This is a genomic window from Mesorhizobium sp. RSR380A, from assembly GCF_054719385.1.
On the sequence record NZ_JBTTIB010000001.1, the window covers coordinates 2,434,966 to 2,660,594 of the forward strand.

Here is a 225,629-nt window from a genome sequence, read left to right on the forward strand (position 1 = left end):
TGAAGGTCGCGTCGAACGCCAGGAACAGCACTGCGCGCGCCACCTCCTCCATCGTGCCGTGGCGCTTCATCGGCGTGACCGCGTCGCCGATCGCCATGAAGGCGGCCCGCTCCTCGGTCGAGGCGTCGGCCACACCCATCGTCGGCGTATCGATGAAACCAGGGCTGACCACATTCACGCGGATGCGGCGCGGCAGAAGCTCGGCGGCCAGGACCTTGGCGAAGGCGCGCAGTGCCGCCTTCGATCCGGAATAGACGCTCATGCCGCCGGTGCCGGATTCGTCGGCGATCGACGAGGTGAAGACTATGGCGCCACCATCCCTGATGAGGGGCAGCAGGCGCTGCGCGGTGAAGAAAGCGCCTTTGGTGTTGATGTCGAAGGTGCGATCGTAACTGTCCTCGGTGACCCGCTCCACGGGTTCGAGATTGGCCACCCCGGCATTGACGTGAAGGAAGTCGATCTGGCCAAGCTTCTGCCCCACTTCGGCACCGAGCGTGACGATATCGGCCATGTCTGAGATATCGGACCGCACGACATGAGCTCGCGAAAGCAGCTTGGCTCGCGCGGCCTTGATGTTGCGCTGGTCGCGGCCGGTGACCAGGACCTCGGCGCCGCTTTCGATCAGGGCTTCGGCAACGGCGAGCCCCATGCCGTGCGTCCCGCCGATGACAACGGCCTTCTTGTTTGCGTATCGTGTCATGATCCATCCCTTTTGACAAAATCCGGCCGCCGACGGCCTTTGCAGGTCGAAGCGAGGTACCGATATGATGTTGTGGTGTTCGCCGATGCCGGCGAGCTGGTTTGAAGCTATGGACCGGCTTGGTTTTTCTCAAGTACCGACAAAAATGTAAGCTACCCACCGATTGCTCAGAATTGGATGAAACATGGGAAAGAAACAGCCAGATAGTTGCGGATTGGGGCCGGCGCTGGAGGTCATCAGCGGCAAATGGAAGGCGCTACTGCTCTGGCAGATTCACAAGGCGCCGGCACGATTCGGTGAGCTGAAGCGGCTGGTGCCTGACATCAGCGAAAAGATGCTGATCCAACAGCTGCGCGAAATGGAGGCCGACGGCATCGTCCATCGCGAAATCTTTCCCGAGGTGCCGCCGAGGGTCGAATACTCGATTACCGAATTCGGCATCGAGCTGGACAATGCCCTGATCCCGCTGGCCAGATGGGGCAAGCAACATGCTGGCCGGACTGACGGTGTGCGCCCCGGCAAAGCAAATGCATCCGTCCCGCATGCTATTTGAGAGACCCTGAATAGCAAAACGCCGCGGATTGAGCCGCGGCGTTTTCTTGCATCACATGATGTCAGCTCAGCTCGACGGCTGAGGCTCCATGCCGCCTTCGGGCTCGGGACCCTTCTTGCGGCGGCCGGACTTCGGCACAGCCGAGCCGCGGCTTGTGGGGGTGTCATCCCCCAAATCTCGCGCGGGCTTCTGCCCGGCGATCAGCTGCTTGATCTCTTCGCCCGAAAGCGTCTCGTATTCGAGCAGGCCCTGCGCCAGAGCGATCCATTCCTTCTTCTTCTTGGTCAGAATGGACTTGGCCGTGACATAGGCCTCGTCGATCAGGCGGCGTACTTCGGCGTCGATGATCTGCGCAGTCTCTTCCGAGACGTTCTGCGTGCGCGCCACCGAATGGCCGAGGAAAACCTCTTCCTGGTTGTCGCCATAGGCGACGTGGCCGAGCTTGTCGGAGAAGCCCCAGCGCGTGACCATGGCGCGCGCCAGCTTTGTCGCCTGCTCGATGTCCGAGGACGCGCCGGAGGTGATGTTCTCCTTGCCGAACTTGAACTCCTCTGCGACGCGGCCGCCCATCATGATGGCAAGCCGCGAGATCATGTATTTGTAGCTCATCGAATAGCGGTCGCCTTCCGGCAGTTGCATGACCATGCCGAGCGCGCGACCGCGCGGGATGATGGTCGCCTTGTGCAGCGGATCGGCCGACGGCACGTTGAGCGCCAGGATGGCGTGGCCGGCCTCGTGATAGGCCGTGAGTTCCTTTTCGGCCTGGGTCATGGCCGACGAGCGGCGCTCGGCGCCCATCATGATCTTGTCCTTGGCGTCCTCGAACTCGGCCATGGTGACAAGGCGCTTGTTGCGGCGCGCCGCCATCAGAGCGGATTCATTGACAAGGTTCATCAGGTCGGCGCCCGAGAAGCCCGGCGTGCCGCGTGCGATTACCTTGAGGTCGACATTCGGTGCCAGCGGCACGTTGCGCACATGCACCTTGAGGATCTTCTCGCGGCCGACGATGTCGGGGTTCGGCACCACCACCTGGCGGTCGAAGCGACCCGGACGCAGCAGCGCCGGATCGAGCACGTCGGGCCGGTTGGTGGCGGCGATAAGGATGATGCTCTCGTTGGACTCGAAGCCGTCCATCTCGACCAGCAGCTGGTTCAGCGTCTGCTCGCGCTCGTCATTGCCACCGCCGAGGCCGGCGCCGCGATGGCGGCCCACAGCGTCGATTTCGTCGATGAAGATGATGCAGGGAGCATTCTTCTTGGCCTGGTCGAACATGTCGCGGACACGGCTTGCGCCGACGCCGACGAACATCTCGACGAAGTCGGAACCCGAAATGGTAAAGAACGGCACATTGGCCTCGCCGGCGACCGAGCGCGCAAGCAGCGTCTTGCCGGTGCCAGGAGGGCCGACCAGAAGCACGCCGCGCGGGATCTTGCCGCCGAGGCGCTGGAACTTCTGCGGATCGCGCAGGAACTCGACGATCTCTTCCAGATCTTCCTTGGCCTCGTCGACGCCGGCGACATCCTGGAAGGTGACGCGGCCATGCGCCTCAGTGAGAAGCTTGGCCTTCGACTTGCCGAAACCCATGGCGCGGCCGGAGCCGGACTGCATCTGGCGCATGAAGAATATCCACACGCCAAGGATCAGGATCATCGGCAGGTAGGAGATCAGATAGCTGAACAGCGAGTTGGAACCGTCCGACTCAGGCCGCGCATTGATGGTGACGTTCTTGTCCTGCAGCCGCGAGACCAGCTGCGGATCCCCAGGCGAATAGGTCTGGAAGCCATTGGCGTTGTCGGCGTAGGTGCCCGTGATGCGGGCGCCGGCGATGACCACCGTCTTGACCCGGCCGGCCGCGACCTCTTGCAGGAACTGCGAATAGGGAACGTCGGTCGAGGCCCCGCGAGTCTGCGGCGTCTGGAACAGATTGAAGAGAGCAATGAGCAGGACCGCTATGATCGCCCAGAGCGCGAGATTGCGATAATTCGGATTCATCAATTGTCCCGTTGGTGCCCGCTGGGACACGCGTCATGAGAGGAAACTTGCGCCTAACATAGGGAGAGCGCCCCCCCTTGCCAAGCATAACAGCACGTCTGGGTTAAGCTTTCGCGCCATGATCAACCGGCACTGTGGCGGCCAAAGGGCAAGCCGGGACAGGCGGTGCGCCGATCAACTCGGCCACGGCCTGCGCCAACACCAGATCGAAGCACGGCAGGAAACGGGCAAAGGGCGCAACGACCGGGCTGACGGCGATTGCCGGCGCCGCCGCTACATCCCCTGCAAAACCACGGCATTCGCCGCCGCGCCACAGCGCCGGTTCCGCAGCCAGGGCGGCGCGCACAAGGCTTGGCGGCGCGCCATCCCCGGCAATCGGCGTTTTGGCGGCGGCAGCGGCGCCAAGCGGCGCGATCAACCATGCACCCGGACTGTCGTCCAATGTGATCGCCCCGGCTTCGATGTGTGGCGTGATCCGCCGGCGACCGTCCCAAAGCAGAGCGCCAGCTACCGGCGCGGAACGCGGCAGGTCGCGCGATTCACGGCGCAGGAAGATGCCGTTTCGCCTGATATCGACGACCGCCCGCGACAATGTGGCGCAAAGCCGACCGGCCCGCATTTGCTCGAACAGCGCTTCGCTGCGCGCCTGGTCCGGCAACAAGGCGGTGCCGCCCGTCGCCGCCAGCAGGACACGCAGCGCATAGACCGCGGCTCGCGTGTCGTCAGCTTCGGCAAGACCGGGATCGAGACGGATGAGACCCCTCGCCGGCCGGCTGGCAAATTCACCGATCAGGGCGGCGGCGCGGCGACCGAGTTGTTCGCGCTCGCCGGCGGCCCGCCTGGCCAGGCCGATCGCTTCGGCAAAACGCTGCCCGCTCCGGTCTTCGCCGAGCACGGCCCGGATGCGCGGGCGTTCGAAATTCGTGTCGATGTTGGTCGGATCCTCCGCCCAGCCGACATGTTCGCGCTGCAGGAAGGCGCGCAACGCCGCGCGCCGAGCGCCGAGCAGCGGCCGCGCGATCCAGGTCCGCCAGTCATAGAGGGTGGCAGGCGCCATGCCGGCGAGACCTCGGCCTGCAAGCTCTCGCCCGTCAATCCGCGCGGCTCGCATCAGGACGGTCTCGGCCTGGTCGTCGGCGGTGTGGCCGGTCACGATCACACCAATGCCTTGCGCCTGCGCTGCCTCGGCCAGCAACCGGTAGCGCGCCTCGCGCGCCGCCGCGGGCAGGCCGGCCGACGGCTTGGCGCCGGACCAGTTGAGCGTCCGGTGCGCGATGCCGCGCTCGGCACAAAGCTTTGCCACGCTGCGCGCTTCGACTGCTGCTTCCGGACGCAGGCCGTGGTCGATCGTCACCGCCAGCAGCAGGGCGGTCGGGGCGCTGCGGTCGAGGTGAGCCTTGAGGAGAAGAAGGAGGGCGGTCGAGTCGCTGCCGCCGGACACGGCCGCAAGCGCGCCGTTGGTAAAGTCGATCTGCGAAAAATTCGAAAGGTCAGGCTCGGTATCGAGCATCAGTGCATGTCGCGCAAAAGTGGTCCCGGTTCTGGGACAACACGGCAAAGACTAGCACGCCGCCAGCGCCCTCTCCTGCTTGACGCGTTCCTTGAGCGCGGCCGAAATATCGGGATAGCGCTTGCCGATCTCGCCGAAGGTGGCGCAGGCGACATCCTTCTGCTTGAGGCCGACCAGCGACACGCCAAGCTTCAGGAGCATGTCAGGCGCCTTCTTGGCCTTCGGATAGTCCTTGCTGGCGGAGAGGAAAACCTCGGCAGCGTCATGATACTTCTGCTGGCCAAGCAGCGATTCGCCAAGCCAGTAATGCGCGTCCGCCGCCTTGGCGTCCTTCGGGAAGCGGGCGATGTGGTCGCGAAAACCCTGCTCGGCGGTGCTGTAGTCGCCCGACAGGATGAACTGGTAGGAGTTGCGGTAGATCTCTTCCGGGTTGTTGGTGGCAGGCAGCGCCGCCACCACCGTGCCGTCCGACTTGCCGGTCTTAGCCCCGGCAGCCGGCGCCTCGGCGGCGGGAGCCGCACCTTCCGCCGGCGCCGCTGCCTGCGTGTTGCCGCCGGCGTCGATTACATTGCCGTTCTTGTCGACGGTAATGGTGCCGAAGGTCTTGGGCGGCGTGCCGTTGATCACCTTGCCGGGATCGCCGGTCTGCGATTCGACGATGACCTCGCCGACGCTCTGGCCGCCATCCGACTGCGCGCCGGCACCGGCCGGCGCCTGGTCTGCCGGGGCCTCGGCGACGCCGGTGCCCGCGCCACCGTCCTGCGGCGCGGCCTCCGATTTCTTCTGGGCCGGCGGCTGCCCGCTGGAGCCGCCTTCCAACTGCTGGAAGCGGAACTCGTTGTCTTCCTGCTGCTTGCGCATCTGCTCCTGCATCTGCAGGATCTGGAAGTTGAGTTCCTCGAGCTTGCCGTTCATCTGCCGGAGCTGATCTTCCAGCCCCGCGGCGGCGGTGCCGTCCTGCTGCTGCGCGATCTGTTGCTGCTCCGGCTTCTCCTTCTTGCCAAAAATGCCGAGCGTCGGCAGATGGAAGGAAAAGCCGCTATCCGCGGGTTGTCCGGTGCCGCTCGCAGAAGCCGCGAAGCCTGATACGAGCAGCAGCGCAAGCGTGCCGCTCAAGACCGATCTGAAATGCATGTGCCTCTCGCCGTGAATATCGTGAGCCTGTTCGCGCCTTCCGATCACAGTGGGACCGGCACGACGCCCTCGGCTCTTAGCAGGAGGCGAGACTTCGGCCAAATTTTGTTTCCGGGTTTGTTTCCGGGACCGAAACTGAAAAAGGCGGCCACAAGGCCGCCTTTCGCATGGAAGTGTTGCAATTATGCGACTAAGGCGCCGCCGTCTTGCCTATCAGGAGCCGGCGCCGGAGAGCGTGGTGACCGCGCGGCGATTCTGCGACCAGCAGGAGATGTCGTCGCAGACCGCGACCGGACGTTCCTTGCCGTAGGAAATCGTCTTCAATCGGCTCGCCGAGACGCCCCTGGCGACCAGGAAGTCGCGAGTGGCGGCGGCGCGGCGGGCGCCGAGAGCCAGATTGTATTCACGTGTGCCGCGTTCGTCAGCATGGCCTTCGACGACGATGGCGTACTGCTTGTACTGGTTGAGCCACTGTGCCTGCCGCGACAGCGTCGTCTGCGCATCGGCGCGGATCGCGGTCGAGTCCGTGTCGAAGAAGATGCGGTCGCCAATGTTGACTGTGAAGTCCTTCGCCGAGCCGGGCGTTGCCGCACCCGCGCCGTTGAGGCCGAGCTCTTCAGCGCTGTTCGGGGTTTTCTTCGAGGCGCAACCGGTGATGGCGAGCATTGCGATCAGGGCGATCATCGCCGGGTTTCTGGTAAGTGCTGCGATACGGCCCATGCCGCCTCTCCTTCGTATTCGAGTGATCGTATTTCGAGTGATTTCGTTGATCACCCAGTAACCACGTTTGGGTTAACCGGCATTCAAGAAATACGGTTAATGTTTGGTTTCGATCGTCCGTCCACGACCTTCAAATCCACGGTCACAGTTGGCGCGGACCCTAGGCGGAAATGCGGCCGAAACGCGACTAATGAATGGAAAAGGGGCCAAACGGGCCCCTTTTTAGCAGGTGTGGCAATTCGGCCGAACCTACTCCAGCAGCGGCGACCAGGCGGGATCCGACGCGAAATTCGCGGTCGGGATCGACTGTTCGTTGCGGCCGGTGAGATCGACGGAAACCAGTTTTGGGCCGCCGGCGGAGTCGCGGAAGAACATCAGCACGCGGCCGTTGGGCGCCCAGGTCGGTCCCTCCTGCTGGAAGCCCGAGGAGAGGATGCGCTCGCCCGAACCGTCGGTCTTCATGACGCCGATCTGGAATTCGCCGCCGGTCTGCTTGGTGAAGGCGACGAGGTCGCCGCGCGGCGACCACACCGGCGTCGAATAGACGCCGTCGCCGAACGAAATGCGGGTCTGGCCCGAGCCGTCGGCGCCCATCACATAAATCTGCGCACGGCCGCCACGATCGGAAGTGAATACCACCTTGCTGCCGTCGGGCGAATAAGAGGGCGAGGTGTCGATGGCGGTCGAGTTGGTCAGCCGGGTGGTCGAGCGGCTTCGCAGGTCCATGGCGAAGATGTTGGAATTGCCGTCATCGCGCAGCAGGCTCATGATCACCTTCTGGCCGTCGGGCGAGAAGCGCGGCGCAAAGGTCATGCCGGGAAAGTTGCCGACCAGTTCGCGCTGTCCGGTCTCGATCTGCAGCAGATAGACCCGCGGCTGGCCGCTTTCATACGACATGTAAGTGATTTCCTGCCGATTCGGCGAGAAACGCGGCGTCAGCACGATCGAGCGGCCATCGGAGAGATAGCGCACATTGGCGCCGTCCTGGTCCATGATGGCGAGCCGCTTCTTGCGCGCATTCTTGGCGCCGGATTCGTCGATGAAGACGACGCGTGTGTCGAAATAGCCCTTCTCGCCGGTGAGCTTCTCATAGATCGCATCGGCGATGATGTGGGCGACACGGCGTTGATTTGCGTCGTTGGCGAAAAACTGCTCCCCGGCTATCTGCTGGTTGCCAAAAATATCCCATAGTCGGTACTGGGCGCGGATTCGGCCGTCCGCCTCCTTGCTCACGCTGCCGGTGACCAGCGCCTGCGCATTGATCACCTTCCAGTCGTCGAAACGGGGCTGCGCATCCGGATTGGCGATCTTCTCGATGAAGGCGTTCTTGTCTATCGGTGCGAAGAGACCGGAGCGCTTCAGGTCGGCGGTGACGATCTCGGAAATCTGCGCGCCGAGCCCTCCCTGGAAATCTGGGATGGCGATCGGCATCGGTTCGACATTGCCTTTGTTGACGTTGAGCTCGAGGGTTGCTCGAGCAGGCAAGGTGACGACGGCGTTCATGCCCATCGCCATCGCGGCGACCATCAGGAGCGGCTTGAGGATGGATTTCATGTCTTCTCGCTTCTCTTGCTGATTTCTGGGTGCTCAGGCTACAGGCCAAGCATCGCTCTGGGATCGAAGTTGACGCGAACGTCGGACCAAATGTCATGCTTTCCGGCGGGCACCTGCAGGCCGGCGACATCGCATTTCTGCACAGCGCGAACCGCGCTGCTGTCGAATTGGGGGTTGCCGCTGGACTTCTCGACGGTCGGACGGCCCTCCAGCTTGCCGGAGGCATCCAGGCTGAAACGGATCACCACGGTGAAATCCTCAGAACCCTCAAGCCCAACCGGGAGGGTCCAGCAGCCACCGAGCTGTTCTTCCAATGCCCCTTGCTCGGACTTCGACAGCTTCTGGCCTTGATCCTTGTCGCCGCCTAGCGATGCCTGCTGGGTCGAGCGCTTGGCGCCGCCGCCGGATGGCTTCTGCTTGTCGAGCAAAGCCTTGATGTCAGCCTCATTGAACTGCTTGTCATCCGACTTCGGCTTCGACGAGGCTTCCTTGACCGGCTTGTCGGTGTCCTTGCGGTCCGGAGCCTTCGCGCTTTCGGCCTGCGCCGGCTGCGGCTTCGGCCGTGCTTCGGGAGCAGGAGCGGAAGTCGGAAGCTGCGCTTCTTCCAGAGGCTGCTGATCCGATATGGCTTCGGCGACCGCATCGGGCTTCACGCGTGGCTTCGGCTCTATGGCGGCGGTCGTGTCCGGCTGCGGTGTTGGTGCAGGCTCCTTCACCGGGGTCGGCTTCGGTTCAACCTGCTTCACCGGCTCGGGCTTGACCTCTTCCTTCGGCTGCGGCTCCGGCGCCACCTCCGTCGCAGGTGTCGGCTTCGGCGCTTCCTTTGGCTTCGGCGTGTCCTCGGTCTTCGGCTTTTCGGTCGGCGTCGGCGCCGGAGCAGCCGTCGCTGTTTTCTCCACCGGCTTCGGCTTGGGATCGTCCGTCACCGGCTTGTCGGTATCAACGCTGTTCTCGCCGATTTTCTGTGCATCTGGCACGATGTCGGGACGCTTGGTCGGCATCGGCGCCGGCTTTTCGTGCATTACCGCCTTCTTGTCGCCCTGCAGCGTCTGCGCAATGGCTTCCATGGGAACGATGTCGACCGCTATCGACTCGACATCCGTGGACGGCAGCGCGGCCGGCGCCGACAGGGTGAACAGGCCGAAAGCCAGTGCCACCGTATGCAGTATCACCGATGTGGTGAGGCCGGTCTTCATCGTGCGTCTACTGATCCTGTTGCTGCAGTGAAATCAGGCCGATATTCTTGTAGCCGGCGGCCTGGATGAGGGCCATGACCTCCATCGCGGCGCCATAGTTAGTCGCCTTGTCGCCGCGGATGAAGATGCGCTCTTCGTAGCCGGTCTTGGAAATCGCCTGCAGTTTGGCGACCAGCTCTTCCCTTGGGATTTCGGTCTCCTGCAGGAAAATCTTGCCGGCCGCGTCGATCGAAACGGTGATCGGCTGGGTGTCGGCGTTCATAGCCTTGGCCTTCGTCTCCGGCAGGTCGACCGGCACTCCGACCGTCAACATAGGTGCGGCGACCATGAAGATAATCAAGAGCACCAGCATCACGTCGACCATCGGCGTGACGTTGATTTCCGACATCAATGCATGGTGGCGGCCGCGCCGCCTGTGTCCGCGCCCGCCGCGTCCTGCCATGCCAACCGACATACCCATCTTCTTACCTCAGCCCTTAGGCGCTACTTTTTCATCGATTTGGCGCGAGAGTATGGCGGAGAACTCATCCGAGAACCCTTCCATCCGCACCGCGATCTTGTTCGCGTCGGATGACAGCTTGTTGTAGGCGATAACCGCCGGTATGGCGGCGAGAAGACCGATGGCCGTCGCCAGCAGCGCTTCGGCAATGCCGGGTGCAACAACCGCGAGACTGGTGTTCTTCGAACCGGCAATCGCCTGGAACGAGGTCATGATGCCGATGACGGTGCCGAACAGGCCGATGAAGGGTGCAGCCGAACCGGTGGTGGCGAGAAAGCCGAGACGGCCCTCCAGCTTCTCCATCTCGCGCGTCAACGCCAGGTCCATCGCCTTGTCGATGCGGGTCTGCAGGCCGAGCGGCGATTTGGCCCCCTTCTCGAAACTCTTCTTCCATTCGCGCATGGCGGCGACGAAGATCGCACCCATGCCCGTGGTCTTGCGGTCGGCAAGCGTGCGATAGAGCTCTTCCAGCGACTGCCCCGACCAGAACACCTGTTCGAAGCGATTGAGCGACAGACGCATGCGGGCATAACTGACCAGCTTGTCGACGATGATCGCCCAGGTCCAGACCGAGGCGCAGAGCAGACCGATCATGACCAGCTTGACCACCCAGCTGGCCTGTGTGAACAGCGCCCAAATCGACAATTGCGCTGCCGGATCGGCGAGTGCGGTAGTTTCCATGCTTCAGTCCTTAAGATTTTCCGGGCATCGCTGGCGGCTGGCCCATGGGCATCCCTTGTGGTCCGTTCGCGCTTGGCTTCCGGATTAACCCCAAAATGCACCGTTGGCGGCCTTTTCAGGGCAAATATTGGTGAAAGGAAGGCGCGCGGATTCTTCCAATCTTCACCGATCTCTTCATGAACCGTTATGGTTAAGGATGGGTTAGGAAATATGGCGCGGCGCATTGCCGCGCCAAGGGACGACGCGGACCATCCATCCACAATCGAATGCGCTGCCGATTGGCCGCCCGTTGCCGGCCGGCAGGCCTGGATATCAGCTTGCTCCTGGTAGAAAGGCCGCGATCCATTCTTTCGGAAAGCGCTTCGGCCGGCCGTTCTCGCCAATGATCGCCGCCTCGACCTTTGCTTCGACCAGAACCTCTGTCCCGCGTTTCAATTGCTGCGCCATGACGATGCGGGCGCCGGAAATATCCTGCGTTGATGTGTCGATGGTCAGGATGTCGTCCATGCGGGCAGGCGAGCGGAAGTCGATCTCCATGCGCCGCACCACCCAGACGATCCGTTCGCCGTGCTTGCCTTCGTGAAGTTCTGTGTGGTGGACGCCCGCCAGCCTGAGATAGTCCGAGCGCCCGCGCTCGAAGAATTCGAGATAGCGCGCATGGTAGACGACGCCGGAAAAATCGGTGTCGGCATAATAGACTCGCGCCATCAGCCGATGGCCGAATTCCGTCAAGGCTCCGGAAAGCCCGGCAGCAAGCGCCGCCGATTCACCATGATCGTCCATCGCGCTTTCCTTTTTGCCCCCGGCGGGGCACCTGTCTTGCCAAAATCACCAGCGCAGCAAACCGGATGGCACTGTTGACGGCGATGATCAAGACCTTGATGGCAGCGCTGCTGGTGCTGGCGGCGTCTGCGCTTCCCGGTCAGGCCGCGACCTTTTCGATGAAGCGCGGCCTCAACCTCGACCAGTGGACGACCTGGGTCGGGGAAGACAAATGGAACGACCGACAAGCCATCCTGCCCTATCCGGAATGGCGCAAGTTCCTCGACGAGGGTGACCTCAAGGCGCTGAAGGCCGCCGGTTTCGACTTTCTGCGCATGCCGGTCGACCCCTCGCCGTTTATGTCGGACCAGACGCTGGCGCTGCGCGACGACCTCTATGCCAGCGTGCGAGACTCGGCGCGCATGATCAACCGGGCCGGTCTGAAAGTGATCGTCGACATGCACCTGATCCCGGCCGGCGGCGGCCGCGAGATCGGCATGGGCCAGGTGATGGACGATCCCGCAACCTTCGAGGCCTATGTCGAGGTCGTCCGCAAAATGGCGCGCACGCTTGCCACTGAGGACCCGGCGCAGGTCGCTTTCGAGCCGATGAACGAGCCTATCGTCGACTGCGACAGCGAGGGCACCAGCCTGTGGCCGGAGCGTCAGCAAAAGCTGTTCGCGGCCGCGCGCGCCTCGGCCACCAGGCTGACGCTGATCCTGACCGGCGCCTGTTATTCCAGTGCGGCTTCGCTGGTCAGGATCGACCCAAAGTCGATCCCCGACGACAACATCATCTGGACCTTCCACTCCTACGACCCGTTCCTGCTGACGCATCAGGGCGCGACCTGGGCCGGCGATTTCATTCTCTATGTTACCGGCCTGCCCTATCCGCTGACCGCGGTGCCGCGCGCCGAGCTCGATGCGACGCTGGATGCGATCCGCGCCAAGATAAAAGCCGAGGCGCCACGGACCAGACGGAACGGCCTGCTCGCCTATCTCGATGAACAAGTCGCCAGCATGGACACGGACGAAAAGCTGCTCGGCGTCATGGATGCGCCGTTCGAAAAGGTCGAGGCCTGGGCGAAGGCCAACGCCATCAAGCCGGAAAACATCACGCTGGGCGAGTTCGGCATGATCCGCCAGGAATATGGCAATCCCTATGTGATGCCGCCCAAATACCGCGCGGCCTATGTCAAGGACATGATCGCGCGCGCCGAGGCGCATGGCTTCTCATGGTCGGTGTGGAGTTTTGGCGGCGCCTTCGGCATCGTCGACGCTTTCAACGGCGAAAAGGCCGAACCCGCCGTGATGGATGCGATCCGCTCGCTCCATTAGCCCTAGGGCATGTCGAGATTCAGGTCAGGCCGAGTCGAAAATGAGGGGTCCGAAAACCGGAACGGAGCGGACTTTGGTCCGTGACTACCGGAAGCGCAGGAACACCTCATTTGCAGGCCGGCATCACCTGAATACCGGCATGCCCTAACCGAGGTCGATCTGCAGGATCTCCGGCCGCATGCCAAAGCGCACCGGCGCGATGCTGAAGCCGAGTCCGCCTGACACGATCAAATTGCGGTCATTCTCGACGACATGGCCATAGGCAAAGCGGTTGCCGAAGCGGGACGGCACCACCGGTGAATAGCCGAACAGCCTGACCTGCCCGCCATGTGTGTGGCCCGACAGCGTCAGCGAAACCCGCCACGGCACTTTCGGGAAAATGTCAGGCTCATGCGCAAGCAGGATGATCGGTGCCTGGTCGGTGATCTTGGCCAGCGTGCCGTCGAGATCGTCCAGGCCTTCAAATCTGTCGCGGCCTGCGGCCTTGTTCGGTAACAGTGCCAGCTGGTCGGCGAGCCCGGCGATCCAGAAGCCGTATCCATCCTTTTGCAGGCGCACGGCGTCGTTCTCCAGAACCGAGATGCCGGATTCCTCCAATGCCTTGCGCGCCACAGTCCCCGCTCCGGCCTGCTGCGCGAAAGGATCGTGCCACCAGTCGTGATTGCCGAGGATCGACAGCACACCAAGCGGCGCCTTCAGTCCTGACAAGGCCGGCGCCCATTCATGGGCCTCCACCCGGTTCGTCACCAGGGACATGCCTGAGAAATAGTCGCCGAGCAGTACGATCAGATCGGGCTTCAGCACGTTCGCATCTTCGACGAGCGAAGCGATCCGCTCAGGCGTCATCCAGGGACGGCAGGCGTGAATATCGGCAAGTGCTACTACGCGCAGCTTGAGATCTGCAGGCCAATGCGGCGGCGTCAGCTGGTAGCGCTTCACATGCGTCAACAGCATCGGCTCGATGCCGACCGCATAGGCACTGAGCGAAGCCAGCGAGAGGAACGAACCTCCGGCGAATTTCAGGAACCCGCGTCTGGTGATCACTTTTCTGGCTCCGACCTTGATCGGAGCAGTTCGCGCCGACATTGCGACGCCCGATACAATCGAGGAATGCGCCTTCACGCTGGCAGGTTTGAGGAGATTCTGCACAGAAATCCGTTCCGAAGAACAAATGTCCGTTACTCTTCCTGGAACAGGTTGATCTGCTGCTGTGCCAGATCCTTTGGCGCGTCGAGGCCGAGATGGCGCCAGGCGTTGGCGGTCAGCACGCGGCCGCGTGGCGTGCGTTGGATGAAACCCTGCTGGATCAGATAGGGCTCGATAATGTCCTCGATGGCGTCGCGCGGCTCGGAGAGGCCGGCGGCGATGGTTTCGATGCCGACCGGCCCACCACCGAAATTGCGCGCGATCATCGAGAGATAGCGGCGGTCGAGTGCGTCGAGGCCGAGCGCGTCGACCTCGAGCCGGGTGAGAGCTTCGTCGGCAATCTGCTTGTCGACGTGGCCGTCGCCGGCGACGGAGGCGAAATCGCGCACGCGGCGCAGCAGCCGGCCGGCGATGCGCGGCGTGCCGCGGGCGCGACGTGCGATCTCCAGCGCGCCATCGTCGCCAAGCGGCATTTGCAGGATGCGGGCGCCGCGCCGCACGATCTGCTCCAGTTCCTCGACAGAATAGAAATTGAGCCGCACCGGAATGCCGAAACGGTCGCGCAGCGGGTTGGTCAAAAGGCCGAGCCTGGTGGTGGCGGCGACGAGCGTGAAGCGGGCAAGATCGATCTTGACCGAGCGTGCCGCCGGACCTTCGCCGATGATCAGGTCGAGCTGGAAATCCTCCATCGCCGGGTAAAGGATCTCCTCGACTGCCGGATTGAGCCGGTGGATCTCATCGATGAACAGCACATCGCGGTCTTCGAGATTGGTGAGAAGTGCGGCGAGATCGCCGGCCTTGGCGATCACCGGACCGGAGGTCGAGCGGAAATTGACGCCGAGCTCGCGCGCCATGATCTGCGCCAGCGTTGTCTTGCCAAGCCCCGGCGGCCCGACGAACAGCACATGGTCAAGCGCCTCGCTGCGGCCCTTGGCGGCCTCGATGAAGACTTTGAGATTGGCCCGCACTGCGGCCTGGCCGACGAAATCGGCGAGCGTCTGCGGCCGCAAGGTCTGCTCAGCATCCTCGCCGCGCTTTTCCGGGGCAATGAGGCGGGGTGAAAGGCTCATGCGGCCTTCCTCGCACAGGGCAAAGGACCGGACAAGCAATCACTCACCGCGCCAGTTCCTTCAGCCCGAAACGAATGAGCTTCGAGGCATCGGCGTCCTCGCCGGCCGTCTTCAGCGCCGCCGCGACAGCATTGGCTGCTGTGTCGCGCGAATAGCCGAGATTGACCAGCGCCGAGACGGCGTCGGTAATCGGCGCCGGCGCCACGCCTTCGCCGAGCTCCTGCTTAAGGCCGATGGTGCCGGAGGCGGTTCCGGCATAGGCCGGCGCCTTGTTCTTCAACTCGGTGACGATGCGCTCGGCCACCTTCTTGCCGACGCCGGGCGCGCGGCTGACCATGGCGATGTCGCGCAGCGCGATCGCATTGGCGAGGTCTGCCGGCGCCAGCGTCGACAGGATGGCCAGCGCCACCTTGGCGCCGACGCCTTGCACATTGCTCATCAACAGCCGAAACCATTCGCGCTCAAGCACCGACTGGAAACCGTAGAGCCGGATCATGTCCTCGCGCACATAGGTCTCGATGAACAGCACCACCGCCTCGCCGGGCGAAGGCAGCGCGGCCAGCGTGCGCGCCGAGCAATAGGCGACATAGCCGACGCCGTGCACATCGACGAGGCAGAAATCCTCCTCGATCTCGTCCAGCGTGCCTTTCAATTTGCCGATCATGCGTGATCCCTCATGCCAGCGCCATCCTGTAGGCGACGCTTTGCCGGTGATGCGCGTGGCAGATGGCGATAGCCAACGCGTCTGCGGCATGTTCGGTGTCGAAAACGGCTTTCGGCAACAGCACCTTTACCATCATGTGGATCTGCTTCTTGTCGCCATGGCCAACGCCGATCACCGCCTTTTTGACGGCATTGGGGGCATATTCGGCCACAACAAGGCCGGCGCGCGCCGGCACCAGCATGGCTATGCCGCGCGCCTGGCCGAGCTTCAGTGTCGCCACCGCATCCTTGTTGACGAAGGTTTGCTCGACGGCCGCTTCCTGGGGCATGGCCGCATGCAGGATCTCGGCCAGCCCGTCATGCAATTGGCAGAGCCGTGTCGCCAGCGCCGCCTTGTCGTCGGAGCGTACAGTGCCGGAGCTGATAAAGCGCAGCGAGTTGCCGAGGCTCTCGACGATGCCCCAGCCGGTGCGCCTCAGCCCCGGATCGATACCGATAATGCGAATCGCTTCCCTCATGCGCGAAGTCTACCTCCGGCGCACAGCGATGTCAGCGAAATGTGAACAAACCGGAAACGGAGGCGTTTAACCTCGAGCGAAAGCCGTGTTCAGCAGCGTGATCTGGTCGGAAACCGGATTGGCGCGGCGGGCGGCGGCAGGCGTCTCGGCAAACGCGCCGCCATAGATCTCTTCGTCCATGCGGCGCACCAGCGCCTGCAGGCGCAGCGAGCGGGTGACGAGGTCGAGGAAATCCTTCGGCAGTTCGCCCCAGCCGACCGCTTCGTCATGCGCCGAGGCGGTGTCGAGACGCACCTTGGATTTTTCCGAAGCGACCTGGTCGCGGGTCATCTCGCCGGAATTTGCCGCCCGCTGCAAAAGCAGCCAGGAGGCGACTTGCATCAACCTTGTGGTCAGCCGCATCGATTCGGCCGCATAGAGCGTCGCCGCCAGCCTGGACAGCTTCTTGGCCTCGGCCCGGCCCTTGCCGTCAAGATACTCGGCTGCCTGTTCGACCAGGCCCATGCCTTCCTGGTAGAGCGGTTTGAAGGATTGGGAGAAAACCCGGCGTTCCGCCAGCTTGATGGTTTTCGCGATGCCCTTCGAAGGCTCGTTCATCGATACGCCCCTGCACTGCCCCGTCGGCTGATTCGGCTTCTCGCCGTCACGCCGGCACCCTAGATGACTGAAGCTTGAAAATGCGCTTCGCCGCCGGCGAAGGCAAGCACATGTTTAACAAACGGTTAACGCCTGCGCAGGGGCGCCAAGCGGACCAAAAGCAGACAAAAAAAGAGCCGCGGATAAGGCGGCTCTCAGGAGTTTAACAGGGAGGCGTCAAACGAAGTGGCTCCAACCACTCGGTAAGAATCCAGATCACTGGATGGACATAGTAAACACCTGTAAAGCTTAATGAACCCTTAACGGCGCGGATATTTCTTGATCGACCGCTGCCCTTCTGTGCCGTATCAGCACAACGGTGCCCTAAGCCTGATCGTCGGCTTGTTCATGCCTTCTTCCACACAGCCGGCAAGGAAATGAAGGCGAACAGCAGCATTGCCGCATAAAACCCCATCGAGGAGGAAGCCAGCACCGGCTCGATCTCCGGATGGCCGGCAAGTTCAAAGTAAAGCCCAATCATCAGTGCGATGCCGCAGATTGCCGTCAGCCAGAAATGCACGACGGCAATCGTCTTTTGCCCGACCGCTGGAAACAGGTGGTAGAAGAAGGCAAACACCGCCGACATCAGCCAGCCCGCCACCATGGTGTGCGCGTGGGTCGGCATCTGCCCATGGTCATTGGAGATCGCCATATGCAGGCCGAGCGCCATGCCGCACAGGGAATAGATGACGGCCAGGGTGAAGAAATTTCGTGCTACGCCTTGCATGGGATACCCTCGTTGGTTGTTGCAGACTTGGTCCGACCGCGCGCGGCCAAAATGGAGCGTCGGTCGCGAGCGGCTTAGTCCCCGCAGGTTTCAGGATCATGCCGCGAAACCAGCCAATGCCGACACGGCGTCTATCCGGCAAATGCCGGGTATTGTGCGGGCTGGCGGTAAAATCCGGCGACGGCGCCACCGCAACAAGCCGGCACCCACGCGGCATCTTCTGGATACATGTACGGAGATAATCCGCCCTCCTTCGGAAGCAGACGCGCGAAAGCAGCGTTTACCCCCGGAACGATGCACAAGGAGCGGCAATGGACTGGTATTCTCTCTTCAAATTCCTGCATGTCATGGCAGCGATCCTCTGGCTCGGCGGCGGTTTCGCCATGCTGCTGGTTTCGATACTCGCCGATCGCGACGGCGACGACGAGACGCTGATGGTCATGCTGAGAACGACGGACAAACTCGGCTTGCGTCTGTTCGTGCCGGCGTCTATCGCGACCCTGGCTTCTGGTCTGGTGCTGACTTCGCTATGGACCGGCTTCTCCGACCTTTGGGTCGTCATCGGCCTTTGCGGCTACGCCGCCGCGTTTCTGACCGGTATCCTCGTGCTGAAGCCTTCGTTCGAAAAGCTTGCCACAATGCTTGCCGCGGACGGCATGACCCCGGCTGCCATAGCGTTTGGGCGCCGCATGATACGGATCGTCAAGTTCGATTTCGTCATCATGATCGTCGTCGTCGCCGACATGGTGCTGAAGCCGACCGCGCACGACATCGCCACTCTCGGCGCCATGGCGGTCGTGGTCGTTGGTGGTGCATCGCTGACCTTTGCGAGCGCCCCGCGAACCAAACCGGCAGCCGCCTGAGCGGGATTTAGAGCAGGCCGGCGATCCCGTCCCAAAGCAGCTTGACCGCGACCACGGCCACGGTCGCGTAGGTGAAGGGATAAAAAATCTCCGGCCGCATGCGCCGCACCAGCCAGGCGCCGGCGATGGTGGCCAGCGGCGCCAGCGGCATCAGCACGGCCGACGCCGTCAGGTTGGCGGTGTCGAACTGGCCAAGCGCGAAGTAGGGGATCAGCTTCAGCGCGTTGGTGGCGGCAAAGAAGATCGCCGATGTCCCTGACAGCACCTTCGGATCGAGCCGGATCGGCAGCGCATAGACCTGGAAGGGGGGCCCGCCGACATGGGCGACGAAGCTGGTGAAGCCGGCGACGGTGCCCCAGAAGGCGGCGGCGATGCGGTTGGGCGCCGCCGCATGGTCGGAACCGTGGCGGAACTGGAGATAGAGCCAGCGCAGCACGAAGATCAGCGCGACAGCGCCGACGATCAGCCGCACCATCTCTTCGGTGACGAGCGCTGCCGTCAGCCAGCCGAGCCCAATGCCGATCACCGCGCCCGGCATCATGTCGACCAGCATCTTTCTGTCATACACACCCCACCACGTCCACACCGAAACGATGTCCATCAGGCACAGGATCGGCAGCAGGATGGCCGCCGCCTGCACCGGCGGCATGGCCAGCGCCATCAAAGGCACGCCAACGAAGCCGACAGCGCCGCCGAAGCCGCCTTTCGACAGCCCGACAAGTATCACCGCCGGAATGGCGGCGGCATAAAACCACGGATCGGCGAGCAGACCTGACATGAACTGGAAATGCTGGAGGGAAGACGGTTGCCCTGCAATAGCCCAGAAACCCTTGCGCCGCGACCGGGAAAATGCCGGCCGTGTCGATCAACTGTGCGTAAAGCGACGGTTCCGGATTTACGGCAAGATCGCCGCCGATGCATAAGGGCGCCGTCCGATGCATCAGGTTTTGGCCCCAGGTTTTGGCCCCAGGTTTTGACCCCAGGTTTTGACCCCAGGTTTTTGACCCCAGGTTTTTGACAATGAGCGAACCCCACATCCGCCGCGCCGAAGCGGCCGACCTGCCTGCCATCGTAGCCATGCTCGCCGACGATCCGCTTGGCCGCAGCCGCGAGGATGCGACCGAGCCACTCGCCAAGGCCTATCGCGACGCCTTTGCCGCCATCGACGCCGACCCCAACCAGTTTCTTGCCGTGATGACGGATAGCGGCCGCGTCATCGGCACGTTGCAGATCAGCTATCTCGCCGGGCTGTCGCTGCAGGGCGCCTTGCGCGGCCAGATCGAGGCTGTGCGCGTCGTCGCAGACCGCCGCGGCGAACGGCTGGGACAGCGTCTGCTGGAATGGGCGATCGAACAGTGCCGTGAACGCGGCTGCAAGATTATCCAGCTGACCACCAACAAGAGCCGCCAGGACGCGCATCGCTTCTATGACCGGCTCGGCTTCAAGGCCAGCCACATCGGTTACAAATTGGAGCTTTAGTTCAGCGGTGGAGGACGGCGCCGGATCGGCTGCGCCTTGATGATGGCGGTGCTGGTTTCCGCCTTGTCGGCGATGCGGTCGAGAAGCTTGTCGAGCTCGCCGATGGAGCGCACGTAGAGCCGGGCCACGAAACAGTCGTCGCCGGTGACCTTGTCGCATTCGCCGAATTCCGGGATCTCCTCGATCAGCTTCTGCACGATGTGCAGCTTGCCCGGCAGTGGCCGCACCCGCACGATCGCCTGCAACGGAAACCCCAGCGCCTCCGGGTCGATCTCGATGGTGAAGGCGCGGATGACGCCGCGTTCCTCGAGCCGCCGCAGTCGTTCCGAGACGCTCGGCGATGACAGCCCGACCTGCTGCGCCAGATCCTTCAACGAAGTCCGCGAATCCAGGATCAGGATGTCGAGAAGCTTTCTATCCAACTCGTCCAGCATTTTCATCTCCTCGCAAAAGGGCAGCGCGCGCCTTATTAAATAAGGTCCTGCCCCCATATCACCTTTCATAGGGTATATAAACCCTCAAGACGGCATGAGATTATGGCCTCAACAGATAGAGGTATTGTCATGGACAACACGGTACGCGGCACGATCGAGATGACGGCGGCGATGACGATTGTCGGCACGATCGGCTGGTTTGTCGTCATGTCGGGCCAGCCCGTTATGGACGTGGTGTTCTGGCGCTGCGCCTTCGGCGCGGTGGCGCTGCTGATCACCTGCGCGGCACTCGGGCTGCTGCGCGGCAGGCTGACGCTGCGCATTGTTGCCATCGCCGCTCTTGGCGGCGCGGCTATCGTCATCAACTGGCTGTTGCTGTTCAGCGCCTTCTCCCGCGCCTCGATCTCGATTGCCACGGCGGTCTACAACACGCAGCCCTTCATGCTGGTCGGCTTCGGCGCGCTGTTCTTCGGCGAGCGGCTGACACTGGCCAAGCTGACCTGGCTCGGCATCGCCTTCGCCGGCATGCTGCTAATCGTGCAGACAGGGCCCGATGCGGGTGTCGGTTCCGGCATAACCGGCACAGATTATGTCATCGGCATCGTCATGGCGCTCGGAGCGGCCTTCTTCTGGGCTGTCGCGGCAATCGTCGCCAAGAAGCTCAAGGGCACCCCGCCGCATCTGATCGCGCTGATCCAGGTCTGCGTCGGCGTCGTCATGCTGGCGCCCTTTGCCAACCTCTCGCATTTGCCCGCCGATGCCTGGAGCTGGGCCATGCTGGCCACGCTTGGCGTCGTTCACACCGGCCTGGTGTACATATTGATGTACGCCGCCATCCAGAAACTGCCGACGCATCTGCAGGGGTCGCTGTCCTTCATCTATCCTGTCGTTGCGATCCTGGTCGATGTGATGGCCTCCGGCCACCGGCTGCATCCGGCCCAGTTCGTCGGCGCAGCCGCCATCCTGATCGCCGCCGCCGGCATGAATCTCGGCTGGACTTTGTGGAGGGCCAAATCGCCGGCCGAAAGCCCGCAAGCCGTCAAATGAGCCGCAGAGCGTCGGCTCGCCGGCGATCGTAAACCAAAGCCATCGCATCGATCCCCGCCCGCCTGTTCAAGGCGGGCGCTTTGTTCTATGCCGCAATGCAACCATCTTCGCCCGGCATAGGCGAAACCCGGGATCGAAAGCCATGAACGACGCAACACCCCCCAACCGCTGCCGCATCGTGCTGATCGCACCCAAGGACGCTCCGGCCGAGCGCATTGCGGCTGCCTTCGACGGCGGTGATATCGCTTCCCTGATCGTGCCTGAGAACGGCATGGACGAGGCTGCCTTCCAGGCCTTCGCAGAACAGATCGTACCGGCCGCGCAAGCGGCCGGCATCGCCGTCATCATCGCCGGCGATACCCGCATTGCCGGCCGTGTCCAGGCCGACGGCATTCATGTCGAGGTTTCCAAGGACGCGCTCGCCGAGACCATCGAACACTTCCAGGGCAAGATGATGGTCGGCGCCGGTGGCGCCAAGACGCGCGACGACGCGCTGGAACTCGGCGAAACCAGGCCCGACTACATCTTCTTCGGCCGCTTCGGCTACGACAACAAGCCGGAACCGCATCCGCGCAACCTGTCGCTCGGGCAATGGTGGGCGGACGTGATTGAGATCCCTTGCATCGTCATGGCCGGTTCCGCCATCGCTTCGGTAGAAGCGGTGGCCGCCACTGGCGCCGAGTTCGTGGCGCTGTCCAGCGCCGTCTTGGCCGAAGGCGCCGATCCGAAGGCGGCGATTGCCGCCGCCAATGCGCTGCTCGACCAAACCGCGCCGCGCTTCGAGGGCTGACGTGCGCCGACATGGACTTCCTCTCGCGGTTCTCGTTGCGGCCTTGATGAGCGGGGCAGCGATCGCGGCGGAGACCGTTCCGCTGCCGCAGCCGAGGCCGGACACCAGCGCGCCCGCCCTCAGCGTGCCGGATGCGATCGCTCCCGATGCGGGTGCTCCAAAAGCCGGTGCCACGGATTCCGGCGTCCATATCGACAAGCCGATCGACACCCCGCTGCCGCAGCCGGCGACAACCGCGCCGCTGCCGTCGGCCGACGCGATCAACCCGGAGCGTTTCGGCGCCAAGCCGGCGGACCCCGCCTATGGCGCTTTCCAGCGCGGTCTTTACAAGACCGCCTACAATCTGGCGCTGGTGCGGGCCAAGAATGGCGACCCGGCGGCGCAAACGCTGGTGGCCGAGATTCTGTCGCGCGGGCTGGGCGTACCGCTTAATCCCGCAGAGGCGGCCAAATGGTACGCGCAGGCCGCCGAGCAGGGAATTCCTGAATCGCAGTTCCAGTATGCGCTGATGCTGCTCGACGGCCGCTACGTCAAGAAGGACGAAAAGGGAGCCTATGCGCTGATGCAGGCCGCCGCCGAGGCCGGCAACCGGCTGGCGCAGTTCAACTTCGCGCAATTGCTCGTGCAGCAGGATCCTGGCGATGCCGGCATCGCCAGGGCTGTGCCCTATTATGAGCGTGCCGCGGCGACAGGGCTTGCCGACGCCCAGTATGCGATGGCGCAGGTCTATGCCAATGGCGTCGGCGGCAAGACGCGAGACGATGCAAAGGCGCGCAGCTTGCTGGCACAGGCTGCCAGGCAGAACTACGACACCGCGCAGATCGATCTTGCCGCCTGGATGATCGAGGGCCGCGGCGGTGTTCGCGACCTGAAATCCGGCTTCAACTGGATGAAGCAGGCAGCTGAAGGCGGCAATGTCGCTGCCCAGAACCGGTTGGCAAAGCTCTATATGGGCGGCATCGGCACCGACCCCGACCTGATCCTGGCTGGGGCCTGGTATGTGGTCGCCCGCCGCGCCGGCCTTATCGATCCGGAGATGGACGATTTCCTGCAAGGGCTGACCGACGACCAGACAAAGCAAGCCTTGCAGAAGGCCAACCGCCTGCCCTGACACGCAACGTCACTGTGTATGATCGAGCACGACCTTGCCGAAGGGAGAGCCGTGTTCGAGATGGCGAAAGGCCTGCGCTGCCTCTGCCCATGGGAAGACCCGGTCGATCACCGGCCGCAGCCGATTGACGGCGAGCGCCTGGTTCATCGCTTCGAAGGACTCGCGCGAGCCGACCGGTATGCCGCGTGCTTTCACCTGGCGTCGGAAGATGTCGAGCGGATTGATCACCCCTTCGCTGCCGCCGAGATAGCCGATGACATTGATCTGGGCGCCACGCGCCGACGCCTTGAGCGAATGCGCGAAACTCTGGGGACCACCGACTTCGATGATGTGGTCCGCGCCACGGCCATCGGTCAGCGCCAGCACGGCCGACGACCAGTCCGGATTGTCGCGGTAGTTGATGCCGTGATGCGCGCCAAGCCCCTTCGCCCGGGCAAGCTTCGCATCGCTGCTCGACGTAACAATGACGCGCGCGCCGGCCGCCCTTGCGAACTGCACGGCAAACAGCGACACGCCGCCGGTGCCGAGGCTGAGCACGGTTTCGCCTGGCTTGAGCTTGCCCTCGGTGAACAACGCATGCCAGGCAGTGACCGCGGCGCAAGGCAACGTCGCCGCCTCGACATCGCTGAGCTGCGCCGGGGCGATGACCGCCGCCTGTTCGTCCAGCCGGGCGAATTCGCTTAGCAGCCCATCGATGGGGCCACCGCGCTGGTATGAGGGTTCGGCCATGGCGAAGCTGCCGCCGACCCATCGCTGCCAGAACGTGCCGCAGACCCGGTCGCAAACCTTGAAGCGGCTGACCTCGGGGCCAACCGCAACGACCTCGCCGACGCCGTCGGAAAGCGGCACCAGCGGCAAGGGGAATGTCGTGTGATAGCTGCCGCGCGCGATCTCGACATCGCGGTAGTTGAGCGCCGTCGCCTTGACGCGGACGATCATCTCCTGACGGCCGGGTTCCGGCGTTGACCGTTCGACCATCATGAGATTGTCGATGCCGCCTGGGCTCTGCAGTTCGATTGCCTTCATTGTCATTGTCCTTCCGTTTGAAAGGAAAATCGCTTGCCAGGCGGTGGATTTCAAATTCATAATGTTCAGAATGATTATGCTTGCAAAACATCGTTCTGACTATGCTTGAGGAATTGCGCACGCTCGCCCTGTTTGCCGAGGAGGGCTCGATCCAGAAGGTCGCCCGGCGCCTGCCGCTGACGCAGCCGGCTGTGACCCGGCAAATCCACCGGCTGGAGGACATGCTTGGCACGACGCTGCTCGACCGCCGGCAAAAGCCGCCGCGACTGACGCCGACGGGGCTGGAAGTGCTGGCGCGCGGCCGCGATATCATCGCTTCCGTAGAAGCGCTGAAATCCTTCGCCGGAAAGACCGAGCCGGAAGGACTGTTCCGCCTGGGTCTCGCCCATGGCCTCTCGGACCGCGACATAGCGGGGGCCATCGCCAACGCCGCGGCGGCGTTCCCGAAAGTGTCGCTACGGCTCAAGACCGGCTGGAGCGCCGAACTGATCGATCAATTCGAACGCGGCGAGCTCGATGTGACGATTGTTCTGCGATCGTCGGATAAGCCAGGTCCGGAAGCGCTTGGCACTGAACGTCTTGGCGTCATAGCTGCGTCCACCGTCGCCGATCCGGAAGACGGTGGCCGGACACCCATGCCGTGGGTGCTTAGTCCGGCCCCTTGCGACGCGCGCCAGAAACTCATGTCCGTTCTGGTCGGCGGAAGGCGTTGTTTCGAGATCGCGGCGGAGATACAGGATCCGGCCTTGCAGATGGAATGGGTCCGTCGGGGGCACGGCCTTGGGCTAGTGCCGTTGCGTCTTGCAAGGCGCGGACTTCCCGACGGCCTCATGCTGGTCAACACGGAAGATGTCGACCTTTCCTTGCAGGTCGCCGCACTTCGTTCGCCTCATCTCAACCGGCTGACTGAGGCTGCGGATGCCATAGTCGAGGCCGTCGGCAAAGTCATTGCAGCCCAGGTTTGAGGCTACCAGCCCTTGTCGGGCGATCTGGCATCCCTTGCCTCTCCTGCCGATTTGTGGTCTTGGGGGCCCGAAATCGCTTGTCCAGCGACCATCCCCATACCAACGGCCAAGCCGTTGGTAGCATCCCGGATCAATCTCATCATGGCCAAGATCAATGGCAACGAAATCCGTCCCGGCTATGTCATCGAGCACGATGGCGGCCTTTGGGTGGCGGTCAGGACCAACACCGTCAAGCCCGGCAAGGGCGGTGCCTACAACCAGGTCGAACTGAAGAACCTGATCAACGGCACCAAGCTCAACGAGCGCTTCCGCTCGGCCGAGACCGTCGAGCAGATCCGGCTCGACCTGAAGGATTTTTCCTTCCTCTACGCCCAGGACGACGCGCTGGTGTTCATGGACACGCAGAGCTACGAGCAGCTCGAGCTGGCGAAGGATTTCGTCGGCGACCGCGCCGCCTTCCTGCAGGACGGCATGATGGTGACGGTCCAGCTCTATGAGGACAGGCCGATCGGCATTTCGCTGCCCGACCAGGTGACGCTGACCATCACCGAGGCCGACCCGGTGGTGAAGGGCCAGACGGCCGCGTCCTCGTACAAGCCGGCGGTCCTGGAAAACGGCATCCGCGTGCTGGTGCCGCCATTCATCGGCGCCGGCGAACGCATCGTCGTCGACACCAACGAACTCACCTACATGCGCCGCGCAGACTGACACGTAGGCAGGAACAGATACGATGGCACGCTCCGCACTTCTCAATGTCATGGTCCAGGCCGCCATGAAGGCCGGCCGCTCGCTGTCGCGCGACTTCGGCGAGGTGCAGAACCTGCAGGTGTCGATGAAGGGACCGGGCGACTATGTCAGCCAAGCCGACCGCAAGGCCGAGGACATCCTGTTTGCCGAACTGTCGAAGGCACGGCCGGGCTATGCCTTCCTGATGGAAGAGCGCGGCATGATCGCAGGGGACGACGACCAGCACCGTTGGATCGTCGACCCGCTCGACGGCACCACCAATTTCCTGCACGGCATTCCGATCTTTTCCATCTCGATCGCGCTGGAGCGACAGGGCCAGTTGGTCGCCGCCGTCATCTACAATCCGGCAATGGATGAGCTCTACACCGCCGAGCGCGGCGGCGGCGCCTTCATGAACGATCGCCGGCTGCGCGTTGCCGGCCGCAGCAAGCTCACCGACTGCGTCATCGGCTGCGGCGTGCCGCATCTCGGCCGCGGCCAGCACGGCAATTTCCTCGTCGAGTTGCGCAATGTGATGGCCGAGGTCTCGGGCGTGCGCCGCCTGGGTTCCGCCGCGCTCGATCTCGCTTATGTCGCCGCAGGCCGCATGGACGGCTTTTGGGAAACCGGCCTGTCGGCCTGGGACATTGCCGCCGGCCTGCTGCTGATCCGCGAGGCCGGTGGCTTCGTCTCCGACATGGATGGCGGCCAGGATATGCTCGAGGGGGGTTCGCTCGTCGCTGGCAACGAGGTCATCCAGCGCGCGCTGCTCAAGGCCGTGAAGAAGCCGCTTTCGGCGCGCTGATCACTTGGCATGCCGGCGCGGCGCGCTGAAGCGCCGCAGTCGCAAAACCGCAATCAAAGCTTGAAATACTGCCCGGCGGCCGCCCAGATAAGGGTGACGCAGGATCTTTTATGACGAGCATACCTTCACTATCCTCGCGAGAAGCGCAGCCAGACCAGCCAATTGAAATCCCTTTTGTCGGGCGTTGGCACTATTCGCGTGCGGAGATGATCGCCGATGGCATCGTCCACGCGGTCGGCATCGTGCTGGCGATAGCCGCCGGCTCGGCGTTGCTGGCGCTGGCCGCCTTCCATGCCGGTCCCGGCGAATACATCGCCGCCGCCTTCTTCGTGGTGTCGCTGCTGACTGTGCTGTCGATTTCGCTGACCTACAATCTGTGGCCGGTGACGTCGCCGGCGAAGTGGATCTTGCGGCGCTTCGATCATGCGGCGATCTATCTCCTGATCGCCGCGACCTACACGCCCTTTCTGGCCCAGCTCGACGGCTCGCCGCTGGCGCTGCCGATGATTGTCCTTGTCTGGACCGCTGCTTTGACCGGCATTGCCATGAAAGTGTTCCTGCCCGGCCGCTTCGATCGTCTGGCCATTGTCTTCTATCTCGCCACCGGTGGAGCGGCGTCGTCCTGGTCAAGCCGCTGGTGGCGACGTTGCCGACGACCTCGATCGCGCTGATTGTCGCCGGCGGCATCGTGTACTCCTGCGGCGTTATCTTCTTCGCCTGGAAACGCCTGCGCTTTCACAATGCCCTCTGGCACGGCTTTGTCGTCACCGGCGCCGGGCTGCATCTTGCCGCCATCGTCGACTGCCTGGTCGTCAACCGCCTCTGAACGGCGTGGTGCGGCCCGACAGTCGGGCAATATTGCCAAGCGCCATTCAATTTGGTCACAATTCCGTTTAGAGTCGCGAATTACGTGATCGGCGGCACTGGAGCGGTTCCAGGGAAGTGTGAGCGGCTTCCCGTTCGGAGTTGCGTCAAGGCAAATAGAGCATCGGAAACGGGGCACGGATGGCTTTTCTCAGATCCTTCGGCGTGGGCAGGCGTTCTGATGTCCTGATGTACGATCCGCACAAACTGTCGAGCCCGCAGGTCTTCCTCCTGACCATGGTCATCTTCCTGGTCATCGTCGCCTTCATCGCCGCCATCCTCACCCGCCAGATCTCGACCGCTTTCGGGAGCAATCCCGGCCTCAATGGCCTCATCGTCGGCGTCCTTGTGGTCGGCATCCTGCTCGCCTTCGCCCAGGTCGGACGACTGTTTCGCGAAGTGCGCTGGGTCAATTCCTTCCGCGCCGGTTCCGAAACCACCGAGCCGGTGCTGCTGGCGCCGATGAAGGCGATGATCGGCCGCTCCTCGACGGTCGCCTTCTCGACGTCTTCGATGCGCACCATGCTGGATTCGATCGCCACCCGCCTCGACGAAAGCCGCGACACCTCGCGCTATCTCGTCGGGTTGCTGGTGTTCCTCGGTCTGCTCGGCACCTTCTGGGGCCTGCTCAACACCATCGGCTCGATCCGCGAAACCATCGAATCGCTCGATCCCGGCACCGGCGACGCCGCCGCGGTGCTCGATTCGCTGAAGCAGGGGCTGTCGGCACCGCTGGCCGGCATGGGCACGGCCTTTTCGTCCTCGCTGTTCGGTCTTTCCGGGTCGCTGGTGCTAGGCTTCCTCGACCTGCAGGCCGGCCGCGCCCAGACCCGTTTCTATACCGAGCTGGAAAACTGGCTCTCCTCGGTCACCGATCTCTCCTCCGACATCGCCGTCGCCGACCCGGCCAAGACTGAATCCTCCGACGAGATCCGGGTCCTGTCGGAACGGCTGCGCAGCATGCAGGAAAGCGGCGGCGGCTCCAATCCGCGCGTCGCCACCGCCATGGCCAATCTCGCCGACGGCATTTCCGGCCTGGTCAAGAACATGCGCTCCGAGCAGCAGATCATGCGCGACTGGGTCGAGGCCCAGTCGGACGAGCAGAAGGCGATGCGCAACACGCTGGAAAAGATCGCCGACGCGCTGAAGAAACCCGGGGTCCACTAGCATGGCTCTCGCCAGGGGCCGGCGCACCGATCGCCGGATCGACTATTGGCCGGGCTTCGTCGACGCGCTGTCGACGCTGCTGCTCGCCATCATGTTCCTGCTCACCGTTTTCGTGCTGGCGCAGTTCCTGCTCGGACGCGAACTCTCCGGCAAGGATACGGCGCTCACGCGCCTCAACTCGCAGATCAACGAACTGACGCAGTTGCTGGCGCTGGAGCGCTCGAGCGCGCAGGACAAGGACGATTCGCTGGCCAATCTGCAGGCGTCGCTGTCGGCCGCCGAAGCTGAGAAGAGCCGGCTCGAGCAGCTGCTGGCGCAAGGTGCCGGCGCCGGCGACGCCGCCACCCAGCGCGCCGCGGAACTCGGCGGCGAACTCGACAGCCAGCGCCAGATCAGCCAGCAGGCGCTGAGCCAGGTCGAGATCCTCAACCAGCAGATCGCGGCGCTGCGCAAGCAGATCGGCGCGCTCGAGGATGCCCTCAACGTCTCTGAAACGCGCGACCGCGATTCCAACACCAAGATCGCCGATCTCGGCCGTCGGCTCAACGTCGCGCTGGCGCAGCGCGTGCAGGAACTGAACCGGTACCGCTCCGACTTCTTCGGCCGCCTGCGCGAAATCCTCGCCGATCGCGAGAACATCCGCATCGTCGGCGACCGCTTCGTCTTCCAGTCGGAAGTTCTGTTCCCGACCGGCTCCGAAGTGATCAACGATGCCGGCAAGGTCGAGATGAAGAAGCTCGCCGACGCCATCATCGAGTTGCAAAAGGAAATCCCGCCCGAGATCAACTGGGTGCTGCGCGTCGACGGCCACACCGACAACAAGCCGCTGTCCGGCGCCGGCCGCTATCGCGACAATTGGGAATTGTCGACGGCGCGTTCGACCTCGGTGGTCAAGTTCCTGATCGAGAACGGCGTGCCCGCCAACCGGCTGGTTGCGGCCGGCTTCGGCGAATTCCAGCCGCTCGACCCCGCCGACACCGAAGACGCCCGCAACAAGAACCGACGCATTGAACTGAAACTCACCGAACGGTGATTTTCAGTCACGCGAAATTGTTTGCCAGCTCAACTCTAGGGCGAAACGCCAGGCCGGCAAGGCCTGAAAACATTATCTTTCTTTAATTACACTTCGCGTTTCCGGGCTCCTACTTTGACGCGCAGGGCCGAGAACCGCCGGCGATGCCTCCCATCGCGACGCGACGGAACCGGACGGCCCGCTTCCGGAAGGCGGAGCGAAAGCGCTTGCCCCTTCCATAGCAGGAGGAGACGCACATCATGCGCTCTTTGAAGACTCTCAGGACCGCAACCCTCACGACACTTCTGATCACTGTTCCACTCGCCGGCGCCTATGCCGCCGGACATCACAAGGGCGCCCTCGACGCCAGCGACCCGACCGACATGACCGGTCCGCGTGTGACCGGCCTGATCGAGCAGGTGCGGGGCGTCGAACAGGGCATCGCGGATGCGCGCGAAACCAAGGGCATCTCGACCTCGGAAGCGCAGTGGCTGCATCTGCGTGCGGCGCATATCGGCCAGGCCGCCGAACGGGTCGCCGCTTCGGACCATGGCCGGATCCCGGCCGCGCAATATCACGATCTGCTGCGCCGCCTCGACAATGTCGATCAGAGGCTGATGTCCGACACCGGCAGCGGCTTCATGATCGGTGATGGCTCCGACGGCGGGAATTATCCGAACGGCTGAGATCCGCTCTGATATCTCCAGGAATGAGGAAGGGACTGTCTGACGCCCCCGGATCTGGCTCCGAGGGCGTCTTTTTTGTCACCAGCCCAGCCACAGCGCAGCGAGGGCCAGCACCGCCGGCACGGTCTGAATATAGAGGATCTTCCGGCTGGCAGTCGCCGCGCCATAGAGGCCGGCGACGGCGATGCAAAGCAGGAAGAACACCTTGATCTGGAATCCGCCGCGCCGAGATAGAGGCCCCAGATCAGCCCGGCGGCAAGGAAGCCGTTGTAGAGCCCCTGATTGGCGGCGAGCACCTTCGATGCGCTGGCGAAGTCCGGCTTGAGGTTGAACGCCCTGTGCCCGCGCGGTGTGTCCCACGCCACCATCTCCAGATAGACGATAAAGAGGTGGATCAGGGCCACCAGCCCGACCAGGATATTGCCGATCATCTTAGTCTCCCCTCCATGGCGGTGTTCCACCGTCAGCCAGCATTCCACGCACCAGCTCACCGGCGCAAGCTGCATAGCCACCTTTGAGGGTTGCCAATCCTGGCGCGTTGGTATCTTTTCCCGCGGTCCAAAACGCGGAACCTGTCATGTCTTTTCAGAAGCTCGATGATCTCGGCCACAAGCTCGAAGCGCTGGAACATGCGCTCGCTATCCTCGGCGCCGACGAGGCGACCCACATGGCCGTCGGCGGCGGCGAGAAGCGCGCCGAAGCCATGTCGTCCCTGGCCGGGATGCTGCATATCAGGGCAACGGCGCCGGAGATCGCCGACTGGCTCGCCGCCGCCGAACAGGAGGCGCTGAACGAGGAGCAGCAGGCGGCGGTCCGCGAACTGCGTCGCCAATACACCAACCTGACCTGCCTGCCGGTCGAATTCGTCGAGCGCCAGACGGTGGCGCGTATGCGCTCCGAGCAGCTCTGGCGCGACCTGCGCGGCAAGAATGACTGGGCCGGATTCCTGCCGGCGCTCGAAGGTGTCATCGCGCTGGTGCGCGAGGAAGCCGCCCTGCGCGCCGACGCGCTCGGCCTCGATCCCTACGACGCACTGATGGAGCAATACGATCCTGGCAACCGCGCCGCCGACATCACGCCGGTCTTCACCGAGCTGAAGACATTCCTGAAGGGCTTCGTGCCGGAAGCGCTGGCCGTACAGGAAGCGCGACTGGCCAAGCGCCCGCTGAAGCCGCTCTCCGGCAGCTATGCGATCGACAAACAGCGCGAGCTTGGTCTCGCCATGATGGCTTCGGTCGGCTTCGACCTCACCCATGGTTCTCTGTCGGTATCGCACCATCCCTTCTGCGGCGGGGTGCCGAGCGACGTTCGCATCACCACCCGCTACAAAACGTCCGATTTCCTGTCGGCTTTGATGGGCGTGCTGCACGAGACCGGCCACGCGCTCTACGAGCAGAACCTGCCGAAGGCCTGGGCGCACTGGCCGCTCGGCAGGGCGCGCGGCATGGCGGTGCATGAAAGCCAGAGTCTGTTCGTCGAGAAACAGGTCGGCCGCAACCCCGAATTCTGGCGCTGGGCGCTGCCGGTGGTGGAAAAGCATCTCGGCGAGGCCTGGTCGCTGGACGACATCCTGCCGCATGTGCACCGGGTCGAGCGCGGCCTGATCCGCGTCGACGCCGACGAGGTCACCTACCCGCTGCATGTCATCCTGCGCTACGAGTTGGAGCAGGAGCTGGTCTCGGGGCGGCTGCAGGCGGCCGACCTGCCCGAAGCCTGGGACGCCAAGATGCGGGAGTATCTTGGCCTTTCGACCATCGACAACCCAGCCGACGGACCGATGCAGGACGTGCATTGGCCGGGCGCCGCCTTCGGCTATTTCCCGTCCTATACGCTGGGCGCCATGATGGCGGCGCAGCAATGGGCTGCGCTGACGCGCGACCATCCTTCAGCCGACAGCGATCTCGCCAGGGGCAATTTCGCCGCCATCAATGACTGGCGCCGCGACAAGATCTGGTCGCAGGGATCGCGCTGGTCGACGCCCGAACTGCTTGAGCGCGCCACCGGCGAGAAACTGAATGCCGCGCATTTCACCGAGCATCTCCGCAAGCGGTATGGTCCCGCCTGATTGCGGGTTGCTACTCCGCGGCACCCCTGAAGGCGCTTGCTCCGGTTTCGAACTGCAGCTTGGCCAGCCTTGCATAGATTCCGCCCTTGGCGACCAGGCTCTGGTGCGTGCCTTCCTCGACGATGCGGCCGCCATCCATGACCAGGATGCGGTCGGCCTTCAGCACGGTCGCCAGCCGGTGGGCGATGACGATGGTGGTGCGGCCCTGCATCAGCCGTTCCAGCGCCGTCTGCACCAGCGTTTCGCTTTCGGCGTCGAGCGCCGACGTGGCCTCGTCGAGCAGCAGGATCGGCGCGTCGCGCAGGATGGCGCGGGCGATCGCCACGCGCTGGCGCTGGCCGCCGGACAAGGTGACGCCGCGCTCGCCGACCTGGCTGTCGTAGCCCTTGTCGAGCCTGAGGATGAACTCGTCGGCCAGCGCGTCCCTGGCGGCGGCCTCGATCTCGGCATTCGTCGCGCCCGGCCGGCCAAAGCCGATATTGTCGCGCGCGCTTGCCGCAAAGATGGTGACGTCCTGCGGCACGATCGCAATGCGCTCCCGCACTTCGGCCGGATCGGCTTCGCGCACGTCGACGCCGTCAATGGCGATGCGGCCGGTTTCTGGATCGTAGAAGCGCAGGATCAGCGAAAAGACGGTGCTCTTTCCGGCGCCCGACGGGCCGACGATCGCCACCGTCTCGCCGGGCTTGACCTGAAAACTCAAGCCGTGGACGGCGGCACGGTCCGGCCTTGCCGGGTAGGAGAAGGAGACGTCGTCGAAACTGATCGCGCCTGTCGCCTTGGCGGGCAGCGGCAGCGGATTGGCCGGCGGTTGAATCGCCGGCGTCTCGTCGAGTATCTCGGTCAGCCTTTCGGCCGCACCCGCCGCCTGGGCAAGCTCGCCCCAGACTTCCGACAGTGCGCCCAGCGCGCCTGCGGCAAACACGGAGTAAAGCAGGAACTGGCCGAGCGTGCCGGGCGACATCGTGCCGGCAAGCACGTCACGCGAGCCGAACCACAACACCGCCACGACCGAGGAAAAGATCATGAAGATGGCAAAGAAGGTGAGCAGCGAGCGGGAGAAGATCGACGAGCGCGCCGCCTGGAAGGCGGCTTCCACCGCGGCCGAGAACCGCCCGGTGACCAGCGTCTCGTTGGTGAACGCCTGCAGCGTGCGCACCGCGCCGATCTGCTCGCTGGCATAGGCGGTCGCTTGCGCCAGCGTGTCCTGCGCCTGCCGTGACCGGCGCCTCACCGAACGGCCGAACGCGACCAGCGGCAGCACGATGAGCGGAATGGCCGCGATCACCAGGCCCGACAGTTTCGGGCTGGTGACGACCATCATCGCCACCGCGCCAAGGCCGAGGATGACGTTGCGCAACGCCACGGAGGCGGTGGCGCCGACCGCGGATTTCACCTGCGTGGTGTCGGCGGCAAGCCGCGAGACGATCTCGCCCGATTGCGCGGTGTCGAAGAAGGACGGCGAAAGCGTCGTGACATGCGAAAACACGTCGCTGCGGATGTCGGCGACGACCCGCTCGCCGAGCGTGATGACGAAGTAGTAGCGTCCGGCCGACGCCGCCGCCAGAATGGCTGCCATCGCAACCAAAGCGGCGAAATATTCGGCGATGAAGACGGTGCCGGAAGCACTGAAACCGTGGTCGATCATGCGCCGCACGGCCAGCGGCAGCGCCAGCGTCGTCGCCGCGGCGATGGCGAGCGAAATGAGGGCGCCTATGACCAGTTTGCGGTAGCGGAATATATAGGGATACAGGCGCCTGAGCGGCCCGAGCGAGCGCCTGCGCCCGTCTTGCTCGCCGCTGATGTCCGCCATGACCGTTCCCTCTGGCCGCTTCCAGGTGGGCGCGTTCAATATGCGCCTGCCGTGGCCTTGTGATTCAATTCCGGCTGATGTATAGGCTCGCCGACCGTTTTAGAAGCCGTGGCTTTTCAATAGCTGCGGCTTCGAGTTTTAAAAAGGGGCGCATCGACGCAGGCCACGGGCCCGTCTGTAGCGCCACAAGCCAGGAAGCACGACAATGAAGGCCGATATCCATCCCGACTACCACACCATCAAGGTCGTCATGACCGATGGCACAGAATACTCGACCCGTTCGACCTGGGGCAAGGAAGGCGATACGATGAACCTCGATATCGACCCGACCACGCACCCGGCCTGGACCGGCGGCCAGCAAACCCTGCTCGACCGCGGCGGCCGCCTGTCGAAGTTCAAGAAGCGCTTCGAAGGGTTCGGCCTTTAAGCCTATCGGCTTTCGCAGATCAGGAACCCGCCCTTGTGGCGGGTTTTTTGTTCAGCGGATCGTGGCGCGGACGAAATCGCCTTTGATGACGATCGAGGGTTTGGCGCCGGCAGTGTTGGCAAGCGAACTGTCGACGAAGGACGCCGACGCGGTCACCGAGTAGCTGATTTGAACCTGCCGGCCGAAGGTCAGCGTGGCATCCAGCGCCTTGCCGGCAATGGCGACAGTCTCGTCCTTCCGGACGCTGCCATAGGCGAGATTGGCCCTCAGCGCCTCGCCCTTGAGATCGATGCGTGAAGCATGCCCTTCGAGCGAAACATCGGCCGCCTTGCCGGTAATGGCGATGCTGGAGAAATTCCCCGTCATACTGGCCAGCAAGGCCGCCTGCTCGATCGACACAGAACTCTCGGGCGCAATGTTGGCGTTGATCTCGACCCTGCAATCCGAAGGATCCAGCCAGGACGACGGAGCGACATTGATGCGCAACGTCGAGGCCTCCCGCTTCATGTCGCTGGCGGTGCGGCAGTCATTGGCGAACCAGGACGAATACCAGCTGGCAAACCAGCCCTCGCGGCGGCTGCCGATCGTCGCCTGGTAGGGTTCTGCACCTGAAGTGGTCAGCTTGACCGAGCTTGCCTCGCCGGTGATGATGATGGCGGTCACACCGGCGAGATCGAGCGTCTTTGCGGCATCACCGGCCACCGGCGGTGCCAGGGCAACTGCGGCAAAGGGCAGCAAGACGAGAATTGCGGATTTCATCATTATCTCCGATCATGGGTGGGCGGTCGCGAAAGGACCGCAGCGTTGCCCAGATGATCCGAGACGTCGATTTTCGCGACCTCGATCACGATCCGGGACGACCGTGAACGCAATCCAGGTCATTGTCGGCCGCCCGGTCCATCGTCGGCCGCCTTGGAACCACGCTTGCGATCATGATCTTCATTCCCTTGCCATTCGTCGTTGCCCTGCTGCTCGTCATCCTGCTTGCGCAGATGATCCGCGAAACGAGGCCGATCTGCGCGAAAACATGTTTTTCATGCTGCTGATGGCTGCCTACGCCTTGCAGTCGGTGCTGATCGGCATCCGCTGGGGCTACGAAGTCAGGGCAATCATGCCTTTCCAGGCGGTGTTGGCGACATTGATCGCGCCGCTTGCCTGGATAGCTTTTAGCGGTCTGGCGAGGGAACGCTCGCGGCATCGCCTGGCTTCGCTGTGGCCGCATCTGTTGCCGGCCTGTCTTGTGGCCCTGCTGCTGATCTTCTGGCGCGAGCCGGTAGGCCCCGTGATCATGCTGGTCTTCCTGTGTTATGGCGTCACCCTTCTTTGGCTTGCGCGGGTCGGGCCGGACGGCCTTGCCGAGTCGCGTCTGGACGGTGTCTTGCGCTCCTACCGGGCGCTGCTGGTGACGACGCTGGCGATCCTGGCGTCGCCGGTCACCGACATCATCATCAGCCTCGACCTCGAATGGACCGGCGGTGCCCATTCCGGCGCGGTGATTGCCGCCGGCAATGTGCTGGCGCTGCTGCTGCTTGGCGGTGCAGCCGCGGTGGCCAGCGAAACCGCGCCTCTGGATGACGATGAAGACGATGGGCCGCAAGCCGCGCCACGGGCGACGAGCGAGGATTCCGCGGCCGCGGCGGCCGTCGACGCGCTGATGCGGTCAAAAGAACTCTACAGGGACGTTGACCTCAACCTCGGCCGTATCGCCAGGCGCCTCGGCCTGTCGGCGCGGCAAGTGTCGTCGGCGGTCAACCGCATCCACGGATCGAGCGTGTCGCAATATGTCAACAACCAGCGCATCGGCGAAGCCTGCCGCCTGCTGGCGGCCAGCGACGAGCCCATCACCCGCATCATGTTCGACGCCGGGTTTCTCAGCAAATCGAACTTCAACCGCGAGTTCCTGCGCGTGACAGGCTTCACCCCGAAGGCCTGGCGGCTGGAGCATCGGCTGTCAAACCGAAAGCTCGCGGCCCTGCCGTTGCCAGGCGAGACAAAATGAAGGCGGGCGACACCGGTCAGGCGCCGACTAGTTCCCGCAGCGCCATGCGCTTGTAGGCGGCGACCAGCCTGTCGCCCTCCTGCCGGTCGACCGAGATCGCCAGCCGCACGGCAGCCTCGCCCATCTGCCAGACCAGAAACGCTGTGGTCTCCAGCGCCACCGGATCGGCGCCGGGATGCAGCCGCTTCAGCACCATCGTCAGGAATTCGGCATTCGCCCGGCTGTCGGCGAGTTCGAGCTGGCGCAGCGCCTTGTCGGCCTGGGTGCCCGACCAGATGTCGCGCATCACCGGCTCGGCCAGGAACAGCTGATAGTAGATATCCACCAGCTCCGAAAACGCCTGCCGCAGGCCCTCGGCGTCGACGACATCCTTGAGCGCCGAGGAGATGCAGGCCTGGCTTTCGGCGGTGTATCGCTCGGCCAGCGCCCAGACGATCGCCCGCTTGTCGGGAAAGAACTGGTAGAGCGAACCGATCGACACCGCGGCCCGTTCCGCTACCTCGCCCATGCGCATGGCGTCGCTGCCTTGCTCGGCAATCAGCGCCGAGGCTGCGGCCAGCATGCGCTCGACCCGCTCGCGGCTGCGCTGCTGGGTGGGCGCCCGTCGCGGCGATGCGACCTGCTCCTCAAATGCGGGCGTTGCTGTGTCTTCCATGACGGCCTCCGGTCTCGACAAAATCTGCCAACAAACGGCTTGACTCCCAAAATACGAGGGTTTATCACATTTTGCAAATGTGAGGATTATTCATATTTGTAACAAAGGAAAACCACCATGACCGACACCAAACCAGTCCTGATTCTCGGTGGCACTGGCAAGACCGGCCGTCGCCTCGCCGGGCGGCTGACCTCACAGGGCATTCCCGTGCGCATCGGCTCGCGTTCCGGCAGCCCCCGCTTCGACTGGGAGGTTCCGGCGACCTGGGAGCCTGCCATGCAGGGCGTGGGCGCCGTCTACATCAGTTACTATCCCGACATCGCCGTGCCGGGCGCCGCCGAGACCGTCGGCGCCTTCGCCAGGCTTGCGGTGGCAAATGGCGTCACCCGCATGGTGCTGCTCTCCGGCCGCGGCGAGACCGAAGCCCAGCGCGCCGAAGAGATGGTCAAAGCCTCGGGCGCTGACTGGACGATCCTGCGTTGCGCTTGGTTTTCGCAGAATTTCAGTGAAGGTTTTCTCGTCGAGTCCTTGCGGCAAGGCGAAGTGGCTTTGCCTGTCGGCCCTGTTGGCGAGCCCTTCGTCGATGTCGACGACATCGCCGATGCTGCCTTCGTTGCGCTGACCGAACCGGGTCATGTCGGCCAGCTCTATGAGTTGACCGGGCCGCGGCTGCTAAGCTTCGCCGACGCGGTTGCCGAGATCGCCAAGGCGACCGGCCGCGACATCCGCTATATCAAGATCTCGCATGACGAATTCACCGCCGCGACGGCGGCATACGAACTGCCGCCCGAAATCGCCTGGCTGCTCAACGAGCTGTTCACCGAAGTGCTTGACGGCCGCAACGAGACGCTGACCGACGGCGTCCAGCGTGTGCTCGGCCGCGCGCCGAAAGACTTTTCCGCCTACGCAAATGAAACCGCTGCAACCGGCATCTGGAGCAACTGAGATGATCAAGCTTCTTCCCACCCTCACCATCATCGCCGCCATCGGCTCGGGCGTCGTCGGCGGCGTGTTCTTCGCCTTTTCCAACTTTATCATGGCGGCGCTTGCCCGGCTGCCGGTCCCCCAAGGCATCGCAGCGATGAATTCGATCAACATCACGGTGATCACGCCCACCTTCATGACGGCGCTGTTCGGCACCGGCCTGCTCTGTCTGGTGCTTATCGCCGCCGTTCTCATGGGGTGGAGCCAGTCCGGCTCATACTGGCTGCTTGCCGGCGCCGTGATCTATTTGATCGGTAACCCGATCGTGACCATGGTCTTCAATTTGCCGCTCAACGATGCGCTCGCCGCCGTCGACCCGGCCAGCGCCAATGGCGCAGCCGTGTGGGCGAACCATCTGAATCAATGGGTGATGTGGAACCACGTCCGCACCATCACCGCCATCGTGTCGATGGCCTGCTTCATCTTCGCATTGCTCTGAAAAATGACACTTCGCAAACGCAAGGACCTCGCCTCAAGCGGGGTCCTTTTGCGTGTGACCCTTGCGGTCGGAATGACCGAGATCGCGGCCCGGATCGATGACGTCGCGCACCAGCTGCTTGAGCTTGGCGGCATCGGGAAAGCCGCCGTCGCGCTTGCGGTCCCAGACCAGCACATCGTTGCAGGAAACGGTGAAGATGCCGCCTGTGCCCGGCACCAGCGTCACTTCACCAAGATCCGTGCCGAAGGTGGAGAGCAGTTCCTGCGCCATCCAGCCGGCCCGCAACAGCCACTGGCACTGCGTGCAATAGGTGATGACCACGCGGGGCCTCTCCGGCACACTCATGTCTGGGCCTCCTGTATGCGCACCGTGGTATTTGCGAATCGATCGTGTATCGGGTCGTCGCCCAGAGCTATGGATATCGCAATCCAGACCGGCCATATCAGCACCAAAACGAGGGCAGCGGATGCAACCACTATTTCCAGGCTGGAGTAATCCTGCACGCCACCGGGAGCGGTGCCCCAAGCCTGAAAAGCATACCAGCTTCCCGTCAGGACGATCGGTAATGCGCCGAGAAACTTGATAAGTTGCCGCCGAACAGCCTTTCTCGCCGGCAGGCCGACCCTATGTCTGTCGTCCTCATCATGTACAGTGAGCTCCGTGAGCCGCTTGCCGATTGATTGGCCGGACTTCAACTCCATAATGAGGAGATAAGACGCCAGAGCGATCAGCTCGAGGAAACCCAGGTCCAATGCTGCAGGCCTGAAATTCCCTTGCCAATCCAAATCGATCGAGATGGAGGAGGTTTCTCCAGGCTTTGAGCCCGGCGCCGTACCCACGCTCCATATGGCGACCGGCAAACCGAGTACTGATGTTCTACACACCTGCCAATCATAACGGGCAAGTGTCGGGGCACCGTGAACCGTACCCTCCTGGCATAGTTTCCAGTTCAGCCAAAAGCTGCCTTTTACGCCACCGTTGGTCAGCAGAAATAGAGCCCCTACGAGCAAATAGAGGGCGATCAGGATTACAAGGTAGTCGATGAGTGCAGCGAGAAACCGTCGCCATATGCCGGGCCGGCGAGGCCAGGCCACCGCATCGGCAAAACTTGCCTCTTTATAGTCGGTCATCGGCCCCCCCTGATAACTGACTAATCTATAGGCAGGCCGCCGTCATACAGCAATATTCGCATCCGACTGTATTGCACGGACCTACGCCGCGCTGAGCTTGGCCATGGTCTCGTCGTCGACCTCGAAATTGGCGTAGACGCTCTGCACGTCGTCATCGTCCTCGAGCGTTGCCACCAGTTTCATCAGCGATTGCGCCCGCTCTTCGTCGACCGGGACATTGTTCTGCGGCTGCCAGATCGGCTTCACCGATTCGGCCTCGCCAAGCGAGGCTTCCAGCGCCTTAGACACTTCGCCCATACTCTCGAACGCACAGTAGATGGTGTGGCCTTCCTCGTCGGACTCGACGTCATCGGCGCCGGCCTCGATCGCCGCGTCCATCACCTTGTCGGCGCTGCCGGCGGAGGCCGGATAGTAAATCTCGCCGGCGCGGTTCCACATGAACGACACCGAGCCGGTTTCACCAAGCGCACCGCCGGCTTTGGTGAAGGCGGCGCGCACGTTCGAGGCCGAGCGGTTGCGGTTGTCGGTCAGCGCCTCGACGATCAGCGCCACGCCGCCTGGCCCATAGCCTTCATAGCGCACCGCTTCGTAATTCTCGGCATCGCCCATCGACGCCTTGTTGATGGCGCGCTGGATGTTGTCCTTCGGCATCGACACCGCCTTGGCGTTCTGAATGGCCAGGCGCAAACGCGGGTTCATCGACGGATCCGGTGTTCCGCTCTTGGCGGCGACGGTGATTTCGCGCGCCAGCTTGGAAAACATTTTCGACCGCACCGCGTCCTGCCGGCCCTTGCGGTGCATGATGTTCTTGAACTGTGAATGGCCAGCCATGGCACCCCTGTCGTCTTAGGCTAAGAGCATCCCGAAGCGAGGTGGTCTCACCTCGTCTTCCGCGATACTCGAACTCAAATTTTCAGAGCCGTCCAAGGTGCAACGCGATGGATGCACGGCGTTCTCTGTCGGAATGGCCGGCTTATAGATAAATCGGCTCAATTCGTCCAGCCGCGCCGGTTCACCCCTCCAGATCGGACTTCAGCCGGTCGATAATGCTGAGCGCATGGCCGGCATACTGGCTGATCCAGCGGTCGTGGATGTGCTTGATCGGCAGCGCGTTGAGATGGTTCCAGCGCTCGCGCCCTTCGCGCTTTGCCACCACCAGTTCAGCTTCTTCCAGCACCTTGAGATGCAGCATGACGGTGCAGCGATCGATTTCGGGAAACGCCTCGCACAACATGCTGGTCGTCTGCGGCGCATCCTTCAGCCGATCCAGCAATTCGCGACGGCGCGGATGCGCCAACGCCTTGAAAACGTGATCGTCTGCGGTTTGGCTTGACATGTTATGTTTCTATAACATATCGTCGAGCCAATCAAGGAAGGAGCTGTGGATATGTCTCTTGGATTCAGAGTTTCCGGGCGCATCGGCAAACCGGTCGCAGAAGTCTTCGACGCAGTCGTCAATCCGGAGAAGCTCAGCGGCTATTTCACCACCATCGGCGGCGCCAGCGCCCCGCTGGAAGCCGGCATCGGTGTCGTCTGGTGGGGAAAAGTGCCGGTCGAGGTCGATGAAGTGGTCAAGGACAGCCGCATCGTGTTGCGCTGGGATGCCACAGATGCCGACGACAGGCCGGCCTACAAGACACGCATCGAGATGAACTTCGAGCCGCTGGACGATGGCGGCACCCTTGTGACCATTGCTGAATCCGGCTGGCCGGAAGGCGTGGTCGGCCTGCAGAAATCCTACCTCAATTGCGAGGGCTGGTCGCAGATGCTGGCCTGCATGAAGGCCTATGTCGAATACGGCATCAATCTGCGCGACGGCTACTACCGCGGCGAGATGAGGGGCGAGCCGGCCAACGAGACAAACAGATGAACAGCGCAACGGAGCCCGCAATGACCGCGAAGATGACCGGCGGCATCAACATCGCCATGAAAGTGCCGCCGCACCAGTACGAGGCGACGATCGCCTTCTATCGTGATGTCGTCGGCTTGAAGCCATTCACCGCCAAAACGCCAGCCATCGGCTTCGAGCTTGGCCCAAACCGTCTGTGGATCGACGAGGCGCCGATGCTGAGCCAGGCCGAAGTCTGGCTTGAGCTTTTCACCGACGATTCTGCAGCCATTGCGGATCATCTCGCCAAGGCCGGCGTCGTCCGTTGCGACGCGGTCGAGCCCCTGGGCGAAGGCTTTCGCGGCTTCTGGATCGCCAACCCGGCCAGCATCGTTCACATGGTGCGCGAGCCTGACGCCTGGTGAGCGCAAACCGGACAAGGAAGGAGCATCGATGGAAATTCACAAAACGCCGACTGCCGAAGCCGGCATGCTGATCAGGCGGCCGGTCGCCGAGGTCTTCGAGGCGATCGTCGACCCGGCCATCACCACGAAATTCTGGTTTACCCACAGCAGCGGCCGGCTGGATAGCCGCAAAGAGGTTCGCTGGGAGTGGCGCATGTACGGGGCCTCGGCGATGGTCAATGTCAGCGAGATCGTCGAGAACAAGAAGATCGTCATGCAATGGAGCGATCCGCCGACCACTGTGGTCTGGACATTCACGGAGATGCCCGGCGCCGAAACGCCTGACGGTGCGACCTTTCTTGAGGTCAGCAATTTCGGCTTCGCCGGCACCGCCGACGAGCAGGTCAAGCAGGCGGTCGGCTCGACCGACGGCTTCGCACTGGTTCTTGCCGGCGCAAAGGCATGGCTGGAACAGGGCCTGTCGCTTGGCCTGATCGGCGACCGTTATCCGAAGGGCGTGCCGGGGCGCTAGGATCGCCCCGATCGCCCAGCCTCAATGCCCACCGCTGGATTTCTTCCTTCGCCGCGCCAGCATGTTGAGGCCCTCGACCAGGGCGGAAAAGCCCATCGCGGCGTAGATGTAGCCCTTCGGCACATGATAGCCCATGCCGTCGGCGATCAGCGTCATGCCGATCATCAGCAGGAAGCCCAGCGCCAGCATGACGATGCTCGGGTTCTTGGCGATGAAATTGGCCAGCGGCCCGGCCGCCAGCATCATCACGCTCACCGCCACGATCACGGCGATGTACATGATGGCAATCTCGTCGGTCATGCCGACGGCGGTGATGATCGAATCGATCGAAAAGACGAGATCGAGCAGCAGGATCTGGAAGATGGCGCCGGCAAGCGAGATCTGCAGCGTCTCGCCCATCATCGTATCCTTGTGGTCGTCGGGATCGACGGTGTGGTGGATTTCCTTGGTCGCCTTCCAGACCAGGAACAGGCCGCCGGCAATCAGGATCAGGTCGCGCCAGGAAAAGCCATGGCCGAACGCTGTGAACACCGGCGTCGTCAGCTGCACGATGATGGAGATGGTTGCGAGCAGCACCAGCCGCATGATCAGCGCCGCCGAGATGCCGAGACGGCGGGCGCGGGCGCGCTGCGCCTCAGGCAATTTGTTGGTCAGGATCGAGATGAAGATCAGATTGTCGATGCCGAGCACGACCTCGAGGACGATCAGCGTCAGCAACGCGACCCACGCGGTTGGATCGGAAACAAATTGAAAATGCGGCGCAAAGAACTCGATCAGCTGCATGGAGGTCGTCCCCTCTTTAACGATCTAGAGCAGTTTCGTCGCCAGTTAGGTACTTTACTCGACTATATCAATGTCATGACCAGAAGGATGGCGCGGTTTCTTCGAGCCGCGGCCCGCGACGAAAAGGCGCGATCTTCTCGGTCAGGCCGGTGCGGTCGGAAATAGTGACGCCGACGCCGCACAATGTCGCCGGTCCGGTCGCCGCCTCGAAGCGGCCTTTCGGCACTTTCGACAGGAAGCGGTTGAGCGGCTCTTCCTTGTCCATGCCGAGCGAGGAATCATAGTCGCCGCACATGCCGGCATCGGACATGTAGCCGGTGCCGCCGTTGAGGATCTGGTGGTCGGCCGTCGGCTGGTGCGTATGGGTGCCGATGACGAGGCTGGCGCGGCCGTCGACGAAATGCGCGAAGCACATTTTCTCCGAGGTCGCTTCGGCATGGAAGTCGATGACCACGGCATCGGCCTGCTCGCCCAGCGGACAGGCGGCCAGCTCGCGCTCGCCGGCCTGGAACGGATCGTCGAGCTCGGGATGCATGAACACCCGGCCCATGATGTTGGCGACCAGCACGCGCGCGCCGTTTTTGGCGATATAGACGCCGGAACCGCGCCCCGGCGTGCCCTTGGGGAAGTTGGACGGGCGCAAGAAGCGCTCCTCGCGCGGCGCGAAGACCAGTGCGTCGCGCTGGTCCCAGACATGGTTGCCGGTGGTGACGACATCCGCACCGGCGGCGATGGTGTCGCGAAAAATGTCTTCGGTGATGCCGAAGCCGCCGGCGGCGTTCTCGCCATTGACGATGACGAAGTCGAGTTTGAAATCCGAGATCAGGCCGGGCAGTTGTTCCCACACCGCCGTACGTCCCGATTTGCCCACCATGTCGCCGAGGAAGAGAAGTCTCATGCCCACTTCTATCCAGAGGCACGGACGCTAGGCAAGCGCTACCCGGGCGATTGGCGCCAACGCCGGCCGAAATTACCACGCTGCTGTTGAGACGGCTTTGCGCTCGCGCCCGCGACGCGAACTGCCGAAGGCATCATCGGTGACGCCGGCGGTGCGGTGCGTCCGCGCAGCCAGAAGAACCACACGTAAAAAACAGTGAACCCACCAGTAGCGGCCAGGAGCAACAGCCCGCCGCGCCAGCCCTTCATCGCCGCGGTATCGAGGATCGATGGATTGGCAGGGTTGTAATACAACTTCACCGCGTCGCCTTTGGACGCCGTGTAGAGGCCGATGTCCTTTCCCTTGCCGGACCACGTCATCGGTGCATCGTTCGCGACATAGGTGACAGCGACGTTGATGCCTTTCGCGGTGAGGCCATTACCCTGGGCTTCGCTGTAGGAACTGACATCCGTCACTGTGGCAACCGTCTGATGCCAGGCGAACTGGTGGTGCAGGGCCGTTCCGGAAATGTGCAATGCCATCGCGAACAGCGTTACCGCGATGAGGACGAACGGCATCAGCAGGAAGCGTGCGAAGACAAACATGATGGCCGCCATCGGCTCGGACTGTGTTGCCGGAATACTATCCGGCACGTCTTGGAAACGCGTTAAGCGGGATCGCGGTCTTTTAAGCGATGTCGAAGCGGCGCAAACCGCTCTCGGTGAGTATTTCCGGGATGATGACGTCGTGCGCCTCATCCGGCACCAGACCCACCTCCTGGCAATCGAAAGCGATGCCGATCAGTCGTGGCGGCTGGCCCTTGTCGATCAGCCTGGCGATGGCGCGGTCGTAATAGCCGGCGCCATACCCGATGCGATGACCGCGGCTGTCGAAGGCCGCGAGCGGCACCAGCATCACCGCGGGATCGAGAACCTCGGCCTCCGCATGCGGACCGACCGTGCCAAAACCCATCTCGACCATCGGCGCGCCGCGCACCAGTTCGCGAAAGACGATGGTGGTCTTGTCGAGGATGGCCGGCAGGCAAAGCCTGGCCCCGTTCTCGCGCAAGGCGAACATCAGCGGCCTGACGTCGACTTCCGATCGCATCGGCCAGAAAGCTGAAACGATCTGACCCGGCTCGATGGCGAGGTGGTCGCGCGCCGTCTCGGCCATTTCAAGCGCGATCTCCACCCGCCACAGCGGATCGAGCGCATCGCGACGGCCGAGTGCCTCGAGGCGCAACTGCTTTTTCAGGTCTTTGGGAGATGTCATGCGCGGCCGAAAGAAAAGGTCGGATCTGGGTGACGTTTCATGAGCGACGTTTTCTACCACATCATCCGCCAAACTGGGCGGATAGAGGTAAGTGACGATCCACACAACCGGTGGAGAGAGCGATCCCGGGAACCTACAAAGTAGGTGGGCGCCGTATGAGAAAACCCACGGGTCTTCCCAGGGACAGCTCCCTAAGGATCGTTAAGGCCCCGGGGAAAATGTTCTCCTGCCGGGAAGCGCAGACCGCCAAGCCCAATATAGGCGGCTGGTCGGTCAAGCGCTAGTGACATGAGCCGATGTTTCCATTTCGATCTCACACGCTTTGGTCGCAGCCGGCTCGCCCTTGCACAGGTCAAGCAGCGTCCTTACGCTCGCGCTGACCAACCGAGGAGCAAGTATGCGTTTCGAAGGCACGGCGGCCTATGTCGCCGACAAGGATCTGATGGTGGCGGTGAACGCCGCGATCGCGCTGGAGCGGCCGTTGCTGGTCAAGGGCGAGCCGGGCACCGGCAAGACCGAGCTTGCCCGCCAGGTGGCATCGGCGCTCGGCCTCGACTTGATCGAATGGCACGTCAAGTCGACCACCCGTGCGCAGCAGGGACTGTATGAATATGATGCTGTCTCGCGGCTGCGCGACAGCCAGCTCGGCGATGCCAGGTTCAACGACATCAAAAACTACATCAAGCGCGGCAAGCTCTGGCACGCCTTCGCGGCCGGTAAGAAGGTCGTGCTGTTGATCGACGAGATCGACAAGGCCGATATCGAATTCCCCAACGACCTGCTGCAGGAACTCGACCGGATGGAGTTCTTCGTCTACGAAACCGGCGAAACGATCCGCGCCGCTGTGCGCCCCATCGTCATCATCACTTCCAACAATGAGAAGGAACTGCCCGACGCCTTCCTGCGCCGGTGCTTCTTCCACTACATCCGCTTTCCCGATGTCGACACGCTGCACAAAATCGTCGACGTGCACTATCCCGGCATAAAGCAGAATTTGGTGCGTGCTGCCCTGACCCAGTTCTACGAGATCCGCGATGTGCAGGGGTTGAAGAAGAAGCCGTCGACCTCCGAGGCGCTCGACTGGATCCGCCTGCTGGTCGCCGACGACATCGCACCCGAGGATCTGCGCGCCGACCCCAGGAACGCGCTGCCGAAGCTGCACGGCGCACTGCTCAAGAACGAACAGGACGTGCATCTGTTTGAACGCCTGGCCTTCATGGCCAGACGGCAGGGGTGAGGATCGAGGGTTGGCTGACAGCTACGGGCGGCTTTGGCCGCTTACTCCGCGGGAGCAAACCCTCTCTCCTGCGGCGCGACGCGCTTCGGCCCGAAGATGACGAAGCCGATGACCGACAGGGCGAGAACGCCGATCCCGCAATAGAGCATGACCCAGCCGAAACCATTGACCAGCGCGGCATGCACGATGGCGCCGGATGGGTCGAGGGCTGCGAGCTTCGGCGTCCCCTGCGCAAGGCCCTCCAGATTGCCGGTGGCGACCCTTTCCGCCAGTGCCCGCAACTCATCCGGCTCCAAAGCCGCGCCGAGTGTGGCCCGCAGGTGGGAAACGATACCTTGCGTCAGCAGCAGGCCGAGCACCGCGATGTTGATAGCGAGCGTGATCAGGCGTGCGCTGATGTCGATGCCGGACGCCATGCCGGCACGATCCGGCGATACCGCGCCGGTCGTGGTATTGGTGGTCGGCGAATTGGTGAGACCGATGCCGATGCCGGCAATCAGCGTGCCGGGCAGCATGGTCAGCCAGGTGGCGCCCTCGAGCCTGGAGCCGATCCACATGGCGATGAAACCGATCCCTAGCGTCAGCAGACCGAGCGGGATGGCAATTCGTGCCTGATAGCGCGCGCGAATGCGCTCGGCGATCGGCGGCATCACCATGAAGGGCAGCGTGTAGACGAGCAACAGCAGGCCGGTCGTCGTGCTGTCATAGCCGAGAACGCCCGAATAATAGATCGGCAGATAGATGATGAACGGCCAGTAACTGAAATTCATGCCGATGGCGCCCATGATCGCGCCGGAAAACTGGCGGATGCGGAACGCGGAGAAATCGAACATCGGATAGGGATTGACCCTCTCGGCCACAAGGAAAGCGATGAACGCAGCCACGGAGGCTGATATCACGCCGATGCGGGCGCTGGTCCCGAGATCCGCACCCTGCGTAATCAGATAGGAGAAGCCGAACACAGAAGCCGACAGCGTCAGCATGCCGGCCCAGTCGAGCTTCTGGGCATTGTGATCGCGCGATTGCGTGACACCGGCGCCGATAAAGGCGAGCGCCAGGAGCGCCAGCGGCACGTGGATGAGGAACACCCACTGCCAGTTCGACAGCGCCACGATCAGGCCGCCAATGGCGGGACCGAAACCAAGCCCGATGCCTGAGACGACGCTCCAGGCAACAAAAGCCTTGCCGCGTTCACGGCCGTCCTGGAACTGATGCGACAGCACGGCGACGCTGCAGGTCAGCATCGCGCCGCCGGCGAGACCTTGCAGGAAGCGGGCGGCGATCAGCAGCGCCGCACTCGGCGCTAGGCCGCACAGCAGCGAGGCGAGGCCGAAGGCGACGGTGGTGATCACCATCACGCTCTTGCGGCCGAAACGGTCGGCCAATGTCCCCGTCGCCATAAGCACTGTCGTGCAGGCGATGGTGTAGGCATTCATGATCCACTGCAAATCCCTGAAATTGGCGGCGAGCACGCTTTCCAGTTTCGGCAGGATCACCGGCACGCTGGAGATTTCGAGCCCGAACAGCAGCGACGCCAGGCACACGCCGGTGAGCGCTATGGTGTTTCGTTGAATTGGCATATCGATCTCTTTCCATCCGAGCATGAGGCGCTCTTCAAACCGCGACCAGTTTGAGATAGAGGAGACTCGACCATGAAAAAAGGCTATGCTCGGCTATATCAGAAATGACAAAACGGAATGATTGGCCCAATGGAGTGCTGCGATGACCAGTCTTGATGTGGACGCCGTACGAACCTTTGTGATGGTGGCCGATCTGCAGAGCTTCACCCAGGCGGCCACGGCGCTGGGCAGCACGCAGGCGACGATCAGCGTCAAGCTGCGCCGCCTTGAGGAGAAGCTCGGCGCGCGATTGATCGAAAGAACGCCGCGCCGCGTCAGCCTGTCGGCACGAGGCGCCGTCTTCCTCCCCGCCGCGCGTGACTTCCTTGCCGCGCACGAGCGCGCCATGGCGGAGTTTGCGTCAGCACCGTGCCGGCTTGCGCTCGGCTTTGTCGATCATGCCGCCGGTCCGGCGCTGTCCATTCTGATTGCCCAGCTCCATGCGCACGATCCATCGCTGACGCTCAGTTTGAGGATCGACACCAGCACGGTGCTCAAGGAAGCTTTCGATCACGGCGAGCTCGACGCAGTCATCGTGCACCGCGAAGGCGACAGCCGTCCTGGCCGGACCTTGTCGCGCAACCACTATGGCTGGTTCGCCGCACCTTCCTTCGAGTGGCAGCGCGGAACGCCGTTGCGCCTCGCGCTCTTAAGCACCGTGTGCAACTGTCCGGATCGTGTGCGGGCGGTCGAGGCGCTGGACAAAGCAGGCATCGCCTGGGAGGAGGCGTTCGTCGGCGGCGGCGGCGCGGCCGTCAACATTGCGATATCGGCGGGCTTTGCCGTTTCGGCGCTGGCTCACTGCGTCGCTCCGCCCGGCCTGATCGAGGTTGGCCGCAAGCTCGGCCTGCCGTCGCTTGACCCCTCCGAAGTGGTCCTGCATTCGCACAATCTGGCGCCGCGGGCGCGTGACGCGCTGCAAATGCTGGCGACCGCATTTCGCGAGTACAATTCGCCGGTGGATTAGGCGATGGTGTTTCCGATCTGATTCCGCCGGAATCCGATAAGGCTTTGGAGGAACCGAAATGACCGAGATCACCGTCCGCCCGCTGGCGCTGGCCGACCATGCCGACTGGCGGCGGCTGTGGACTGCCTACCTCACCTTCTACGAGACCAAGCTGCCGGACGAGGTCTACGACATCACCTGGAAACGACTGTTCACGGAAGGTGAATTCGAACCGAAGGGATTTATCGCCACGCTCGACGGCAAGGCGGTCGGCCTGACCCATTATCTCTATCACCGCTCCGGCTGGTCGGAGAAAAACAACTGCTACCTGCAGGACCTGTTCGCCGACCCTGATGTGCGCGGCAAGGGCATCGGTGCGGCCCTCATTGAAGCGGTCAAGCAGGAAGCCGGCAAGATCAGCGTCAAGAACGTCTATTGGATGACCCACGAAACCAACGCCACAGCGCGCAAGCTCTACGACCATGTCGCGCGGCGGACAGGTTTTATCGAGTATGATCTGCTATGATGCGAGCGCGATCGAAATAACGCGGAAGGAGCCGAATGATCCGCTATGTCGGAATCGTGGATGGCAGTGACTGCGTTTGGGGAGTGCGGATGCCCTATCTCGCCGGCTGCCACGGGGCCGGCGCAAACCCGGCTGAAGCGATAGCCGATGCCGCGTCGGCTATGCGCGAATGGGGCGGAAGCCCGCATCGCAAAGCACTTGCCCATGCCCAACCCACGTACTGTGGCAAATCTTCTGCAATCCGGCGAAATCGACAGTGCCCGTGGCGACTCCGCCGTGACCGTTCGGCATAGATAACGGCCAACCATGTTCCTCCCCTTCTTTCTCGAACTAAAGGCCGCGCGGGTTCCCGTTTCGCTCAGGGAATATCTGTCGCTGCTGGAAGGGCTGGAGGCCGGGCTGGTCGACTATGACGTCCAGGGTTTTTACTACCTCGCCCGCGCCGCGCTTGTGAAGGACGAACGCCATATCGACCGCTTCGACCAGGTGTTTGCGCATCTCTTCAAGGGGATCGAGGCGCTCACCGGCCCCGATGCCGTCGGTGTCGCCAACATCCCTGAGGAATGGCTGCGCCGGCTCGCCGAAAAGCACCTGACCGAGGAAGAGAAGAAACTGATCGAGGCGCTCGGCGGTTTCGACAAGCTGATGGAGACACTGAAGCAGCGGCTGGAGGAGCAGAAAGGCCGCCACCAGGGCGGCTCGAAATGGATCGGCACCGGCGGCACTTCGCCTTTCGGCGCCTATGGCTACAATCCCGAAGGCGTGCGCATCGGCCAGCATGAAAGCCACAATCGCCGTGCGGTGAAAGTCTGGGACAAGCGCGAGTTCAAAAATTTCGACGACGCCGTCGAGCTCGGCACCCGCAACATCAAGGTGGCGCTGAAGCGCCTGCGCCGCTGGGTGCGCGAGGGTGCGGAGGAAGAGTTCGACCTGCCCGGCACCATCCATGCCACCGCCGAGCACGGCTATCTCGATGTGCAGACGCGCCCCGAACGGCGCAACGCCGTGAAGCTCTTGATGTTCTTCGATGTCGGCGGCTCGATGGACGACCACATCAAAAGCGTCGAGGAGCTGTTTTCGGCCGCCCGCGCCGAATTCCGCCAGCTCGAATATTTTTACTTCCACAACTGCCTTTACGAGGGCGTCTGGAAGGACAACCGGCGCAGGCATGCCGAGACCATCCCGACCTTCGATCTGCTTCACAAATACGGCCCCGACTACAAGGTGATCGTCGTCGGCGATGCCTCGATGAGCCCTTACGAGATCGCGCATCCCGGCGGTTCGGTCGAGCATTGGAACCCGGAAGCCGGCAGTGTCTGGCTTGGCCGCCTCATCCAGCAATGGCCGAATGCGGTCTGGCTGAACCCCGAAAACCAGAAAAACTGGGGCTTCACCCATTCGATCGCGATGATCCGCGATCTCTTCGGCGGCCGCATGTTCCCACTGACGCTGGCCGGGTTGGAAGCCGCGACGAAGCAGCTCTCACGCAAGCATTGATATGAGAGGAAAACCGATGACCTGCTTTCTTTGCCCGCAATGCGGCGTCCAGTTCGCGGCAACGCAGACCCCGCCGGAAAATTGCCCGATCTGCGAGGACGAGCGGCAATATGTGCGCTGGGAGGGGCAAGCCTGGATCACCCCGGAAGAACTTTCTGCCCGACATAGGCTTGTTGTGAGGGACGATGCCGGCGTTCTCGCTTTCGGCATCGAGCCGCGCTTTGCTATCGGCCAGCGGGCGCTGCTGGCGCAGACGCCGCACGGCAATGTGCTGTGGGATTGCATCTCGATGGTGAGCGACGTGGCGGTAGCCGAAATCAACCGTCGCGGCGGCCTGGCCGCGATCGCCATTTCGCACTGCCACTATTATTCGGTGATGGTCGAGTGGAGCGAGGCGTTTGGCGGCGTGCCGATCTATCTCCATGCCGACGACCGCCAGTGGATCATGCGGCCGCACAACGCCATCGTCAGCTGGGCGGGCGAGACGCTGGCCATAAACCCGTCGCTGACACTCGTGCGTTGCGGTGGCCATTTTGCCGGCGGCCAGGTGCTGCATTGGAAACGCGATGGCGGTAACGCCCTGCTGTCCGGCGACATATTGCAGGTGACGCCGACGCGTCGCCATGTCAGCTTCATGTACAGCTATCCGAACTACATTCCGCTCAATGCGCCGGCCGTGCGACGCATCGCGGCGGCACTTGAGCCTTTCGAATTCGACGACATCTACGGCGCGTGGTGGCAGCAGAACATCATCGGCGGCGCAAGAACGGCATTTCATGCGTCGATCGCCCGCTATCTTCAGGCGATTGCGTAGGAGCTCGGCTGAAAATGCGAGCGCAACACGTAACAAACGCCTATCTCTGTGCGAATATGAGGTTGCAATCAAAAAAAGCCGCCAAGGCTGAGGAGATCAAATGGACACCCACACCTACCCTGTCACCCGCACCGACGCCGAATGGCGCGCCCGCCTGACGCCCGAGCAATATGCGGTCATGCGCGGCCATGGCACCGAACGGCCCGGAAGCTGCGCGCTGCTCTACGAAAAGCGCGCCGGCACCTTTTCCTGCGTCGGTTGCGACCAGCCGCTGTTCGAATCCAAGCTCAAGTTCGAGAGCGGCACCGGCTGGCCGAGCTTCAATGATCCGATGCCCGGTTCGGTCGAAAACACCGTCGACCGCAGCTACGGCATGGTCCGCACCGAATGCCACTGCGCCCGCTGCGGCAGCCATCTCGGCCATGTCTTCGACGACGGCCCGCCGCCGACCGGCCTGCGCTATTGCATCAACGGCGTGGCGCTGAAATTCGAGCCGGCGGCTTAAGCCGCCGCTTGACCATCATCTTCGAAGGGCGGCTTCGGCCGCCCTTTTTCGTGTCAATCTTCTCAGACAACCACCACCAGGATCAGCCAAAGCGTAGCCCCGAGCGTCATCAACGAAGCCTTGGCGCCACTGGATTTTTCCGTGGTTCGCCAGACGGCAAAGGTCAGAAAGATGTTGTAGGGCACGGGCGCGAAATGCACCGCCAGGACGACGGCGAGCGGCAGCTTCAAGCCGAGCAGAATGAGCGCGGCCACCGACGAGGCGATGTTGATCGCCGTGCCGACAAGGACTAGATCGCGCCAGAACAACCGCTCGACCGGCACCGCGCCTTGCCAGCGCGAGCCGAAGAAGGATCCGATGCTTTGCACCAACACCTGATAGCTATCCCTCTCTCAGCACGTCGGTGACGGCGCGCTCGAAGCGCGAGCATTCCGTCACCAGCCAGTCGGCCATGGCCGGCCAGTTGTCCTCGGCATAGCAGTTCACCCGCCACATCGAATTGATGCCGAGGCCCTCGCAGCTCTGCTCCGGCCTGAGCTTCAGCCTGTCTTCGATTGCCGGTTGGAACGGCTTCAGCCGCGACCAGACCCCGGTCGCGCCGAACTTCCCGTTACGGCCGAAAAAGACGCCAACTTGGCTTTGCGCCGGCGCGACATACATGGACAGGACCAGAGCGAAGTCAGGCAGCCCGCGCTGCCAGAACCAGGGTCCGCGCCGCGCCATGGAAGCGCGTTCCTCCGGATGCCGTTCGGCGAACAGCGCCCAGAAGCTGCGTTGGCGAAATTCAGAGGCGCGGCGGGCGCCGAAGTCGAATTCGCTCATGGTTCGATGCCCGTTCCAGCATCATTCCTTGGCCCGAGACTGTTTCGAAATTCGCTCCGGCGATATCAACCGGAGTAGAATTTCCACACAGCCTTACACCATGCCGAGCGCGGCCTTGTAGAGATCGAGGATGGTTTCCTCTTCCTGGCGCTCGGCCTGGTCCTTCTTGCGCAGCCGGATGATCGACCGCATCGCCTTGGTGTCGAAGCCGGTGCCCTTGGCCTCGGCGAACACTTCCTTGATGTCGTCGGCGATGGTCTTCTTTTCTTCCTCGAGCCGCTCGATGCGCTCGATGAAGGCGCGCAACTGGCCGGCGGCAACAGTCTGGCTGGTATCTGTGATGTCGTCGGCCATGTTTTTTCTCCGCTACTTTTTAAGCACCGCGATTCTGGCGCGGTAAATTGGGAGCGGGTTCGATGCCCGAGCGGGCGCGGCGGGTCAAGCCATTATCGGCGCTTCGTGAACGGCTGCTGCCAGCCGTCCCCAGTGTGATGGATCCGCGCGTCAGCCAAACGCGATCAACAGATCCTTCGCATCGATCTGATCGCCGGCCTTGACCAGCACTTCGGCCACTGTGCCGTCGCGCTCGGCATGCAGGGCCGTCTCCATCTTCATGGCTTCGATCGACAACAGCACGTCGCCGGCCTTGACCGCTTGGCCGGCGGCAACCGAAAGGGCGGAGACCACGCCCGGCATCGGCGCGCCGACATGCGCCTCGTTGCCGGGCTCGGCCTTGCGCCGTGCCTTGGCTGCCGAGGCGCCATGCGCCCTGTCCGGCACCCTGACGCGGCGCGGCTGGCCGTTGAGCTCGAAGAACACGGTGACCATGCCCTTCTCATCGACATCGCCGATCGCAAGGCAGCGCACCACAAGCGTCTTGCCTTTCTCGATGTCCAGGAAGATCTCGTCTTCGGACTTCATGCCGTAGAAATAGGTCGGCGTCGGCAGCACACTGACCGGCCCGTAGGTTTCCTGCGCGGCGGCGAAGTCGGTGAACACCTTCGGATACATCAGCCAGGACGCGAATTCGTACTCCGAAAGCTTGCGCTCCAGCTTCGCCTCGATCTCCTTGCGGCTGGCCTTGAGGTCGGCCGGTTTGAGCAGCGAGCCCGGCCGCACGGTGATCGGCTTGTTTTCCTTCAGCGCCTTCTTCTGCAGCTTCTCAGGCCAGCCGCCGGGCGACTGGCCGAGATCGCCGCGCAGCATCGAGACGACCGAGTCCGGGAAGGCGATGTCCTTGGCTGGGTTTTCGACGTCGGCAACGGTCAGATCCTGGCTCACCATCATCAGCGCCATGTCGCCGACCACCTTGGACGACGGCGTCACCTTGACGATGTCACCGAACATCAAATTGACGTCGTGATAGGCTTGTGCCACCTCGTGCCAACGCGTTTCCAGCCCCAGCGAACGCGCCTGTTCCTTGAGGTTGGTGAACTGGCCGCCCGGCATTTCGTGCAGATAGACTTCCGAGGCTGGCCCCTTGAGGTCGCTTTCGAAGGCGGCATACTGGTTGCGCACCGCTTCCCAGTAGAAGGAGATTTTGCGGATCCATTGCGGATCGAGGCCGGGATCGCGCTCGGTTCCCTTCAGCGCCTCGACGATCGAGCCCAGGCAAGGCTGCGAGGTGTTGCCGGAGAAGGAATCCATCGCCGCGTCGATGGCGTCGACGCCGCTTTCCACGCCGGCCAGCACCGTCGCCGCCGACAGGCCTGACGTGTCGTGGGTGTGGAAATGGATCGGCAGGTCGGTCGCCTCGCGCAGCGCCTTGAACAGCACGCGGGCGGCAGCCGGCTTCAAAAGCCCGGCCATGTCCTTGACGGCGATGATATGGGCGCCGGCGGCCTGCAATTCCTTCGCCAGCCCGACATAGTATTTAAGGTCGTATTTGGCGCGCGCCGGATCGAGGATGTCGCCGGTGTAGCAGATCGCCGCTTCGACCAGCTTGCCCTCGGCGCCCACCGCGTCCATGGCGACGCGCATATTCTCGACCCAGTTCAGGCAGTCGAAGACGCGGAACAGGTCGACCCCACCGGCCGCTGCCTGGCTGACGAAATGTTGCACGACATTGTCGGGATAGTTGGTGTAGCCGACGCCATTGGCGCCGCGCAGAAGCATCTGCAGCAAAAGGTTGGGGGCCGCTTCGCGCACTTTGCTCAACCGCTCCCACGGATCCTCGGTGAGGAAGCGCATGGCGACGTCGAAAGTGGCGCCGCCCCAGCATTCCAGCGACAGCAGCCGCGGCAGCGCCCGCGCATATGTGCCGGCGATGCCGGCAATGTCATGCGTGCGCATACGGGTGGCGAGCAGCGACTGGTGGCCGTCGCGCATCGTCGTGTCGGTGACAAGCACCTCTTTTTGCTCACGCATCCAGGCAGCGAATTTCTCCGGCCCCAACGCGTCGAGCTTCTGCTTGCTGCCATCAGGCACATTGCCGTTGAGATAGGGCACGACAGGCGCTGCCGCATCGGCCTTGGGCATCGGACGGCCGCGGGTTTCGGGATGGCCGTTGACGCTGACGTCGGCCAGATAGTTGAGCAGCTTGGTGGCGCGGTCCTGCCGCTTCACCTGCGCGAACAGCTCCGGCGTCGTGTCGATGAACCTGGTCGTATAGGAATTGTCGGCGAAGCGCGGGTGGTTGATGATTGCCTCGAGGAAGGTGAGGTTGGTCGCCACGCCGCGGATGCGGAACTCGCGCAAGGCCCGGTTCATGCGGGCGATCGCCTCGGCCGGTGTCGGCGCCCAGGCAGTCACCTTCTCCAGCAGCGGATCGTAGAAGCGGGTGATGACCGCGCCCGAATAGGCGGTGCCGCCGTCGAGGCGGATGCCGAAACCGGCGGCTTCGCGATAAGCGGTGATGCGGCCGTAGTCCGGAATGAAACTATGCTCCGGATCCTCGGTCGTGATGCGGCACTGCAGCGCATGACCGTTCAGCCTGATGTCGGCCTGCGCCGGCACGCCCGACTCTTTCGTGCCGATGGCAAAGCCGTCCAGTATGTGGATCTGCGCCTTGACGATGTCGATGCCGGTCACCTGCTCGGTCACGGTGTGCTCGACCTGGATGCGCGGATTGACCTCGATGAAGTAGAATTTGCCGGTGTCGGCGTCCTGCAGGAATTCCACCGTACCGGCGCCGATATAGCTGGTCTCGCGCGCGATCTTGAGCGCATAGCCGCAAAGCTCCTGGCGCAATGCCTCGCTGAGATAGGGCGCCGGCGCCCGTTCGACGACCTTCTGGTTGCGGCGCTGGATCGAGCAGTCGCGCTCGAACAGATGCACCGCGTTGCCATGCGTGTCGCCGAGCACCTGGACCTCGACATGGCGGGCGCGCTCTATCAGCTTTTCGAGATAGACCTCGTCCTTGCCGAAGGCGGCCTTGGCCTCGCGCTTGCCCTCCATCACCTCGCGGGCGAGGTCGGCTTCCGCGCGGATGGCGCGCATGCCGCGCCCGCCCCCGCCCCATGATGCCTTGAGCATCACCGGATAGCCGACTGTCTTGGCGAGCTGCTTGACTGCTTCCATGTCGTCCGGCAGCGGTTCGGTTGCCGGCACCACCGGCACGCCGACCTCGATGGCCAGATTGCGTGCGGCGACCTTGTTGCCGAGCCGGCGCATCGTGTCGGGCTTCGGTCCTATGAAGGTGATGCCGGCCTCGGCGCAGGCATCTGCGAATTCAGGGCTTTCCGACAGAAGGCCATAGCCCGGATGGATGGCGTCGGCGCCGGACAGCTTGGCGACGCGGATCACTTCCTCGATCGACAGATAGCTTTCGATCGGCCCCATGTCCCTGGCCAGATGCGGCCCGCGCCCGACTTGGTAGCTTTCATCGGCCTTGAACCGATGAAGTGAATATTTGTCCTCCTCGGCCCAGATCGCCACGGTTTTGAGGCCGAGCTCGTTTGCCGCGCGAAAGACGCGGATGGCAATTTCGGACCTGTTGGCGACGAGGATCTTCGTGATGGCCAAGGAAGGAGGCTCCGGACAGGGAGGGATGGGGCAGAGGCATGATTAACGCGAAAATGCTGCAGTGCAACCAAAATCGGGGAGAGCTTAAACCGATTTAAATGGGATTCTAGCACCACCGCTCGAAAAGATGCGTGCGATTGGCGTCGCGAGGTGACGCTAATTGTCGTGCCCGCAAAAATTCGACCCGGCTAGCGGCTTATCCAGCCACCCTCGCTGCCGCCCTGTCCACCAAAGAAAAAATGCCCGGCGCGAGCGCCGGGCATTCCATAGAGCTGTGTTCCGAATTACGACTTCGGGAACCAGGAGATCTTGCCGTCCGGACCCTTCTTCCATTCGTACATGATGTAGCCCGGGAGCTTCGGATCGCCCTTCGCGTCATAGGCGAGATCGCCCAGAACGGTCTTGAACGGACCCTTCTCGTGCAGCGCCTTGGCCACTTCCACGGGGTCGTTCGACTTGGCCACGGCAGCGGCCTCGGCGATCACCTGCATGGCGGCGTAGGAGTAGAGAGTGTAGGCTTCCGGCTCGAAGCCCTGGGCGCGGAACTTCTCGACCAGTGCCTTGTTCTCGGGGATCAGGCGCGGATCGGGACCGAAGGTGTTGAGCGTGCCGATAACCGCATCGCCGGCGATCGCAGCCAGCTCGTCGGTGACGATGCCGTCGCCCGACATCAGGGTAGCCTTGAGGCCCTGGTCCGCCGACTGGCGGATGATCAGGCCGGCTTCGGTATGCAGGCCGCCCCAATAGATCAGGGTAACACCGGCGTCCTTCATCTTGGCAATCAGCGCCGAGAAGTCCTTGTCGCCGACATTGACGCCTTCGTACATGACTTCGGTCAGGCCGGCTGCGTTCATCGCCTTCTTGGTCTCGTCGGCAAGGCCCTGACCATAGGGGGTCTTGTCGTGGATGACGGCAACCTTGGCGTCCTTGAAGTTGGTCGCGATATAGCCGCCGGCGATGCCGCCCTGCTGGTCATCGCGTCCGCAGGTGCGGAACACGTTCCACAGGCCGCGCTCGGTGAATTTCGGGTTGGTCGCCGCAGGCGTCACTTCGACGATGTTGTTGTCGACGTAGACTTCCTGCGAAACCGGGATCGAGACGCCCGAGTTGAAGTGGCCGATCACGAATTTCACGCCGTCGCCGACGAACTTGTTGCCGACCGAAATGCCCTGCTTCGGATCGGAGACGTCGTCGCCGACTTCGAGCTTGATCTGCTCGCCGTTCATGCCGCCTGCGGCGTTGATGTCGGCAACGGCCGCTTCCGCACCCTTCTGCAGCTGCGCACCGAAGGCCGCATTCGGACCGGTGATCGGACCTGCGACGCCGACGATAACGTCAGCCCATGCATTGCCACCGAACGCGACAAGCGCGGTCAGGGCAACGGCGGACAAAAGTGATTTCTTCATTTAAACGCTCCCATTTACGAGGTGGGCGTGGATGAAACTTTCATGCGATGCCCACCCTTATCGCAGAAAGCGTACTTTGCCGATTTTCAGGCCCTTGTCACGCCGATTCATCCCCGGAACGGCGTTAATGATGAACGTCAACCTTTCGGTTTCCAGCTTAAGATCGAAGCCCGTTCGTAAAGCCAATTATACTGCGTCACCATCTGGTTCGTACGCGTGTATTGATAGCCGACAAATCCCAATATCATGAGCACGATTGTGTCCACGACATAGTATTGCAGCGAAAACATCGTGCCGCCGAACAGGGCATGATGGATGAACCTGATGCCGATGCCGAGGCCCAGCAGATAGGCGAACAGCGCCGGCAGGCTGCGCCATGTCTGGGCGCTGGCCTTGCCGGTCATCCATGCCGCCCAGCCGCCGAGCAGACAGGTGACGAAGAAGAACTGCCAGATGGAAGGTTCCTCGTGAAGAATGCCTTGCATGATGAAGACTCCCTAGCATGATCCCGAAAAGTTGCAGACTTTTCGGACAAAGGTCCTGCGACAAACAAACAAGTTGGAGCGGAATACCGTATGCATACATTCCGCTCCAAAATCAGTGATGGCCGCCTTCGAGATAGGCCGCCCGCACTTCCGGATTGGCGAGCAATTCCTTGCCTGTGCCGCTCATGGTTACGTTGCCGTTGACCATGACATAGCCGCGCGTAGCGAGTTTGAGCGCGCCGAAGGCGTTCTGCTCGACCAGGAACACGGTCAGCCCTTGCGTGCGGTTCAGCTCGCGGATGGCATCGAAGATCTGCTTGACGATCAGCGGCGCCAGACCCAGCGACGGCTCGTCGAGCAGCAGCAGCTTCGGCCGCGCCATCAGCGCACGTCCGATCGACAGCATCTGCTGCTCGCCGCCCGACAGCGTGCCGCCGCGCTGGGCAATGCGCTCCTTGAGGCGCGGGAACAACGCGAACACCTTCTCAGCATCTTCGTCATAGTGCTTGAGATTGTCGAGACCGGCGCCCATCTGCAGGTTTTCCATCACCGTCATGCGCGGGAAAATGCGCCTGCCTTCCGGCGACTGCGCAATGCGCATGCGGGCGATCTCGTGCGTCGGCATCTGGGTGATGTCGGTGCCGGCGAAAGTGATTGAGCCGGCACGAGCGCGCGGCGCACCGAAGATGGTCATCATCAGCGTCGACTTGCCGGCGCCGTTGGCGCCGATCAGCGCGACGATCTCGCCCTGGTTGACGTGGACATCGACGCCGTTCAGCGCCTTGATGTTGCCGTAGTAGGTCTCGACGCCCTTGATGTCGAGCAGCGTTGTCTCGGCCATCACTTACGCCCTCCGCGCGGCTTGCCTGTCGGGGATTTGGTGGCCGCCGGCTTGGACTTGGCCGTTAGACGCTCGGACGGTGCTCTTGGCGCGGAGTTGGCTCTTGTATCGTATTGGGTGGCCTTTGAAGCTCCCTTCGACACCGTGACCCGCTCGCCCTGGCTGTGGCCGATCGTGTCGCTTACCGGGCCGGCGAGATAGGAAGACGATGTGCCTGGTCCGTGAGCCGAATCCGGCCCGATGTCCAGCTGCTCGATGACGTCTTCATCGCCAACCTCGGTCAGCACCGTCTCGACCTCCTCGTCGTCGACGCCGAGATAGGCGGCGATGACGCGCGGGTCGGTACGCACCGATTGCGGGCTGCCGTCGGAAATCTTGCGGCCATATTCAAGCACCACGACATGGTCGGAAATCTGCATGACCACCGACATGTCATGTTCGATCAGCAGGATCGAGGTACTGCTCTTGATGTCCATCAGCAGCGAATTCAGCGCAGCCGACTCCTTCGGATTGAGACCGGCCGCAGGCTCGTCGAGGCACAGAAGTTCGGGCCCTGTGCACATGGCGCGCGCAATCTCGAGGCGCCGCTGCGCGCCATAGGGCAGGTCGCCGGCCGGATCGTCGGCGCGATCGACAAGATCGGCCTTCTCCAGCCAGTGCTTGGCAAGCTCCACCGATTCAGCCGAGGCCCTGCGGTAGCCGCCGATCCCGAACAGGCCCAGGATCGTATAGCCGGATGCCTTCATCAGCTTGTTGTGCTGGGCAACCAGCAGATTCTCCAGCAGCGTCATGCCCGAGAACAGGCGGATGTTCTGGAAGGTGCGCGCCACCTTGGCGCGCGCCGGGATCTCATGATTGGGCAGCCGTTCGAGCAGGAAGCTCGAGCCGTCGGCCCGGTTGAGCGTAATCATGCCTTCCGACGGCTTGTAGAAGCCGGTGATGCAATTGAAGACGGTGGTCTTGCCGGCGCCATTGGGTCCGATCAGAGCGGTGATCTCGCCGCGCTTGGCCTGGAACGACAGGTCGCCGATGGCGATCAGGCCGCCGAACTTCATCGAAAGATGCTCGACCTGGAGGATGGCGTCTTTCATACCCGGATTGGTCTTCTGAATGGAGGTCGCGCTCATCAGCCGTGCCCTTCCTTGGTGAAGGAGGAGGAGACCGCTTTTCGTTCACTGAGGAAGGCCGTCGGTTCACGGCTGCCGACAAAGCCGCGCGGCTTCCACAGCATGACGATGACCATCGCCATGCCGAACAAAAGCATGCGGTAAAGCTCCGGGGTGAAATCTTTTCCGAAGACACTTTTCAGGAAATCGAGTTCGCGCAGCGCCTCGGTGCCGCCGATCATCACCAGCGCGGCGACCGCGATGCCGACCAGCGAGCCCATGCCGCCGAGCACCACGATGGCCAGGATGATCGCCGATTCGAGGAAGACGAAGGATTCAGGGCTGACGAAGCCTTGCCGTGCGGCGAAGAAGGCGCCGGCAAAACCGCCGAACATGGCGCCGGTGGCAAAGGCGGTGAGCTTGGTGGTGGTGGTGTTGATGCCAAGCGAGCGGCAGGCAATCTCGTCCTCGCGCAGCGCCTCCCAGGCGCGGCCGACAGGCATGCGCCTGAGCCTGATGGTGACGAAGGCGGTCAGCAGCGCCAGGCCGAGAATGAGATAGTAGAGGAAGATCTTGTAGTAGGCGCTTGACTGGGCGATGTGCAGCACCTTGCCGATGTAGTTCGGGTCCGTCGAATTGAACGTCATCAGGCCGAAGAAGGTGACCTTCGGGATGCCGGAAATGCCGGCCGACCCGTTGGTGACTTCACGCCAGTTGATCAGCACCAGGCGGATGATCTCGCCGAAGGCCAGCGTCACGATCGCCAGGTAATCGCCACGAAGCCTGAGCACCGGAAAGCCGAGCATAACGCCCCAGAAGGCGGCCATGGCGCCGGCGGCGGGCAGCAGGATCCAGAACGACAGGCCGTATTGCGAACCGAGCAACGCATAGGCATAGGCGCCGACCGCGTAAAAGGCGACGTAGCCGAGATCGAGCAGGCCGGCGAGGCCGACGACGATGTTCAGCCCCCAGGCCAGCATCACATAGATCAGGATCTGGATGCCGAAATTGTCGACCCACTTCAACGAGCCCTGCAGGCCGCCGGTTATCGACCACGCGTAGATCGACAGCACCACGACGACGAGGATCGGGTATAGCACCAGCGCCGCAATGCCGAGCTTGGTGAAATTGGCGTGGATGAAGGAGCGGAAATAGAAGATCACGCAAGCGAGCGCGTAAATGACGGCCAATGCGCGCAGGAACTGAAGGTAGCCGGCCAGATCGGGCCCCACCAACGCCGGCAGGGCGCTGCCGAACGCAACCAGGACAACCGCCAACACGACGGCGACGATGAAGGCCGGAAGCAGGAAGAAGCGCGACGCGACGCTCGCCGGCAACAGGCCGGTGGCGACATTGGTGATCTTCTGATTGGCCATGAACGGCTGGCCATAGGCAATGTAGAAGAAGCGGCCAAGCATGGTCAGCACGACCACGGTGATGAGCAGCAACCAGCGCTGCACCAGGATCAGCTGGTTGCTGATGTTCTGGTCGGTCTTCAGGCCGATGAAGAGAATGAACAACCCCAGCGAGATGGCGCCGGCATAGAACGCTTCGCGCAATGCACGCTGCACGGGGGAGGCGACGGTGTCGCGCTCCGAGGATACGGAAACCGCCATTGTCTCAGACCTTTTCGACTTCTGGCCGGCCCAAAATGCCGGAAGGCAGGAAGATCAGCACGATCGCCAGGATCGAGAACGCCGCGACGTCCTTGTAGTCGATCGAGAAATACGCCGACCACATGCTCTCGATGAAGCCGATCAAAAGCCCGCCAAGCACCGCGCCCGGCAGAGACCCGATGCCGCCGAGAACGGCCGCAGTGAAGGCCTTGACCCCCGGCACAAAGCCGTCGGAAAAGGCGATGACGCCGTAATACATCAGGAATAACGTGCCCGCGACGGCCGCAAGCGCTGCACCCATGATGAAGGTGATCGAGATCGTACGGTCGACATCGACGCCGAGCAGCGCCGCCATCTTGCGGTCCTGCTCGCACGCCCTTTGCGCCCGGCCGAGGGAAGTCCTGTTGACCAGGTACCAGAACAGCGCCAGCAGCAGGGCGGTGACGACGACGATGATGATCTGCTTCAGCGACACGCTGATGCCGTTGATGTTGTAGACTTGGCTGACCATCGGCGGGATCGGCTTGTTGCGCGGGCCTTGCGTCACCTGGATGAAGTTCGACAGCGCGATCGACATGCCGATGGCCGTGATCAGCGGCGCCAGCCGGAACGAACCGCGCAGCGGCCGGTAGGCCACCTTCTCGATCGTCCAGTTGTAGAGGCTGGTGAGCAGCATCGCCACGATCATCATGATCAGCAGCGCCAGGACGACCGGCACTGAATAGAACAAGGAGCCGAGGATGAGGAAGACGACGAGGGCGGCGAATGCCCCGACCATGAAAATGTCGCCGTGGGCGAAGTTGATCATGCCGATGATGCCGTAGACCATCGTGTAGCCGATTGCGATCAGCCCATAGATCGATCCCAGCGTCAGCCCATTGATAAGCTGCTGGACAAAGTACTGCATGTGTACATGGCTCCCCTGGAATGTCGCCCATGCAGACGCATTCCTTTTCGTATTTCCCCTAGTCGTAAAGTTTCGAGCCCGGATTGCAACGTGATTTTTCAAACGTTGAGCGTGTTTTGCCGGCACGCCTTCCGATTGCCCGTTTTTTTGCTCCCGACCCCTGGACTATCGCGGACCCTATCATTGGCATAACGCAATGTCTTTGACGATTCAGCCGGACCAGCGACCTCATTTCGAAGAAATCCCGGTCAAAATTAGGTGATGAGACGAATCTTTGCGTTGTTGGCGGGCTTCGTTTTTTAGCCACATTCCGTACTGACCAGCTGCAACATGGGTTACTTCCGACTATGGCGGTGGATGCCTCGCCCACGCGCTAACCTTTCGCTGACTGGTTTCGCCAAGAGGTCCCGCCCTGGGCCCAAGTCCTGGTCTCGGTGGATGATCGGCAGCCTACCGTATCACTTAACCACAAAACCGTGCGCGAACGGATCGCGGTCGTCGATGAAGATGGTGTTCAGGCCGGTCATCCGCGCCCAGCCGCCGATCGAGGGAATGATGGCCGGCTTGCCGGCAACAGTGACGTCCTTCTCGACCTTGCCCTTGAACAGCGAGCCGATGATCGATTCGTGGACAAAACTGTCGCCGGCCTTGAGCTTGCCCTTGGCATGGAGCTGCGCCATGCGCGCCGAGGTGCCGGTGCCGCAAGGTGAGCGGTCGATCGCCTTGTCGCCATAGAAGACGGCGTTGCGTGCGTCGGCCCCCTCCACTGTCGGCTCGCCCGTCCACAGCATGTGGGACAGCCGGTTGATGCCGGGGTTTTCCGGATGCACGAACGAGTACTTCTCGTTGAGCCGCTGCCGCACCACGGGGCTCCAGGCGATGAAATCGCTGGCGGAATAATCAGCCATGTCGCGAAAATTCGCCTGCGGCTCGACGATTGCGTAGAAATTGCCGCCATAGGCGACATCGACAGTGATCTCGCCAAGCTGCGGGCAGTCGACCGTCAGTCCCTCGGCATAAAGGAAGGACGGCACATTCGTGATGCGCACCTCCTCGACATAGTCGCCGACTTGTTTGTATTCGGCGATAACCAGCCCGGCCGGTGTGTCGAGCCGGAGCACGCCGGGTGTCTTCGGCTTGATCAGCCCATGTTCGATGGCCATCGTCACCGTGCCGATCGTGCCGTGGCCGCACATCGGCAGGCAGCCCGACGTCTCGATGAACAGGATGGCTATGTCGCAATCCTCGCGCGTCGGCGGATAGAGGATCGAGCCCGACATGACATCGTGGCCGCGCGGCTCGAACATCAGCCCGGTGCGGATCCAGTCATACTCCGCCAGGAAATGCGCCCGCCGCTCCATCATCGTCGACCCCTGAAGCAAAGGGCCGCCGCCGGCGACCAGCCGCACCGGATTGCCGCAGGTATGGCCGTCGATGCAAAAGAAGGATTTTTTGGCCATGATTTCCTCGAACTCAAAACCGTTGCGGGCTGAAGGGAGCAAGATCGATCGGCGAAGTTTGCCCGAGAACAAGATCGCGGATCAAGCGGCCGGTGGCCGCCGCCTGGGTCAGGCCGAGATGGCCATGGCCGAAGGCGTAGACAACGTTGGGCGCGGTTCGCGCCGTGCCGATCACCGGCAGCGAATCCGGCAGCGACGGGCGATAGCCCATCCACTCGCGGCCGCCTGACGCGTCCAGCCCCGGAAGGAACTGTCTGGCTTTTTCCAGCATGGCCTTCGAGCGCGCAAAATTCGGCGGCCGGTCGAGACCGCCCAACTCGACGGCGCCGCCGACGCGCAAGCCCGTGTCGAGTGGCGTGATCACGAAGCCATGGCCGGAAAAGATCAGCATTCGCTGCACGTCGAAAGCGGTCTTCGGCAGTGTGGTGTTGTAGCCGCGCTCGGTTTCGAGCGGGATGGTGTCGCCGAGCGCCTTCGCCAGCAGGTGCGACCATGCCCCGGCGGCCACGACAAGATGTCTTGCCTGCCTGGTCGTGCCGTCGGTCAGCGTCAGCGTCGCGCCATCAGGATTGGCGGCGACGCGCTCTATGCGCGCCTTTTCGAAACGGGCGCCCAGCCTTTCGGCATAGGCCCACACCGCCTTGCCGAGCAGTTTCGGATCGGCGACGGTCTTCCAGCCCGGCACGAAGGTGCCCTTGATGAAGCGCGGCGACAGTCCCGGCTGCAGCCGCGCCAGTTCGTCGCCTTCGACATGGCGAAAGTCGATGCCGAAGCGCTGGCGCGCCGCCCAGCCCGGCAGGCCGGCCTGAAACTCGCCTTCGCTTTCATAGAGCTCCAGCGAGCCGTCTTCGCGCAGCATCGGTCGCGTGCCTGAACGGTCGAGAAGTCCCATCCATTCAGCCTCGGCGAGCTTCATCATGCCTGCCTGAGCAGCAAGGCTCGCCTCATATTTTTCTGGTGCGCCAGCGCGCCAGAAGCGCAACAGCCAAGGCAACAGCTTCGGCAAGTAGGCCGGCGGGATGCTGAGTGGCCCGAGCGGATCGGCAAGCCATTTCGGCAAGTGCCGCATCATGCCCTTATGCGCCAGCGGCAGCACGTCGGAGAAGGCGAAGGCGGCGGCATTGCCGGAGCTCGTCTCCTTGCAGATGCCGGTGCGGTCGAAGACCGTGACGCTGCGCCCGGCCTCGGCCAGCATGGCCGCCGCGCAGATGCCGACAATGCCGCCACCGACAATGGCGATATCTACCCTCTCTCCCCGTTCACGGGGAGAAGGGGCCCTAAGGGCGGATGAGGGGCGGCGGCCCTCCTCTGTGTCCCTGGAATTTCCTTGCACGTCGGCGCTGCCCCTCATCTGGCTGCCGCCATCTTCTCCCCGTGCACGTGCACGGGGAGAAGAAAGCCTTCAGAACTGCGGCAGCTTCGGCCGTACCGCCAGCGCGTCCTTGACGATCTTCTCGACCGCTTTGCGGCGCTCGCCCGACAGCGGCTGGCGCGGCATGCGCACGCGGTCATTTGTGTCGATCGCGAGCACTTCGGCAAGCTTGATGTTTTGGACCAGATAGGTCGAGACATCGAGATCGAGCAGCGGCCGGAACCAGCGATAGATCGAAAGCGCCTCCTCGCGGCGGCCCTGCTTCATCAACTGGTAGATGGCGACTGTCTCGCGCGGGAAGGCGACGACCAGACCCGCCACCCAGCCGATGGCGCCCACCGACAGCGCCTCGAAGGCGAGATTGTCGACGCCGGTGAACAGATCGTAGCGGTCGCCGAAGCGGTTGATGATCTCTGTCGAGCGGCGGATGTCGTCGGAGGACTCCTTGATGGCGACGAAGCGCTTGTCGGCGGCCAGTTCTTCCATCTGGCCGACGGTAACGTCGACGCGGTAGGCGAGGCGGTTGGAGTAGATCATCACCGGCAGGTCGCCGGCCTGAGCGACGGCGCGCAAGGCGGCGACCGTCTCTTCCGGGTTGGTGTGATAGATCGGGCTCGGCACCACCATCAGCCCGTTGGCGCCTTCCCGGCTCGCGCGCTTTGCGATGCTCGCCGCCTCCCGGGTGCCTGCCTCGTTGACCGTCAGCAGAACCGGCTTGCTGCCGGCAACTTTCTGGGCAGTCTTCAGCACCTCGATCTTCTCGTCATGCGACAGCATCGGCCCTTCGCCGAGCGAACCGCAGACGATGATACCGTCGCAGCCTGCCTCCATCTGCAACGCAAAGCAGCGCTCCATTTCGGCATGGTCGAGGCGGTCGTCTTCGGTGAATTTGGTCGTGACGGCGGGGAAAACTCCGGTCCACATGATCGTCTCTCCATCTGATATATCAGGCGTATATCTGTTTGAAAACCGGCTGTCAATGCGGAATCCGTTGTGATATATGGAAGATATATCAGGAGCCCACCTTTGATATTCAGTGAGACAGCATACCCCGAGCCGGCCGCCGCCAAGGCCTACCATGTACTCGAGCATATGATCGTGACGCTGGAACTGGCGCCGGCGAGCTTCGTGACGGAAGGCGCGCTGATCGAAAAGCTGGCGCTAGGACGCACGCCGGTGCGCGAAGCGATCCAGCGCCTCGCCTGGGAAGGACTGCTGGATGTCAGGCCACGCGCCGGCATCGCCATTGCCCCGCTGCATCCCGGCGACTGGCTGCGCGTGCTGGATGCCAGGCGCGGTGTCGAGGTGGTGCTGGCGCGCTCGGCCGCCCGCTTCGTCACCCGTGAGGCCGCCGACCTGTTTCATGAGGCAGCCCTTGCCATGCAGAAGGCCGTCATCTCGGGCAATGTGCTGGCCTTCATCCAGGCCGACAAGGCGCTCGACGAGGCCTTGGCGATGGCCGCCGACAACCCGTTTGCGGCCCGTCTGGCCGCGCCCCTGCAGACCCACAGCCGCCGCTTCTGGTTCCGCTACAAGGCCGACACAGGACTGGCCGAATCGGCCGAACACCACGTCGCGCTAATCCGCTCGATCCTGGCCGGTGACGAAGAGGCTGCCGCCAAGGACGCCAAACGCCTTATGGCACTGCTGCGCGGCCATGCCGAAGTGGCCGCCACACGCTGAACTCCGTCTCTGCTCCAGACTTCCGACCGGTCTTTATCAGGTGCCCGGCAAGACTGCTGCCATAGCCGCCCCGTCCCAGCCTTCGCCAGCCGTGATGATGCAGCTTTGGCCGCGTGTGTCGGTGGCCAGGATGGTCCAGGTGCCCTGGTCGGAGACGAAGATCTCAAGCACCACATTCGGGTTCACCAGGCCACGTGCGGCTTGGCTTTCGTGGAACTTCTCGCCGAGCGCCTTGACCAGGTCGGTCCGCGCCGCGCATTGATCGGCTTTGGCCTGGGCGATGCCGGACATCGCGAACACCGCAAAGAACATCGCCGCCACAAGACGTCGTGTCATCTGACACCTCCTTGCGCCAGACGAGAACCCCGGCTGCAACCGGCGCTATTTTGATGGCCTGCACCACGGCAGGAATGCAATTTAAGGCAGATGACAGGCTCTTGGTTCCATCGCTTTAACGTGATGGCCAATGTCGGTTTCGTACAAAGAAAGGCCCAGGACGTTGAACCCAGGCCTTCTTGCCGATCTTCGAAATCGTCCGGTCAGTTCATCGTCGGGATGACGAACTCGGCACCGTCCTTGACGCCGGAGGGCCAGCGCGAGGTCACCGTCTTGGTCTTGGTGTAGAAGCGGAACGCGTCCGGGCCGTGCTGGTTGAGGTCGCCGAATGACGACGCCTTCCAGCCGCCGAACGTGTAGTAAGCGATCGGAACCGGGATCGGCACGTTGATGCCGACCATGCCGACCTGGACGCGCGAAGCAAAATCACGAGCAGCATCACCGTCACGGGTGAAGATGGCGACGCCATTGCCCATCTCATGATCGTTGGCTAGCTTGATGGCGCTCTCATAGGTCGGCGCACGCACCACCGACAGCACCGGGCCAAAAATCTCTTCCTTGTAGATGCGCATGTCGGCGGTCACATTGTCGAACAGGCAGCCGCCCATATAGTAGCCATCCTCGTAGCCCTGCATGGAGAAGCCGCGGCCATCGACGACCAGCTTGGCGCCTTCCTTGACGCCGGTGTCGACATAACCCTTGACGCGTTCCAATGCCTGCGCCGTGATCAGCGGGCCGAAATCGGCGGACGAATCCGTCGACGGGCCGACTTTGAGGCTTTCGACACGCGGGATCAGCTTTTCCATCAGCCGGTTAGCGGTGTCGTTGCCGACGGGAACGGCAACCGAGATCGCCATGCAGCGCTCGCCGGCCGAGCCGTAGCCCGCGCCGATCAGCGCATCGACGGTCTGGTCCATGTCGGCGTCGGGCATGATGACCATGTGGTTCTTGGCGCCGCCAAAGCACTGCACGCGTTTTCCCGCCGCCGTGCCGCGCGAATAGATGTAATGCGCGATCGGCGTCGAGCCGACAAAGCCGATAGCCTTGATATCAGGATCGTCGAGGATGGCGTCGACGACGTCCTTGTCGCCATTGACGACGTTGAGGACGCCAGCCGGCAGGCCACCCTCGAGGAACAGTTCGGCGATGCGCATCGGCACGCCAGGGTCACGCTCGGAAGGCTTCAGGATAAAGGCGTTGCCGCAGGCCAGCGCCGGGGCAATCTTCCACAGCGGGATCATGGCCGGGAAATTGAACGGGGTGATGCCGGCAACGACGCCAAGCGGCTGGCGCATCGAATAGACATCGATGCCGGGGCCGGCGCCGTCGGTGAACTCGCCCTTCATCATGTGCGGCGCACCGATGCAGACTTCGACGACTTCGAGGCCGCGCTGGATGTCGCCCTTGGCGTCGGCAATGGTCTTGCCGTGCTCGCGCGCCAGGAGATCGGCCAGTTCGTCATAGTCGCGGGCAACCAGTTCCAGAAACTTCATCAGCACGCGCACACGCCGCTGCGGGTTGGTCGCAGCCCATTTGATCTGTGCTTCCTTGGCATTCAGGACAGCCGCACGCAGTTCCGCCGGCGAAGCCAGCGCCACCGTGCCGCGCACCGAGCCGTCCATGGGCTGCATGACGTCCTGCTTGCGCCCGCTGGTCCCGGCGACATGCTTGCCGCCGATGAAATGACCGTATTCGATCATGGTTTCTCTCCCTGAGTTTGTGATGAAGCATTCAACGCCTTTGCAGGCGCGAAGGCAACGCGAGGGGAAACGCAACCGTTGTGCAAGAAATAGACAACGGAGGACGAGTGTGCATTAATTGCCGCAAATTACAGATTGCTGAAAGGCCCGAAGGTTGCGCTCCGTCACACCCCCCTCTGTCCTGCCGGACATCTCCCCCGCAAGGGGGGAGATCAGATGTGGCCGCCGCCTTCGCAAATCTTCAACGCAGCAAAAGAGACGCAGGTGGCGGAGCTGCCAATCTCCCTCCTTGCGGGGGAGATGGCCGGCAGGCCAGAGGGGGGTGGGCGGGAACGCCGCGTTCGCCGCTAGCCCGGACCACCCCCATGAACTGGGATGACGTCCGCATCTTCCTCGCCGTGGCCCGCGCCGGGCAGATCCTTGGCGCCGCCAAGCGGCTGGAACTCAATCACGCCACCGTCTCGCGCCGCATCGCAGCGCTTGAGGATGCGTTACGCACAAAACTGTTTCGCCGGCTTACCACCGGCAGCGAGCTGACGCCGGCCGGCCAGCGCTTTCTCGACATTGCCGAGCGTATGGAAGCCGACATGATCGCCGCGCGCTCCGCCGTGTCGGGCGAAGGCGACGATATCTCAGGCACCGTGCGCATCGGCGCGCCCGACGGGTTTGGCGTTGCATTCCTCGCCACGCGTCTTGGCGCGCTGACCGCGCTGCACCGCGAACTCACCATCCAGCTGGTGCCGGTGCCGCGTTCCTTCTCGCTGTCGCGGCGCGAGGCCGACATCGCCATCACCGTCGAGCGGCCGACCGAAGGCAGGCTGGTGGCGGGAAAGCTGGTCGACTACACCCTCGGCCTGTTTGCCTCGCGCGACTATGCGCAGGCGCACGGCTTACCGGAGACCGCTGCCGAACTCGGCCAGCATACGCTGATCGGCTATGTCCCAGACCTGATCGTCAGCCCGTCGCTCGACTATGCGGCGGAGTTCAGCCCGGACTGGCGCACCAGCTTCGCCATCTCCTCAGCGCTGGGCCAGGCCGAAGCGGTGCGCTCGGGCGCTGGCATCGGCATCTTGCACACCTTTGTCGCCCGCTCGATGCCGGAGCTGATCCCCGTCGACATCGTGACGCCGATCCGCCGCGCCTACTGGCTGGTCTATCATGAATCGGTCCGACCGCTGCGCCGCGTGCAGATCGTCGCCAACTTCATCACCAAGGCGGTCGAGAGAGAGCGCGGGCTGTTTGTCTGATGGCCGCGCCGCCTTGCCCTCGCCACAAAATCGGCCAGTGTGGCAACAAGCGCGATGTCGCCTATCATTAAGGATTGGCTGCGCCGGGTGGGACACTTTTTTGCAAAGCTGGTGCGGATCAAAATGCGAGCGGTGCTCGCCATCTTGCCGCTTGTCGCGCTTTCCGCCTGCGCCAATCCATGGACCGTAGTTCCGGAAGCCGAACTGCCCAAGCCGGTCCGTATCGCAATGGCCCGCCCGTCGCCTTTCGTCTTCGGCAATTACTGCGGTCCCGGCACCCGCACCGGCGACCTCTCGGCTCGCCCTGTCAATCGCCTCGACAGCGCCTGCCAAATCCATGACGCCTGCTACATTGCGCGCCATAATCATTGCGACTGCGACGGCGCGCTCGTCGCCTCGGCAAAGGCGATCCGTGATGACAAGACAGCGCCGAAAAAGATGCGCGGCGAGGCCGACCTTTTGATCGCCACTTTCGCGCTTCCCGTCTGCAAGGTGTTTCCGCATGGCTTCCTGCCGCCGCGCGATCCGGCTGAACTGAAGACGATGAACGGTGCGACCGGATGAACCGCGCCATCTGCCTGGCCTTGGCCGGGCTGGGGCTGGCGGCCCTTGCCGGTTGCGCCGCCCCGATCCGGCACAGCTGCGATTTCTTCCCCGATGCGAAGGATTGCGGCCGGCCGTCGGTATCGGCCGGCACGCCCGGACCGCAGACTGCAGCAGCAGCGTTTTTCGGCGATGCCGGTGCCAGCGACTTTTTCGGCGATGCCGGTGCCAGCGACTATGAAAGGCAGTTTCTGGCGCTGCTCGCCCACAACCAGATCGGGGCCATCGACAGGGCGAACGGCACCGGTCCGTTCGGACATGACCGCCACGCCATCGCCAACCGCGATTTCCAGGCCACCTACCGGACGCTGGAACGGCTGGCGAAGCCGGTTACCGCCGAACAGATGCCGGCAGTGAGCGGCACAGCCGGCGAAGGCCATTTCAACGGCCGTTGGCGCGTGTCGCGGCAGACGCTCTATGTCAACGCCGCCGCGCGGCCCTCCGCGCCAAAGACGTTCAGCTTTTCCGGCCTGCAGGCGCGCTCGGTCGAGATCGTGATGCGCCAGGCGGGAAAGCAGCCGGTTGAGATATCGGGCGCCTGCGACGGGGCGCTGGCGATTCGCGCCGGCGGTGGCTCGCGCATCGTGGCGAGCGGTGCCGCCTTCCGCCTCCGCCTGTCGGCCGGGCAAACCGCCAGCCTGTTCCCCAGCGATGGTTTGAACCGCTGCAGTCTCAAGCTCAGCTCCAGTCTGGCGCCGGCAGGCGCCCCGCTCACCATCCTGCGCGAAGAGGTTGCCTATCCGGCGATAGCCGCGCTCGACAGCCGCTACGAGCGTTGTCCAGTGCCCGGTCCATCCGGCCTGGATGAACTCGCCCGCGTCTTCTCCGCCGGCCGCTGGCTGTCGCAGAGCTGTTCGCTGCCGCTCGGGTCACCGCGCCTGTTACGCAAGTCGCGCGACGGCTTCAACGCCAAGGTCGAAGCGCTGCTCGGCGCGCCTTTACCCGACAGCGCCTTTGACAAGGCCGACCCCGAACTGCCGCTCGATTTCTCGCGCGCGCCGAAACTCAAGCTGGTCTATCTGTCGTCGCTGGAGTTCAAGGCCGATTTTTCCGGCCGCGTCATCGAGCGGCTGATCCGCCATCACGCAGCCCTCGGCACCAAAGTGCGCATCATGGTCACAGACGTGCTGGAGCGCGACAAGGACGATGCCCTGCTGCACCGGCTGGCGGCCGATTATCCCAATGTCGAGTTGCAGGAATATCGTTGGCGGGCCGACCACGGCGCGCCGGTCGACGAGCAACTGTCACAGCTTCACAAGACCCATCACGTCAAGATGCTGGCGACACTTGCCGAGGATCCAGCCCGCTCGCGCGTCATCATCGGCGGCCGCAACATTCATGACGGCTTCCTGTTCCACAAGCCGATCGACCTGTCGCGCTATCCGAACCTCGAGCAATACGGCAAGACCGACGGCCTCTCGCTCAACTACTATTCGAACTGGAGCGATTTCGACATCGAGTTTGCCGACCCGGCCACGGTCGAGACGCTGGCCGCGCATCTCTCGACATTGTGGCTGCGCGACGCCGACACCAACATCGCAAGACCCTTCTCCATTCCGGTGCGCTCCGACAGCCGGCGCCTGCCGGGCACGGTGCGCCATTTCATTTCCGTGCCCTACGAGGACAACCATGCGCTCGAGACCTATTTCGTCGAGCTGATCGACACTGCCCGGCACCATATCGAGATCGTCAATCCCTACCTTAATCTGACGCCGAAGCTCAGCCTGGCCATCGAGCGGGCGCTGGCGCGCGGCGTCAGGATCGACATTGTCGGCCGCATCGACCTCAAGGGCGATATTGGCGGCAAGCTGCTGACCGCGCTCAACAAGCTGTTCGTCGAGAAATATGGCGACCGCATCAACATCCGCGAATTCAAGGCGCCCGATGTCGTGCTGCACTCCAAGATCATGATGATCGACGAAAGGCTGGTGACGATCTCGTCGGTCAATCTCAACAACCGCAGTTTCTTCCACGATCTGGAGAACGGCATGACGGTGCTCGACCCTGCCTTCTACGCCAGGATGCAGCCGGTCTATGACGACTATGTCGCCCATTCGAACCCGGTATCGACCAAGGTGACGATACCGTGGGCCTACCGATGGCTGTTCTCGAAGGGTTGGGTGAAGGAGGCGTTTTGAGGGGCTGGCGACGCTGAAGGAATGCCGTTCTGTAGCGATCCTTTACACCCCTCTGTCCGGTAGGACAGAGGGGGTGCTGGCCCGCCAGCTTTAAAAAGCACCCCTACCTCAAATACCGCTCCGGCCCCAGCTCCCGCACATCGATATCAGGCACCTTGCTGGAGATGATGTCGGACAGCACCTTGGCCGAGCCGCAGGCCATGGTCCAGCCAAGCGTGCCGTGCCCGGTGTTGAGATAGAGGTTGGAGAACTCGGTGCGGCCGACCAGCGGCGGCCCGTCCGGCGTCATCGGCCGCAGCCCGCACCAGAAGGACGCCGCCTTGAGGTCGCCGCCATCCGGGAACAGATCGCCGACCGAATGTTCGAGGGTGCGCCGGCGCGATTCATGTAGCCTGAGATCGAAGCCGGAAATCTCCGCCGTGCCGCCGACGCGGATGCGGTCGCCGAGCCTGGTGATCGCCACCTTGTAGGTTTCGTCCATTACCGTCGACACCGGGGCGGCGACCGCGTCCTTGATCGGAACGGTGATCGAATAGCCCTTGACCGGATAGACCGGGATCGGGCGCCTGAGCAGGCGCATGAAGCGCGCCGAATAGCTGCCCAGCGCCAGCACATAAGCGTCGGCCGCGCGCGAGCGCTGGTCGGTGCCGACGCTGACGATGCGATTGCGGTTCTTGGAGAAGCGCCGGATCTGCGTACCGTACTCGAACGTGACGCCGCGCGCCACGCAGAGCTCGGCCAGCCGATCGGTGAACATCTTGCAGTCGCCAGTTTCGTCGCCGGGCAATCTCAGCCCGCCGACAAACTTTTCCCGCACGCCGGCCAGCGCAGGTTCGGCGCCAATGCAGCCTTCGGGATCGAGCAACTCGTAGGGAACGCCATATTTCTTCAGCACCTCTACATCGCCGCCGGTGCCGTCGAGCTGCTTTTGCGTGCGAAACAGCTGCAGCGTGCCCTTGGTCCGCTCATCATAAGCGATGCCGGTCGCCTCGCGCAGCGCCTTCAGCGTGTCGCGGCTGTATTCGGCGAGCGGCACCATGCGCGCCTTGTTGATGGCATAGCGATCCGCGGTGCAATTGCGCAGCATCTTGATGAGCCATGTCCACATATACGGATCGAAGGCCGGCCGCACCACCAGCGGGCCGTGCTTCATCAACAGCCACTTGATTGCCTTCAGCGGAATGCCGGGGCCGGCCCAGGGCGAAGCATAGCCCGGCGAGATCTCGCCGGCATTGGCGAAGCTGGTTTCCAGCGCCGGCCCTTTCTGGCGGTCGAACACCGTCACCTCGTGGCCGGCCTCAGCGAGATAATAGGCAGTGGTGACCCCGATAACGCCGCCGCCCAACACGAAGATCTTCATCGCATCACTCTCCACGACGACTTCCGTCAGAGGGCCGCCGCCTCCTGTCTGCCGGATTCTGCGGCGTCCGCCAAGGGGCGGCGTGTCGCGGCTCTATTCGTTGATATAGCGGCGGTGGAAGCGGGGGCCGAGACTGGTCAGGATTTCATAACCGATCGTGCCGGCATGACCGGCGGCGTCATCGACGCTCTGCGAGGGGCCTAGCAGTTCGACAAGGTCACCCTCGCGCAGCCGGCCGGCCGGCAGGGCCGAGATGTCAAGTATGATCGAATCCATCGACACCCGCCCGACAAAGGGCAGTCGCACGCCGTCGAGCCAGGCAGCCGAAGCCGCGCGCCGGTGCCAGCCATCGGCATAGCCGAGCGAGATCGTGGCCGCGCGCAAGGGACCGCTGGCCAGAAACGCATGTCCGTAGCCGACGCCCGCGCCCTTATCGATGCCGCGTGTCTGGATGATCTTTGCCTCGAGCCGCACCACCGGCAGCATCGGGTTCGCCTCATCAGGCGTCGGATTGATGCCGTAGAGCGCAGCGCCCGGACGCGCGAGGTCGTACTGATAGCGCGGCCCAAGAAAGATGCCGGAGGAATTGTCCAGCGACGCCGGCGCCTTGGGCAGCACTTTGCGCAGCCGTTCGAACTCCCTGAGTTGCGCGTCATTGGCCGCATTGGTCGGTTCGTCGGCACGGGCCAGATGGCTCATGACGAGGACGACATCGACGCCGGCGAAAGCATCGGCCGTAAGCGCCTCGACCTCTGCCGGCGCCATGCCCAGCCGCGACATGCCGCTGTCGACCTGGATGGCGGCCTTGAGCTTGCGGCCGGCCTTTTGGCCTGCCTCGCTCCACGCCTTCAGTTGCCCGGTGCTGTTGATGACGGGAACAAGGTCGGCGGCCACCGCTTCAGGTTCCGAGCCCGGCGGCAGGCCATTCAGCACATGGATTTCCAGCTTCGGTCCGAGTGCGTCGCGCAGCGCGACACCCTCGGTGAGATGCGCGACAAAGAAGCTGTCGCAGCCTTCGGCAACCAGTGCCGCCGCCACTTGCCGCGCGCCGAGCCCGTAGCCGTCGGCCTTGACGACGCCGGCGCAGCGCACGCCGCCGAGCTTCGCGTTCAGCCGCCGGTAATTCTCTCGGATAGCGCCGAGATCGATGGTGAGAATGGCGCCGGCCGCCGCTTCGCTGATCGTATCTTTGGCTTTATGCATTGCAGACCCGCTGAAGTCGGCGCTGCCCCTCATTGTCCTGCCGGATATTTCTCCCCGGCCCTATACGGGGAGTTGAGGAGCGGTCCGCGTAAAGCGGACGAAAAGCCAACTGCTTGGCTTTTCGAGTGACGAAAGCCGGCAGGCAGGTGAGGGGCAGCCCAGACGCTGCGCTAAGAGGCCATTGCCCGGCGTCGTTCATATGGGTCTCGTGGCTGCGGGTGTCCCGATCAATAAAGCACGAATCAGGTGCCGTGCGAACCGTCACATCCAGCTAGGCAAGATGACGGAACGCCGCCACCACATCCTCATAGACCTTCCGTTTGAACGGCACGATCAGATCGGGCAGGTCCTGCATCGGCCGCCATGCCCATTCATCGAATTCGGCGGTGTGGCCGCCCGGCGGCGGATTGATCTGGATCTCGCTGGTCCCGCCGTGAAAGCGGTAGGCGAACCATTTCTGCGTCTGGCCGCGATAACGCCCCTTGAGGGCTATGCCGACCAGATCGGGCGGCAGGTCGTAGTTGATCCAGTGCGGCGCCTCGTCGAGCAGCGTGACCGAGCGCATGCCGGTCTCTTCATAGAGCTCGCGCCCGGCCGCCTGCAGCGGCTCCTCGCCCTCGTCGATGCCGCCTTGCGGCATCTGCCAGAGCTGCGTGGTCCCGGCAAATTCGCTGTCCGGTTCGGCGATGCGGTGCCCGACCCAGACCAGCCCGTCGCCATTGAGGATCATCAGTCCTACGCAAGGGCGGTAAGGCAGCGTCTCGGGGTCGACAGGTTTCTTCGTCATGATCAGCCTTTTTCCGGGTCGATGGCCACCGCCGAGATCGGCACGATCTCGATGCCGCGCTTTTTTGCTTCGACCACCCAGGACGCCACGGTATCGACGGTGAGGTCGAAGGCCGAGCCGATGCCGACGGCGGAGCCTTTGGCACGCGCGGTCGCTTCCAGCGCGTCGAGCTTTTTCAGGATGGCGCCGCGGTCCTGCACGGCGTCGATTGCCGTATCGCCGGCGACGAACGGCACACCGTCCTTCAAGGCGAGATCGGACGCCAGGCTCCGCGCGGACGAGCCGTCATCGACATAGGCAAGGCCGCGCTTGCCAAGCTCGGCCATGAACGGCCCCATCGCTGTCGCGTCGGCCGAAAAGCGCGCCCCCATATAGTTCATGACGCCGGTATAGTTGGTGGTCCGCGACAGCGCCCAGCGCAGATTCTTCAGATTCTCGTCCGGGCTTGCCGCCACTGTCAGCGTGTTGCGGCCGGGATTGACGTTGGGATAGTCGAACGGTTCGAGCGGCACCTGCATGACCACCTCATGCCCGCTCTGCCGTGCCGCCTGCATCCACCGGCCGATGCTGTTGCCTTGCGGCGCAAAGGCCAAAGTCACTTCAGCCGGCAGCTTGGCGATCGCCGCCTGCGTGCCGGTCTGCGACACCGCAAGCCCGCCGATGACGATTGCCACGCGAGCGCCGCGCGAACCCGACCACGGCCGCGCATAGACATCGAACGGCCGCCGGCCGTCAGCGGCGCGAACCGGGAGTGGGCCGGTGTCGCTGGCCTCGATCAGCGCCCTGTCGGGGATATGCGCGATCTTCAGGTTCTGGCCGATCGTCGACGGGTCGTGGATGACAATGGCTGCATTGGGCGGGCCGTCACCCTCCTGGGTTTGCACATGGATGATCTGCGGACCGCTGGCCTTGGGCGTTTCCGCCTTCGGCGCTGCCGCCGTCGCTTGAGCAGTGGGTGCTGCGGGCGCGGGCTCGGCCGCCGCCGTCACCTTCGGCGTCGAGACCGCGATTGCTTCCGTTTTGCGGAACGGCTTCTCGCGCAGCGCGATCGCGCCGGAGATGCCGACCGCGGCCAGCACGACCAGCGTCGCCGCGACGGCGCCAGCGCTGATCCCGCGCGACGCAGCACGCGGTCGGACGGTCTGTCCGAGCGGGCGTTCGATGTCCTTGCCGACGTCAGCCAAGCCGCATCCCCGGGCGCGTGATCAGCGAAATCTTTTCGCCATGCGCAGATCCAAAACTGACGGCGCGTCCCCTGCGCCTTTTGAGGCGCAGCGCCCAGCTGCCCCCGAATCAAACTGCCGGAACCTCACGGTCCCGGCAGCATTGCATCGCTTCGATTGGGCAGCCAGAGCTACCAGTCGATTTTATTGGTTAAGCACTGCCTTCTCCGGATTCGGCGGGAATGCCGGGTCGGTCTTCTGGCCGCGCAGCAGCTGTTCGGCATAGATCAGCTGCAGATCGTCCTTTGGATCCGGCGGCACATAGGCAGCCGAGCCCGAACCGGTATCGCTCTCGTCGGCGCCCTTGATGTGGCCCTTGAGGTCAGATTCACCGCGCGTCAGGTCCCTGCCCTGCAGTTCGGGCGGCAGCGGCTGGTCGACCTTGATGTCGGGCGTGATGCCCTTGCCCTGGATCGACTTGCCGGACGGCGTGTAATAGAGCGCCGTCGTCAGGCGCAGCGCGCCGTTCTCGCCAAGCGGGATGATGGTCTGCACCGAGCCCTTGCCGAAGGACTGCGTGCCGACCACTGTGGCGCGGCGCAGGTCCTGCAGCGCGCCGGCGACGATCTCGGAGGCGCTGGCCGAACCGCCATTGACGAGCACGATCAGCGGCTTGGCGCCGATGTCGTCGCCTGCCTTGGCGTCGAAGCGTGTGACGTCCTTCGGGTCGCGGCCGCGGGTCGAGACGATCTCGCCACGGTCGAGGAAGGCGTCGGACACGCTCACCGCCTGGTCGAGCAGGCCGCCCGGGTTGAGCCTGAGATCGAGCACATAGCCCTTGAGCTTGTCGTTCGGCACCTGCTTCTTGATGGTGTCGATGGCGCTCTCGAGGTCGTCATAGGTCTTTTCGGTGAAGGAGGTGATCTTCATGTAGCCGATGTCGTTCTCGACCCGGAACTTGACCGCCTTGACCTTGATGATGTCGCGCACCACCGTCAACTCGATCGGCTTGTCGGCGCCCTGGCGCAGGATGGTCAGCTTGATCGGCGTGTTGACCAGGCCGCGCATCTTTTCGACCGCATCGTTAAGCGTCAGGCCGCGAACCTCTTGGCCGTCGATCTTGGCGATATAGTCGCCGGCCAGCACGCCTGCCTTGGCAGCCGGGGTGTCGTCGATCGGCGTGATCACCTTGACCAAGTCGTTCTCCATGGTGACCTCGATGCCGAGGCCGCCGAACTCACCCTTGGTCTGCACGCGCATGTCCTGCGCCTGCTCGGCATTCATGTAGGAGGAGTGCGGGTCGAGCGAGGTGAGCATGCCGTTGATGGCGTTTTCGACCAGCGACTTGTCGTCCGGCGGCGTCACATACTGCGCCCGCACGCGCTCGAAGATGTCGCCGAAGATCGCCAGTTGCTTGTAGGTCTCGGAGCCTGCAGCGTTCGCCGTCGAGCCGGGCGCGCCATAGACCAGGCTCATCGCTGACGCGCCCATCAGCGCACCGGCAATAAGAAGCGACAGTTTCCGCATCATTTCACGTCCTTCCAGAGAAGCGGTCCGCCCACCATGGGGTCGGATCGACGGGTTTTCCATCCTTGCGGAACTCGACATAGAGTTCCGGCGTGGCATTTCCATTCTTCGAGGCCGAGGTGCTTGCCACCCGGGCCTCTCCCATCGCGCCGACCGGCTCTCCTGCGAGCACCGACTGGCCAGACGCGACGCTGATTCTGCTCATCCCCGCCAGGACGACATGATAGCCGTCTCCCGCATTGAGGATCAAGAGTTGACCATAGGAGCGAAAAGGCCCCGCATAAAGCACATTTCCGTCCGCCGGTGCCGTGACGATGGCTCCCGATTGTGTCGCAACCATGTCGCCAAGCATCACCGCGCCGTTACCGTCATCGGCCCCGAAACGCAGCTTGATCTTGCCGGTGACCGGCAGCGAGACTTGTCCCTGAAGTGCCGAAAACGGCGCGGCGGCGGTGAGGCGGTTGCCTTCCGGCACGGGCAGCGAAGCCAGCTCCGTCGACGCGGTTGTGCCTGCATCGGCGTTATCGGCGTCCGGCTTATCGCTGTCGGCCGCTTTCTGTTCGCCTGCCTTGACGGCATCCGCCGCCTTGCGGCTCTCGTCGGCTTCAAGCGAAGCGATCAGCTCTTTCAGGCTGCCGGCCTTGGCCGCAAGCGCCTGGGACCGCTGCTTTTCAGCGGCCATCGCCGTCCACGTGTCCGCCTCGAGCTTCTGCTTGGCTTCGAGCAGCATGGAGAGGCGTTTCTTTTCCGCCGTCTGCTCGCCGACCGCCGCCGTCAGCCGCGTCCGCTCGGCCTCGATCGAGGCCGTCACCCGGGTCTGTTCCCTGAGGTCGGCCAGCAATTTGTCGGTCTGCTGGCGCAGTTCCGGAACCACTGCGCCGAGCAGGATGGCGCTGCGCACCGACGACAGCGCGTCTTCCGGCTTGACCAGGATCGCCGGCGGCGGATTGAGCCCCATGCGCTGCAGCGCGCCCAGCACCTCGGCCAGCACGTCGCGCCGCGCCGCCAGCGAGACACGGATCTTCTGTTCCTCGCCCTTCAGTCCTTCGAGCCTGGCGCCGATATCCTCGATGTCCTGGCCGAGCTTCTGCTCGGTCATAGCCGACTGGATAAGCGCCGCGGTGATCGAGGCATGGTCCTTCTTGACCGAAGCAATGTCGGCGGCGAGCTTGGCCAGCCGTTCGGACGACAGCGTGATCTCGGCCGACACCTTCTCATATTCGGCACGGCTCAGATCGGGGTCGGGCGCCACGTCCAGCGTATTTTCGGCCCGTGCAAGCCCGAGCGACAGCAAAACCACCGCCGCAGCGATGCCGCAGCGCGCGTGCCGGAAGCCCGTTCGTGATTTCCCGTTGTCAGCCATTGAAGCCCGACTCTATGCGTGGCTTCGTTAACGAACCATCAACCATGATCGAACCGAAGCCTAGCACAAAACAGCCGCGCATTGGGGCGGAAATCCGGACGATTGACCCTCGACCCACTGATTTACGAACGGTGGTAGGGATGTCCCGAAAGAATCGTTGCCGCCCGATAGAGCTGCTCGCCCAGCATGACACGCACCAGTTGGTGCGGCCAGGTCGCCGCGCCGAACGAGACCATCAGCTCAGCCTGATCGCGAATCGACTGGTCGTGCCCGTCGGCGCCGCCAATGGCGATGACCAACGCCTTGCGTCCGCCATCGCGCAGCTGGCCGATACGGCTGGCGAAATCGTCTGAGGACAGGTTTTTGCCGCGTTCGTCGAGCAGGAACAGCGCCGTGCCCGGCTGCAGCTGTGCCTGCAGCTTCTGGCCTTCCTCGCGGCGGCGCTCATTGGCGTTCTGGGCTCGTCCCTCGGCGATCTCGGCGACACCAGAGAATTCGAACCCGATCGCCGGGCCGCTCTTGGCGAAACGCTCGAAATAGCGGTCGGCGAGCTCTCTCTCGGGGCCGGCCTTCATCCGGCCCACGGCATGAACTGCTATCTTCATCCCTGCCTCGGCGAGCTTTCAATCCATGTCGCACCCAGGATGGTTACGACATGAGACGAAGCTCAGTGCAAGGTCTCTTCCTCGAGGTCCGGCGCCTGCCACATCTTTTCAAGATTGTAGAATTCGCGGACTTCTGGGCGGAAGACATGGACGATGATGTCGCCTGAATCGATCAGGACCCAGTCGGCGCCGGACAGCCCCTCGACGCGCGCCGTGCCGAGACCGGCATCCTTGAGCGCCTTGAGCAGGTGGTCGGCGACAGCCGAGACATGACGGTGCGACCGGCCCGACGCGATGACCATATAGTCGCCGAGGCTCGATTTCCGCTGAATGTCGATTGAGACAATATTTTCGGCCTTGGAGTCTTCCAGACTGGCAAGGACTGTCTTGATGGCACGGGACACGGCGTCATCTACGCTGATCCTGGCCGGCGAAGGCATGATGTCAACCTTCTTCCGCAATGCTGTTCTCAGTGTATTTCCTTTCGCAGCAAGAACAACCAAATCACCCACGAAATCAGGTGACACCCTATAGATAGGCAGAGTTCCCTTGCAGTTTCAAGACGGGAGGCCCTGCCACCGCGAACGCAGTGCACGACTTCCGGTTCCGGAGCCTTGAGAAAAATCGGAACCCATGGCCGCGGCAGGGGTTATCGACACACCCCCCAAACGGATTTTCCTGATGCCAATCGACCCCCAGAACACGCTGCTCACCGTGCAGGCTGGCCTTGCGCAACTCAGCACACTGATCGTTTCCTATTCCTTCTCCGCCATAGGCGCCATCATCCTGCTGGTCGTCGGCTATCTCGTCGCCGGGCTCGCAGAACGATCGATCTCAGCCGGCCTCGGCCATATCCATGGTTTCGACGCGACGCTGCGCCATTTCTTCTCGAAGATCGTGCGCTACGCCATCCTGATCCTGGTGGTCATCATGGTGCTCGGCCAGTTCGGCGTTCAGACGGCCTCGATCATCGCCGCCATCGGCGCCATCGGGCTGGCAATCGGCCTGGCGCTGCAAGGCACGCTGCAGAACATCGCCGCAGGCATCATGCTTCTGGCGCTCAGGCCATTCCGCATCGGCGAATATGTCGAGGTCGGCGCCATTTCCGGCACCGTCGAGGAAATCGGCCTGTTCGCCACCAAGCTCCGCACGACAGACGGCGTCTATGTGCTGGCGCCCAATTCGACGCTGTGGAACCAGCCGGTGCGCAATTTTACCCGCAACGGTGTGCGCCGCGGAGACATCACGCTGAGCATCGGCTCCTGGAACGACATCGACCTGGCGCAGAAAACCATGCTGGGCGTTGCCGGCGGCGAGCGCCGCGTCAAGCGAGAGCCGGCGCCGATCGCCTTCGTCGCCACGGTGGGCGATGCCAGCGTCGCCATCACCTTGCGCTACTGGACCACGGCGGCGGATTTCTTCGCCACCCAGATCGATCTCACCAAACGCGTCAAGCAGGCGTTCGACGCCGAAGCCATTTCGGTTCCCGCACCTCCGCCGGAGGCTCGACAGGAAACTGCCGCCACCAGGCAGTAGGAGCTGTGAAACCGTTCAGCGCTTATCTTCCGGGGCGTAGGCGAGCTCCACCGGCAGCGGCGCCTGCGCCGACATCGGCGCGAAACTGCTGGTCTCCGTAGCGGGGACGGCGCGCGTGGTGGCCACTCGCCACAGCACGAACAGGCAGAAGACAGTGGCGATGACGATGGCCACATAAATGAAGGCCTGCGTGCCATAGACAGCCGACAGGGCCGTCACGATACCCGGCACGATGAACCCCGACAGCGACCAGGCAAACAGCAACGAACTCGACAGCGCCACCATGTCGTCCTTGCCGGCGCGGTCGGCGGCATGCGCGCTGGCCAGCGAATAGATCGATTCCGAGGCGCCGTCCCAGACGATGTAGATCACCACGAGCACCATCAGCGCGCCGCCGTCGAAGCCGATGGCCAGAATACCGGCGACGATGGCCAGTGCCGCAGCGCCGGCCAGCACGTAACGGCGATCGGTACGGTCGGAAATCCAGCCGAGCGGTATCTGCAGGATCAGCGTGCCGACGGGCATCGCCGACAAAAGCAGCGCCACATCGGCCTGGCTATAGCCTTTGGCCGTGGCATGGATCGGTGCGAACCCGGCGATCGCCATCGACAGACCGCCGACGGCCAGCATGCCGGCCACCCCGACCGGCGAGATCCGCCAGGCGCGGCCAAGCGCCACGGAGGCTGCGCGAGGTGGCGGCGGTTGAGCCAACCGCGTCATGCCGACCGGCAGGATCGACACTGCGGTGAAGGCAATGTCGATCAGCGGCGCCTGCGCCGTCGCGATGTCGACCGCCGCCAGCAGGGCATAGCCGACGCCAAGTCCGGCGACATAGGCGACGTAAAACACCGCCATCACCCGGCCGCGAATGGCGTTTGCGACGGCATCGTTGAGCCAGCTCTGGGCGACGATGAACAGGCCGCATATTGCAAAACCGTAAAGCGCGCGCGCCGCGATCCACAGCAGCGGGTAGGTGCCGGCGCCAATGGCAGCATTCGACAGCGCTATCAGCGCCGACAGCACCATGAAGGCGCGGGCGTGCCCGACGCGGCGCACCAGCGGCCCGGTCAGGATACAGCCGGCAAGTCCGCCGGCAGACAGGCCGGTGATGATCAGCCCGGCCCAGGTCGGATCGAAGCGCTCGACGCCAAGCCGGACCGGGATATAGGCGAACATCAACCCGTTGCCGACCGCGATCAGCGCCATCGACACGATTACGCTGGCAATGGCGATCACGGGCCCCGGCGGGGCGCCATGATTGGGGCCGATGTCGGTCTGGTTCACTGAAGTGGCCATATCCGGCGCAGCATCGCCCAGCCAATCGCGAAAGGCCGCCGTAAAAGCGACATCGGCGATCTGGTCTTACGGAGTTACCCCTTGGCTTGCTGGCGAATAGCACTCGATGACAGCGACGAACGCGGGCCGTGAATAAAAGTCCAGGCCGGCGCCTTCATGCGGGCGAGCCGGGGCGCGTCACCCTCGTCGACGCGGGCATAGTCGAAGGTCTTGGCCACGACCGAGGACAGGAAGGACAGCGTCGCGCCCGGGCGGTCGATGACCGCGATGGGGAAGGTCATGACGATCTGGCGCCAGCGCTGCCAACGGTGGAAATCGCGGAGTGAGTCGGCGCCCATGATCCAGACGAAGTCGACGCCGGGATTGCGTGCCTTGACCAGCGCCAGCGTGTCGGCGGTGAAGCGAATATGATACGCCGCCTCGAAGGCGGTGACCTTGATCTTCGGGTTCTTGGCGATCTGCTCCGACTGGAGCAGCCGGTCGCTCAGCGGCGCCAGTTCCCTGGTGCTCTTCAGCGGATTGCCAGGCGTCACTATCCACCACAATTGGTCGAGCGCGAGGCGCCGCAAGGCAATTTCCGCCACCAGCGCATGGCCGGCATGCGGCGGGTTGAACGATCCGCCGAACAGACCGACGGCGAGGCCTTTCTCGGCATGCGGCATACGGAGGTAGTGCGAGGGGATGGCGGGCTGAAGGGACGACAGCATGGTGCTAGGCACCCCCCTCTGCCCCACCGGGCATCTCCCCCGCAAGGGGGGAGATCAGCAGCTTCGGCAAAGGCACTTTTCTTGTAACGTTAGTGATTGGCGAAAGCGGAAGAAAAACCTGATCTCCCCCCTTGCGGGGGAGATGTCCGGCAGGACAGAGGGGGGTGTCTGGGCTCAATGCCTCAAGCCCTGACGCGAATGATTCAAGGCCTCACCTGTCCCGACCCGCGCACGCGGTATTTGAACGAGGTCAGCTGCTCGACACCAACCGGTCCGCGCGCGTGCATCTTGCCGGTGGCGATGCCGATCTCGGCTCCCATGCCGAATTCGCCGCCATCGGCGAACTGCGTCGAGGCATTGTGCAAAAGGATCGCCGAGTCGATCTCGTTGAAGAACCGCTCGACCGCTTTGGTATCCTCGGCGATGATCGCCTCGGTGTGGTGTGAGGAGAACGTCTCGATATGGTCGATGGCACCGGCAATTCCGTCTACCAGCTTTACCGCGATGATGGCCTCGAGATATTCGGTCATCCAGTCGGCATCGGTCGCCGGCTTGGCGTCGAAGAACAGCTTCATCACTTCCTGATCGGCATGGATCTCGCAGCCGGCGGCGCGTAGCGCGTCGAGGATCGGCACCAGATGTGTGGAGGCCACCGCGCGGTCGACCAGCAAAGTCTCTGCAGCGCCACAGACACCGGTGCGCCGCATCTTGGCGTTGACGGCGATCCTGACCGCCATGTCGAGATCGGCCGAGCGGTCGATGTAGAGATGGCAGATGCCTTCAAGATGGGCAAAGACCGGCACCCGCGCCTCGCTCTGGACGCGCCCGACCAGGCTCTTGCCGCCCCGCGGAATGATGACGTCGAGATTGCCGGAAAGCCCCTTCAGCATCTCGCCGACGGCGGCGCGGTCGGTGGTCGGCACCAGCTGAATGGCGTCTTCCGGCAGGCCGGCGGCCTTCAGCCCCTCGACCAGGCAGGCATGAATGGCGGCGGACGAATTGAGCGAGTCCGAGCCGCCGCGCAGGATCACCGGATTGCCGGCCTTGAGGCAGAGCGCGCCGGCATCCGCCGTCACATTCGGCCGGCTTTCATAAATGACGCCGACAACGCCGAGCGGCGTGCGCACGCGCTCGATCTGCAGGCCGTTGGGGCGATCCCAGGCCGCGATCACATCGCCGACCGGGTCCCTGAGCTCGGCGATTTCACGGATGCCATCCGCCATGGCACGGGTGCGCGCCGGATCGAGCTTCAACCGGTCCATGAAGGAGCCGGACAAGCCCGATTCGTGTCCGTTAGAGACATCGATGGCGTTGGCATCGAGAATCTGCTGCTGGCGCGCGATGATCGCGTCGGCCATGGCGAGAAGTGCGGCATCCTTGGCGGCGGCGGTCGCAATCGCCAACGGTCGGGCGGCCGCGCGGGCGCGGCGGCCGATATCAGCCATCAGCGCGACGGTGTCATCCCCGGATTGTTCATGCAACTTCAGCATGTCTCATCCTCCGCTTACCTCGCCCCCGGCCCATACCTGGCCGGCAGCCCGTATCTGGTCACCCGGATCGCTCACCACCAGATCGTCGCGGTGGATCATCGCCGAGCGCGCCTCGTAGCCGAGCACGGTTTCGATCTCGGCGGTCTTCAGGCCTGCGATCCTTACGGCATCGGCGGCATCGTAGGCAACAAGCCCGCGCGCGATCTCGCGCCCTTCCGGCGACAGGATCGCCACCGTGTCGCCGCGCGAGAAATTGCCGCTGACCAGCCTGACGCCGGCCGGCAGCAAAGATTTGCCGGACAGCAGCGCACCGATGGCGCCGGCATCGACGGTGAGCCGCCCCGCCGGTTCGAGCTGGCCGGCGATCCAGCTCTTGTAGCCCTTCACCGGATTGGCGCTCGGCCTGAAGAAGGTGGCGCGCTCGCCACGCTCGATCGCCATCAGTGGCGACAGCCTTGTGCCCGAGGTGATGATCATGGCGGTGCCGGCGGCGGTGGCGATCTTGCCGGCATCGAGCTTGGTGCGCATGCCGCCGCGCGACAGTTCGGAAGCGGCCGCCCCCGCCATCGCCTCGATATCGGGCGTGATGCGGTCGACCACCGGAATGAATTTCGCATCGGGATCGCGCGCCGGCGGCGCCGTATAGAGCCCGTCAATGTCGGAGAGCAGCACAAGCAGGTCGGCGCCCATCATCGTCGCCACCCGGGCCGCCAGCCGGTCATTGTCGCCATAGCGGATTTCGGAGGTCGCCACCGTGTCGTTCTCATTGATGACCGGCACCGCCTTCATCTTGAGCAGCGTCGAGATCGTCGCGCGGGCATTCAGATAGCGGCGGCGCTCTTCGGTGTCGCCCAGCGTCAGCAGGATCTGGCCCGATTTCAGCGAACCCTTGCCCAGCGCATCCGACCACGCGCCGGCCAGCGCGATCTGGCCGACGGCCGCAGCCGCCTGGCTTTCTTCCAGCTTCAGCGCCCGTTTGCCGAGACCGAGAATGGTGCGGCCGAGCGCAATGGCGCCGGACGATACGACCAGGATCTCGGCGCCGCCATTGGCGAGCACCGCAATATCCTCGGCAAGCGAGGCAAGCCAGTCGCGCTTCAGGCCGCTGGTGCGGTCGACCAGCAAGGCCGAACCGATCTTGACCGTGATGCGCCGGTATTTTGTCAGCGACTGCGCCGTCATCGCTATCGGTCCCAGCGGGTCTCGACGGGAGCGGCAGCCCTGTCGCGCGCTTCGCCGACAACCGCCATCAGCGCCCGCAGCACCGCTTCGACGCCCTCGCCGGTGGCCGCCGACAGCAGCATCGGCGCGCGGCCGGCAGCGCGTTTGAGCGACGCAACCTTCTTCTTGCGCTCATCGGCGTCGAGGATATCGACCTGGCTCAGCGCCACGATCTCGACCTTCTCGATCAGCCCATTGCCATAGGCATCCAGCTCGGCGCGCACGGTCTTGTAGGCCTTTCCAGGATTTTCCTCCTGCGCCGAGACCAGGTGCAAAAGCACACGCGTGCGCTCGACATGGCCGAGGAACCGGTCGCCGATGCCGACACCCTCATGCGCGCCCTCGATGAGGCCCGGAATGTCGGCGATGACGAATTCGCGCGCATCGATGCGGGCAACGCCGAGACCTGGATGCAGCGTGGTGAAGGGGTAGTCGGCGATCTTTGGCTTGGCTGCGGTGACGGTTGCCAGAAAAGTCGACTTGCCGGCATTTGGCAGCCCGACCAGGCCGGCGTCGGCAATCAGCTTCAGCCGCAGCCAGACATTCATCTCTTCGCCGGGCTGGCCCGGATTGGCGCGGCGAGGCGCCTGGTTGGTCGAGGTCTTGAAATGCTGGTTGCCGAAACCGCCATTGCCGCCCTTGGCCAGCAGGAAGCGCTGGCCGACCACGGTCAGGTCGCAGATCAGCGTCTCATTGTCCTCGGCAAACACCTGGGTTCCGGCCGGCACCTTGAGCGTCACATCGGCGCCCTTGGCGCCGGTCATGTTGCGGCCCATGCCGTGGACACCGGTCTTGGCCTTGAAGTGCTGCTGGTAGCGATAGTCGATCAGCGTGTTCAGCCCATTGACCGCTTCCAGCCAGACATCGCCGCCGCGGCCACCGTCGCCGCCATCCGGGCCGCCGAACTCGATGAATTTTTCGCGCCGGAACGACACAGAGCCGGCGCCACCGTCGCCGGAGCGGATATAAACCTTGGCTTGATCGAGAAATTTCATTGGACTACGCAGTTTCTGTTGGCCTTGCGGCTTTGCTTTAGATCTTGCGCCTTGCTCTAAACCAAGGCGCGGCCAAGGGCGAGGCCGTTTTGCGACTAAAGCGCCGGATGCCCTTTTGCCGGGGACGCGGTAGCAGTGTTCGCGGACGGAGCTTGAGGGGCGCGGGAATGAAGGTTGTAAGCTACAACATCCAGTACGGTATCGGTCTGGATGGCCGCTACGATCTCGGCCGCATCACCGCGGCGGTTCGCGGCGCCGACGTGATCGCGCTGCAGGAAGTGACCCGCAACAATCCGAGGAACGGCAACCGCGACATGGTCGCCGAGATCGGCGAGGCGCTGCCCGAATATTTTGCCGCCTACGGCAGCAATTTCGAGGTCAATGTAGGCTCGCGCCTGGAGGCCGGCCGCGCCATCACCACCACTTTCCAGCTCGGCAACATGGTGCTGTCGAAGACGCCGATCCATCTGTCGCGCAATCTGCTTTTGCCGCGCAGCCGCAGCCTTGAGGCGATGAACTTCCAGCGCGGCGCGCTCGAGGCGCTGGTCGAGACCCCGCTCGGCTTCATCCGCTTCTATTCCACGCATCTCGACCATCGCAGTCCGGTTGAACGCGCCAGCCAGATCCGGTTCCTGCGCCAGCGCCTGTTGAACTATGCCTTCGAGGGCGGCGGCCTCTCCGGCATTCCCGAGATCGGCCTGCCGGACCTGCCCTATCCCGAAGCCTTCATCGTCATGGGCGACTTCAACATGCTGCCCGGCTCGCCCGAATATGTCGAACTCGTCGGCCGCCCGGACCATGAATTCGGTATGCCGCTGACCGCCGATCTCGCCGTCGACGTCGCCCAGCGCCTGAACACACCAGACGTCGTCACCTGGGTCGATCCCACGCGACCCGAAGACACAAGCCGCCACAAGCGCATAGACTACATCTTCACCTCGGCCTCGCTCGCCGGATCGCTGAAGCGCCTGTGGGTCGACCGTCAAGCGGTCGGTTCGGACCATCTCCCGATTTGGGTCGAGATGGGCTGAGTTGAGTCCGATCCACAACCAACGTTGCCAAACCTGTCGTTTGGAGGCACGCGCTAGGTGTGTTGAGATTCAGGTCAGGCCGAGCCGAAAACACTGGTTTTCGAGAACCGGAGCGGAGCGTACTTAAGTACGTGCACCGGAAGCGCATAAACCCGCGTTTGCAGGCCGGCCTCACCTGAATATCAAAACACCTAGAAATGCACCCAGTTTCGAAGACTGATCCAGGTCTTTCTGTCCAGCCGGTACCGCTCGACCGGCACCTGGCCGGCGACGATCGAGTTCAGCATGCCCTGGCCGGCATACTGGAAGCCGCATTTGTGGATGACGCGGCGCGAGGCCGGATTGATCACCCGCGTCGAAGCCTGCAGCACCTGGATCGACGTCCGTTGGAAGGCGAGGTCGACCAACGCATGCGCGGCCTCCGTCGCATAGCCGCGCTTCCAATAGAGCTCGCCGATCCAGTAGCCGAGTTCCAGCCCGCGATCGGTCATGTTGAGGCCGGCGCAGCCGACGAAAATGTCGGTGCCGGCGAGCGTCAGGGCGTAGGCGATGCCGGCCCGGCGCGACCTGGTCATGGCCAGGAAGGCGCGTGCCTCGGCCTCGCCATAGGGGTGCGGCATGCGGGCCAGCATCTCGGCGACGTGACGGTTGCCGGCAAGCTCGACCAGTTGCGCGATGTCGGCTTCACACGGGGCGCGCATCACCAGCCGCTCCGTGGCCAGCACCGGGCAATCTATCGCGTAACTTTCGTCTTCGGTGTCTTCCGCTTCGGCAACCATTCGACGTCCTCCAGGCAAGAAAAAAGGGGAGATGGAAAACCCATCTCCCCTGATCCTTTTCCTGGCTCCATTCACTGGTTTGGCCAGACACCGGTTCCCGAGATGGGCGCCGGTTTTATAGTGCGGAACCGGCTACTCCGCGGCTTTGGTAATCGGGTTGACCGATACGTAGGTTCGGCCGTTGGCTTTTTTGTTGAAGGTGACTGCGCCGGTCTCGAGCGCAAAAAGGGTGTGGTCCGTGCCCATGCCGACATTGACGCCGGGATGCCAGGTGGTGCCGCGTTGACGGATGATGATGTTGCCCGGGATGACGGCTTCGCCGCCGAACTTCTTCACGCCCAGACGCTTGGAATGCGAGTCGCGACCGTTGCGCGACGAGCCGCCAGCTTTCTTGTGTGCCATCTAACTAACTCCGATGCGCCCTGGGGCGCTTGAATGGTCTTATGAACGCGTTCGCGTTCCGTTTCAAGTCCGATCCGGCGACCTTGTCGCCGGTTCGTTTTACTTCTTCGCCAGTTCCTTGGCCTGCTCGCGCCAGTCGTTGATCTGGTCGGTGCTGAAGGGCATGTGCGCGTCGATCTTGGCCACGTCCTTGTCCGACAGCTTGGCAAGCTGGGCGAAGGTGGTGATGCCCTGCTCGTGCAGCTGGCCGGCGGCAACCGGGCCGATGCCCTTGATCACGGCCAAATCGTCCGGCTCGCCCTTCGGCGCCTTGAACAGCGGCGCGGCGACGGCGGTCTCCGTCTTGGCTTCATCCTTCGGAGCAGCCTCGGCTTTGGCTTCCTTCTTCGCCTTGGCTTCCTTCGGCGCGGCCTCAGCCTTCGCCTCGGGCGCTACGTCAGCCTTGACTTCCTTGGCTTCCACCTTGGCTGCGGCCTTCTTGGAAGGCTTGGCGCCACCCAGCAGGATCTCGGCGATCCGCACGGTGGTCAGAAGCTGGCGGTGGCCGATCTTGCGGCGCGAATTCTGCCGGCGACGCTTCTTGAAAGCGATGACGGTGCGGTTCTTGCCCTGCTCGACGACTTCCGCCGTGACCAGAGCGCCATCGACGAACGGGGCGCCGAAGGTGACATTTTCGCCTTCGCCATGGGCGAGGACGCTGCCGATTTCGACGATATCGCCGACATTGGCTTCGAGCTTCTCGATCTTCAGGAGATCGTTGGCGGCAACGCGATACTGCTTACCGCCCGTTTTAATGACTGCGAACATTTTTTGCCTTTCGCTGTTCGGTCGGCCTCGATGAGCCGCGTCACGCGGTTCGGCCGTCTTTTTGTCAGTCTGCGGGTTCGAAAAACAAGCGGCGTGGAAGAACCCTCCACGCCGATTGCGCGCTTCCCCTAACCGAAGGTTCGGTACGAGTCAAGGCAAACGGGCGGAATCCTTGGACACGCCGCCTCCTTGCCGCCCCCGATCTCTCCGGTCGAGGACCGGTTGGCCCCATCTGCCGACGTGGCCGCAACGCAGCCCTCCAGACAGAGCCCGCACAGGAAGCTGAATTCCCCCGCGGATTTGGCCTTGTAACCTGCCCGCCCAGCCGTTATCTAGTGCGCCGCGCCGGCAACGGCCGACCATGACCGCGGAGAGGTGGCAGAGTGGTCGAATGCACCGCACTCGAAATGCGGCATGGGTGCAAGCCCATCGGGGGTTCGAATCCCTCCCTCTCCGCCACCCTACGCCCTGCGGGCTTCGGGTGGCAGGCCACCCGGAACCGAATCTGGGCGTAGGAATGTCGCCCGAAGCTACGAAGTAGCGTAGGGGGACCGGAACGAAGCAGGATGCCCTCCGAAGCTTCAGCGTAGAGGCTGCCGCTAGGCAACAAGGCCTTGCCTCATTTGGTTTACCTCTTCGATCGGGACTGGATGCCCGGTGAGGAAGCCCTGCATCAAATTTACCCCCAGGCGCTGCAGCAATATGTACTGCTCCTCCGTTTCGACGCCCTCGGCGAGCACGACATGGCCGAGATTGCGAAGCAGCCCGACCATGTCCCGCAACAGGCTCAAGCCACGAGACGTCTGGCAATCGTGGAGGAAGCTGCGATCAATCTTGACCACGTCGAATTTGAAGCGGCGGAGCCATGTCAAGCCGGCAAATCCCGTTCCGAAGTCGTCCAGCCAGATCTGAACGCCGAGTTTTCGCAACCGCTCCACGTTTCTTACCGCTTGCGCCTCCAGAAAGATGTCACTGCCTTCGGTGATTTCGATGGCCAGTTTCTGGGGCGCAAGGCCGTGCCTGCCAAGAATCTCGGTGATCCGGAGTGAAAAGTTAGGAGCCTTGAGCTGAAGAACGGAGACGTTCACCGTCACGACCGAGCCCAATCCGTATTCCGCCATGTCACCGCAGGCTCGATCGATCAGCCACGTACCCAGTTCCACGATCGCTCCGGTCTGCTCGGCAACGGGTATGAATACGGACGGACTGATCATGGTGCCGTCGAAGTCGCATACCCGCATCAGACTCTCGTGCCCCAGCACGCGTCCCGACGCCAGCTCGCGAATTGGCTGGTAAGCGACAGAAACGAGCTGGTTGGAAACTGCCACCTTCAGCAGTTCTGAAAGATTTTCGCCGGAGCGATCCTGGCTGGTGGCGTGCGGGTCGTAAATCGTGAACGTAGCCCGACCGGCAAACTTGGACGCGTAGAGTGCGCGGTCAGCTTCCTGCAGCAGGATTCTAAGCTCTATGCTCTGATCGGCGCGCGTCAACGACGCCCCGGCACTGATCGTTACGATGTTGAGCTTGTCGCCCCGATCAGGGTGGTAGATATCCAAATCCTCTACAGCGCGACAGAATTTCTTCGTTATCTCATGAAGGTGAGCCCGCCCGGTGACCTTGCAGAGAATGACGAATTCTTCTCCGCCATAGCGGGCCGCGATGGCGTTGTTGGCAGCCGCCATCTCGGAAAGGACATGGGCGAGTTTGATCAGGCAATCGTCGCCGGCCTGATGACCAAGTCCGTCATTGAACCTTTTGAAGTAGTCGACGTCGATCAGAATGAGGCCTATCTCGTCGTCGTCCGCGGCCCAGTCTTCGCGCAGCTCCGAGAATTCTCGAATGATCGCCCTGCGGTTCTTCATTCCCGTGAGCGGATCGGTGTCGGCGATTTCAGTTAGCTTTTGCCCCTTCTTGATAGCAGCCTGCTCCTGGAATTGTGCCCGAAGCGCGTGCAGGAAAGTCTGGTACCGCTCCAGACTCAGCCGCCACGAAAGATAAAGCGACAAGACGAGGCAGTTCACGAAATAGGCCGACAACACGACCCGACCGGCGATGTCGGCCTGAAGGGAGAACATCGCGGCGTACACAAAGCTTGCGGCGACCGTCGCGGAGGCAAGGGCTGAAAGCCAAAAACGGAAGTTGAAGAACAGATTCGCACCCAGGATGAACACGGTGCCAAAAACCATGAAATGGGAGAGGGCATCCTGATGCTCTGTTCCAACAGCGGAGACGAGCCACCCAAGGGCACCGGAGACAATCGCCAGCGCTGCTACAAGGTGCAAGGTGGCAAGGGCAAAGCCCCGTCGGGCGACAAATTCGACAAGCGCCAGGGAAGTGATCCCTAGCGTAACGCGCGTCAAAACAAGCCGGCCGGCGACATCCGGAAAGAGAAACCAATCGAAAAGGCCATAGGCCACATAGCTGAATACAGCAGCCGCAATACCCCATCGCACAAGGCTGCGATTCTCATCGGCATCCTTCTGCAGGAACAGTGTTAGGAGTTCCGGATCGGCGGAATGCCACCGCGGACGTCCAATCGCTGCCGCCACCTTCTGGGCAACGTCCTCGCTCAGTTGCATCGCAACGCTCCTCCGCGATCTGCAGTAGCGAATGCAACAGCCGACGTCGCCTGCGGTTGGGGAATGAAGACGTCCCTGTCCGCAAGAAAAGTCAGATGTCGCTAACCGAGGGTAAACGGGCGGTTCGGATTTAGCCAGTTTGCAGGATTGATGGCCATTCCGTTGATTCAAATTTTACTAAAATTTTATTAAAATTGTTAGCATTGGTTGGCGGCGCACCTATGCTGCTGGCCGGGGACCGGGGCGGTAAACCGGAGAGTAAACGGCATGCCTATCAAGCCAAAACTGCAGCTCGACCAATACAGCCTGGTCACCACCAGGCTGATGAAGAAACATGTTGCGACCTCCGAAGAGGCGGCTGACTCCGACGAGTTGAGGGACAGCACGGCCCAGCTCGCCCTGATACTGGACCTTGCTCATCAAGCCTTTGCGCGAAACAAACCGGCCGCCCCCGTCGTCCATCGTTTGGCGGGGCGACTCCACAAGCTCCGCCGGCAGGTTGCTACCGCGGTTTGGCAGAAACTCGTTCCTTTGGCTCAGCAGCATCGGGTCGCGGAATATTTGCTCCAGGACCCGTTCACGCGGTGGTCGGTCGAAAAACCGCGCGGGTATTCGGGCGATGCAGGCCTGCTGGATATTTACTACAAGCATCCGATCGCCGACGAGATCGTGGCCTCGTCTACCTTACTTGGTCGGCAAATCTATGCGTACACCAGTGAAGCTGCCAGTTCGGTGGCGGGGCGCGAGCGGCGGGATATTCTGGCCAGGACCGTGGACGAGACGGCCAGCAGTGTGGAAAAGGCTGAGGTGCTGGCGATTGCCTGCGGCCACCTCAGGGAAGCCGAACGCTCCGACGCGTTGACCAGGCATAAACTGCAGCGTTGGATCGGCCTGGATCAGGACCCCGTCAGCGTAGCCACGGTGAACCACGACTTTGCCGGCACGGCAGTCGAGGCAGTCCAGGGTTCCGTACGCGGCATCCTGCGCCGCGCCTACGCCCTTGGCACATTCGATCTAGTCTACGCATCGGGGCTTTACGATTACCTGCCGCGTGCCATCGGCGTCCGCCTGCTTCAAAGAGCCATGGAACTCGTCAAGCCCGGTGGCGAATTCCTGTTTGCCAATTTCAGCGACGAGATAACGACGGATGGTTACATGGAGACTTTCATGGATTGGCCGCTCATCCTACGTTCGGCCGACGATATGTGGGACATCATCAATGCCGCCCTCGGCGGGAGTCCTTTCGACGCGAAAGTCTACTATGGCTCGAACCGGAATATCGTTTACGGCAAGGTGAGGAAGGGCGATCTCTAACTAGGCGCGGGAATCGCGCGCGCATCCCCGTAACAAGGTAGGTCTGCCATGACGAGGCCATGCCTTCGCCGGCTTTCCGGCGACGGGCGAGCAGGTCGTCCGGGCTGCGGGCGGCCTACGCCGTGTTCGTTCTGCTTGCCGCCATACAGATGTGGCGGCGGTTCCAGCAGCACGACGGTGCTGCCCGCTCGGCGGGCTGCGTCTGGCCGTGTTGCTGGCACTGCCGCTGATCGCCAGGCTGTCGGTCGTGCAATGCAACGCGACTGGCCGGCCTGATCAGGCCTCGAAATAGCCGGGACGGTCGAGATCGGCGATGAGCCCAAGCCCGGTCGGCTGCCATCCCAGCGCAGTGCGGGTCTGCTCACTTGACGCCGACAAGTCCCTGCCGATGAAATGCCCGAGAAAGCCGAAATGCGCAGCCGCCTCCTCGGGGCCTATGGAAACGACCGGCAGGCCGAGCCGGCGGCCGATGATCTCGGCGATCTCTTTGCTCGCCACGCCCTGTTCGGCAACCGCATGATAGCTGACGCCGCCCGCCCCCTTCTCCAGCGCCAGCCTGTACAGGGTGGCGGCGTCGAACCGGTGCACCGCCGCCCAGCGATTTGCGCCGTCGCCGACATAGGCCGAGACGCCCTTTTCACGCGCAATGGCAATCAGCATCGGCACGAAACCGTGATCGCCCTCGCCATGGACGGTCGGCGCCAGCCGCACCGTCGATGCGCGCACCCCGCGCGCTGCGAGCGCCACGGCCGTTGCTTCCGAAGCGCGCGGCATGGAGACCGATGGAGGCGCAGGTTTGTCGTCTTCGGTTGCCGGCCTTCCCTGAGCAAAACCGGCGAGTCCGGAGGTGACAAGCAGCGGCCGCTCGGAACCCTCGAGCGCCGCGCCGAGCGTTTCGATGGCGCGCTGGTCAACTGCGCAACTGGCGGCGAATCTCGAAAAGTCGTGGTTGAAGGCCGTGTGGATGACGCCATCCGATTGGGCAGCGCCGCTGCGCAGGCTCTCGAAATCCTCGATATCGCCGCGATGCGCCTCGGCGCCCGCGGCCACGATCGACTCCGCACCTGCTTCCGACCGCGCGAGGCCAAGCACCTGATGGCCCGCCCCGAGCAATTCCCGCACAACAGCCGAACCGACAAAACCGGTAGCCCCGGTAACGAACACACGCATGATCATTTCTCCTTGGTTTTCGGCGAAGGCCGTACAGGCAGCCCGTTGCCGAAGGAGATAGAAGGTTGCGATCATACGATCTATACTGTAAAATCCGAGATATCTTCGCAATCGTCCGAGAACGCTCATGGATCCGCTGTCAGACGTGCTGTCGCTACTGAAGCCGCGCAATTACCTGTCGGCTGGGCTGGAAACCGGTGGCGACTGGGCGATCCAGTTCCCTGACCAGCAGGCCGCCATCAAATGCGGCGCCGTGGTGTCCGGCCGATGCTGGCTGTCGGTCGAGGGCGTCCCTGACGCGGTGCGGCTGGACGTGGGCGACTGCTTCCTGTTGCCGCGCGGCCGGCCTTTCCGCCTTGCCAGCGATCTCGGCCTGCCGACGGTCGATGCGCGAACGATCTTTTCACCGGCGCGGACCGGCGGCATCACCGTCCATAATGGCGGCGGCGATTTCCTCCTGGTCAGCAGTCGCTTCACGCTGTCCGGCGACCATGCCGGCATCCTGTTGCGGATGCTGCCGCCCATCGTCCATATCCGCGGCGAGAGCGACCATTCGGCGCTTCGCTGGCCGGTCGAGCGGATGATGCAGGAATTGCGCCAGCGGCGTCCCGGCGGCTTTCTCATCGTCGAGCACCTCGCCCACATGATCCTGATCGAGGCCTTGCGCCTGCATATGACGGCGCAAGGCAATGTCGGCTGGCTGTTCGCACTGACCGACAGGCAGATCGGCGCGGCGATCGGCGCCATGCACGAAGACCCGGCCCATGGCTGGACATTGCAGAAGCTGGCCGAGCGCGCCGGCATGTCGCGATCGACTTTTGCGCTCAGATTCAAGCAGACGGTCGGGGCCTCACCCCTGGATTATCTGACGCGCTGGCGCATGATGCTGGCCGGCGACCGGCTGATGCATTCCGGCGATCCGGTTTCCGTCATCGCCCTGGCGCTCGGCTACGAATCCGAAAGCGCCTTCAGCACGGCATTCAAGCGCGTCATGGGCTGTTCGCCGCGGCAGTACAGCCGCCGGGAGCCGGACCTGACTGCGCAGGCCGAACGCGAAGCCGCCTGAGGCGGCGATCCGATCGCCTTGATCACCTTGCCCTTAAAGGCTGTAGCGCGAACGAAACTCGGTGAACGACATCGCCAGATGGTTCTCGTCCACATGGCCGGTGATTCCGTCCACACTGCGCGAGTCGAGTTGTAGCGGGCGAGCCAGAGCGGACAATTGCCGAAGCCGCTCGGATTTCCCAGCGCGCTTCGACCGCTGCGGCCCTTCTGCTCAGATCGATCCCTTGCTTGCTCCATGGCATGCGCTTGACAATCGACTGATTCGCAACCCTTCGGGAATATAAGTATTTCTGTTAACTTAGGGATAATCGGCAGCAGGAACTAGATTTCAGACGCTCAATTGGCACGAGCAAAATCGCGTTTTTCATGCTTTCAGAATGACTTGCTCGCGTGCTGGCGGTTAACCGGCACCAACTTCTCCGATTTCCTTGCCTCTACGGCTGGGTAGCGCAATAGGGTTAATTGCGCGATTGCTAATATGCCTATATCTTAGGCGGCGCGGGGGCCTCATATCTCCCCGCAGTGGCCGGTGCGGTGAAGCCCCACAAGCATGCCCAACCTGCACCGGCCATTCCCTATGGCTGGGTATGGTCTTCGCGCTCGGCAACTTTTCCAAGAGCTTCCGTGAAGCCTCTAGGACGCGTCGCGTTTCGGCGATGGTCGATTGCAGGGAGTCCAGTTGGCTCTCCGCTCGGAGCTGGCTACGGCGGGCGCTTTCAATGAACTGGTGGTCAGGTTCCCACCGGTCTTTCATCAGGCTTAGCCTCTCTGCAGACGAACGAACTTGTCGAGATGCAGGCGTATCCGCTGGCCCTCAGCATAGGACAGCGCAAACGGTTCAATCACGAATGATCGGGTAATTTCCTGGTCTTCCTTGGCCACAGGAACGGACCATTCGCCGCCGGTTCGACCACTTCCACGCAAGGCAATGCTTTGCGGATTGGACCCACGTTTCCACCACAGCCTCTATACGAAAAGCAATGGTAACCTCGAGTTTTATACTCCCGTCGAAAGCGGGTTTTCAACAACAAAGATGGTCTGAATCATACCATTCGGCTCAGCGGATCGCGGCTGCCGACGTAGCGTCTCCAAGGCCGAGAAAACCGCCACCCGCGCGCAACAGCGGGTTTCCATAATCACGGCTACATCCGAGAATCGACCGCTTAGATTCAGGAATGTGTGGTTTGTCGTCACGGTTCCATACAATTTGGAAGGCCATTCCCCTACGGCAGGGTAGCGCCAAAATGAAAGGATAAGCGGGCGGGCAAGTTGAAGGCGTACTGATGCCGGATCGGGCTTTGGTCCAGCAACACCCTTTCAGCCTGGCGTCTCGGAAAGGTGCGCGGCAATGGCGCTGACAAAAATCGCGCCGAACTCCTTGAGCTTGGCGGCGCCGACGCCATTCACCCCGGCGAAATCGTCGAGGTCTTGCGGACGACGCTCGGCCATGTCGATCAGTGTACGATCCGAAAACACCACATAGGCCGGCACCTGGCGTTCCTTGGCCAGACGCAGCCGCAGCGTCTTGAGCGCCGCGAGCAGCGACGCATCTACATTTTCGCTCTGGGGGCTCTGCCCGGCGCGAGCCGCGCGGCGCGCGGCGCGCGTGCGCATCTCGACCCGATACTGGAACGGCACCTCGCCCCGGCCGAGTGCGTGGCCCTTGTCCGCGATGGCCAACCCGCCATGGCCGGCCGGGTCCGGCATCAGGAAACCGTTCGCGACCAGCTGGCGAATCATAGATTGCCAAAAATCCTTCTTGTGCGCGGCGCCATTGCCGAAGGCTGCCAGCCTGTGATGCCCCCTTGCCGCGATCTTTTCAGTCTCGTGGCCGATGAGGATGTCGATGACATGGCCGGCGCCGAAGCGCTCGCCGCTCTGCGCCACCGCCGCCAGGATGAGGCGCGCCTCGGCGGTGCCGTCGGTGCGCGGCGCCTGTTCCAGGCAATTGTCGCAATTGCCGCAAGGGACCGCCTCTTCACCGAAATAACCGAGCAGCACCTGGCGGCGGCACTCGGCCGTCTCGCAATAGCCGATCAGCGTATCGAGCCGGCCATGCGAGCGGCGCTTGTGCTCGACAGCGGCGTCCTCGTCGTCGATGAACATGCGGCGCATGCGGATATCGCCGAGGCCGTAAAGCATATGCGCCTCAGCCGCCCGCCCGTCACGACCGGCACGGCCGATCTCCTGGTAATAGGCTTCCAGGCTGCCGGGCAGATCGGTGTGGAAGACATACGCGACATCAGGCTTGTCGATCCCCATGCCGAAGGCGATGGTCGCCACCATGACGACGCCCGACAGGGTCATGAAGGCGTTTTGATTCGCATCGCGCGCCTCCTTGCTCATCCCGGCGTGATAGGCGAGCGCGGCGACGCCGTTCTTTTCGAGGAAGGCCGCCATCTCTTCGGTCTTCTTGCGCGACAGGCAATAGACGATGCCGCTACGCCCCTGATGGCGTTCGATGAAGTTGAGCAACTGCCGCTTGCTGTCCTGCTTGGGCTCGATAGCGAGCTTGATGTTGGGCCGGTCGAAGCCAAGCACCTGCGTTTCGACACGCCCGCCAAACAGCCGTGTCTCGATGTCTGCCCGCGTCGTCTCGTCCGCCGTCGCCGTCACCGCAATGATCGGTACGTCGGGAAAGATGCCACGCAGCTGCGACAGGTCTTCATATTCGCGCCGGAACGCCGGCCCCCACTGCGAAATGCAATGCGCCTCGTCGATGGCGATCAGGCTGACATCGAGCCTGGCAAGCGCATCCAGCATCCGCTCGGTCATCAGCCGTTCCGGCGCGAGGTAGAGCAGCCGCGTCTGGCCCGACGCGACGCGGCGCCATGCCGCGACATTGGCATCACGATCGATCGAGGAATTGATCGTATCGGCGGCGACGCCGGCGAGGCGCAGTGCCGCGACCTGATCCTGCATCAGCGCCACGAGCGGCGAAACGACAATGGTCAGCCCACCCTTGACCAGCGCCGGAACCTGGTAGCAAAGCGATTTGCCGGCACCCGTCGGCATGACCGCCAGCACGTGGCGGCCGCCAAGCAGTGCCTCCATCACTGCGGCCTGTCCGGGACGGAAATCGTCGAAACCGAACACGTCCTTGAGGACACGTCGTTTGGGATCGTGCGTCGGTACGCTCGTCGTCGATATCTGCATCACTGATGTTTTCGATCGGCCGCCCGAAGCAGCGGCGTGGACAGAACGATTAGCGCAGCCCCTGCGTGACCACAACAAGCAGCAGCAACACCCCACCGGCGATCGACCTGGTTGGCATCGTTAAACCTATCTTCACCATGTTGCGGCACCGTCAAACCCTGCGGCGATGTTTCGAGTACCGCTGCGCCACGAGCGCACAGGCAACAGCCCGCGCCTCCCCAGGAGGCGCGGGTTTCCTGTTTCTGGAATTGCCGAAAAGGTTCAGGCCAGGAAATCGGCGCGGTGCGGGGTAAAGCTGTCGACCAGGCGCCCGGCCTCCAGCGCCTTGACGCCGTGCACCAGATTGGACGGCACGATGAAGCTGCCGCCGGTCTCGATGGTCGCGGTGCGGCCGTCGATGGTCACCTCGAAGCGACCTTCGGCGACATAGCTGGCCTGGACATGCGGGTGCGAATGCAGTGCGCCGACGCCGCCCTTGTCGAAGCCGAACTCGACCATCATCAGCTCATCGGTGGAGACGAGAACGCGGCGTCTGTTGCCGTCCGGCGTCGGCGTCCAGGCGCTCTCGCCGGGCTGTGCGAAAATCTTGGCTTCAATCATGACCATCTCCTCATCGCGCCAGCCAGCCGCCGTCCACGGGAACCACCGCGCCATGCATATAGTCGGACGCTGGCGCCAGCAGGAACACGGCGGCATCGCCTATGTCTTCCGGCCCGCCCCAACGTCCCGCCGGGATGCGTGCCAGGATGGCAGCACTGCGGTCGGGATCGGCGCGCAACGCCTCGGTGTTGTTGGTTTCGATATAGCCGGGCGCAATGGCGTTGACGTTGATGCCTTTTGCCGCCCATTCGCAGGCAAGCAGCCGGGTTATGCCGAGCGCGCCATGTTTCGACGCGGTGTAGGACGCGACACGAATACCGCCCTGGAAACTCAGCACCGAGGCGATGTTGACGATCTTGCCGCGCTGCCCGGAATCGGCCAGCACGCGCCTGGCAAAACCCTGGCTGAGGAAGAACAGCGTCTTCAGATTGACGTCGATGACGTCGTCCCAATCGGCCTCGGAGAAATCGACCGCATCGGCGCGGCGGATGATGCCGGCATTGTTGACCAGCCCGTCGATCGGGCCGGTCTTCTCCCACACCTGGTCGAGCATGGCCTTGGCGGCAACATGATCGGCGAGATCGCATCGCACCGCCTCGAACTGGCCACCGGCTTCCGCGACTTGTCTTTCCGTGTCGTCCATCGCCGAGCGGCCGACACCGATGACGGTGCCGCCGGCGCGCGCGATCGAGACGGCGATGCCTTGGCCGATGCCGGTGTTCGCGCCGGTGACCAGGATACGCTTGCCGGCCAGGCTGAAGGAGGAAGGGCCGCTCAACGCAATTCACCCAGCGGCACCGGGTCGACATCGGTGTAGTCGACATTGTCGCCGGCCATCGCCCAGATGAAGGCATAGTTCGAGGTGCCGGCCCCCGAATGGATCGACCAGCCCGGCGACAGCACCGCCTCCTCGTTAGCCATCACCAGATGCCGCGTTTCGTCCGGCTCGCCCATGAAATGGAAGACGCGCGCCGTCTCCGGCAGGTCGAAATAGAGATAGGCCTCCATGCGCCGGTCATGCACATGGCAAGGCATGGTGTTCCACACCGAGCCCGGCGCCAGCTGCGTCATGCCGACGACCAGCTGGCAGGTCTTGACGCCATCGGCATGGATGAACTGGAAGATCGAGCGCTCATTGCAGGTTTCCTTGCTGCCGAGGTCGAGCCGCTTGGCGTCGCCGATGCGGATCAGCCGGTTGGGATGGGTGTGATGCGCCGGGGCGCTGAGCAGATAGAATTTGGCCGGCGCTGCCTTGTCGGCCGACGCGAACGACACGTCGGTGCTGCCCATGCCGAGATAGAGCATGTCACGTGCCTGCAACTGGTGGGTCTCGCCATTTGCCGTCACCGAGCCGGCGCCGCCGATGTTGACGATGATCAGCTCGCGGCGGTCGAGAAAATTCTTGGTCCCCGTCGGCTTGATCGCCTCCAGCGGCAGCGCTGTCCCTTCCGGCACGGCGCCGCCAACGATCATGCGGTCATAATGGGTGTAGGTCAGGCTGATGCGTCCCTGCTGGAACAGGTCGTCAATATGGAAATTGTGACGCAGTTCGTCGGTGCCCATGGAAGCAGCGGCGACCGGGTCGATGGCGAAACGCGAGGTGAAATCGGTATGCGGGTGACTTTGAGTCATTGCTGCTCCAGCTGAATGAATGGCTATTTGGTTGCCGACGCCTTGACCGAGTCGGCGTAGTAGACCTGGCGGGCGTGCAGCCGCTCGCGGTAGCGCTCTTGGCTGGCGGTTAGATGAGCGCGCATCGCCTCGCGCGCGGCTTCGGCGTCGCCTGAGGTGATCGCATTCAGGATCACCAGATGCTCGCGTTGCAGCCCTCGCTGATAGCAGTCGGATTGCACCAGTTCGGTCGACCAGGGCGAGGTCACGTCGCAAGGAATGGCGCGGCGTCCGAGCACATCGAGCATCTCGACATAGAACGGGTTGTTGGTGGCGCTGGCGATTGCCCGGTGGAAGGCGAGATCGGCCGGACCGGTCGGCTCGCTGTTGAGAAGCAGCCGTTCGAATTCGAAGAACGCTTCCTGGATCGCTGCTTCCTGCGCGGCGTTGCGGCGAATGGCGGCGAGCCCGGCCGATTCGATTTCGACGGCCAGGCGCACTTCGAGCACATTGAGCGCGATGGAATCCTTGCTGCCCATGTCGGCGGCGAGCGCGCCGAACATCGTTGAGATGTGCTCGGTGACGAACACGCCTGCGCCCTGGCGCGCCTCGACCAGCCCGTCGGCGGCGAGCTTGGCCAGCGCTTCGCGGATGACGGTGCGGCTGACGCCGAAGGTCTCGGTCAGTTGTCCTTCGGTCGGCAATTTGTGGCCGGGCAGGATCTCGCCCGCCTGCAGCTGCTTGCGGATCGCTGCGACGACGGTCTCCGACAGTTTGGGTTTTCTCTCGACCCTGAGATCAACAGCGCTATCCGATGCCATATCGCACCCCTGTTTGAAGACGTCTATTTGAAGACGCCCTATTTGAACACGCTCGGCAACCAGAGCGAAATCGCCGGAATATAGGTCACCAGCCCCAGGACCACGATGCCCGCGCCATAGAACGGCCAGATCGAGCGCATCGCTTCCCAGACCGTAATCTTGCCGACGGCACAGGCGACGAACTGCACCGTGCCGACCGGTGGCGTGTTGAGCCCAATGCCGAGATTGAGGATGGTGATGACGCCGAAATGCACGGGGTCGACGCCGTAATGGGTGACCAGCGGCAGGAAGATCGGCGTGCAGATGATGATCATCGGCCCCATGTCCATGAAGGTGCCGAGCAGCAGCATCAAGACGTTGAGCAGAAGCAGCACCACCAGCGGATCGGTGGAGATGGCGTTCATGCCTGCGATCAGCAGCACCGGCACTTTGAGATAGGCCATCAGCCAGCTGAACGAGGCCGCCGTGCCGATGATCAGCAGCACCATTGAGGTCGTGCGCACCGCGCCCTTTGTGGCATGGACGAAATCGCCCCAGGCCATCGACCGGTAGACGAAGACGGTGACCAGCAAGGCGTAGATGATGGCGATGCAGGAGCTTTCCGTCGCCGTGAAAATGCCCGAGCGAACGCCGCCGAAGATGATGCCGATAAGCAGAAGTCCGGGGATGGCGATGACCGCCAGCTGGCCGACACGCGAGAAGCCGGGAAAGGCCTCGACCGGGTAGCCGCGGCTGCGGGCGACGAAATAGGCAGTGACCATCAGCGAAGCGGCGAACAGCAGGCCAGGCAGGATACCGGCGGTGAACAGGTCGGCGATCGAAATCTTGCCGCCGCCGGCGATCGAATAGATGATCATGTTCTGCGACGGCGGCAGAAGCAGCGCGATCAGCGCCGCCATCGAGGTCACGTTGACGGCGTAGTCGGCGCCGTAGCCGCGCGCTTTCATCTGCGGGATCATCAGCCCGCCGACGGCAGCGGCTTCCGCCACAGCCGAGCCGGAAATGCCGCCGAACAACGTCGCGGCGATGATGTTGACCTGACCGAGCCCCCCGCGGACATGACCGACCAGCGAGCCGGCAAAGGAAACGATGCGCTGCGCGATGCCGCCGCGCACCATCAGGTCGCCCGCAAAGATGAAGAACGGGATCGCCATCAGTGAGAACGCCGACATGCCCGACTTCAATTGCTGGAACACCACCAGGGGCGGCAGGCCGAGATAAAGCACGGTGGCGAAGGACGCCGCACCCAGGCAAAAGGCGATCGGCGTGCCGGCAAACATCAAAAGCGTGAAGACGCCAAACAGGATCCAGAGTTCCATCTAGGCCTCCTGCACGGCCGGCATTTCCGGCACTTCCTCGAGATTGATATCCTTGTCGATGTCGGCGCCGGACCAGCGCAGCACGATGCGTTCGGCCGAGAACAGGCAGATCAGAAAGCCGCCGGCGACCAGCGGCAGATAGTCGAAACCGCCGGGAAGCTCGAGCGCCGGGATGATGGTCCGCCAGGTCAGCCCGACCAGCTTGCAGCCGTACCAGACCATGCCGAAGCCGAAGCCGAACGCGATCAGGTCGGACAGGGTGCGCAGCGCCCACTTGCTGCCCTTGGGCAGGATGTAGAGCAGCACGTCGAAGCCCATATGGTAATTCTCGCGCACGCCGACGGCAGCGCCCAGGAAAATGAACCAGTTCATCAGCATGATGGCGGTGACTTCGGTCCAGCTCGGTGACGCGTTGAGCACGAAGCGGGAAAACACCTGGTAGGCAACAAGCGCGGTCATGGCGACCATCCCGATGCCCGCGAGATAGAGCGCACCGTCGCAAATCTTCGAAAGCACCGCGCTGAAGCGCGGTGGCGCTCCGCTCCTGGCCGTTCCCGCAGTCATCCGATCCTCCCGGTCTTTCCGTCCCCTAAAAGCGATTGGCGGGGCGGCGCCATGCCGCCCCGCCAGAAAATCACTTGGTCGCCTGGATGCGCGTCGCGAGGTCCTTGAGCTCCGGCGTCTTCAGATACTTGTCGTAGACCGGCTTCATCGCATCGATCAGCGGCTGCTTGTCGATCTCGCTGACCTTGACGCCGGCCTTCTCGACGATCTCTCGCGACTTCTTCTCCTGCGCGTCCCACAATTCGCGCATCTTGACGACGCTATCCTTGGCCGCCTGCTTGACGATCGCCTGGTCTTCCGGCGTCAGTCTGTCCCAGCTCGATTTCGACATCACCAGCACTTCCGGCACGATCTGGTGCTGGTCGACGGTATAGTGCTTGGCGACTTCGTAGTGCTTGGCGGATTCGAAGCTGGGCCAGTTGTTCTCGGCGCCGTCGATGACACCGGTTTCGAGCGCCGAATAGACCTCGCCATACGCCATCGGCGTGGCATTTGCGCCAAGCGCGTTGACCATATCGACGAACACGTCGGACTGGATGACGCGGAACTTCATGCCTTTCAGATCGGCGATCGAGGTGATGTCCTTCTTGGTGTTGTAGAAGGAACGGGCGCCGGAATCGTAGAAGGCAAGGCCGACCAGATCATGCGTCTCGAAGGCCTTGAGGATCTCGTCGCCGATCGGCCCGTCCATGACATGGCGCATGTGCTCGACCGAACGGAACATGTAGGGCAGCGACGGCACCGCGGTTTCCGGCACGATGCCGTTGAACGGACCCATCGAGACGCGGTTCAGATCGATGACACCGGTCTGCGTCTGCTCGATCGTGTCCTTTTCCTCGCCGAGCTGCGCCGAATGATAGACCTCGACCGAATAGCGGCCGGCGGTGCGCTCCTTGATGAGCTCGCCGAGATATTTGACCGCCTCGACAGTCGGATACCCGTCCGGATGGGTGTCGGCCGAGCGCAGTACGGTCTGGGCGCCGGCAACGCCGATCATCAGCGAGCCGAAGGCGAATGTGGCTGCCATCAGTTTTGAAAAATGCAACATGACTGTCTTCCTCCCTTAAAATTCCACGCGCCCGGCTCACAGCCGGTACGCCTTCTTGGCAAGCGTGTAGGCAAGCTCCCGCGCCAGCTCATGCGCCTCGTCCTCACGCAGCCGGTGCTCGGCGACGAGACGGGCGAGAAAGGCGCAGTCAACCCGGCGCGCCACATCGTGGCGGGCGGGTATGGATGGAAAGGCGCGGGTGTCGTCGTTGAAACCGACAGTGTTGTAGAAGCCGGCGGTCTCGGTGGTCATCTCGCGGAACCGGCGCATGCCTTCCGGACTGTCATGGAACCACCAGGCAGGCCCGAGCTTCAGCGCCGGATAGACGCCGGCAAGCGGCGCCAGTTCACGCGCGTAGCTGGTCTCGTCGAGCGTGAACAGGATGATGGAGAGGTCGCGCTCCAGCCCGACGCAGTCGAGCAAGGGTTTGAGCGCCGCGGCATAGTCGGTGCGGGTCGGAATATCGAAGCCCTTGTCGCGGCCGAATTTTTGGAAAACACCAGGCGAGTGGTTGCGCCATGAGCCGGGATGGATCTGCATGACCAGCCCGTCGTCGCGGCTCATCTTGGCCATTTCGGTCAGCATCTGGGCGCGAAACAGTTTGCGCTCGCGCTCGTCGTCCGAGCCGCGGCGGATGCGGTTGAACAGCTCTTCCGCCGCCGCATCGGAAAGATTGGCGGTCTCGGCCGTCGGATGGCCGTGATCCGACGAGGTTGCGCCGAAACTTTTGAAGAAGGCGCGGCGCTGGCGATGCGCGTCCAGATAGCCGGCCCATGTGCCGGTGTCGCAGCCGGCGATCTCGCCCAGGCGATCGAGATTGGCAGAAAATCCTTCGAAGTCGGGATCGACGACGGCATCCGGCCTGTAGGCAGTGACGACGCGGCCCTGCCAGCCGCTGTCGCGGATCGTCTTGTGCCATTGGAGATCGTCGAGTGCGCCCTCGGTCGTCGCGATGACCTCGATGTTGAAGCGTTCGAACAGCGCGCGTGGACGATAATCGTCGCGCTGCAGCAGGGCGGCGATGGTGTCGTAGTGGCGGTCGGCGGTGTCGGCGTTGAGCGGCTCTTCGATGCCGAACAGATGCTCGAGCACATGGTCGAGCCACAACCGCGTCGGCGTGCCGCGGAAGAGGTAATAGTGCTCGGCGAAGCGCCGCCAGATCGCCCTGGGATCGGTCTCGACCGGCGAGCCGTCGAGGGTCGGGACGCCGAGATCTTCCAGCCGCACGCCCTGGCTGAACAGCATACGGAAAATGTAGTGGTCGGGCACCACCAGCAATTGCGCGGGATCGGGGAATGGCTCGTTGAGCGCATACCAACGCGGATCGGTGTGGCCGTGCGGGCTGATGATCGGCAGGTCCTTGATGCCGGCATGGAGATCGCGCGCGATCGACAGCGCGCGCCCTTCGGCGGCAAAAAGCAGATCCGGATCGGTCAGTCCCGCCACGTCGTTCCTCCCAGGGGCGATATCGGTAGGATTGGAAAGAAATAATGTCAACATACAAAAACTGGATTGTTGTATGATGACTTTTAACCGGCGTCAGGTCATTGTGCGGCGGAAGAGCGGATGTTACGCCGCTAGCAGATCCCGCCCCGCACACCATCCAGCGACAAGCCGCGCCATGACCAGCAGACGCCTTTCCAACGCAACAGTGCAATCCTTGCCGGCCTCGGTCGCCGTCCCCGCCTATGATCGCGCCAGTGTCGCCCCAGGCATCGTCCATCTCGGCGTTGGAGCCTTCCACCGTGCCCATCAGGCCGCCTATGTCGATGACTGCCTAGCGGCCGGCGAAACCGGCTGGGGCATTGTCGGCGTCTCGCTGCGCAGCCCCGACACGCGCGATGCGCTGACGCCACAGGACGGGCTCTACACGCTGGCGGTGCGCGGCAGCGATGGCGAAGCGCTGCACATTATCGGCTCGATCCAGTCGATGCTGGTCGCGCCGGAAGACCCCGGCGCGGTGCTGGCCGCGCTGACCGACCCGCGCACCCGCATCGTCACCCTGACCATCACCGAAAAGGCCTATCTCAGGGCCGCCGACGGCAGCCTCGACGAAAACCATCCCGATATCGTCCACGATCTGGGCAATCCCGGATCTCCCAGGACAGCGCATGGATTCCTGGCGGAAGCGCTGGTGCGACGCCGGGCCGCCGGCACGCCGCCCTTCACCGTGCTTTGCTGCGACAACCTGCCGGCCAATGGCGCCACGCTGCACCGGCTGCTGGTCGGGTTTGCAAAACTGCGCGATGCCGGCGCTGCTGCTTCAGGCGACGCTGCCCTCGCCGGTCATATAGCCGATGACGTTGCATTCCCATCGAGCATGGTCGACCGCATCGTGCCGGCAACCACCGATGCCGACCGGGCGCGCATCGCGGTCGAACTCGGCCTCGAGGACGCCTGGCCGGTGATGACCGAGCCATTCCGGCAATGGGTGATTGAGGACAGGTTTCCAGCCGGACGGCCGGCCTGGGAGAAATTCGGCGTCACCATGGTCGAGGATGTCCGGCCGTTCGAGGACATGAAGCTTCGGCTGCTCAACGGCGCCCATTCGGGCATCGCCTATATCGGCCTGCTCAGCGGCCACGTCACGGTCGACCGCGCCTTCGCGGATCCCGCGATCCGCGCGTTCGTCGACCGGCTCTGGGCCGAGGCCATCCCGACCTTGCCTAGGGATGCCGGGCTCGACACCTCAGCCTATACGGCCGAACTTGCCGAACGTTTCTCCAACACAGCGCTGGCCCACCGCACGGCGCAGATCGCCAATGACGGCAGCCAGAAATTGCCGCAACGCATTGTCGCTACCGCCATCGAGCGCATCCAGGCCGGCCTGGTCCCGGAGCATCTGACGCTGGTGATCGCCGCCTGGATCGCCGCCTGCGAGGCGCGCGGCAAGGACCTGCCGGAAGCCCACTTTACCGATCCGCTCGACGCGGCACTGGCGGCGCTCGGAGCGCAGCCGACGCTGGAACGGGTGGTGACGGTGTTTGACCTCGCCGGCTTCGCCAGCGGCAGCCCCGACCGCCAGACGCTGATCGAACTGGTTGCCGCTCATCGCGAGCATATCCTGCAAGGCGGGGTGGCGCTCGCGCTCGCGGCACTGGGTATACCGGGAAAGACCAGGTGACCTGACGTCGCCCGGATACAAAAAGCCGGGCTTAAGCCCGGCCTGTTTCATACCTTTGCCCGACCATGACCCCTCGGATCACGTCCAGTCATTCTGCGGCTTACGCCGGCAGCAGCGCGCCTTCGAGCGTGGTAAGCTGGCTAAGGAACTGCTCCGCCTTGCTGCGGCTCTGGTCGTCCTTGGCGTCGGCGGCGTCTTCCTTGGCTTCCTGGATGCGGCGGGCGAGATCGGCGCGGTCGATATCGCCGACGGCGACCGCCGATTCGGCGAGCAGCGTGCAGCCGGCAGGGACGATGTCGGCAAAGCCGCCGAACACCACATAGCGTTCTTCCTTGCCGCCGGCGGTCTTCAGCGTGACGACGCCCGGCTTGATCGTGGTCATGACTGGCGCATGGTGCGCCATGACTGTCATTTCACCTTCGGCGCCTGGAATGACGACGGACTCGACCTGCTCGGAAACCAGGAGGCGCTCCGGCGAGACCAGTTCGAACTTGAAAGCTTCAGCCATGTCAATTTAGTGAGTAGGGAATAGTGAGTAGGGAGTAGGGAGAGGACAGCTGTCCTGATCACCCGGCCGCTATTCACTACTGACTACTGACTACTCCCTATTGCCTTGATTACGCTGCTTCAGCCGCCAGGCGCTGAGCCTTCTCGACCGCTTCGTCGATGCCGCCGACCATGTAGAAGGCGGCTTCCGGCAGGTGATCGTAGTCGCCGTTGCAGAGGCCCTTGAAGCCCTTGATTGTGTCGGCGAGGTCGACCAGCTTGCCCGGCGCACCCGTAAACACTTCGGCGACGAAGAACGGCTGCGACAGGAAGCGCTCGATCTTGCGGGCGCGGGCCACCGTCTGCTTGTCCTCTTCCGAAAGCTCATCCATGCCAAGGATGGCGATAATGTCCTGCAGCGACTTATAGCGCTGGAGGATCGACTGCACCTGGCGGGCGACGGCATAGTGCTCCTCGCCGACGACCAGCGGATCGAGCATGCGCGAGGTCGAGTCGAGCGGATCGACGGCGGGGTAGATGCCCTTTTCCGAGATCGCGCGGTTGAGCACGGTCGTCGCGTCCAGGTGGGCGAACGAGGTCGCAGGCGCCGGGTCTGTCAAATCGTCGGCCGGCACGTAGATCGCCTGCACCGAAGTGATCGAACCCTTGGTCGTTGTGGTGATGCGTTCCTGCAGCGCACCCATGTCGGTGGCCAGCGTTGGCTGGTAACCCACGGCCGAAGGAATACGGCCGAGCAGCGCCGACACTTCAGAACCGGCCTGCGTGAAGCGGAAGATGTTGTCGACGAAGAACAGCACGTCCTGGCCCTGGTCGCGGAAATATTCGGCGACCGTCAGGCCGGTCAGGCCGACGCGGGCACGCGCGCCCGGCGGCTCGTTCATCTGGCCATAGACCAGTGCCGCCTTGGAGCCTTCGCCGCCGCCCTTCTTGTTGACGCCGGACTCGATGAACTCGTGATAAAGATCGTTGCCCTCGCGGGTGCGCTCGCCGACGCCGGCGAAGACCGAGAAGCCGCCATGCGCCTTGGCGACGTTGTTGATCAGCTCCTGGATCAGAACCGTCTTGCCGACGCCGGCGCCGCCGAACAGGCCGATCTTGCCTCCGCGGGCGTAGGGCGCCAGAAGGTCGAGCACCTTGATGCCGGTGATCAGGATCTGCGCTTCCGTCGACTGTTCGACATAGGTAGGCGCCGGCTGGTGGATGGCGCGCATCTCGATGCCGTCGACCGGGCCTTCTTCGTCGACCGGCTCGCCGATGACGTTGATGATGCGGCCGAGCATGCCCGGGCCGACCGGAACGGTGATCGGCGCGCCGGTGTCATAGACGTCCTGGCCGCGAACCAGGCCTTCGGTGGAATCCATGGCGATACAGCGCACGGTGTTTTCGCCCAGATGCTGGGCAACTTCGAGCACCAGGCGGTTGCCGACATTGGAGGTTTCGATGGCGTTCAAAATGGCCGGCAGATGATCGCCGAACTGCACGTCGACGACGGCGCCGATGACCTGGCGAACCTTGCCGATGGCGCCGGTCTTCTTGACGGCAACGCTCGTCGTCTTCACTGCCGGGGCCGCGGCCTTGGCGGGCGCGGCCGCCTTCTTGGCCGGAGCGGCCTTCGCCGCTGCTGCCGGAGCCTTTGCGGCCGCCTTGGGGGCCGTCTTCGCGGGGGTCGCTGCTTTCGCCATCGTCTTTACCCTTCTCGTCCTTTGTTTCTCACGCTCCATCAGAAGGTCGATGACCTCCTGGCGGTCGCGCCTAGAGCGCTTCGGCGCCCGAAATGATTTCGATCAGTTCCTTGGTGATCTGCGCCTGCCGCTGGCGGTTATAGGTGATCGACAGTTTGTTGATCATGTCGCCGGCATTGCGCGTTGCATTGTCCATGGCGCTCATTTTGGCGCCCATCTCGCCGGCTGCGTTTTCGAGCAGCGCGCGGAAGACCTGGACCGAGATGTTGCGCGGAATGAGGTCGGTGAGGATCTCGCCCGGCTCCGGCTCGTATTCGTAGACGGCATTGCCACCGGCGGTCGCTTCGGCGGGAGCGGAAGCCACGCCGGCAGGAATGATCTGCTGCGCGGTCGGAATCTGGCTGATCACCGACTTGAACTGCGAATAAAACAGCGTGCAGATATCGAAGCCGCCTTCGCCGAACAGATGGATGATCTTACGGGCGATCGCATCGGCATTGACGAAGCCGAGCTTCTTGACATCGCGCAGGTCGACGCGGTCGATGATCAGCGAGGCATAGTCTCGGCGCAGAATGTCGAAACCCTTCTTGCCGACGCAGATGATCTTGACCTGCTTGCCGTCGGCCAGAAGCCGGCGGATATGGTCGCGGGCCAGACGTGCGATCTGCGAGTTGAAGCCGCCGCACAGGCCGCGCTCGGCGGTGCAGACGACGAGCAGATGCACATCGTCCTTGCCGGTGCCGGTCATCAGCGCCGGGGCATCGCCGCCGCCGCCGATCGCCTGCGTGATATTGGCCAGCACCGCACCCATCCGCTCGGAATAGGGACGCGCCGCCTCCGCTGCTTCCTGCGCGCGGCGCAGCTTCGCCGCGGCGACCATCTGCATCGCCTTGGTGATCTTCTGCGTCGCCTTGACCGAGGCGATACGGTTACGAAGGTCTTTTAATGAAGGCATGCTTCAAACCTGATCCCGAGCGTCCGGCTTCTTCTCAAGCGAAGGTCTTGGCGAAGGCGTCGATCTCGGCCTTCAGCTTGGCGCGCAGATCGTCCGACAGCGCCTTTTCCTTGCGGATGCCGTCCAGCACGTCCTTGCCGGCCGAGCGCATATGGCTGAGCAGGCCGTGCTCGAACTTGCCGACCTGGTTCAGCGCCAGCTTGTCGAGATAGCCGTTGACGCCGGCGAAGATCACCGTGACCTGCTCCTCGACCTTGAGGGGCGAGAACTGCGGCTGCTTCAACAGTTCGGTCAGGCGCGAGCCGCGGTTGAGCAGGCGCTGCGTGGCGGCGTCGAGATCGGAGCCGAACTGCGCGAACGCAGCCATTTCGCGGTACTGCGCGAGCTCGCCCTTGATCGAGCCGGCGACCTGCTTCATCGCCTTGATTTGCGCCGACGAACCGACGCGCGACACCGACAGGCCGACGTTGACCGCCGGACGGATGCCCTGGAAGAACAGGTTGGTTTCGAGGAAGATCTGGCCGTCGGTGATCGAGATCACGTTGGTCGGGATGTAGGCCGACACGTCGTTGGCCTGCGTCTCGATGATCGGCAGCGCGGTCAGCGAACCGCCACCCAGATCGTCGTTGAGCTTGGCGGCGCGCTCGAGCAGGCGCGAATGCAGGTAGAACACGTCGCCCGGATAGGCTTCGCGACCCGGCGGGCGGCGCAGCAAGAGCGACATCTGGCGATAGGCGACGGCCTGCTTCGACAGATCGTCATAGCTGATCAGCGCATGCATGCCGTTGTCGCGGAAATATTCGCCCATGGTGGCGCCGGTGAACGGCGCCAGGAACTGCATCGGCGCCGGATCGGAAGCTGTGGCGGCGACGATGATCGAATATTCAAGGGCGCCGCGCTCTTCGAGAACCTTCACGAACTGCGCGACCGTCGAGCGCTTCTGCCCGATGGCGACGTAGACGCAGTAGAGCTTTTCCTTTTCCGGCCCGTTGTCGTGCACGGCCTTCTGGTTGAGCATCGTGTCGAGGATGATCGCGGTCTTGCCGGTCTGGCGATCGCCGATGACCAGCTCGCGCTGGCCGCGGCCAACGGGGATCAGCGCATCGATGGCCTTGAGGCCGGTCGACATCGGCTCGTTGACCGACTTGCGCGGGATGATGCCTGGCGCCTTGACGTCGACGCGCTTGCGTTCGGTCGCCTTGATCGGGCCCTTGCCGTCGATCGGATTGCCTAGCGCGTCGACGACGCGGCCGAGCAGGCCCATGCCGACAGGCGTATCGACGATGGCGCCGGTGCGCTTGACGATGTCGCCTTCCTTGATGTCGCGGTCGGCGCCGAAGATGACGACGCCGACATTGTCGGCTTCGAGGTTGAGCGCCATGCCGCGGATGCCGCCGGGGAACTCGACCATTTCGCCGGCCTGTACATTGTCGAGGCCGTAGACGCGAGCGATACCGTCACCGACGGACAGCACCTGGCCGACTTCGGAGACCTCGGCCTCCTTGCCGAAATTCTTGATCTGGTCTTTGAGAATTGCGGAAATTTCCGCGGCGCGGATGTCCATCAGCCGACCTCTTTCAGTGCAAGCTTGAGCGAATTGAGTTTGGTTTTGAGCGACGTATCGATCTGGCGCGAGCCCATCTTGACCACCAGCCCGCCGAGCAGCGACGGATCGACGGTAACAGTGATGGCCACGTCCTTGCCGGCGACGCTTTTCAGCGCGGCCTTGAGTTCCGTCTGCTGGGCAGCCGTCAGTTCATGCGCCGAAGTGACCTCGGCTGATGTCTCACCGCGCTGTTCGGCAGAGATCCGGCGAAATGCCTTGATCATGCCGGGCACCGCGAAGAGCCGGCGGTTGCGGGCGACGACGCGCAGGAAATTGCCGGTCAGGCCAGTGATGCCGGCCTTGTCGGCGATCGACGCGATTGCCTTGGCCTGGTCCTCGCTGGAGAACACCGGGCTGTTGATGAGGCGCGTCAGGTCGGCGCTGTCATCCAGCATCCTGGCGAAACTGTTGAGGTCGGCCTCGACCTTGGCCACCGAATTCGACTGCCGCGCAAGTTCGAACAGCGAACCCGCGTAGCGTTCTGCGACACCCGAGATTGGCGATGACGATTGAGCCACGGACCGTCTTTTCTCTTGTCTGAGGGGCCGCAGATTGTTGGCGCGAGCAAAAACTCTGGCTAAATCTTTGACCTTACTAAGTTTTTCCAAGCACGGAGGCGCGGCTTCCGCTATCCCCGGCCGAAAGTCGATTGCCGTCTAGCACAGGCATTTTAAGACCGCAATGCGTCGTCCCGCATGCTTTTCGGGCACTATTGTCGCATCCGGCCGCAGAGTTCAACTGAAGCCTTTGGATTGGCTGCCGATTCAGGGCAGAAAGCCGAAGACGAAGGCAAGAGGCAACGCGGCCAGGACGAGTTCGACGACGATCGACGCCCAGTTGAAAGGCGTGTTGGCGCCGTCCGACATCATCGACAGCAAACGGCCAAAAGCGGTGAACAGCCAGGAAAAGCCGAGTGCCATATAGAGCCACGGCTGCGCCAACAGAATGCAGCACAGGCTGACGCCGAGATAGAAGCCCGACATCCGGCCGCGCCCTTCCGCGATTGCCGCTCCCCTTTCGGGCCGGACCTGCAGCCGCAGAATCCGAAATGCCAGCCCTGGCGCGAGGAAAAACAGCAGACCGAGCGCCAAGGTGACGACGGCGCTGGACCAAGCCAGCCATTCGCCCTGGCTGGTCGGCCACGGAAACGCGAATTCCATCTTGCTTTCATCCCCTCACAGCAATGCCGGATGCATTGAATGTCGCTGCAAAAAGAAGTCAAGCGCGCGGCAGTTTCGGCGCGCAATTCGTGAAGGAGCGGAAGGCTGTTTAGGCCGCGCACGCGTCCGGCCAGCATCGTGGCCAACCTGTATTGTCAGGCGACGCCTCCCTCCTATCTGCAGGACCGGTTTTGCACAGCCAAAGGCCCCGACACCGGTCGCCTTTATTTCCTGACCGGGCACCTCAATCTGGCCGGCACGGAAGCAGATCGATGGAAGCTGAAAGTGGCCGGCAGCGGCAATGTCGCCGTGGCTGCCCAGCCCTGATCCTTGTTTTGACCCTTCAGGGCAGCATGAATGCGACCGCCGCCTCAGCATGGATGCGCGTGGTGTCGAACACCGGAATGTCGAAATCGCGCTCGCCAATCAACATGGTGATCTCGGTGCAGCCCATGATGACGCCATCGATCTTCTCATCGCGCCGCAGACGGGCGACCTCGTCGATATAGGCCGCCTTCGATGCCGCGTTGACGATGCCCCGGCAAAGCTCGTCGTAGATTACCTGGTGCACCATGTCGCGCCCGGCCTGGTCCGGCACCACGGGCTGCAGCCCGTATTTCTCCCTCAGCCGGCCCTTGTAGAAATCCTGCTCCATGGTGAAGCGGGTCGCCAGCAGCGCCGGCCGCTTGACGCCGGCGCCCTTGACCGCGACGGCCGTGGCGTCGGCAATGTGGATAAGCGGGATCGACACCGCCGCCTGCACCCGGTCGGCGAGCTTGTGCATGGTGTTGGTGCAGATTAAAAGCCCCTCTGCGCCGCCCGCCTCCAGCTTGCGCGCCGCATCCGCCAGCAGCACGCCCGCACTGTCCCAGTCGCCATGATGCTGCCGGTCGGCGATTTCGGCGAAGTCGAAGGAATAGAGCAACAGCTTTGCCGAATGCAGCCCGCTCAGCCGCTCGCGCACGATCTCGTTGAGCAGGCGATAATAGATCGCCGTCGATTCCCAGCTCATGCCGCCGATGAGGCCAAGGGTTTTCATGCGCTGAGCCTCCAGCAGGACCGAACGATCTCTCTCACAGAAAAGCTTTACGGGTCGATGTCAACCTTAACGCGCGCCGTACCACGCTCTTCGGCCCGCCTCCACCAACATCACCGCGCGCCCGATTCGGTCATCCTCGCATTGGCGCCGAGATGATGCAGGCTTTGTATCGTGTGCCTTGAACTCCAGGCAACCGGCGGATCGGGCAGATCGAGATCGAACTGTGCCCGCCCGAGCAGCGAATTGACGATCTTGGCGCTGCGCCAAGCCATCAGGCTGAGCTGCGGCTCGGCTATGCCATGGCTGAGCCGGCCGGCATTGAGCGCGTAGATCCGGCGGTCGTCGGGCCCGTCCCATTCGACCTCGAAGCTGGCGTTGAGCCTGTAATGACCGCGCTCGTCCAGCGCGATCCTGTTCATGAGCGGCGCCATGCAATCAGGAATGGCAAAGGCATAGCCGGTGGCCAGAACCACCGCATCGACGGTGCGCGTCTCGATGGCGCCGTCGAAGCCGTTGCGCATGATCAGCCGGTATTCGCTGCCTTCCCGCGTCACGTTCAGCACTTCGCGGTGCGGCGTCATGTTGACCGCCGTCGTTTCCTCCGAGAGGTGCCGCAGCGTGTAAAGCTGGCGATAGATCGCCTTCAGTGTGCTCGTCGATGCGCCGTCACCGGCAAGCAGTTGCTGTTCCAGGATCGTCTCACGCCGCCCTTGCGGCAGCCGATGGAAGCTTTCGACATAGCCCGGCGTGAAGAGTTCGTCGGTGAAAGGCGAGTCGTCCAGTGGCAGGAAATTCGGCCGCATCGAGATCCACTCGATTTCGCGGCCGGCGAAGCGGTCGGAGGAGATCAGATGCAGAAGCACTTCGGCGCCGCTCTGGCCACCGCCGATCACGGCGACACGCTGTCCGCTCAGGCGATCGAGGCGGTTGGCGGCCTGGGCGTTGTGGAAGCATTGATCGGAGGCCGCCGCCCGCGCCCAGGCGGGGATGTTGGGCACCAGCCCGACGGCAATGGCGAGATTGCGCGCGTTCACCTGCTCGCGGCCGATACGCAGCCTGAAATTCGTTCCGTCGAAGTCGATCCGGTCGACGGCGCTGGCGAAGCGCAGCGAAGACAAGTTCTCGCCGACCCATCCGAGATAGCGGGCGAATTCCGGCCGCGGGATGGCTGAGAAATCCGCGTTGAGGAATTCATAGAACCGCTTCTGCGCGACCAGATAGGACATGAACGACCATGGGCTGGTCGGATGCGTTGCGGTGACGAGATCCTTGAGGAAGGATGTCTGCAATTCGACGCCCGGCAGCATCATGCCGGGGTGCCATTCAAGCCGCGTCGCCCTGTCGAAGAAGCGCGCGTCGACGCCGTCCACCGCATCGAGATGGGCGGCGAGGCTGAGGTTGAACGGCCCGATACCGATGCCGGCGAGGTCAAGCGTATGGGTCATGGCGAACTCCTTGTGGAGCTGGCTGGGCTGATGGGAGATCGCCGGGCTGACTCGGGGTTAAGCGGATTGTCGAGCGGTGTGCCGAGGTCGGGCAGAGGGCGTTCGCCGCTGTCACCGTACCCGATCGCGAACCGCACCTTGTTGATGGCGATGCGCGGAATCTTGGGCGCAAACAGATCGAAAAGCGCGAACCGTTCCGCCAGTTCAGGGTTCTGCGCCTGGTAGCGCCGGATGGCGCCGGCGAGGATGGCATAGAAAATCCTCTCGTCGAAGCGGTCCCAGGCGGCCAGCGCCTCGGACAGGAAGCGCAGGACGCTGACGATGTGGCCGGTCTGCAAATGCTGGAGAAGATGCGCCGGCGGCCGGCGCTTCAGCGTCGACAGGATTTTTCCGTCGAGGTCGGCCAGTTCGGGAAACGGCTGGTCGACGAGATCGAGGTCGCCCTGGAAATCCTTGACCGCCACGCCGAGAGGCGTCGCTCCGTCGAGGATGATGGTGACGTTCTGGCCATGGGCGATGAAGCCGACGCCGTAACGGCACATGAAGTGGTAGAGCGGCACGAAGGCCGTGGAGAACAGGCGATCGAGCCATGCCTCCGGACCAAGGCCGGACTGCTCCATCAGGGCGCTGGCGATCGGCCTGCCGTGGGCGTCGCGCTGCGGCAGGGCGCCCATCATCATCGGCCGCTGGCCCGCTGTCAGATCCTTTTCGGGGCTTTCGCGCCATATGGCGCCCAGCATCTCGCAAAACTGATAGGGCGCGCCTTCAACGCCGGTATAGTGCGGATGCGGATAGAAGGCGCCGGCGACTTCCTTCAGCACCTTGACGTCCTTGAGCACCGGGTCCGCGGCCGCCACCGTGGCCAGCCAGCGCGACAGATCGGCGCCGATCGCCATGTATTTGCCCGGCACGCCGCGCCACGCTGAGGTGTTGAGGACGGTCAGCGGCAGCTTGACGTGCAGCGCCTCGGGCCGTGCCACATTGGCAAGCGTGCGCAGCGACTGCAAGGGCAGGAACGGATCGCCGAACTGGCCAAGCGGCACCAGCCGGCCGGCGGCGATCTCGCTACCATATTGCGAGGCGATCATCGCCTGCCACTGCCAGGGGTGGACCGGCAGCAGCCTATGCGTCGATCGCGAGATCCCGGCGGCGCTGAAAGCCGCTTCGAGCCTTGCGCGCTCGTAGTCGCCGAGTGCGGCCTGCAGCAGCGCCTCTTCGTCGAGCCCGCAGTCAAGCGCCAGCAGGCAGCGATCGCTGGCGGCGGCAAGCCAGAAGAGCTGGAATGCGGTGGCCGATTCTGGCGCGTAGCGCTCGAAGTCGTCCCGTCCCCAGCCAAGCCGTCCCTTGTTGGCAGGGGCCTTCGGATGGCCGTCGAGCAATGCCTGCAACTCGGTATCCGGCAGCGCGGCTAGATCGGCGGCCGGTCGATTGCCGCGTGCCTTGGCGATCCGCATGTCGGCCATCAGCGTGTTGTAAAGCTCCTTCGCATAGGTGCAGAATGTTGCCGGCGACATGCCGAGCGTCTCGCGCGCGTCGGCGAAGAAGGCGACCGCATCGTCGACCGGCAGCTCGATGCCGGCGTCGCGAGTCAGCGTCTCCGGACGGACGGCGATCTGGCCCCACAGGCGCCGCGTCGCGGCAAAGCGATAGGTCACGCCGGGGCCGGGCGTCAGCTCCCATCGGCCGGGCGAAAGCTCGCGCGGCGACAGGCACTCCTCGAAGGTCAGTTCGGAAATGGCCTTGGCGACGGCGTCGCGGTTGATCGCGGCCCAGCGTGTCGCCTCCCCCGCTTTGGCAATCGGTTGCTGCACCGTCACGGCGGCACCTCGCGGAAGAAGCGCTCGCGTTCGCAGCAGACCAGCGCCGCGCGCTTGTGCGGGAAGTCGAACTCCTTGACCTTGTCGTAGGCGGCGCCGGCGCAATAGCTCAGCATCTTCTGGTGCGCGGCGCGTGGCTCGCCGACGACGCGCTGCGTGCGCGGCTCGTCGAGGAACAGATAGTGGGTGACGGAGCGGAACAGTGACAGCGTCTTCGGCCGGCCGAGATGGCGCATATTGCCGATCAGCCCATGCCAGCCGCGGTCCCAGTCGAGCGGCTCATAATAGGGCCCGAGCCGGTCCTCCTTGGCCCAGTAGAACTCGAAATAGCCGGTCGGCTCGCCGTCGAAGCTGGCGATGACGCCGAAAATATGCGGATCGCTTTCCTGCTCGGCGAGATATTTGTCGAGATCCTCATGGCTCTGGGCAAGTTCCCAGAAGAAGGCGACGCGGCCATCGTTCATCCAGCGATGGAAGAGGTCGAGATCGGTCCGGCGGTCGATCGGCCGCAGCGACACGGTGAGGCCGATTTCCGGAATCCAGCGTTCGTACATCGGGCCGCAGGGGCGCGGTTGGCGCAATGGCGGCAGCCGGTCTTCCGGGCCGATAGCGGTCGTCAATGCCGGATAGGTGACATGCGAGGCCTGGCTGCGCCACAGCAGCGGCAGCTGGCGCAGGACCGACCGATGGATGACGGCGCATTCCGGTTCACCCGGAACCGTCTCGGTGGCCAGCGCCGAAACCGGCCACAGCGTCTTGGCCGCCGGCAGGAAGGCGCAGTCGAAGGAAGGATGCAGGCGCAGCGCGGCGTCGACGAGACCTGCCAGGATTTGCGGTTGGTCGAGGCGGCCGCCAATGAACGCGACATCGTCGATGAGCAGGCGGCCATCCGCGTCGGAGATGCGGGCCTGTCCCACCGCTGTTCCCTCAGCGTTGACCAGGCTGACATGGCCATCGCCGGCACGGATGGCGAGCGGCTCCGCGGCCGAGGCCAGATGCTGCCATCCTTCGTTGCCGGCGACGGTGGCGGGTGACCAGTTTTTCGCAGCCTCGATGTTCATGCGTATTCTCTCACATGCAGGGGGTTCGGAAGCTCGACGTAACCTGCCAGCGGGTCGGTCACTTCGGTGTTCTCATTGATGTCGCGCAGCGCGATCAGGAAATTGCCCTTGGCGGCGAGCGTCGGCGCGTTGAGCAAATAGTCGACGCAGGACCGGTCAGCCATCGGCGTGGCGGCCAGCCGCTCGAGCGAGCGGCGGAATATCGCCAGCAGATCGTTTTCGTTGGTGAGGCCAGCGGCCGCAAGGGCTGCGACGGCGGCGAAAGCGCCATTGACGACCAGATAGTAGCCGAACAGCTTCGCGGCCGCTTCCGCTGGGAAGACATGATCGCCCGCCTGACCAGCCTCGGGCACGAATTCGCGCAGCCTGGGCAGGAATTCCTCGACATAACCGGTGCCCTGGCAGTCGCGAAAATAGAGCGCATTCGGCCAGCCGCCGGCGAGGCCGACGACGAGGTTTTGCTGATGGGCGCCGAACAACAGGCCGAATTCCGAGAAGGCCACAATAAACGGCACGATGGCAGTTTCGAGGAAACGCTCGAACCAGAAACGCGCCGTTTCCTCGACAGGTCGCTTCTCGTCGCGGGCGATACGGTGGACCAGGTCGGACAGATGGCTTTCGGTACGGCCGGGATGGCGCTCGCAAAGCGCGCCGAGAACGGCAGCCGGCGGACTGCCCGTGCCGCGAAACGGGTTTTCGCGGAACGAGACGATGGTGTCCGTCATCAGCCGGCCGTCTTCGTCGCGCAAGCCGAACCAGGCCGGCTCACCCAGCACCGTCATGGTCGGGCAGCGCCGCTGCAAGGCATCGCCAAGCTTGCCCTTGACCAGCCGGTGGACCGAAAGGCCGCGCCGGCACTCATGCTCCTCGACGATGCGCCTGGAATTGGTCAGGCGCAGGCTGAGCGAGAATTTCAGCATCCACTCGGCTTCAGCTGAATGAACCGTGCGCAGCGAGGTCGTGGCCTGCCACGCTGGTCCGCCGAGCCCAACATCGACGATACGGCCGGCGCAAAACAGGCGCTCGACGCGGTCTTCCAGCATGAGCCGTACGGCCTGCCACGGATGCATCGGAACGAGAACCTTGCCCTGTTGCTTGCCAGCCCGAGCAAGCAGCTGCGGATCGCTGGCGGCAAGCCCGCGGACCATCTCGGTGACACCTAGTGGCTCGACGCTGCCCCCAGTGAGGATGGTCGGGTCGACGGCCCACCAGCGCAGTTTGAACGCATTGCAGTATTCATGCCCGAAGCGCGCGGAATCCGTGTGCGTGAACTCTTCGCGACTCATCGGCGCCGGATGCACGGCATGGCCGAAGCGCAGGGCGCTTTCGGCGTCGATGAAATCAGGATCGCCTTCGGAGAAGGGCCGCGACGATCCACGCGCCGCAGTCGCGTCAGCGATTGCGGCGATGCTGGCCAGGCTGCGGCGCAGGAAGGTCAGTCGGCTTTTCGCTGTCGCCCGGCCGGCAATGTCGGGATCCGCCAGGATCAGCGCCAAAAGGCTGAAAAGGTCGATCTCGGTCGCTTCGCAATCGGCCCCCTCGTTACTAATATCGAGGCGCCAGAGCGGCATCGCTAAATCGTGGTAACCAACCTTCGAGCGATGCCGCGCCTCGACGAGCACCGCCGCGCGCGAGGCAGGGAAATTCAGACGCAGCACGGCTGCCTGCGGCCGAAACAGCCCGGTTTGCCTGGCGTTGACGAATTCCCAGCCATCCCATTCACGCAGCAACGCGTTGAGTAACGGGCTTAATGCTGAGGAAGATTCAGGTTTTACTTGTTCCATGTGCATCCCCATAAATCCTAATAATACTGAATGCATTTACGTTTATACATTGTCGTCTTTAAACATTTGTGTTGATTAACTGTTCTAAACAAGAAATAAGCTTGGTCTTATGACGACCGGTATGAAAAATCGATCTTCGCTTCTGCGCCGCCTGGCGATCGCGGTCTCGGCAATCGGCTTCGGCCAGTCGGCCTTCGTATCGCTCGTTCCCCTGGTGATGGAGCGGCTGAGGCTCGACACGTTTGCTATCGGCGCGGCAACTGCTGTCGGCGCGGCGGCCTTTCTGGTCGGCTCGCCGCTGTGGGGTCGCATGGGCGAGCGGCTTGGCCATGCCAGGCTGCTGCGCTTGCTCGGCCTCGCCATGCTGGCCGGCCAGACGGTGTTCGCCATTCTGCTGATAGCCGGCATGGGAGCCGCGCTCGGCATCGCTTTGCTGATGCTTTCGCGAACCGTGTACGGTTTTGCCGCGTCCGGCGTCATGCCGACGGCGCAGGTCTGGGCCAGCCGCTCGGTTGCCGATGACAGGCGACAGGCGGCGCTGGGACTGCTTGGAGCCGGCGTCAGCATGGGGCGGCTGGCCGGTGCGCTGGCGGCAACGGCTGCCGTCCTGTCGCCGCTGCTGCCGCCCATCCTGTTCCTGTTCAGCCCGCTGTTGCTGTGGCTCGCGCCGGGCAAAGGGGAAGCCGGCGGACGGAGCGACGGCAAGGCAGCCGACGTCGGCCGTGGAATATCGCCCTTCGATCGCCGCGCTCTGCCTTGCCTGGCGATGGGCTTGTGCCTGACGCTCGGCTTCGGACAGGTGCAGATGATGCTCGGCCCGATGGCCCAGCAGCGTTTTGGCCTTGGTGCGACGCAGGCCACGACGGTGACCGGCCTGGCCCTGATGCTGGTCGCCATCGTCATGGTTTTGGTCCAGGGACTGCTCATGGCGCGCCTGCGGCTGGCGGAGCGCAACAGCGTCGTCGTCGGCTGTCTCATGGTTTGCGTCGGCATGACGGCGCTGGCCGTCACGGCCAGCCATGTTGCCTCGGCAGTGTCTCTGGTGGTGGCGGCGGCCGGCATTGCCCTGGCGACACCCGGCTACACCGCCTGGCTGATGAAGCGCCTGGAGCCCGGCGAGCAGGGCGCGGCGGCCGGCTGGCTCACCAGCACCCATGTGCTCGGCCAGAGCATCGGCGCATTGGCCGGCGGCTTCGCCTTCACGCTCTGGCCTTTTGCGCCACTGGCTGGCTGCGCGGCGTTGGCGCTGGCCGCCGCCTGTCTCGCTGCCATGGTTCGTGAGACCGGGCGTTAGGAAGACCGCGCTCATTCGGCGACCTCCGGCAATGGCGGCATCGGAGTACCCGGTTGGGCTTTTGCGGTATCGGCGAAATGGGCATTCAACATGCGATAGGTCGCCACCACGGCTATGCCCGACAGCACGGTCGCCAGGGTGAACAGCGCGGAGTAGCCGAGCATGTCGGCGAGGCGCCCGGCAAGCATGGAGCCGACGAGGTAGACGATAAGCTGGGCGCAGGACAGGATGGTGAAGTCGGTGCCCGGCTGGTCCGACGACGTCACGGCCATGAACAGGCTGTAGAGCGCCACGATCTCCATGTAGCGCACCAGCGTCTGCAGGAACGAGGCGCCGAAGATCGGCCAGAAGCCGGCGATAGCGCCGAAAGCATGCAGTGCAAAGATCAGGAAGCAGATGGTGCGCAGCGCGCCGAGCAGGCCGAGCACCGAGGCGGCGCCCCTTTTGTGCAGCAGCCATGCCGCCAGCGCCGAGCCGCCGAGCCCGACGGTGAGCGCGGCGCCGCCCGAGAGATAACCGATGATGTCGAGCGGCACGCCGGCATCGACGAGATAGGAGCCTTCCATCGACTTCACCAGCCCCTCGCTGGCGCGGTAGATGAGCGCGATCCACAGGATCTGGCGTGCCTCGGGCCGGCGCAGGAAACGCAGGATCGAGGGGCGGTCGATGGCCGCCTGCAGCGCGCTGGCGACGGGATCGGTCTCGCGCATGGCGAAGGCAGCAAACAGCGGGATGACGGACAGCGCGGCCACCATGGCCACCATGGTTTGCCAGCCGGCATGATGATAAACCAACAGGCCGAGCGTGCCGCCGAGAACGACGCCGAGCGCGACGGCGCCGCCCTGGATCGCATTGCCGATCGGCCTGTCCTTCGGGTCGAGATATTTGGCCGCGTAGCCGTCGGTGGCGATGTCCTGGGTCGACATCAACAGGCTCACGACAAGGCCGACGGCAAAGATGCCGGCGACATCGGTCGGCTCGATCCAAAGCATGGCGGCGATGCCGGCGATGACGCCGATCTGGGTGATGATGACCCAGCCGGCGCGATGGGCGCGGGCCATTGGCCGAAAGCGGTCGACCAGCGGCGCCCATAGGAATTTCAGCACCAGCGGCAGCATCAGCAGCGCCATCAAGCCAATGGCGGTGCGCGACACGCCCTGCTCGCGCAGGATCGGCGGGATCGCCGCGGCAAACAGATAGCTCGGGATGGCCTGCGCCAGATAAAGGCAGGCGAGAACGACGAAAAGCCGCAGGCGCGAAAGCCCGGCGGGCGCCGGCCGGTCTGTGTCGCCGCTCATTTGACATAGTCCTTCGGTGCGTAACCGTTCAGGAAGGCGCCGGCCTCCGCCCGGCTGCGGGTGACGAGCACTGGAAAGCCGAACAGGCTTTGCCAGACGCGCTGCATGTTCTCGTCGGCGGCGGTGCGCACCAGTGCGCAGGCGCGACAGATCTTTTCGAGCTGCTCGCGTTCCGCCTTGTACCAGAGGTTTTGCGCCTTGCGCTGGGCGTCGCTCAGCGCGATCTCGATGCCGATATCGACCAGCAGCACGAACGGCTCTAGTTCCTGCGAAAGGCGGCCGAGCGCCTCGATATAGCGCGCGCCATCCGCCGGATCGGCGGGCGCTTCTGCCAGCAGCGAGACCAATGCACCGTTTCGTTGGAGAGACACCGCCATCGCCGCCCTCAGAATGTGATCTGGTAGGACAGAGCGACCGAACGCCCCAGCCCCGGAACGTCGGCGCCGCGCGTCGCCGATGCGGAAGGGTTGATGTAGTAGGTGTCGAACACATTGCGCACGGCAAGGTTCAGCACGCTTTCATTGGCGAACGTCTTCGATACGGCGAGATTGACCAGCGCAGCGCCGTCCAGGTCCTGGGTGGCGATGCGGTCGCGCCCGGAAAACAGCTCCAACTCGCTGCGCAGGGTCAGCTCGTTCTCGAAACGGGTGGTGAGATAGACCAGGCCCTTGTAGGTCGAGGGGATACGGTTGTTCGGCAGATACTCGTTAGCTTCGATGTGGCCGTCGTGATCCGCATCGTATTTGCCTTCGACATAGCCGACCGATCCGCCCAGCGTAAACATGCCGCTGAGATCTGCCTCGAGATTGGCTTCCACGCCCCAGATGCGTTCCTTCTGCTGCGATACCCGGTTGTTGACGATGTCGTAGCTGACGCCGTTGTCCGAGGTCGACAGATAGGCGCTGACGCCGCCGCGATAGTCGCCCCAGTCGCCGCGCAGACCGGCTTCCCAGGTGTTCACCAGCTGGGGTTCAGGCGCGATATCGGCATAGCTGATCGCGTAATCCGGCGCGTTGGTGCACGGCAGCAGCGGCCGGATGGCGGTGCCATAGGCGTCGCAGGTTTCGGCGTTGGAGTTCAACCCGGCCCGGCGGGTGAAGCCGCCAATGTCGGTCAGGCTGTAGCCTTGCGAGAAATTGCCGAAAAGCTGCATCCTTTCGGTCAGATCGTAGACGGCGCCGGCGTTGAAGGTGACGGCGTCGTAGTCGAACGAGCCGCCGGTCACCTGGATCGCCGGCAGGCCGATAATGTTCCGGCCTAGCAGAACGGCAGCGGCAGGCCGGGTGAAGTCTTCAACGTTGAGATAAAACTGGTCGTAGCGCGCGCCGCCGCTGATGCGAAAGCGATCCGTCACCGGAATTTCGCCCTGCGCAAACAAGGCGACCGAGTTCTGGGTCGTGGGCGAGATGGCGTCCTGGCCGTTGGTCAGCTGCTGATCGGTGGCATCGAAGACGTGGTCGGCGCCCCAGGTCAGCGTGCTGCCCTGAGTGATAAAGTCCATCGGAGTGTTGACGGTCAGGTTGACGCCGCTGCGCCGCGATTGCAGCGCCGTCTGGTTGAAGTCGGCGGTCGGGTCCGTACCCGGCGGCAGGATCACCGGCCGCGTCGGGTTCGTCGGTAAATACACCTGGCTGTTGACGGCCGAGAATTTGGTAAAGGGCGACTGCTTGAAGATGTCGTTGTAGAACGCCTTGACCTCGAGGTTTCCGAGCGCGAAGTCGCTGTCGGTGTATTTGGCGGTCAGATATTTCGAATCTTCCTTCAGCGGCTTGCCTTCATAGGGATCGCCGAAATCCGGGGAGACGGGATTGGTCGTGTAATCGGTGAACCAGTCCGGCTTCTGGTTGGCATAGGTCCAGTCGACGCTGGCCTCGAAGCGCCTGGAATCGAACTGGTAGCCGGCCACGCCGAAGAGATTGCCCGTGCCGGTGCGGTCGCCGCCGCCTTGCCCAAGCATGGCGTCCGAAGCCATCTCGTTGCCGTGGCCGTCATAGGTGCGGCGCGACAGATCACCGGACGCCGAGAAGAAATAGTCGAAATCGCCTTTCTTGCCCTCGACCGAGACACTGGTGCTTGGCTCGGCCGATTTGCCGGGGTTCTCGGTGAAGGCGGTGACGCCGGTGCGCACCGTCACCTTCGGCTTGTCGCTGTCGCCGCGTTTGGTGATGAAGTTGATCGTGCCGCCGGTGGCGCCGGCGCCATAAAGGCTGGAAGCGCCGTTGATGACTTCGATGCGCTCGACCGAATTCAGGTCGATCATCGACAGGATGCGTGACACGTCCCGCAGCGGCGTGTTGCGTGGCACACCGTCGACCATGATCAGCACGCTGCGGCCGCGGAAGGTTTCCGAGGCGCCCGAAATGGTCTGGTTGCGTGGCGCGTAGCCGGGGACGATGCGGCTGATCAGGGTCGCGGCGTCGATGTTTTCCTGCGCGGCTTCCTCGACCTGTTGCCGTTCCACGACCTGAACGGACTGGGCAACGCTGGAAATGGACCTTTCATTGCGGCCGGTGACCAGGATCTGATCGAGCACGGTGGCTCCCTGCTGGTCCGTCGGAGCGGCTTCCTGGGCAAATGCCGCGCCTGCCATAATCGACGAACCCAAAGCCGATGACCAAAGAAGCGTACTGAAAAATCTGCGCATGCTGTCCCCATCCATGCCCTGGTCCCCAGCGCCAGAGCGGAAAGGCCCAGTTATAATTCATGATAAAACGAGTCAACATTTATTTTGTGGCTTTTCAAATCAGGATTAGTCCGCGAACGGATGGGAGCCGGGTACATGAATGGCGCGCATTTTAGCCGGCACTAAGATGCTGAGTTTTCTTGACAAACGGCTTACGGGCGGCCGGCGGCGGCGTCAGCCTTTGTGCTTACAAGAAGCTCTGCGGATCGATGTCGACCTGCACGCGGACCGAGCCGCGCTGCTTCGGCCCTTCGGCCAGCATGGTGCGGATGAAGCCTTGGATGTCGGCGCGCTTTTCACCCTGGATCAGCAAACGGAAACGATGGCGCCCACCAAGCAGCGACAGCGGCGCCTCGGCCGGACCGAGCACGAACAGGTCGCTGGCCTGGGGTGCTGCACGGCGCAGGCCGCGCGCGTGGCCTTCGGCCTCGGCCCGCGTCACCGCACTGACGATGACGCCGGCAAGCCTGCCGAAGGGCGGCAGGGCTGCCCGTTCGCGCTCAGTGATCTCGCGTTCGTAAAAGGCCTCGGCATCGCCCGAGACGATCGCCCGCATCACCGGATGGTCCGGCTGGAAAGTCTGCAGCAGGCCGAGGCTCTTCTTGCCGGTGCGGCCGGCGCGTCCAGTCACCTGGCTGAGCAATTGGAAGGTGCGCTCAGCGGCGCGCGGATCGCCATTGGCGAGGCCGAGATCGGCATCGACGACGCCGACCAGCGTCATGTTGGGAAAGTTATGGCCCTTGGCGACCAGTTGCGTGCCGATGACGATGTCGGCCTCGCCATTGGCGATGGCCTCGAGCTCCAGCCGCAGCCGGCGCACCCCGCCCATCAAATCGGATGACAGGACGATCGTGCGCGCGTCGGGGAAATGCGCCACGACTTCTTCAGCTATCCGCTCGACGCCAGGCCCGCAGGCGACCAGATGGTCGAGCGTGCCGCATTCCGGACAAGCCTCCGGCCGCTTCTCATTGTGCCCGCAATGATGGCAGACGAGTTGGCCGCGAAAGCGGTGCTCGACCAGCCAGGCCGAACAAACCGGGCAGCCGAAGCGGTGGCCGCAGACACGGCACAGCGTCAGCGGCGCGTAGCCGCGCCGGTTGAGGAACAGCAGCGACTGTTCCTTCTTCTCCAGTGTACGTTGCATCTCACCGATCAGCAGCGGCGACAGAAACCCCCCGCGCGCCGGCGGCGCGCGGCGCATGTCGATCGATTTGAGATGCGGAAGCGCCGCCTCCGCGAAGCGGGCAGAGAGAACCGCTCTATCGTATTTACCTTGGCCCGCATTGACCCGGCTTTCGACCGACGGTGTCGCCGACGCCAGCACCACCGGGAAGCCGCTGATATGGCCGCGCACCACCGCCATGTCGCGGGCATTGTAGAAGACACGGTCCTCCTGCTTGTAGGCAGGGTCGTGCTCCTCGTCGACGACGATCAGCCCGAGCTCGCGGAACGGCAGGAACAGCGCCGAGCGTGCGCCGGCGACGACGCGCACGCCGCCTTCCGCCACCTGTCGCCAGACCTTTTCGCGCATTCGGGGCGGCAGGTCGGAATGCCATTCCGCCGGCTTGGCGCCGAAGCGCTGCTGGAAGCGTTCGAGGAAGGCATGCGTCAGCGCGATCTCCGGCAAAAGGATCAACACCTGCTTGCCCTGGTCGAGGGCTGCCGCCACCGCCTCGAAATAAACTTCCGTCTTGCCCGAGCCGGTGACGCCGTCGAGCAGCGTGACGTTGAAAGCAGCGGCCGCGACATTGGCGCGCAGCATGGCGGCCGCGTCTGCCTGGTCCGGCATCAGCTCCGGCATGGCGTAGGAGGGATCGGGCGCGGCGACCACCGGTCGAGGCGGGATCATCACCGTCTCGAACACGCCTTGCGCCTTGAGCCCCTCGACCACCGTCGACGACACGCCCGCCGCGTGCGCCAGGCCGGATCGCGTCCAGGCAAGCCCCCCTTCCGCCGTCTCCAGCACGCGCGTCCTGGCTTCCGTCATCCGGTCCGGCATGACGAGGGTTCGCTGCAGGCCCTCGATCCACGGTTCTGGATCGAACGCCTCCGGCGCGCGCAACAGCATGCGCGCCACCATGCCGGGCGGCGACAGCGTGTACTGCGCCAGCCAGTCGACAAAGCGGCGCATGCCGCGGTCGATCGGCGGGCAGTCGAAGACCTGTTCGATCGGGCGCAGCTTTTTGGCGTCGATATTCTCGACCGCACCATCCCAGACGATGCCGGCAACCTGGCGCGGACCGAGCGGCACGCGCACGATCGAGCCCGGCACCACGCGCATGCCGGCGGGCACAGCGTAGGTGTAGGGCCGTTCGGCGGGCATCGGCACCAGCACCGGCGCGGCTGCGACAAAGGGCGAATCTTCGATCATCGGGCGTGACCTTGCCCCGACTTTGGTCTAGATCAAAGGGCAACCCCGAATGTGCATGGCATGCACATGGAAATCTTTCAGGAGACCCCCATGAAATTTTTTGTCGACACCGCTGACATCAAGGACATCAAGGAACTGAACGACCTGGGGCTGCTCGACGGCGTGACCACCAATCCCTCGCTGATCCTGAAATCCGGCGGCAAGATCGCCGAGGTCACCAAGCAGATCTGCGACATCGTCAGGGGCCCGGTTTCGGCCGAGGTTGTTGCGGTCGAATACAAGGACATGATGGCCGAGGCCAACATCCTGGCCAAGATCGCCGACAATGTCTGCATCAAGGTGCCGCTGACGCTCGACGGCCTGCGCGCCTGCAAGACGATCCGCACCGAGATGAACCGCATGGTCAATGTAACGCTGTGCTTCTCGGCCAACCAGGCGCTGCTGGCGGCCAAGGCCGGCGCCTCGTTCATCTCGCCCTTCGTCGGCCGCGTCGACGATACCGGCGCGGACGGCATGGAACTGATCCAGGAGATCCGGCAGATCTACGACAATTACGATTTCGACACCGAGATCCTCGTCGCTTCGGTTCGCACCGTGAACCACGTCAAGCAGGCAGCCCTGATCGGCGCCGATGTCGTTACCGCGCCGGCCGCGACGCTGAAGGCGCTGGTCAAGCACCCGTTGACCGACAAGGGCCTGGATCAGTTCGCTGCCGACTGGGCCAAGACCGGCCAGAAGATCGGCTGAGATCGGTTCGATACAAACGAAAGAAGGCCGGGAAACCGGCCTTTTTGTTGCGGACTGCTAAAAGTCTAGTTGGCAGCGCCAGGGAATGCTCAGGCCTTCTTGCCGTGCCTGACCAAGTCCTGGGCGACCGACAGGCTCACCATTTCAGCCAGTTCACGCGCGGCGCGGTTCTCGGCGTCGAGCTGTGCCCGGTAGGAGGCGAACTCCTGCGTCGGCTTGTCGAAGGATGATGGGATCGACCGTTTGCCGGTTGCGATCACCACGCCGGTCCTGGCATCGGTCAGCACATAGTTTGCGGTCAGCGTCACCGTGCCTGCCGTCGGCTCGTCTTCGTCGGTCTGGATCTGCACCACCGCGGCCGATTCGACCAGTTCGGTGACGCCGAGATCGAGCATGTAGACCGGTGCCGTCGTTTCGCCGGCACCCTGGCCGAAGGCGAAGATCAGATTGTTGCGGACCTGCTGGGCATAGCGGGTCTTGACCGGCTTGACCGCGATCGAGGCAAGCTCCGCCGACGCGCTGACAGTCGAGCCTGCCGTCAGCGGCGCGCTCGAATAGAGCGGCCTGACCGTGCAGGCCGAAACCAGCGTCATCGAGGCCACCAGCCCGCAGAGCGCGGTGCGGCGCAGCACATGCGTCGTCTTTCCGAAGTCAAGCCCCGTCTTTTTGAAATCAGGCAACGACATTGACGATCCTCTGCGGCACGATGATCACCTTGCGGGGCGCCTTACCTTCCAGCGCTTTCTGCACGAAGTCGAGAGCCAGAACCGCTTTTTCGACCGCACCTTGGTCCGCGTCGCGGGCAATTGTCAAATCGCCGCGCTTCTTGCCGTTGACCTGAACCGGCAGCACGATCTCGTTGTCGACCACCAGCGCCGGGTCGTAGACCGGCCATGGCCGTTCGGCGACCAGATCGGTGCCGCCGAGCGTGTGCCAGCACTCTTCGGCCAGATGCGGCATGACCGGCGCGACCACATGCACAAGGATCTCCACCGCCTCGCGGCAGGCGCCTTTCAGCGCCGCATCGGCCTTGCCCTCGGCAACGTCGTTGAGCGGCGTGTTCAAGGCATTGGCAAGTTCGTAGATGCGGGCGATGGCCCGGTTGAAGCCGAGCTTCTCGATATCCTCGCCGATCGCTTTCAGGATCTTGTGCGCGGCCTTGGAAACGGCACCGGCCTCGCCATCCTGCGCCGCCTGTGGCTTGACGCCATCGAGCGTCTCGGCGGCGATCGACACCAGGCGCCAGACACGCTGGATGAAACGGTGCGCGCCGGCGGCGCCATCGTCGGTCCATTCCACGTCGCGTTCGGGCGGCGAATCCGACAGCATGAACCAGCGCGCGGTGTCGGCGCCGTAGCCGTCGGTGATGTCTTCCGGGCTCACCGTGTTCTTCTTCGACTTCGACATCTTTTCGAGCGAGCCGATCGCCGCCTCTTCGCCGGTGGCGATCTCGATGGCGCGGCGCTTGCCGCCGACATCCTCGATCTTGACCTCAGCCGGTGACAGCCAGCGGCCATTGTTCGACGCACCGCCGACGCGGTAGGTTTCATGCACCACCATGCCTTGCGTGAACAGGCCCTTGAATGGCTCGGCCAGGTCGAGATGCCCGGTCGCGCGCATGGCGCGGGTGAAGAAGCGCGAATAGAGCAGATGGAGGATCGCGTGCTCGATGCCGCCAATATACTGGTCGACGGCCAGCCAGTCATCGGCAGCCTTGGGCTCCGTCGGCTCATTGGCCCAGGGCGCGGTGAAGCGCGCGAAATACCAGGACGAATCGACGAACGTGTCCATCGTGTCGGTCTCGCGGCGCGCATCCTTGCCGCATTGCGGGCACTTCACATGCCGCCAGGTCGGGTGGCGGTCGAGCGGATTGCCGGGACGGTCGAACTCGATGTCGTCGGGCAGCTTGACGGGCAGGTCGGCCTTCGGCACCGGCACGACGCCGCAATCCTCGCAATGGATCATCGGGATCGGGCAGCCCCAGTAGCGCTGACGCGAAATGCCCCAGTCGCGCAAGCGGAAGTTCACCTTGCGCTCCGCCATTGGCCGGCCGCCGATGGTCTTCTGCTCCAGGAGCTTTGCCACCTCGTCGAACGCCTGCTCCGGCTTCAGGCCGTCGAGGAAACGCGAATTGATCATCACGCCGTCATCAACATAGGCCTCTTCCGTGACCTGGAAGGTCTTGGCGTCGGCATCTTCCGGCATCACCACCGGGATCACCGGCAGGCCGTATCTGTTGGCGAAATCGAGGTCGCGCTGGTCGCCCGACGGGCAGCCGAATATGGCGCCGGTGCCGTATTCCATCAGCACGAAATTGGCGACATAGACCGGCAGCGTCCACGAGTCGTCGAACGGATGAACGACGCGGATGCCGGTGTCGAAGCCCTTTTTCTCCGCCGTCTCAAGCGCGGCCACCGAGGTGCCCATATGTCTGATTTCGTCAATGAACTTGGCCAGTTCGACATTGGTCTCGGCGGCCTTCCTGGCCAGCGGATGGTCGGCGGCGACAGCCATGAAGGAGGCGCCGAAAATGGTGTCGGGCCTGGTCGTGTAGACTTCCAGCTCGTGCGTGTCCCCAACCGGAGCAGCCAGCGGCCAGCGGACCAGCAGCCCTTCCGAGCGGCCGATCCAGTTCTGCTGCATCAGCTTGACCTTTTCCGGCCATTCGCCGAGGCCGTCCAGCGAGTCCAGCAGGTCCTGCGCAAAATCGGTGATCTTGAAGAACCACTGCGTCAGCTCACGCTGTTCGACCAGCGCGCCCGAGCGCCAGCCGCGCCCGTCGATGACCTGCTCGTTGGCGAGCACCGTCATGTCCTCCGGGTCCCAATTGACCTTGGAGGATTTGCGCGTCACCAGCCCTTTCTCGACGAAATCGAGAAACAGCATCTGCTGGCGGTGGTAATAGTCGACGTCGCAGGTGGCGAACTCACGCGTCCAGTCCAGCGACAGGCCCATCATCTTGAGCTGTTCGCGCATGGCGGCGATGTTGGCGTAGGTCCATTCCTTGGGATGGACCTTGTTCTGCATCGCCGCATTTTCGGCCGGCATGCCGAAAGCGTCCCAGCCCATAGGGTGCAGCACGTTGAAACCCTTGGCCCGCTTGTAGCGCGCCACCACGTCGCCCATCGTGTAGTTGCGGGTGTGGCCGATATGGATCTTCCCCGAGGGATAGGGGAACATCTCCAGCACGTAGTATTTCGGCTTCGGGTCGTCGTTCTGCGCTTCGAACAGCTTCTTTTCGGCCCAGGCCTTCTGCCATTTGGGCTCTGACGCGCGCGGATTGTATCGTTCGGTTGCCATCGGATGATTTTCACTTAAAAGCAGGCGCAGACCGCCGGACAAGGCCCGGTGGCCAAGGTAAATGTCGTGGCGGTGTTCACCATGGATTGCCGGACCCGTCAACTGCGGTGAGCCGGCGAGGGCTAGAAAGACAGGCAGGATATAGGCATGGCGAGCGCCGTCGAACAGTTTTTCGCCGTCAGGACGAGGATCGCTGCCGCCGAGCGCGAGGCCGGCCGCGACGCCGGCTCCGTGACGCTGGTTGCTGTGTCGAAGACTTTTGAGGCCGACGCCATCCGCCCGGTCATCGAGGCCGGCCAGCGCGTCTTTGGCGAAAACCGGGTGCAGGAGGCGCAAGGCAAATGGCCGGCGCTGAAAACTGAATTCCCCGACATCGAGCTGCATCTGATCGGCCCGCTGCAGTCGAACAAGGCGAAGGAAGCCGTCGCGCTCGCCGACGTCATCGAGACCGTCGACCGCGAGAAGATCGCCGCCGAACTCGCCAAGGAGATCGCTAGGCAAGGCCGTGCACCAAAACTCTATGTCCAGGTCAATACCGGCTCGGAGCCGCAAAAGGCCGGCATCGAGCCGCGCGACGCCGTTGCCTTCGTTGCCCGCTGCCGCGATGTCCACGGCCTCGCCATCGAAGGCCTGATGTGCATCCCGCCGGCGGACGAGAATCCCGGCCCGCATTTCGCCCTGCTGGAAAAGCTCGGCAAGGAGGCCGGCGTCGCCAAACTGTCGATGGGCATGTCCGGCGACTACGAGACCGCGATCGCCTTCGGCGCCACCAGCGTCCGGGTCGGCTCGGCGATTTTTGGGAGCCGGTAGTCGTCGGCTTCGCGAGACACCTGTCGATCCCCGATTTTTCGAGCTAATGTATCGAGCACATCCGGCCGAGTTAGCGAGGACTATTCTTCTTGGACTGGCACCTCAGGGACGCACGAAACAATCTTTCGAAGCTTGTGCGACAGGCGCGCGAAGAAGGGCCGCAAACATCACCTTGCGCGGAAAGCCAGCTGCCGTCGTGTTGTCTCCTGATGACTATGACCAACTGATCGGCGCAAAGCCTTCGCTTGCGGAATATCTCCTCTCCGGTCCCGCATGGGACGACGATTTCGTCGAGGAGGTCAACCGCCGCTCAGAGACGATGATCCGACCCGTGGAATTCTGATAGATTTTCGACACAAACATCGCCTCGCGCATCTCGCCACGGTTGACGAGTTCTATGGGGCCAGATGCATCCGGTCGATTACGCCACCACTGGAAACGAAACGCACCGTTCCTATTTGCATGGCGTCATTACACATCTTCTGGAGCTGCCACCATGCGCTACAATCAACTCGGAAATACGGGGATGTTCGTCTCCGAACTCTGCCTCGGCACAATGACCTTCGGCGCCGCCGGCGAGAATGCCCAATGGGGTCTGATCGCCAGCCTCGACCAGAAGGGCGTCAACGACATCGTTGGCCGTTCGATCGCCGCCGGCGTCAATTTCTTCGACACCGCCGACGTCTACTCCTTCGGCCAGTCCGAGCGCCTGCTCGGCCAGTCGCTCAGGGATCTCGGCGTCAAGCGCTCGGACGTCGTCATTGCCACCAAGGTGCATGGCGCCATGGGCCAGGGCCCGAACGAGCGCGGCTCTTCGCGAGGCCACATCATGGATTCGGTCGAGGGCAGCCTGGAGCGGCTGCAGCTCGACCATATCGACCTCTATCAGTTGCACGGCACCGATACGGTGACGCCGATCGACGAGACGCTACGGGCACTTGATGACCTGGTTGCCAGCGGCAAGGTTCGCTATGTCGGCGTCTCCAACTGGCAGGCATGGCGCATCGCCAAGGCTCTGGGCATTGCCGAGCGCAAGGGGTTCTCCCGCTTCGAGACCATCCAGTCCTATTACTCGATCGCCGGCCGCGATCTCGAGCGTGAGATCGTGCCGCTCATCAACGAGGAGAAGCTCGGCTTGATGGTGTGGTCGCCGATGGCCGGCGGCCTGCTGTCGGGCAAATACGGTCCCGGCGCGCCCGGCAATGGCGAGGGCCGCCGCGCCGCCTTCAACTTCCCGCCGGTCGATGAGGACCGCGCCTGGGCAGCCGTCGCCGTCATGCGCGACATCGCCAAAAAGCACGATGTCAGCGTCGCTACGGTCGCGCTCGGTTATGTCCTGGCCAAACCTTTCGTCATGAGCGTCATCATCGGCGCCAGCCGCATGGAGCAGCTCGAGCAGAACCTAGCCGCGGCCGAGGTGAAGCTCGACGCCGACGATCTCGCCAAACTGGATGAGGTCAGCGCGCTGCCGGCCGAATATCCCGGCTGGATGCTGGAGCGTCAGGGCGCCGGTCGCCGCCCGGCGCCGTTCACCCCGAAGAAATAGTCATCGCTGTCGCCTGATGCTTGGGGGGTCATCTGGCTCCCCAACGTCTTTTCAGCTCATCCGCACGCTCTCGACCAGAAAGTCGAGAAACGCCCGCACCCGTTCGGGCAAATGCCGGCCCTGGCCGACATAGACGGCGTGGGTAGGCTCCTCGTCGCCCGGATTGAAATCCTCCAGCAGCGCCGTCAGCCGCCCCGCCGCGATGTCATCGGCCACATGCCAGTGTGCCAGCCGGGCGATGCCGGCGCCGCCGACCGCCATCAACCGCATCGACTCGCCATCGCCGACCAGCGTGTTTCCGGTGATCGGCACCATGACGGCGTTCCCGGTTGCATCGACAAACGACCAGCCATCGACATGCCGGACAAAGCCGAAAGCCATGCGATTGTGCCGGTCGAGATCTGCTGGAACCAGCGGCGTGCCATGCGTCTTGAGATAGGACGGTGCGGCAACGACTGTCATCCGGCTTTGCCCGAGCTTGCGCGCCACCAGCCGCGACTCGCCGAGCGGCCCGGCGCGGATGGCGACGTCGGCACGCTCAGCCATCAAATCGATGACGCTGTCGGTCAGCACCAGATCGACCGAAATCCCGGGGTAGCGTTCGAGGAAATCAGGCAGCAGCGGGATCAGCCGATGCACCCCGAAGGGCACATAGGAGTTGACGCGCAGCCGTCCGCGCGGCGCGGCACCCACGGCCGCCTCGCGCTCGGCCGCCGCCATATCGGCCAGGATGCGCACCCCGCTGTCATAGAACGCCGTCCCTTCCGGCGTCAGCTGCAGCTTGCGCGTCGAGCGCGTGACCAGCCGCGCGCCGAGCCTTGCCTCCAGTCGCGCGATCAGCTTGCTCACCGCCGACGGTGTCATACGCAGCGAACGAGCCGCAGCCGAGAAACTGCCCGCCTCGACGACGCGGACGAACACTTCGATCTCGCCGGAACGGTTGATATCGGGTCTGGCCATTTGTGAATCTATTTCACAGGAAATATGCCCAAGGCAAGTCTGGTTCACAAGGCATGGCAACACGATCTCTGCGGTCGGGGCGCGGGTCTGGTCGCGTTCATCGAGTTCGAACTGGAAACCGCCATGCCTCTTGCTCTCTACGCCCTCGCTGCCGGCGCATTCGGCATCGGTGTCACCGAATTCGTCATCATGGGGCTGCTGATCGATGTCAGCAAAGATCTCGGAGTCTCGATCTCGGCCGCCGGCCAGTTGATTTCGGGCTACGCGTTGGGCGTCGTCATCGGCGCGCCGCTTTTGACCATCGCCACCGGCAACTGGCCCCGCAAGACCGTCCTTCTGGCCCTTATGGCGATCTTCACGCTCGGCAACCTCGCCTGTGCGATCGCCCCCGACTACTGGACGCTGATGGGCGCCCGCATCATCACCGCCTTTGCCCATGGCACTTTCTTTGGCGTCGGCTCGGTGGTCGCCACCGGCCTGGTCGCGCCCAACAAGAAAGCCTCGGCGATCGCGCTGATGTTCACCGGCCTGACTATCGCCAACATCCTCGGCGTGCCCTTCGGCACTTGGCTCGGCCAGACCTTCGGCTGGCGCGCCACCTTCTGGGCCGTAACCCTGGTCGGCTTGGCAGCCTTTGCCGCCATCCTGCTTCTGGTGCCGCGCAGCAAGGAAGCGCCCGAGAAGACCAATCTGCGCGCCGACCTCGCAGTGCTGCGCCGCACGCCGGTGCTGCTCGGCCTCGCCACCACCGTGCTCGGCTATGCCGGCGTCTTCGCCGTCTTCACCTACATCGCCCCGCTGCTCACCGAGATCAGCGGCTTCAGGGAGGCCGCGGTGTCGCCGATCCTGCTCGTCTTCGGCGGCGGTCTTATCGCCGGCAATCTGCTTGGCGGCAAGGTCGCCGACCGCTGGTTGGTGCCGGCGGTGCTCGGCAGCCTCGTGGTGCTGGCGTTGGTGCTGGCCACGATGACCTTCGCCGTCCACAGCCAAATCCTGGCCGTCATCTATGTCGGCCTGCTTGGTGCCGCCGCCTTCGCCACCGTGGCGCCGCTGCAGATGTGGGTGCTGGAAAAGGCGCAAGGCGCGGGCCAGAGCCTCGCCTCGTCCTTCAACATCGCCGCCTTCAACCTCGGCAATGCCGCCGGCGCTTGGCTTGGCGGCGCGGTGATTGCCCATGGCCTCGGCCTCGGCTCACTAACCTGGATCGCCGCTTTGCTGCCGGTCGCGGCTCTTGGCGTCGCTGCCCTGGCGCTGCGCCTCGATCGCGCCCCCACAATCGGGGCGCCGGTCTGCGCCCAGTCATGAGCATCACGCGCAAATCCTTCTTCGACATCATCAAGGAGCATAAAATGGATTATCGACGTCTCGGCGCATCGGGCCTGAAAGTGCCCGCACTGTCTTTCGGCGCCGGCACTTTCGGCGGCTCCGGGCCGCTGTTCGGGGCGTGGGGCAACAACGACGCCAAGGAAGCGCGGCGGCTCATCGACATCTGCCTCGAGGCCGGCGTCAATCTGTTCGACACCGCCGATGTCTATTCAAACGGCGCCTCCGAGGAAGTGCTTGGCGAAGCCATCAAAGGCCGCCGCGACGCGGTGCTGATCTCGACCAAGACCTCGCTGCCGATGGGCGACGGCCGGGCCGATTACGGCTCGTCGCGCTCGCGGCTGATCAAGGCCGTGGACGCGTCCCTGAAGCGCATGGGCACCGATTACATCGACCTGTTGCAGCTGCACGCCTTCGATGCCGGCACGCCGATCGAGGAGGTGTTGTCGACGCTGGACGACCTCGTGCGCGCCGGCAAGCTGCGCTATGTCGGGGTCTCCAACTTCTCCGGCTGGCAGGTGATGAAATCGCTGGCCGAGGCCGACAAGCATGGCTACCCGCGCTATGCCGCACACCAGGTCTACTATTCGCTGGTCGGCCGCGACTATGAATGGGAGCTGATGCCGCTCGGTATCGACCAGGGCATCTGCGCGCTGGTGTGGAGCCCGCTCGGCTGGGGCCGCCTGACCGGCAAGATCCGCCGCGGCCAGCCCCTGCCGGAAAAGAGCCGGCTGCACGACACCGCCGATTTCGGCCCGCCGGTCGCGGACGAACATCTCTACCGGGTCATGGATGCGCTTGATGCGATGGCTGAAGAGACCGGCAAGACCGTGCCGCAGATCGCCATCAACTGGCTCTTGCAGCGCCCGACCGTGTCCTCGGTCATCATCGGCGCCCGCAACGAGGAACAGCTGCGCCAGAACCTCGGCGCCGTCGGCTGGGCGTCGACGCCGGAGCAGATCAAAAAGCTCGACAAGGCAAGCGAGGTCACAGCGCCCTACCCGTACTTCCCCTATCGCCGCCAGGAAGGTTTCGCCCGGCTGAACCCCCCGGCGGTGTGATCGCCGACGCTGCCAAATCTCCCCCCTCGAGGGGGAGATGTCGCCGAAGGCGACAGAGGGGGTCGCCGCGCGTGGAGCGCTAGCCCCCATCTGCCGCAGGAGGGTCGCGTCCGGTCGAACCGACCCCCTCTGGCCGCTTTGCGGCCATCTCCCCCTCAAGGGGGGAGATCAGCTATACTGCCGCTCAGTGCAGCACGAACTCCCCATCCACCTTCCGCCATTCGTTCGGCGCGATCAGCTTCTGGTGCGTGTAGCTGATCGAATGCAGCGGCCCGTCGAGCCTGGCCTTCCAGAACTCGATGAACTTGATCAGCACCGGAAACTTCGGCGCCAGATCGTAATCCTGCCAGATGAAGCTCTGCAGCAGATGCGGGTGGTCGGGAAAATGGTACAGAATCTTGGCCGTGGTCAGGCCATACCCCTTGAGCATCAGGTCCATTTCGGAATGATCGCGCATGACAGCCCCTTGGCCTAGTTGATTCTCCATTCCTCCCAACACCGAATTGTGCGCGCCGTTCCTTAACTGTCTATGATTTTCCTGATCCCAGTCGGGTTTTATGCACGAAAACATGCAGTTAGCAGCGACCGCTGCCGAGTGCTGATGCAACCGAAACGGGAGCTGCGGCATCCCGCCACGCGAATCCAACGTCTAATGTTGCCGTCAGCGCGGAACTGTTAATAATGCCGCCGAATTCGCGGCTGCGTCGCCGTGATCCTGGCTGTGGTCAAGCCGGCGGGGTGGTTTGGGAGGAAAGTGAAGACATGTCCGAGGTGAAGATCCACCGCGTCCAGCCGGCGTGGAAGAAGAATGCGCTGATCGACAACGACACCTACCTCAAATGGTATGCCGACAGCGTGAAGAATCCGGACAAGTTCTGGGGCAAGCACGGCAAGCGCATCGACTGGTTCAAGCCGTTCAGCAAGGTCAAGAACACCTCCTTCGAGGGCAAGGTCTCGATCAAATGGTTCGAGGACGGCGAAACCAACGTCTCCTACAACTGCATCGACCGCCATTTGAAGAAGCGCGGCAACCAGACAGCCATCATCTGGGAAGGCGACAATCCCTACGACGACAAGAAGATCACCTATAACGAGCTCTACGAGCATGTCTGCCGGCTCGCCAATGTGATGAAGAAGCACGGCGTCAGGAAGGGCGACCGCGTCACCATCTACATGCCGATGATCCCGGAAGCGGCCTACGCGATGCTGGCTTGCACCCGCATCGGCGCCATCCACTCGATCGTCTTCGGCGGCTTTTCACCGGACGCGCTGGCCGGCCGCATCGATGACTGCAAGTCGACCTTCGTCATCACCGCCGACGAAGGCCTGCGCGGCGGCAAGCCGATCCCGCTGAAGGAAAACACCGACAGAGCGATCGAAATCGCCGCCAAGGCCGGCACCAAGGTCGATAAGGTCGTCGTCGTTCGCCGCACCGGCGGCAAGACCGGCTGGGTCCAGGGACGCGACATCTGGTACCATGACGAGATCGCCACGGTGACAGGCGACTGCAAGCCGGAGAAGATGAAGGCCGAGGATCCGCTGTTCATCCTCTATACCTCAGGCTCGACCGGCAAGCCGAAGGGCGTGCTGCACACCACCGCCGGCTATCTCGTCTATGTCTCGATGACCCACCAATATGTCTTCGACTACCATGACGGCGATATCTACTGGTGCACCGCCGATGTCGGTTGGGTCACCGGCCACAGCTATATCGTCTATGGCCCGCTCGCCAACGGCGCCACCACGCTGATGTTCGAGGGCGTGCCGAACTACCCCTCGCAGTCGCGCTTCTGGGAAGTCATCGACAAGCACAAGGTCAACATCTTCTACACCGCGCCGACGGCACTGCGCGCGCTGATGGGCGCCGGCGACGAACCGGTGAAGAAGACCTCGCGCAAGTCGCTGCGCGTGCTGGGCTCGGTCGGCGAACCGATCAATCCGGAAGCATGGGAGTGGTATTTCAACGTCGTCGGCAACGGCAAGGTGCCGATCGTCGACACCTGGTGGCAGACCGAGACCGGCGGCATCCTGATCACGCCGCTGCCCGGCGCCACCGACCTCAAGGCCGGTTCGGCGACGCGGCCCTTCTTCGGCATCAAACCGCAACTGGTCGACGGCGAAGGCAAGGTGCTGGAAGGAGCGGCCGACGGCAATCTCTGCATCGCCGATTCCTGGCCCGGCCAGATGCGCACGGTCTATGGCGATCACGACCGCTTCGTGCAGACCTATTTCTCCACCTACAAGGGCAAATACTTCACCGGAGACGGCTGTCGCCGCGACGCCGACGGCTATTACTGGATCACCGGCCGCGTCGACGACGTCATCAACGTTTCCGGCCACCGCATGGGAACGGCCGAGGTCGAATCGGCGCTCGTCAGCCACGAGAAAGTGTCGGAAGCAGCTGTCGTCGGCTATCCCCACGACATCAAGGGCCAGGGCATCTACAGCTACGTTACCTTGATGAAAGGCGTGGAGCCGAGCGAGGAACTGCGCAAGGAGCTCGTGGCCCATGTCCGCAAGGAGATCGGCGCCATCGCCTCGCCCGACAAGCTGCAGTTCGCGCCCGGACTGCCGAAAACCCGCTCCGGCAAGATCATGCGCCGTATCCTGCGCAAGATCGCCGAGGACGATTTTTCCGCGCTCGGCGATACCTCGACACTGGCAGATCCGGCCGTGGTCGATGATCTGATCGCCAACCGCCAGAACAAGAAGGGCTGAGGGGATTTGATGGCTGCACTGGGCGCAGTCACGGAGCTCTGGCGTTACCCCTGCAAGTTCGCTTGCCGGCGAACGCCAGGACGCCATTTCGGTCGGCCTTGAAACCATCGACGGCGACCGGCTGTTCGGCCTTGTCGATGTCTCGGACAATGAGATCGCGCGGCCCGACCGCGACGCCAAGTGGCACAAGGTGCCGCGCATCCGCACCCGGCTCACCAACGATCGCGAGTTGGAGATCGCCGTTCCCGACGGCGACTGGCTGGCAGTGCCGGGTGTGGAATGCGACCAAGCCATCTCGGCCTATCTCGGCTTCGCCGCCTCGATCCGGCCGTTCAGCCAGGACAACGCCCCCGGCTACACCGGCCCGCTCACCGCGGCGCGCTACCGCAAAGCGCCGATCCATCTCTTGACCACCGCATCGCTGGCGCGGCTAAAGGCGCTGCACCCCGAAGGCATTCCCGATCCGCGCCGCTTCCGCCCCAACATTGTCGTCGACATGGCGGCGGTCGAAGGCTCGTTTCCCGAGACCGAATGGATTGGCCGCAAGCTCGCCATCGGCGATCTGCTGGTGACCGTCTCGGAGCCGTGCCGCCGCTGCGGCTTCACCATCATCAGCCAGGACGGCTTCGACCACGATCCCGGCATCCTGCGCAATCTGGTCCGCCACAACGCCCATAATCTCGGCGTCTATTGCACTGTGGACAGGCCTGCCCGTGTCGAGATCGGCGCGCCGATGCGGTTCGTGTAGGCCTCTACCGCGAGGCAGCGAATCGCAGACCTTGGAAAGCGTGGGGTTCGGCCCCGAATCCTATCCCTACCGATACAGATCCGCCCGTGTCGGCGGCAGCCCGCTCGGGCCGCGTGCGCGTTTGGTGACGACGGTCTGAAAAATCTGCGCCGAGGCGCGCTCGAAGGTGATCGAGCAGCCGGTGAGATAAAGCAGCCACAGCCGTGCCTTGGCCTCGCCGACTTCGGCGACCGCCTCGTCGAAGCGAGCCTGTAGCCGCTGGGCCCACAGCCGGCAGGTGCGCGCATAGTGCTCGCGCAGATTCTCGACGTCGTAGACCAGGAAGCCATGCGCCTCCAGATTGCCCAGCGTCATGCCGATCGTGTCGAGTTCCCCGCCGGGGAAAATGTATTTGAGCAGCGCCTTGAACTCCGGCCCCTTGCGCAAGGTTTTCTTCAAGTCGCCCTTGCTTCGCCTGGTGATGGCGTGGTGCAGATAGATGCCGCCGGGCTTCAGCAAGCGATGGATGGTCTTGAAATAGCTGGCGTGGTTGGCGAGGCCGAGATGCTCGAACATGCCGATCGACGATATCTTGTCGAAGGAGCCTTTGAGTTCCGCATAGGATTTGATCTCGATGGTGATGCGGTCCTGCAGCCCTTCGGCGCGGATGCGCTCGCGGGCGAGATCGGTCTGCGCCTGCGACAGCGACACGCCATGGCCGACGACGCCGTAATTTTTGGCCGCATGGATCAGCATGGCGCCCCAGCCGCAGCCGATGTCGAGCAGCTTTTCGCCCGATTTCAGCCTGAGCTTGCGGCAGATATGGTCGAGCTTGTCGGCCTGCGCCTGGTCGATGCCATCGGCGAAATCCTTGAAGTAGCCGCAGCTGTAGACCATGCGCTCGTCGAGGAAGAGCCGGTAAAAGGCATTCGAAATGTCGTAGTGATGCTGGATCGCCTCCTGGCTCGACCCGCTGACATAGGGGTTGCGACCCGACAGATCGGTGCGTGCACTCATCTGCTTGCGTGACAGGAGCACCGCCGGCAGGTCGCGCAGGATCGCCAGCTTCGGCAGCGACTTGAGCTTGGTCCTGAGCTTGCCTTGCGACGGCAGTGCGTAGAAATCGAAAATCGTCCCGTCTTCGATGTCTATCGTCTTGGAGATCCACATCTCGATCAGCGTCGACAACGATGGCCGCTTCACCACCTGCCAGACGATGTCCTGGTCGTTGATGGTGAGCACGGGCCCGGTGGCGGGACCGATTCGCTCGCCGGTCCACAGCTTGACCGCAAAACCCGGCTTCAGCGTTTCGATCACCGTTCGCACGATGCGCGCGGCCTTCTCGGCTGCCTCCATGGCAATCCTCCCGAGTCCTGACAATCCACCTTGCATGGATTTTGCCCGCCCGCGCGGCTCTTCGCAACCCGGCGCAAAAGGCGGCTCGCCAGCTATTTCAAATCGGCATCTTGTTTTTTGCTGCAACGCACCCCATCATCTGTACGTGTTCAACAAATCGAAAGGAGGTGATCCGATGTCGAGTGATTTCGTTTTCCAGAACGTGGCCTCAGCGGATTGCACTTTCGGGAAGCAGTCTTCCCGTTAAGGCGCGATAAGCGCGGCGGGTGACCTCGGTCGCCGCCATTGGCCGCGCCACGGACGGAAACACGGAAGGCCGCCGGCTTCGTCAAGAAGCGGCGGCCTTTTCCATTCCCGGATTGTGTGTCGAAGCGGATCAGAGTCCGGTCACGCCAGCATCCGCGCGCTCACCGTCTTGTCGACGCCGTGATAGGGCGGGTTGAACAGATTGCCTTCCTGCTCATAGGTCCAGACCTTGAACAGCGAGAGCTGATGCGGGCCGAAGCTGTGCAGCAGCGGGACATCCGTGGCATCACGACCGCGCGCGATGACGACGCGGCCTATCCTCGGACGATTATGACGCGGGTCGAACGTGTACCATTTGCCGTCGAGGAACACTTCCATCCAGGCCGAAAAGTCCATCGGCGCCGGGTCGGTCGGTACGCCGATGTCGCCGAGATAACCGTTCACATAGCGGGCCGGGATGTTCATGCAGCGGCAGAGCGTGATCGCTAGATGGGCGAAGTCGCGGCATACACCAACCTGCTCCTCATGCGCCTGGGCTGCGGTGCGCGTCGACCGCGCATAGCCATAGCCGAAGGACAGCCGGTTGTGGACATAGTCGACGATCGCCTGCACCCGCGCCCAGCCGGAGGGAACATGGCCGAAAAGCTGCCAGGCCAGACTGCTCAGATGATCGGTCTCGCAATAGCGGCTGCCGAGGAGGTAGCCGAGCACATCGTCCGGCAGTTCCGCCACCGGCACTTCCCTGGCCAGCGTGTTGACCGCGTCAGGCTCGCCGCTGTCCTCGACGGCTGCGTCATAGAGAATGCGGAAACTGCCGGCGGGTACGGTGAAGCGGCGGCAGGTATTGCCGAACAGATCGTGATAGACCTTGCTCGGCACTGAAGGCGACGTCAGCACGCGCGTCTGCCGTTTGATGTCGGCCTGACGATCCCTGTGGATATCAAGCAGCGAGATGACCGGCGTGGCGCCGACGCATTCAATGGCGATTTCGTAGCCGAGCCGGATCAGCACAATGATTGCCCCTTCGATCCCGTGGAAAACAGTATGCTCAAAACGCCAGAGGCGGGACCATGGTTCCCTGGAACTATCGAAAAGGCTCTCGCGCGGCTTCCCAGGCAGGCGTGGCGACGTTACGGTCGCACGACATGTTTCGACCCTCCCGAAACGATCCCTAACCCCATGGAAAATCGGATGTTTGCAGGCAGAAAATTCGCCGCGTTCCTGTTCGATATGGATGGCACGGTGCTCAATTCGATCGCCTCGGCCGAGCGCGTCTGGGCGGCGTGGGCGCTTAAGCACGGTCTCGACGTCGAAGCCTTCCTGCCGACGATCCATGGCGTGCGGGCGGTCGAGACCATCACCAGGCTGGCGCTTCCCGGCGTCGACCCTGTTCATGAGGCGTTTGTGCTGTTGCAGGCCGAGTCGGACGATGTCGAAGGCGTGCTGCCGATCGCTGGCGCCGTGCCGTTCCTCAACGCTTTGCCGCCAGAGCGCTGGGCGATCGTCACCTCGGCGCCGCGCCCGTTGGCGCTGCTGCGCATGCGGGCCGCCGGCATCCCGGTTCCCGCCTTGGTGGTCGCGGCCGAGGATGTGTCGCACGGCAAGCCGGCGCCCGACTGTTTCCTGCTGGCGGCAAAACGGCTCGGCGTCGATATCGGCGACTGTCTGGTCTTCGAGGACGCACCGGCCGGTATCGCGGCGGCGGAAGCAGCGGGCGCGTCGGTGATGGTGATCAGCGCCACTCACCAGCATCCAATGACGACTCAGCACAACTCGATTGGCGGCTACGAAACCGTCTCCATCACGATCGATGACAGCGGCTGGATGACGTTGGGGGCACAGCGCAGCGCGGCCTGAGAACTGGAGAACTGGAGAACTGGAGAACTGCTGTGCGCCTTTTTCTTCAACTCTTCAGCTCACCAGTTCCCCAGTTCTTCCGTTCCTGAACCCCTAGAAATCGCTAGCCAGTCCCTTCACTTCCCAGTCGCCGTAGCGGCCGGGTTCCTTGCCGCCGCGGCCGCCGATTTCCTTCGGCAACGCAGCTTCCTTCTGGCGATACGCTTCACGGCGCGCCTCGGCTTCAGCCAGCGCTCGGCTGGCCGCCGGCGTCAGGTCCTTCTCCCGGTCGGCATCGGCTTTGCTGGGTTGGTCGGTCATGCGATAGTCCGGGCGGATTGAAACAAAGGGCGGCGTTTCCCATCATATAGCCATGAGTTCACCCCGATCGACCTTTTTTTGCCACGGCCGCACAGGGAGCAGATGATGAGCACGCTACGCACCACCATGCTTCTGGCCGCGATGACGGCGCTGTTCATGGGCGTCGGCTTTCTGATCGGCGGCACCGGCGGCATGATGATCGCCTTCCTGGTCGCCGCGGGCACCAATCTGTTCAGCTACTGGAATGCCGACAAGATGGTGCTGTCGATGAACCGCGCCGTCGAGGTCAACGCGAAGAACGCGCCCGAATTCCACGCCATCGTCGAGGCGTTGGCCAAGCAGGCCGGCCTGCCGATGCCCAAGACCTATCTGATCGACAATCCGCAGCCGAACGCCTTCGCCACCGGCCGCAATCCCGAGAACGCCGCGGTCGCGGCCTCGACCGGGCTGCTGGAGCGCCTGTCGCATGAGGAGGTGGCGGCAGTCATGGCGCATGAGCTGGCCCACATCCAGCATCGAGACACGCTGACCATGACCATTGTCGCGACACTCGCCGGCGCCATCTCGATGCTCGGCAATTTCGCCTTCTTCTTCGGCGGCAGCCGCGACAACAACAACCCGTTCGGCTTTGTCGGCGTGCTGGTGGCGATGCTGGTCGCGCCCTTCGCCGCCATGATCGTGCAGATGGCGGTCAGCCGCACCCGCGAATACGAGGCCGACCGGCGCGGCGCCGAAATCGTTGGAAATCCGCTTTGGCTGGCATCAGCGCTTGACAAGATCGCCCGCGGCGCCGAACGCATCCGCAACCCGGATGCCGAACGCAATCCCGCGACCGCGCATCTCTTCATCATTAATCCTCTTCACGGCGAGCGAATGGACAGCCTGTTTTCGACCCACCCGAACACCGACAACCGCATCGCCGCGCTGCAGGCGATGGCGCGCGACATGGCAGGCCGCCAGCCGGCGCCGCGCCAGGCGCCGACGCCAGAGCCGATCGAAGAATTGCCGGCCGATGCCGAGCAAGGTCCGTGGGGTAAGGCAGCACGCCCCACGCAGCCGACCAAACCGGCCAAGCCGAAAGCCAATCCGTGGGGCCGCAATCCGACCGGACCCAAAGGTCCGTGGTCGTGAGCGGCGCCAGATCCCGGCCCGCACATTCAGGCGATCGCGAAAACAGCTCGGACGAATTCGTCGCCGGCCTCGCCGCGCGCAAGGCCGCGGCGCGGCTGCTGGCCGCCGTTATCGACGCCAAAACGCCGCTCGACGGGCTGACGGACCACGAGAACGGCCATCCGCAATACAAGGTGCTCGACTTGCGCGACCGCGGCCTGGTGCGCGCCATACTGGTAACCGCGCTGCGCTACCGCATGACCATTGCCGGGCTCCTCGCCCGCCGCCTTGAAAAGCCGCTGCCGCCCAACGCCACAGCGCTGTCGCACATCCTGCATGTTGCGGCGGCGCAGATCCTGTTCCTCGACATCCCCGACAGCGCCGCCGTCGATTTGGCTGTGACCCACGCCAAGTCGGACCCACGCACGCAGCGCTTTTCCGGCCTCGTTAACGGCGTGCTGCGCACTTTGGTGCGGGCCAAGGAGACCGAACTGCCGGCAGCTCTTGCCGCCACCGACGAGGCGCCAAAATGGTTCTCCGACCGGCTGAAGGCCGCCTATGGCGCCGAGATGACCAGACAGATCCTGGCGGCGCATCGCGTTGAGGCGCCGGTCGATTTCACGGTCAAGGCCGATCCCGAACTGTGGGCCGAAAAGCTCGGCGGCATCGTGCTGCCGACCGGCACGGTGCGAGTGGAAAAGCTCAACGCCTCCGTCACCGAACTGCCGGGCTTCAGCGAAGGCGCATGGTGGGTCCAGGACGCCGCCGCCAGTTTTCCGGCGCGGCTGTTCGGCGATGTCAAAGGATTACGCGTCGCCGACCTCTGCGCCGCCCCCGGCGGCAAGACCGCTCAGCTGATCCTTGCCGGCGCCAAAGTCACCGCCGTGGACACCTCGAAGAACCGGCTGGCGCGGCTGACGCAGAACCTCGAACGGCTCGGGCTGTCCGCCGAGATCGTGCAGGCCGATCTGCTGAAATACCAGCCGGCGGAGCTTTTCGACGCCGTCCTGCTCGACGCGCCCTGCTCTTCCACCGGCACGGTTCGGCGCCACCCCGACGTGCCATGGACCAAGACGGCAGCCGACGTCGAAAAGCTAGCCGATCTGCAAGCAAAGCTGCTCGCCCGCGCCGTCACTTTGGTCAAACCGGGCGGTCGGATTGTTTTTTCCAACTGTTCGCTGGACCCAATCGAAGGCGAGGATCTGTATCGCGTCTTTCTGGCCGGCAACAAAACCGTCGCCGACGATCCACTGCAGCCCGGCGAAATCGCCGGCATCGACGCTTTCCTGACCCCGCAAGGCACGCTGCGCACCACACCCGCCGATCTTGACAGTGGTTCGCCAGGGGTTTCCGGCCTGGACGGCTTCTTCGCAGCCCGCATGCGACGTCTGGCCTGACTCCGACGCGACGACATGCCTAAAGCATGTCGTTCAGACTCCAGTGCTTCCCCCACCTTGCATCGATCTCATCATCCACATTCTGGTAGCGGATATCGGTGGAGAGCCGGATACGCCCCTCCGCACTCTGGTTGGTCGTCGAGGCGTGGATCATATAGGGCGAGTGGAGGACGACATCGCCGGCCTCGAAATCCGCGATCAGCCAGCGTGTATCGAACCGCTCCGCCATGTCGGGCAGGTCCTTCGACACCCAGCCGCCCTCGCTCATGTTCCTGTTGTAGGCGCTGATGCGCTCCTGCGGGCTCAGCCCGGCATTGTCCCTGGCGAACCGGGCTTCCATGTCGAGGCCGATGGCGTGCGATCCCTCGAGATAGACCAGGCCGCCCATGTCGACGGGAACGTCGCCGATCGGGATCCAGGCCGTGACGATGCGGCTGGTGCCGCCGCGAAGATAGACGAGATCGTAATGCGCCGGCGTCGCCACGGCGGTGCCCGGTTGGGTGAAGCGCATGATCTTGCGCTTGTGCAAATAGGACAGCCCGCCGACAAACCCATCCATCAGCCGCGCCATCCGGGGCTGTGCGCAAAACCCTTCATAGGCGGTGGAGCGAACCAGCGCCATCAACCGGCGATCGGCGAGCTGACGGTCGAACGTGCCGGCGGCCGCCGCCAGGCCAAGCGCGGGATCGGACCCGGGCTGCAGCAAGCCGGTGTCGGCCAGATACGAAAACACCCAGCCGCGAAAATCGATGACGTCGCGGCGCGGCAGCATACTTTTCAGCCAGACATAGCCTTGCTCGGCAAGGAGGCCGCGAATGGCATCGATGCCGACCCCGGCGTCGGTTGGCACGAGATGACCCAACCGGTTCGGCGCCATCGATAATGTCTTGCCGTTGGCGTTCAGATCGATTGACGCAACAGGAATCTGTCGTTGCGTGCCACCTGTTGAGCTTGACATTTCAGCCACCTGCGATTTTTCATCCTTAGCTGGAAATGTCATACTGTTCGCAGACTCGCCCATGGACAGAACGAAGCCATGGACTTTTCGCTCATGAACGATCTCTCTTACGCACTCTACAGATCCGCACCGGCCGCGGCCGGCGGCCTGTCGGTTACAGGGATTGGTCGGCATCGCGTCACTCAGGCGATCCAAGCGCGCAAATTGCCGGAATTCGCCGTGGTGCTGATTGAGAACGGTCAAGGCTGGCTTGAAACCAGGACTGCCGGCATGCAGACGATCCAAGCGCCGGCCCTGTTCTGGCTGCTTCCCGGGAGAATGCATTCCTACGGGCCGGACGCATCGGGCTGGCTCGAACGCTGGGCGCTCTTCGACGGGGCCTTGATACGCGATTTCACCCGGCTGCGGCTGATCGCCGAGGACGCCCCTGTCGTCCCCTTGCGCGACCTCGGCAAAATGCAGCGGCTGTTCGACAGGCTGCACGGTGAGCTGTCGCTCGATACGATGCTGAGCCAGGCAGAAGCCGCCGCCACGATGCATCGCATCGTCGTGCGTGCTGCCCGCCAGGCAATGGATTGGAACAACCGTCAACGAAATCCCGGCTTCCAGCATGCCGACATGCAGCCCATCATCGACGAATTGCGCCGCTGCGCGTGCGACCCGGTGGATCTCGATGCCTTCGCCGCGAAATTCTCGATGTCGCCGGCAACCTTGCGGCGCAGATTTGCGCGGGCAGCCGGCATGTCGCCCAAGGCCTTCCAACTGCGCACGAGGCTCGACCGCGCCAAACAGATGCTGGCCGCCTCCGATTCGCCCATCGAGTCCATTGCGGCCGCCGTCGGCATCCACGACGCCTTCTATTTCTCCCGTCTGTTTCGCGACCGCGAAAACTGTTCGCCCAGCGAATTTCGGTCTCGCCACAACCGCAAGTGAGTGCCGGATTGCCGGGCTTAAGCCCGCGAAGCGCTTGACTTTTTTCGGGGTGGGTCGGTGGCCGGCAGCGTGAGGCGCTTCACGTCGGCGGAATTCGACTTCGCATAAGTTCTTGAATCATATAAGCTTGTGCTGGGGTACCGGAACATGATGCCGAAAAGTGTGACGCGGTTTTCGGGCGACAGCATGCTCTATCTCCAGGCGACGAGGAGGGGTTTTGGCACTGGCTGCCGGCAGCACGACACGTCTGTGGACGCTTGTCGCTAAGGAGTTTTGGCGCAAGACGCGCCGGCGCCTTCGCGCGGGGCCAGTTTATCGCTGGCGCTATTCCGGGCGCACGCCCGAACGCGTCCTGATTGCACCGCCCGACCTCAGGCTCGCCGATCCGCAGATCGCGCTCGAGATCTACTATGGCCGCTATCCGCTGTCGGGACATCTGGTCGAGACCGGCGGCAAATCGCCATTCCAGATCGATGTCGCCAATCGCGGCTGGGTGAAGACGCTGCACGGCTTTCGCTGGCTGCGCCATATGCGCGCCGCCGGCACCGAGCTGGCCGCCGCCAATGCACGCGCGCTTGTCTCCGACTGGATCGCCATGCATGGCAACCAGATTTCCGGCATAGCCTGGGAGCCCGGCACCACCGCCAAGCGAGTCATTGCCTGGTTGCAACACTCCTCGGTTGTCCTACAAGGGGCCGAATTTCCGTTCTATCGCGCCTTCCTGAAATCGCTCGCCGTGCAGATCCGCTATCTCCGCTCGATGGCGCGCGAGATGCCGGACGGCAAGGACAGGCTGCGCGCTCGTATCGCGCTTGCCTTCGCCGCGCTGTCGCTGCCGGCGCCGGCCTCGGCACTGCGCGGCGCCACCCGCAACCTGGCGGAAGAACTCGACCGCCAGATCCTTCCCGATGGCGGCCATATTTCGCGCAACCCGATGGCGGTGCTCGAATTGCTCGCCGATCTCCTGCCGCTGCGTCAGACCTATGCCAACCAGGCCGAAACGCCACCGGCCGCCCTGATGGGCGCCATCGACCGCATGCTGCCGGCGCTGCGCTTCTTCCGCCATCAGGATGGCAGCCTCGCCCGCTTCAACGGCATGGGCGCCACCATCCACGACCGTATAGCCACCATCTTGCGCCACGACGACACCGCCGGCGCGCCGCTGCTGCACGCGCCGCATTCCGGCTATGAGCGCCTGTCGATGGGCGGCGTGACGGTGATTGCCGATACCGGCCCGTCGCCGGCCGTCGATGTGTCCAACGCCGCGCATGCCGGGTGCCTGGCCTTCGAACTCTCGTCCGGTCGCCAGCATTATATCGTCAATGCCGGCATCGACACCTATGGCGCTGCCGAGTTCCGGCCGCTGGCCCGTGCCACCGCGGCGCATTCGACCGCCACCATCAACGACACCTCGTCGGCGCGGTTTTCCCATTCGCTGCGCGTCAACGACCTGCTCGGCTCACCCTTGCTCGGCGGCCCGCAGCATGTGCCTTGCAAGCGCATCGACCAGAAGGGCACGCAAGGCTTCATCGCCCGCCATGACGGCTATATGCAGCGCTTTGGCTTCCTGCATGAGCGCGAGCTGAAACTGTCGAGCGAGGGCAATGTGCTCGCCGGCAGGGATCGCTTCCTCCGCCCGGGCGGTGCGGCGATCCGCAACAATGGCCGCGACTTCGTCGTGGTGCGCTTCCACATCCACCCTGATATCAACCTTTTGCAGGACGAGCATGACCGCCTGGTGCTGACCGCCGACCAGGCCGACACATGGGTGTTCACCTGCACCGAAGTGGTGCCGGAGGTCGAGGAATCGATCTATTTCGCCGGCCTTGGCGGCCCGCGCCGCAGCCGCCAGATCGTGCTCGCCTTCAAGGCCTCGGAGATCGCCGAGGTGCATTGGCAGCTCACGCGCACCGGCATCGCCGGCTATCCCGAGAACAGCTGAGCGTCGTTGCCGGCGCCGGCTTGATCGAGCTTCCGGCTTGATTTCCTGACCTCATGTGCTACGGCCCGGCAACGCTCTCCAATCAGCCCTGAAAGGCCGCCAGCCCATGGCCGTCGCCGCCAAGAACATTCCGGCACCCGACCTCCTTCCGGTCCGCCGCGCCCTGCTTTCCGTCTTCGACAAGACCGGCCTGACCGACTTCGCCAAAGGGCTGGTCGCGGCCGGCGTCGAGCTGGTCTCGACCGGAGGTACGGCAAAGGCGATCGCCGAGGCGGGGCTGGCGGTGCGTGACGTCTCGGAACTGACAGGCTTTCCCGAGATCATGGACGGCCGCGTCAAGACGCTGCACCCGTCGGTGCATGGCGCACTGCTCGGCGTGCGCGACGATCCCGAACACGCCAAGGCGATGCACGATCACGGCATCGAGCCGATCGATCTGCTCGTCTCCAATCTCTACCCGTTCGAGGAGGTCCGCCGCTCCGGCGCCGACTATGCCGCTGTTGTCGAGAACATCGACATTGGCGGCCCGGCGATGATCCGCGCCTCGGCCAAGAACCATGCCTATGTCGCCATCGTCACCGATCCCGGCGATTATGCCTCGGTGCTGAACGCGCTAGAGATGAACATCGGCTCGCTGTCGCTGGATTTCCGCCAGAAGCTGGCGGCAAAGGCCTTTGCCCGCACCGCCAGCTACGATGCGGCGATCTCCGGCTGGTTCGCCGAAACGCTGGAGATCGAGCATCCGACCTGGCGCGCCTTCGGGGGCAGGCTGGAAAGTGTCATGCGCTATGGCGAGAACCCGCATCAGAGCGCCGGCTTCTATGTCAATGGCGACAAGCGGCCGGGGGTCGCCACGGCTCGCCAGTTGCAGGGCAAGCAGCTGTCCTACAACAACATCAACGACACCGATGCCGCCTTCGAGCTGGTGGGCGAGTTCGACCCCAACCGCTGCGCCGCCGTTGCCATCATCAAGCACGCCAACCCGTGCGGCGTCGCCGAGGACGCTTCGCTGGCTGCTGCCTATGCGAGAGCGCTGGCCTGCGACCCGGTTTCGGCCTTTGGCGGTATCGTCGCCATGAACCGCATCCTCGATGCGGAAGCGGCGCAGGAGATCGTAAAAACCTTCACCGAGGTGATCATCGCGCCGAACGCGTCGGAGGACGCTGTCCGCATCATCGCCGCCAAAAAGAATTTGCGACTGCTGGTCACCGGCGGTCTGCCCGATCCGCACGCCGGCGGCATCACTGTGAAATCCGTCGCCGGCGGCATGCTCGTCCAGGGCCGCGACAACGCGGTGGTCGACGATCTCGAGCTCAAGGTGGTGACCAAGCGCGCACCGAGTGCGGCCGAGATGGCCGACCTCAAATTCGCTTTCCGCATCGCCAAGCACGTCAAGTCGAACGCCATCGTCTATGCAAAAGACGGCGCTACCGTCGGCATCGGCGCCGGCCAGATGAGCCGCGTCGATTCCTCGCGCATCGCCGCCCGCAAGGCCCTCGACGCGGCGGAAGCAGCTGGCCTCGCGGAGCCGTTGACCAAGGGCTCGGTGGTCGCCTCCGACGCTTTCTTCCCTTTCGCCGACGGGCTGATCTCAGCCATCGAAGCCGGCGCCACGGCGGTGATCCAGCCCGGCGGCTCGATGCGCGACGACGACGTTATCGCCGCTGCCGACGCGCATGGCATTGCTATGGTGTTTACCGGCGTGAGGCATTTCAGGCATTGAGCGCCTCTGCCTTTTCCCACAAGGGGAGAAGGAAAAGTGCGGCGCTATTCCACCGGCTGATCCGCCGGGTACGGCGTCCAGATCAATATCGCGATCCCAACGCCCAGGAACAGCACGATGGCCGCCATGCCGAGCCGCGCCGAGCCGCTGGCGAGCGTGATCGACGCCACCATGAACGGCGCCAGGAAACTCGTGGCCCTTCCGGCCAGCGCATAGATGCCGAAATAGCGGCCGGATTCGGCTGCGGTCACGCTGCGCGCCATGTAGGAGCGTGACGACGCCTGCACCGGTCCGAACGCCAGCCCGATTAACAGGCCATAGAAAATGTAGGCCTTTTCCGCCGCCGTGCCGAACAGGCCGCCACTATCGGCTCCCGGCATCATCCAGGCGCCGAACAATGTGTAGCCTGGCCCGGTCGAAACGATGCCGATGGTGGCGATGCTGAGCAGGACGAGCGAAATCATCACGATGGTCTTGGAGCCAAGCGCGGTGTCCAGCCATGCGGCAACCAGGCAGCCGACGATGGCGACGACGTTGAGGATAATGCCGAACATGCCGATCTCAGTGATCGACCAGTGGAACATCGCTGCCGCAAAGGTGCCGCCCAAAGCGAGCAGCGCATTGACGCCGTCCTGATAAATCATGCGGGCGACAAGGAAGCGGAAGATGCCTTTGCGCCGGCGCACTTCAGTCAGCGTCGACTTCAGTTCCGACAGCCCCTCGCGCACCGCGGGCCCGATCGGAATCCCCTTGATGGCGTCCGGCGTAAAGAAGAACATCGGCAGGATGAACAGGAAATACCAGCCGGCCGACAGCGGCCCGGTGGCGCGCGCGTCCTCGCCGAGTTTCGGGTCGAGCCCAAAGAGCGGGTCGATGCCGATGATCGTCTTGCCGGTCTCCGGCGAACCCGCAAGACAGGCGACAACAAAGATCAGCGCGATCATGCCGCCGAGATAACCAAGTCCCCAGGCAATGTTGGAGACGTGGCCGATCTCGCTCTTCGGCACCAGGCGCGGCATCATCGAATCGTTGAACACGGTCGAGAATTCCGCCGCGACCGAAGCGAGAGAAAAGAACAGCACCACCAGGAAAAGGTTCGAGCCGGGAGCGGCGAACCATAGCAGGCAAAGGCTGATGATCTTGATCGAGGCGAAGAACGCAATCCACGGCTTGCGCGGCCCGGTCTGGTCGGCAATCGAGCCGAGGATGGGAGACAGCACGGCAATGACCAGGCCCGCAACAGCGATGCCGTAGCCCCAGGCCGCCTGGCCTGAGACCGGATCGCTCGCCATGCGCGAGACGAAATAAGGCCCGAAGATGAAGGTGGTGACGACGGTGAAAAACGGCTGCGCCGCCCAGTCGAAGAACATCCATCCCCAGATGCCGTGCCCGGATGCCCGCTGCACTGTTTCTACCGCCGCCATGATGATTCCCCCGGGACACCGCGCTTGTCGGATGCCATGTCTGCATGTTTCGAATGCTCATGCAAACCGCCAAAGATTCGCGCTGCCCCTCACCTGCCTGCCAGCATCCTCTCCCCGAATAGTGACGGGGAGAGGGTTGCTCTCATCGATGATTTCGCTAGTCGCCAGCGTTGCAACAAGGGCGCCAAGGCTACGGCCCGCCCTTTCTCCTCGTCACTATACGGAGAGAAATGCCAGGCAGGGCAATGAGGGCGGCGCCGGCGTTTCGGAGATGTTCACATCCCCGTCAGATCGCTCATCAGCCCCGAAGCCACCGACAGCCTGGACACGGTGATATCCCCGCCTTCGGTCAGCGCCTGCAGCCGCTCGCGGATGCGCGCCACGCGCTCGCCTCCGGCTTCCAGCCAGGCCGCCACAGGATCCGCCGTCCCGGCATGGCCGGCGAGAGCCGCCACCGCAATGCCGCGCCGCGCCGCGCCGATCGTGTCGGTGGCGCGCGACAGCGCCAGCTGGTCGTAATAGTCCGACGGCGTGATTGAACGCGCCGCCTCTTCGACGCGCGGAATGCGGAAGGCATCGCTGACGGCGAAGAATGCCTTGGCCGAGGCGACGACGTCGGCATTGGCCGTGCGCGCCGTCAGTGCGATGTCGGGGATCAGTCCCGCCACATCGGCCATTGCCAGCTGCCCGGCGAGCTTTTCGGGGGCGCCGGCCTTGAACAGGCCATACCGCCTCTCCTCGACCCGCTCGCGCGAGAAGGCCGGTAGCAGCGAGAGCAGCTTCGGCTCCAGCGCCATGCGCGCCTCTTGCAGTTCGGCAATGCGCTGGCCGAGCGCTGCGGTGCCGGCATCGTTCTTCAGATACCAGCCGCTGGTCACGAAGATAAGCCGGCTGACGGACTGGTAGAGATCGAGCTGCGCCTGGCCGTCGATGTGGCTGTCCAGCGCATCGATCTCCTGATAGAGCGCCGGCAACGCGAAGCCGTCGCGCACCACGGCGAAGGTGCGCACCACGTCGGCCGCGCTGCGCCCCGTGGCTTCCTGCAGCCGGTTGACGAATGACGGTCCGCCGCGATTGACGAGATCGTTGGCGACGACGCGGGCGATGATTTCGCGGCGCAGCCGGTGGCCATGGATCTCGGCCGCATATTTCTTCGCCATCCGGTCAGGGAAATAGCCCATCAGATCGCGGTCGAAATGCGCGTCGTCAGGCACGTCGCTGGCGACGATGTCGGAAAACAGCACGATCTTGGCATAGGCGAGCAGCACGCCAAGCTCCGCCCGGGTCAGCGGCTCGCCACGCGCCTCGCGCTCGGCAAGGGCGGCCGGCGACGGCAGCGTCTCGACAGCGCGGTCGAGCAGGCCCCGAGCCTCCAGCGCCGCCATGAACCGGCTCTGGTGCGCGATGTCGGCAAGGCCGCGCTTGCGGGCGATGGAAAGCGCCAGCGTCTGTTCGTAATTGTTGGACAGCACGAGGCCGGCGACCTCGTCGGTCATCTCGGCCAGCAGCTTGTTGCGCGCCGGCCGGGTCAGCGATCCCTTGCGCATGGCGGACGCCAGCGCGATCTTGATGTTGACCTCGACGTCGGAGCAGTTGACGCCGCCGGAATTGTCGATGGCATCGGAGTTGCAGCGACCGCCATTCATGCCGAATTCGATGCGGGCACGCTGCGTGACGCCGAGATTGGCGCCCTCGCCGATCACTTTGGCCCGGACATCGAGCGCGGTGATGCGGATGGCGTCATTGGCGCGGTCGCCGACTTCGGCATTGGTTTCGCCCGAGGCCCGTAAATACGTGCCGATGCCGCCGAACCACAGAAGGTCGACGTTCGCCTTGAGGATGGCGGTCATGATCTCGGCCGGTGTCGCGGTGGTCTTGGCGAGGCCAATCGCCGCCGCCGCTGCCGCAGGCAGCGTGATCGACTTCTGGCTGCGCGAGACGATGACGCCGCCTTCCGACAGCTTGGTCTTGTCGTAGTCCTGCCAGGACGAACGCGGCAGCGCGAACATGCGCTCGCGCTCGGCCATCGACGCCACCCTGTCCGGATCGGGATCGATGAAGATGTCGCGATGGTCGAAGGCGGCGATCAGCCTGGTCTGCGGCGACAAGAGCATGCCGTTGCCGAACACGTCGCCCGACATGTCGCCGACGCCGACGACGGTGAAGGGGGTGGTCTGGATGTCGCGGTTGATCTCGCGGAAATGCCGCTTGACCGCTTCCCAGGCGCCTTTGGCGGTGATGCCCATCTTCTTGTGGTCGTAACCGGCCGAGCCGCCGCTGGCGAAGGCATCGTCGAGCCAGAAACCGTGTTTCTCCGAAATGGCATTGGCGGTGTCGGAGAAGGTTGCCGTGCCCTTGTCGGCGGCGACGACAAAGTAGGGGTCGTCAGGATCGCGCCTGATGACGCCGGCTGGGGGTATGACGCCGTCGAGGCCGATATTGTCGGTGATCGAAAGCAGGCTTGAAACGAAATTCTTGTAGGCCGAGGTGCCGGCCTCGAAGATGGCGTCGCGGCCGGCGCTCATCGGCAGCTTCTTCGGATAGAAGCCGCCCTTGGCGCCGACCGGCACGATGACGGCATTCTTGACCTGCTGCGCCTTGACCAGGCCGAGCACCTCGGTGCGGTAATCCTGGGCGCGGTCCGACCAGCGCAGGCCGCCGCGCGCAACCGGGCCGAAGCGCAGATGCACGCCTTCGACCTCGGAACCGTAGACGAAGATCTCGCGCCACGGCCGCGGCGCCGGCAATCCTTCGACCGCTTGCGAGTCCAGCTTGATCGCCAGTGACTGGCCCCGCGCCTTCGTTCCCGCAACGAAATGATTGGTGCGCAACGAGGCTTCGATCAGGTTGAGATAGCGGCGGATGATGGTGTCGTCATCGATGTTGGGGACTTCCTCCAGCGCGTCCTTGATCTTGGCCTTGAGGTGCTTGGCGGCGACGACGCCTTCCGTCTCGGCGGTCGGGCCGAGACGAGCGACGAACAGTGCATGCAGGCCGCGCGCAATGTCGGGATAGCGGTTGAGCGCGGCCGCGATGAAATCCTGGCTCTGCGGGATACCGGCTTGCTGCAGGTAGCGGCCATAGGCGCGCAGAATGCTGACTTCGCCCGACCACAGGCCGGCGGTCTGGGCAAGCCCGTTATAGCTGTCATTGTCGATGTCGCCGCGCCAGACCGACAGGAACGCGTCCTCGAACAGCGCGCCGCCATCGCTGAGGTCGATCGGCTTGCCGTAGCTGTTCTCCAGTTCCATGTCGTGGACGAAGACGGTGTCGCCGCCGTCCTCGCCAACTTCGAAGGTGCGCTCGCTGATGACGCGGAAGCCGATGTTTTCCAGCACCGGCACGCGACGCGACAACGCTACCGGGCTGCCGTGGTGGTAGATCTTCAGCGCTGCCTGATGCGGTTTCTGCTCGGCATGGCGGTAATAGTCGATGGCGATCGGGTTGGCGGTGCTGATGCCGGCGATGCGCCCCGCATCCTTCAGCGCGATGGCCGCGCTGAAGGAATCGCGATAGCTCTCAGGCAGACGCGCGGCGATCGCCTTCAGCGATGGATCGCCGCCGACGGCTTCCGCGGCTTCGGCCAGCGCGTCGTCCCAGGTTCGCACGATATCGCGGATCGCCGCTTCGATCGCCGCCTGCTCGACCTTCGGCGTCTTGCCGCCCGAGCGGCCGATGATGAAATGCACACGCGCCAGCCCGCCCTCCGGAAACGCCGGATAATAAGCCGACAAACGGCCCTCGAAGACGGTCTTGAGATAGGTGCCGATCTTCTCGCGCACGACGCTGTCATAGCGGTCGCGCGGCACGAAGACGAGGATCGACACGAAGCGGTCGAACTGGTCGGCGCGCACCAGCGCCCGCACCCGCGGCCGCTCGACCAGGCCGAGAATGGCCGCGGCGTGCTTCTTCAGGATCGGCACCGGCACCTGGAACAGTTCGTCGCGCGGATAGCTCTCCAGAACGTTGATCAGTGCCTTGCCGGAATGGTCGTGCCGGTCGAAGCCGGACTTGGCGATGATGGTCTCGGCCTTTGACCTCAGATACGGGATTTTCATCACCGAGCGCGTGTAGGCAGTCGAGGTGAACAGGCCGACCATGCGCAACTCGCCGGCAAGCGTGCCCTTGGCGGTGTAGGTTTTGACGCCGATATAATCGAGATAAATGCGGCGGTGCACCAGCGACTTGGCGTTGGCCTTGGTGACGATCAGCGGCTCCGGCCCATGCAGGAAGGCGCGGATTTCGGGCGTCGTCGTCACCGCCTCGGTGCCGCGCCGGAGCACCAGCACATCCGGGTCGGCGAGGATGCCGAGACCGGGTTTGTCGGCGCGCTCCAGATTGCCGCTCTCCGCGCCGCCGGAATATTTGAACTCGCGCATGCCAAGGAAAGTGAAATTGTCGTCGCGCAGCCATTCAAGGAAGGCGATGGCCTCGGCAACGCTCTTCTTGTCGAGCGGCACGGCGGAATAGCGGAATTCGGAAATCGCCTGGTCGAGACGGGCGAGCATCGGCTTCCAGTCGCTGACGGCGGCGCGCACCTGGTTGAGCATCTTGCGCAGGCGGTCGGCCAGCGCGTCGGCCTGCTCCGCCGTCAGGCGCGGAATATGGACATGGACGACGCTCAGGCGGTCGTGATTGCCATCGTCCTTGAGGGCGCTGCCGTCGCCGAGGATCTCGTCGACGCCGGCCTTGCCGTGACGCACGACGATGACCGGATGGGTGACCAAAGTCGGTTCGCCGGCAGTTTCTGTGATCTCGCCGAGGATCGAATCGAACAGGAACGGCATGTTGTCGTTGACGACTGTGATGATCGTCATCGGGCGGCCCTCGCGGGAGACGCCCGACCCGGCATCGACGGCGACGACACTTTGGCCCTTCTTGTGGGCGGCGACCGCACGTCCTGCCAGGTCGGCGGCGCGCTCCAGGTCGGCGGCGTCATAGGCGGCAATGTCTTCGGCCGGCGCGCGGGCCAGCAGATAGTCGGCGAGCCTGGCCGGCTTCCCGTCGGGTTTCACCCCGGCAGTGGCTGTTTTCTTCGGCTTAGCTGCGGATTTCACGCTCGCCATGTTGTCCTCCCGTCACATGCTTTTACGACTATGGTAGCAGATGACCGCTGTTTGGCGACAAAGGTTTGACGGCTCGATAAGAATTACAGGAATTCGACGGTCAGGCGGCGGTGAACCAGGAGGGAGACCCCATGTCCGGCAAAATCAGCGCACTTGACCTCGGTATCGCGGAACTGAGCGAGGCGACAAAAGCCTATTTCGCCAAATGCGAGGAAAAGCTCGGCCTGGTTCCCAACGTGCTTCTTGCCTATGCCTTCGACGAGAAGAAGCTGCGCGCCTTTACCGACACCTACAATGATCTGATGCTGGGTGAATCCGGCCTGTCGAAGCTGGAACGGGAGATGATCGCGGTCGTCGTTTCCTCGATCAATCACTGCTATTATTGCCTGGCCGCGCATGGCGCGGCGGTGCGCCAGCTCTCCGGCGATCCGGCTTTCGGCGAGATGATGGTGATGAACTTCCGCGCTGCCAAACTTTCACCGAAACAGACGGCAATGCTCGAATTCGCCGTCAAGCTGACGGAAGAGCCGGCAAAGATCGTCGAGGCGGACAGGGAAGCACTGCGCAACGCCGGCTTCACCAACCGCGACATCTGGGACATCGCCTCGACCGCCGCCTTCTTCAACATGTCGAACCGCGTGGCGGCGGCCATCGACATGCGGCCGAACGACGAATACCACGCCATGGCGAGGTGAAAGTTTCCTTCTCCTCGTAGGAGAGGTCAACGCGCCGCGATGGCCCCGGCAGCGCCGGCCATCGTCGTGGCGCTGATTCGGTTGGCGATCTTCATGGCGCGCCTGCTTTTGAGCAGCTTGCGCGCCTGTGAGGCCGCGACGACCCAGGCGAGATCGATGGCGATCAGAACCACCGCCATCGTCGCCGTCAGTTCGACCCAGCCGATGACACTCACCGAAGCGAGGTCGATGATCGTCGGCAGCAGCGCCAGATAGAACATCATGATCTTGGGATTGCCGAGCGTCACCGCCATGCCGGCAAAGAACAGTTTTGCCGGCGAATCCTCGCGCGGCATCTCGCCTTCTTTTGCGTCGACAGGTGCGGTCCACATCTTGAAGGCGAGGTAGGCGAGGTAAGCGACGCCGATCCATTTCACGACGACGAAGGCGAAATGGAAGGTCTGCGCCACGACCGCCAGCCCGAACACCGCCAGCGACAGCCAGATGGCCTCGCCGATCCACATGGCGAGCAGGAACGGAAACACGTCACGAAAGCCCTTTGAGATGACGCGGGCAACCAGTGCCGCGATCGATGGGCCGGGCGAGCCGGCGGCAACGAAGAGAGCGGCGGCGAAGATCAGCAGCGAGGTGAGGTGCATGGCGGAGCCTTCGAGCGTTGGATGGCAAATGATATCCGATCGGCGTCAATTTGGCACCCCTCTGCCTGATGGGCCAACGAACGCGACACATTTCGGAGATCGGACTTGCCCGTGCCAGCGGTTTGAGAAAGGATCGCGGCCGTGAAATCAATCGTCATCCACGCCGCAAAAGACCTGCGCATCGAAGAGACCGATTCGGGCGCGCCTGGCGCCGGACAGGTCGAAATATCGGTCGAGGCCGGCGGCATCTGCGGCTCGGACCTGCACTATTACAATCATGGCGGCTTCGGCGTGGTGCGCCTGCGCGAGCCGATGATCCTCGGACATGAGGTCGCCGGCACGGTGAAGGTGCTTGGCGCCGGCGTCTCCAGCCTCGCTGTCGGCGACCGCGTCGCGATTTCGCCCAGCCGGCCCTGCAATGCGTGCCGGTACTGCCTGCAGGGCGTGCAGAACCAATGCCTCAACATGCGATTCTACGGCAGCGCTATGCCGATGCCACATATACAGGGCGCCTTCCGCCAGTGCCTCGTCGCCGAGGCCTGGCAGTGCCACAAGATCGCCGACCATGTCTCCATCAACGAAGCCGCCTTTGCCGAGCCGTTCGCGGTAACGCTGCATGCCGTCAACCGCGCCGGCTCGCTGCTCGGCAAGCGGGTCTTGGTCACCGGCTGCGGACCGATCGGTGCGCTCAGCATCCTTGCCGCACGTGTCCACGGCGCGCGTGAGATCGTCGTCACCGATGTCATGGACGCGGTTCTGGCCAAGGCCAACGAGATCGGCGCCGACCGCACCATCAATGTCGCCACAGATGCCGACAAGCTCGCTGGCTACAATGTCGAGAAGGGCAGTTTCGACGTCATGTTCGAATGCTCCGGCAATGAGCGCGCGGTGCGAGCCGGGCTCGATGTGCTGAAGCCGCGCGGGGTGCTCGTGCAGCTCGGCCTAGGCGGCGACATGTCGCTGCCTCAGAATCTCATCGTCGCCAAGGAGATCGAAATGCGCGGCTCCTTCCGTTTCCACGACGAGTTCGCGCTGGCCGTCGATCTGATCAACAACCGTCGCGTCGACGTTAAGCCGCTGCTGACCGGCATCTATCCAATGGACGAGGCGGTTGCGGCCTTTGAGATCGCCGGCGACCGCAACAAATCGATGAAGGTACAGATCGCCTTCGCCTGAGCAGGGCGAGACACTATGAACCTTGCCCGCTCGGCATCTTGCCGCTAGAAGAACCCTCCCGACATTCATTTCGAGCTTCATTTTGCCCCAGTAACCGCCGGTCTCGCCAACTCCCCTGATCACGCTTGGCAGGGCGCCGCATTAAGCGGTGCCTGCTCCATTTCACGTGTTCCTCAGGCGGCGGTTCGAGACCGGTTTGGCACTGCTGAACCGTTGTCGCGCGCTTTGCCGCCCGTGACAGCTGATTTCCGACATAGCTAGCTCTCGCCACGCCGTGCCCGCATGGGCATCTCGCCATTGCCGACCTGAAGAACTTCCACACTGGAAGGTCTTCCGGCTTGTCCCAACATCTCGCTATCCACGGTAGTGTGCTGAGAGTTCTGCAAATTCGCTGAGAGGGGGCGGTCATGGCAGGCTGGTGATTGTTCACGTCACCTGATTCCCGCGAAGGAACGCCACCATGACCAAGACTGAAGTTAAGACCGCCAGCGCTGCCGTCAAAGACATTTTGCTTTCGAACCCGGATGGATTGCACGAAGTGCTCCGTGCGGTGATGCAGGAGGTGCTTGAGGCCGAGATGGACGAGGCGCTGGGTGCCTCGAAGAGCGAGCGCACGCCCGAACGGCTTGGCTATCGCTCGGGCTATTACGGCCGCACCCTTGTGACGCGGGTCGGCAAGCTCGAGCTGCGGGTTCCGCAGGACCGGGCCGGGCGCTTCTCCACCGAGCTGTTCGAGCGCTACCAGCGTTCCGAGCGGGCCTTGGTGGCGACACTGGCCGAGATGTATGTGCAGGGCGTGTCGACCCGCAAGGTGAAGGCGATCACGGAAGAACTGTGCGGCCATGCCTTCTCGGCCTCGTCGATCTCGGCCATCAACAAGCGGCTGGACGAGAGCCTCGCTGCCTTTGCCAGGCGCCCCCTTCAAGAGCCGTTTCCTTACCTCATCCTCGATGCGCGCTACGAGAAGGTGCGTGAAGCCGGTGTTGTCATGAGCCAGGCGGTGCTGATAGCGGTCGGTATCGACTGGGACGGAAGGCGCCAGATCCTGGCCGTGGAGATGGCCAATCGCGAGAGCCGCTCGGCCTGGAGGGACTTCCTCGTCGGCCTCAAGGCGCGCGGCCTCAAGGGCGTCGAGTTGGTTGTGTCCGACGATCACGCCGGCCTGGTGGCAGCGATCGGCGAGGTGATCCCCGAAGCCGCCTGGCAACGCTGCTACGTGCACTTCCTCAGGAACGCGCTCGATCATCTGCCGAGGAAGCACGGCGACGACTGCCTGCAGGAATTGCGCTGGCTCTACGACCGGCGCGATCTCGCAGAGGCCAGGGCTGATCTTGCCGCATGGCTTGCCAAATGGTCGGCACGCTATCCGCGCCTGACAGGCTGGGCCGAGGATGCCATCGAACAAACCCTGACCTTCTTCAGGCTGCCCAGACAGCACCACAAGCATCTCAAATCCACCAACATGCTGGAGCGGCTCAACGAGGAAATCCGCCGGCGCACCTATGTCGTGCGCATCTTCCCCAATACCGAAAGCTGCCTGCGCCTGGTCAGGGCGTTGGCCGTCGAGACCAATGAAAACTGGATGGAGGCCAACCGATACATCAATATGGACGACCTGCGCGAGCACAAGAAGCTCGCTCTGCGCCAAGCCGCATGACCAGCATCATGGCCGCCCCATTTTGCAGAACTTGACGCACACAACCCTATCCACTGGGCAATCACGCCCGAAATCGCGCCTCGACCCCTGGTCCACTGCAACCGCTGCAGCGCCGTGAAAGCCTATCGCTCCAGCGACAAATTCCGCGTCAACGCCAATGGCAAACGCATTGATGTCTGGTTGATCTATCGCTGCATCGACTGCGACAATTCGTGGAATTTCGGCATTTTCGAACGCTGCAACCGCCGCGACATCGAACCCGCGCTGCTGGCAGCGCTCGAAAGCAACGATCCGGCCCTCGCCCGCCGCCATGCCTTCGATGTCGTGGCTTTGCGAAACCGGGTCGGCCGCGTCGAGGAGTTTCCCGATGTCGCCGTTCACAAACACCGGCTCGGCGGCGAAGGCCGACCCGCAGCCGCGCTTGAAATCAGGCTTGGGCTGGAAATGCCGACATCGCTGCGGCTCGACCGTCTGATCGCCGGCGAACTCGGCATCTCCCGATCAAGGCTTCAGGCGCTGGAGGAGAAACGATTGCTGGTTGTTGTTCCCGAAGGCGCCAGGGCTTTGCACAAGCCGGCCCGCGACGGCACGGCGATTCGCATTGACCTGGCCGACGAGCCGGATCGTGAAGCCATAATTTCGGCTGCCGTGGGTGAATGACAAGAGGGGCGAAGCACCGGTGCTTCGCCCCTCTCGAATTTAGACAATCAGACGATTACGCCGCGCCCACAACCTTGGCCGACTTCTCGAAGCGCTTGCGCTCGTTCGGGTCGAGATAGAGCTTGCGCAGGCGGATGGTCTTCGGCGTCACCTCGACCAGCTCGTCGTCCTGGATCCAGGCCAGCGCGCGCTCCAGCGTCATGCGGATCGGCGGCGTCAGCTTCACCGCCTCGTCCTTGCCGGCGGCGCGGATGTTGGTCAGCTTCTTGCCCTTCAGCACGTTCACTTCGAGGTCGTTGTCACGGCTATGGATGCCGATGATCATGCCCTGATAGACCTTGACGCCCGGGTCGATGACCATCGGGCCGCGGTCTTCGAGGTTCCACATGGCATAGGCCACTGCCTCGCCCTGTTCGTTGGAGATCAGCACGCCGTTGGTGCGGCCCGGCAGTTCGCCCTTGTAGGGCTGGTAGGCGTGGAACAGCCGGTTCATCACGGCGGTGCCGCGCGTGTCGGTCAACAGTTCCGACTGGTAGCCGATCAGTCCGCGCGTCGGCGCGTGGAAGACGATGCGCTGACGGTTGCCGCCCGAAGGCCGCAGCTCGACCATCTCGGCCTTGCGCTCCGACATCTTCTGCACGACGATGCCGGCGTGCTCCTCGTCGACGTCGATGACGACTTCCTCGACCGGCTCCAGCAATTCACCGTTCTCGCCCTTCTGCATGACGACGCGCGGACGCGACACGGCGATTTCAAAGCCTTCGCGGCGCATCGTCTCGATCAGCACGGCCAATTGCAATTCGCCACGGCCGGAAACGAAGAACGAATCCTTGTCAGGCGATTCCTCGATCTTGAGCGCGACATTGCCTTCGGCTTCGCGCAGCAGGCGGTCGCGGATGACGCGGCTGGTCACCTTGTCGCCTTCAGTGCCGGCGAGCGGCGAATCGTTGACCAGGAAAGACATGGTCACGGTTGGCGGATCGATCGGTTGCGCATGCAACGCCTCGGTCACCGCCAGGTCGCAGAACGTGTCGGCGACGGTGCCTTTGGACAGGCCGGCAATGGCGACGATGTCACCCGCCTGCGCCTCTTCGATCGGCTGGCGCTCGAGGCCACGGAACGCGAGAATCTTGGAGATGCGCCCGGTTTCGATCTGCGTGCCGTCATGGTGGAGCACCTTGACCGCCTGGTTGGACTTCAGCGTGCCGCTCTCGATACGGCCGGTAATGATGCGGCCGAGGAACGGATTGGCTTCCAGGATGGTGCCGATCATGCGGAACGGGCCGGGATGAACGGTCGGCTCCGGCACATGCTTGATGACGAGGTCGAACAGCGGCGCCAGGCCCTGGTCCTTCGGGCCTTCCGGATTTTCCGAGACCCAGCCATCGCGGCCAGAACCGTAGAGGATCGGGAAGTCGAGCTGCTCGTCGGTGGCGTCGAGGGCGGCAAACAGGTCGAACACCTCGTTGACCACTTCGACGTGGCGGGCGTCCGGACGGTCGATCTTGTTGATGACGACGATCGGCTTCAGGCCGACCTTGAGCGCCTTGCCGACGACGAACTTGGTCTGCGGCATCGGGCCTTCGGCGGCATCGACCAGCACAATGGCCGAATCCACCATCGACAGGATGCGCTCGACTTCACCGCCGAAATCGGCGTGGCCGGGGGTGTCGACGATGTTGATGCGGGTGTCCTTCCAGTCGACCGAGGTCGCCTTGGCCAGGATGGTGATGCCGCGTTCCTTTTCGAGGTCGTTGGAATCCATGGCGCGCTCGGCGACGCGCTGATTGTCGCGGAAGGAGCCGGATTGCCGAAGCAATTGGTCGACGAGGGTGGTTTTTCCATGGTCGACGTGCGCGATGATCGCGATATTACGAATTTTCATTTTGTGGTCTCGGGAGCGTTGCAGGCAGCAGGCCAGAAGGCGCCGCCTCTTTCGGTTGCGCGGCTCATACAGGGTTTTTCGCAATTGCGAAAGAGGAGGCGCACCACCAAATACTCATCAAATCTTAAGCATCTCGGTGTGAGATGGTTTTGTTAACCAAGGCGGGAACCTTTCTGGGCCCGGGTAGTTCGAAATTCATGACCGACAAACTCAACCGATTTTGGCCCCTCATCGCTTCGGTCGCATTCGCTGCCGTGCTGGCGGCGAATGCCGCTCAATCGGCCGCCACGGTGAAGGAAGCCAATCCGGCCTCGTCGTCCGACCGGACGGCCGAGCAGATGTTTGCCGACGCCCCTGATGGCGTCGACCCCGTGGTCACCGGCCCGGTCAGCGCCTCTTTCAAGCAGAGGCAGCAGGTTGCCGGCTGCGACAGCGCGGTGTGGCCGAAGATTCCGACGGTTTGCTACCCGGACTGACGGCTGCCCATTCCAGGCGTAGCGATCCTTCGCACCGACCCAAAGGCTTACGCCGACCGCACCGGATCGAGCGTCACCAGGGGGAGATTAGTACCGCGCCTTACGCCGCTTGCGGCTCCGGATCGAAAGCCGGCCTGCTCGTATTGATCAGCAGCGACAGACACGCAGCCACGATCGCCGTCATGCCGGCGATCAGGAAGGCCAGTTCGTAATTGCCCTGCAATTCGCGCATGGTGCCGCCGAAGGCAGCGGCGGTGGCGGCGCCGACCTGATGGCCGGCTACGATCCAGCCGAACACGATCGGGCCGCTGCGGTCGCCGAAGGCCTCGTTGGCGAGCCTGAGCGTCGGCGGCACGGTGGCGATCCAGTCCAGACCGTAGAGCACGGCGAAGATGATCAGGCTGGTCGCCGAGAAGCCGGAATAGGGCAGATAGATCAGCGCCAGACCGCGAATGCCGTAGTAGACGCCGAGCAGCTTGCGCGGGTCGAAACGGTCGGTGAGCCAACCCGACAAAGTCGTGCCGATCAGGTCGAAAATGCCCATCAGCGACAACAGGCCCGCGGCCTGCACCTCGGGGATGCCCATATCGCCGCAGAAGGAGATCAGATGCGTGCCGACCAGCCCGTTGGTGGTGAAGCCGCAGATGAAGAAGGTGGCGAACAGATACCAGAAGACGCGGGTGCCGGCAGCGCGGCGCAGCGTGTTCAGCGTATGCGCCAGGAAATTGCCTTGCGATGCCGGCGATACCGGCGGCACGTCATCGGTCCCGGCGCCATAGCGCACCATGCCGATCGAAGCGGGACGCTCCGGAACCAACAGCCAGACCAGCGGCAGAAGACAGGCGGTGGCGATCGAGACGGCGGTAGCGACGGGCTGCCAGCCGCCCGACTGGGCGAGCGATGCCAGCAGCGGCAGGAACACCAAGAGGCCGGTGGCGCTGGAGGCCGACATCAGCCCCATCACCAAGCCGCGATTGGTCTTGAACCAGCGGTTGACGATGGTGGCGCCGAGCACGGTGGCGACCGCGCCGGAGCCGACACCTGAAAACACGCCCCAGGTGAGGAACAGATGCCATGGCTCGGTCATCAGCAGGCTGAGCGCGGTCGAGCCCGACATGATCACAAGCGAGGCAAGCAGCGTGCGGCGCAAGCCGATACGCTCCATCAATGCGGCGGCAAACGGCCCGGTCAGGCCGTAAAGGAAGATGCCGATCGCGGCGGCAATCGAAACCGTATCGCGCCCCCAGCCGAAGCTTTTATCCAACGGCAGCATCATCACCGAGGGTGCGGAACGAAGCCCGGCCGCGATCAACAAGCAGAGGAAGATGACGCCAACCACGACGAAAGCGTAGCGCTGGCCAAAGGGACGGGATTGAGCTATCATGTTACTGACCGGTACGTTGCAGGGTGAGGACATGTATACGTACCGATCGGTAACACGTCAATCGAGTCATACCATGCCAACGGACAAAAATATTGAACTGACCATCAAAGACGGTCATGCAGCCGCACCGCCCAAGGCTGCCAAGAAAATCCTCGACGTGGCCTACGACCTGTTCTACCGCCGCGGCATCCGGGCGATCGGCGTCGACGAGATCGTCAAGCGCGCCGGCGTCACCAAGCCCAGCCTCTACCGCAGCTTTCCCTCCAAGGACGAGCTCGCCGCTTCCTATCTCAGGCAATATGACCGTGAGTATTGGGAGCGTTTCGACGAAGCCGTGGCTGCCCATCCCGGCGACCCGCGGGCACAGCTCAGGGCTTTCCTGACTCGCGTCGGCAAGCGCACGCAAAGGCCGGACTATCGCGGCTGCGGCATGACCAACGCGGCGGTGGAATATCCCGAACATGGCCATCCGGCGCGCGTCGTCAGCGAGGCCAACAAGCAGGAGTTGCGCCACCGCCTGCGCGCGATGGCCGCAGCGATGGGCGCTAAAGACCCTGACACGCTCGGCGACGGCCTGCTGCTGTTGATCGAAGGCGCCTATATCAGTGGCCAGCTCTTCGGCCTCGGCGGCCCGGCGGCAGCGGTCGCCCGCAACGCCGACCTGCTGATCGAGGCGAGCTTGAAGAAATAGACCTCTTGCGATCCATTCCAACCGCAAGCAATATCGCTGTCATGTCAGCGATCAAAACAGAATCGCAGGTAACGACTTGAACATTGCTCAGACGATTTTGGACGATCTCAAAAAAATGTTCGGGATCAATTACATGAAGCGGGGCGACCTGGCGTTGATCTCGCACGAGGAAAAGAGGGATATTGCCACGGTCTTCGACCTGAACGAGCACAGGGTCAAGGAGGCCGTTCTGCGCAGAGTGCTTTTTCTGTTTTTGGTCGCATCGGTTGCGATGTATGTTGGGATGTATTTCGACGGCAAGGCACACGGCATTACCCAAACGGCGCGCATTCTGATCGCGTCGATAAGCGCAGTCGCTTTGGTATTTTTATACCTGGATGTTTTTGTTCCCGTCGTCCTGCTTGCCGCCTGCGCGTCCCTCCTCGCAATCTGCTGGATGGACTACCAGGCGATCGTTGCAGCCGCTTCGTTTTCCGCTTTGTACGCGCTATATTTTTTTGCGAGGCTCAGAGCCCGATAGCGAAATAACCACAGGGATTATTCGCCATGCGCGCTCTTCTGCTCTCGCTTGCCCTTGCCGGCCTCTGCCAGGTCGCCCATGCCGACGGAATATCCAGCGTCTACACCGACCTCGACTCGCAAAAGGATTGCGTCACCTATGCGCAGGCCGAGGAAGGTGACGGCGACTGGGCCGAACTCGCCTGCTCCGGCTATCGCGGCTATCCCGTGCTGATCGCCTATGACGATGCGCGTGAATCGCTGTTCTACGGGTTTCCGCCCGGCGGCGAGATGACCTCGGTCTGGGAGAGCTTTTCCGGCTTCAACTCGTCCGGCGCCAGGGTCGAATGGCGCATCGAGACCAAGGGCGACGTTGCCGTTCCCTTTGCCGTCATCCACCGCCGCTCGATCAGCAATCCCGAGGACGAGAACAAGCCGACCGAAGTGCTGCTCGTCGCCAAGGTCGCCCAGATGGAAGCCCGCGACGGCTGCACCATCGGCCTCGTGCTGGCCACCGGCAACCCGCAGGCCAACGACCAGGCGCGCAAGCTGGCGGACGAAAAGGCGAAGAGTTTCGCCTGTGGCAAGGACAAGCACACCGTCATCGGCAACGTCCCGGCTTTTGGCAGGGTGGATAACTAGCCACGTGGGTGCAAGGCACCCCCCTCTGCCCTGCCGGGCATCTCCCCCTCAAGGGGGGAGATTGGCAGCTTCGCTGGCGGCGCTTTTTCTTTCGGCGCTGAAAATTGACGAAAGCCGTTGCGACATCCGATCTCCCCCCTTGAGGGGGAGATGGCCGGCAGGCCAGAGGGGGGTGCCTCGCTGGCGTTTGCCGCTTACTTGAACGAGACGCAGGCCTCTCTCGGCGCTACTTTGCCGCCTTCGCCCGTGCGATCGCGTCGACGATCATCTTCTTGGCGTATTTGGAATCGTGCCAGCCTTCGATCTTGACCCATTTGCCGGGCTCGAGATCCTTGTAGTGCTCGAAAAAGTGCTGGACCTGGTCGCGGGTGATCTCGGGCAGCTGCGTGTATTCGGTGACGTTTTCGTAGCGCAGCGTCAGCTTCGGCGACGGCACGGCAATGACCTTCTCGTCCTGGCCGGCATTGTCTTCCATCACCAGCACGCCGATCGGTCGCACATTGATGACGCAGCCCGGCACCAGCGCGCGCGTGTTGCAGACCAGCACGTCGATCGGGTCGCCGTCGCCCGACAGCGTGTGCGGCACGAAACCGTAATTGCCGGGGTAGCGCATCGACGTATGTAGGAAACGGTCGACGAACAGCGTGCCGGCCTCCTTGTCCATCTCGTACTTGATCGGCTCGCCGCCGATCGGCACCTCGATGATGACGTTGATGTCCTCGGGCGGGTTCTTTCCGATGGCTATGGCTTCGATTCGCATGGCTTAAATCCCTCTCTCGATGTCCAAGATCGATAGCGGGCGGCGCGGCATGGTGCAATGCGGCGATTGGTGCGAAGCGCTAACGGAAGCGCACGGTTTATGATGATTTGTAACCGAGGCCGGTCATTCCCAGACGAAGGCGACCTTCTTGAGCGCCCTCTGCTCGAAAATCTCGACGCCTTCGGCGACGTCACGGCCACCCGCGCCGGCATAGAAGGAAAGTGCGTTCTGGTTGTCTTCCAGCGCCCACACCACCATTCCCTTCAGCCCGTGGTCGGCAAGCCGCGCCCGCGCCGCCTTGAACAGCCGGCTGCCGAGCCCGATGCCTTGATATTCCGGACGCAGGTAAAGTTCGTAGATTTCGCCCTGTTGCTTCAGCTCGCGGGCGCGGTTCTTGCCGATCGTGGCATAGCCGGCGATGGTGCCGCCGATCTCGACCACCAGAACGGTGGCGGCGCGGCGGATGGCGTTGGCCCACCAGTCGGCGCCGCGGCGGTTGATCATGGAGGTCAGCGAGCGATGCGGGATGATGCCGGAATAGGCGCCCTCCCAAGCCTGCTGGTGCACGTCCGCAATGGCGCCAGCGTCGCGCGGTTCGGCTTTCCTGATGTCGATGCTCAGCGTATTCATGATTTGTTAACCATAAACCCGGATCGGCCATTTGCAAGAGTCGAGGTCAGCCCGCCGACCGCTTTCTCACAGCCGATCGCGACACTGCTGACAATGGGCAAAGCCTGCCTGATAACGCGCTCAGCCGAGGCGAATGGCGTGGGTTTTCGAGAACCGGAGCGGAGCGTACTTTTTGTACGTGAGCACCGGAAGCGCAGAAAACCCGCGTCAGGCGTCCGGCTGAGTAGCTTTGCAGGCAGGCTTTTCAGATCTCGACGAGATGATCGTCCAGTTCATTGGCGTCGCCCGACGTCACCGGGAAATGCTCGGCCAGCACCGCGCCGACCTGCCCGATCGCCTTGACGAAGCCGTCGGCGAGTTGGTCGTCGCCGGCATGCTGCAGGAGATCGCGCACCACGCCGTCCCAGACATGCTGGCCGACCTTGCTGTCGATGCCCGAATCGGCGACCACTTCGGCATAACGCTCGGCGATCGACACGAAGACCAACACGCCGGTGCGCGCCGTGGTGCGGTGGACATTGCGGGCGAGGAACTGCCTGAGCGCATTGTCATGTGCCGCCTGGTAACGCTGCCGGCGCGGCACCAGATGGATGCGCAAGCCGGGCAGCGCCCACAAAAGCACCAACACCGAGGCCAGTGCCAGCAGTTGGACAATGACGAGATGCGGCAGCCGGATCGACAGCCACCAGGCTTCCAGCCCATAGGCGACGGCGAGGCTGGCAATCAGCATGCCTGATGTCGCCATGAAGGCGGCGGGAAAGAAATAGCCGTCGCTGGCATGCGCAACGACGCAGTAGATCTCGCCGTCGGTTTTGGCCTCGGCCGCGCGGATCGCGGTGGCGATGCGCTCATGGTCCTGTGGGCTGATCGGTCGTGTTGCCATCTTCTCTCACCAGCTCCCTGAAGACCCGCCACCGCCGGACGAACCGCCGCCGCCAGAAAACCCGCCGCCGCTGCTTGAGCCCGAAGCCCAGCTGCTGCCCGAACTTCCCGATGACCATCCGCTGCCCGGCGACGAACTTGTTGTCCAACTGCTGGAGCCCGAGGACGATCCGCTCGGCCCCTGGCCGTAGCGAAAGGTCATGCCCAGCCATTTATACACGCCCGGCGACAGCTTGGTGCCGAAGATCGGCGGCAGGAAGGCCATCGCCAGGCCGCCGAAGAACATCGCCGCCCACAGGATCAGGAAGACCGCGACTATAGGATCGACGGGCGTGCTGTGGTCGGCCGGGTTGCGCTTGCCGCGCGCCTCCAGCTCTTCCGGGTTGCCTTCCAGCACCATGACCATGTCGTCGACGGCCTTGGAAATGCCGCCGGAGAAATCACCGGCGCGGAACGCCGGCACCATGTCATTTTCGATGATCAGTTTGGTGTGCAGGTCGGTCAGCGTGCCTTCCAGCCCGTAGCCGACCTCGATGCGCATCTTGTGGTCGTTCTTGGCCACCAGCAGAAGCACGCCGTTGTTTTCGCCGGCCTGGCCGAGTTTCCAGAAGCGGAACAGCCGGTTGGCGTAGGGTTCGATCTCCTCGCCGTCCAGGCTGGGGATGGTGGCGACGACGATCTGGTCGGAGCCTTTGGTCTCGAAATCCGCGAGCTTCTGCGTTAGTGCCGCCTTGGTCGCGGCGTCGATAATACCGGCATTGTCGACCACCCGCCCGGTGAGTGCCGGCAGGTCTGCCGCCAAGGCTACGAACAGCATGGCGAGCATCGTTAACAAGGCGATGCCGATCGTCGCGGCTGCGCGGCCAGGTTTTGGCGGATTGAAGACGCGTACTGTCATGCCGTCACCAGCTCCCCTCAACCACCATGACCGTCCTCGATCACCATGATCATGTCGTCGACCGCTTTGGAAATACCGCCGGAGAAATCCCCGGCGCGGAAGGCCGGCACCATGCCTTCAATGATCCGTGTGGCGTGCTGGTTGGTGAGCGTGGCTTCCAGCCCGTAGCCGACCTCGATGCGCATCTTGCGGTCGTTCACGGCCACCAGCAGAAGCACGCCATTGTTCTTGGCCTTCTGGCCGAGCTTCCAGGCGTTGAACAGCCGGGTGGCGTAAGGCTCGATCTCCTCGCCGTCGAGGCTGGGAACCGTCGCGACGACGATCTGGTCGGAGCCTTTGGTCTCGAAATCGGCCAGCTTCTGCGTCAGCGCCGCCTCGGTCGCAGCGTCGATGATGCCTGCATTGTCGACGACACCACCGGTGAGGGCGGGCAGTTCCGCCGCCAGCGCCGCGAAGCTGACGAGCAAGACCAGCAAGGCAGCGCCGGTCATCGTGGCGAAGCGGCCATGCCAGGGATTGGCGATGCGTGTTGTCATCTCGTCACCAGCTTCCCGAGGAGCCGCCGCCGCCGGACGAACCGCCGCCGCCGGAAAAGCCGCCACCACCGCTTGAACCCGACGACCAGCCGCCCCCGCCCGAAGACCAGCCGCCGCTGGACGACCGCCGGCCCGGCTCGAATGTCATGCCGAGCCAGCGATAGCGGCCGGGACCGAGTTTTTGGCCGAAGATCGGCGGCAGGATGGAGGCGGCCATGCTGCCGAAGAAGATGATTGCCCAGATGCTGATGAAGACGCCGAAGAACAGATTGTCGGTATTGATGGGCGGCTTCTGGTTGCGCTCGCCGCGCGCCTCCAATTCCTCCGGATTGCCTTCCAGCACCATCACCATGTCGTCGACGGCCTTGGAAATGCCCCCGGAGAAATCGCCGGCGCGGAACGCCGGCACCATGTCGTTTTCGATGATCAGCTTGGTGTGCAAATCGGTCAGCGTGCCTTCCAGCCCATAGCCGACCTCGATGCGCATCTTGCGGTCGTTCGGCGCCACCAGCAGCAGCACGCCGTTGTTTTCCTTGGCCTGGCCGAGCTTCCAGAAGCGGAACAGCAGGTTGGCGTAAGGCTCAATCTCCTCGCCGTCGAGGCTGGGGATGGTTGCGACGACGATCTGGTCGGAGCCTCTGGTCTCGAAGTCGGCGAGTTTCTGGGTGAGCGCGGCTTTGGTGCCTGCATCGATGATCCCGGCATTGTCGACGACGCGGCCGGTCAGCGCGGGGAGGTCGGCGGCGAAGGCGGTGAGGGGCAGGAAGACGGCCAGAAAGGCGAGAAGAACACCAAGGTTGGCGTTCCTTCGCGTCCCCCTCTGTCCTGCCGGACATCTCCCCCTCGAGGGGGGAGATTGGCAATCTCGCTGCCGACGCTCAGCCGGCAACGCTGATATTTGGCGCAAGGACAGAAGACAGCTGATCTCCCCCCTTGAGGGGGAGATGTCCGGCAGGACAGAGGGGGGTGTGAAGGAACGCAAGGCTGGCAAAGGCCAAGCTCACCCAGACGTCATCACCCGCCCTGCTTCGTGCCGAAATCGACCTTCGGCGGCTGCATCTTGTCTTCTTCGACGGTGAAGTTGGCGAAGGGCTCGTTGCTGCGGAACCAGAAGGTTGCCCATAGCACCGACGGAAAGGTCCTCAGCGTCAGATTGTAATCCTTGACCGCCAGGATGTAGTCGCGCCGCGCCACGGCGATACGGTTCTCGGTGCCTTCGAGTTGCGCCTGCAGCGCCAGGAAATTCTGGTTGGCCTTGAGGTCGGGATAGGCCTCCGACACCGCGATCAGCCGCGACAGCGCGCTGGTCAGCCCTGATTGCGCATCCTGGAACTTCTTGAGCGCTTCGGGGTCCTTCAGCGTTTCCGGCGTCACCGTGATCTGCGTCGCCTTGGCGCGCGCTTCGACCACCGCATCGAGCGTGTCCTTTTCATGCGAGGCATAGCCCTTCACCGTCTCGACCAAATTGGGAATGAGGTCGGACCGACGCTGATACTGGTTCAGCACCTCGCTCCATGCCGCCTTGGCGTTTTCCTCCGCCGTCGGGATGGTGTTGAAGCCGCAGCCGGCGAGCAGAGGCAGCACGACGGCCATCATCAGCACGGCCGGCAGACTGCGGAAAGGGAAGGCAAGGCGCTGGGCAAACATGGTGAGGTCCCTCGACAGAAGTTGCATGCGAAGCATTAGCACAATCCGCGCTCAAGAAAATGTCTGCCGCTGGCGCGCATTCATGCGCCGGCGAGGCCCTGTGATTGATCGCGCGAACACGGTATGGTTGCCGGCAAACAGGACAGGATCATGGCGGAACGCCACGACGATGACAGCGAATCGCGCCGCATTATCGAGCGCGTGGCGAACGAGGGCGGCCTTGGCGGCGCATCGCTGGTGTCACGGGCAGCGAAAGGCGCGCGCGATCATGTTACCGCAGCGGAGGCCGACCGATCCGATCCGATCGAGGTCTGGGGCACCCGCATCGGTCGCGCACTTGGGCTCATCGTCGCCCTCGGCCTTTTGATCTGGCTCGTGTACTACGTCTCCCGGGGCAGCTAGAGCATGATCCTGAAAAGTGGGAACCGGTTTTCTCGGACAAACGGGAACCGTTTTGTCCGGAGATCATCCTCCAACCAAAGAGATAGATCAGGATGACGATTCAACGAAAAATTATCCGTATCTAGGATTTTCCATGAACCGCGAAAAAGCCGACGCGCCGCGCGCGGTCATCGTCATTTCCAGCCATGTCGCCCGCGGCTCGGTCGGCAACCGCGCCGCCGTGTTTGCGCTGGAGACGCTGGGCTTTCCCGTGTGGGCGGTACCGACGGTCATCTTGCCCTGGCATCCGGGCCATGGCCGCGCCACGCGCATCGTGCCGCCGCTCGACCAGTTCAAGGCGCTGATGGCCGATCTCGAGCGCGCGCCCTGGCTGGGTGAGGTCGGCGCGGTGCTGTCGGGCTATCTTGGCGAGGCCGGCCAGGCCGAGGCCGTCGCCTCGCTGGTTGCGGCGGTCAAGGCCAAGACGCCGGACGCGATTTATATATGCGATCCGGTGATGGGCGATTCCGGCGGGCTCTATGTGCCCGAGCCGACGGCCGCCGCGATGCGCGACCGGCTGATGCCGATCGCCGACATCGCCACCCCCAACCGCTATGAGCTGGAGTGGATGGCCGGCGCGCCTTTGCCCGATCTGAAATCGGTGATCTCGGCCGCCCTCCATGCCGGACCGTCAACAATGCTGGTGACGTCGGCACAGTCGATGATGACCGGCGGCACCGGCAATCTGCTGCTTGACGGCACCCAGGCGCTGCTGGCCGAACACCGCCTCATCGACAAGCCGCCGAATGGCCTCGGTGACCTGACTGCGGCCGTCTACCTCGCCCGCATCCTGTCGGGGCAGCCGCCGATCAAGGCGCTGCAATCGACCACCGCCGCCGTCTACGAAATCCTGGCGCGAACCGCCAAGCGTGGCGGCGACGAGTTGCAGCTTGAAACCGATGCCCAGAGCCTGTCGCATCCGATGGCGATGGTGCAACTGCGCCACCTCACGCATCCGGGGCGGGACCGCCGGGCGTGACCTCGACCGTGGTCGTCGACGGCTGCAAGGCCGGCTGGATCGCCGTCCGCCGCGATCTGGATGCCGCGCCGTCAGTCCGCGTCTTTCCCAGCTTTGCGACCCTGCTCGACGCCTTGCCCGCCGATGCGACAGTGGTCGTCGACATGCCGATCGGCCTGCCGGACGTCTCGCAAAGAGGCGGGCGCGGGCCGGAGACCTTGGTACGGCCAATGCTCGGAGCACGGCAATCCAGCGTCTTCTCTATCCCGTCCCGCCCGGCCCTCTACGCCGACACCAGCGGCTTCACCACGGTCGAGGCCTGGTATGAGGCACATCGGCGCGCCAGCGAGGTGGCCAAGGCGACCTCCGATCCGCCACGCGGCGTCTCGATCCAGGCCTTCGGCATCTTTGCCAAGATACGCGAGATCGACGCGCTGCTGATCGCACGTCCGCAACTGCGCCGCCGCGTCTTCGAATCGCATCCCGAAGTGGCCTTCTGCCGGCTGAACGGCGAAAAACCGATGACACTGCCGAAGAAGATCAAGGGCGCCGTCAATCCGGCCGGGATGGAAGAACGCAAGGCACTGCTCTGCCGGCACGGCTATACCAGAGCTTTCCTTGACCAGCCGCCGCAACGCGGTGCTGCCGCCGACGATTTCCTCGACGCCGCAGCGATGATGCTGATTGCCGGACGCATTGCCGGCGGGGAGGCAACGCCGTTTCCCGACCCGCCGCTTGCCGACCGTTTCGGCATTCCCCTGGCGATCTGGGCGTGAGGCAAGCGGCGCCATGCGTGCGGCATGGCGATTTGCGACGAAGCCATCCGCAATTCGGCATTGCCCGCGACGGGCATTTGCCGTTAGAGCCTTTCTAACTTGAAATGAGCTGCCGTCGCTAACCCCGAAAGGCTTCATCCCTAGCCCATGCCCCATCTCCCCGAACATCTTTGGACCGGCTACCGCAACTTCATGAATGGCCGCTATCTCACCGAGAGCGGACGCTATCGCGAGCTTGCCCGCGAGGGGCAGGCGCCCGAAACCATGATCGTTGCCTGCTGCGATTCCCGCTCTGCCCCCGAGGCGATCTTCGACGCCGGTCCGGGCGAACTGTTCGTCCTGCGCAATGTCGGCAATCTGGTGCCGCCCTATGCGCCGGACGGCGAGTTCCACTCGACCTCGGCCGCGCTCGAATTCGCCGTGCAGAGCCTGAAGGTGAAAAACATCGTGGTGATGGGCCATGGCCGCTGCGGCGGCATCCGCGCCGCGCTCGACACCAATTCGGCGCCGCTGTCGCCCGGCGACTTCATCGGCAAATGGATGAGCCTGATCGCGCCGGCGGCCGAAACCGTTTCGTCCAGCACGTTCATGACGACAACCGAACGGCAGACGGCGCTGGAGCGGATTTCCATCCGCTATTCGATCGCCAATCTCAGGACCTTCCCTTGCGTCTCCATCCTCGAAGGCAAGGGGCGGCTGTCGCTGCATGGCGCCTGGTTCGACATCTCGACCGGCGAGCTCTGGGTGATGAACAAGGACACCGGCGACTTCGAGCGGCCGGATTTGACGTAGACCCATGATCCCGAAAAGTGGGAACCGGTTTTCGGATAAGGGCATGGTCAAATAAGAGGAGGCAAGAATGCGGGTTTGGCCTGCGATCGCTTTCGCCGTAGCGGCGCTGCTGATTTCGCTCGTCCCTGCCCGCTCCGATGACGGCGCCATTATCGACCGCTGGTATTCGGCGCTGCTGGTCGCCGATCGCACCGAATTGTCGGACCTGCTCGCCGACGATGTCCGCATCAAGCTCGACGATCTCGGCGTCGTACAGTCGAAGCAGGAGTTCATCGCGTCGATCGACGAATGGAAGGGCGCGGTCGCCGGAGCCGCAATCCGGCATCGCGTCGAAAAGAGCGAGGCCGGCGTCACAACTGTCATCGCCTGCTATGATTTCCCCAACAATGACATGCTGATGCAGGAAACGTTCGCCGTCACCGGCAACCGCATCACCGCCAGTTCGCAAGCGGCGATCGCGGAAAATTGCGACGGCTTCTGACGCGGGCTTGAACGGCCGCGCTGTTGCGCCGCGCCAGTCATCGCCCTACATCGGTCAGCAAGCTCCGCCAATCATCGAAAGATCCCCCATGCCGTCCACGAAAACCGTCGATCTCGCCGCCCATCCGCTGACCAAATGGCAAGGGCCGCTCGGCCTGCCGGATTTTGCCAGCATCGGCGACGACGATTTCTCCTCGGTGTTCGACGCGGCGCTGAAGGCACATGAGGCCGAAATCGATGCGATCGCCGGCAACAAGGATGCGCCGACCATCGAGAATACGCTGGCAGCCCTCGAGCTCGCCGGTGAGCCGCTCGACCATGTCTCGTCGATCTTCTGGTGCCGGGCCGGCGCCCACACCAACGATGCGATCCAGGCGCTGGAGCGCGATATCTCGCCAAAAATGTCGAGGCATTTCTCGGCGATCTCGATGAACGAGAAATTGTTTGCCCGCGTCGACGATCTCTACCAACGCCGTGAGACGCTCAAACTCGACGCCGAGACGCTGCGGGTGCTGGAGAAGACCTGGAAAGGCTTTGTGCGATCGGGCGCAAAACTCGACGCCGACGGCAAGAAGCGGCTGGCCAACATCAGCGAGGAGCTGTCCTCGCTCGGCACGACCTTCGGCCAGAACGTGCTGGCCGACGAGCGCGACTGGGCGCTTTTCCTCGACGAGGCTGATCTTGCGGGCCTGCCGGACTTCGTGAAGAGTTCGATGGCCGAAGCCGCCGAGACGCGCGGCCAGAAAGGCCGCTACGCAGTCACCTTGTCGCGCTCTATCTATGAGCCGTTCACGACCTTCTCCGAACGCCGCGACCTGCGCGAGAGCGCCTTCCGCGCTTTCACCATGCGCGGCCAGAATGGCGGCGCCAGCGACAACACCGCAGTGGTGCGCGACATGCTGAAACTGCGCGCCGAAAAGGCCAGGCTGCTAGGCTATGCCTCGTTCGCCGCGCTGAAACTCGACGACACCATGGCCAAGACGCCGAAGGCGGTGCACGACCTCCTCGACCCGGTCTGGGAGAAAGCGCTGGAGAAGGCCGCCGCCGACCAGAAGGAGCTGGAGCGGCTGGCGACCAAGGCAGGCAGCAACGAAAAATTCGCCGCCTGGGACTGGCGCTTCTACCAGGAGAAATTGCGCGCCGAAAAATTCGCCTTCGACGAGGCGGAACTGAAACCCTATCTGCAACTCGACCGCATCATCGACGCCTGCTTCGACGTCGCCACAAAACTGTTCGGCATCACTTTCGAGGAGAAGAAGGGCATCGCCGCCTGGCATCCCGACGCGCGCGTCTTCGTGGTGAAGAACGCCGATGGCAGCGAGCGCGGCCTGTTCCTCGCCGACTATTTCGCCCGGTCCTCGAAGCGCTCCGGCGCGTGGATGAGCGCGCTGAAGTCGGGCTACAAGCTTGGCGATGGCTCCAAGCCGGTGATCTACAATATCATGAACTTCGCCAAGCCGCCGGCCGGGGAAGCAGCGCTGTTGTCGGTCGATGAGGCCAAGACCCTGTTCCACGAGTTCGGCCATGCTTTGCACGGCATGCTGACCGACGTCACCTGGCCGTCGGTGGCGGGCACCTCGGTTTCCCGCGATTTCGTCGAACTGCCTTCGCAGCTCTACGAGCACTGGCTGACGGTGCCCGCAGTGCTGGAAAAGCATGCGCTGCATGTTAAGACCGGCAAGCCGATGCCGAAGTCGCTGCTCGACAAGATGCTGGCCGCCCGCACGTTCGGCGCCGGTTTCGCCACGGTCGAGTTCACAGCGTCGGCGCTGATCGACATGGCGTATCACGCGCGGCCGGATGCGCCGGCGGAACCGCTGCGTTTCGAAGCCGAAACGCTGGAAAAGCTTGATATGCCCGACACCATCGCCATGCGTCATCGCACCCCGCATTTCGGCCATATCTTCTCCGGCGACGGTTATTCAGCCGGCTACTATTCCTACATGTGGTCGGAAGTGCTCGACGCCGACGCCTTCGCCGCCTTCGAGGAGACCGGCGATCCCTTCAACCCGGCGCTGGCGGAACGGCTTCGGAAGAATATCTATGCCGCTGGCGGGTCGAAGGATCCGGAGGAGCTGTACACGGCGTTCCGCGGCAAGATGCCTTCGCCGGAAGCGATGATGGTGAAGCGGGGATTGCTATAGCGCCGCCTTATCTCCCCCCTCGAGGGGGAGATCACCAGCGCCAAGGATCCGCCACCCGTGGCCACACCGGCCGCGTCAGCTTCCTGTAATCCGTCACCGCCGGATTGCTCGGATACGAGCTCGGCGCCGAGACATAGATGATCTCCGCCGCGATCGGTTCAAAGCCGGCGTAGAAATGGTTGGTTGACTTGATCAGCAATATGTCCTTCGACAACGGATCGACACCGATGTTGGAGAAGACATCCGGCTCGAAGGTCTGCGTGCGGTTGGTGTTGAGGATGATGTCGATTTCGGTGCCTTCGAGCCGCACCAGCGCCGTCGGTCCGAGCGTCACCCGGCTCGGCCCGAAGCTCTGCCAGCCCTCGGGGACGGCTTTCAACACCTTGACGCGCGCATCGATCGGTTCGCCGGCCAGCGGCCCGGCCTTGCCGCCGAAGCGCAGGTCGATGACGGCGCCTTCGCCTGCCGCCTGGCAAAAGGTGACAGCGATCGGGTCCCAGATCGTCGCCACGCCAAAATTGTCCACGCCCCGTTCCAGCATGGCGCGCAGCACGACCGTACCGTCGCCGGCGACGCCACCGCCGGGATTGTCCCAGATGTCGGCAATCACAACCGGCTTGCCGGGATTTTCCTTGCGCACGGCCAGTGCCCGCGCGATGCCGTCCTCGGTGTTCAGCATCGTCATCGCCGTCCTTTCGCGCATGGCGTAAAGCTCGTGCCCTAGCCTCTCCGCCAGCGCATCGCCCTTGGCCTTGTCATTGTCAGTGACGACCAGGATGCGCGTGCCCATTTCCGGCACGTCCGCGGCCATGAAGCCATGGATGACCGAGACCGACAGCACGCCGTCCTTGCCGTGCAGCGCCTTGATGCGGTCGACGAAGGAGCGCATCGGCTCGCGGCTGGTCGGCAGCACCTGGATCATGCGGCAGTCGAACGTCGAGATCACCGGCTTGATCTCGTCGCGCGCCGCCGCCAATCCAAGCTCGACGACATGTTCGCCGCGCTCATAGAAGTCGGTGTGCGGGAATTCGAGGAAATAGGCCATGACATTGCATGCCGCGACGCGCTTTGGGGTCAGATGACTGTGCGGGTCGAGCTCGACCGCGATCACCACGTCGGGCCCGACGATTGCGCGAACCCGTTCCAGCAGATCGCCTTCGCAATCGTCATAGCCTTGCGCCACCATGGCGCCGTGCAGGCCGAGGATGACGGCGTCGACCGGCAAGGCTGCCTTCAACTGGCCGAGAATCTCGTCGCGCAACGACTCATAGGTCTGCCGCTGCACCAGCCCGCCCGGCTCCGCCCAGGTGGCGGTGCCTTCGACGACGGTCAGCCCTTCGGCAGCCGCACGCCGGCGCAGCGCGACCATCGGCGAGGAGCACAAGGTCGGCGTGTCCGGATGCTTGCCCGGCCCGGCATAGAACGCCATCTCGAACGACGCCCGGTCGGTCGGCACCGGCGAGAAGGTGTTGGTTTCGGTCGCCAGCGAGGCGGTGAAGATGCGCATGAAAGCTCCGTTGTGAATGGCGCCGTTATTTGACCGCCCCGAGCGCCAGCCCGCGGACGAGATAGCGCTGCAGCCAGATGAACAGGATTGCCACCGGCAGCGTCGCCAGCAGCGTCGCCGCCATTACATGGTGCCATTCGATCGTGTAGCGGCCGGCGACCAGCGAGAACACCTGGATAGGCAGCGTGTAACTTTCCTGGCTGCGCAGCATTGTGAGCGCAACGACGAACTCATTCCATGCGTTGATGAAGGTGAAGATGGCGGTCACCGCTATTGCCGGCAGGCAAAGCGGCAGAAACACTTTTCGCAAGGTCAGCCATCGGCCGGCGCCTTCCATCCACGCTGCTTCCTCGAGATCGCGCGGGATGGTGTCGAAATAGCTTTGCAGCATCCACACGGTGAAGGCGACGTTGAAAGCCATGTAGATGACGCCGAGCGCGGTCGTGGATTCGATCAGACCCCAGGCCGCCATCAGCCGGAACAGGCCGAGCACCAGCACGATCGGCGAGATCATCTGCGAGATCAGCAGGAACTGGCGGAAGGCGCCATAGCCGGCAAAGCGAAACCGCGACATGGCATAGGCGGCCGGCACCGAGATCAGGATGGCGCCGACGGTGGCGATAACAGAGACATAGAGCGAATTGGCCAGCGCCTGGCCAAAGCCGGTCGCCACCCACATGTCGGCAAAATTCGACCAGTGGAATTCGCTTGGCCACCAGGTCGGCGACAGCACCTCCTGCCGCGGCTTGACCGCGGTCAAAAACATTACCGCGAAGGGGAAGATCGTCACCACGAGCAGCGGCGAAAGCAGCAGCCAGGCGATGATCGTACGCTTCAGCTTGGGCGTCATGTGCGCTGCTCCCGCATGGCAAGCCGCACATAGATCATGGTGAAGATCAAAAGGATGGCGAACATCAGCAGCGACACCGCCGATGCTTCACCCAGTTTGCCGATGCGGAAGGCCAGCTTGTAGAGATGGGTGACCAATATGTCGGTCGAGTTGGCCGGCCCGCCCTGCGTCATCACCCAGATGATCGGGAAGGAATTGAAGACGTAGATGGTGTTGAGCACGATGGCGATGTTGATGAACGGCTTCAGCAGCGGAAAGGTGATCTCGCGGAACTGCTGCAGCGGCGTCGCCCCCTCCAGGGCCGCCGCCTCGTAGAGGTCGTCGGGGATCGACGACAGGCCGCCGAGGAAGATGGTCGTGGTGAACGGTACCGTCACCAATATGCCAATCAGCACCTGCATCGGGAATGCCGTCTCGGCGCGCGCCAGCCACTGGATGTTTTCATGGATCAGGCCGAGCCCGATCAGCGCCGAGTTCAGCATGCCGCTTTCACCGTTGAGCGCCCAGCGCCAGACCACCGCCGTCATCGTCAGCGACACCGCCCAGGGCAGCATGATGATGACGCGGGCAATGCCGCGGCCGTAGAAATCGGTGTTGAGGATCATCGCCACCGGCACCGACAACAGCAGCGCGCCGCCGACCACCAGCAACGTCCACAGGCCGGTGCGCCAGAGTGCCGCCAGGAAATCGGGATCGGCGAGGAAGGCTGAATAATTGGCGAAATCGTTGAAGTCGCGTAGCTGGCCGAAGCGGCTGACGTCATGCGTCGAGATCTGGATCAGGTCCCAGACCGGCCAGAAGATGACGACCGCCGCCAGCAACAGGCTGGGCAAGGTCAGCAGATAGGGCAAGAAGCGATTTTGCATCGGCCGGTTTTGTACCGTGGTTCTGTGGCGCTGGCACGCCAGCTCGGATCAATCTTGCATATCGGTCTTTAGCAGCGCTTCAGAAGAATGCCTTTCCTCTCCCCCGTCGATCAGGGGAGAGGTGTCGAGCGAAGCTCGGGGGGTCGACCCTTGGGGCGCAAGGCGAGGTGATGTTTGCCCCTATTGCCCTTCCTATGTCCATCGCGGCGGTTGCCAGGTGGTTCCCCCACTCCGTCTCGGCTTCGCCGAGCCACCTCTCCCCCCTCCGGAGGGAGAGGAAAGTGTGGCGCGCCCCGATCTCTGGGGCGCGCCGGGCGCAGGGAGATACGCCCTATTTCTTGATCACGGCGTTGGCCTTCGCAGCCGCTTCCTTCAAGCCTGCCTCGGGGTCGCCGCCGAGATAGATCTTCTGCATGGCATCCGAGGTGATCTGGGCGACTTCTTCCCAGCCGGGGATGACCGGTGCAAAGCGAGCGTCGGGCAGCAGCGCGGTGAACGCTGCCAGATCGGCATTGTTGACGTAATAGTCCATCTTGGCCTCTTCCTTGTTCACCGGCAGGAAGCCTTCGCCTTGCGTGAACTTGGCGCGCTGTTCGGTGGTGAACAGGAAGTCGAGCAGCTTCCAGGCCTCATCCTTGTTCTTGGAATTCTTGAACATGATGATGGAATCGGTGACGCCGTACGTGCCGCGCGCGCCGGTCGGTCCGGCGGGGATAGCGGCCACGCCATATTTCAGGTTCGGCGCCTCGTCCTTGATCTGGTTGGACAGGAAGGGCGCGGTGATCATCATGCCGACCTTGCCCTGCTTGAACAGGTTCTGGACGTCCTCGCGGTTGTTGGAGGTGACGCCGGGTTCCGTCAGGCCTTCGTCGATCATCGACTTGTAGAGCTTGGCGGCTTCGAGCGCGCCCGGCGTGCCGAGGCCCGACGTGCCATCCTTGTTGAGAATCTCGGTGCCTTGCGACCACATCGCATAATAGTAATAGACGTCGGTCTCGATCTCCTTGCCCTGCAGGCCGAAGCCGAACGTGCCGGTGCCCAGTGCCTTGATCTTGCGCGCATCCTCCTGCAACTCGGTCCAGGTTGCCGGCGGGTTGGCGATTCCGGCCTTCTCGAACAATTCCTTGTTGTAGTACATGGCGCGCGCCGAGGCCGCGATCGGCAGGCCATAGGTCTTGCCCTCCATGATCGACGGCGACAGGAAGGTGTCGATGAAGCGGTCCTTGAAGTCTGGCTTGATGTAGGCGTCGAGCGGCTCGGCGACATCCTGCTGGACGAAATCGATCAGCCAGCGGGTGCCGATGATCGACAGGTCGGCATTGGTACCGGCCGTGATGTCGGTGGTCAGCTTCTGCAGCAGCACGTCCCACGGCACAACTTCGAACTTGACGGTGATACCCGGGTTGGCTGCCTCGAATTCCTTTTTCACCGCTTCGAAATACGGGCCGGTCTTGGCGCTGTATTCGGCGACGGTTACGCGCACCTCGCCGGCATCTGCCTGCGCGGCCAGGGCGAGCAGGCTCATTCCGGCCATCAGGCCGACAGTCCATTTTGCAAGCTTCATTCGATCTCTCCCATTTGATTGCGCCTGCGCTCTTGCGGCTTCCAGGCGACCAAGGCTTAATGTGACTTTCCTACATTATCCATCATTTGACCTTGTGCAAGCGGATTATCCTGTTGCTTAATTACATTTCTTAAAATAGCGTTTTCCGATTATCGTAGATCCCAGGGAGGCGCGCAGCGTGGTTTCAAAGGCCGAATTCGCAGGCAAGACCGTGCTGGTGACCGGCGCCGGCGGCGGGCTCGGCTCGGCTATTGTGGCGCTGCTGGCCGAACGAGGCGCGCGCGTCGTCGGCTGCGACCAGTCGCAAGACCAGCTCGGCAGTCCGCATCTGGCGTCGGGCCACGTCTTCGACCTTCTCGACCGGATCTCCACCGATGCCGCGATCACGGCGATCCTCGGGAAAGACGGCGTGCCCGACATCCTGATCAACAATGCCGGCTGGACGCGCGCCGAGACTCTTGCAGCGCTGACCCCCGACAAGATCACGCATGAGCTCGACCTCAATCTGACCGGGGTGATGCTGTTCGCCGATCCGCTGATCAAGGCAATGGCCGCGCGCGGTTCGGGCAGCGTCGTCTTCATCTCTTCCGTCAACGCCATCGCCCATTTCGGCAACCCGGCCTATGCCGCGGCCAAGGCCGGCATCAATGCCTATGCCAAAGCGATCGCTGTGGAACTCGGCCGCAGCGGGCTGCGCGCGAATGTCGTCTGCCCCGGCTCGATCCGCACTGCCGCCTGGGACCATCGCCTGGCCAAGAACCCGGATGTTCTCGGCAAGCTCAAGCGGCTCTATCCGCTCGGCCGCATCGTCGACGCCACGGAAGTGGCCGAAGCGGTGGCCTTCCTTGTTTCGGATCGCGCATCGGGGATAACCGGCGCGGTGGTGCCGGTCGACGCCGGACTGACCGCCGGCTTCCTGCCCTTCATCGACGACATATTGGGAGCCTGACCATGACCGATGTCGAGTTCCGCGACCTGTCGAAATCCTTCGGACGCCACAAGATCCTCGAAAACATCAGCCTCGACATCAAGAGCGGCGAGTTCGTCGTGCTGGTCGGCCCTTCCGGCTGCGGCAAGTCGACCTTGCTGCGCATGCTGGCCGGGCTGGAGCCGATCACCGCAGGCGACCTCTTGATCGGCGGCGTGCGCGCCAACGATTTGCCGCCACAGCAGCGTAACATCGCGATGGTCTTCCAGTCCTATGCGCTGTTTCCGCACCTGAAAGCGGCCGACAATATCGGCTTTGGCCCAAAGATCCGCGGCGAAAGCCGCACGGCAATCGACGCCAAGGTGAAAAAGGCCTCTGGCGTCCTCAACCTGTTCTCCTATCTCGACCGCTATCCCCGGGAACTGTCGGGCGGCCAGCGCCAGCGCGTCGCAATGGGCCGCGCCATCGTGCGCGAACCCTCGGTGTTCCTGTTCGACGAGCCGCTCAGCAATCTCGACGCGCAATTGCGCGTGCAGATGCGCACCGAGATCAAGGCGCTGCACCAGCGGCTGAAATCGACCATCGTCTATGTCACCCACGACCAGATCGAGGCCATGACCATGGCCGACCGCATCGTGGTGATGGACCGCGGCAAGATCCAGCAGGTCGGCGCACCGCTGGAGCTCTACGACCGTCCCGCCAACAAATTCGTCGCCTCCTTCATCGGCTCGCCGTCGATGAGTTTTGTCTCCGGCGCCCTGAAGACGACGCCCGAGAAAAGCTGGTTCGAATCGGCCGGCGGAGGGCGACTGGCGCTCGGCAGCAAGACGGTGCCGGCTGGCAGCACGGTCGAGGCCGGCATACGGCCCGAACACTTCGTCATCGGCGAGGCTGTCGACGCGATGGCGATCAAGGTCGATGTCGTCGAGCCGACCGGCTCGGAAACCCATGTCTATGGCGCCATCGGCGCTGACACGGTGCGCGCCGTGTTCCGCGATCGGATACAGGTCAAGCCGGGTGAAATGCTGCCGGTCTCGGTCGCGCCTGCAAACATCCATCTGTTCGACACGGCGACAGGCCTGCCGCTATGAGAGCGCCGGCATGAAAACGAAAACACCACGATGAAGACGACAACCCAGAAATGAAAACGCCGGCCGACATCATCACGCGCCTGCAGCTGATGTCGCAGGACGGCACCAAATCGGACCGCCGCCTGGCCGGCCTCGTGCTGACCGATCTCGACTTCGCCTCCAAGGCGGCAATCTCGGAAATTGCCGCGCGCGTCGGCGTCAGCGAGCCGACGGTCACCCGTTTCTGCCGCAATCTCGGCTGCGAGGGTCTGCGCGATTTCAAATTCTACTTGGCGCAGGCGATCGCCATTGGCGGCCAGTATCTGTCGCCCGAACCGCTGAACCGCGACGCGCGCGAGCAGCGCATTGCGTCGGCCATCACCGAAGCGGCAATCGCCGCCATCCAGCGCGCCAGCGAAAACCTCGACATGAAGACGCTGGTGGGCGTGGCCGCGCGCATCGTCAGTTCGGGCAATGTGCTGTGCATCGGCTCCGGCGGCATTTCCTCGATGATGGCGACCGAGATGCAGAACCGGCTGTTTCGGCTCGGCGTGCCGGTGCTGGCGCAGATCGACGGGCAATTGCAGCGCATGTATGCCGCGGTCGCCACATCGGAGACGACGCTGATCGCGTTCTCGGTGTCCGGCTATGCGCGCTCGGTGATCGACGCCGTGCAGGTCGCCCAGCAATATGGCGCCACCACCATCGCCGTAACCCCGCCGGAATCAGCGCTCGCCAAGGCCGCCGATACCGTCATCCAGTTCCAGTCGCTGGAGGACGGCAACATCTACAAGCCGACCTCGTCGCGCTATGCTCTGCTGTCGATCATCGACATGATCGTCACCTCCGTGGCCGAGACGCGCGGACCCAGGGTTCTCGAAAACCTGCGCCGCATCAAGCAGAGCGTGAACACGCTGAAGGTCGACGATCCGAAGCTGCCGCTGGGGGACTGAGGATTATTCGGCGGCCAGTGCCTCGATGCTCTTCACCAGCGTCGATGGTTCGCCAACCACACGCACCGTCTTCAGCCGCGCCGTGCCGCCTGCAATGACCGACACGACCGATGCCGGAACGCCCAGCGCCTTGGCCACCAGCCGTTCCAGCGCCGCATTGGCCGCGCCATTCTCCGGCACGGCGCGCACGCGCGCCTTCAAATGGCTGCGCCCGTCGGCCGATACCTCGGCGCCTTCGAGCCTGTCCACCGAAGACTTCGGCGTCAGCCGGATAAACAGGTCGATGCCGTCAGCGCGCAAGCGGAATGGCGCGTTCATGCCATCGTCGGGTTCACAGGACCAGCGGCGCTATCGTGGTGAGAATGAGCTGCCTGAGGAAGAACAGGAGCAGAAGCAGGATGATCGGCGAGATGTCGACGCCGCCAAGGTCGGGCATGAACCGACGGATTGGACGCAGCGCCGGCTCGGTCAGCCGGTAGAGCATGTTGCCGATGCTGCCGACGAACTGATTGCGCGAGTTGACGACGTTGAAGGCATAGAGCCAGGAAAAGATCGCCGAGGCGATGATGACCCACCAGTACAGGTCCAGCGCCATGACGATTGTTTGAATGAGGGCGAGCATGCCGGTCTCCGATTGTTGCCGACATGTAGCCATTGAGCGCGAAACCGGCAAGGGCCGGTCGCCTACAAGCATCGGGCACAAGGGATTTCGGCAAAACCCCGCCTTGACAGGAAACCGCAGCCTTCGATAAATGCGCCATCCGCTGGACGGGGCTGTAGCTCAGCTGGGAGAGCGCGTCGTTCGCAATGACGAGGTCAGGAGTTCGATCCTCCTCAGCTCCACCAGCGGAATTTCCATTTCTTTGCTCGTCCCGAAAAATATCTGGACTCTGTGCCTGCTGGAGCAACTTGGGAAAGCGCGAGGCCCTTTCGCTTTGGGAATCGCATCACAGGCCGAGCCTGGGGGCGAGATAAGGCGCGAGCGCAAGCGAATAGGTGGCCGTCAAATGACCGGTGTCGCGCCAGACGATCATATTGCCGACGACCGCCGGGCATAGTTCCGGTCCGCACAAAGCGTCAGTCATATCGACGACGCGCACGTTTTTCTGACCCTCCGCGGCAAGCGCCAACAGGTTGTTGAGCTCGGCGTCGCTTCTTTTGGTGGAGCATTTTGCGGGCGTGGCGCTCAGGCAATCGCCGGGTTCGAATCGCATCAAGGGCGTGTTGCGGATGACGATGATCTGCGAACCTGCCTCGGTCAGTTCGCTCCAGACATTGCGCAGCCCCTCGATCATCAGGTCATCCGGAACCGATCCGGCGTTGGACTGGCTGGTGATGACGGCGAGCGGCCTGAGCTTTAAAACCTCAGCCAGCACTTTCTCCCTCCACTCGTAGCAAGATGGATACGGTTTGCCGTCCGACTTGGTAGGCGCACGCGCGAATGCGCAGGCGGATTTCGAGAAAGAAACCAGTTTGAATTTGCGGTCCCTGGCGATCTTGTTCAAGGCTGGACCCCATTGGGCAGCGTGGGAATCGCCAACGAGGACGATGGTTTTCGTGCCGGCAGGGTCGCCCAGCACACATCCCACCGGTTTCGCTCCTTTCAAGTTTTGCTGACATCCCGCCGAGAATAAACCCGACACGTCCCGCCTTAGCCGGGCCAGCGGCGGCAGGAGGTCCACATCGTCCGGAATCGTCGCGCCGGTCAGCAAGGCGGCAGGCCCGGGGTAGGCAGCTGTGCCGATCAGCGTAATGTCGGTGGGTTGCGTCGTCACGAAATGCAGAAGCCCCGCGGATGCCGCCACGCATGCCAGCACCGCGATGGTGCCATATCCCAGCGGCTTCCACCAGGCACCCCGGGATTGCCGGCAGGGTTGTTCGACATAGCGATAAGACAGGTCCGACAGGACCACAGTCACCGCAATCAGGCCGGCACCACTGGCAAAGGTCAGCGAAAAGCCCTGTCCCAGGAAGAATGTGATCAACGGCCAATGCCAGAGATAGATCGAATAGGACCTATCGCCGATGAACCGAAGCGGCCACAAATCGAGCCCACGAAACCGACCGGCTTGGCCTTCGCCAGCCAGGATGATGAGCACGGTGGCCAGGGTTGGCAGCAACGCACTGAGGCCAGGGAACGGTGTCGCCGCTGAAAACAGAAGAGCGGAGGCAAGGATGCCGGCGGTGCCGGCAAGCGCCATCACCCGGCTTGCACCCGCGCCCAGGCGGAACCGGTGCTCGCCAAGCACCAGCAGGCCGCCCAACGCCAATTCCCACAGGCGTGTATGGCTGACGAAATAGGCCTGTGCCGAATCCGTTTTCGTCAGGATGACCGAGGCGGCCAGCGATGCCAGGAAAACGAGCGACAATGTCGTCGCCAAGCATCGTCGCAAGGAGAGATGCCATCGCCGCGCCAGCCAGATCACGCCGATCATGAGCACCGGCCAGACGATGTAGAACTGCTCTTCTATGGAAAGCGACCAGTAATGCTGCACCGGCGTCGGCAGATTGTCGGCGTCGAGATAGCTGACTGCCTCGTGGGCCAGACGCCAGTTCTCGACATAGAGCGCGCTGGCCAGGATCTGGTTGGCCGTTTCCTCCCAGCGCGCCTTGGAAATGAACAGCAGCGTACCGAGCAGCGTCACCAATAGAACCAGGATCGCTGCTGGCAGGAGCCGGCGGATTCGTCGCGAATAGAATTCGATCAGCGAGACGCGACCGTCGCGCAGCGCCATCTGCGCCAGCAGCCCGGTGATCAGATAGCCAGAGATGACGAAAAAGACGTCGACGCCGATATATCCGCCGGGAAGAGCATGGGGCCACAGGTGAAAGACGACGACCAGAGCGACGGCCAGTCCGCGCAACCCTTGTATTTCGGGTCGAAACCGACGGTTCTGATCGATTGTCACCGGGTATCCCCCAACAGTCTCAGCCGGCCTGGATCAACCGGCAGTTCGCGCCACGATCTTCATAAGGGCAGAGTGCCGTGAGGCAAGAGCCGATCGCAGCAGTTCATTCCCTTTCCGTCTCCAGTCCGCTCACCAGCGTGCCGACGAAACCCAGCAGCTCACTTTCGAGATCGGTGGACGCCAGGCCAATGAAACGGTCTTCGAGCGAGATGGCGACGATCCCATGCACGGCGGAGAACAGCGTGCGCGCGCGGGCCAAAAGCTCCGGCGTTGCCGCCGCCGGGAGCAGCGCCGCCAGCGGCTCGACGAGATGCTGGATCAGCACGGCATGTTCGGCCAGATGCCATCCGGGCACCGCCACGCCTGGCGCCATGCGATGCTCGAACAGCGCCTTCCACGCCATGCGATTGTCGCGCGCGAAAGAGAGATAGGCTTTGGCCAGAGCCCTCAGCTTGGCCCTTGGCTCGGCCGCGCCGGTCGCCTCCTGTTCCAACGCCGCCCCAAGTCTTGCCAGCGTGATCGAGTTGACGTGCAGGATGAGCTCGTCCAGGTCGGCGAAGGCGGTGTAGAGCGCGCCCAGCGCGCAGCCGGCATCGGCCGTGATGTCGCGCGCACGCAGACCGGCGAGCCCCGAGGACTGGATGCGCGCTTGCGCGGCCTCGATCAGCCTGCCTTTGAGGTCCTCGCGTTTGGCGTCCCGTTTTGCGGTCATTAACCTTCTCTTATGCGCAATCATGAACACCGTTCATTTTCTCCTTGAACGCCGTTCACAATGTGCTACTTTGCCTCATGAACAACGTTCATAGAGGAGAAACGGAAATGTTGAAACAGTTTTTTGCTCTCGTTCGCGGCCGAAGCTACGAAGCCGCCGAGGCGGTCGTCGACCGCAACGCGCTGATAATCCTGCGCCAGCAGATCCGCGATTGCGCCGACGCTATCGCGGCCGCCCGCCGGGCGGTTGCAATTGCCATCGCCCAGAATGAACAGGAAGTCGCGCAGTTCAAGAAGCTTGTCCTCCGCATCGACGATTTGGAGAAGCGCACGATCGCCGCGATCGAGCAGGGACAGAATGAACTGGCCCGCGAAGCCGCCGAAACCATCGCCATGCTGGAAGCCGAACGCGACGCCTCCGCCGAGGCGCAGAAAAGCTTCGGCACCGAGATAGAGCGTCTCAAGCGGATTATCCGCGTCTCCGAAATGCGCCTGCGCGAATTGCAGCGCGGCCAGCGCATCGTTGCCGCGGTCGACTCGACCCAGCGCCTGCGAGAAAGCGCGCCCGGCTCCAGCCTGTCGGCGCTCAGGGACGCCGAGGAGACGCTGCTGCGCCTGCGCACCAGGCAAAAGCAGATCGACGACACCGCGGCCGCCATGACCGAGATGGAACAGTCGGGCGATCCTGCCGCGGTCTCAGAGAAGCTTGCGGCCGCCGGCTGCGGTGCGCCGCTGAGAAGCAGCGCCGACGCCGTGCTCGAACGGCTCACGAAGACCATGACCAAGCCGGCCTGATCGTACCCGGCCTGATTGTTATCCAGTCTGATTGTATCCGGCCTGATTGTATCCAGCCTGAAACAGACCCACGCCCAACCAACCTGACCTTGAAACGAAAGGACCATATCGATGACCCCGAACACCTATTCCCCCAAGGACTCAAGCGCCTGGAAGACCTTCACCATGGCCAGTTTCGCCGTTGCCGCCACAATGATGGCCGGCGGCATCTACTTCATGGAGGCGAGCTTCGCCGCCAAGGGGTTTTATGCCATGGCGGCCATCATGCTCGTGCACACCTCGATCACCATCACCAAGACACTGCGCGACTCGGAAGAGGCAAGCCGCTTCATCAACCGGCTGGAAGACGCCAAGACCGAGAAGTTGCTGATGGAAGTCAGCCGCAGTAACGAAGTGTAACCGGGTTCCCGCTAAACAAGGCTCAACGCGCAAGACCGCTGATCAATCCAGTCAGGATTTTCACCGGTCTTGCCCAATGGAAGTCGCCGCTATGGAAATCGCCCCGATCAACCGACCGACAGCTCATCTGATGACATCCAGGCGCTTTGCGCCCTTGTTCTGGACGCAGTTCCTGTCCGCCTTCAACGATAATTTCCTCAAGAACACGCTGGTGTTCCTTATTCTGTTCACGCTGGCGGCGGACCAGGCGGCATCACTGGTCACCTTGGCGGGCGCCGTCTTCATGGCTCCCTTCCTGCTCTTGTCGGCGCTCGGCGGCGAGCTCGCCGACCGCTTCGACAAGGCTCTCATAGCCAAGCGTCTGAAATTCGCCGAGATCGCCGCGGCGGGTGTCTCCGTCGTCGGCATCGCCCTGTCGTCCATTCCCGTGCTGATGACGGCGCTGTTGATGTTCGGCATCATCTCGGCGCTGTTCGGACCGATCAAATACGGAATCCTGCCCGATCACCTCGAACGCAAGGAACTGCCCAAGGCCAACGCCTGGATCGAGTCAGCCACGTTTGCCGCGATTCTCGGCGGCACCATAGCTGGCGGCGTCGTTTCCGCCGATGGTATCGGCGTCGCGGTGTTCGGACCGATCATGATGGCGCTCGCCGTCGGTTGCTGGCTCGTCAGCCGCTATATCCCGTCCACCGGTTCGGCGGCGCCCGACCTTGTCATCGACAAGAACATCTTCCGCTCGACCTGGCGCCAGGTCGCCGAATTGCGCACCGACACGCGCATCTGGCGCGCCGGCCTGATGACGTCGTGGTTCTGGCTGATCGGCGCCATCGTGCTCTCGCTCCTGCCGGTGCTGATCAAGGATTCGCTCGGCGGCAACGAAATGGCCGTCACCGTCTACCTCGCCGTGTTCGCCGTCTCGATCGCCATCGGTTCGGCCATCGCCGCCTGGATGTCGCAGGGCCGCATCGTGCTGTTGCCGGCACCGGTCGGCACGGCGCTGCTCGCCCTGTTCGGCCTGCATCTCGCCTGGACCATCTCCGGCATGACGCCGTCGCCCCAGGCGGAAACCCTTGGCGCGTTCTTCGCCGGCCCAAACACGGTCCGCGTCGCCATCGACCTCGCCGGCATGGCCATTGCAGCCGCTTTCCTGGTGGTGCCGACCTTCGCCGCCGTGCAGGCCTGGTCGCCCGAAGCGCGGCGCGCCCGGGTCGTCGCCGCCGTCAGTATCGTCAATGCCGGCTTCATGACTGGCGGCGGCATCATCATGGCCCTGATCCAGACGAAGGTCTCGACCGGCGGCATCCTGTTCGGCCTCGTCGCGGCCAATGCGATTGCCGCCTGGCTGATGCTGAAATATTTGCCGACGAACCCCTTCCGTGACTTCGTCTCCATCCTGTTTCGCGCTTTCCTGCGCCTCGAAGTCGAGGGCATGGAAAACCTCAAGGCGGCCGGCAAGGCGCCGATCCTGGCGCTCAACCATGTCAGCTTCCTCGACGGTCCGCTCGCCTTGACGCTGACCGATGAGGAACCGGTCTTCGCCATCGACTACACCATTGCCCAGGCTTGGTGGATGAAGCCGTTCATGAAACTTGCCCGCGCTTTGCCGCTCAACCCGGCCAAGCCGATGTCGACCCGCACGCTGATCAAGATCGTGCAGGGCGGCGACCCGCTGGTGATCTTCCCGGAGGGACGCATCACCGTGACCGGCGGCCTGATGAAGGTCTATGACGGCGCCGCCATGGTTGCCGACAAGACCGGCTCGATGGTTGTGCCGGTGCGCATCGACGGGCTGGAGAAGACCTACTTCTCGCGACTGAGCTCGCAGCATGTGCGCCGCCGCCTGTTCCCGAAGGTCAAGGTGACCATTCTGGAACCGGTCAAGCTCGAGGTGCCGCAGGAGCTGAAGGGCCGCAAGCGCCGCGCCGCGGCGGGTTCCGCGCTCTACCAGGTGATGTCGGATCTCGTTTTCCGCACCCAGGACATCGACAAGACCGTACTGGAAAAGATCATCGAGACGGCGAACGAACGCGGCATGAATCAGCTCGCAGTTCAGGATCCGGTCACCGGTTCTCTCAGCTACAGCAAGCTGCTCACGGCTGCCGCCGTGCTTGGTGAGAAGTTCCAGAACCTTTATGCCGACCAGCAGACGCTGGGCATCATGCTGCCCAACGCCAACGGCTCTTGCGCGACGCTGCTCGGCGTCATGTCCGCCGGCAAGGTTCCGGCGATGATGAACTTCACCGCAGGTGCTGCCAATATTCTGTCCGCCTGCAAGGCCGCCGAAGTCCGCACCGTGCTGACGTCCCGCGCGTTCGTCGAACAGGCAAAGCTCGGCGCTGTAGTCGAGGAACTCGGTCGCTCGGTCGACATCGTGTGGCTCGACGATCTCAGAAAGACCATCAGTCTCAAGGATAAGCTGCTCGGCTTGCTGCGCAAGTCGACGCCGCGCGCGAAACGCAAGCCCGGCGATGCGGCGGTGATCTTGTTCACCTCGGGTTCGGAAGGCACGCCGAAGGGCGTCGTTCTGACCCACCGCAACATCCTGGCCAACGCCGCCCAGGCGGCGTCGCGTATCGACTTCCATTCGGGCGACAAGGTGTTCAACGTGCTGCCGATCTTCCACTCCTTCGGCATGACCGCGGGCACGGTGCTGCCGTTGATCTCCGGCGTGCCGGTCTATTTCTACCCCTCGCCGCTGCACTACCGCCTCGTGCCGGAACTGATCTACGGCTCGAACGCGACGATCATCTTCGGCACCGACACCTTCCTCTCCGGCTATGCCCGCACCGCGCACCCCTACGACTTCCGCTCGATACGCTATTGTTTTGCCGGCGCGGAGCCGGTCAAGACAGCGACGCGCATGACCTATATGGAGAAGTTCGGCGTCCGCATACTCGAGGGCTATGGCGTCACCGAGACGGCGCCGGTGATCTCCATCAACACGCCGATGTACAATCGCTCTGGAACCGTCGGCAAGATCATGCCCGGCATGGAATACCGCCTCGATCCCGTCCCCGGCGTCGACGAAGGCGGCCGGCTGTTCGTGCGCGGCCCCAATGTCATGGCCGGTTATCTCCGGGCCGAGAAGCCCGGCGTGCTCGAACCGCTGGAGGACGGCTGGCATGATACGGGCGACGTCGTCGCTATCGACGAAGGCGGCTTCATCACCATTCGCGGCCGCGCCAAGCGCTTCGCCAAGATCGGCGGCGAGATGATCTCGCTCGCCGCTGTCGAAGCGCTGGCCGGCGAATTGTGGAAGGGCTCGCTGTCCGCGGTCGCCACGGTGCCCGACGCGCGCAAGGGCGAAAAGCTGATCCTCATCACTGAGGCATCCGGCGCCACACGAGCGGAATTCCTCGCCTACGCCAAGGCCAACGGCGCCATGGACCTGATGGTCCCGGCCGAAGTGCGGGTGGTCTCAAAGGTACCGGTCCTTGGCTCCGGCAAGCTCGACTTCGCCGCCGTGACAAAAATGGTGCGCGACGAAGAGGCCTTGAAGACCAAGGCCGCCTGACCCGGCTACGGCAACGGGCCGACGCAAGAGCCGGCCCGTTCAGTATGATCAACCCTTCGCATGCCGCTGCGAGATCAGCATCGCCATGCGCTGGACTGCCCGCAGCTCCATTTCCACGCCCGGCGACGATGCCAGCGCCGGCATGTTGAGCGCCACCACGGTCAACGGCTCGAGCGTCGCCAGCAGCACATGGGTCGCCTCAAATTTCTCGAACAGCCAGGCCAGCTGCTCGCGTATATCCTGGTCGACTGGCGCCCCCGGCTGCGTATCGGCGAGCGAGCGCACGGGCTCCTGCTCTAGTGCACGGGCCAGCACCTTCAGGTCGAAATCACCGAGGTCGGCTGCCGGCAGGATCAGCGCACCGTCGACAAGAATATGGCTCTGCAGGCCGCGCAGGAAGCGCGCCGAATCGGTGAGGTCGCCCTCGGCCATATGCTTCAGCAACGAGTCGCGGCGCTTCTCCGCGGTGAGGCTGACGCTGTCATTGTAGATGACTGCCAGCAGCGTCGCCGACAGCACGATCACCACGCCCTGCACACTGCCGCGCCAGCCGAGATCGTCGATGCCGCCCAGCGCCAGCCCGGCGAAAACCGAGCTCAGCGTAATCACGGTAAAGGCGCCGATCGTGTCGCGATGGCCGAGGCTGGCGCGTCCAAGGCCGATCGTCAGCCAGCACAGGAACAGGATGGCGATGCCGCCAAGCCGAACCGGCACTTCGAACAGGCCGGGCCGGTAGTCGGTGACCATGAACGGAATGATCAACAGCAGCGACAGCGCCATGCGCTCGACCGTGCGGTTTTCGGCCGCCGACAGGCTGTCGCGATCGCGCGTCATCACCAGCCAGCCGATGGCGAGAAAACCTCCGAACTGGAAGGCAAGTAGTACCGCCATTCGCCATGGTTCAGCGAAACGTGCCGGGATCGGCGCCAGAAGGAAGAACAGCAGGGCACCGCCGGCGGCGAACAATTTGAGAGCGAACGGCGCGTGCCGGCGCAGCAGGCCTTCGGTCAGCAGCAGTGCGGCCAGCGGCAGCAGACCCGCCGCCGTGATGGTGACGAACCGGAAAAAGGCAAGACCCGTGGTCCAGTCGAGGATGCGGCAGGCAAGCAGCACTGCCAGCACCTTGAGGCCGAATAGAAAGCGCCGCGACAGCGGATCGCCCGTGTCGCGCCCGCCTATGATCGATATCACGACAAGCAGGCCAACCAGCGCCGCTAGCGAGGTGATGGTGTCGGCGACGAGCGTGCCGTCGAGGTTCATCATCGGCCGGCTGCCATCAGCTTGCGGATAAACCGAGACGCCACGAATGAAGCCATCAGCGTGTCCATGGTCTCAGCACATTCCATTGGCGGGTGCTATCGGCCCAGTGAACCAACGGCAAAACCAGCCGCTGCAGCGTGGCCGCCGCACCTGCTACCGCAAGGGCGGCAAGTGAGCCGCGCGGAACGGTGTCGGCGAGAAAGGTGCGCGCGGCCTGGAAGCTCATCTGGCCAATCTGCAGCACGTCGTCGCCGCGCCCATAGTCGAGCTCCTTGCGGCAGAACTCGTTAAAGGTCTCGTCGCGGTGCTTGGCCGTCTCGTCGAAGGCTTTCTTCAGATCGTCCGAGCCGCCCGTATAGGCATTGGTGATGACGAAGCGCTCTTCGTCGAAACCAGCTTCGGGGCCGACGCCGAAGACATGGCGGTGCCGCGCCATGATCTGCCGCGCCAGAAGCACATGGGTCAGCGAGCGCCGTGCGCCGGCATGCGGTCCGGGAAACACATTGCTGAACGCCTCCGCGACCATGCCGACGACAGCGGGTACCTGGGTGACATTGGAAATCCAGATCGGCCGCAGTTGATTGCGCAAAAACATCAGGAAGCAGGTCAGGCCGTAGAGGATCCAGCTCAGCCCGCGGCTGCGCTCGTCGGGATCGATCATGACCAAACCGAGGTGCAAGACTTCATAGGGCTTGCCGGCGAGCGATATCTCCATCAGCGCCAGCGCGTTGAAGGCGATCGGCTGCCGGTCGCTGCGCCGGTAGACAATGGTGATGATGGAATGTTCCAGCCGGCTGCGGTCGCCGGAAAACACGCCATAGGTCAGGCTGCCGAACTTCAGTGTCTTGGACGCTACCAGCCGCAGATCGCTGCTCAGCTGCTCCAGTTCGGCAGCCTTCATCCAGCGCCCGGGCCGCTCCACGACGCGCGTCTCGTAGTCGGCGGATACGCGCATGCGCACATCCATGAACCGACCCGGCAGCAGCTGCAGAACCGCCTTGAGCACTATTTTTCCCCGTGGCAAGAACGCCGACCGTATAGTGGTCGCCGTCCACCTAAGACGCGGTAAACCCGAGACGGCAGTTCTTGGTTGTACTCAACAAAGTAAAAGAACAGCTGCCAGCCAGTGCGGGCTCAGCTTTCCGCAGCAACCAGATGGCCGCCGCCGACATCGTTCAGCGCCAGCTTCAGCGGCGCCTCCCCGATCCTGCGGGTGGCGCTCGGGATTTCCTGGTCGAGGCGCGCGAAGCGCGTTCTGCGCTGCGCCGGATCGGGCACCGGCACCGCTTCGATCAGCCGCCTCGTATAGGGATGGAGCGGGTTGGAAAACACCTGGTCGCGCGTGCCCATTTCGACGATCTGGCCGAGATACATGACGGCGACGCGGTCGGAAATGTTCTCGACCACCGCCATGTCGTGCGAGATGAAGAGATAGGCGACGCCGAATTCGCGCTGCAATTCCTTCAGCAAATCGAGCACACGCGCCTGCACCGAGACGTCGAGCGCGGAGACGCTTTCGTCAGCGATGATCAGTTTTGGTCGTAGCGCCAGCGCTCGGGCGATGCAGACGCGCTGGCGCTGGCCACCGGAGAATTCGTGCGGGTAAAGCTCCATCTGTTCGGCCGACAGGCCGACACGCTCGAACAGCGCCGCCACCCGTTCCCGGCGCTCGTCCTTCGAAGCGATGCCATGGATCACCAGCGGCTCGGCAACGAGGTCGCCGACGCGCATGCGCGGATCGAGCGAAGCGAAGGGATCCTGGAAAATCATCTGGACGTCACGGCGCACCGCCTTGCGCTCGTCGCGGCCAAGACCGGAGAGATTGCGCCCGCCAATGACGATGTCGCCGCTATACGGCGCCAGTCCGGCCAGCGCCTTGGCGGTCGTCGACTTGCCGCAGCCGGATTCGCCGACCAGAGCAAGCGTTTCGTTGGGCGCGATCGAGAAGCTGACGCCCTCGACGGCGTGGACGCGGCGGGTGACCTGGCCAAAGATGCCGCCACGCAGATCGAAGCGGACATGCAGGTCGTTGATCTCGGCGACATTGGCCGGTTTCAAGACGTCAATCGCATCCCTGGATTTCTGTCGACCGACGCCACTGCCGATGCGCGGCACGGCAGCCAGCAGTTCGCGCGTATAGTCGGCCTGCGGCTGGACAAAAATATCCGATGTCGTGCCTTCTTCGACCATGCGGCCGTCGCGCATGACGATGACCCGGTCGGCCATTTCGGCAACCACGCCCATATCGTGGGTGATCAGGATGACGCTGGTGCCATGCTGGCGCTGCAGGTCGCGCAACAGCTCCAGCACTTCGCCTTGCACGGTGACGTCGAGCGCCGTCGTCGGTTCGTCGGCGATCAGCACGTCGGGCTCGAGCGCCAGCGCCATGGCGATCATCACCCGCTGGCGCATGCCGCCGGAGAGTTCGTGCGGAAACTGCTTTAACCGGCTTTCCGCCTCCGAAATGCGCACCGCCTTCAACGCCTCGATGGCGCGCCGGCGGGCTTGCGCCGACGACAGGCTGGTATGCGCCTCGATTGATTCGGTGAGTTGCCGGCCGATCGACAGAACCGGGTTGAGCGAGGTCATCGGCTCCTGGAAGATCATGGCGATGCGGTCGCCGCGAATGCGCCGCATCTGGCGTTCGTCGAGGGTTGCTAGGTCGGTGTCGCCCCGATTCCCATCCCGAAGACGGATCATGCCTGACGATATGCGCGCCGCCGGCTGCGGCAAAAGCTGCATGATCGCCAGCGCGGTCATCGACTTGCCGGAGCCGGATTCGCCGGCAATGCAGAGCGTCTCGCCGCGCGCCAGCGTCAGCGACAGGTTGGAGACGACATCGCGCTCGCCGTCCTCGCCGCGCACGCTGACGGAGAGGTTGGCGATGGAGAGGATGGGGTTGTCGGCGAGGGTCATTGTGGGTGGAGCCCTGCGACGGATTGGTTCCGTCGCACCATTCGCACAAACCTTGGCGCTGACCCCCACCCGGACCTCCGGTCCGACCTCCCCACAAGGGGGAGGTAGGGTGGCAGCGCTTTACCCTCCCCCTTGTGGGGAGGGTCGCTGCGAAGCAGCGGGGTGGGGGTGCGGCGCCGACGTACCGTCATTCAAACACGCAACGCGGAAAATAGAACGACACCACCCAGTTCGGCATGTCGACGATCTCGCTGATGCGCAGGTCCCCGCACACCGAGGCCAGCATATAGGCCTCGACCGGATCGATCTGATACCGCCCAGCAAGCAGATCGACCATCTGCGCCACCGCCTCCTTGGCGCCGGTCATCAGGTCCGGCCCGATACCCGTCGTCACCTCATAGCCCTTGGCGTCGAGATGGCGCGTCACCGGACCGGCGGTGGTGAAGCGCGGCGTCTTCAGCCTGGCGTCCTTGACAAGGTCGAGCTTGAGCACGACGTCCATCGGGCTCTCGATCGCCGTGCCGCAGACCTCGCCATCGCCTTGTGCGGCGTGCGTATCGCCGACCGAGAACAGCGCGCCGGCCACCTCAACCGGCAGATAGAGCGTCGTGCCGGCAGCGAGATCGCGGATGTCGAGATTGCCGCCGACCCGCCGTGGCGGCACCACCGAGTGAAGCCCCATCTCAGCCGGCGCATTGCCGATGGTGCCGGCGAACGGCTTCAGTGGTACGCGCGCGTTTTTCCCGAACAGCGCCGGTTCGAGCGCGGCTGCATCGTATTTCCAGATGTTCAGCGCCGGTTCCGTGAAGTCGTCGGCGAGCAGGCCGAAACCCGGAATGTTCGCCGTCCAGCCGAAGCCGGACGGTTTGAACATCTCGATCGTCACCTTGAGCGCGTCACCCGGCTCGGCGCCCTCGACGAAGATCGGCCCGGTCACCGGGTTGACCCCGGCGAAGTCGAGCTTGGCGATTTCGGCAACCGTGCTGTCGGCGTTCAGCTGGCCGCCGGCGGCATCGAGGCACTGGAACTCGATGGTCGCGCCGGGCGCCACCCGCTCGGCCGGGACAAAGGAATTGTCCCAGCCGAAATGGTGGTGGCGCCCATGGATGGTGTAGTCGCAGTTATTGCACATCTTTTACGTACACATTGTCGTAGTTGATCGGGATATGGACCGGGTCGACATAGAGGTTGTCGGCGCCGCCCATGCGCGCGGATTTCATGGTGAAGCGCTGTTCGTTGAAGACCGGCGCCCAGGGCGCGTCTTCCATCACCTTGTCGTAGATGGCGCTCCACATCTTGTCGCGTTCGCCGGCCTTTGCCGGGTCGACCACCGAATCCGCCTCGGCCGCCTTGGCGTCGAGATCCTTGTTGCAATACCACGACCAGTTCCAGCCGCCGGGCACCGCGCCGGCGCAGCCGAGGATCGGGCCGTAGAAATTCGACGGATCGGGGAAGTCGGCGATCCAGGCCATGCCGCCCGACCAGATCATCGGCGCGCCGGCCTTGTCACCGCCGGCGGCGATGACATTGGCCTGCGCCAGCGACTGGATGCTGGCCTTGATGCCGATCGCCGCCAGGTCCTGCTGGATCGCTTGGGCAATGCGCGGGTTGGGATCGGTGTTCATGGCGAACAGCTGCGTGTCGAAACCATCGGCATGACCGGCCTCGGCCAGCAGCGCCTTGGCTTTGGCTACGTCATAGGGATAACCCTTGTAGTCCTTGTCGTAGCCCGGCATCGACGGCGGCAGCGGCTGGTTGGCCGGCACGGCGCGGCCGTTGATGATCTGGATGATGCGCGCCTTGTTGAGCGCCATGTTGACGGCCTGACGCACCTTAACATTGTCGAACGGCGCCATGGTGGTGTTCATGGTGACGTAGCCGGTGTGCAGCTGACCGCCTTCGACGACACGCGCCTTCTGCTCGGGATCGGCCATCACCTCCTGGAACTTGGCCGGCGGAATGCCGTCGCCGGGAACATCGATCTCGCCCTTCTGCAAGCGCAGCAGCGCCACGATCGGCTCCTGGCCGATCTCGAAGGTGATCTTGTCGAGATGCGGCAGGCCCTTGTGCCAATAGTCCGCATTGCGCTCGAAGACGATGCGCTGTCCCAGCGTCCACTCGGCGAGCTTGAAGGCGCCGGTGCCGACCGGATGCTTGCCGAAATCGGCGCCATATTTCTCGACCTCTTCCTTCGGCACGACATGGGCGAAATTGATGGCCATGACATGCAGGAAGGTGGCGTCGGGCCGGGTCAGTTCGAACTTGACCGTGTAGGGGTCGACGACGGTGACACCGGACAGGCCTTCGGCCTTGCCGGCGGCGACATCGTCATAGCCCTTGATCGAGCCGAAGAAGCCGGCGCCGGGGCTCTGCGTCTTCGGATTGGTGACGCGGTCGAGCGAATATTTCACGTCGTCGGCCGTCATCTCGCGGCCATTGTGGAATTTCACGCCATGGCGCAGCTTGAAGGTGAAGGTCTGGCCGTCGGGCGAAATCTCGTAGCTTTCTGCCAGATCGGGCTTCAAATTGGTGGTGCCCGGCTCGTAATCCATCAGCCCATCGAACAGGCTCTTGATCATCGACCAGTTCTGCCAGTCATAGCCGATCGCCGGATCGAGGGTCGCAACATCGTCCTTGTAGGTGATGGTGATGGCGCCGCCTTGCTTGGCGTTGGGATCGACCGTGTCTTCGGCGCGGACGCTTGTCATGCCGAGCATGAGGGCCAAGGCCGATGCCGCGACTGTGGATGCGAGAAACTTTTTCATTGTTGTGTTCCCTTTCTCTGTTTCATTTTCATCTGAGCTTGATGCGGGGATCGATGAACGGCGCGATGATGTCGGCGAGCAGATTGCCGAGCACGATGGCGAAGGCCGAGACCAGCGTGACGCCCATGATGATCGGAATGTCGACGCGCTGGATCGCCTGCCACGCCAGCTGACCGATACCCGGCCAGCCGAACACGCTTTCGACGACGACGATGCCGCCCATGAAGATGCCGATGTCGATGCCGATCATGGCGATGACCGGCAGGATGGCATTCGGCAGTGCGTGGCGGAATATGATGGCGCTGCGCGCCAGGCCCTTGGCCCGCGCCGTGCGGACATAATCCTGGCGCAGGACGTCAATCATCGACGAGCGCATCATGCGCGCGTACCAGCCGGCGCCGAGTATGCCCATGGTCAGCGACGGCAGCACCAGATGGCGCCATGTGCCGTAGCCGCCGATCGGAAACCAGCTTAGCCGCACGGCAAAGACGTAGAGCAGCAACAAGCCGACGACGAATTGCGGCGCCGAGACGCCGACGAAGGAGGCCACCATCAGGGTCTGGTCGGTGGCGGAGCCGCGCTTGACGGCGGCGATCAGCCCCATGCTTAGACCGATCAGCAACTCGCACAATATGGCGCCCACCATCAAAAGCAGGCTGGCCGGCAGCCGCGAGACGATGAGCTCGGTAACCTCCGAGCGCTGGATGTAGGAGCGGCCGAGATCGCCGCTGATTAGCTTCGTCAGGTAGTGCCAATACTGGACGACGAAAGGCTGGTCGAGGCCGAGCTGCTGGCGGATGTTTTCCACCGTCTGCGGCGTAGCACTGCGGCCGGCGATCTGCCGCACCGGGTCGGCCGGCAAGAGGTAGAGCAGCGCAAAAGTGATCAGCGAGACGCCAAGCAGGATGAGCAGCGACTGGATCAGCCGGCGGCCGAGATAGGCGATCATGACCGGCCCCCCATTATTCCCGGCCCCTTTGCGTCGGATCGAGGATGTCGCGCAATGCGTCGCCGATCAGGTTGAAGGCCAGCGCCAACGCCAGGATTGCGGCGCCGGGGAAGAACACCAGCCAGGGGGCGGCCTGGAAATAGGTCTGGTTCTCGAAAATGATGTTGCCCCACGACGCGGTCGGCGGCTGCACACCGATGCCGAGGAAGGAAAGCGTCGCCTCGAGCAGAACCGTGGTCGAGATGCCGAGCGTGCCCCAGACGATGATGGTCGGCAGCAGATGCGGCAGGATGTGGCGAAATAGGATGCGCGGCGCACTCGCCCCGATGCTGCGCTCGGCATCGATGAACTCGCGTTCGGCCAGCGACGATGTCTCGGTGTAGATGACACGCGCCGTCTGCACCCAGTTGACCAGCGCGATGACCATGGCGACGATCCACAGACTCGGCTGAAACACTGCCGCCAGGCAGATGGCGAGCAGCAGCGCCGGGAACGCCATCATCAGATCGGTGAAGCGCATCAGCGCGCTGCCGATCCAGCCGCGGAAATAGCCTGCGGTGACGCCCACCAAAGTGCCGATCAAAAGCGCCACGCCATTGGCGACGATGCCGATGATGAGCGAGGTGCGGGCGCCGTAGAGGATGCGGGTCAAGAGGTCACGTCCGAGCAGGTCGGTGCCGAGCCAGTACTGGGCGCTGGGCGGCAGCGGCGAGCCCTCGATGGTCAGGCCGTCGAACATCTGCTCGTTGGGGTCATAGCCGGTCAGCCGGGGCGCCAGCACAGCGCCGGCAAGGACAATGGCGACGATGACCAGGCCGAGCAGCGCCAGGCGGCGTTTCACCAGCCGGCGCCAGACACCGGCGCGCGGCTTGACCGGCATGCGCACCGGTAGATCAGGCGCGATGGGACTGGTCATCGCCGCCTTCTTCCCCCGTTGCTTCCTCGCTTTGCATTGCCACGATGCGACGCGCGGCATCCTCGACGCTGATCTGCCAGCTCATCGCCAGCGATCGCAGTTGTGCATAGGCACGCTCGTCGTCGCTGCCTTTCGACAGCGCCGTCACCGCGCGCACAATGGTCTGGCGCTCGGCGACGCGCTGGCGCAGCGACGCTATCTCGCCGGCTAAATGCTTCCGTGCCTCGAAGCTCTGCCTTGCGATCAGCAATGCGCTGTACACACCGGCATTGCCGACCGGCTTCAGCAGCTGCGCATCGGCCTTGTGCGACAGCGCCCATTCGATACGCCCCGGCGCCTCGGAACCGATCAGCGCCACCAGCGGCATCGGCGCCTCGCCCGGCTTCCACGGGAATTGCTCGTCAAAGCCGAGATCGGCATCGAAGAAAACGAAATCGGCGGCGAGAGCTTCCGGCGGCAATTCCGGCCAGCAGTCGATCGTAGCCAGGCCGATGGCCGACAATTGCCTGGTGATGGCCTGCACCATCGGATGCGGGCGATGCAGGATGAAAGCCCGCGCGCCGCCGAGATTGGGGATGCGCGTCCGGGTCATGACACCACCCTCATGCGCGGACGGCCGAATGTCTTGGCGGGGTCGTAGCGCGACAGATAGGGATCCGGCGCGACCTCATCCTCCTGGCTGACGACCTCGAAGAAGCCATCGGCGATCCGGCCGATGATCACCGGCAGCGTCGCGTGCTGGGAGTGGGCGTCGATGGCGATCGGCCCGAGCCGGGTGGAGAAGCGTCGCTCGGCGAAGGCCTTCGAAAATTCCGCCGGACCGGCATCGGCATCGCGTGACAGCACGTCGGCCATCACCTGCACCGAGGCATAGGCGGAGGCCTCGAAGGACGAAGCGAAGGCAGCCGGTCGGAGCGCGAAATAGGGCCCGACCGACAGATGCCCTTTCCCTGTATCGCCGATCGCCGGCAACTCGCCTTCGGTGAGGTTGCAGGAGATGACGGGGCAGTTTTCCGGCCTGAATGCCGCATCCTCATCGCCCAGCTCGCGGTAAGCCGCCAGGAAGGCGTAGGATGAGGTGCCGATCAGATTGTTGAGGATGAAGCTCGGCCTCGTCGCCCGGATTTCCGCGATCAGCCGCGACACGTCGGTCTCGCCGATGCGCAGATAGCGCTCGCCCAGCACTTTGCCGCCGGCATCCGCGATCAGGTCGCGCGCCACGCGGTTCATCTCCCAGCCCCAAATGTAGTTCGAGCCGAGCAGGAAGCCGTTGGCGCCGAAACGCGGCACGACATGCGCCATCAGCGGAACCAGATGCTGGTTGGGGCAGGCGTGCATGTAGACGACATGCTCGTTGGCCTCGAACCCTTCATAGGGGCAGGCATACCAGAGCATGCCGCCGGCCTTCTCCAGTACCGGGATGGTTTCCTTGCGGCTCCAGGAGGTGACGCAACCGACGACATGGCGCGCGCTGCTGGTCCTGAAAATATCTTCGCACAAAGTCGCGTAGCGATCGGCATTACTTTGCGGATCGCGCTCGACCGGAACCAGTTCGATGCCATAGCTCCGATCGGCATTGATGTCGGCGATGGCGCGCATGGCGCCCATCCGGCACGCATCGGAGACCAGCTGATAGCTGCCCGAGCGGGAATACAGGATGCCGATCTCGATACGCCGTTTCAAACCGATCCTCAGAAATGACAATGCCCCGCAGCCAGCGCCGGAGGGCGAGGCATGCGAGGCATATTTGCCGCCCGGCGACCAAGGCCGGTATTTTGCGCTAGCGTATTCGGTCCGGCGGGTCAGTCAAGCGGGAAAGTACGTGGTCATGGGATCGGCCTTGTCCGACTGATTCTAGTTCCGCAGCGTGAACATCAAAGGCGCCACGACAGCCGTCCCGGCCTTCTCAGGCGGTGGCGCGGGCACCGTCGCACCCTGCAGAATGCCGAGCGCGGCGCGATCGAGATCGGCGTCCCCCGAAGATCGTGTCAGCCGGACGGAGGTCACCTTGCCCGAAGCGCTGACGACGAAGGTCACATTTGCGGTACCCACGGCGCGCCGCGACCTTGCCGCGCTCGGGTAGCGCTTGTGCCGATTGATCCATCCGATCAGCTGGGAGTTCCATTTGCTTGCACTGACTGATGATCCACTCGATTGCGAAGCCTTCGGCGCCGACGCCTTCGCCGCTGCTTTTTGATCGACACTGGCGGTCACGACCGCTTTCGCCGGCGCGGCCTTTTCCTTCTTCTCTTTCGGTTTCGGCTTGGGTTTTTCGGCAGCCTTCTTCGCCTTCTCGATCGGCTTGGCCTCCACCGGCTTGGTCTCCGCCGGCTTGGTCTGGGGCAGCGGAATGACCACATCCGGCGCTATGGTCGGGGCGATGTCGGGCACCACCTCATCCAGCGGCGGCGATTGATCGGGCTGCTCGGCCGCTGCCGTCTCGATCGGAGCGGTCTTATCGAGTTGAGCCGCTTCCCTCTTCTCGGTGACCGGCTCCGGCTTACCGGGCTCGGGCTCTACGACGGGCTTCAGTTCGGCAACCGCCTCCTCAATCTGGTTCGGCGGCTCGGGCGTCACCACGTCGGCCGCTGAGTCCACCCGCACCGCCGGCGCCACCATCATCGGCGACAGCTCGATAGCCACAGCCGGCGGCGGGCCGCCATCGGCCATGTTGGCCAGGCTGAAGCTCTGGACGGCATAGACGATCGCGACATGCGCGCCGACAATGACAATGGCCGCAGCCGCCCACAAGCCAATTTCGCGCACGCCGGCGCGCGGCGCCGCGGGGGCGGCGGCGGCCAGTTGCGTCACGGGGCGGCGCCCGGGTGCGCCGCGGATGCGTCCGCCGGCACCGTCTCCAGCCCCACCAGCGCGATCTTCAGATAACCGGCGCCGCGCAGCAGGTTCATCACCTCCATCAGCTCGCCATAACCGACCGCCTTGTCGGCACGCAGGAAGATGCGGGTCTGCTTGTCGCCCTTGGTTCTGCCGTCGAGCACCGCGGCGAAAGCCTGGCGCGACACGCTGTCATTGCCGATCGCCAGCGTCAGATCGTCCTTCAGCGTCAGGAACAGCGGCGTTTCCGGCCGGGGTGCTGGCGTCGCCGTCGAACCCGGCAGATCGACATTGACGTCGACTGTCGCCAAGGGGGCAGCGACCATGAAGATGATCAGCAGCACCAGGATGACGTCGATGAACGGGGTGACATTGATCTCGTGGTTTTCTTCGAGATCGCCATCGATAGCCTCGCGAATTCTAGCCGCCATGGCCCATCACTCCGCCGCCAGCGCGGGCGCCTGCGGCACCGTGCGGAAATCGAGATCGCGGCTGACCAGCCGTTCGACCCCGGCCGAGGCATCGGCAAGAATCTGCCGGTAGCCCGCTATCGACCTTGCAAAGAGGTTGTAGATGACCACTGCGGGAATAGCCGCGACCAGGCCCATCGCCGTGGCGAGCAGCGCCTCGGCGATGCCGGGCGCGACGACCGCGAGGTTGGTGGTCTGCGCCTGCGAGATGCCGATGAAGGCGTTCATGATGCCCCAGACGGTGCCGAACAAGCCCACGAAGGGCGCCGTCGAGCCGATCGTCGCCAGCACGCCGGTGCCGCGCGACACGCGCCGCGCCGCCGCCGCCTCGATGCGCGACAGGCGCGACGTCACGCGTTCCTTCAGCCCGTCGCCGGTAACATGGCCGAGCGCACCGGCCGAAAGGGCAGTCTCTTCCTCGGCTGCCCGCACCAAAAGCGCACCGGGGCCGCCACTGTTGCCAAGCGAGCGCCCGGCCTGGCGCAGTGTGGCGGCATTGCCGATGGCGCGCGCAGCGCGCCGGGCGCCGAGCTTGCCGAAGAGAATCTCCAGCGATTTGGCCAGCCACACCGTCCAGGTGACGAGCGAGGCGAAGGCCAACCCGATCATCACCGCCTTGACGATGATGTCGGCGGCCATGAACATGCCCCAGGGCGACAGATCGTGCGGCAGCGTCAGCGATATTGCCGAATGCTCGGCCTGCGCGGATGCACCGGGCTGGTTTGCCGGCTGGGGCGCGGTCGGCGCCGCCTGCCCGGCAGTTGGCGAAGCCGGCGCGACAGGCGCAGCCGGTGCGGGCCGTTCGACTGCGACCGGGGAAGGCTGGGCCGCCGACCGGGCAGCTGCAGCGGGCACCGTCGTCACCCTGGGCTGCGTGTTTGGCTGCTCTTGCGCAGCAGCGCTGCCGGCCGACAGCATGACCGCGGCCAGCGCCGCCAACAAACCATTTCTGGACACGCTTCGTCCTCGCTTCGTCATTGCACGTACCGATCGGCTGGTCGGTGACGGGATGCGGGAACACCCGATCTCACCCGAAAACTCCAGCCACGGATTCTGGCTTCTCTCAAACGCGGCACAGCCGCTGGAAAACAATTCAGGCGGCCGAGTGCCCCTGCTTGACTATAAAACATGAGTTTAGTAGTCAACAAACATGATGGCTTTTTTGGCCAACGATTGTGGGCGCGATGTCTCAACGGCACATCGTGCTGGGATCGGTCTACCTGGTGTCGTCGCACTGAGGGATGGACGGCCGCAGGGTTGCTGGGCCACGATACCGGGCAGCAATTGAGGCAGGCTGCGATGATCAAGGCGATACCGTTCGATTTCCCCTATGACGGCCGGCTGGTGCCGGCAAACACCGCGCTGCTGGTCATCGACCTGCAGGAGGATTTCCTCTCGCCGACCGGCTATTTCGCCAGGAAGGGTTATGACCCCGCGCCGCTGCGCGCCATCCTGCCGACAGTTAACCGACTGATATCAGCGGCACGTGCGGCCGGCCTCACCATCATTTACACCAGGCAGGGATATCGCGGCGACATGGCCGACATGACGCCGTACGAGAGATGGCGCCGCAAGCGGGCGGGTCTCGAAGGCACCGACGTGCTGCTGCGCTCCGGCCCCGGCTTTCAGATCGTCGCCGAGATCGACGTCGCGCCGCACGACATCATCGTCGACAAGACCTGCAACAGCGCCTTCACCTATACGGATCTGGAGCTTGTGCTGCGCGCACGCGGCATCACCCATCTGATCTTTTCCGGCTGCACGACCGATGTCTGCGTGCACACGACGCTGCGCGAGGCCTGCGACCTCAATTTCCAGTGCCTGACCATCGCCGACGCCTGCGCCAGCGGCGACCAATACGCGCATGACGCGGCGCTGCATATGGTGACGGTGGAGGACGGGGTGTTTGGTGTGCTGACGGAATCTGGCGCGGTGCTGGAGGCGCTGGCAGTGCTGAGTGGTGATTAGACGCTGGCGGGACAGCACCCCTCTGCCCTGCCGGGCAGAGGAGGGTGTGACTGAACGCTACGAAATAGCTTTCATTCCACCCGCAAATTCACCCTGCGTGAATATCCGACCCGCCCCGCGAGGCAAACGCGCCGGGCTGCGGCACCTCCGCCTCCCGGCGTGCCAGCGAGTTGCGCAAGAGCGCGATCGTCTCGCGGCCGACGCTGGCGATCTCGCGCGGCCGGTCGACACCGACGATCATGAACTCGCTGATGCCCAGCGCCGCATAGGGCAGCAGCGACAGGGCGATCTGCGCCGGTGGTCCGGAAAGTTCGACCGCCTTGTGGCCGACGGTAGAGGCGCCACCCTCCGAGCGGACCCGGACCGGAAGCGCAAAACGCAGCTTGCCGGCGCGGCCATGCTCGGCGGCGGCGCTGCGCGCCCGTTCCATCAGCTGGCGGATCTCGTCGAGCGAACCAGCCGTGAGTTCAAACACGTCGGCATGGCGGCCGGCGACCTTGAGCGCGGTGCCGGACTGGCCACCCATGCGGATGATCACGTCGACGCCATGCGGCCCCTTGCGCGGCACATAGCCACCCTTGATGCTGTAGAATGCACCTTCATGGTCGAAGGGCCGGTCGTTCGACCACAGCCGCTTCAGCAGCACCAGATATTCGTCGATGCGCTGCCAGACCACGGTGTGGCCGACCGGACGCGTCTCGGCATCGTCGTCATCCAGCGGCTCGCTTAGCATCCTCAGCGCCAGCCGGCCGCCGCTCCTGGCGTCGAGCGCCGCCAGTTGCCGCGCCGCAACGGCTGGCGCGATCACGCCGGCCCAGTGCGTCAGCACCACTTCCAGCGACGAGGTGCGGTCCAGCGCCTGGGCGGCGATGTCCATATTGGTCAACAGCCCGGCCGGGTCGTCGACGACGATGTTCTGGAAGCCGGAATCCTCGATCAGCGACAGCTTGGTCGCCGTCTCGACGAAATCATAGAAGAACGGTACGGCCGAACCGGCATCGGCGGCGTGCGTTTTACCGGGAACATGCGTGAACTCGATCGGCATTGCCATCTCCTCCATCACGTTGGATGTATGTCGCCCCCGGTTTTGAGACGACGACATGCGTAAAAACAAGCATCAGCGCCAAAGCGCGTCCGCGTTCGGTTCATCAACTCCGGTCACTCACTGAAAGCGCTAGGTCGCCACCCTTTCGGCCTGATCGGTCAGGGAATCAAGCCGAGCACGACTGCCCCGGTGAACACGAACGCAAGGGCAAAGACGAGATAGGCGAAAGCGCCGGCATAGGCCGGGCGGAAAGCCTGGCTATTGGCCAGCCTCTGGCTGGTGCGGTCCGTCTCGGCGTTCTGGATATAGGACATATCGACCTCCGTCTCGCGGATTAATCTATAAAATCAGTAGACTTTGTCGAGTGCTATTTTTTGGAGATATGTAGAATGATTTTCTCAGTATTCCTTATTATTTGGTTTGGCATTGCTGGGAGACCCCTGTTGGAGACAAGCGAGCGACAAGCTTGGCCGACGTCTGCATAGGCGATAGCATCGCCATTCCGGCGTAAATGCGGATTATTTCGATCGGGAACGGGGAACAGAACATGGGTACAAGACTAGCCGGCAAGATTGCAATCATCTCGGGCGGCGCGACCGGAATGGGCGGAGCGGCCTCGGAATTGTTCGCCGCCGAAGGCGCCAAGGTGGCGATCATTGACCGCAATGGCGAGGCGGCGGCAGCCACTGCGGCGGCGATACGCGCGCGGGGACATATCGCCGAACACTGGGTGGCCGACGTCTCGGACGAGGCGCAGGTCGAGGCCGCAGTGAAGGCGGCGACTGCCAGGCTCGGCCCGGCCACGGTGTTGTTCAATCATGCCGGCACCATCGTGATAAAGCCGTTCCTGGAGACGACAGTGCAGGAATGGGACTGGCTGCATGCGGTCAATGTCCGCTCGATGTTCCTGATGACGCGCGCCGTGTTGCCGGGCATGATCGCTGCCGGTGGCGGTTCGATCGTCTGCACCTCGTCGATCTCGGCTGTGGCGGCCACACCCATGGAGGTGCTCTACGACACCACCAAGGGCGCCTGCCACATGTTCGCGCGCGCCATCGCAGTCGAATTCCGCGACCGCAACATACGCTGCAACGCCGTCTGTCCCGGCTTCATCCGCACGCCGCACGGCCTGCGCGAGGTCGCCGATCTCGGCAAGCTCGGCGTCGACGTGTCGGACGCCGCATTGGCCGCACAGCAGGGCCGCATCGGTGAGCCGGAGGAAGTGGCCAAGGCAGCGCTGTACCTCGCCAGCGATGAGTCCAGCTTCGTCAATGGCACGCATCTGTTTGTCGATAATGGTTTTACGGCGATGTGAGTATCCCAGGCTTGGCGCCCTTCCTCTCCCCCGTCGATCGGGGGAGAGGAAGGGCGCCAAGTCCTACTCGCTTACCGCTCTTCTCGTCGAAACGGCTTCAGCAGCGCCGACGGCGCAACCGCGTTGCGTGACATCACGGCCATCGCGACGATGGTGAAAATGAACGGCAGCATCAAGAACGTCTCATAGGGAATATGCCCGAGGCCGCTCGCCTGCATGCGCAATTGTAGCGCATCGACGAAGGCGAACAGCAGCGCCGCGCCCGCAGAGCGCCACGGGTCCCAGCGGCCGAACACGACCAGCGCGATCGCCACCCAGCCACGGCCCGACACGACACCAAAGGTGAAGGCGTTGAACTGTGCCATGGTGAGGAAGGCGCCCGCAAGCCCCATCAGCGCACCGCCGAGGATGACCGCCTGGAAGCGCGTGGCGATGACGCTGACCCCAGCGGAATCAGCGGCGCGCGGGTTCTCGCCGACCATCCGCACCGACAGCCCCCAAGGCGTGCGGTAGAGCACGAAAGCAGCGAGCGGGATGGCAATGATTGCCAAGTAGACCAGCGCAAACTGGTTGAAAACCGCTGACCCCAGAACCGGAATATCCGACAGCAGCGGGATCGGCACCGTCTGAAAACCCTTGATGCTGGGCGGCACCGATTGCTGGCCGAAGGTCAGACGGTAGAGGAAATAGGCAAGGCCGGACGAGAACAAAGTAACGCCGATGCCGCAGACATGCTGGCTGAGGCCGAGCGCCACGGTGAACAGCGCATGCAGCGCGCTCATCGCCATGCCGGTCAACACCGCGGCCAGCACGCCGAGCCACAGGCTGCCGCTGAGGCTGGCGGCGGTGAAGCCGGTCATCGCGCAGAGCAGCATGATGCCTTCGATACCGAGATTGAGCACGCCGGCCCGCTCGGAGAACATCTCGCCCAGCGTGGCAAATGCCAGCGGCGTGGCGATGCGGATAATGGCGGCGAGGAAGCCGACCTGAAAGATCTGTTCGAACACCGCGCTCATAAGGCGGCACCGACGCGGCGGATGCGATAGGCCGTGAACAGCAGCGCCACCAGCATGGCGAGCAGCGCCGTGCCCTGGATGACATCGCTGAGGAACGCCGGCACGCCGGTGGCGCGCGACATCGCTTCGGCGCCGGTCATCACGGCGGCCAGGAAGATCGCCGCCGGTACGACGCCGAGCGGATTGAGCCTGGCCAGCATGGCAACGACGATGCCGGAATAGCCATAGCCCGGCGAAATGTCGCTCATCACCTGGAAATGCACGCCGCCGACCTCCCCTACGCCGGCAAGCCCGGCCAGCGCGCCCGACAGCAGCGCCGTCGAAATCAGCACCCGCTCGACGTGGATGCCGCCATAGCGGGCGGCTTCCGGGCTTTCGCCGGTGACCCTGATCCGGAAGCCGAGCGTGGTGCGCACGATCAGGAACCAGATCAACGGTGCCGCGATCAACGCGGCGATGACACCCAGATGCAGCCTTGTGCCTTCGAGCAGCACCGGGAAATTCGCCGAATCCTCGATCGGCGGCGAGATCGGATAGCCGCTGAACGAGTCCTTCCACGGCCCCTCGATCAGCGCCATTAGCGCATAGTAGATGACCGAATTGAGCAGCAGCGAACTGACGACGTCATCGACTTTGAATTTCACTCGCAGGGTCGCCGGCACAAGCGCGACAGCGGCACCGGCAGCAGCGCCGGCCAGCGCCATCGACAGGATCGCCAGCGCGCCCGGCATTGGGATGGCGCCGACGAAGCAGCTGGCCACGGCGCCGGCCAGCAATTGGCCCTCGGCGCCGATGTTCCAGAATTTGGCCCGGAAGGCGACGGCCACAGCCAGCCCGGTGAAGATCATCGGGGCGGCGCGCACCAGCGTTTCGGTGATGGCATAGCTGTCGCCGAACGAGGCCGACAGCATCACGCCATAGGCCTCAAGCACGCCGGCGCCGGCCAGCGCGATGAGGCCGCTGCACAGGACCAGCGCTGCGCCGATGGCCAGCAGCGGCAAAGCGAGATTGAACCAGGCGGGGGTGGAACTGCGGGCTTCGAGGCGGAACATCAGCTATGCCCCTCCGCCGCCCAGACGGTCGCGCCGCCCTTCATCCGCCTGCCGGCACCTTCTCCCCGTATAGACACGGGGAGAAGGGATCCGGGCCCTATGCAACTCCCCTCTTGCAGCTGTGGTGATTGGCGAAACCATGGGTGAGAGCCCCTCTCCCCGTCTCTATACGGGGAGAGGATGCCGGCAGGCAGGTGAGGGGCAGCGCTGACGCTTAAAGTCAGCCAAAAGCGGGCAGTATTATTTGAGGTTTCTGCGAGGAACCGAGTGAGAAAGTCCATCTAGGCTCTGCCCTCCGCCCCGGTCATCAGCAGCCCAAGCCGCGCGATGGTCGCATCGGCGCTGTCCAGCGTGCCGGCGATGCGGCCCTCATACATCACCGCGATGCGGTCGCAGAGCACCAGCAGCTCTTCGAGATCCTCGCCGATGACGATGATCCCGCAGCCCTTGGCACGCATGTCGAGGAATTTTTCGTGGATGAAGCGGGCGGCACCGATGTCGAGGCCGCGCGTCGGCTGCGAGACGATCAGCACCTTCGGGTCGAAAGCCAGTTCGCGCGCCAGCAGCGCCTTCTGCAGATTGCCGCCCGACAGCGCGCCGGCGCGGGTCATCGGCCCGGGGCACCTAATGTCATAGGCCTTGATCTGTTCTTCGGCGAAGGCGCGGATCGCATCTGGCTTGAGCAGGCCCCGGCTGCTGAAAGCCGCAGTACCAATGCGCGGCAACACCATGGAATCGGCGAGCGGCAGATTGGTGACCAGCCCGGTCGTCATACGGTCTTCCGGGATGCGGCCAAGGCCGAGCGCCTGCACCTCGCGCGGCGAGAACCGCGTAACAGGTTTGCCGGCTATCGTCATCGCGCCGGCGTCGGGCGCGCGCGTGCCGGAAATCACCTCGGCCAGCGCCCGCTGGCCATTGCCGGAGACCCCGGCAATGCCGAGGATTTCGCCCGCGCGAACGGCAAGCGATACATCGCGCAGCGGCGTCCCCGAATGCCGTGAGGTGGAAATACCGTCGAGCGTCAGCACCGCCGCGCCTGGGGTCGAAGGTCCTCTTGCCGGCGGCACGATCTCATGGCCGCACATCAGCTGCGCCATTTCTGCCGATGTCGTGTTCGCCGGATCGTCGACACGGCCGGCGACGCGGCCGTGCCGCAATACGGTGCAGCGATGGGTGAGCGCCCGCACCTCGTTCAATTTATGCGAGATGAAGATGATTCCGAGCCCCTGCGCCGCCATCGAGCGCAGCGCCGAAAACAGCCCGTCGACCTCGCCCGGCGCCAACACCGCCGTCGGCTCGTCGAGGATTAACAGGCTGGCGCCGCGAAACAGCGCCTTGACGATTTCGAGCCGCTGCTGCTCGCCGACCGACAGCGCGGAGACAGGCAGGTTGGGGTCCAGCGTCAGCCCATGCCGACGGCTGATGTCGGACAACCGGGCAAGTCCGCCGGCGCGGTCGATGCGGCCGGATTTGCCGGGAATGCCAATCAGAAGGTTTTCCAGGACCGTCAGCCTTGGCGCCAAATGAAAATGCTGGTGCACCATGCCGATGCCGGCGGCCAGCGCATCGGCCGAACTGGTGATCCGCACGGTCTTGCCCTGGATAAGAATTTCGCCGGCATCCGGCGCATAGGCGCCGAACAGCACATTCATCAGCGTCGTCTTGCCGGCGCCGTTTTCGCCCAGCAGGCCGAGGATCTCACCTGGGGCGACGCTTAGATCGACAGCCTCATTCGCCTTGACGGCGCCGAAGCTCTTGGTGATGCCGCGCATTTCGATGAGAGGGGCGGACAAGGATGCTCCTGCGGAGATACCCCTCCCCCTCGAGGGGAGGGTGCCGAGCGAAGCGAGGCGGGTGGGGTCACCTCAACTGCCTCAACCCATGACTTAGCAGGATGGAGCACTTCGCGGAGGACCCCACCCGGCCCTGCGGGCCACCCTCCCCTCAAGGGGAGGGGGTGCGCCGAGCTAATCCGAAACCGGCGTGTTCTCATCCACATCCACCCGGAAATTGCCTTCCAGGATCTCGACCTTCTTCTTCTCGACCAGATCCTTCACATCCGCCGGCAGCGTCTTGTCGAATTTATGGTAGGGCGCCAGGAACGACCCGCCCTTGGCCATGCGCGAGAAATCGCCATAATCCTGCGCGGTGAAGACACCGGCCTTGACCAGCTTGATCGCCTGCTCGACCGTCGGATACATGTCCCAGACCGGCCCGGTTATGACCGTGTCGGGGCCGAGGCTCGACTGGTCGGACATGTTGGAGATGGCGAGGATCTTCTTGTCCACCGCCGCCTCGATGACGCCGAAGCGCTCGGCATAGATGACATCGACGCCGGCATCGATCTGGGCGACCGCCGCTTCCTTGGCCTTGGGCGGATCGAAGAACGAGCCAATGAAGGCGACCTTCTTCTTGATGTTGGGATTGACCTCCTTGGCGCCGGCAAAGAAGGCGTTGACCAGCCGGTTCACTTCCGGAATGCCCATGGCCGCCACCGCGCCGATCGTGCCCGACTTCGACATCTTGCCGGCGATCATGCCGGACAGATAGGCCGGCTCGTGGATCCAGTTGTCGAAGACGCCGAAATTGGGCTCGGCCGGGCCGGCGCCCGAGCCGAACAGCCATGCCGTCTTCGGGAACTGCTTTGCCGTGCGGCGCGATTCACGCTCGGCGGCGAAGGCGTCGCCCAGCACCAGCTGGTACCCGCCTTGCGCATATTCGCGCATGACGCGGCTGAAATCGGCGGTCTGCACCTTTTCCGACCATTTGTATTCGATGCCGAGTTCCTTCTCGGCCTTCTGCAGGGCGACGTGGATCTGGTTGTCCCACGGCTCCTCGATCGGCGTGGCGAAGATCGCCGCCACCTTCAGCTTCTTGTCCTTGGCGAAGGCTGCACCCGGCAGCATGGCTGCGGCCAGGCCAAGTGCGCCGAGTTCCAGCACGTCGCGCCGCGACAGGCCGGTCGATTGCGATTTGTTTTTCCGGTTTTCCATCTAGTGCCCCTCTGTTTGACAGCCGTGTCGAGCCGGCTGTTCCGAAATCAGACGCGGAACTATGGAACGGGTGCGGACTTTTGTCCACATGGTCAAATTTAGCGGGACTGCTGCCGGGCTCACGCCTTTTAGCGCAGCGCCTTCTCGCCGCCGGCTACGGTGATGACGCCGACGATGATCAGCCCGGTCAGCAACAGCCGAACGCCGGCGCTGACGCCGAACGTGTTGAGCATGGTCAGAAGCAGTACCAGGAACAGCGCCGCGCCCCAGACACCGGGAACATTGGCCTTGCCACCGGCGACCGAGGTGCCGCCGATGACGACGACGGCGATCGAGGCCAGCAGGTACTCGTTGCCGATATCGACATTGGCGCCGCGGAAATAGCCGGCGAGCAGCGCCCCATCCATGCCGCCGAGCGCGCCCGACAGCGTGTAAGTCAGGAAGCGGGTGCGGCCGACATTGACGCCGGCAAGCCACGCGGCGCGGATGTTCTGGCCGATCGCCAGCACCGAGCGGCCATAGATCATGCGCTGCAAGGCGATGGCCGCACCGATGCTGAACAACACGGTAAGGATCGCCAGCACTGGAATGCCCAGGATTTGCCAGTTCGCAAAATCGGCAAAGCCGGGCGGCGGCTTGATCTGCAGGCCACGCCCATAGCTGATGTCGATCGACTGGATGATGAAGCTGGCCGACAGAGTGGCGATGATCGGCGGGATCCTCAGCGCCCAGATCAGGAGATAGTTGACGGCACCGATGGCGGCGCCGCAGGCGAGCGCGGCGAGCAGCCCGACCACGATCATGGAATCGCTGCCGCCCATGACCTTCATGGCGACGGCACTGGCGAGCCCGATATTGGCCGGCAGCGACAGGTCGACATTGCCTGGCCCGAGCGTGATGACGAACATTTGGCCGACTCCGACGATGACGGTGAACACCGCCAGCGACAGTGCCGCCGTGACCATGCCACCGCCGCCATAGCCGCCGGTGAAAGCGATGGTCGCCAGCCAGACGAACATCGCGCCGATGAACGACCATATCCAGGGTTTGGCGGCCAGCGATTTCACAAATGTCATCGCTATCTCTCCCTGCGACTGATCAGGACGCGGGCTGCCAGCACGATGATCAGGATGGCGCCGTTGGCGGCGACCTGCCAATCCGGCGGAATGTGCATGAAGGTGAGCAGAGGCGATGCCGCCAGCGCCAGTGTCAGCGCGCCGAGCACGGCGCCAATCGGCGATACCCGGCCGCCGACGAACTCGCCACCGCCGAGGATGACGCCGGCGATCGCCAGCAGCGTGTAGCCATTGCCGATATTAGCGTCGGCCGAGGTGGTGATGCCGATCAGCGCCATGCCGGACAGAACGCCGAATAGGCCGGTCAGCGCAAACAGCACGATCTTGGTTCGAAGCAGCGACCAGCCAGCGCGCCTGAGCGCCGCCGGATTGCCGCCGGATCCCCGCAGGATGACGCCATAAGAGGTGCGCATCAGCCCAAAATGCACCACCGCTGCGATCGCCAGCGCGGCGATGATAGGGAACGGAATGAAGGGCGGCTTGAAGGCCATCAGCGACAAGAGCCAGTCCGGCGCTTTGCCACCGGGCTTGGGCAGCACCAGAATGGCAAGCCCCTGCCAGACGAAGCTCATGCCCAGCGTTACCACGATCGACGGCAGATTGCGCAGATGGATCAATGCGCCCAGCAGTGCATAGACCCCGATGGCGCCGAGCAGGATGACCACGCCGAGCAGCGGCGCGTCCTTCAGCCAGGTCGCGGTGACGCAGCCGACAAAGCCGACAAAAGTGCCGATCGACAGATCGAGCTCATTGCCGGCGATGACGAACATCTGGGCGATCGTCGCCAGCGCGATCGGGATAGCCAGGTTCAACATCAGGCTGAAGCCGAAATAGCTGATGGCGCGTGGGTTGAGCCAGGCGATGGCGATAACCACCAGCGCCAGCGACAGCGCCGGCAACAGGCTGCGCAACAGGCGCGCGCGGGCGGCACTGCTGCGCGGCGAGGTCGTCGGGCCGGGAGCGATTGCCGTCATCTCAGGCCGCGTCGCCGAATGAGGACTGGATGATCTTTTCCTCGGTCAGCTCGTCGCGCGTGAGATTGGCGACGATGCGGCCGTTCTTGAAGACATGGATGTGGTCGCAATTGTCGAGCTCTTCGGTCTCGGTGGTGTACCAGAGGAAGGTCCGGCCCTTGGCCGCCTCCTCGCGCACGAGATCGTAGACCTCGAGCTTGGTGCCGATGTCCACGCCGCGCATCGGATCGTCCATCAGCACGATCTGCGCATCGGAACCCAGTGCGCGGGCAAACAGCGCCTTCTGCTGGTTGCCGCCGGACAGCGAGAAGATGTTGTTGGTCATATCAGGCGTGCGGATGCCAATCTTCTGCTTCCAGAACTCGGCAAGCTCGGCCTCGCGCTGCGGCGAGATCAGCAGCCCTTTGCGCAGCTGCGCCAGCGAGCGGATGCCGATGTTTTCGGCAATAGACCATTGCGGGAAAATGCCGTCCGATTGGCGGTCTCCGGCCACCAGCGCCACCGGGGCGGTCACCTCGATATCAAGCCTTCTACGCGTCGCGGCGGCAAAGATCGCCAGCAACAGGTCGGTCTGGCCATGGCCGGCAAGCCCGGCAAGCCCGATGATCTCGCCGGCGCGGGCGACAAGCTCCTTGCCGTCCTGCTGCCGCTCGGGCCGCGCCCGCACCCTGAGCGGGCCCGCCGCCGGCCTGGCGGCGATCTCCGCCGCGATCTTCTCGCACGCTTCCGCGCCGCCCATCGTCGTCACCAGCCGGTCGCGGTCGAACGCTTTTGCCACGTCCGTGGCGACCACCTTGCCGTCGCGCATCACCACGATGCGGTCAGCATTCTGCAGCACCTCGCCCAGCACATGCGAGATCAGGATGCAGCTGCCCCCGGTGGCGACGAAACGGCGCACGAAGGCAAGCAGCTGGCCCGCAGTATGCGCGTCCAGCGAAGAGGTCGGCTCGTCGAGGATGACCAGGTCGAGCGGATCGCGCGTCACCGTGAAGGCGCGCGCCACCTCGACCATCTGCCGCCGGCCGATGGAGAGATCGCCGGCAATGTCGTCCGCCGAGATGCCGTGATCCGGAAAGATTTCGTCCAGCTTGGCGGCAATGAGAGCAGCCGCCTTGCGTCGCCAGCCGAAGCCGGTGAGCGCCGGATGGTTGATGCGCGTATTCTCCGCGATACTGAGGTTAGGGCAGAGCGACAGTTCCTGGAACACGCAGCGTATGCCGAGTTTCAGCGCGCGCGCCACCGAGTAGTCGGTTTCGGCATTGCCACGCACCGCGATCTCACCGCCATCGGGCTGCAGCGTACCGGCCACCATATGCATCAGCGTCGACTTGCCGGCGCCGTTGTGGCCGACCAGCCCGACGCATTCGCCTGATACAACATGGAAGTCGACGCCGTTAAGCGCCCG

208 protein-coding genes, 2 tRNA genes, 1 other RNA gene and 5 pseudogenes (2 of these 216 only partly in view) are annotated in these 225,629 nt (G+C 63.6%); 77 read left to right on the forward strand and 139 right to left on the reverse strand.

The features are described from left to right. On the reverse strand, positions 1-700 hold the 5' portion of the coding sequence (locus ACYG9Z_RS11770; RefSeq protein ID WP_023753242.1) for an SDR family oxidoreductase. Its footprint begins 65 nt before the window's first position; 700 of the gene's 765 nt are visible here — the first part of the coding sequence; the start codon lies at positions 698-700; the stop codon falls past the left edge of the window. A 184-nt stretch (positions 701-884) separates the two neighbouring features. On the opposite strand from ACYG9Z_RS11770, the gene ACYG9Z_RS11775 reads away from it, so the two are divergent. Beyond that, on the forward strand, positions 885-1,253 hold the full coding sequence (locus ACYG9Z_RS11775; protein ID WP_023726185.1) for a winged helix-turn-helix transcriptional regulator: 369 nt from the start codon (positions 885-887) through the stop codon (positions 1,251-1,253). 66 nt (positions 1,254-1,319) lie between these two features. On the opposite strand, the gene ftsH is transcribed toward ACYG9Z_RS11775, so the two are convergent. The 9 genes from ftsH to ybgC all read right to left on the reverse strand — a co-directional run bounded on the left by ftsH (position 1,320) and on the right by ybgC (position 11,322). Continuing rightward, entirely contained in the window at positions 1,320-3,245 is a 1,926-nt protein-coding gene (gene ftsH / locus ACYG9Z_RS11780; RefSeq protein WP_023673598.1) for an ATP-dependent zinc metalloprotease FtsH, read from the reverse strand. A 103-nt stretch (positions 3,246-3,348) separates the two neighbouring features. Further along, positions 3,349-4,755, reverse strand: coding sequence for a tRNA lysidine(34) synthetase TilS (tilS, locus tag ACYG9Z_RS11785; RefSeq protein WP_460222817.1), 1,407 nt, complete (start codon positions 4,753-4,755; stop codon positions 3,349-3,351). 51 nt (positions 4,756-4,806) lie between these two features. Next, complete coding sequence (gene ybgF, locus ACYG9Z_RS11790) at positions 4,807-5,889, reverse strand: tol-pal system protein YbgF (protein ID WP_023726183.1); 1,083 nt, start codon at positions 5,887-5,889, stop codon at positions 4,807-4,809. A 213-nt stretch (positions 5,890-6,102) separates the two neighbouring features. After that, a complete protein-coding gene (pal, locus tag ACYG9Z_RS11795) occupies positions 6,103-6,609 on the reverse strand; it encodes a peptidoglycan-associated lipoprotein Pal (RefSeq protein ID WP_027050585.1) in 507 nt (168 codons plus the stop codon). Positions 6,610-6,858: 249 nt separating this feature from the next. Next, complete coding sequence (gene tolB, locus ACYG9Z_RS11800) at positions 6,859-8,163, reverse strand: Tol-Pal system beta propeller repeat protein TolB (RefSeq protein WP_023673841.1); 1,305 nt, start codon at positions 8,161-8,163, stop codon at positions 6,859-6,861. 38 nt (positions 8,164-8,201) lie between these two features. Further along, complete coding sequence (locus ACYG9Z_RS11805) at positions 8,202-9,359, reverse strand: energy transducer TonB family protein (RefSeq protein WP_023700291.1); 1,158 nt, start codon at positions 9,357-9,359, stop codon at positions 8,202-8,204. 7 nt (positions 9,360-9,366) lie between these two features. Beyond that, on the reverse strand, positions 9,367-9,819 hold the full coding sequence (gene tolR, locus ACYG9Z_RS11810) for a protein TolR (protein WP_023673843.1): 453 nt from the start codon (positions 9,817-9,819) through the stop codon (positions 9,367-9,369). 9 nt (positions 9,820-9,828) lie between these two features. Further along, positions 9,829-10,539: a protein TolQ gene (tolQ, locus tag ACYG9Z_RS11815; protein ID WP_023673844.1), complete on the reverse strand. Its 711-nt coding sequence runs from the start codon at positions 10,537-10,539 to the stop codon at positions 9,829-9,831. A gap of 312 nt (positions 10,540-10,851) precedes the next feature. After that, the gene (gene ybgC / locus ACYG9Z_RS11820) at positions 10,852-11,322 is read right to left on the reverse strand and encodes a tol-pal system-associated acyl-CoA thioesterase (RefSeq protein ID WP_023700290.1); all 471 of its coding nucleotides are present in this window, start codon (positions 11,320-11,322) and stop codon (positions 10,852-10,854) included. A gap of 65 nt (positions 11,323-11,387) precedes the next feature. On the opposite strand from ybgC, the gene ACYG9Z_RS11825 reads away from it, so the two are divergent. Further along, positions 11,388-12,638, forward strand: coding sequence for a glycoside hydrolase family 5 protein (locus ACYG9Z_RS11825; protein ID WP_023700289.1), 1,251 nt, complete (start codon positions 11,388-11,390; stop codon positions 12,636-12,638). Between the two features lie 144 nt (positions 12,639-12,782). Here the strand turns inward: ACYG9Z_RS11825 and ACYG9Z_RS11830 are convergent, their stop codons facing one another. The 6 genes from ACYG9Z_RS11830 to ACYG9Z_RS11855 form a co-directional block, all read right to left on the reverse strand. After that, positions 12,783-13,682, reverse strand: a complete 900-nt coding sequence (locus ACYG9Z_RS11830; protein ID WP_023726179.1) for a metallophosphoesterase — start codon at positions 13,680-13,682, stop codon at positions 12,783-12,785. Between the two features lie 134 nt (positions 13,683-13,816). After that, positions 13,817-14,854, reverse strand: a complete 1,038-nt coding sequence (ruvB, locus tag ACYG9Z_RS11835; RefSeq protein WP_023700287.1) for a Holliday junction branch migration DNA helicase RuvB — start codon at positions 14,852-14,854, stop codon at positions 13,817-13,819. Between the two features lie 43 nt (positions 14,855-14,897). After that, positions 14,898-15,518: a Holliday junction branch migration protein RuvA gene (ruvA, locus tag ACYG9Z_RS11840; RefSeq protein ID WP_023668770.1), complete on the reverse strand. Its 621-nt coding sequence runs from the start codon at positions 15,516-15,518 to the stop codon at positions 14,898-14,900. A gap of 10 nt (positions 15,519-15,528) precedes the next feature. Continuing rightward, entirely contained in the window at positions 15,529-16,035 is a 507-nt protein-coding gene (gene ruvC, locus ACYG9Z_RS11845) for a crossover junction endodeoxyribonuclease RuvC (protein ID WP_023668769.1), read from the reverse strand. 66 nt (positions 16,036-16,101) lie between these two features. Continuing rightward, positions 16,102-16,632: a protease adaptor protein RcdA gene (gene rcdA / locus ACYG9Z_RS11850; RefSeq protein WP_023668768.1), complete on the reverse strand. Its 531-nt coding sequence runs from the start codon at positions 16,630-16,632 to the stop codon at positions 16,102-16,104. 385 nt (positions 16,633-17,017) lie between these two features. After that, positions 17,018-17,398 carry a hypothetical protein gene (locus ACYG9Z_RS11855; RefSeq protein ID WP_023668767.1) on the reverse strand — a complete coding sequence of 127 codons (381 nt, stop codon included), beginning with the start codon at positions 17,396-17,398 and terminating at the stop codon, positions 17,018-17,020. A gap of 311 nt (positions 17,399-17,709) precedes the next feature. Between ACYG9Z_RS11855 and ACYG9Z_RS11860 the strand changes: the two genes are divergently transcribed. Beyond that, positions 17,710-18,261, forward strand: coding sequence for a DUF2269 family protein (locus ACYG9Z_RS11860; RefSeq protein WP_023694595.1), 552 nt, complete (start codon positions 17,710-17,712; stop codon positions 18,259-18,261). Between the two features lie 7 nt (positions 18,262-18,268). Here the strand turns inward: ACYG9Z_RS11860 and ACYG9Z_RS11865 are convergent, their stop codons facing one another. After that, positions 18,269-19,039: a sulfite exporter TauE/SafE family protein gene (locus tag ACYG9Z_RS11865; RefSeq protein WP_023668765.1), complete on the reverse strand. Its 771-nt coding sequence runs from the start codon at positions 19,037-19,039 to the stop codon at positions 18,269-18,271. A 242-nt stretch (positions 19,040-19,281) separates the two neighbouring features. Here ACYG9Z_RS11865 and ACYG9Z_RS11870 point away from each other — a divergent pair, with 242 nt between their 5' ends. Continuing rightward, the gene (locus ACYG9Z_RS11870) at positions 19,282-19,740 is read left to right on the forward strand and encodes a GNAT family N-acetyltransferase (RefSeq protein ID WP_023668764.1); all 459 of its coding nucleotides are present in this window, start codon (positions 19,282-19,284) and stop codon (positions 19,738-19,740) included. Here ACYG9Z_RS11870 and ACYG9Z_RS11875 read toward each other — a convergent pair. Then, entirely contained in the window at positions 19,737-20,174 is a 438-nt protein-coding gene (locus ACYG9Z_RS11875; protein WP_023704892.1) for an Lrp/AsnC family transcriptional regulator, read from the reverse strand. The genes ACYG9Z_RS11870 and ACYG9Z_RS11875 overlap by 4 nt on opposite strands. 129 nt (positions 20,175-20,303) lie before the next feature. On the opposite strand from ACYG9Z_RS11875, the gene ACYG9Z_RS11880 reads away from it, so the two are divergent. The 3 genes from ACYG9Z_RS11880 to ACYG9Z_RS11890 all read left to right on the forward strand — a co-directional run bounded on the left by ACYG9Z_RS11880 (position 20,304) and on the right by ACYG9Z_RS11890 (position 23,122). Then, positions 20,304-21,221, forward strand: coding sequence for a DMT family transporter (locus tag ACYG9Z_RS11880; RefSeq protein ID WP_023752620.1), 918 nt, complete (start codon positions 20,304-20,306; stop codon positions 21,219-21,221). A gap of 142 nt (positions 21,222-21,363) precedes the next feature. After that, positions 21,364-22,011: a thiamine phosphate synthase gene (locus tag ACYG9Z_RS11885; RefSeq protein WP_023752621.1), complete on the forward strand. Its 648-nt coding sequence runs from the start codon at positions 21,364-21,366 to the stop codon at positions 22,009-22,011. 46 nt (positions 22,012-22,057) lie between these two features. Continuing rightward, positions 22,058-23,122 (forward strand): tetratricopeptide repeat protein, encoded by a 1,065-nt coding sequence (locus tag ACYG9Z_RS11890; protein WP_198020730.1) that lies wholly within the window; start codon positions 22,058-22,060, stop codon positions 23,120-23,122. Positions 23,123-23,131: 9 nt separating this feature from the next. On the opposite strand, the gene ACYG9Z_RS11895 is transcribed toward ACYG9Z_RS11890, so the two are convergent. Continuing rightward, positions 23,132-24,148: a zinc-dependent alcohol dehydrogenase family protein gene (locus tag ACYG9Z_RS11895; protein ID WP_023752623.1), complete on the reverse strand. Its 1,017-nt coding sequence runs from the start codon at positions 24,146-24,148 to the stop codon at positions 23,132-23,134. 80 nt (positions 24,149-24,228) lie between these two features. Here ACYG9Z_RS11895 and ACYG9Z_RS11900 point away from each other — a divergent pair, with 80 nt between their 5' ends. The 7 genes and pseudogenes from ACYG9Z_RS11900 (at position 24,229) to ACYG9Z_RS11930 (ending at position 30,373) form a co-directional block, all read left to right on the forward strand. After that, positions 24,229-25,113, forward strand: coding sequence for a LysR family transcriptional regulator (locus ACYG9Z_RS11900; protein ID WP_023752624.1), 885 nt, complete (start codon positions 24,229-24,231; stop codon positions 25,111-25,113). A 141-nt stretch (positions 25,114-25,254) separates the two neighbouring features. Further along, entirely contained in the window at positions 25,255-25,821 is a 567-nt protein-coding gene (efp, locus tag ACYG9Z_RS11905) for an elongation factor P (RefSeq protein ID WP_023668757.1), read from the forward strand. A 22-nt stretch (positions 25,822-25,843) separates the two neighbouring features. After that, positions 25,844-26,644 carry an inositol monophosphatase family protein gene (locus tag ACYG9Z_RS11910; protein ID WP_023742238.1) on the forward strand — a complete coding sequence of 267 codons (801 nt, stop codon included), beginning with the start codon at positions 25,844-25,846 and terminating at the stop codon, positions 26,642-26,644. A gap of 110 nt (positions 26,645-26,754) precedes the next feature. Further along, a pseudogene (gene trhA / locus ACYG9Z_RS11915) lies at positions 26,755-27,470 on the forward strand (PAQR family membrane homeostasis protein TrhA). A 179-nt stretch (positions 27,471-27,649) separates the two neighbouring features. Then, on the forward strand, positions 27,650-28,675 hold the full coding sequence (locus ACYG9Z_RS11920) for a MotA/TolQ/ExbB proton channel family protein (protein ID WP_023668754.1): 1,026 nt from the start codon (positions 27,650-27,652) through the stop codon (positions 28,673-28,675). A 1-nt stretch (position 28,676) separates the two neighbouring features. Further along, positions 28,677-29,708 carry a peptidoglycan -binding protein gene (locus ACYG9Z_RS11925; protein ID WP_023684164.1) on the forward strand — a complete coding sequence of 344 codons (1,032 nt, stop codon included), beginning with the start codon at positions 28,677-28,679 and terminating at the stop codon, positions 29,706-29,708. 239 nt (positions 29,709-29,947) lie between these two features. Beyond that, the gene (locus ACYG9Z_RS11930) at positions 29,948-30,373 is read left to right on the forward strand and encodes a hypothetical protein (RefSeq protein WP_023737876.1); all 426 of its coding nucleotides are present in this window, start codon (positions 29,948-29,950) and stop codon (positions 30,371-30,373) included. Positions 30,374-30,451: 78 nt separating this feature from the next. On the opposite strand, the pseudogene ACYG9Z_RS11935 reads toward ACYG9Z_RS11930, so the two are convergent. Then, positions 30,452-30,879, reverse strand: a pseudogene (locus ACYG9Z_RS11935) (DUF1304 domain-containing protein). Between the two features lie 71 nt (positions 30,880-30,950). Between ACYG9Z_RS11935 and ACYG9Z_RS11940 the strand changes: the two are divergent. Then, entirely contained in the window at positions 30,951-32,438 is a 1,488-nt protein-coding gene (locus ACYG9Z_RS11940) for a carboxypeptidase M32 (protein ID WP_023752626.1), read from the forward strand. A 10-nt stretch (positions 32,439-32,448) separates the two neighbouring features. On the opposite strand, the gene ACYG9Z_RS11945 is transcribed toward ACYG9Z_RS11940, so the two are convergent. Beyond that, on the reverse strand, positions 32,449-34,251 hold the full coding sequence (locus ACYG9Z_RS11945; RefSeq protein WP_023668749.1) for an ABC transporter transmembrane domain-containing protein: 1,803 nt from the start codon (positions 34,249-34,251) through the stop codon (positions 32,449-32,451). Between the two features lie 205 nt (positions 34,252-34,456). On the opposite strand from ACYG9Z_RS11945, the gene rpmE reads away from it, so the two are divergent. Then, complete coding sequence (gene rpmE, locus ACYG9Z_RS11950; protein ID WP_023668748.1) at positions 34,457-34,678, forward strand: 50S ribosomal protein L31; 222 nt, start codon at positions 34,457-34,459, stop codon at positions 34,676-34,678. 51 nt (positions 34,679-34,729) lie between these two features. On the opposite strand, the gene ACYG9Z_RS11955 is transcribed toward rpmE, so the two are convergent. Then, positions 34,730-35,437, reverse strand: a complete 708-nt coding sequence (locus ACYG9Z_RS11955; RefSeq protein ID WP_031244189.1) for a hypothetical protein — start codon at positions 35,435-35,437, stop codon at positions 34,730-34,732. Positions 35,438-35,705: 268 nt separating this feature from the next. On the opposite strand from ACYG9Z_RS11955, the gene ACYG9Z_RS11960 reads away from it, so the two are divergent. Beyond that, complete coding sequence (locus ACYG9Z_RS11960; RefSeq protein ID WP_245259951.1) at positions 35,706-36,677, forward strand: helix-turn-helix domain-containing protein; 972 nt, start codon at positions 35,706-35,708, stop codon at positions 36,675-36,677. 16 nt (positions 36,678-36,693) lie between these two features. On the opposite strand, the gene ACYG9Z_RS11965 is transcribed toward ACYG9Z_RS11960, so the two are convergent. After that, complete coding sequence (locus tag ACYG9Z_RS11965) at positions 36,694-37,332, reverse strand: TetR/AcrR family transcriptional regulator (protein ID WP_023752628.1); 639 nt, start codon at positions 37,330-37,332, stop codon at positions 36,694-36,696. Positions 37,333-37,449: 117 nt separating this feature from the next. Between ACYG9Z_RS11965 and ACYG9Z_RS11970 the strand changes: the two genes are divergently transcribed. Together ACYG9Z_RS11970 and ACYG9Z_RS11975 are read left to right on the forward strand one after the other, a co-directional pair. Beyond that, entirely contained in the window at positions 37,450-38,277 is an 828-nt protein-coding gene (locus ACYG9Z_RS11970; RefSeq protein WP_023668744.1) for an NAD(P)H-binding protein, read from the forward strand. A 1-nt stretch (position 38,278) separates the two neighbouring features. Beyond that, a complete protein-coding gene (locus tag ACYG9Z_RS11975) occupies positions 38,279-38,755 on the forward strand; it encodes an anthrone oxygenase family protein (protein WP_023752629.1) in 477 nt (158 codons plus the stop codon). Positions 38,756-38,788: 33 nt separating this feature from the next. Here the strand turns inward: ACYG9Z_RS11975 and ACYG9Z_RS11980 are convergent, their stop codons facing one another. The 4 genes from ACYG9Z_RS11980 to ACYG9Z_RS11995 form a co-directional block, all read right to left on the reverse strand. Continuing rightward, the gene (locus tag ACYG9Z_RS11980) at positions 38,789-39,100 is read right to left on the reverse strand and encodes an Rdx family protein (protein ID WP_023668742.1); all 312 of its coding nucleotides are present in this window, start codon (positions 39,098-39,100) and stop codon (positions 38,789-38,791) included. Further along, the gene (locus ACYG9Z_RS11985; protein ID WP_023752630.1) at positions 39,097-39,885 is read right to left on the reverse strand and encodes an RDD family protein; all 789 of its coding nucleotides are present in this window, start codon (positions 39,883-39,885) and stop codon (positions 39,097-39,099) included. Before ACYG9Z_RS11985 ends, ACYG9Z_RS11980 begins: the two co-directional genes overlap by 4 nt. An 81-nt stretch (positions 39,886-39,966) precedes the next feature. After that, on the reverse strand, positions 39,967-40,716 hold the full coding sequence (locus ACYG9Z_RS11990) for a YebC/PmpR family DNA-binding transcriptional regulator (protein ID WP_023668740.1): 750 nt from the start codon (positions 40,714-40,716) through the stop codon (positions 39,967-39,969). Between the two features lie 181 nt (positions 40,717-40,897). Then, the gene (locus ACYG9Z_RS11995; RefSeq protein ID WP_023752631.1) at positions 40,898-41,221 is read right to left on the reverse strand and encodes an ArsR/SmtB family transcription factor; all 324 of its coding nucleotides are present in this window, start codon (positions 41,219-41,221) and stop codon (positions 40,898-40,900) included. A 51-nt stretch (positions 41,222-41,272) separates the two neighbouring features. Between ACYG9Z_RS11995 and ACYG9Z_RS12000 the strand changes: the two genes are divergently transcribed. Genes ACYG9Z_RS12000 through ACYG9Z_RS12010 form a run of 3 tightly spaced genes read left to right on the forward strand, consistent with a single transcriptional unit; the run spans position 41,273 to position 42,649 of the window. Beyond that, on the forward strand, positions 41,273-41,755 hold the full coding sequence (locus ACYG9Z_RS12000; protein ID WP_023684154.1) for an SRPBCC domain-containing protein: 483 nt from the start codon (positions 41,273-41,275) through the stop codon (positions 41,753-41,755). A gap of 20 nt (positions 41,756-41,775) precedes the next feature. Beyond that, on the forward strand, positions 41,776-42,138 hold the full coding sequence (locus ACYG9Z_RS12005; RefSeq protein ID WP_023726167.1) for a VOC family protein: 363 nt from the start codon (positions 41,776-41,778) through the stop codon (positions 42,136-42,138). 28 nt (positions 42,139-42,166) lie between these two features. Then, entirely contained in the window at positions 42,167-42,649 is a 483-nt protein-coding gene (locus ACYG9Z_RS12010) for an SRPBCC family protein (RefSeq protein ID WP_023698429.1), read from the forward strand. A gap of 21 nt (positions 42,650-42,670) precedes the next feature. Here ACYG9Z_RS12010 and ACYG9Z_RS12015 read toward each other — a convergent pair whose 3' ends face one another. The 5 genes from ACYG9Z_RS12015 to ssrS all read right to left on the reverse strand — a co-directional run bounded on the left by ACYG9Z_RS12015 (position 42,671) and on the right by ssrS (position 45,829). Further along, positions 42,671-43,432: a TerC family protein gene (locus ACYG9Z_RS12015; RefSeq protein ID WP_023694576.1), complete on the reverse strand. Its 762-nt coding sequence runs from the start codon at positions 43,430-43,432 to the stop codon at positions 42,671-42,673. A gap of 73 nt (positions 43,433-43,505) precedes the next feature. Then, positions 43,506-44,330, reverse strand: a complete 825-nt coding sequence (locus ACYG9Z_RS12020) for a TIGR00282 family metallophosphoesterase (protein ID WP_023668734.1) — start codon at positions 44,328-44,330, stop codon at positions 43,506-43,508. Positions 44,331-44,368: 38 nt separating this feature from the next. Continuing rightward, the gene (locus ACYG9Z_RS12025; RefSeq protein WP_198020731.1) at positions 44,369-44,914 is read right to left on the reverse strand and encodes a DUF3592 domain-containing protein; all 546 of its coding nucleotides are present in this window, start codon (positions 44,912-44,914) and stop codon (positions 44,369-44,371) included. Positions 44,915-44,996: 82 nt separating this feature from the next. Then, complete coding sequence (locus ACYG9Z_RS12030) at positions 44,997-45,581, reverse strand: 5-formyltetrahydrofolate cyclo-ligase (RefSeq protein WP_023698428.1); 585 nt, start codon at positions 45,579-45,581, stop codon at positions 44,997-44,999. 92 nt (positions 45,582-45,673) lie between these two features. Beyond that, positions 45,674-45,829: non-coding RNA, 6S RNA (gene ssrS / locus ACYG9Z_RS12035), on the reverse strand. A gap of 149 nt (positions 45,830-45,978) precedes the next feature. Between ssrS and ACYG9Z_RS12040 the strand changes: the two genes are divergently transcribed. Beyond that, positions 45,979-46,818 (forward strand): AAA family ATPase, encoded by an 840-nt coding sequence (locus tag ACYG9Z_RS12040; protein ID WP_023694573.1) that lies wholly within the window; start codon positions 45,979-45,981, stop codon positions 46,816-46,818. Between the two features lie 41 nt (positions 46,819-46,859). On the opposite strand, the gene ACYG9Z_RS12045 is transcribed toward ACYG9Z_RS12040, so the two are convergent. Next, on the reverse strand, positions 46,860-48,398 hold the full coding sequence (locus ACYG9Z_RS12045; RefSeq protein WP_023752633.1) for an MFS transporter: 1,539 nt from the start codon (positions 48,396-48,398) through the stop codon (positions 46,860-46,862). Between the two features lie 142 nt (positions 48,399-48,540). Between ACYG9Z_RS12045 and ACYG9Z_RS12050 the strand changes: the two genes are divergently transcribed. From ACYG9Z_RS12050 to msrB, 5 genes are all read left to right on the forward strand, one after another. Then, a complete protein-coding gene (locus tag ACYG9Z_RS12050) occupies positions 48,541-49,404 on the forward strand; it encodes a LysR family transcriptional regulator (RefSeq protein ID WP_023737887.1) in 864 nt (287 codons plus the stop codon). Between the two features lie 58 nt (positions 49,405-49,462). Beyond that, positions 49,463-49,909 carry a GNAT family N-acetyltransferase gene (locus tag ACYG9Z_RS12055; protein ID WP_023752634.1) on the forward strand — a complete coding sequence of 149 codons (447 nt, stop codon included), beginning with the start codon at positions 49,463-49,465 and terminating at the stop codon, positions 49,907-49,909. A 306-nt stretch (positions 49,910-50,215) separates the two neighbouring features. Then, positions 50,216-51,406 carry a vWA domain-containing protein gene (locus ACYG9Z_RS12060; protein WP_023752635.1) on the forward strand — a complete coding sequence of 397 codons (1,191 nt, stop codon included), beginning with the start codon at positions 50,216-50,218 and terminating at the stop codon, positions 51,404-51,406. A 16-nt stretch (positions 51,407-51,422) separates the two neighbouring features. Then, complete coding sequence (locus ACYG9Z_RS12065; RefSeq protein ID WP_023752636.1) at positions 51,423-52,220, forward strand: MBL fold metallo-hydrolase; 798 nt, start codon at positions 51,423-51,425, stop codon at positions 52,218-52,220. A gap of 100 nt (positions 52,221-52,320) precedes the next feature. Beyond that, positions 52,321-52,725, forward strand: a complete 405-nt coding sequence (gene msrB / locus ACYG9Z_RS12070) for a peptide-methionine (R)-S-oxide reductase MsrB (RefSeq protein ID WP_023752637.1) — start codon at positions 52,321-52,323, stop codon at positions 52,723-52,725. A 62-nt stretch (positions 52,726-52,787) separates the two neighbouring features. Here the strand turns inward: msrB and ACYG9Z_RS12075 are convergent, their stop codons facing one another. The 13 genes and pseudogenes from ACYG9Z_RS12075 to ACYG9Z_RS12135 all read right to left on the reverse strand — a co-directional run bounded on the left by ACYG9Z_RS12075 (position 52,788) and on the right by ACYG9Z_RS12135 (position 67,627). Continuing rightward, entirely contained in the window at positions 52,788-53,099 is a 312-nt protein-coding gene (locus ACYG9Z_RS12075; RefSeq protein ID WP_023688926.1) for a hypothetical protein, read from the reverse strand. Positions 53,100-53,106: 7 nt separating this feature from the next. Continuing rightward, entirely contained in the window at positions 53,107-53,547 is a 441-nt protein-coding gene (locus tag ACYG9Z_RS12080; RefSeq protein ID WP_023752638.1) for a hypothetical protein, read from the reverse strand. A 93-nt stretch (positions 53,548-53,640) separates the two neighbouring features. Next, positions 53,641-53,901 (reverse strand): DUF2312 domain-containing protein, encoded by a 261-nt coding sequence (locus tag ACYG9Z_RS12085; RefSeq protein ID WP_023668722.1) that lies wholly within the window; start codon positions 53,899-53,901, stop codon positions 53,641-53,643. A 150-nt stretch (positions 53,902-54,051) separates the two neighbouring features. Further along, on the reverse strand, positions 54,052-57,510 hold the full coding sequence (pyc, locus tag ACYG9Z_RS12090) for a pyruvate carboxylase (protein ID WP_023752639.1): 3,459 nt from the start codon (positions 57,508-57,510) through the stop codon (positions 54,052-54,054). A 284-nt stretch (positions 57,511-57,794) separates the two neighbouring features. Continuing rightward, the gene (locus ACYG9Z_RS12095; protein ID WP_023668720.1) at positions 57,795-58,916 is read right to left on the reverse strand and encodes a branched-chain amino acid ABC transporter substrate-binding protein; all 1,122 of its coding nucleotides are present in this window, start codon (positions 58,914-58,916) and stop codon (positions 57,795-57,797) included. Positions 58,917-59,053: 137 nt separating this feature from the next. Continuing rightward, positions 59,054-59,401: a DUF6867 family protein gene (locus tag ACYG9Z_RS12100; RefSeq protein ID WP_023668719.1), complete on the reverse strand. Its 348-nt coding sequence runs from the start codon at positions 59,399-59,401 to the stop codon at positions 59,054-59,056. Positions 59,402-59,513: 112 nt separating this feature from the next. Beyond that, positions 59,514-60,242, reverse strand: coding sequence for an ABC transporter ATP-binding protein (locus tag ACYG9Z_RS12105; RefSeq protein WP_023668718.1), 729 nt, complete (start codon positions 60,240-60,242; stop codon positions 59,514-59,516). A 20-nt stretch (positions 60,243-60,262) separates the two neighbouring features. Then, positions 60,263-61,369, reverse strand: a pseudogene (locus ACYG9Z_RS12110) (ABC transporter ATP-binding protein); the annotation flags it as partial. Continuing rightward, on the reverse strand, positions 61,369-62,964 hold the full coding sequence (gene livM, locus ACYG9Z_RS12115) for a high-affinity branched-chain amino acid ABC transporter permease LivM (protein ID WP_023684138.1): 1,596 nt from the start codon (positions 62,962-62,964) through the stop codon (positions 61,369-61,371). The gene livM and the pseudogene ACYG9Z_RS12110, both read right to left, overlap by 1 nt. A gap of 4 nt (positions 62,965-62,968) precedes the next feature. Beyond that, positions 62,969-63,871: a branched-chain amino acid ABC transporter permease gene (locus ACYG9Z_RS12120; protein WP_023668715.1), complete on the reverse strand. Its 903-nt coding sequence runs from the start codon at positions 63,869-63,871 to the stop codon at positions 62,969-62,971. A 458-nt stretch (positions 63,872-64,329) separates the two neighbouring features. Continuing rightward, on the reverse strand, positions 64,330-65,331 hold the full coding sequence (locus tag ACYG9Z_RS12125) for a 4-hydroxyproline epimerase (RefSeq protein WP_023752640.1): 1,002 nt from the start codon (positions 65,329-65,331) through the stop codon (positions 64,330-64,332). A 13-nt stretch (positions 65,332-65,344) separates the two neighbouring features. Then, a complete protein-coding gene (locus tag ACYG9Z_RS12130; RefSeq protein WP_031204426.1) occupies positions 65,345-66,682 on the reverse strand; it encodes an NAD(P)/FAD-dependent oxidoreductase in 1,338 nt (445 codons plus the stop codon). A gap of 51 nt (positions 66,683-66,733) precedes the next feature. After that, entirely contained in the window at positions 66,734-67,627 is an 894-nt protein-coding gene (locus ACYG9Z_RS12135; protein WP_023728655.1) for a dihydrodipicolinate synthase family protein, read from the reverse strand. A gap of 69 nt (positions 67,628-67,696) precedes the next feature. Here ACYG9Z_RS12135 and ACYG9Z_RS12140 point away from each other — a divergent pair, with 69 nt between their 5' ends. Next, positions 67,697-68,386: a GntR family transcriptional regulator gene (locus tag ACYG9Z_RS12140; protein WP_196813863.1), complete on the forward strand. Its 690-nt coding sequence runs from the start codon at positions 67,697-67,699 to the stop codon at positions 68,384-68,386. A 36-nt stretch (positions 68,387-68,422) separates the two neighbouring features. Here ACYG9Z_RS12140 and ACYG9Z_RS12145 read toward each other — a convergent pair whose 3' ends face one another. Together ACYG9Z_RS12145 and ACYG9Z_RS12150 are read right to left on the reverse strand one after the other, a co-directional pair. Continuing rightward, a complete protein-coding gene (locus tag ACYG9Z_RS12145) occupies positions 68,423-68,722 on the reverse strand; it encodes a hypothetical protein (protein ID WP_023728657.1) in 300 nt (99 codons plus the stop codon). 203 nt (positions 68,723-68,925) lie between these two features. Beyond that, complete coding sequence (locus ACYG9Z_RS12150; protein ID WP_023752642.1) at positions 68,926-70,422, reverse strand: CoA-acylating methylmalonate-semialdehyde dehydrogenase; 1,497 nt, start codon at positions 70,420-70,422, stop codon at positions 68,926-68,928. A 365-nt stretch (positions 70,423-70,787) separates the two neighbouring features. On the opposite strand from ACYG9Z_RS12150, the gene ACYG9Z_RS12155 reads away from it, so the two are divergent. From ACYG9Z_RS12155 to ACYG9Z_RS12165, 3 genes are all read left to right on the forward strand, one after another. Next, positions 70,788-71,669 carry a LysR family transcriptional regulator gene (locus tag ACYG9Z_RS12155; RefSeq protein ID WP_023728659.1) on the forward strand — a complete coding sequence of 294 codons (882 nt, stop codon included), beginning with the start codon at positions 70,788-70,790 and terminating at the stop codon, positions 71,667-71,669. Positions 71,670-71,792: 123 nt separating this feature from the next. Then, positions 71,793-72,233 (forward strand): hypothetical protein, encoded by a 441-nt coding sequence (locus tag ACYG9Z_RS12160; RefSeq protein WP_023752643.1) that lies wholly within the window; start codon positions 71,793-71,795, stop codon positions 72,231-72,233. Then, positions 72,230-74,410, forward strand: a complete 2,181-nt coding sequence (locus tag ACYG9Z_RS12165) for a phospholipase D-like domain-containing protein (protein WP_023752644.1) — start codon at positions 72,230-72,232, stop codon at positions 74,408-74,410. Before ACYG9Z_RS12160 ends, ACYG9Z_RS12165 begins: the two co-directional genes overlap by 4 nt. Before the next feature lie 103 nt (positions 74,411-74,513). On the opposite strand, the gene ACYG9Z_RS12170 is transcribed toward ACYG9Z_RS12165, so the two are convergent. The 8 genes from ACYG9Z_RS12170 to rsfS all read right to left on the reverse strand — a co-directional run bounded on the left by ACYG9Z_RS12170 (position 74,514) and on the right by rsfS (position 82,858). Further along, on the reverse strand, positions 74,514-75,770 hold the full coding sequence (locus ACYG9Z_RS12170) for a D-amino acid dehydrogenase (protein ID WP_023668705.1): 1,257 nt from the start codon (positions 75,768-75,770) through the stop codon (positions 74,514-74,516). A gap of 93 nt (positions 75,771-75,863) precedes the next feature. After that, complete coding sequence (gene alr, locus ACYG9Z_RS12175) at positions 75,864-76,973, reverse strand: alanine racemase (RefSeq protein WP_031198509.1); 1,110 nt, start codon at positions 76,971-76,973, stop codon at positions 75,864-75,866. Between the two features lie 271 nt (positions 76,974-77,244). After that, the gene (locus ACYG9Z_RS12180; RefSeq protein ID WP_023684128.1) at positions 77,245-77,760 is read right to left on the reverse strand and encodes an RNA pyrophosphohydrolase; all 516 of its coding nucleotides are present in this window, start codon (positions 77,758-77,760) and stop codon (positions 77,245-77,247) included. A gap of 2 nt (positions 77,761-77,762) precedes the next feature. Beyond that, positions 77,763-78,944 (reverse strand): divergent polysaccharide deacetylase family protein, encoded by a 1,182-nt coding sequence (locus tag ACYG9Z_RS12185; protein WP_023684127.1) that lies wholly within the window; start codon positions 78,942-78,944, stop codon positions 77,763-77,765. A 183-nt stretch (positions 78,945-79,127) separates the two neighbouring features. Continuing rightward, complete coding sequence (locus ACYG9Z_RS12190) at positions 79,128-80,453, reverse strand: S41 family peptidase (protein WP_023684126.1); 1,326 nt, start codon at positions 80,451-80,453, stop codon at positions 79,128-79,130. Between the two features lies 1 nt (position 80,454). Beyond that, complete coding sequence (locus tag ACYG9Z_RS12195; protein WP_023744956.1) at positions 80,455-81,813, reverse strand: murein hydrolase activator EnvC family protein; 1,359 nt, start codon at positions 81,811-81,813, stop codon at positions 80,455-80,457. Between the two features lie 122 nt (positions 81,814-81,935). Further along, positions 81,936-82,418: a 23S rRNA (pseudouridine(1915)-N(3))-methyltransferase RlmH gene (rlmH, locus tag ACYG9Z_RS12200; protein ID WP_023668699.1), complete on the reverse strand. Its 483-nt coding sequence runs from the start codon at positions 82,416-82,418 to the stop codon at positions 81,936-81,938. 62 nt (positions 82,419-82,480) lie between these two features. Continuing rightward, positions 82,481-82,858, reverse strand: a complete 378-nt coding sequence (rsfS, locus tag ACYG9Z_RS12205; protein ID WP_023668698.1) for a ribosome silencing factor — start codon at positions 82,856-82,858, stop codon at positions 82,481-82,483. Between the two features lie 241 nt (positions 82,859-83,099). Between rsfS and ACYG9Z_RS12210 the strand changes: the two genes are divergently transcribed. Beyond that, positions 83,100-83,954: a mechanosensitive ion channel family protein gene (locus ACYG9Z_RS12210; protein WP_023736854.1), complete on the forward strand. Its 855-nt coding sequence runs from the start codon at positions 83,100-83,102 to the stop codon at positions 83,952-83,954. Positions 83,955-83,969: 15 nt separating this feature from the next. Here the strand turns inward: ACYG9Z_RS12210 and ACYG9Z_RS12215 are convergent, their stop codons facing one another. The 5 genes from ACYG9Z_RS12215 to obgE form a co-directional block, all read right to left on the reverse strand. After that, entirely contained in the window at positions 83,970-85,250 is a 1,281-nt protein-coding gene (locus ACYG9Z_RS12215) for an MFS transporter (RefSeq protein ID WP_023744955.1), read from the reverse strand. Positions 85,251-85,324: 74 nt separating this feature from the next. Next, positions 85,325-85,957 carry a nicotinate-nucleotide adenylyltransferase gene (locus ACYG9Z_RS12220; RefSeq protein ID WP_023712012.1) on the reverse strand — a complete coding sequence of 211 codons (633 nt, stop codon included), beginning with the start codon at positions 85,955-85,957 and terminating at the stop codon, positions 85,325-85,327. Between the two features lie 203 nt (positions 85,958-86,160). After that, a complete protein-coding gene (locus tag ACYG9Z_RS12225; RefSeq protein ID WP_023752647.1) occupies positions 86,161-87,447 on the reverse strand; it encodes a glutamate-5-semialdehyde dehydrogenase in 1,287 nt (428 codons plus the stop codon). A gap of 3 nt (positions 87,448-87,450) precedes the next feature. Beyond that, positions 87,451-88,629 (reverse strand): glutamate 5-kinase, encoded by a 1,179-nt coding sequence (gene proB, locus ACYG9Z_RS12230; protein ID WP_023752648.1) that lies wholly within the window; start codon positions 88,627-88,629, stop codon positions 87,451-87,453. A 2-nt stretch (positions 88,630-88,631) separates the two neighbouring features. Beyond that, complete coding sequence (obgE, locus tag ACYG9Z_RS12235; RefSeq protein ID WP_023668691.1) at positions 88,632-89,663, reverse strand: GTPase ObgE; 1,032 nt, start codon at positions 89,661-89,663, stop codon at positions 88,632-88,634. 167 nt (positions 89,664-89,830) lie between these two features. Here obgE and ACYG9Z_RS12240 point away from each other — a divergent pair, with 167 nt between their 5' ends. Then, positions 89,831-90,694 carry an endonuclease/exonuclease/phosphatase family protein gene (locus ACYG9Z_RS12240; protein ID WP_023752649.1) on the forward strand — a complete coding sequence of 288 codons (864 nt, stop codon included), beginning with the start codon at positions 89,831-89,833 and terminating at the stop codon, positions 90,692-90,694. 191 nt (positions 90,695-90,885) lie between these two features. On the opposite strand, the gene ACYG9Z_RS12245 is transcribed toward ACYG9Z_RS12240, so the two are convergent. The 3 genes from ACYG9Z_RS12245 to ACYG9Z_RS12255 all read right to left on the reverse strand — a co-directional run bounded on the left by ACYG9Z_RS12245 (position 90,886) and on the right by ACYG9Z_RS12255 (position 92,682). Continuing rightward, positions 90,886-91,473 (reverse strand): GNAT family N-acetyltransferase, encoded by a 588-nt coding sequence (locus tag ACYG9Z_RS12245; protein WP_023752650.1) that lies wholly within the window; start codon positions 91,471-91,473, stop codon positions 90,886-90,888. A 132-nt stretch (positions 91,474-91,605) separates the two neighbouring features. Next, the gene (gene rpmA, locus ACYG9Z_RS12250) at positions 91,606-91,875 is read right to left on the reverse strand and encodes a 50S ribosomal protein L27 (RefSeq protein ID WP_015315190.1); all 270 of its coding nucleotides are present in this window, start codon (positions 91,873-91,875) and stop codon (positions 91,606-91,608) included. 99 nt (positions 91,876-91,974) lie between these two features. After that, a complete protein-coding gene (locus tag ACYG9Z_RS12255; RefSeq protein ID WP_023700236.1) occupies positions 91,975-92,682 on the reverse strand; it encodes a 50S ribosomal protein L21 in 708 nt (235 codons plus the stop codon). 369 nt (positions 92,683-93,051) lie between these two features. Here ACYG9Z_RS12255 and ACYG9Z_RS12260 point away from each other — a divergent pair. After that, positions 93,052-93,141 (forward strand) — tRNA-Ser (locus tag ACYG9Z_RS12260). Positions 93,142-93,281: 140 nt separating this feature from the next. Here the strand turns inward: ACYG9Z_RS12260 and ACYG9Z_RS12265 are convergent. Then, positions 93,282-95,261, reverse strand: a complete 1,980-nt coding sequence (locus ACYG9Z_RS12265) for a putative bifunctional diguanylate cyclase/phosphodiesterase (RefSeq protein WP_023728673.1) — start codon at positions 95,259-95,261, stop codon at positions 93,282-93,284. Positions 95,262-95,528: 267 nt separating this feature from the next. Here ACYG9Z_RS12265 and ACYG9Z_RS12270 point away from each other — a divergent pair, with 267 nt between their 5' ends. Next, positions 95,529-96,575 (forward strand): class I SAM-dependent methyltransferase, encoded by a 1,047-nt coding sequence (locus tag ACYG9Z_RS12270; protein WP_023737909.1) that lies wholly within the window; start codon positions 95,529-95,531, stop codon positions 96,573-96,575. A gap of 276 nt (positions 96,576-96,851) precedes the next feature. On the opposite strand, the gene ACYG9Z_RS12275 is transcribed toward ACYG9Z_RS12270, so the two are convergent. Continuing rightward, positions 96,852-97,745: an SDR family oxidoreductase gene (locus ACYG9Z_RS12275; protein ID WP_023704933.1), complete on the reverse strand. Its 894-nt coding sequence runs from the start codon at positions 97,743-97,745 to the stop codon at positions 96,852-96,854. A gap of 127 nt (positions 97,746-97,872) precedes the next feature. On the opposite strand from ACYG9Z_RS12275, the gene ACYG9Z_RS12280 reads away from it, so the two are divergent. Then, positions 97,873-98,811: an AraC family transcriptional regulator gene (locus ACYG9Z_RS12280; protein WP_023668685.1), complete on the forward strand. Its 939-nt coding sequence runs from the start codon at positions 97,873-97,875 to the stop codon at positions 98,809-98,811. A gap of 1,316 nt (positions 98,812-100,127) precedes the next feature. On the opposite strand, the gene recQ is transcribed toward ACYG9Z_RS12280, so the two are convergent. The 9 genes from recQ to uxaC form a co-directional block, all read right to left on the reverse strand. Further along, positions 100,128-101,966 carry a DNA helicase RecQ gene (gene recQ, locus ACYG9Z_RS12285; protein ID WP_023752651.1) on the reverse strand — a complete coding sequence of 613 codons (1,839 nt, stop codon included), beginning with the start codon at positions 101,964-101,966 and terminating at the stop codon, positions 100,128-100,130. Between the two features lie 261 nt (positions 101,967-102,227). Then, positions 102,228-102,566, reverse strand: a complete 339-nt coding sequence (locus ACYG9Z_RS12290) for a cupin domain-containing protein (protein ID WP_023684110.1) — start codon at positions 102,564-102,566, stop codon at positions 102,228-102,230. 10 nt (positions 102,567-102,576) lie between these two features. Next, complete coding sequence (kduD, locus tag ACYG9Z_RS12295; protein WP_023684109.1) at positions 102,577-103,344, reverse strand: 2-dehydro-3-deoxy-D-gluconate 5-dehydrogenase KduD; 768 nt, start codon at positions 103,342-103,344, stop codon at positions 102,577-102,579. Continuing rightward, positions 103,341-104,198, reverse strand: coding sequence for a 5-dehydro-4-deoxy-D-glucuronate isomerase (kduI, locus tag ACYG9Z_RS12300; RefSeq protein WP_023732977.1), 858 nt, complete (start codon positions 104,196-104,198; stop codon positions 103,341-103,343). Before kduI ends, kduD begins: the two co-directional genes overlap by 4 nt. 23 nt (positions 104,199-104,221) lie before the next feature. Then, positions 104,222-104,998: a FadR/GntR family transcriptional regulator gene (locus ACYG9Z_RS12305; RefSeq protein WP_023732976.1), complete on the reverse strand. Its 777-nt coding sequence runs from the start codon at positions 104,996-104,998 to the stop codon at positions 104,222-104,224. A 38-nt stretch (positions 104,999-105,036) separates the two neighbouring features. Continuing rightward, positions 105,037-106,317, reverse strand: coding sequence for a TRAP transporter large permease (locus ACYG9Z_RS12310; RefSeq protein ID WP_023684106.1), 1,281 nt, complete (start codon positions 106,315-106,317; stop codon positions 105,037-105,039). Continuing rightward, the gene (locus tag ACYG9Z_RS12315; protein ID WP_023688890.1) at positions 106,318-106,881 is read right to left on the reverse strand and encodes a TRAP transporter small permease; all 564 of its coding nucleotides are present in this window, start codon (positions 106,879-106,881) and stop codon (positions 106,318-106,320) included. A gap of 70 nt (positions 106,882-106,951) precedes the next feature. Further along, positions 106,952-107,929 (reverse strand): TRAP transporter substrate-binding protein, encoded by a 978-nt coding sequence (locus ACYG9Z_RS12320; RefSeq protein ID WP_023684104.1) that lies wholly within the window; start codon positions 107,927-107,929, stop codon positions 106,952-106,954. A 36-nt stretch (positions 107,930-107,965) separates the two neighbouring features. Next, the gene (uxaC, locus tag ACYG9Z_RS12325; RefSeq protein ID WP_023732975.1) at positions 107,966-109,375 is read right to left on the reverse strand and encodes a glucuronate isomerase; all 1,410 of its coding nucleotides are present in this window, start codon (positions 109,373-109,375) and stop codon (positions 107,966-107,968) included. Between the two features lie 175 nt (positions 109,376-109,550). On the opposite strand from uxaC, the gene ACYG9Z_RS12330 reads away from it, so the two are divergent. Next, positions 109,551-111,053 carry a mannitol dehydrogenase family protein gene (locus tag ACYG9Z_RS12330; protein WP_023732974.1) on the forward strand — a complete coding sequence of 501 codons (1,503 nt, stop codon included), beginning with the start codon at positions 109,551-109,553 and terminating at the stop codon, positions 111,051-111,053. A 100-nt stretch (positions 111,054-111,153) separates the two neighbouring features. Here the strand turns inward: ACYG9Z_RS12330 and ACYG9Z_RS12335 are convergent, their stop codons facing one another. The 6 genes from ACYG9Z_RS12335 to ACYG9Z_RS12360 all read right to left on the reverse strand — a co-directional run bounded on the left by ACYG9Z_RS12335 (position 111,154) and on the right by ACYG9Z_RS12360 (position 116,963). Next, the gene (locus tag ACYG9Z_RS12335) at positions 111,154-111,561 is read right to left on the reverse strand and encodes a F0F1 ATP synthase subunit epsilon (RefSeq protein WP_023668674.1); all 408 of its coding nucleotides are present in this window, start codon (positions 111,559-111,561) and stop codon (positions 111,154-111,156) included. Positions 111,562-111,670: 109 nt separating this feature from the next. Beyond that, positions 111,671-113,242, reverse strand: a complete 1,572-nt coding sequence (gene atpD / locus ACYG9Z_RS12340; RefSeq protein ID WP_023698224.1) for a F0F1 ATP synthase subunit beta — start codon at positions 113,240-113,242, stop codon at positions 111,671-111,673. Positions 113,243-113,312: 70 nt separating this feature from the next. Beyond that, positions 113,313-114,197 carry a F0F1 ATP synthase subunit gamma gene (locus ACYG9Z_RS12345; protein WP_023668672.1) on the reverse strand — a complete coding sequence of 295 codons (885 nt, stop codon included), beginning with the start codon at positions 114,195-114,197 and terminating at the stop codon, positions 113,313-113,315. Between the two features lie 34 nt (positions 114,198-114,231). Continuing rightward, the gene (atpA, locus tag ACYG9Z_RS12350) at positions 114,232-115,761 is read right to left on the reverse strand and encodes a F0F1 ATP synthase subunit alpha (RefSeq protein WP_023684101.1); all 1,530 of its coding nucleotides are present in this window, start codon (positions 115,759-115,761) and stop codon (positions 114,232-114,234) included. Continuing rightward, positions 115,761-116,321, reverse strand: a complete 561-nt coding sequence (locus tag ACYG9Z_RS12355) for a F0F1 ATP synthase subunit delta (protein ID WP_023736849.1) — start codon at positions 116,319-116,321, stop codon at positions 115,761-115,763. Before ACYG9Z_RS12355 ends, atpA begins: the two co-directional genes overlap by 1 nt. A gap of 246 nt (positions 116,322-116,567) precedes the next feature. Then, the gene (locus tag ACYG9Z_RS12360; protein ID WP_023736848.1) at positions 116,568-116,963 is read right to left on the reverse strand and encodes an AGROH133_08824 family phage infection protein; all 396 of its coding nucleotides are present in this window, start codon (positions 116,961-116,963) and stop codon (positions 116,568-116,570) included. Between the two features lie 138 nt (positions 116,964-117,101). Here ACYG9Z_RS12360 and ACYG9Z_RS12365 point away from each other — a divergent pair, with 138 nt between their 5' ends. Then, entirely contained in the window at positions 117,102-117,290 is a 189-nt protein-coding gene (locus ACYG9Z_RS12365) for a hypothetical protein (protein WP_023693181.1), read from the forward strand. Between the two features lie 16 nt (positions 117,291-117,306). Here ACYG9Z_RS12365 and ACYG9Z_RS12370 read toward each other — a convergent pair whose 3' ends face one another. The 5 genes from ACYG9Z_RS12370 to ACYG9Z_RS12390 form a co-directional block, all read right to left on the reverse strand. Further along, positions 117,307-118,002, reverse strand: coding sequence for an aspartate/glutamate racemase family protein (locus ACYG9Z_RS12370; protein WP_023700225.1), 696 nt, complete (start codon positions 118,000-118,002; stop codon positions 117,307-117,309). A 110-nt stretch (positions 118,003-118,112) separates the two neighbouring features. Further along, positions 118,113-119,447, reverse strand: a complete 1,335-nt coding sequence (locus ACYG9Z_RS12375; RefSeq protein ID WP_023742208.1) for a lysine N(6)-hydroxylase/L-ornithine N(5)-oxygenase family protein — start codon at positions 119,445-119,447, stop codon at positions 118,113-118,115. Next, positions 119,444-121,264: an IucA/IucC family protein gene (locus ACYG9Z_RS12380; protein WP_050586874.1), complete on the reverse strand. Its 1,821-nt coding sequence runs from the start codon at positions 121,262-121,264 to the stop codon at positions 119,444-119,446. Before ACYG9Z_RS12380 ends, ACYG9Z_RS12375 begins: the two co-directional genes overlap by 4 nt. After that, a complete protein-coding gene (locus ACYG9Z_RS12385; RefSeq protein WP_023752654.1) occupies positions 121,261-122,325 on the reverse strand; it encodes a GNAT family N-acetyltransferase in 1,065 nt (354 codons plus the stop codon). The genes ACYG9Z_RS12380 and ACYG9Z_RS12385 overlap by 4 nt, the downstream gene beginning before the upstream one ends. Then, positions 122,322-124,109, reverse strand: a complete 1,788-nt coding sequence (locus ACYG9Z_RS12390) for an IucA/IucC family protein (protein WP_031244192.1) — start codon at positions 124,107-124,109, stop codon at positions 122,322-122,324. Before ACYG9Z_RS12390 ends, ACYG9Z_RS12385 begins: the two co-directional genes overlap by 4 nt. Before the next feature lie 121 nt (positions 124,110-124,230). Between ACYG9Z_RS12390 and ACYG9Z_RS12395 the strand changes: the two genes are divergently transcribed. Continuing rightward, entirely contained in the window at positions 124,231-125,403 is a 1,173-nt protein-coding gene (locus tag ACYG9Z_RS12395) for an MFS transporter (protein WP_023752656.1), read from the forward strand. 11 nt (positions 125,404-125,414) lie between these two features. Here the strand turns inward: ACYG9Z_RS12395 and ACYG9Z_RS12400 are convergent, their stop codons facing one another. From ACYG9Z_RS12400 to ACYG9Z_RS12415, 4 genes are all read right to left on the reverse strand, one after another. Beyond that, positions 125,415-126,701, reverse strand: coding sequence for an MFS transporter (locus ACYG9Z_RS12400; protein WP_460222818.1), 1,287 nt, complete (start codon positions 126,699-126,701; stop codon positions 125,415-125,417). Further along, on the reverse strand, positions 126,698-127,072 hold the full coding sequence (locus ACYG9Z_RS12405) for a hypothetical protein (protein WP_460222819.1): 375 nt from the start codon (positions 127,070-127,072) through the stop codon (positions 126,698-126,700). Before ACYG9Z_RS12405 ends, ACYG9Z_RS12400 begins: the two co-directional genes overlap by 4 nt. A 14-nt stretch (positions 127,073-127,086) precedes the next feature. Then, positions 127,087-129,234, reverse strand: coding sequence for a TonB-dependent receptor (locus ACYG9Z_RS12410; RefSeq protein ID WP_245259953.1), 2,148 nt, complete (start codon positions 129,232-129,234; stop codon positions 127,087-127,089). Between the two features lie 337 nt (positions 129,235-129,571). Beyond that, positions 129,572-131,755: a primosomal protein N' gene (locus ACYG9Z_RS12415; protein ID WP_023752659.1), complete on the reverse strand. Its 2,184-nt coding sequence runs from the start codon at positions 131,753-131,755 to the stop codon at positions 129,572-129,574. 90 nt (positions 131,756-131,845) lie between these two features. On the opposite strand from ACYG9Z_RS12415, the gene fsa reads away from it, so the two are divergent. Next, positions 131,846-132,502 carry a fructose-6-phosphate aldolase gene (fsa, locus tag ACYG9Z_RS12420; RefSeq protein ID WP_023698236.1) on the forward strand — a complete coding sequence of 219 codons (657 nt, stop codon included), beginning with the start codon at positions 131,846-131,848 and terminating at the stop codon, positions 132,500-132,502. 89 nt (positions 132,503-132,591) lie between these two features. Here fsa and lptE read toward each other — a convergent pair whose 3' ends face one another. Beyond that, positions 132,592-133,188, reverse strand: a complete 597-nt coding sequence (gene lptE, locus ACYG9Z_RS12425; RefSeq protein ID WP_023698237.1) for an LPS assembly lipoprotein LptE — start codon at positions 133,186-133,188, stop codon at positions 132,592-132,594. Then, positions 133,175-135,802, reverse strand: coding sequence for a leucine--tRNA ligase (leuS, locus tag ACYG9Z_RS12430; RefSeq protein ID WP_023700211.1), 2,628 nt, complete (start codon positions 135,800-135,802; stop codon positions 133,175-133,177). Before leuS ends, lptE begins: the two co-directional genes overlap by 14 nt. Positions 135,803-135,949: 147 nt before the next feature. On the opposite strand from leuS, the gene ACYG9Z_RS12435 reads away from it, so the two are divergent. From ACYG9Z_RS12435 to ACYG9Z_RS12445, 3 genes are all read left to right on the forward strand, one after another. Then, positions 135,950-136,612: a YggS family pyridoxal phosphate-dependent enzyme gene (locus ACYG9Z_RS12435; RefSeq protein WP_023700210.1), complete on the forward strand. Its 663-nt coding sequence runs from the start codon at positions 135,950-135,952 to the stop codon at positions 136,610-136,612. Between the two features lie 89 nt (positions 136,613-136,701). Next, positions 136,702-136,839, forward strand: a complete 138-nt coding sequence (locus ACYG9Z_RS12440; RefSeq protein ID WP_460222820.1) for a type II toxin-antitoxin system prevent-host-death family antitoxin — start codon at positions 136,702-136,704, stop codon at positions 136,837-136,839. 269 nt (positions 136,840-137,108) lie between these two features. Then, positions 137,109-138,158, forward strand: coding sequence for an aldo/keto reductase (locus ACYG9Z_RS12445; protein WP_023700208.1), 1,050 nt, complete (start codon positions 137,109-137,111; stop codon positions 138,156-138,158). Positions 138,159-138,209: 51 nt separating this feature from the next. Here the strand turns inward: ACYG9Z_RS12445 and ACYG9Z_RS12450 are convergent, their stop codons facing one another. Next, positions 138,210-139,118 (reverse strand): LysR family transcriptional regulator, encoded by a 909-nt coding sequence (locus ACYG9Z_RS12450; protein WP_023752660.1) that lies wholly within the window; start codon positions 139,116-139,118, stop codon positions 138,210-138,212. A 123-nt stretch (positions 139,119-139,241) separates the two neighbouring features. On the opposite strand from ACYG9Z_RS12450, the gene ACYG9Z_RS12455 reads away from it, so the two are divergent. Further along, a complete protein-coding gene (locus ACYG9Z_RS12455) occupies positions 139,242-140,423 on the forward strand; it encodes an MFS transporter (protein ID WP_460222821.1) in 1,182 nt (393 codons plus the stop codon). Between the two features lie 44 nt (positions 140,424-140,467). Beyond that, positions 140,468-141,502: an aldo/keto reductase gene (locus tag ACYG9Z_RS12460; protein WP_023752661.1), complete on the forward strand. Its 1,035-nt coding sequence runs from the start codon at positions 140,468-140,470 to the stop codon at positions 141,500-141,502. Between the two features lie 184 nt (positions 141,503-141,686). Here the strand turns inward: ACYG9Z_RS12460 and ACYG9Z_RS12465 are convergent, their stop codons facing one another. Then, complete coding sequence (locus ACYG9Z_RS12465; RefSeq protein WP_023668649.1) at positions 141,687-141,959, reverse strand: usg protein; 273 nt, start codon at positions 141,957-141,959, stop codon at positions 141,687-141,689. A gap of 305 nt (positions 141,960-142,264) precedes the next feature. On the opposite strand from ACYG9Z_RS12465, the gene acs reads away from it, so the two are divergent. Together acs and ACYG9Z_RS12475 are read left to right on the forward strand one after the other, a co-directional pair. After that, the gene (gene acs / locus ACYG9Z_RS12470) at positions 142,265-144,220 is read left to right on the forward strand and encodes an acetate--CoA ligase (RefSeq protein WP_023752662.1); all 1,956 of its coding nucleotides are present in this window, start codon (positions 142,265-142,267) and stop codon (positions 144,218-144,220) included. Positions 144,221-144,229: 9 nt separating this feature from the next. Beyond that, positions 144,230-144,968 (forward strand): annotated as a pseudogene (locus ACYG9Z_RS12475) (MOSC domain-containing protein). A 66-nt stretch (positions 144,969-145,034) separates the two neighbouring features. On the opposite strand, the gene ACYG9Z_RS12480 reads toward ACYG9Z_RS12475, so the two are convergent. Both ACYG9Z_RS12480 and ACYG9Z_RS12485 read right to left on the reverse strand, forming a co-directional pair. Then, the gene (locus tag ACYG9Z_RS12480; RefSeq protein WP_023752663.1) at positions 145,035-146,303 is read right to left on the reverse strand and encodes an SAM-dependent methyltransferase; all 1,269 of its coding nucleotides are present in this window, start codon (positions 146,301-146,303) and stop codon (positions 145,035-145,037) included. A 387-nt stretch (positions 146,304-146,690) separates the two neighbouring features. Further along, positions 146,691-147,560, reverse strand: coding sequence for a transglutaminase-like domain-containing protein (locus tag ACYG9Z_RS12485; protein WP_023752664.1), 870 nt, complete (start codon positions 147,558-147,560; stop codon positions 146,691-146,693). A 180-nt stretch (positions 147,561-147,740) separates the two neighbouring features. Between ACYG9Z_RS12485 and ACYG9Z_RS12490 the strand changes: the two genes are divergently transcribed. Continuing rightward, positions 147,741-148,406 (forward strand): HAD-IA family hydrolase, encoded by a 666-nt coding sequence (locus ACYG9Z_RS12490; protein ID WP_023693195.1) that lies wholly within the window; start codon positions 147,741-147,743, stop codon positions 148,404-148,406. A gap of 93 nt (positions 148,407-148,499) precedes the next feature. Here ACYG9Z_RS12490 and ACYG9Z_RS12495 read toward each other — a convergent pair whose 3' ends face one another. Then, on the reverse strand, positions 148,500-148,706 hold the full coding sequence (locus ACYG9Z_RS12495) for a DUF1674 domain-containing protein (RefSeq protein WP_023688862.1): 207 nt from the start codon (positions 148,704-148,706) through the stop codon (positions 148,500-148,502). Positions 148,707-148,811: 105 nt separating this feature from the next. Between ACYG9Z_RS12495 and htpX the strand changes: the two genes are divergently transcribed. Continuing rightward, entirely contained in the window at positions 148,812-149,837 is a 1,026-nt protein-coding gene (htpX, locus tag ACYG9Z_RS12500; RefSeq protein WP_023700198.1) for a zinc metalloprotease HtpX, read from the forward strand. Beyond that, positions 149,828-151,213, forward strand: a complete 1,386-nt coding sequence (locus ACYG9Z_RS12505) for an RsmB/NOP family class I SAM-dependent RNA methyltransferase (RefSeq protein ID WP_023712036.1) — start codon at positions 149,828-149,830, stop codon at positions 151,211-151,213. Before htpX ends, ACYG9Z_RS12505 begins: the two co-directional genes overlap by 10 nt. A gap of 19 nt (positions 151,214-151,232) precedes the next feature. Here the strand turns inward: ACYG9Z_RS12505 and ACYG9Z_RS12510 are convergent, their stop codons facing one another. After that, entirely contained in the window at positions 151,233-152,090 is an 858-nt protein-coding gene (locus ACYG9Z_RS12510) for a phytanoyl-CoA dioxygenase family protein (RefSeq protein ID WP_460222900.1), read from the reverse strand. Between the two features lie 159 nt (positions 152,091-152,249). Here ACYG9Z_RS12510 and ACYG9Z_RS12515 point away from each other — a divergent pair, with 159 nt between their 5' ends. The 3 genes from ACYG9Z_RS12515 (at position 152,250) to purH (ending at position 156,769) form a co-directional block, all read left to right on the forward strand. Further along, on the forward strand, positions 152,250-153,104 hold the full coding sequence (locus tag ACYG9Z_RS12515; RefSeq protein ID WP_023835206.1) for a helix-turn-helix transcriptional regulator: 855 nt from the start codon (positions 152,250-152,252) through the stop codon (positions 153,102-153,104). Positions 153,105-153,321: 217 nt separating this feature from the next. After that, positions 153,322-155,046, forward strand: coding sequence for a heparinase II/III family protein (locus ACYG9Z_RS12520; RefSeq protein WP_023693200.1), 1,725 nt, complete (start codon positions 153,322-153,324; stop codon positions 155,044-155,046). A 106-nt stretch (positions 155,047-155,152) separates the two neighbouring features. Then, complete coding sequence (gene purH / locus ACYG9Z_RS12525; RefSeq protein ID WP_023752666.1) at positions 155,153-156,769, forward strand: bifunctional phosphoribosylaminoimidazolecarboxamide formyltransferase/IMP cyclohydrolase; 1,617 nt, start codon at positions 155,153-155,155, stop codon at positions 156,767-156,769. A 44-nt stretch (positions 156,770-156,813) separates the two neighbouring features. On the opposite strand, the gene ACYG9Z_RS12530 is transcribed toward purH, so the two are convergent. Continuing rightward, a complete protein-coding gene (locus ACYG9Z_RS12530; RefSeq protein ID WP_023750353.1) occupies positions 156,814-158,193 on the reverse strand; it encodes an MFS transporter in 1,380 nt (459 codons plus the stop codon). Between the two features lie 275 nt (positions 158,194-158,468). Continuing rightward, entirely contained in the window at positions 158,469-163,259 is a 4,791-nt protein-coding gene (locus ACYG9Z_RS12535) for an NAD-glutamate dehydrogenase (RefSeq protein WP_023752667.1), read from the reverse strand. Between the two features lie 131 nt (positions 163,260-163,390). Here ACYG9Z_RS12535 and ACYG9Z_RS12540 point away from each other — a divergent pair, with 131 nt between their 5' ends. Beyond that, the gene (locus ACYG9Z_RS12540) at positions 163,391-163,954 is read left to right on the forward strand and encodes a peroxidase-related enzyme (protein ID WP_023752668.1); all 564 of its coding nucleotides are present in this window, start codon (positions 163,391-163,393) and stop codon (positions 163,952-163,954) included. A gap of 26 nt (positions 163,955-163,980) precedes the next feature. Here the strand turns inward: ACYG9Z_RS12540 and ACYG9Z_RS12545 are convergent, their stop codons facing one another. Beyond that, the gene (locus tag ACYG9Z_RS12545; RefSeq protein ID WP_023681421.1) at positions 163,981-164,592 is read right to left on the reverse strand and encodes a LysE family translocator; all 612 of its coding nucleotides are present in this window, start codon (positions 164,590-164,592) and stop codon (positions 163,981-163,983) included. A 141-nt stretch (positions 164,593-164,733) separates the two neighbouring features. On the opposite strand from ACYG9Z_RS12545, the gene ACYG9Z_RS12550 reads away from it, so the two are divergent. From ACYG9Z_RS12550 to ACYG9Z_RS12560, 3 genes are all read left to right on the forward strand, one after another. Beyond that, the gene (locus tag ACYG9Z_RS12550; protein WP_023752669.1) at positions 164,734-165,768 is read left to right on the forward strand and encodes an L-idonate 5-dehydrogenase; all 1,035 of its coding nucleotides are present in this window, start codon (positions 164,734-164,736) and stop codon (positions 165,766-165,768) included. Positions 165,769-166,228: 460 nt separating this feature from the next. Beyond that, a complete protein-coding gene (locus ACYG9Z_RS12555) occupies positions 166,229-167,425 on the forward strand; it encodes an IS256 family transposase (protein WP_286456782.1) in 1,197 nt (398 codons plus the stop codon). Between the two features lie 48 nt (positions 167,426-167,473). Beyond that, the gene (locus ACYG9Z_RS12560) at positions 167,474-168,085 is read left to right on the forward strand and encodes a DUF1062 domain-containing protein (protein WP_031244298.1); all 612 of its coding nucleotides are present in this window, start codon (positions 167,474-167,476) and stop codon (positions 168,083-168,085) included. Between the two features lie 55 nt (positions 168,086-168,140). On the opposite strand, the gene typA is transcribed toward ACYG9Z_RS12560, so the two are convergent. Further along, positions 168,141-169,970, reverse strand: a complete 1,830-nt coding sequence (gene typA, locus ACYG9Z_RS12565) for a translational GTPase TypA (protein ID WP_023681424.1) — start codon at positions 169,968-169,970, stop codon at positions 168,141-168,143. A gap of 143 nt (positions 169,971-170,113) precedes the next feature. Between typA and ACYG9Z_RS12570 the strand changes: the two genes are divergently transcribed. Further along, the gene (locus ACYG9Z_RS12570) at positions 170,114-170,446 is read left to right on the forward strand and encodes a hypothetical protein (RefSeq protein ID WP_023681425.1); all 333 of its coding nucleotides are present in this window, start codon (positions 170,114-170,116) and stop codon (positions 170,444-170,446) included. A gap of 100 nt (positions 170,447-170,546) precedes the next feature. On the opposite strand, the gene ACYG9Z_RS12575 is transcribed toward ACYG9Z_RS12570, so the two are convergent. Further along, positions 170,547-171,830: an MFS transporter gene (locus ACYG9Z_RS12575; RefSeq protein ID WP_031244297.1), complete on the reverse strand. Its 1,284-nt coding sequence runs from the start codon at positions 171,828-171,830 to the stop codon at positions 170,547-170,549. 73 nt (positions 171,831-171,903) lie between these two features. Between ACYG9Z_RS12575 and ACYG9Z_RS12580 the strand changes: the two genes are divergently transcribed. From ACYG9Z_RS12580 to ACYG9Z_RS12590, 3 genes are all read left to right on the forward strand, one after another. Further along, positions 171,904-172,521 carry a TetR/AcrR family transcriptional regulator gene (locus tag ACYG9Z_RS12580; RefSeq protein ID WP_023698744.1) on the forward strand — a complete coding sequence of 206 codons (618 nt, stop codon included), beginning with the start codon at positions 171,904-171,906 and terminating at the stop codon, positions 172,519-172,521. Between the two features lie 76 nt (positions 172,522-172,597). Further along, positions 172,598-173,041, forward strand: a complete 444-nt coding sequence (locus tag ACYG9Z_RS12585) for a hypothetical protein (RefSeq protein WP_031244296.1) — start codon at positions 172,598-172,600, stop codon at positions 173,039-173,041. Between the two features lie 26 nt (positions 173,042-173,067). Beyond that, positions 173,068-173,661 (forward strand): hypothetical protein, encoded by a 594-nt coding sequence (locus tag ACYG9Z_RS12590; protein WP_023681429.1) that lies wholly within the window; start codon positions 173,068-173,070, stop codon positions 173,659-173,661. Positions 173,662-173,887: 226 nt separating this feature from the next. Here the strand turns inward: ACYG9Z_RS12590 and ppa are convergent, their stop codons facing one another. From ppa to ACYG9Z_RS12625, 7 genes and pseudogenes are all read right to left on the reverse strand, one after another. Continuing rightward, positions 173,888-174,421 (reverse strand): inorganic diphosphatase, encoded by a 534-nt coding sequence (gene ppa, locus ACYG9Z_RS12595; protein ID WP_023668623.1) that lies wholly within the window; start codon positions 174,419-174,421, stop codon positions 173,888-173,890. A 123-nt stretch (positions 174,422-174,544) separates the two neighbouring features. Continuing rightward, positions 174,545-175,051 (reverse strand): GNAT family N-acetyltransferase, encoded by a 507-nt coding sequence (locus tag ACYG9Z_RS12600; RefSeq protein ID WP_023668622.1) that lies wholly within the window; start codon positions 175,049-175,051, stop codon positions 174,545-174,547. A 244-nt stretch (positions 175,052-175,295) separates the two neighbouring features. Continuing rightward, positions 175,296-175,934 (reverse strand): TPM domain-containing protein, encoded by a 639-nt coding sequence (locus ACYG9Z_RS12605; RefSeq protein ID WP_023693213.1) that lies wholly within the window; start codon positions 175,932-175,934, stop codon positions 175,296-175,298. A gap of 6 nt (positions 175,935-175,940) precedes the next feature. Then, positions 175,941-176,831 (reverse strand): TPM domain-containing protein, encoded by an 891-nt coding sequence (locus ACYG9Z_RS12610; RefSeq protein ID WP_023693214.1) that lies wholly within the window; start codon positions 176,829-176,831, stop codon positions 175,941-175,943. 35 nt (positions 176,832-176,866) lie between these two features. After that, positions 176,867-177,322, reverse strand: a pseudogene (locus ACYG9Z_RS12615) (TPM domain-containing protein); the annotation flags it as partial. Between the two features lie 49 nt (positions 177,323-177,371). Then, positions 177,372-178,142, reverse strand: a complete 771-nt coding sequence (locus ACYG9Z_RS12620; protein WP_196814105.1) for a TPM domain-containing protein — start codon at positions 178,140-178,142, stop codon at positions 177,372-177,374. A gap of 239 nt (positions 178,143-178,381) precedes the next feature. After that, positions 178,382-179,014: a LemA family protein gene (locus tag ACYG9Z_RS12625; protein ID WP_023681434.1), complete on the reverse strand. Its 633-nt coding sequence runs from the start codon at positions 179,012-179,014 to the stop codon at positions 178,382-178,384. Between the two features lie 150 nt (positions 179,015-179,164). On the opposite strand from ACYG9Z_RS12625, the gene ACYG9Z_RS12630 reads away from it, so the two are divergent. From ACYG9Z_RS12630 to ACYG9Z_RS12655, 6 genes are all read left to right on the forward strand, one after another. After that, the gene (locus ACYG9Z_RS12630) at positions 179,165-179,416 is read left to right on the forward strand and encodes a hypothetical protein (RefSeq protein WP_023693217.1); all 252 of its coding nucleotides are present in this window, start codon (positions 179,165-179,167) and stop codon (positions 179,414-179,416) included. Positions 179,417-179,549: 133 nt separating this feature from the next. Then, positions 179,550-180,434 carry a pyridoxal kinase PdxY gene (gene pdxY / locus ACYG9Z_RS12635; RefSeq protein ID WP_023688841.1) on the forward strand — a complete coding sequence of 295 codons (885 nt, stop codon included), beginning with the start codon at positions 179,550-179,552 and terminating at the stop codon, positions 180,432-180,434. Continuing rightward, positions 180,431-181,189 carry a DUF429 domain-containing protein gene (locus ACYG9Z_RS12640; protein ID WP_023753182.1) on the forward strand — a complete coding sequence of 253 codons (759 nt, stop codon included), beginning with the start codon at positions 180,431-180,433 and terminating at the stop codon, positions 181,187-181,189. Before pdxY ends, ACYG9Z_RS12640 begins: the two co-directional genes overlap by 4 nt. A 147-nt stretch (positions 181,190-181,336) precedes the next feature. Continuing rightward, a complete protein-coding gene (locus tag ACYG9Z_RS12645; protein WP_023668613.1) occupies positions 181,337-181,981 on the forward strand; it encodes a carbonic anhydrase in 645 nt (214 codons plus the stop codon). A 67-nt stretch (positions 181,982-182,048) separates the two neighbouring features. Continuing rightward, positions 182,049-182,462 carry a hypothetical protein gene (locus tag ACYG9Z_RS12650; protein WP_023688839.1) on the forward strand — a complete coding sequence of 138 codons (414 nt, stop codon included), beginning with the start codon at positions 182,049-182,051 and terminating at the stop codon, positions 182,460-182,462. An 88-nt stretch (positions 182,463-182,550) separates the two neighbouring features. Continuing rightward, on the forward strand, positions 182,551-184,605 hold the full coding sequence (locus tag ACYG9Z_RS12655; protein WP_023688838.1) for a M3 family metallopeptidase: 2,055 nt from the start codon (positions 182,551-182,553) through the stop codon (positions 184,603-184,605). 31 nt (positions 184,606-184,636) lie between these two features. Here ACYG9Z_RS12655 and ACYG9Z_RS12660 read toward each other — a convergent pair whose 3' ends face one another. From ACYG9Z_RS12660 to ACYG9Z_RS12675, 4 genes are all read right to left on the reverse strand, one after another. Beyond that, a complete protein-coding gene (locus tag ACYG9Z_RS12660) occupies positions 184,637-186,112 on the reverse strand; it encodes a M81 family metallopeptidase (protein WP_023704976.1) in 1,476 nt (491 codons plus the stop codon). Positions 186,113-186,137: 25 nt separating this feature from the next. After that, positions 186,138-186,962, reverse strand: a complete 825-nt coding sequence (locus ACYG9Z_RS12665; protein WP_023668609.1) for a carbohydrate ABC transporter permease — start codon at positions 186,960-186,962, stop codon at positions 186,138-186,140. After that, complete coding sequence (locus tag ACYG9Z_RS12670; RefSeq protein ID WP_023681441.1) at positions 186,959-187,828, reverse strand: carbohydrate ABC transporter permease; 870 nt, start codon at positions 187,826-187,828, stop codon at positions 186,959-186,961. Before ACYG9Z_RS12670 ends, ACYG9Z_RS12665 begins: the two co-directional genes overlap by 4 nt. Positions 187,829-188,159: 331 nt before the next feature. Further along, on the reverse strand, positions 188,160-189,392 hold the full coding sequence (locus tag ACYG9Z_RS12675) for an ABC transporter substrate-binding protein (RefSeq protein ID WP_023668607.1): 1,233 nt from the start codon (positions 189,390-189,392) through the stop codon (positions 188,160-188,162). Positions 189,393-189,570: 178 nt separating this feature from the next. Here ACYG9Z_RS12675 and ACYG9Z_RS12680 point away from each other — a divergent pair, with 178 nt between their 5' ends. From ACYG9Z_RS12680 to ACYG9Z_RS12690, 3 genes are read left to right on the forward strand one after another with little or no spacing between them, the layout of a single operon-like run. Continuing rightward, positions 189,571-190,341 (forward strand): SDR family oxidoreductase, encoded by a 771-nt coding sequence (locus tag ACYG9Z_RS12680; protein ID WP_023668606.1) that lies wholly within the window; start codon positions 189,571-189,573, stop codon positions 190,339-190,341. Positions 190,342-190,343: 2 nt separating this feature from the next. Then, a complete protein-coding gene (locus ACYG9Z_RS12685; protein WP_023753217.1) occupies positions 190,344-191,411 on the forward strand; it encodes an ABC transporter ATP-binding protein in 1,068 nt (355 codons plus the stop codon). A 50-nt stretch (positions 191,412-191,461) separates the two neighbouring features. Continuing rightward, positions 191,462-192,343 (forward strand): MurR/RpiR family transcriptional regulator, encoded by an 882-nt coding sequence (locus tag ACYG9Z_RS12690; protein ID WP_023704979.1) that lies wholly within the window; start codon positions 191,462-191,464, stop codon positions 192,341-192,343. 3 nt (positions 192,344-192,346) lie between these two features. Here ACYG9Z_RS12690 and ACYG9Z_RS12695 read toward each other — a convergent pair whose 3' ends face one another. Then, positions 192,347-192,661 carry a DUF167 family protein gene (locus tag ACYG9Z_RS12695; protein ID WP_023693224.1) on the reverse strand — a complete coding sequence of 105 codons (315 nt, stop codon included), beginning with the start codon at positions 192,659-192,661 and terminating at the stop codon, positions 192,347-192,349. Positions 192,662-192,674: 13 nt separating this feature from the next. After that, the gene (locus tag ACYG9Z_RS12700; protein ID WP_023668602.1) at positions 192,675-192,965 is read right to left on the reverse strand and encodes a YggT family protein; all 291 of its coding nucleotides are present in this window, start codon (positions 192,963-192,965) and stop codon (positions 192,675-192,677) included. A gap of 148 nt (positions 192,966-193,113) precedes the next feature. Here ACYG9Z_RS12700 and ACYG9Z_RS12705 point away from each other — a divergent pair. Further along, positions 193,114-193,189 (forward strand) — tRNA-Ala (locus ACYG9Z_RS12705). A 101-nt stretch (positions 193,190-193,290) separates the two neighbouring features. Here ACYG9Z_RS12705 and ACYG9Z_RS12710 read toward each other — a convergent pair. Then, positions 193,291-195,252: an acyltransferase family protein gene (locus ACYG9Z_RS12710; protein ID WP_081740621.1), complete on the reverse strand. Its 1,962-nt coding sequence runs from the start codon at positions 195,250-195,252 to the stop codon at positions 193,291-193,293. Between the two features lie 103 nt (positions 195,253-195,355). Next, on the reverse strand, positions 195,356-195,964 hold the full coding sequence (locus ACYG9Z_RS12715; RefSeq protein WP_023698731.1) for a TetR/AcrR family transcriptional regulator: 609 nt from the start codon (positions 195,962-195,964) through the stop codon (positions 195,356-195,358). Between the two features lie 107 nt (positions 195,965-196,071). Between ACYG9Z_RS12715 and ACYG9Z_RS12720 the strand changes: the two genes are divergently transcribed. From ACYG9Z_RS12720 to ACYG9Z_RS12730, 3 genes are all read left to right on the forward strand, one after another. Beyond that, positions 196,072-196,758 (forward strand): PspA/IM30 family protein, encoded by a 687-nt coding sequence (locus tag ACYG9Z_RS12720; RefSeq protein WP_023700179.1) that lies wholly within the window; start codon positions 196,072-196,074, stop codon positions 196,756-196,758. 111 nt (positions 196,759-196,869) lie between these two features. Beyond that, positions 196,870-197,157 carry a YiaA/YiaB family inner membrane protein gene (locus ACYG9Z_RS12725; RefSeq protein WP_023668598.1) on the forward strand — a complete coding sequence of 96 codons (288 nt, stop codon included), beginning with the start codon at positions 196,870-196,872 and terminating at the stop codon, positions 197,155-197,157. A gap of 91 nt (positions 197,158-197,248) precedes the next feature. Then, on the forward strand, positions 197,249-200,674 hold the full coding sequence (locus ACYG9Z_RS12730) for an acyl-[ACP]--phospholipid O-acyltransferase (protein WP_023753216.1): 3,426 nt from the start codon (positions 197,249-197,251) through the stop codon (positions 200,672-200,674). A 48-nt stretch (positions 200,675-200,722) separates the two neighbouring features. Here the strand turns inward: ACYG9Z_RS12730 and ACYG9Z_RS12735 are convergent, their stop codons facing one another. The 12 genes from ACYG9Z_RS12735 to exbB all read right to left on the reverse strand — a co-directional run bounded on the left by ACYG9Z_RS12735 (position 200,723) and on the right by exbB (position 213,742). Next, complete coding sequence (locus ACYG9Z_RS12735) at positions 200,723-201,937, reverse strand: hypothetical protein (RefSeq protein ID WP_023753215.1); 1,215 nt, start codon at positions 201,935-201,937, stop codon at positions 200,723-200,725. A 52-nt stretch (positions 201,938-201,989) separates the two neighbouring features. Further along, positions 201,990-202,940 carry a hypothetical protein gene (locus ACYG9Z_RS12740; protein ID WP_031203678.1) on the reverse strand — a complete coding sequence of 317 codons (951 nt, stop codon included), beginning with the start codon at positions 202,938-202,940 and terminating at the stop codon, positions 201,990-201,992. Between the two features lie 128 nt (positions 202,941-203,068). Further along, on the reverse strand, positions 203,069-204,850 hold the full coding sequence (locus ACYG9Z_RS12745; RefSeq protein ID WP_023753214.1) for an ABC transporter ATP-binding protein: 1,782 nt from the start codon (positions 204,848-204,850) through the stop codon (positions 203,069-203,071). Between the two features lie 187 nt (positions 204,851-205,037). Then, the gene (locus ACYG9Z_RS12750) at positions 205,038-205,982 is read right to left on the reverse strand and encodes an acetamidase/formamidase family protein (protein ID WP_023693232.1); all 945 of its coding nucleotides are present in this window, start codon (positions 205,980-205,982) and stop codon (positions 205,038-205,040) included. Then, the gene (locus ACYG9Z_RS12755) at positions 205,972-207,567 is read right to left on the reverse strand and encodes an ABC transporter substrate-binding protein (RefSeq protein ID WP_460221783.1); all 1,596 of its coding nucleotides are present in this window, start codon (positions 207,565-207,567) and stop codon (positions 205,972-205,974) included. Before ACYG9Z_RS12755 ends, ACYG9Z_RS12750 begins: the two co-directional genes overlap by 11 nt. A gap of 76 nt (positions 207,568-207,643) precedes the next feature. After that, the gene (locus ACYG9Z_RS12760; RefSeq protein ID WP_023688824.1) at positions 207,644-208,564 is read right to left on the reverse strand and encodes an ABC transporter permease; all 921 of its coding nucleotides are present in this window, start codon (positions 208,562-208,564) and stop codon (positions 207,644-207,646) included. Positions 208,565-208,577: 13 nt separating this feature from the next. Then, positions 208,578-209,480, reverse strand: a complete 903-nt coding sequence (locus ACYG9Z_RS12765) for an ABC transporter permease (protein ID WP_023681457.1) — start codon at positions 209,478-209,480, stop codon at positions 208,578-208,580. Then, complete coding sequence (locus ACYG9Z_RS12770; RefSeq protein WP_023753213.1) at positions 209,458-210,072, reverse strand: ANTAR domain-containing response regulator; 615 nt, start codon at positions 210,070-210,072, stop codon at positions 209,458-209,460. The genes ACYG9Z_RS12765 and ACYG9Z_RS12770 overlap by 23 nt, the downstream gene beginning before the upstream one ends. After that, a complete protein-coding gene (locus tag ACYG9Z_RS12775; RefSeq protein ID WP_023753212.1) occupies positions 210,069-211,163 on the reverse strand; it encodes a transporter substrate-binding protein in 1,095 nt (364 codons plus the stop codon). Before ACYG9Z_RS12775 ends, ACYG9Z_RS12770 begins: the two co-directional genes overlap by 4 nt. A gap of 171 nt (positions 211,164-211,334) precedes the next feature. Beyond that, the gene (locus ACYG9Z_RS12780) at positions 211,335-212,291 is read right to left on the reverse strand and encodes an energy transducer TonB family protein (RefSeq protein ID WP_460222822.1); all 957 of its coding nucleotides are present in this window, start codon (positions 212,289-212,291) and stop codon (positions 211,335-211,337) included. Next, the gene (gene exbD, locus ACYG9Z_RS12785) at positions 212,288-212,746 is read right to left on the reverse strand and encodes a TonB system transport protein ExbD (RefSeq protein ID WP_023752670.1); all 459 of its coding nucleotides are present in this window, start codon (positions 212,744-212,746) and stop codon (positions 212,288-212,290) included. The genes ACYG9Z_RS12780 and exbD overlap by 4 nt, the downstream gene beginning before the upstream one ends. A 6-nt stretch (positions 212,747-212,752) precedes the next feature. Then, positions 212,753-213,742, reverse strand: coding sequence for a tonB-system energizer ExbB (gene exbB, locus ACYG9Z_RS12790; protein ID WP_460222823.1), 990 nt, complete (start codon positions 213,740-213,742; stop codon positions 212,753-212,755). 342 nt (positions 213,743-214,084) lie between these two features. Here exbB and ACYG9Z_RS12795 point away from each other — a divergent pair, with 342 nt between their 5' ends. After that, positions 214,085-214,753 (forward strand): cysteine hydrolase family protein, encoded by a 669-nt coding sequence (locus ACYG9Z_RS12795; RefSeq protein ID WP_023752673.1) that lies wholly within the window; start codon positions 214,085-214,087, stop codon positions 214,751-214,753. A gap of 88 nt (positions 214,754-214,841) precedes the next feature. Here the strand turns inward: ACYG9Z_RS12795 and ACYG9Z_RS12800 are convergent, their stop codons facing one another. Together ACYG9Z_RS12800 and ACYG9Z_RS12805 are read right to left on the reverse strand one after the other, a co-directional pair. Then, a complete protein-coding gene (locus ACYG9Z_RS12800) occupies positions 214,842-215,798 on the reverse strand; it encodes an LLM class flavin-dependent oxidoreductase (protein WP_023726079.1) in 957 nt (318 codons plus the stop codon). A 158-nt stretch (positions 215,799-215,956) separates the two neighbouring features. Further along, entirely contained in the window at positions 215,957-216,112 is a 156-nt protein-coding gene (locus tag ACYG9Z_RS12805) for a hypothetical protein (protein ID WP_023670454.1), read from the reverse strand. 233 nt (positions 216,113-216,345) lie between these two features. On the opposite strand from ACYG9Z_RS12805, the gene ACYG9Z_RS12810 reads away from it, so the two are divergent. Beyond that, positions 216,346-217,113 (forward strand): SDR family NAD(P)-dependent oxidoreductase, encoded by a 768-nt coding sequence (locus ACYG9Z_RS12810; protein WP_023686096.1) that lies wholly within the window; start codon positions 216,346-216,348, stop codon positions 217,111-217,113. A gap of 71 nt (positions 217,114-217,184) precedes the next feature. Here ACYG9Z_RS12810 and ACYG9Z_RS12815 read toward each other — a convergent pair whose 3' ends face one another. From ACYG9Z_RS12815 to ACYG9Z_RS12845, 7 genes are all read right to left on the reverse strand, one after another. Then, positions 217,185-218,129 carry an ABC transporter permease gene (locus tag ACYG9Z_RS12815; RefSeq protein ID WP_023694455.1) on the reverse strand — a complete coding sequence of 315 codons (945 nt, stop codon included), beginning with the start codon at positions 218,127-218,129 and terminating at the stop codon, positions 217,185-217,187. Then, entirely contained in the window at positions 218,126-219,181 is a 1,056-nt protein-coding gene (locus ACYG9Z_RS12820) for an ABC transporter permease (protein WP_023683937.1), read from the reverse strand. The genes ACYG9Z_RS12815 and ACYG9Z_RS12820 overlap by 4 nt, the downstream gene beginning before the upstream one ends. Before the next feature lie 281 nt (positions 219,182-219,462). Beyond that, positions 219,463-220,974, reverse strand: a complete 1,512-nt coding sequence (locus tag ACYG9Z_RS12825; protein WP_023715879.1) for an ABC transporter ATP-binding protein — start codon at positions 220,972-220,974, stop codon at positions 219,463-219,465. Positions 220,975-221,148: 174 nt separating this feature from the next. Then, complete coding sequence (locus ACYG9Z_RS12830) at positions 221,149-222,174, reverse strand: BMP family protein (RefSeq protein WP_023687751.1); 1,026 nt, start codon at positions 222,172-222,174, stop codon at positions 221,149-221,151. A 128-nt stretch (positions 222,175-222,302) separates the two neighbouring features. Beyond that, positions 222,303-223,250 carry an ABC transporter permease gene (locus ACYG9Z_RS12835; RefSeq protein WP_023752674.1) on the reverse strand — a complete coding sequence of 316 codons (948 nt, stop codon included), beginning with the start codon at positions 223,248-223,250 and terminating at the stop codon, positions 222,303-222,305. 2 nt (positions 223,251-223,252) lie between these two features. Continuing rightward, positions 223,253-224,224, reverse strand: coding sequence for an ABC transporter permease (locus ACYG9Z_RS12840; protein WP_023752675.1), 972 nt, complete (start codon positions 224,222-224,224; stop codon positions 223,253-223,255). A 1-nt stretch (position 224,225) separates the two neighbouring features. After that, positions 224,226-225,629 carry the 3' portion of a sugar ABC transporter ATP-binding protein gene (locus tag ACYG9Z_RS12845; protein ID WP_023709692.1) on the reverse strand. Its footprint extends 114 nt past the window's final position, so 1,404 of the gene's 1,518 nt are visible here — the last part of the coding sequence; its start codon lies off the right edge, out of view; the stop codon is at positions 224,226-224,228.

Coding starts and splice junctions, on each gene's coding strand:
- ACYG9Z_RS11975 (WP_023752629.1), top strand. CDS start 38,279: ATGATCAAGCTTCTTCCCACCCTCACCATCATCGCCGCCATCGGCTCG.
- ACYG9Z_RS12050 (WP_023737887.1), top strand. CDS start 48,541: ATGACCAGTCTTGATGTGGACGCCGTACGAACCTTTGTGATGGTGGCC.
- ACYG9Z_RS12625 (WP_023681434.1), bottom strand. CDS start 179,014: ATGTTTGCCCAGCGCCTTGCCTTCCCTTTCCGCAGTCTGCCGGCCGTG.
- ACYG9Z_RS12445 (WP_023700208.1), top strand. CDS start 137,109: ATGCGCTACAATCAACTCGGAAATACGGGGATGTTCGTCTCCGAACTC.
- ACYG9Z_RS12580 (WP_023698744.1), top strand. CDS start 171,904: ATGCCAACGGACAAAAATATTGAACTGACCATCAAAGACGGTCATGCA.
- ACYG9Z_RS12345 (WP_023668672.1), bottom strand. CDS start 114,197: ATGCCTTCATTAAAAGACCTTCGTAACCGTATCGCCTCGGTCAAGGCG.
- ACYG9Z_RS12065 (WP_023752636.1), top strand. CDS start 51,423: ATGACCTGCTTTCTTTGCCCGCAATGCGGCGTCCAGTTCGCGGCAACG.
- lptE (WP_023698237.1), bottom strand. CDS start 133,188: ATGTCGTTGCCTGATTTCAAAAAGACGGGGCTTGACTTCGGAAAGACG.
- ACYG9Z_RS12400 (WP_460222818.1), bottom strand. CDS start 126,701: ATGAGCGGCGACACAGACCGGCCGGCGCCCGCCGGGCTTTCGCGCCTG.
- ACYG9Z_RS12805 (WP_023670454.1), bottom strand. CDS start 216,112: ATGTCCTATATCCAGAACGCCGAGACGGACCGCACCAGCCAGAGGCTG.
- ACYG9Z_RS12745 (WP_023753214.1), bottom strand. CDS start 204,850: ATGACCCTCGCCGACAACCCCATCCTCTCCATCGCCAACCTCTCCGTC.
- ACYG9Z_RS12510 (WP_460222900.1), bottom strand. CDS start 152,090: ATGGCGCCGAACCGGTTGGGTCATCTCGTGCCAACCGACGCCGGGGTC.
- ACYG9Z_RS12150 (WP_023752642.1), bottom strand. CDS start 70,422: ATGATCGAATACGGTCATTTCATCGGCGGCAAGCATGTCGCCGGGACC.
- ACYG9Z_RS12660 (WP_023704976.1), bottom strand. CDS start 186,112: ATGCGCATCTTCACCGCCTCGCTGGCGACCGAAACCAACACCTTCTCG.
- ACYG9Z_RS12450 (WP_023752660.1), bottom strand. CDS start 139,118: ATGGCCAGACCCGATATCAACCGTTCCGGCGAGATCGAAGTGTTCGTC.
- ACYG9Z_RS12160 (WP_023752643.1), top strand. CDS start 71,793: ATGCGAGCGGTGCTCGCCATCTTGCCGCTTGTCGCGCTTTCCGCCTGC.
- rlmH (WP_023668699.1), bottom strand. CDS start 82,418: ATGAAGATAGCAGTTCATGCCGTGGGCCGGATGAAGGCCGGCCCCGAG.
- ACYG9Z_RS12830 (WP_023687751.1), bottom strand. CDS start 222,174: ATGGAAAACCGGAAAAACAAATCGCAATCGACCGGCCTGTCGCGGCGC.
- ACYG9Z_RS11860 (WP_023694595.1), top strand. CDS start 17,710: ATGGACTGGTATTCTCTCTTCAAATTCCTGCATGTCATGGCAGCGATC.
- ACYG9Z_RS12835 (WP_023752674.1), bottom strand. CDS start 223,250: ATGACATTTGTGAAATCGCTGGCCGCCAAACCCTGGATATGGTCGTTC.
- ACYG9Z_RS12120 (WP_023668715.1), bottom strand. CDS start 63,871: ATGCAGTACTTTGTCCAGCAGCTTATCAATGGGCTGACGCTGGGATCG.
- ACYG9Z_RS11865 (WP_023668765.1), bottom strand. CDS start 19,039: ATGTCAGGTCTGCTCGCCGATCCGTGGTTTTATGCCGCCGCCATTCCG.
- ACYG9Z_RS11955 (WP_031244189.1), bottom strand. CDS start 35,437: ATGAAATCCGCAATTCTCGTCTTGCTGCCCTTTGCCGCAGTTGCCCTG.
- ruvA (WP_023668770.1), bottom strand. CDS start 15,518: ATGATCGGCAAATTGAAAGGCACGCTGGACGAGATCGAGGAGGATTTC.
- ACYG9Z_RS12180 (WP_023684128.1), bottom strand. CDS start 77,760: ATGACGAAGAAACCTGTCGACCCCGAGACGCTGCCTTACCGCCCTTGC.
- tolR (WP_023673843.1), bottom strand. CDS start 9,819: ATGGGTATGTCGGTTGGCATGGCAGGACGCGGCGGGCGCGGACACAGG.
- ACYG9Z_RS12490 (WP_023693195.1), top strand. CDS start 147,741: ATGTTTGCAGGCAGAAAATTCGCCGCGTTCCTGTTCGATATGGATGGC.
- ybgF (WP_023726183.1), bottom strand. CDS start 5,889: ATGCATTTCAGATCGGTCTTGAGCGGCACGCTTGCGCTGCTGCTCGTA.
- ACYG9Z_RS12145 (WP_023728657.1), bottom strand. CDS start 68,722: ATGACACGACGTCTTGTGGCGGCGATGTTCTTTGCGGTGTTCGCGATG.
- ruvB (WP_023700287.1), bottom strand. CDS start 14,854: ATGAGCCTTTCACCCCGCCTCATTGCCCCGGAAAAGCGCGGCGAGGAT.
- ACYG9Z_RS12555 (WP_286456782.1), top strand. CDS start 166,229: ATGACCAAGACTGAAGTTAAGACCGCCAGCGCTGCCGTCAAAGACATT.
- ACYG9Z_RS11945 (WP_023668749.1), bottom strand. CDS start 34,251: ATGGCGGACATCAGCGGCGAGCAAGACGGGCGCAGGCGCTCGCTCGGG.
- ACYG9Z_RS12455 (WP_460222821.1), top strand. CDS start 139,242: ATGCCTCTTGCTCTCTACGCCCTCGCTGCCGGCGCATTCGGCATCGGT.
- kduI (WP_023732977.1), bottom strand. CDS start 104,198: ATGACTCAAAGTCACCCGCATACCGATTTCACCTCGCGTTTCGCCATC.
- ACYG9Z_RS12310 (WP_023684106.1), bottom strand. CDS start 106,317: ATGGAACTCTGGATCCTGTTTGGCGTCTTCACGCTTTTGATGTTTGCC.
- ACYG9Z_RS12320 (WP_023684104.1), bottom strand. CDS start 107,929: ATGTTGCATTTTTCAAAACTGATGGCAGCCACATTCGCCTTCGGCTCG.
- ACYG9Z_RS12570 (WP_023681425.1), top strand. CDS start 170,114: ATGGTTTTGTTAACCAAGGCGGGAACCTTTCTGGGCCCGGGTAGTTCG.
- ACYG9Z_RS12690 (WP_023704979.1), top strand. CDS start 191,462: ATGAAAACGCCGGCCGACATCATCACGCGCCTGCAGCTGATGTCGCAG.
- ACYG9Z_RS11775 (WP_023726185.1), top strand. CDS start 885: ATGGGAAAGAAACAGCCAGATAGTTGCGGATTGGGGCCGGCGCTGGAG.
- rcdA (WP_023668768.1), bottom strand. CDS start 16,632: ATGAACGAGCCTTCGAAGGGCATCGCGAAAACCATCAAGCTGGCGGAA.
- ACYG9Z_RS12840 (WP_023752675.1), bottom strand. CDS start 224,224: ATGACGGCAATCGCTCCCGGCCCGACGACCTCGCCGCGCAGCAGTGCC.
- ACYG9Z_RS12315 (WP_023688890.1), bottom strand. CDS start 106,881: ATGACTGCGGGAACGGCCAGGAGCGGAGCGCCACCGCGCTTCAGCGCG.
- ppa (WP_023668623.1), bottom strand. CDS start 174,421: ATGCGAATCGAAGCCATAGCCATCGGAAAGAACCCGCCCGAGGACATC.
- ACYG9Z_RS12675 (WP_023668607.1), bottom strand. CDS start 189,392: ATGAAGCTTGCAAAATGGACTGTCGGCCTGATGGCCGGAATGAGCCTG.
- ACYG9Z_RS11890 (WP_198020730.1), top strand. CDS start 22,058: ATGAGCGGGGCAGCGATCGCGGCGGAGACCGTTCCGCTGCCGCAGCCG.
- ACYG9Z_RS12530 (WP_023750353.1), bottom strand. CDS start 158,193: ATGGCGGCGGTAGAAACAGTGCAGCGGGCATCCGGGCACGGCATCTGG.
- ACYG9Z_RS12370 (WP_023700225.1), bottom strand. CDS start 118,002: ATGAAAACCCTTGGCCTCATCGGCGGCATGAGCTGGGAATCGACGGCG.
- ACYG9Z_RS12645 (WP_023668613.1), top strand. CDS start 181,337: ATGCCCCATCTCCCCGAACATCTTTGGACCGGCTACCGCAACTTCATG.
- ACYG9Z_RS12270 (WP_023737909.1), top strand. CDS start 95,529: ATGCCTATCAAGCCAAAACTGCAGCTCGACCAATACAGCCTGGTCACC.
- ACYG9Z_RS12055 (WP_023752634.1), top strand. CDS start 49,463: ATGACCGAGATCACCGTCCGCCCGCTGGCGCTGGCCGACCATGCCGAC.
- ruvC (WP_023668769.1), bottom strand. CDS start 16,035: ATGAGGGAAGCGATTCGCATTATCGGTATCGATCCGGGGCTGAGGCGC.
- ACYG9Z_RS12600 (WP_023668622.1), bottom strand. CDS start 175,051: ATGAATACGCTGAGCATCGACATCAGGAAAGCCGAACCGCGCGACGCT.
- ACYG9Z_RS12275 (WP_023704933.1), bottom strand. CDS start 97,745: ATGCGTGTGTTCGTTACCGGGGCTACCGGTTTTGTCGGTTCGGCTGTT.
- ACYG9Z_RS12480 (WP_023752663.1), bottom strand. CDS start 146,303: ATGGAGGCAGCCGAGAAGGCCGCGCGCATCGTGCGAACGGTGATCGAA.
- ACYG9Z_RS12760 (WP_023688824.1), bottom strand. CDS start 208,564: ATGATCGCCTATCTCGGCCGCCGGCTGATCCAGTCGCTGCTCATCCTG.
- ACYG9Z_RS12385 (WP_023752654.1), bottom strand. CDS start 122,325: ATGAACATCGAGGCTGCGAAAAACTGGTCACCCGCCACCGTCGCCGGC.
- ACYG9Z_RS12460 (WP_023752661.1), top strand. CDS start 140,468: ATGGATTATCGACGTCTCGGCGCATCGGGCCTGAAAGTGCCCGCACTG.
- ACYG9Z_RS12630 (WP_023693217.1), top strand. CDS start 179,165: ATGGCGGAACGCCACGACGATGACAGCGAATCGCGCCGCATTATCGAG.
- recQ (WP_023752651.1), bottom strand. CDS start 101,966: ATGCAGATATCGACGACGAGCGTACCGACGCACGATCCCAAACGACGT.
- tolQ (WP_023673844.1), bottom strand. CDS start 10,539: ATGGAAACTACCGCACTCGCCGATCCGGCAGCGCAATTGTCGATTTGG.
- ACYG9Z_RS11990 (WP_023668740.1), bottom strand. CDS start 40,716: ATGGCTGGCCATTCACAGTTCAAGAACATCATGCACCGCAAGGGCCGG.
- ACYG9Z_RS12135 (WP_023728655.1), bottom strand. CDS start 67,627: ATGTGGACCGGAGTTTTCCCCGCCGTCACGACCAAATTCACCGAAGAC.
- ACYG9Z_RS12735 (WP_023753215.1), bottom strand. CDS start 201,937: ATGATGAACCTCGACGGCACGCTCGTCGCCGACACCATCACCTCGCTA.
- ACYG9Z_RS12265 (WP_023728673.1), bottom strand. CDS start 95,261: ATGCAACTGAGCGAGGACGTTGCCCAGAAGGTGGCGGCAGCGATTGGA.
- ACYG9Z_RS11960 (WP_245259951.1), top strand. CDS start 35,706: ATGTTTTTCATGCTGCTGATGGCTGCCTACGCCTTGCAGTCGGTGCTG.
- ACYG9Z_RS12820 (WP_023683937.1), bottom strand. CDS start 219,181: ATGTTCCGCCTCGAAGCCCGCAGTTCCACCCCCGCCTGGTTCAATCTC.
- ACYG9Z_RS12810 (WP_023686096.1), top strand. CDS start 216,346: ATGGGTACAAGACTAGCCGGCAAGATTGCAATCATCTCGGGCGGCGCG.
- ACYG9Z_RS12795 (WP_023752673.1), top strand. CDS start 214,085: ATGATCAAGGCGATACCGTTCGATTTCCCCTATGACGGCCGGCTGGTG.
- ACYG9Z_RS12210 (WP_023736854.1), top strand. CDS start 83,100: ATGCCAATCGACCCCCAGAACACGCTGCTCACCGTGCAGGCTGGCCTT.
- ACYG9Z_RS11985 (WP_023752630.1), bottom strand. CDS start 39,885: ATGACCGACTATAAAGAGGCAAGTTTTGCCGATGCGGTGGCCTGGCCT.
- ACYG9Z_RS12165 (WP_023752644.1), top strand. CDS start 72,230: ATGAACCGCGCCATCTGCCTGGCCTTGGCCGGGCTGGGGCTGGCGGCC.
- ACYG9Z_RS12155 (WP_023728659.1), top strand. CDS start 70,788: ATGAACTGGGATGACGTCCGCATCTTCCTCGCCGTGGCCCGCGCCGGG.
- ACYG9Z_RS11875 (WP_023704892.1), bottom strand. CDS start 20,174: ATGCTGGACGAGTTGGATAGAAAGCTTCTCGACATCCTGATCCTGGAT.
- ACYG9Z_RS12375 (WP_023742208.1), bottom strand. CDS start 119,447: ATGACCCATACGCTTGACCTCGCCGGCATCGGTATCGGGCCGTTCAAC.
- ACYG9Z_RS12390 (WP_031244192.1), bottom strand. CDS start 124,109: ATGGAACAAGTAAAACCTGAATCTTCCTCAGCATTAAGCCCGTTACTC.
- ACYG9Z_RS11930 (WP_023737876.1), top strand. CDS start 29,948: ATGCGCTCTTTGAAGACTCTCAGGACCGCAACCCTCACGACACTTCTG.
- ACYG9Z_RS12125 (WP_023752640.1), bottom strand. CDS start 65,331: ATGGCCAAAAAATCCTTCTTTTGCATCGACGGCCATACCTGCGGCAAT.
- ACYG9Z_RS12015 (WP_023694576.1), bottom strand. CDS start 43,432: ATGCAGCTGATCGAGTTCTTTGCGCCGCATTTTCAATTTGTTTCCGAT.
- ACYG9Z_RS12085 (WP_023668722.1), bottom strand. CDS start 53,901: ATGGCCGACGACATCACAGATACCAGCCAGACTGTTGCCGCCGGCCAG.
- alr (WP_031198509.1), bottom strand. CDS start 76,973: ATGCATAAAGCCAAAGATACGATCAGCGAAGCGGCGGCCGGCGCCATT.
- ACYG9Z_RS12245 (WP_023752650.1), bottom strand. CDS start 91,473: ATGGTTGCCGAAGCGGAAGACACCGAAGACGAAAGTTACGCGATAGAT.
- rpmE (WP_023668748.1), top strand. CDS start 34,457: ATGAAGGCCGATATCCATCCCGACTACCACACCATCAAGGTCGTCATG.
- ACYG9Z_RS12360 (WP_023736848.1), bottom strand. CDS start 116,963: ATGGAATTCGCGTTTCCGTGGCCGACCAGCCAGGGCGAATGGCTGGCT.
- ftsH (WP_023673598.1), bottom strand. CDS start 3,245: ATGAATCCGAATTATCGCAATCTCGCGCTCTGGGCGATCATAGCGGTC.
- ACYG9Z_RS12515 (WP_023835206.1), top strand. CDS start 152,250: ATGGACTTTTCGCTCATGAACGATCTCTCTTACGCACTCTACAGATCC.
- ACYG9Z_RS12335 (WP_023668674.1), bottom strand. CDS start 111,561: ATGGCTGAAGCTTTCAAGTTCGAACTGGTCTCGCCGGAGCGCCTCCTG.
- leuS (WP_023700211.1), bottom strand. CDS start 135,802: ATGGCAACCGAACGATACAATCCGCGCGCGTCAGAGCCCAAATGGCAG.
- ACYG9Z_RS12190 (WP_023684126.1), bottom strand. CDS start 80,453: ATGATGCGGAAACTGTCGCTTCTTATTGCCGGTGCGCTGATGGGCGCG.
- ACYG9Z_RS12100 (WP_023668719.1), bottom strand. CDS start 59,401: ATGCAAGGCATTCTTCACGAGGAACCTTCCATCTGGCAGTTCTTCTTC.
- ACYG9Z_RS12215 (WP_023744955.1), bottom strand. CDS start 85,250: ATGGCCACTTCAGTGAACCAGACCGACATCGGCCCCAATCATGGCGCC.
- ACYG9Z_RS12170 (WP_023668705.1), bottom strand. CDS start 75,770: ATGAAGATCTTCGTGTTGGGCGGCGGCGTTATCGGGGTCACCACTGCC.
- ACYG9Z_RS11925 (WP_023684164.1), top strand. CDS start 28,677: ATGGCTCTCGCCAGGGGCCGGCGCACCGATCGCCGGATCGACTATTGG.
- ACYG9Z_RS12715 (WP_023698731.1), bottom strand. CDS start 195,964: ATGACCGCAAAACGGGACGCCAAACGCGAGGACCTCAAAGGCAGGCTG.
- ACYG9Z_RS11965 (WP_023752628.1), bottom strand. CDS start 37,332: ATGGAAGACACAGCAACGCCCGCATTTGAGGAGCAGGTCGCATCGCCG.
- atpA (WP_023684101.1), bottom strand. CDS start 115,761: ATGGACATCCGCGCCGCGGAAATTTCCGCAATTCTCAAAGACCAGATC.
- ACYG9Z_RS12770 (WP_023753213.1), bottom strand. CDS start 210,072: ATGACCCGGACGCGCATCCCCAATCTCGGCGGCGCGCGGGCTTTCATC.
- ACYG9Z_RS12225 (WP_023752647.1), bottom strand. CDS start 87,447: ATGCTGAAGTTGCATGAACAATCCGGGGATGACACCGTCGCGCTGATG.
- ACYG9Z_RS12255 (WP_023700236.1), bottom strand. CDS start 92,682: ATGTTCGCAGTCATTAAAACGGGCGGTAAGCAGTATCGCGTTGCCGCC.
- msrB (WP_023752637.1), top strand. CDS start 52,321: ATGGACACCCACACCTACCCTGTCACCCGCACCGACGCCGAATGGCGC.
- ACYG9Z_RS12280 (WP_023668685.1), top strand. CDS start 97,873: ATGGATCCGCTGTCAGACGTGCTGTCGCTACTGAAGCCGCGCAATTAC.
- ACYG9Z_RS12535 (WP_023752667.1), bottom strand. CDS start 163,259: ATGGCGAGCGTGAAATCCGCAGCTAAGCCGAAGAAAACAGCCACTGCC.
- ACYG9Z_RS12095 (WP_023668720.1), bottom strand. CDS start 58,916: ATGAAGAAATCACTTTTGTCCGCCGTTGCCCTGACCGCGCTTGTCGCG.
- ACYG9Z_RS11980 (WP_023668742.1), bottom strand. CDS start 39,100: ATGAGTGTGCCGGAGAGGCCCCGCGTGGTCATCACCTATTGCACGCAG.
- ACYG9Z_RS12750 (WP_023693232.1), bottom strand. CDS start 205,982: ATGTGCAATAACTGCGACTACACCATCCATGGGCGCCACCACCATTTC.
- ACYG9Z_RS12465 (WP_023668649.1), bottom strand. CDS start 141,959: ATGCGCGATCATTCCGAAATGGACCTGATGCTCAAGGGGTATGGCCTG.
- typA (WP_023681424.1), bottom strand. CDS start 169,970: ATGAAAATTCGTAATATCGCGATCATCGCGCACGTCGACCATGGAAAA.
- ACYG9Z_RS11855 (WP_023668767.1), bottom strand. CDS start 17,398: ATGCAAGGCGTAGCACGAAATTTCTTCACCCTGGCCGTCATCTATTCC.
- ACYG9Z_RS12030 (WP_023698428.1), bottom strand. CDS start 45,581: ATGACATCTCCCAAAGACCTGAAAAAGCAGTTGCGCCTCGAGGCACTC.
- ACYG9Z_RS12665 (WP_023668609.1), bottom strand. CDS start 186,962: ATGACGCCCAAGCTGAAGCGTACGATCATCGCCTGGCTGCTGCTTTCG.
- ACYG9Z_RS12815 (WP_023694455.1), bottom strand. CDS start 218,129: ATGAGCGCGGTGTTCGAACAGATCTTTCAGGTCGGCTTCCTCGCCGCC.
- tilS (WP_460222817.1), bottom strand. CDS start 4,755: ATGCTCGATACCGAGCCTGACCTTTCGAATTTTTCGCAGATCGACTTT.
- tolB (WP_023673841.1), bottom strand. CDS start 8,163: ATGAAATCCATCCTCAAGCCGCTCCTGATGGTCGCCGCGATGGCGATG.
- ACYG9Z_RS12435 (WP_023700210.1), top strand. CDS start 135,950: ATGGCGAGCGCCGTCGAACAGTTTTTCGCCGTCAGGACGAGGATCGCT.
- acs (WP_023752662.1), top strand. CDS start 142,265: ATGTCCGAGGTGAAGATCCACCGCGTCCAGCCGGCGTGGAAGAAGAAT.
- ACYG9Z_RS12540 (WP_023752668.1), top strand. CDS start 163,391: ATGTCCGGCAAAATCAGCGCACTTGACCTCGGTATCGCGGAACTGAGC.
- ACYG9Z_RS12720 (WP_023700179.1), top strand. CDS start 196,072: ATGTTGAAACAGTTTTTTGCTCTCGTTCGCGGCCGAAGCTACGAAGCC.
- ACYG9Z_RS12590 (WP_023681429.1), top strand. CDS start 173,068: ATGCGCGCTCTTCTGCTCTCGCTTGCCCTTGCCGGCCTCTGCCAGGTC.
- fsa (WP_023698236.1), top strand. CDS start 131,846: ATGAAATTTTTTGTCGACACCGCTGACATCAAGGACATCAAGGAACTG.
- htpX (WP_023700198.1), top strand. CDS start 148,812: ATGAGCACGCTACGCACCACCATGCTTCTGGCCGCGATGACGGCGCTG.
- ACYG9Z_RS12685 (WP_023753217.1), top strand. CDS start 190,344: ATGACCGATGTCGAGTTCCGCGACCTGTCGAAATCCTTCGGACGCCAC.
- ACYG9Z_RS12220 (WP_023712012.1), bottom strand. CDS start 85,957: ATGCTGTCGTCCCTTCAGCCCGCCATCCCCTCGCACTACCTCCGTATG.
- ACYG9Z_RS12415 (WP_023752659.1), bottom strand. CDS start 131,755: ATGATCGAAGATTCGCCCTTTGTCGCAGCCGCGCCGGTGCTGGTGCCG.
- ACYG9Z_RS12545 (WP_023681421.1), bottom strand. CDS start 164,592: ATGCACCTCACCTCGCTGCTGATCTTCGCCGCCGCTCTCTTCGTTGCC.
- ACYG9Z_RS12105 (WP_023668718.1), bottom strand. CDS start 60,242: ATGGCCGAGACAACGCTGCTCGACATCAAGGGCGTCGAGACCTACTAC.
- ACYG9Z_RS12025 (WP_198020731.1), bottom strand. CDS start 44,914: ATGTTTGTCTTCGCACGCTTCCTGCTGATGCCGTTCGTCCTCATCGCG.
- ACYG9Z_RS12290 (WP_023684110.1), bottom strand. CDS start 102,566: ATGATTGAAGCCAAGATTTTCGCACAGCCCGGCGAGAGCGCCTGGACG.
- ACYG9Z_RS11880 (WP_023752620.1), top strand. CDS start 20,304: ATGGACAACACGGTACGCGGCACGATCGAGATGACGGCGGCGATGACG.
- ACYG9Z_RS12005 (WP_023726167.1), top strand. CDS start 41,776: ATGACCGCGAAGATGACCGGCGGCATCAACATCGCCATGAAAGTGCCG.
- purH (WP_023752666.1), top strand. CDS start 155,153: ATGGCCGTCGCCGCCAAGAACATTCCGGCACCCGACCTCCTTCCGGTC.
- efp (WP_023668757.1), top strand. CDS start 25,255: ATGGCCAAGATCAATGGCAACGAAATCCGTCCCGGCTATGTCATCGAG.
- ACYG9Z_RS12765 (WP_023681457.1), bottom strand. CDS start 209,480: ATGACCAGTCCCATCGCGCCTGATCTACCGGTGCGCATGCCGGTCAAG.
- ACYG9Z_RS11805 (WP_023700291.1), bottom strand. CDS start 9,359: ATGAAGACCGGCCTCACCACATCGGTGATACTGCATACGGTGGCACTG.
- pdxY (WP_023688841.1), top strand. CDS start 179,550: ATGAACCGCGAAAAAGCCGACGCGCCGCGCGCGGTCATCGTCATTTCC.
- ACYG9Z_RS11920 (WP_023668754.1), top strand. CDS start 27,650: ATGGCTTTTCTCAGATCCTTCGGCGTGGGCAGGCGTTCTGATGTCCTG.
- ACYG9Z_RS11885 (WP_023752621.1), top strand. CDS start 21,364: ATGAACGACGCAACACCCCCCAACCGCTGCCGCATCGTGCTGATCGCA.
- ACYG9Z_RS12060 (WP_023752635.1), top strand. CDS start 50,216: ATGTTCCTCCCCTTCTTTCTCGAACTAAAGGCCGCGCGGGTTCCCGTT.
- rpmA (WP_015315190.1), bottom strand. CDS start 91,875: ATGGCACACAAGAAAGCTGGCGGCTCGTCGCGCAACGGTCGCGACTCG.
- atpD (WP_023698224.1), bottom strand. CDS start 113,242: ATGGCGAAAGCAGCGACCCCCGCGAAGACGGCCCCCAAGGCGGCCGCA.
- ACYG9Z_RS12695 (WP_023693224.1), bottom strand. CDS start 192,661: ATGAACGCGCCATTCCGCTTGCGCGCTGACGGCATCGACCTGTTTATC.
- ACYG9Z_RS11825 (WP_023700289.1), top strand. CDS start 11,388: ATGGCACTGTTGACGGCGATGATCAAGACCTTGATGGCAGCGCTGCTG.
- ACYG9Z_RS12330 (WP_023732974.1), top strand. CDS start 109,551: ATGACCAGCAGACGCCTTTCCAACGCAACAGTGCAATCCTTGCCGGCC.
- ACYG9Z_RS12010 (WP_023698429.1), top strand. CDS start 42,167: ATGGAAATTCACAAAACGCCGACTGCCGAAGCCGGCATGCTGATCAGG.
- ACYG9Z_RS12650 (WP_023688839.1), top strand. CDS start 182,049: ATGCGGGTTTGGCCTGCGATCGCTTTCGCCGTAGCGGCGCTGCTGATT.
- ACYG9Z_RS12700 (WP_023668602.1), bottom strand. CDS start 192,965: ATGCTCGCCCTCATTCAAACAATCGTCATGGCGCTGGACCTGTACTGG.
- ACYG9Z_RS12080 (WP_023752638.1), bottom strand. CDS start 53,547: ATGAGCGAATTCGACTTCGGCGCCCGCCGCGCCTCTGAATTTCGCCAA.
- ACYG9Z_RS12800 (WP_023726079.1), bottom strand. CDS start 215,798: ATGCCGATCGAGTTCACGCATGTTCCCGGTAAAACGCACGCCGCCGAT.
- ACYG9Z_RS12305 (WP_023732976.1), bottom strand. CDS start 104,998: ATGGCATCGGATAGCGCTGTTGATCTCAGGGTCGAGAGAAAACCCAAA.
- ACYG9Z_RS11995 (WP_023752631.1), bottom strand. CDS start 41,221: ATGTCAAGCCAAACCGCAGACGATCACGTTTTCAAGGCGTTGGCGCAT.
- ACYG9Z_RS12130 (WP_031204426.1), bottom strand. CDS start 66,682: ATGAGGGGCAGCGCCGACGTGCAAGGAAATTCCAGGGACACAGAGGAG.
- ACYG9Z_RS12670 (WP_023681441.1), bottom strand. CDS start 187,828: ATGCAAAATCGCTTCTTGCCCTATCTGCTGACCTTGCCCAGCCTGTTG.
- livM (WP_023684138.1), bottom strand. CDS start 62,964: ATGGCGGTTTCCGTATCCTCGGAGCGCGACACCGTCGCCTCCCCCGTG.
- ACYG9Z_RS11910 (WP_023742238.1), top strand. CDS start 25,844: ATGGCACGCTCCGCACTTCTCAATGTCATGGTCCAGGCCGCCATGAAG.
- ACYG9Z_RS12240 (WP_023752649.1), top strand. CDS start 89,831: ATGAAGGTTGTAAGCTACAACATCCAGTACGGTATCGGTCTGGATGGC.
- ACYG9Z_RS11970 (WP_023668744.1), top strand. CDS start 37,450: ATGACCGACACCAAACCAGTCCTGATTCTCGGTGGCACTGGCAAGACC.
- ACYG9Z_RS12725 (WP_023668598.1), top strand. CDS start 196,870: ATGACCCCGAACACCTATTCCCCCAAGGACTCAAGCGCCTGGAAGACC.
- ACYG9Z_RS12020 (WP_023668734.1), bottom strand. CDS start 44,330: ATGAGACTTCTCTTCCTCGGCGACATGGTGGGCAAATCGGGACGTACG.
- ACYG9Z_RS11940 (WP_023752626.1), top strand. CDS start 30,951: ATGTCTTTTCAGAAGCTCGATGATCTCGGCCACAAGCTCGAAGCGCTG.
- ACYG9Z_RS12605 (WP_023693213.1), bottom strand. CDS start 175,934: ATGGCAACACGACCGATCAGCCCACAGGACCATGAGCGCATCGCCACC.
- ACYG9Z_RS12195 (WP_023744956.1), bottom strand. CDS start 81,813: ATGGCTGACAACGGGAAATCACGAACGGGCTTCCGGCACGCGCGCTGC.
- ACYG9Z_RS12040 (WP_023694573.1), top strand. CDS start 45,979: ATGCGTTTCGAAGGCACGGCGGCCTATGTCGCCGACAAGGATCTGATG.
- ACYG9Z_RS12575 (WP_031244297.1), bottom strand. CDS start 171,830: ATGATAGCTCAATCCCGTCCCTTTGGCCAGCGCTACGCTTTCGTCGTG.
- pal (WP_027050585.1), bottom strand. CDS start 6,609: ATGGGCCGTATCGCAGCACTTACCAGAAACCCGGCGATGATCGCCCTG.
- ACYG9Z_RS12395 (WP_023752656.1), top strand. CDS start 124,231: ATGAAAAATCGATCTTCGCTTCTGCGCCGCCTGGCGATCGCGGTCTCG.
- ACYG9Z_RS12755 (WP_460221783.1), bottom strand. CDS start 207,567: ATGCTCGGCATGACAAGCGTCCGCGCCGAAGACACGGTCGATCCCAAC.
- ACYG9Z_RS12045 (WP_023752633.1), bottom strand. CDS start 48,398: ATGCCAATTCAACGAAACACCATAGCGCTCACCGGCGTGTGCCTGGCG.
- ACYG9Z_RS12730 (WP_023753216.1), top strand. CDS start 197,249: ATGGAAATCGCCCCGATCAACCGACCGACAGCTCATCTGATGACATCC.
- ACYG9Z_RS12610 (WP_023693214.1), bottom strand. CDS start 176,831: ATGACAGTACGCGTCTTCAATCCGCCAAAACCTGGCCGCGCAGCCGCG.
- ACYG9Z_RS11895 (WP_023752623.1), bottom strand. CDS start 24,148: ATGAAGGCAATCGAACTGCAGAGCCCAGGCGGCATCGACAATCTCATG.
- ACYG9Z_RS12655 (WP_023688838.1), top strand. CDS start 182,551: ATGCCGTCCACGAAAACCGTCGATCTCGCCGCCCATCCGCTGACCAAA.
- ACYG9Z_RS12000 (WP_023684154.1), top strand. CDS start 41,273: ATGTCTCTTGGATTCAGAGTTTCCGGGCGCATCGGCAAACCGGTCGCA.
- ACYG9Z_RS11870 (WP_023668764.1), top strand. CDS start 19,282: ATGAGCGAACCCCACATCCGCCGCGCCGAAGCGGCCGACCTGCCTGCC.
- ACYG9Z_RS12495 (WP_023688862.1), bottom strand. CDS start 148,706: ATGACCGACCAACCCAGCAAAGCCGATGCCGACCGGGAGAAGGACCTG.
- obgE (WP_023668691.1), bottom strand. CDS start 89,663: ATGAAATTTCTCGATCAAGCCAAGGTTTATATCCGCTCCGGCGACGGT.
- ybgC (WP_023700290.1), bottom strand. CDS start 11,322: ATGGACGATCATGGTGAATCGGCGGCGCTTGCTGCCGGGCTTTCCGGA.
- proB (WP_023752648.1), bottom strand. CDS start 88,629: ATGACGGCGCAGTCGCTGACAAAATACCGGCGCATCACGGTCAAGATC.
- exbD (WP_023752670.1), bottom strand. CDS start 212,746: ATGGCGGCTAGAATTCGCGAGGCTATCGATGGCGATCTCGAAGAAAAC.
- rsfS (WP_023668698.1), bottom strand. CDS start 82,858: ATGCCTTCGCCGGCCAGGATCAGCGTAGATGACGCCGTGTCCCGTGCC.